The 230,686-nt window shown below is 45.3% G+C and carries 179 protein-coding genes (2 of these 179 cut by a window edge); 74 read left to right on the forward strand and 105 right to left on the reverse strand.

Features of this window, described 5'->3' with window-relative positions; all coding sequences use genetic code 11:
* Window positions 1-266, forward strand: the 3' end of a protein-coding gene (locus CLV42_RS06850; protein WP_106601145.1) for a DNA cytosine methyltransferase. Its footprint begins 997 nt before the window's first position; 266 of the gene's 1,263 nt are visible here — the last part of the coding sequence; the start codon falls outside the window, past its left edge; it ends in the stop codon at window positions 264-266.
* 1,005 nt (window positions 267-1,271) lie between these two features.
* Window positions 1,272-2,165 (forward strand): CPBP family intramembrane glutamic endopeptidase, encoded by an 894-nt coding sequence (locus CLV42_RS06855; RefSeq protein ID WP_106601146.1) that lies wholly within the window; start codon window positions 1,272-1,274, stop codon window positions 2,163-2,165.
* A 428-nt stretch (window positions 2,166-2,593) separates the two neighbouring features.
* Here CLV42_RS06855 and CLV42_RS06860 read toward each other — a convergent pair whose 3' ends face one another.
* Window positions 2,594-3,166: a hypothetical protein gene (locus CLV42_RS06860; RefSeq protein ID WP_106601147.1), complete on the reverse strand. Its 573-nt coding sequence runs from the start codon at window positions 3,164-3,166 to the stop codon at window positions 2,594-2,596.
* Between the two features lie 490 nt (window positions 3,167-3,656).
* On the opposite strand from CLV42_RS06860, the gene CLV42_RS34575 reads away from it, so the two are divergent.
* The 3 genes from CLV42_RS34575 (at window position 3,657) to CLV42_RS06880 (ending at window position 5,660) form a co-directional block, all read left to right on the forward strand.
* Entirely contained in the window at window positions 3,657-4,313 is a 657-nt protein-coding gene (locus tag CLV42_RS34575) for a DUF4331 family protein (RefSeq protein WP_106601149.1), read from the forward strand.
* 24 nt (window positions 4,314-4,337) lie between these two features.
* A complete protein-coding gene (locus CLV42_RS34580) occupies window positions 4,338-4,886 on the forward strand; it encodes a DUF4331 family protein (RefSeq protein WP_106601150.1) in 549 nt (182 codons plus the stop codon).
* An 87-nt stretch (window positions 4,887-4,973) separates the two neighbouring features.
* On the forward strand, window positions 4,974-5,660 hold the full coding sequence (locus CLV42_RS06880; RefSeq protein WP_211303396.1) for a HupE/UreJ family protein: 687 nt from the start codon (window positions 4,974-4,976) through the stop codon (window positions 5,658-5,660).
* On the opposite strand, the gene CLV42_RS06885 is transcribed toward CLV42_RS06880, so the two are convergent.
* Complete coding sequence (locus CLV42_RS06885) at window positions 5,649-6,941, reverse strand: tetratricopeptide repeat protein (RefSeq protein ID WP_106601152.1); 1,293 nt, start codon at window positions 6,939-6,941, stop codon at window positions 5,649-5,651. The genes CLV42_RS06880 and CLV42_RS06885 overlap by 12 nt on opposite strands.
* Before the next feature lie 384 nt (window positions 6,942-7,325).
* Here CLV42_RS06885 and CLV42_RS33840 point away from each other — a divergent pair, with 384 nt between their 5' ends.
* The 3 genes from CLV42_RS33840 to CLV42_RS06895 all read left to right on the forward strand — a co-directional run bounded on the left by CLV42_RS33840 (window position 7,326) and on the right by CLV42_RS06895 (window position 8,763).
* Window positions 7,326-7,463, forward strand: a complete 138-nt coding sequence (locus tag CLV42_RS33840; protein ID WP_170117417.1) for a hypothetical protein — start codon at window positions 7,326-7,328, stop codon at window positions 7,461-7,463.
* Window positions 7,464-7,642: 179 nt separating this feature from the next.
* On the forward strand, window positions 7,643-7,987 hold the full coding sequence (locus CLV42_RS06890; RefSeq protein ID WP_106601153.1) for a DHCW motif cupin fold protein: 345 nt from the start codon (window positions 7,643-7,645) through the stop codon (window positions 7,985-7,987).
* A 137-nt stretch (window positions 7,988-8,124) separates the two neighbouring features.
* Window positions 8,125-8,763 (forward strand): NAD(P)H-binding protein, encoded by a 639-nt coding sequence (locus CLV42_RS06895; RefSeq protein ID WP_106601154.1) that lies wholly within the window; start codon window positions 8,125-8,127, stop codon window positions 8,761-8,763.
* A gap of 20 nt (window positions 8,764-8,783) precedes the next feature.
* Here CLV42_RS06895 and CLV42_RS06900 read toward each other — a convergent pair whose 3' ends face one another.
* The 12 genes from CLV42_RS06900 to CLV42_RS06955 form a co-directional block, all read right to left on the reverse strand.
* The gene (locus CLV42_RS06900) at window positions 8,784-9,581 is read right to left on the reverse strand and encodes a hypothetical protein (RefSeq protein ID WP_106601155.1); all 798 of its coding nucleotides are present in this window, start codon (window positions 9,579-9,581) and stop codon (window positions 8,784-8,786) included.
* A 236-nt stretch (window positions 9,582-9,817) separates the two neighbouring features.
* On the reverse strand, window positions 9,818-12,898 hold the full coding sequence (locus CLV42_RS06905; protein ID WP_170117418.1) for a beta-L-arabinofuranosidase domain-containing protein: 3,081 nt from the start codon (window positions 12,896-12,898) through the stop codon (window positions 9,818-9,820).
* A 277-nt stretch (window positions 12,899-13,175) separates the two neighbouring features.
* Complete coding sequence (locus CLV42_RS06910; protein ID WP_170117419.1) at window positions 13,176-15,197, reverse strand: outer membrane protein assembly factor BamB family protein; 2,022 nt, start codon at window positions 15,195-15,197, stop codon at window positions 13,176-13,178.
* 47 nt (window positions 15,198-15,244) lie between these two features.
* The gene (locus tag CLV42_RS06915) at window positions 15,245-17,092 is read right to left on the reverse strand and encodes a kelch repeat-containing protein (RefSeq protein WP_106601158.1); all 1,848 of its coding nucleotides are present in this window, start codon (window positions 17,090-17,092) and stop codon (window positions 15,245-15,247) included.
* A gap of 21 nt (window positions 17,093-17,113) precedes the next feature.
* Window positions 17,114-20,713 (reverse strand): hypothetical protein, encoded by a 3,600-nt coding sequence (locus CLV42_RS06920; RefSeq protein ID WP_106601159.1) that lies wholly within the window; start codon window positions 20,711-20,713, stop codon window positions 17,114-17,116.
* A gap of 12 nt (window positions 20,714-20,725) precedes the next feature.
* Window positions 20,726-22,981 carry a hypothetical protein gene (locus tag CLV42_RS06925; protein ID WP_106601160.1) on the reverse strand — a complete coding sequence of 752 codons (2,256 nt, stop codon included), beginning with the start codon at window positions 22,979-22,981 and terminating at the stop codon, window positions 20,726-20,728.
* Between the two features lie 6 nt (window positions 22,982-22,987).
* A complete protein-coding gene (locus tag CLV42_RS06930) occupies window positions 22,988-26,185 on the reverse strand; it encodes a DUF6603 domain-containing protein (protein WP_106601161.1) in 3,198 nt (1,065 codons plus the stop codon).
* 97 nt (window positions 26,186-26,282) lie between these two features.
* The gene (locus CLV42_RS06935; RefSeq protein ID WP_106601162.1) at window positions 26,283-27,008 is read right to left on the reverse strand and encodes a hypothetical protein; all 726 of its coding nucleotides are present in this window, start codon (window positions 27,006-27,008) and stop codon (window positions 26,283-26,285) included.
* Between the two features lie 57 nt (window positions 27,009-27,065).
* On the reverse strand, window positions 27,066-27,782 hold the full coding sequence (locus CLV42_RS06940; protein WP_106601163.1) for a tail fiber protein: 717 nt from the start codon (window positions 27,780-27,782) through the stop codon (window positions 27,066-27,068).
* A 474-nt stretch (window positions 27,783-28,256) separates the two neighbouring features.
* Window positions 28,257-28,817 (reverse strand): GNAT family N-acetyltransferase, encoded by a 561-nt coding sequence (locus CLV42_RS06945; RefSeq protein WP_106601164.1) that lies wholly within the window; start codon window positions 28,815-28,817, stop codon window positions 28,257-28,259.
* A gap of 12 nt (window positions 28,818-28,829) precedes the next feature.
* Window positions 28,830-29,177 carry a hypothetical protein gene (locus tag CLV42_RS06950; RefSeq protein WP_106601165.1) on the reverse strand — a complete coding sequence of 116 codons (348 nt, stop codon included), beginning with the start codon at window positions 29,175-29,177 and terminating at the stop codon, window positions 28,830-28,832.
* 36 nt (window positions 29,178-29,213) lie between these two features.
* A complete protein-coding gene (locus tag CLV42_RS06955; protein WP_106601166.1) occupies window positions 29,214-29,777 on the reverse strand; it encodes a hypothetical protein in 564 nt (187 codons plus the stop codon).
* Between the two features lie 215 nt (window positions 29,778-29,992).
* Between CLV42_RS06955 and CLV42_RS06960 the strand changes: the two genes are divergently transcribed.
* Complete coding sequence (locus CLV42_RS06960; RefSeq protein WP_106601167.1) at window positions 29,993-31,693, forward strand: GH39 family glycosyl hydrolase; 1,701 nt, start codon at window positions 29,993-29,995, stop codon at window positions 31,691-31,693.
* A gap of 46 nt (window positions 31,694-31,739) precedes the next feature.
* Here the strand turns inward: CLV42_RS06960 and CLV42_RS06965 are convergent, their stop codons facing one another.
* The 3 genes from CLV42_RS06965 to CLV42_RS06975 all read right to left on the reverse strand — a co-directional run bounded on the left by CLV42_RS06965 (window position 31,740) and on the right by CLV42_RS06975 (window position 36,052).
* Entirely contained in the window at window positions 31,740-34,121 is a 2,382-nt protein-coding gene (locus tag CLV42_RS06965; protein WP_106601168.1) for an ABC transporter permease, read from the reverse strand.
* Between the two features lie 292 nt (window positions 34,122-34,413).
* On the reverse strand, window positions 34,414-35,100 hold the full coding sequence (locus CLV42_RS06970) for a hypothetical protein (protein ID WP_106601169.1): 687 nt from the start codon (window positions 35,098-35,100) through the stop codon (window positions 34,414-34,416).
* Window positions 35,081-36,052: a hypothetical protein gene (locus tag CLV42_RS06975; RefSeq protein ID WP_106601170.1), complete on the reverse strand. Its 972-nt coding sequence runs from the start codon at window positions 36,050-36,052 to the stop codon at window positions 35,081-35,083. Before CLV42_RS06975 ends, CLV42_RS06970 begins: the two co-directional genes overlap by 20 nt.
* A gap of 197 nt (window positions 36,053-36,249) precedes the next feature.
* Here CLV42_RS06975 and CLV42_RS06980 point away from each other — a divergent pair, with 197 nt between their 5' ends.
* Window positions 36,250-38,091: a helix-turn-helix transcriptional regulator gene (locus CLV42_RS06980; protein WP_106601171.1), complete on the forward strand. Its 1,842-nt coding sequence runs from the start codon at window positions 36,250-36,252 to the stop codon at window positions 38,089-38,091.
* Between the two features lie 12 nt (window positions 38,092-38,103).
* Here CLV42_RS06980 and CLV42_RS06985 read toward each other — a convergent pair whose 3' ends face one another.
* Complete coding sequence (locus tag CLV42_RS06985) at window positions 38,104-39,069, reverse strand: GlxA family transcriptional regulator (protein WP_106601172.1); 966 nt, start codon at window positions 39,067-39,069, stop codon at window positions 38,104-38,106.
* 130 nt (window positions 39,070-39,199) lie between these two features.
* Between CLV42_RS06985 and CLV42_RS06990 the strand changes: the two genes are divergently transcribed.
* The 5 genes from CLV42_RS06990 to CLV42_RS07010 all read left to right on the forward strand — a co-directional run bounded on the left by CLV42_RS06990 (window position 39,200) and on the right by CLV42_RS07010 (window position 43,565).
* Entirely contained in the window at window positions 39,200-39,769 is a 570-nt protein-coding gene (locus CLV42_RS06990; protein ID WP_106601173.1) for a dihydrofolate reductase family protein, read from the forward strand.
* Between the two features lie 225 nt (window positions 39,770-39,994).
* The gene (locus tag CLV42_RS06995; protein WP_106601174.1) at window positions 39,995-40,336 is read left to right on the forward strand and encodes a YciI family protein; all 342 of its coding nucleotides are present in this window, start codon (window positions 39,995-39,997) and stop codon (window positions 40,334-40,336) included.
* A complete protein-coding gene (locus CLV42_RS07000; RefSeq protein ID WP_106601175.1) occupies window positions 40,336-41,571 on the forward strand; it encodes an RNA polymerase sigma factor in 1,236 nt (411 codons plus the stop codon). The genes CLV42_RS06995 and CLV42_RS07000 overlap by 1 nt, the downstream gene beginning before the upstream one ends.
* Window positions 41,572-41,739: 168 nt before the next feature.
* Window positions 41,740-42,711, forward strand: a complete 972-nt coding sequence (locus tag CLV42_RS07005; RefSeq protein ID WP_106601176.1) for an aldo/keto reductase — start codon at window positions 41,740-41,742, stop codon at window positions 42,709-42,711.
* 41 nt (window positions 42,712-42,752) lie between these two features.
* Entirely contained in the window at window positions 42,753-43,565 is an 813-nt protein-coding gene (locus CLV42_RS07010; protein WP_106601177.1) for a helix-turn-helix domain-containing protein, read from the forward strand.
* Between the two features lie 6 nt (window positions 43,566-43,571).
* On the opposite strand, the gene CLV42_RS07015 is transcribed toward CLV42_RS07010, so the two are convergent.
* Window positions 43,572-44,444, reverse strand: a complete 873-nt coding sequence (locus CLV42_RS07015) for a helix-turn-helix domain-containing protein (RefSeq protein ID WP_106601178.1) — start codon at window positions 44,442-44,444, stop codon at window positions 43,572-43,574.
* An 83-nt stretch (window positions 44,445-44,527) separates the two neighbouring features.
* On the opposite strand from CLV42_RS07015, the gene CLV42_RS07020 reads away from it, so the two are divergent.
* Entirely contained in the window at window positions 44,528-46,090 is a 1,563-nt protein-coding gene (locus CLV42_RS07020; protein ID WP_106601179.1) for an MFS transporter, read from the forward strand.
* A 503-nt stretch (window positions 46,091-46,593) separates the two neighbouring features.
* Here CLV42_RS07020 and CLV42_RS07025 read toward each other — a convergent pair.
* Window positions 46,594-47,040, reverse strand: coding sequence for an SRPBCC family protein (locus CLV42_RS07025; protein ID WP_106601180.1), 447 nt, complete (start codon window positions 47,038-47,040; stop codon window positions 46,594-46,596).
* Window positions 47,041-47,599: 559 nt separating this feature from the next.
* Here CLV42_RS07025 and CLV42_RS07030 point away from each other — a divergent pair.
* The 3 genes from CLV42_RS07030 (at window position 47,600) to CLV42_RS07040 (ending at window position 50,357) form a co-directional block, all read left to right on the forward strand.
* Window positions 47,600-48,025, forward strand: a complete 426-nt coding sequence (locus tag CLV42_RS07030; RefSeq protein WP_106601181.1) for a cupin domain-containing protein — start codon at window positions 47,600-47,602, stop codon at window positions 48,023-48,025.
* Window positions 48,026-48,149: 124 nt separating this feature from the next.
* Complete coding sequence (locus CLV42_RS07035; protein ID WP_106601182.1) at window positions 48,150-49,235, forward strand: helix-turn-helix domain-containing protein; 1,086 nt, start codon at window positions 48,150-48,152, stop codon at window positions 49,233-49,235.
* 42 nt (window positions 49,236-49,277) lie between these two features.
* Window positions 49,278-50,357 (forward strand): hypothetical protein, encoded by a 1,080-nt coding sequence (locus CLV42_RS07040; protein WP_146154326.1) that lies wholly within the window; start codon window positions 49,278-49,280, stop codon window positions 50,355-50,357.
* A gap of 74 nt (window positions 50,358-50,431) precedes the next feature.
* Here CLV42_RS07040 and CLV42_RS07045 read toward each other — a convergent pair whose 3' ends face one another.
* The 5 genes from CLV42_RS07045 to CLV42_RS07065 form a co-directional block, all read right to left on the reverse strand.
* Window positions 50,432-51,328, reverse strand: a complete 897-nt coding sequence (locus CLV42_RS07045) for a helix-turn-helix domain-containing protein (protein WP_106601184.1) — start codon at window positions 51,326-51,328, stop codon at window positions 50,432-50,434.
* 50 nt (window positions 51,329-51,378) lie between these two features.
* Window positions 51,379-52,143, reverse strand: a complete 765-nt coding sequence (locus tag CLV42_RS07050; RefSeq protein ID WP_106601361.1) for an SDR family NAD(P)-dependent oxidoreductase — start codon at window positions 52,141-52,143, stop codon at window positions 51,379-51,381.
* Window positions 52,144-52,253: 110 nt separating this feature from the next.
* Window positions 52,254-53,171 carry a helix-turn-helix domain-containing protein gene (locus CLV42_RS07055; protein ID WP_106601185.1) on the reverse strand — a complete coding sequence of 306 codons (918 nt, stop codon included), beginning with the start codon at window positions 53,169-53,171 and terminating at the stop codon, window positions 52,254-52,256.
* Between the two features lie 60 nt (window positions 53,172-53,231).
* A complete protein-coding gene (locus CLV42_RS07060; RefSeq protein ID WP_106601186.1) occupies window positions 53,232-53,969 on the reverse strand; it encodes an SDR family NAD(P)-dependent oxidoreductase in 738 nt (245 codons plus the stop codon).
* Window positions 53,970-54,143: 174 nt separating this feature from the next.
* Window positions 54,144-54,485 (reverse strand): HopJ type III effector protein, encoded by a 342-nt coding sequence (locus tag CLV42_RS07065; RefSeq protein ID WP_106601187.1) that lies wholly within the window; start codon window positions 54,483-54,485, stop codon window positions 54,144-54,146.
* Window positions 54,486-54,767: 282 nt separating this feature from the next.
* On the opposite strand from CLV42_RS07065, the gene CLV42_RS07070 reads away from it, so the two are divergent.
* The 4 genes from CLV42_RS07070 to CLV42_RS07085 all read left to right on the forward strand — a co-directional run bounded on the left by CLV42_RS07070 (window position 54,768) and on the right by CLV42_RS07085 (window position 59,360).
* Window positions 54,768-54,983, forward strand: a complete 216-nt coding sequence (locus CLV42_RS07070; protein WP_106601188.1) for a hypothetical protein — start codon at window positions 54,768-54,770, stop codon at window positions 54,981-54,983.
* Between the two features lie 87 nt (window positions 54,984-55,070).
* Entirely contained in the window at window positions 55,071-55,607 is a 537-nt protein-coding gene (locus tag CLV42_RS07075) for a hypothetical protein (protein ID WP_146154327.1), read from the forward strand.
* Window positions 55,608-55,760: 153 nt separating this feature from the next.
* Window positions 55,761-56,324: a hypothetical protein gene (locus CLV42_RS07080; protein ID WP_106601190.1), complete on the forward strand. Its 564-nt coding sequence runs from the start codon at window positions 55,761-55,763 to the stop codon at window positions 56,322-56,324.
* 252 nt (window positions 56,325-56,576) lie between these two features.
* Window positions 56,577-59,360 carry a pre-peptidase C-terminal domain-containing protein gene (locus CLV42_RS07085; protein ID WP_106601191.1) on the forward strand — a complete coding sequence of 928 codons (2,784 nt, stop codon included), beginning with the start codon at window positions 56,577-56,579 and terminating at the stop codon, window positions 59,358-59,360.
* Window positions 59,361-59,439: 79 nt separating this feature from the next.
* On the opposite strand, the gene CLV42_RS07090 is transcribed toward CLV42_RS07085, so the two are convergent.
* A complete protein-coding gene (locus CLV42_RS07090) occupies window positions 59,440-60,033 on the reverse strand; it encodes a hypothetical protein (protein WP_106601192.1) in 594 nt (197 codons plus the stop codon).
* 151 nt (window positions 60,034-60,184) lie between these two features.
* On the opposite strand from CLV42_RS07090, the gene CLV42_RS07095 reads away from it, so the two are divergent.
* From CLV42_RS07095 to CLV42_RS07125, 7 genes are all read left to right on the forward strand, one after another.
* A complete protein-coding gene (locus tag CLV42_RS07095; protein ID WP_106601193.1) occupies window positions 60,185-60,748 on the forward strand; it encodes a Crp/Fnr family transcriptional regulator in 564 nt (187 codons plus the stop codon).
* Window positions 60,749-60,871: 123 nt separating this feature from the next.
* Window positions 60,872-61,261: a RidA family protein gene (locus CLV42_RS07100; RefSeq protein ID WP_106601194.1), complete on the forward strand. Its 390-nt coding sequence runs from the start codon at window positions 60,872-60,874 to the stop codon at window positions 61,259-61,261.
* 157 nt (window positions 61,262-61,418) lie between these two features.
* Window positions 61,419-62,042 carry a hypothetical protein gene (locus tag CLV42_RS07105; protein WP_106601195.1) on the forward strand — a complete coding sequence of 208 codons (624 nt, stop codon included), beginning with the start codon at window positions 61,419-61,421 and terminating at the stop codon, window positions 62,040-62,042.
* Between the two features lie 188 nt (window positions 62,043-62,230).
* Window positions 62,231-62,788 (forward strand): hypothetical protein, encoded by a 558-nt coding sequence (locus CLV42_RS07110; protein ID WP_106601196.1) that lies wholly within the window; start codon window positions 62,231-62,233, stop codon window positions 62,786-62,788.
* A gap of 29 nt (window positions 62,789-62,817) precedes the next feature.
* Window positions 62,818-63,324 carry a hypothetical protein gene (locus CLV42_RS07115; RefSeq protein WP_106601197.1) on the forward strand — a complete coding sequence of 169 codons (507 nt, stop codon included), beginning with the start codon at window positions 62,818-62,820 and terminating at the stop codon, window positions 63,322-63,324.
* Entirely contained in the window at window positions 63,321-64,154 is an 834-nt protein-coding gene (locus CLV42_RS07120) for a tetratricopeptide repeat protein (RefSeq protein ID WP_106601198.1), read from the forward strand. The genes CLV42_RS07115 and CLV42_RS07120 overlap by 4 nt, the downstream gene beginning before the upstream one ends.
* Window positions 64,155-64,330: 176 nt before the next feature.
* A complete protein-coding gene (locus CLV42_RS07125; protein WP_106601199.1) occupies window positions 64,331-65,608 on the forward strand; it encodes an epoxide hydrolase family protein in 1,278 nt (425 codons plus the stop codon).
* Between the two features lie 86 nt (window positions 65,609-65,694).
* On the opposite strand, the gene CLV42_RS07130 is transcribed toward CLV42_RS07125, so the two are convergent.
* The 6 genes from CLV42_RS07130 to CLV42_RS07155 all read right to left on the reverse strand — a co-directional run bounded on the left by CLV42_RS07130 (window position 65,695) and on the right by CLV42_RS07155 (window position 69,692).
* The gene (locus CLV42_RS07130; protein ID WP_106601200.1) at window positions 65,695-66,141 is read right to left on the reverse strand and encodes a LytR/AlgR family response regulator transcription factor; all 447 of its coding nucleotides are present in this window, start codon (window positions 66,139-66,141) and stop codon (window positions 65,695-65,697) included.
* Window positions 66,142-66,162: 21 nt separating this feature from the next.
* A complete protein-coding gene (locus CLV42_RS07135; RefSeq protein ID WP_170117420.1) occupies window positions 66,163-66,669 on the reverse strand; it encodes a DUF302 domain-containing protein in 507 nt (168 codons plus the stop codon).
* 82 nt (window positions 66,670-66,751) lie between these two features.
* Window positions 66,752-67,318, reverse strand: a complete 567-nt coding sequence (locus tag CLV42_RS07140; RefSeq protein ID WP_170117421.1) for a Crp/Fnr family transcriptional regulator — start codon at window positions 67,316-67,318, stop codon at window positions 66,752-66,754.
* Between the two features lie 168 nt (window positions 67,319-67,486).
* Complete coding sequence (locus CLV42_RS07145) at window positions 67,487-68,707, reverse strand: DUF418 domain-containing protein (protein ID WP_170117422.1); 1,221 nt, start codon at window positions 68,705-68,707, stop codon at window positions 67,487-67,489.
* A 171-nt stretch (window positions 68,708-68,878) separates the two neighbouring features.
* The gene (locus CLV42_RS07150; protein WP_106601204.1) at window positions 68,879-69,379 is read right to left on the reverse strand and encodes an RICIN domain-containing protein; all 501 of its coding nucleotides are present in this window, start codon (window positions 69,377-69,379) and stop codon (window positions 68,879-68,881) included.
* A gap of 22 nt (window positions 69,380-69,401) precedes the next feature.
* A complete protein-coding gene (locus CLV42_RS07155) occupies window positions 69,402-69,692 on the reverse strand; it encodes a hypothetical protein (protein ID WP_146154328.1) in 291 nt (96 codons plus the stop codon).
* A gap of 42 nt (window positions 69,693-69,734) precedes the next feature.
* Between CLV42_RS07155 and CLV42_RS07160 the strand changes: the two genes are divergently transcribed.
* Window positions 69,735-70,766 carry a tetratricopeptide repeat protein gene (locus tag CLV42_RS07160; RefSeq protein WP_106601206.1) on the forward strand — a complete coding sequence of 344 codons (1,032 nt, stop codon included), beginning with the start codon at window positions 69,735-69,737 and terminating at the stop codon, window positions 70,764-70,766.
* Here the strand turns inward: CLV42_RS07160 and CLV42_RS07165 are convergent.
* Entirely contained in the window at window positions 70,763-71,980 is a 1,218-nt protein-coding gene (locus CLV42_RS07165) for an alginate lyase family protein (RefSeq protein ID WP_106601207.1), read from the reverse strand. The two genes, CLV42_RS07160 and CLV42_RS07165, sit on opposite strands and share 4 nt — an antisense overlap.
* A gap of 490 nt (window positions 71,981-72,470) precedes the next feature.
* Between CLV42_RS07165 and CLV42_RS07170 the strand changes: the two genes are divergently transcribed.
* From CLV42_RS07170 to CLV42_RS07185, 4 genes are all read left to right on the forward strand, one after another.
* Window positions 72,471-73,190 carry a hypothetical protein gene (locus CLV42_RS07170; RefSeq protein ID WP_106601208.1) on the forward strand — a complete coding sequence of 240 codons (720 nt, stop codon included), beginning with the start codon at window positions 72,471-72,473 and terminating at the stop codon, window positions 73,188-73,190.
* A 40-nt stretch (window positions 73,191-73,230) separates the two neighbouring features.
* Window positions 73,231-73,956, forward strand: a complete 726-nt coding sequence (locus CLV42_RS07175; RefSeq protein WP_106601209.1) for a hypothetical protein — start codon at window positions 73,231-73,233, stop codon at window positions 73,954-73,956.
* Window positions 73,957-74,176: 220 nt separating this feature from the next.
* Complete coding sequence (locus tag CLV42_RS07180) at window positions 74,177-77,713, forward strand: hypothetical protein (protein WP_106601210.1); 3,537 nt, start codon at window positions 74,177-74,179, stop codon at window positions 77,711-77,713.
* A gap of 41 nt (window positions 77,714-77,754) precedes the next feature.
* Window positions 77,755-89,700, forward strand: a complete 11,946-nt coding sequence (locus tag CLV42_RS07185) for an Ig-like domain-containing protein (RefSeq protein WP_106601211.1) — start codon at window positions 77,755-77,757, stop codon at window positions 89,698-89,700.
* 125 nt (window positions 89,701-89,825) lie between these two features.
* Here the strand turns inward: CLV42_RS07185 and CLV42_RS07190 are convergent, their stop codons facing one another.
* Window positions 89,826-91,088: a M57 family metalloprotease gene (locus CLV42_RS07190; protein ID WP_146154329.1), complete on the reverse strand. Its 1,263-nt coding sequence runs from the start codon at window positions 91,086-91,088 to the stop codon at window positions 89,826-89,828.
* Between the two features lie 267 nt (window positions 91,089-91,355).
* Between CLV42_RS07190 and CLV42_RS07195 the strand changes: the two genes are divergently transcribed.
* The gene (locus CLV42_RS07195) at window positions 91,356-93,122 is read left to right on the forward strand and encodes a phospholipase D-like domain-containing protein (protein ID WP_106601213.1); all 1,767 of its coding nucleotides are present in this window, start codon (window positions 91,356-91,358) and stop codon (window positions 93,120-93,122) included.
* 88 nt (window positions 93,123-93,210) lie between these two features.
* On the opposite strand, the gene CLV42_RS07200 is transcribed toward CLV42_RS07195, so the two are convergent.
* Window positions 93,211-94,737, reverse strand: a complete 1,527-nt coding sequence (locus CLV42_RS07200; RefSeq protein ID WP_106601214.1) for an SMI1/KNR4 family protein — start codon at window positions 94,735-94,737, stop codon at window positions 93,211-93,213.
* A 166-nt stretch (window positions 94,738-94,903) separates the two neighbouring features.
* On the opposite strand from CLV42_RS07200, the gene CLV42_RS07205 reads away from it, so the two are divergent.
* Window positions 94,904-95,404 carry a nuclear transport factor 2 family protein gene (locus tag CLV42_RS07205; RefSeq protein WP_106601215.1) on the forward strand — a complete coding sequence of 167 codons (501 nt, stop codon included), beginning with the start codon at window positions 94,904-94,906 and terminating at the stop codon, window positions 95,402-95,404.
* Between the two features lie 13 nt (window positions 95,405-95,417).
* On the opposite strand, the gene CLV42_RS07210 is transcribed toward CLV42_RS07205, so the two are convergent.
* The 5 genes from CLV42_RS07210 to CLV42_RS07230 form a co-directional block, all read right to left on the reverse strand.
* Window positions 95,418-95,723, reverse strand: coding sequence for a hypothetical protein (locus CLV42_RS07210; protein ID WP_146154330.1), 306 nt, complete (start codon window positions 95,721-95,723; stop codon window positions 95,418-95,420).
* A gap of 254 nt (window positions 95,724-95,977) precedes the next feature.
* Window positions 95,978-98,374 carry an ABC transporter permease gene (locus tag CLV42_RS07215; RefSeq protein WP_106601217.1) on the reverse strand — a complete coding sequence of 799 codons (2,397 nt, stop codon included), beginning with the start codon at window positions 98,372-98,374 and terminating at the stop codon, window positions 95,978-95,980.
* 242 nt (window positions 98,375-98,616) lie between these two features.
* The gene (locus tag CLV42_RS07220; RefSeq protein ID WP_106601218.1) at window positions 98,617-99,384 is read right to left on the reverse strand and encodes an MBL fold metallo-hydrolase; all 768 of its coding nucleotides are present in this window, start codon (window positions 99,382-99,384) and stop codon (window positions 98,617-98,619) included.
* Between the two features lie 64 nt (window positions 99,385-99,448).
* Entirely contained in the window at window positions 99,449-100,330 is an 882-nt protein-coding gene (locus CLV42_RS07225; RefSeq protein WP_106601219.1) for an AraC family transcriptional regulator, read from the reverse strand.
* Between the two features lie 117 nt (window positions 100,331-100,447).
* Window positions 100,448-101,725 carry an alpha/beta fold hydrolase gene (locus tag CLV42_RS07230; RefSeq protein ID WP_106601220.1) on the reverse strand — a complete coding sequence of 426 codons (1,278 nt, stop codon included), beginning with the start codon at window positions 101,723-101,725 and terminating at the stop codon, window positions 100,448-100,450.
* Between the two features lie 93 nt (window positions 101,726-101,818).
* Here CLV42_RS07230 and bla point away from each other — a divergent pair, with 93 nt between their 5' ends.
* The 8 genes from bla (at window position 101,819) to CLV42_RS07270 (ending at window position 113,922) form a co-directional block, all read left to right on the forward strand.
* On the forward strand, window positions 101,819-102,706 hold the full coding sequence (gene bla, locus CLV42_RS07235; protein WP_106601221.1) for a subclass B3 metallo-beta-lactamase: 888 nt from the start codon (window positions 101,819-101,821) through the stop codon (window positions 102,704-102,706).
* Window positions 102,707-102,957: 251 nt separating this feature from the next.
* On the forward strand, window positions 102,958-103,548 hold the full coding sequence (locus tag CLV42_RS07240) for an RNA polymerase sigma factor (protein ID WP_106601222.1): 591 nt from the start codon (window positions 102,958-102,960) through the stop codon (window positions 103,546-103,548).
* A gap of 125 nt (window positions 103,549-103,673) precedes the next feature.
* Window positions 103,674-104,708, forward strand: coding sequence for a FecR family protein (locus CLV42_RS07245; RefSeq protein ID WP_106601223.1), 1,035 nt, complete (start codon window positions 103,674-103,676; stop codon window positions 104,706-104,708).
* 4 nt (window positions 104,709-104,712) lie between these two features.
* A complete protein-coding gene (locus tag CLV42_RS07250) occupies window positions 104,713-108,285 on the forward strand; it encodes a SusC/RagA family TonB-linked outer membrane protein (protein ID WP_106601224.1) in 3,573 nt (1,190 codons plus the stop codon).
* A gap of 20 nt (window positions 108,286-108,305) precedes the next feature.
* A complete protein-coding gene (locus tag CLV42_RS07255; protein WP_106601225.1) occupies window positions 108,306-109,673 on the forward strand; it encodes a RagB/SusD family nutrient uptake outer membrane protein in 1,368 nt (455 codons plus the stop codon).
* A gap of 18 nt (window positions 109,674-109,691) precedes the next feature.
* The gene (locus CLV42_RS07260) at window positions 109,692-111,158 is read left to right on the forward strand and encodes a TlpA disulfide reductase family protein (protein ID WP_106601226.1); all 1,467 of its coding nucleotides are present in this window, start codon (window positions 109,692-109,694) and stop codon (window positions 111,156-111,158) included.
* Window positions 111,159-111,160: 2 nt separating this feature from the next.
* The gene (locus CLV42_RS07265) at window positions 111,161-112,768 is read left to right on the forward strand and encodes a S41 family peptidase (RefSeq protein ID WP_106601227.1); all 1,608 of its coding nucleotides are present in this window, start codon (window positions 111,161-111,163) and stop codon (window positions 112,766-112,768) included.
* 14 nt (window positions 112,769-112,782) lie between these two features.
* Complete coding sequence (locus tag CLV42_RS07270; protein ID WP_211303397.1) at window positions 112,783-113,922, forward strand: TlpA disulfide reductase family protein; 1,140 nt, start codon at window positions 112,783-112,785, stop codon at window positions 113,920-113,922.
* A 189-nt stretch (window positions 113,923-114,111) separates the two neighbouring features.
* On the opposite strand, the gene CLV42_RS07275 is transcribed toward CLV42_RS07270, so the two are convergent.
* Window positions 114,112-115,218: an endo-1,4-beta-xylanase gene (locus tag CLV42_RS07275; RefSeq protein ID WP_106601228.1), complete on the reverse strand. Its 1,107-nt coding sequence runs from the start codon at window positions 115,216-115,218 to the stop codon at window positions 114,112-114,114.
* A 252-nt stretch (window positions 115,219-115,470) separates the two neighbouring features.
* Here CLV42_RS07275 and CLV42_RS07280 point away from each other — a divergent pair, with 252 nt between their 5' ends.
* The gene (locus CLV42_RS07280) at window positions 115,471-115,989 is read left to right on the forward strand and encodes a hypothetical protein (RefSeq protein WP_106601229.1); all 519 of its coding nucleotides are present in this window, start codon (window positions 115,471-115,473) and stop codon (window positions 115,987-115,989) included.
* A gap of 59 nt (window positions 115,990-116,048) precedes the next feature.
* On the opposite strand, the gene CLV42_RS07285 is transcribed toward CLV42_RS07280, so the two are convergent.
* The 6 genes from CLV42_RS07285 to CLV42_RS07315 form a co-directional block, all read right to left on the reverse strand.
* Window positions 116,049-117,815 carry a RagB/SusD family nutrient uptake outer membrane protein gene (locus CLV42_RS07285; protein ID WP_106601230.1) on the reverse strand — a complete coding sequence of 589 codons (1,767 nt, stop codon included), beginning with the start codon at window positions 117,813-117,815 and terminating at the stop codon, window positions 116,049-116,051.
* Window positions 117,816-117,820: 5 nt separating this feature from the next.
* Window positions 117,821-120,835, reverse strand: coding sequence for a SusC/RagA family TonB-linked outer membrane protein (locus CLV42_RS07290; protein ID WP_106601231.1), 3,015 nt, complete (start codon window positions 120,833-120,835; stop codon window positions 117,821-117,823).
* A 423-nt stretch (window positions 120,836-121,258) separates the two neighbouring features.
* On the reverse strand, window positions 121,259-122,677 hold the full coding sequence (locus CLV42_RS07295) for a TolC family protein (RefSeq protein WP_245901530.1): 1,419 nt from the start codon (window positions 122,675-122,677) through the stop codon (window positions 121,259-121,261).
* Between the two features lie 7 nt (window positions 122,678-122,684).
* Window positions 122,685-125,858, reverse strand: coding sequence for an efflux RND transporter permease subunit (locus CLV42_RS07300; RefSeq protein ID WP_106601232.1), 3,174 nt, complete (start codon window positions 125,856-125,858; stop codon window positions 122,685-122,687).
* 26 nt (window positions 125,859-125,884) lie between these two features.
* The gene (locus CLV42_RS07305; protein WP_106601233.1) at window positions 125,885-126,967 is read right to left on the reverse strand and encodes an efflux RND transporter periplasmic adaptor subunit; all 1,083 of its coding nucleotides are present in this window, start codon (window positions 126,965-126,967) and stop codon (window positions 125,885-125,887) included.
* A gap of 828 nt (window positions 126,968-127,795) precedes the next feature.
* Window positions 127,796-128,464: an NAD(P)H-dependent oxidoreductase gene (locus CLV42_RS07315; protein WP_106601235.1), complete on the reverse strand. Its 669-nt coding sequence runs from the start codon at window positions 128,462-128,464 to the stop codon at window positions 127,796-127,798.
* 101 nt (window positions 128,465-128,565) lie between these two features.
* Between CLV42_RS07315 and CLV42_RS07320 the strand changes: the two genes are divergently transcribed.
* Window positions 128,566-128,958 (forward strand): winged helix-turn-helix transcriptional regulator, encoded by a 393-nt coding sequence (locus tag CLV42_RS07320; RefSeq protein ID WP_106601236.1) that lies wholly within the window; start codon window positions 128,566-128,568, stop codon window positions 128,956-128,958.
* Here the strand turns inward: CLV42_RS07320 and CLV42_RS07325 are convergent.
* Together CLV42_RS07325 and CLV42_RS07330 are read right to left on the reverse strand one after the other, a co-directional pair.
* Window positions 128,933-129,457, reverse strand: a complete 525-nt coding sequence (locus CLV42_RS07325) for a hypothetical protein (protein ID WP_146154331.1) — start codon at window positions 129,455-129,457, stop codon at window positions 128,933-128,935. The two genes, CLV42_RS07320 and CLV42_RS07325, sit on opposite strands and share 26 nt — an antisense overlap.
* A 235-nt stretch (window positions 129,458-129,692) precedes the next feature.
* The gene (locus tag CLV42_RS07330; protein ID WP_106601238.1) at window positions 129,693-129,923 is read right to left on the reverse strand and encodes a RagB/SusD family nutrient uptake outer membrane protein; all 231 of its coding nucleotides are present in this window, start codon (window positions 129,921-129,923) and stop codon (window positions 129,693-129,695) included.
* 127 nt (window positions 129,924-130,050) lie between these two features.
* Here CLV42_RS07330 and CLV42_RS07335 point away from each other — a divergent pair, with 127 nt between their 5' ends.
* Window positions 130,051-131,490 (forward strand): T9SS type A sorting domain-containing protein, encoded by a 1,440-nt coding sequence (locus CLV42_RS07335; RefSeq protein ID WP_106601239.1) that lies wholly within the window; start codon window positions 130,051-130,053, stop codon window positions 131,488-131,490.
* Here CLV42_RS07335 and CLV42_RS07340 read toward each other — a convergent pair whose 3' ends face one another.
* Complete coding sequence (locus tag CLV42_RS07340) at window positions 131,491-132,216, reverse strand: hypothetical protein (protein WP_106601240.1); 726 nt, start codon at window positions 132,214-132,216, stop codon at window positions 131,491-131,493.
* An 872-nt stretch (window positions 132,217-133,088) separates the two neighbouring features.
* Between CLV42_RS07340 and CLV42_RS07345 the strand changes: the two genes are divergently transcribed.
* On the forward strand, window positions 133,089-134,963 hold the full coding sequence (locus CLV42_RS07345) for a DUF4859 domain-containing protein (RefSeq protein ID WP_106601241.1): 1,875 nt from the start codon (window positions 133,089-133,091) through the stop codon (window positions 134,961-134,963).
* 90 nt (window positions 134,964-135,053) lie between these two features.
* Here CLV42_RS07345 and CLV42_RS34285 read toward each other — a convergent pair whose 3' ends face one another.
* Both CLV42_RS34285 and CLV42_RS07355 read right to left on the reverse strand, forming a co-directional pair.
* Window positions 135,054-135,458 carry a VOC family protein gene (locus CLV42_RS34285; RefSeq protein WP_106601242.1) on the reverse strand — a complete coding sequence of 135 codons (405 nt, stop codon included), beginning with the start codon at window positions 135,456-135,458 and terminating at the stop codon, window positions 135,054-135,056.
* Window positions 135,459-135,624: 166 nt separating this feature from the next.
* On the reverse strand, window positions 135,625-136,041 hold the full coding sequence (locus CLV42_RS07355) for a tetratricopeptide repeat protein (protein WP_106601243.1): 417 nt from the start codon (window positions 136,039-136,041) through the stop codon (window positions 135,625-135,627).
* Between the two features lie 76 nt (window positions 136,042-136,117).
* Here CLV42_RS07355 and CLV42_RS07360 point away from each other — a divergent pair, with 76 nt between their 5' ends.
* From CLV42_RS07360 to CLV42_RS07370, 3 genes are all read left to right on the forward strand, one after another.
* A complete protein-coding gene (locus CLV42_RS07360) occupies window positions 136,118-136,561 on the forward strand; it encodes a response regulator (protein WP_106601244.1) in 444 nt (147 codons plus the stop codon).
* 168 nt (window positions 136,562-136,729) lie between these two features.
* The gene (locus CLV42_RS07365; protein WP_106601245.1) at window positions 136,730-137,338 is read left to right on the forward strand and encodes a DinB family protein; all 609 of its coding nucleotides are present in this window, start codon (window positions 136,730-136,732) and stop codon (window positions 137,336-137,338) included.
* A 149-nt stretch (window positions 137,339-137,487) separates the two neighbouring features.
* A complete protein-coding gene (locus tag CLV42_RS07370) occupies window positions 137,488-137,874 on the forward strand; it encodes a VOC family protein (protein ID WP_106601246.1) in 387 nt (128 codons plus the stop codon).
* Here the strand turns inward: CLV42_RS07370 and CLV42_RS07375 are convergent.
* The 3 genes from CLV42_RS07375 to CLV42_RS07385 all read right to left on the reverse strand — a co-directional run bounded on the left by CLV42_RS07375 (window position 137,855) and on the right by CLV42_RS07385 (window position 139,317).
* The gene (locus CLV42_RS07375; RefSeq protein ID WP_245901532.1) at window positions 137,855-138,151 is read right to left on the reverse strand and encodes a divalent metal cation transporter; all 297 of its coding nucleotides are present in this window, start codon (window positions 138,149-138,151) and stop codon (window positions 137,855-137,857) included. The two genes, CLV42_RS07370 and CLV42_RS07375, sit on opposite strands and share 20 nt — an antisense overlap.
* A 43-nt stretch (window positions 138,152-138,194) precedes the next feature.
* Window positions 138,195-138,554, reverse strand: coding sequence for a putative quinol monooxygenase (locus CLV42_RS07380; RefSeq protein WP_106601364.1), 360 nt, complete (start codon window positions 138,552-138,554; stop codon window positions 138,195-138,197).
* 103 nt (window positions 138,555-138,657) lie between these two features.
* Complete coding sequence (locus tag CLV42_RS07385; protein WP_211303398.1) at window positions 138,658-139,317, reverse strand: carboxymuconolactone decarboxylase family protein; 660 nt, start codon at window positions 139,315-139,317, stop codon at window positions 138,658-138,660.
* Window positions 139,318-139,482: 165 nt separating this feature from the next.
* On the opposite strand from CLV42_RS07385, the gene CLV42_RS07390 reads away from it, so the two are divergent.
* A complete protein-coding gene (locus CLV42_RS07390) occupies window positions 139,483-140,412 on the forward strand; it encodes a helix-turn-helix domain-containing protein (RefSeq protein ID WP_317047980.1) in 930 nt (309 codons plus the stop codon).
* Between the two features lie 301 nt (window positions 140,413-140,713).
* On the opposite strand, the gene CLV42_RS07395 is transcribed toward CLV42_RS07390, so the two are convergent.
* From CLV42_RS07395 to CLV42_RS07405, 3 genes are all read right to left on the reverse strand, one after another.
* Window positions 140,714-141,799 carry a Gfo/Idh/MocA family protein gene (locus tag CLV42_RS07395; protein WP_106601249.1) on the reverse strand — a complete coding sequence of 362 codons (1,086 nt, stop codon included), beginning with the start codon at window positions 141,797-141,799 and terminating at the stop codon, window positions 140,714-140,716.
* A 61-nt stretch (window positions 141,800-141,860) separates the two neighbouring features.
* Entirely contained in the window at window positions 141,861-142,670 is an 810-nt protein-coding gene (locus CLV42_RS07400) for a helix-turn-helix domain-containing protein (protein ID WP_106601250.1), read from the reverse strand.
* Window positions 142,671-143,160: 490 nt separating this feature from the next.
* Window positions 143,161-143,589 (reverse strand): peroxiredoxin family protein, encoded by a 429-nt coding sequence (locus CLV42_RS07405; protein WP_106601251.1) that lies wholly within the window; start codon window positions 143,587-143,589, stop codon window positions 143,161-143,163.
* Between the two features lie 249 nt (window positions 143,590-143,838).
* Between CLV42_RS07405 and CLV42_RS07410 the strand changes: the two genes are divergently transcribed.
* Window positions 143,839-145,116, forward strand: coding sequence for a hypothetical protein (locus tag CLV42_RS07410; protein WP_106601252.1), 1,278 nt, complete (start codon window positions 143,839-143,841; stop codon window positions 145,114-145,116).
* Between the two features lie 130 nt (window positions 145,117-145,246).
* Here CLV42_RS07410 and CLV42_RS07415 read toward each other — a convergent pair whose 3' ends face one another.
* Entirely contained in the window at window positions 145,247-145,591 is a 345-nt protein-coding gene (locus tag CLV42_RS07415; protein ID WP_106601253.1) for an EthD domain-containing protein, read from the reverse strand.
* Window positions 145,592-145,735: 144 nt separating this feature from the next.
* Between CLV42_RS07415 and CLV42_RS07420 the strand changes: the two genes are divergently transcribed.
* From CLV42_RS07420 to CLV42_RS07430, 3 genes are read left to right on the forward strand one after another with little or no spacing between them, the layout of a single operon-like run.
* Window positions 145,736-146,050, forward strand: coding sequence for a winged helix-turn-helix transcriptional regulator (locus CLV42_RS07420; protein ID WP_262509991.1), 315 nt, complete (start codon window positions 145,736-145,738; stop codon window positions 146,048-146,050).
* A 20-nt stretch (window positions 146,051-146,070) separates the two neighbouring features.
* Window positions 146,071-147,075: an SDR family NAD(P)-dependent oxidoreductase gene (locus tag CLV42_RS07425; RefSeq protein ID WP_106601255.1), complete on the forward strand. Its 1,005-nt coding sequence runs from the start codon at window positions 146,071-146,073 to the stop codon at window positions 147,073-147,075.
* A 2-nt stretch (window positions 147,076-147,077) separates the two neighbouring features.
* Entirely contained in the window at window positions 147,078-148,553 is a 1,476-nt protein-coding gene (locus CLV42_RS07430) for a class I adenylate-forming enzyme family protein (RefSeq protein ID WP_106601256.1), read from the forward strand.
* A gap of 629 nt (window positions 148,554-149,182) precedes the next feature.
* Here the strand turns inward: CLV42_RS07430 and CLV42_RS07435 are convergent.
* The 3 genes from CLV42_RS07435 to CLV42_RS07445 form a co-directional block, all read right to left on the reverse strand.
* A complete protein-coding gene (locus CLV42_RS07435; protein WP_106601257.1) occupies window positions 149,183-151,297 on the reverse strand; it encodes a hypothetical protein in 2,115 nt (704 codons plus the stop codon).
* Between the two features lie 11 nt (window positions 151,298-151,308).
* Window positions 151,309-152,271 carry a hypothetical protein gene (locus CLV42_RS07440; RefSeq protein ID WP_106601258.1) on the reverse strand — a complete coding sequence of 321 codons (963 nt, stop codon included), beginning with the start codon at window positions 152,269-152,271 and terminating at the stop codon, window positions 151,309-151,311.
* Between the two features lie 942 nt (window positions 152,272-153,213).
* A complete protein-coding gene (locus CLV42_RS07445; protein ID WP_106601259.1) occupies window positions 153,214-153,660 on the reverse strand; it encodes a TIGR03067 domain-containing protein in 447 nt (148 codons plus the stop codon).
* Between the two features lie 313 nt (window positions 153,661-153,973).
* Between CLV42_RS07445 and CLV42_RS07450 the strand changes: the two genes are divergently transcribed.
* Window positions 153,974-154,597 carry an eCIS core domain-containing protein gene (locus CLV42_RS07450; RefSeq protein ID WP_106601260.1) on the forward strand — a complete coding sequence of 208 codons (624 nt, stop codon included), beginning with the start codon at window positions 153,974-153,976 and terminating at the stop codon, window positions 154,595-154,597.
* Window positions 154,598-155,252: 655 nt separating this feature from the next.
* Here CLV42_RS07450 and CLV42_RS07455 read toward each other — a convergent pair.
* Entirely contained in the window at window positions 155,253-156,632 is a 1,380-nt protein-coding gene (locus CLV42_RS07455; RefSeq protein WP_106601261.1) for a TlpA family protein disulfide reductase, read from the reverse strand.
* Between the two features lie 272 nt (window positions 156,633-156,904).
* On the opposite strand from CLV42_RS07455, the gene CLV42_RS07460 reads away from it, so the two are divergent.
* Together CLV42_RS07460 and CLV42_RS07465 are read left to right on the forward strand one after the other, a co-directional pair.
* Entirely contained in the window at window positions 156,905-157,318 is a 414-nt protein-coding gene (locus CLV42_RS07460) for a hypothetical protein (protein ID WP_106601262.1), read from the forward strand.
* Between the two features lie 59 nt (window positions 157,319-157,377).
* A complete protein-coding gene (locus tag CLV42_RS07465) occupies window positions 157,378-157,947 on the forward strand; it encodes a Crp/Fnr family transcriptional regulator (RefSeq protein WP_106601366.1) in 570 nt (189 codons plus the stop codon).
* 121 nt (window positions 157,948-158,068) lie between these two features.
* Here the strand turns inward: CLV42_RS07465 and CLV42_RS07470 are convergent, their stop codons facing one another.
* The 5 genes from CLV42_RS07470 to CLV42_RS07490 form a co-directional block, all read right to left on the reverse strand.
* Complete coding sequence (locus CLV42_RS07470) at window positions 158,069-158,863, reverse strand: ATP-binding cassette domain-containing protein (RefSeq protein ID WP_106601263.1); 795 nt, start codon at window positions 158,861-158,863, stop codon at window positions 158,069-158,071.
* Complete coding sequence (locus CLV42_RS07475) at window positions 158,860-159,636, reverse strand: ABC transporter permease (protein WP_106601264.1); 777 nt, start codon at window positions 159,634-159,636, stop codon at window positions 158,860-158,862. Before CLV42_RS07475 ends, CLV42_RS07470 begins: the two co-directional genes overlap by 4 nt.
* Window positions 159,637-159,707: 71 nt before the next feature.
* A complete protein-coding gene (locus tag CLV42_RS34140) occupies window positions 159,708-161,474 on the reverse strand; it encodes an OmpA family protein (RefSeq protein ID WP_106601265.1) in 1,767 nt (588 codons plus the stop codon).
* Window positions 161,475-161,518: 44 nt separating this feature from the next.
* Window positions 161,519-162,511, reverse strand: a complete 993-nt coding sequence (locus tag CLV42_RS07485) for a hypothetical protein (RefSeq protein ID WP_106601266.1) — start codon at window positions 162,509-162,511, stop codon at window positions 161,519-161,521.
* 10 nt (window positions 162,512-162,521) lie between these two features.
* The gene (locus CLV42_RS07490; protein WP_106601267.1) at window positions 162,522-163,151 is read right to left on the reverse strand and encodes a hypothetical protein; all 630 of its coding nucleotides are present in this window, start codon (window positions 163,149-163,151) and stop codon (window positions 162,522-162,524) included.
* An 804-nt stretch (window positions 163,152-163,955) separates the two neighbouring features.
* On the opposite strand from CLV42_RS07490, the gene CLV42_RS07500 reads away from it, so the two are divergent.
* From CLV42_RS07500 to CLV42_RS07525, 6 genes are all read left to right on the forward strand, one after another.
* A complete protein-coding gene (locus CLV42_RS07500) occupies window positions 163,956-164,531 on the forward strand; it encodes a Crp/Fnr family transcriptional regulator (protein WP_106601269.1) in 576 nt (191 codons plus the stop codon).
* Between the two features lie 124 nt (window positions 164,532-164,655).
* Window positions 164,656-165,177 carry a YceI family protein gene (locus CLV42_RS07505; RefSeq protein WP_106601270.1) on the forward strand — a complete coding sequence of 174 codons (522 nt, stop codon included), beginning with the start codon at window positions 164,656-164,658 and terminating at the stop codon, window positions 165,175-165,177.
* Between the two features lie 31 nt (window positions 165,178-165,208).
* On the forward strand, window positions 165,209-165,427 hold the full coding sequence (locus CLV42_RS07510; RefSeq protein WP_106601271.1) for a tautomerase family protein: 219 nt from the start codon (window positions 165,209-165,211) through the stop codon (window positions 165,425-165,427).
* A 5-nt stretch (window positions 165,428-165,432) separates the two neighbouring features.
* Complete coding sequence (locus CLV42_RS07515; protein ID WP_106601272.1) at window positions 165,433-166,167, forward strand: SDR family NAD(P)-dependent oxidoreductase; 735 nt, start codon at window positions 165,433-165,435, stop codon at window positions 166,165-166,167.
* A gap of 1 nt (window position 166,168) precedes the next feature.
* Window positions 166,169-166,624: a nuclear transport factor 2 family protein gene (locus tag CLV42_RS07520; protein WP_106601273.1), complete on the forward strand. Its 456-nt coding sequence runs from the start codon at window positions 166,169-166,171 to the stop codon at window positions 166,622-166,624.
* A gap of 9 nt (window positions 166,625-166,633) precedes the next feature.
* On the forward strand, window positions 166,634-167,716 hold the full coding sequence (locus CLV42_RS07525; protein WP_106601274.1) for an NAD(P)H-dependent flavin oxidoreductase: 1,083 nt from the start codon (window positions 166,634-166,636) through the stop codon (window positions 167,714-167,716).
* Between the two features lie 63 nt (window positions 167,717-167,779).
* On the opposite strand, the gene CLV42_RS33670 is transcribed toward CLV42_RS07525, so the two are convergent.
* Window positions 167,780-167,914: an alpha/beta hydrolase gene (locus CLV42_RS33670; protein ID WP_146154332.1), complete on the reverse strand. Its 135-nt coding sequence runs from the start codon at window positions 167,912-167,914 to the stop codon at window positions 167,780-167,782.
* Between the two features lie 185 nt (window positions 167,915-168,099).
* Here CLV42_RS33670 and CLV42_RS07530 point away from each other — a divergent pair, with 185 nt between their 5' ends.
* Window positions 168,100-169,284: an acyltransferase gene (locus CLV42_RS07530; protein ID WP_106601275.1), complete on the forward strand. Its 1,185-nt coding sequence runs from the start codon at window positions 168,100-168,102 to the stop codon at window positions 169,282-169,284.
* A gap of 80 nt (window positions 169,285-169,364) precedes the next feature.
* On the opposite strand, the gene CLV42_RS07535 is transcribed toward CLV42_RS07530, so the two are convergent.
* Window positions 169,365-171,755 carry a discoidin domain-containing protein gene (locus CLV42_RS07535; protein ID WP_106601276.1) on the reverse strand — a complete coding sequence of 797 codons (2,391 nt, stop codon included), beginning with the start codon at window positions 171,753-171,755 and terminating at the stop codon, window positions 169,365-169,367.
* Between the two features lie 480 nt (window positions 171,756-172,235).
* On the opposite strand from CLV42_RS07535, the gene CLV42_RS07540 reads away from it, so the two are divergent.
* Window positions 172,236-172,694 carry a DUF2059 domain-containing protein gene (locus CLV42_RS07540; protein WP_170117425.1) on the forward strand — a complete coding sequence of 153 codons (459 nt, stop codon included), beginning with the start codon at window positions 172,236-172,238 and terminating at the stop codon, window positions 172,692-172,694.
* A 55-nt stretch (window positions 172,695-172,749) separates the two neighbouring features.
* Here CLV42_RS07540 and CLV42_RS07545 read toward each other — a convergent pair whose 3' ends face one another.
* Window positions 172,750-173,982, reverse strand: a complete 1,233-nt coding sequence (locus CLV42_RS07545; protein ID WP_245901536.1) for a CehA/McbA family metallohydrolase — start codon at window positions 173,980-173,982, stop codon at window positions 172,750-172,752.
* A gap of 288 nt (window positions 173,983-174,270) precedes the next feature.
* On the opposite strand from CLV42_RS07545, the gene CLV42_RS33850 reads away from it, so the two are divergent.
* Window positions 174,271-174,411: a hypothetical protein gene (locus CLV42_RS33850; protein WP_170117426.1), complete on the forward strand. Its 141-nt coding sequence runs from the start codon at window positions 174,271-174,273 to the stop codon at window positions 174,409-174,411.
* A gap of 55 nt (window positions 174,412-174,466) precedes the next feature.
* On the opposite strand, the gene CLV42_RS07555 is transcribed toward CLV42_RS33850, so the two are convergent.
* A complete protein-coding gene (locus tag CLV42_RS07555; protein ID WP_106601279.1) occupies window positions 174,467-175,207 on the reverse strand; it encodes an SDR family NAD(P)-dependent oxidoreductase in 741 nt (246 codons plus the stop codon).
* 124 nt (window positions 175,208-175,331) lie between these two features.
* On the opposite strand from CLV42_RS07555, the gene CLV42_RS07560 reads away from it, so the two are divergent.
* On the forward strand, window positions 175,332-175,715 hold the full coding sequence (locus CLV42_RS07560) for a winged helix-turn-helix transcriptional regulator (protein WP_106601280.1): 384 nt from the start codon (window positions 175,332-175,334) through the stop codon (window positions 175,713-175,715).
* Window positions 175,716-175,731: 16 nt separating this feature from the next.
* Here the strand turns inward: CLV42_RS07560 and CLV42_RS07565 are convergent, their stop codons facing one another.
* Together CLV42_RS07565 and CLV42_RS07570 are read right to left on the reverse strand one after the other, a co-directional pair.
* The gene (locus tag CLV42_RS07565; protein ID WP_106601281.1) at window positions 175,732-176,808 is read right to left on the reverse strand and encodes a M48 family metallopeptidase; all 1,077 of its coding nucleotides are present in this window, start codon (window positions 176,806-176,808) and stop codon (window positions 175,732-175,734) included.
* Window positions 176,809-176,815: 7 nt separating this feature from the next.
* Window positions 176,816-177,784 carry a YjgN family protein gene (locus CLV42_RS07570; RefSeq protein WP_106601282.1) on the reverse strand — a complete coding sequence of 323 codons (969 nt, stop codon included), beginning with the start codon at window positions 177,782-177,784 and terminating at the stop codon, window positions 176,816-176,818.
* Between the two features lie 152 nt (window positions 177,785-177,936).
* On the opposite strand from CLV42_RS07570, the gene CLV42_RS07575 reads away from it, so the two are divergent.
* Window positions 177,937-178,614 (forward strand): alpha/beta fold hydrolase, encoded by a 678-nt coding sequence (locus tag CLV42_RS07575; protein WP_106601283.1) that lies wholly within the window; start codon window positions 177,937-177,939, stop codon window positions 178,612-178,614.
* A gap of 61 nt (window positions 178,615-178,675) precedes the next feature.
* Here the strand turns inward: CLV42_RS07575 and CLV42_RS07580 are convergent, their stop codons facing one another.
* From CLV42_RS07580 to CLV42_RS07600, 6 genes are read right to left on the reverse strand one after another with little or no spacing between them, the layout of a single operon-like run.
* Complete coding sequence (locus CLV42_RS07580) at window positions 178,676-179,881, reverse strand: metallophosphoesterase family protein (protein ID WP_245901538.1); 1,206 nt, start codon at window positions 179,879-179,881, stop codon at window positions 178,676-178,678.
* Window positions 179,844-180,827: an aldo/keto reductase gene (locus CLV42_RS07585; RefSeq protein ID WP_106601285.1), complete on the reverse strand. Its 984-nt coding sequence runs from the start codon at window positions 180,825-180,827 to the stop codon at window positions 179,844-179,846. The genes CLV42_RS07580 and CLV42_RS07585 overlap by 38 nt, the downstream gene beginning before the upstream one ends.
* Before the next feature lie 32 nt (window positions 180,828-180,859).
* Window positions 180,860-181,069: an NUDIX hydrolase gene (locus CLV42_RS34145; protein ID WP_211303400.1), complete on the reverse strand. Its 210-nt coding sequence runs from the start codon at window positions 181,067-181,069 to the stop codon at window positions 180,860-180,862.
* Window positions 181,044-181,268 carry an NUDIX domain-containing protein gene (locus CLV42_RS34150; RefSeq protein WP_211303401.1) on the reverse strand — a complete coding sequence of 75 codons (225 nt, stop codon included), beginning with the start codon at window positions 181,266-181,268 and terminating at the stop codon, window positions 181,044-181,046. The genes CLV42_RS34145 and CLV42_RS34150 overlap by 26 nt, the downstream gene beginning before the upstream one ends.
* A 15-nt stretch (window positions 181,269-181,283) precedes the next feature.
* A complete protein-coding gene (locus tag CLV42_RS07595) occupies window positions 181,284-182,018 on the reverse strand; it encodes a LytR/AlgR family response regulator transcription factor (protein ID WP_106601286.1) in 735 nt (244 codons plus the stop codon).
* Window positions 182,015-183,499, reverse strand: a complete 1,485-nt coding sequence (locus CLV42_RS07600) for a sensor histidine kinase (protein ID WP_106601287.1) — start codon at window positions 183,497-183,499, stop codon at window positions 182,015-182,017. Before CLV42_RS07600 ends, CLV42_RS07595 begins: the two co-directional genes overlap by 4 nt.
* 198 nt (window positions 183,500-183,697) lie before the next feature.
* Between CLV42_RS07600 and CLV42_RS07605 the strand changes: the two genes are divergently transcribed.
* Both CLV42_RS07605 and CLV42_RS07610 read left to right on the forward strand, forming a co-directional pair.
* Window positions 183,698-184,600, forward strand: coding sequence for an ABC transporter ATP-binding protein (locus CLV42_RS07605; protein WP_106601288.1), 903 nt, complete (start codon window positions 183,698-183,700; stop codon window positions 184,598-184,600).
* Window positions 184,594-188,094 (forward strand): ABC transporter permease/M1 family aminopeptidase, encoded by a 3,501-nt coding sequence (locus CLV42_RS07610; RefSeq protein WP_106601289.1) that lies wholly within the window; start codon window positions 184,594-184,596, stop codon window positions 188,092-188,094. The genes CLV42_RS07605 and CLV42_RS07610 overlap by 7 nt, the downstream gene beginning before the upstream one ends.
* Before the next feature lie 62 nt (window positions 188,095-188,156).
* Here CLV42_RS07610 and CLV42_RS07615 read toward each other — a convergent pair whose 3' ends face one another.
* Window positions 188,157-188,471, reverse strand: coding sequence for a gliding motility-associated C-terminal domain-containing protein (locus CLV42_RS07615; protein WP_106601290.1), 315 nt, complete (start codon window positions 188,469-188,471; stop codon window positions 188,157-188,159).
* A 54-nt stretch (window positions 188,472-188,525) separates the two neighbouring features.
* Between CLV42_RS07615 and CLV42_RS07620 the strand changes: the two genes are divergently transcribed.
* Entirely contained in the window at window positions 188,526-188,948 is a 423-nt protein-coding gene (locus CLV42_RS07620) for a hypothetical protein (RefSeq protein ID WP_106601291.1), read from the forward strand.
* A 219-nt stretch (window positions 188,949-189,167) separates the two neighbouring features.
* On the opposite strand, the gene CLV42_RS07625 is transcribed toward CLV42_RS07620, so the two are convergent.
* The 24 genes from CLV42_RS07625 to CLV42_RS07735 all read right to left on the reverse strand — a co-directional run.
* Entirely contained in the window at window positions 189,168-190,745 is a 1,578-nt protein-coding gene (locus CLV42_RS07625; RefSeq protein ID WP_106601292.1) for a M81 family metallopeptidase, read from the reverse strand.
* A gap of 117 nt (window positions 190,746-190,862) precedes the next feature.
* Complete coding sequence (locus CLV42_RS07630) at window positions 190,863-192,245, reverse strand: ATP-binding protein (RefSeq protein WP_211303402.1); 1,383 nt, start codon at window positions 192,243-192,245, stop codon at window positions 190,863-190,865.
* A gap of 51 nt (window positions 192,246-192,296) precedes the next feature.
* Window positions 192,297-195,836 (reverse strand): eCIS core domain-containing protein, encoded by a 3,540-nt coding sequence (locus tag CLV42_RS07635; RefSeq protein WP_106601293.1) that lies wholly within the window; start codon window positions 195,834-195,836, stop codon window positions 192,297-192,299.
* A gap of 91 nt (window positions 195,837-195,927) precedes the next feature.
* Entirely contained in the window at window positions 195,928-197,454 is a 1,527-nt protein-coding gene (locus CLV42_RS34155; RefSeq protein WP_211303403.1) for an eCIS core domain-containing protein, read from the reverse strand.
* Window positions 197,455-197,456: 2 nt separating this feature from the next.
* Entirely contained in the window at window positions 197,457-198,260 is an 804-nt protein-coding gene (locus tag CLV42_RS07645) for a ParA family protein (protein WP_106601294.1), read from the reverse strand.
* A gap of 42 nt (window positions 198,261-198,302) precedes the next feature.
* A complete protein-coding gene (locus CLV42_RS07650; protein WP_106601295.1) occupies window positions 198,303-199,412 on the reverse strand; it encodes an SMI1/KNR4 family protein in 1,110 nt (369 codons plus the stop codon).
* A gap of 8 nt (window positions 199,413-199,420) precedes the next feature.
* Complete coding sequence (locus tag CLV42_RS34160; RefSeq protein ID WP_106601296.1) at window positions 199,421-203,353, reverse strand: eCIS core domain-containing protein; 3,933 nt, start codon at window positions 203,351-203,353, stop codon at window positions 199,421-199,423.
* Between the two features lie 3 nt (window positions 203,354-203,356).
* Window positions 203,357-205,195, reverse strand: a complete 1,839-nt coding sequence (locus CLV42_RS07660) for a contractile injection system tape measure protein (RefSeq protein ID WP_106601297.1) — start codon at window positions 205,193-205,195, stop codon at window positions 203,357-203,359.
* Window positions 205,195-208,437 (reverse strand): hypothetical protein, encoded by a 3,243-nt coding sequence (locus CLV42_RS07665; protein ID WP_106601298.1) that lies wholly within the window; start codon window positions 208,435-208,437, stop codon window positions 205,195-205,197. The genes CLV42_RS07660 and CLV42_RS07665 overlap by 1 nt, the downstream gene beginning before the upstream one ends.
* Window positions 208,438-208,462: 25 nt before the next feature.
* A complete protein-coding gene (locus CLV42_RS07670) occupies window positions 208,463-215,656 on the reverse strand; it encodes a hypothetical protein (RefSeq protein ID WP_106601299.1) in 7,194 nt (2,397 codons plus the stop codon).
* 89 nt (window positions 215,657-215,745) lie between these two features.
* On the reverse strand, window positions 215,746-217,437 hold the full coding sequence (locus CLV42_RS07675) for a tail fiber domain-containing protein (RefSeq protein WP_106601300.1): 1,692 nt from the start codon (window positions 217,435-217,437) through the stop codon (window positions 215,746-215,748).
* Window positions 217,438-217,467: 30 nt separating this feature from the next.
* Complete coding sequence (locus tag CLV42_RS07680; protein ID WP_106601301.1) at window positions 217,468-221,472, reverse strand: baseplate J/gp47 family protein; 4,005 nt, start codon at window positions 221,470-221,472, stop codon at window positions 217,468-217,470.
* Window positions 221,472-221,930, reverse strand: coding sequence for a GPW/gp25 family protein (locus CLV42_RS07685; RefSeq protein WP_106601302.1), 459 nt, complete (start codon window positions 221,928-221,930; stop codon window positions 221,472-221,474). The genes CLV42_RS07680 and CLV42_RS07685 overlap by 1 nt, the downstream gene beginning before the upstream one ends.
* Window positions 221,931-221,954: 24 nt before the next feature.
* On the reverse strand, window positions 221,955-222,245 hold the full coding sequence (locus tag CLV42_RS07690) for a PAAR domain-containing protein (protein ID WP_106601303.1): 291 nt from the start codon (window positions 222,243-222,245) through the stop codon (window positions 221,955-221,957).
* A gap of 21 nt (window positions 222,246-222,266) precedes the next feature.
* Window positions 222,267-224,054, reverse strand: coding sequence for a type VI secretion system tip protein VgrG (gene vgrG / locus CLV42_RS07695; RefSeq protein ID WP_106601304.1), 1,788 nt, complete (start codon window positions 224,052-224,054; stop codon window positions 222,267-222,269).
* Window positions 224,055-224,056: 2 nt separating this feature from the next.
* Window positions 224,057-224,767 (reverse strand): CIS tube protein, encoded by a 711-nt coding sequence (locus tag CLV42_RS07700; protein WP_211303404.1) that lies wholly within the window; start codon window positions 224,765-224,767, stop codon window positions 224,057-224,059.
* Complete coding sequence (locus CLV42_RS33860) at window positions 224,767-224,937, reverse strand: DUF5908 family protein (protein ID WP_170117427.1); 171 nt, start codon at window positions 224,935-224,937, stop codon at window positions 224,767-224,769. Before CLV42_RS33860 ends, CLV42_RS07700 begins: the two co-directional genes overlap by 1 nt.
* A gap of 20 nt (window positions 224,938-224,957) precedes the next feature.
* Window positions 224,958-225,407 carry a phage tail protein gene (locus CLV42_RS07705; protein WP_106601305.1) on the reverse strand — a complete coding sequence of 150 codons (450 nt, stop codon included), beginning with the start codon at window positions 225,405-225,407 and terminating at the stop codon, window positions 224,958-224,960.
* Window positions 225,408-225,409: 2 nt separating this feature from the next.
* A complete protein-coding gene (locus CLV42_RS07710; RefSeq protein WP_089831925.1) occupies window positions 225,410-225,853 on the reverse strand; it encodes a phage tail protein in 444 nt (147 codons plus the stop codon).
* A gap of 43 nt (window positions 225,854-225,896) precedes the next feature.
* On the reverse strand, window positions 225,897-226,739 hold the full coding sequence (locus tag CLV42_RS07715) for a hypothetical protein (protein ID WP_106601306.1): 843 nt from the start codon (window positions 226,737-226,739) through the stop codon (window positions 225,897-225,899).
* 47 nt (window positions 226,740-226,786) lie between these two features.
* On the reverse strand, window positions 226,787-227,734 hold the full coding sequence (locus CLV42_RS07720; protein ID WP_106601307.1) for a hypothetical protein: 948 nt from the start codon (window positions 227,732-227,734) through the stop codon (window positions 226,787-226,789).
* Between the two features lie 55 nt (window positions 227,735-227,789).
* Entirely contained in the window at window positions 227,790-229,193 is a 1,404-nt protein-coding gene (locus tag CLV42_RS07725; protein WP_106601308.1) for a phage tail sheath family protein, read from the reverse strand.
* An 11-nt stretch (window positions 229,194-229,204) separates the two neighbouring features.
* The gene (locus CLV42_RS07730; protein ID WP_106601309.1) at window positions 229,205-230,428 is read right to left on the reverse strand and encodes a hypothetical protein; all 1,224 of its coding nucleotides are present in this window, start codon (window positions 230,426-230,428) and stop codon (window positions 229,205-229,207) included.
* Window positions 230,429-230,430: 2 nt separating this feature from the next.
* A protein-coding gene (locus CLV42_RS07735) for a DUF4255 domain-containing protein (RefSeq protein WP_106601310.1) crosses the window boundary here: on the reverse strand, window positions 230,431-230,686 show its end. It continues 359 nt past the right edge of the window; the window shows 256 of its 615 coding nt (coding positions 360-615); its start codon lies beyond the right edge, outside the window — the gene reads right to left on this strand; it ends in the stop codon at window positions 230,431-230,433.

The raw sequence follows: 230,686 nt of genomic DNA on the forward strand, positions 1-230,686 counted from the left end.
ACGATGAGCCTTTTTCGCAAACTGTGGTAGCGCATATTGCCAAAGACGGACATTATTATATTCATCCCGATATCGAACAGAACCGCTCCCTCACGGTACGGGAAGCTGCCAGGCTACAGTCGTTTCCAGATGACTATTTCTTTGAGGGAGTAAAAGAAGGCATTAGCAGAACTCCCGCCTTTAAACAGATTGGCAATGCGGTACCGCCCTTAATGGCTGAAAAGATTGCTTTGATTATTAAAAAAATATTGTCTGCCGGTAAATAACAACCAGGAATTGCATTCCAATTGCTATAAATAACTTAACAGATCATTCATGGCTTACTATCGGGAACCAATTTTTCCTTTCATAAGCGCCAAAATGATTCGGCGTGTTTCACTTAACCGGGCATTACGATAAGAAGCAAAATTCATATGTAATAGTTAATATTGGACAATACAGAGAAATTACCTGCTGAATAATAATGCCGGATAGCAGCAGGCTATGCAAGCGTCTTATACCCGACCATGCCTTTAATAAAAAATATTGCCTTGAATAGACGGTATTCATCTTTTACTTGTTATAATAAATAAAAAGATAACCGATCCCGAACATTGGCCATCGAGCCGGTGTTCCTCAATTATCCTTGGGATATTTGTGTTTGTTTTTAGGGACTCCGCCATTATGCAACTTCATTAATTCAATGTAAGAGGTAGGTAACTTAAACCAAATCTTCTTCACTACTTTCTGTTATTTTTCTTCGCTGATCGGTCTAAAAGCTTCGTAATGATCAAAAAAAGTGCTATAGCTGCACCGAAAACAGCACCGGACTTCTCATTAAATGCTGAATCCTTATGTGGATATACCACATACCCTGATCTTCCTATGAATAAAATAAATGCTAACATTGTTACAATATAGTAATTTTTATTACTATATCATCTCTAGGTAAAAGTCTGCATCGATTTGTACAGAAAGCGCTATGTCAATGAGAATATTTTCCATACATCAGCGAACGCTTGTTTTCCAGGCTTGTAAATAAAGGATTATAAAAAACTACTATTATCTAATAAGAATGTTTTTGTTTGTTAATGCTGATCCAAATTGACAAACAATTGAACCGATTTGTAAAGCCTGATTATATCCAAACCTGTACCTTCCCATCCAGTTTTTAATTGTTTTGGAATATAGGATCATGCCTTTAATATTTCCCATCAAAATAAATCTTCCTAACATAATTAATCACTAGCGTAAACGAAAAAACAGAATTAAATTCTAATACAACTTATCTAATGAAATTTAATAAATATCCGGTTTTGCTCTATCTCTTATTGACCTTGGTTTTTAGTACGGTTATATGGATTATGACCGTTCACGCGACTGACAAGGGACCTATTGCAGGAAGGCTATTGGGTTATGGGATTATGTGGGCTCCAGCCCTGGCGACCGTGGTTTCGTGCATTTTGCTGAAACGTAAAATTTCTGATTTAGCCTGGAAATGGTTGACGGTAAAGCAATTTTTGGCCTGCTATTTTATTCCATTTTTATATTCTCTGATTGTTTATCTGGTCATCTGGTCATTCGGTTGGGGCGGATTTTATAATAAGACTTTTATAAGTGGGATTGCACATGAAATGGGCTGGACAGGACTTCCGGATTTTCTTGTGATGGTATTGTTTCTAGCTCTCTACGGAGTAATAGGTATGTTTGCAAGTATATCTACGGCACTTGGCGAGGAAATCGGATGGCGGGGCTTTTTGTTGCCTGAATTAAGCAAAAAAATGAGTTTTACTGGGGTGAGCCTTACAACGGGTGCAATCTGGGCGATATGGCATTTTCCATTGATCATATTTAGTGATTATAATAACGGAACGTCTATCTGGTTCGGTTTGATCTGTTTTAGTGTTTCTATTGTCAGTGCTTGTTTTATCGATACCTGGTATTATATGAAATTTAAAAGTCTTTGGACCGGGGTAATCCTGCATGCAAGCCATAATCTATTTATTCAGGGTTTCTTCACGCCTATTACAGCGCAAAATAAGTTATCACCCCGGTATATAGGAGAATTCGGTATTGTACTTTCAGTTACTTCTGTCATCTTTGCCATTTACTTCTGGAGGCGAAGAGGGGAACTTAATTGCCTGGCATCCGGGCAACAGATACAGCTTAAGGAAATTATTCCGTAGTACTTATTATCCTGACCATTTATTCCTGCCATTTCGGAACGATGAGTAAGCCCCCAGTCAAGTAGTGCAAAAGCAAAATTTACAAACATTTACATTTCTTTTTACTACTGATTTACTGGGATTACAATGCTGGTGCATATGTTTGAGTAGTTAAGCTAAAAGAGAGATTTATGAATTGCTCTCAAAATTTCAGGACCACATTTGCGGGTAAGATGTGGGCGCTCTTGTTATCCGTTGGGATAAAGGCATTAGAAAAGAAATGACTTACAGATTAAGTAAAATAAAGCAATTGCTTTAGTCTATCAAAAACTGGTTCGAGTGGTGAGCAGTGGATCAGCAAAAGGGACAAACGTTTCTAAAGGTTTGTCCCTTTTCCTTTTTTAGGAAAACGTCGCGCTAGCCCAGTGCTTTACTAGTATTGAAACTATTTATTTTTTCATTGATGCTGGCGGCATCTTAGGAGGGAGTTGCGCGTATTGGTACATCAGATTAATTTTCCCATCCTTATTAAATCGCCATGTTTCCTGCAATTCCTTAGGTGTCATTTTTCCATTGGCACCTGTTGAATACTCCCGGGTCCATATCACTACCCATTGTTCATCTCTATCCTTGCTTCTGAGAGGCACCCAGGCATGAATAGAATCAACGACCTTGCCCATCTGTCCTCTCATTCTTTTAGCAACAGCAATAAGCGAGTCCCTGCTGCCCATAAACATGTTGCCATCAGCAAAAAACATGGTGTCAGCGTCTGCGAAAGAATTTTTTGAATTCTCAACGGTGTTGTTGTCCCAGTTTTGATACAGCTCGAGCAATGTCTGTGCGTTTTTTGCATCGCCAATCTCAAAATCCGAAGAATAACTTGCCATGTAAGGATACGTCAGGCTTTCATGTCTGGTCGAATCGTAATCGGATGTCTTTACAGCTTCCGTTGTTGTTTTGTTGGAGCCGGAGGTGCAGGATACCAAAAAAGCAATCGATACGAAAAGGGAAATCTTTCTCATAAAAATTGTTTCTAAATTTTTAAATAATAAATAAAGACAAGAGCAACGTCTGAAAAGTGGGGGTATGGGGTATATTCTCTAATTCTAAGATAAGGATTTTTATGAATTAAATAATAAAATTAACCCTCCATTTGATTGATAATCAATATTATTAATACATGAAAAGCAATCGAATGCTCATAAAGGATTCCGTAGAACGACACACCCAGGTATGTAAAAGAAATACCTGAAAAAATCATACATCCGGTGAATTGAACGCTCATCAGTCACTATCCGAAAATGGTGTCAAACTGCCTATTGTTGACAGAGGTTCTTTAAAAGGCCATTGATGTACGCGGTTGAAAACCTCATTTCAAGTACTCGTATCTGCTGTGTCCCCTCCAGATAAATAATAGATTCGCAATCCATAATTGTTTTTCTAGCGTATCTCTTTAAAGCAAGTATATATTCTGCCCCAGGAAAATTAGTAACATGCCCTAAAACTTTCCAAATGAAAAAAGCAAATCTTATTGTTGCCATTGCTTCAATGGCCTTAATTCTTGGTGCCGGAATTTTATGGGCATCAGATCATGCAGACGCGCCTGCAGTGAAAAATAAAAGTACTGATATAACAGACTTATATGTATTCCAGGGCGCCAATACCGACAACCTTGTTTTTGTTGGGAATGTGCAGGGATTGATGAGTCCTGCAACTACACAAACCGCAGCATTTGACGAGAACACAATGATCGAATTTAAGATTGACAATACCGGCGACAATATAGAAGACCTCGTTATTCAATGCGTATACAAAGGCGGCAAAATGTATATCTATGGTCCGGTTAAACCAGCCACTACAGGCTTAACAAGTACCGTAGTTGGTGTTGCTTCTGTAGTCGTGCAAGTGACTCCTTATACGGCAACAGCCCCAATTATAGCATCTTCTAACGGGATCAGTGCATTTGCAGGCCCTAGAGATGATCCTTTCTTTTTTGACCTCGACCAATTCCACAAAATTACCGGTGGCACAGCTACAGGTTTTGTAAATCCGGGAACCGACACCTTCAAGGGTACTAATGTAATGAGTGTTGTAGTAGAAGTGCCCAAGTCACTATTAAACAGTACTGGTAAACTTGGTGTCTGGTTACAAACAAAACAAAAAGCTTAATTCATCATAAAAGAAATTACTATCATGAAAAAGTGTTTATATATCATCGGATTTTGTACACTTACGTTTACACTTGCCGCATGTAGCAGTAGTTATGATGGAAATACAAATCCGTCAGATCCTAACACCGGTGCAGTATTTTCAGTGGCTGGTGATCAGGTAGGACGTCCTGGAATAGCCACCGTTTTTGTATCAACTGCAGATAAAGACAACTTTAACGTAACAATACCATCAGTAATGGCCGCGGCCTACCAGGCTAAATTCGAGACAAAGTTACAGGCCTATAACGGAGGTGCCTTTACTACCAATCTATTAGGCCTCAACGCAGCAGCATTTACAGGTGTTTTGGCAACCGATGTATTAGATGTTTCAACTACCAAAAAAACTACTTATTACGACGGAACAAATGTATTAACAGGTAGGGCATTAGCGGACGATGTGATAGATGTCAGTTTGATTTTGATTTTCGGCGGACCAACAGGTACATCAAATCCCGCATTGACTTCAGACCACGTCGATAGCAATGATAAAGCGTTCTTAGCTTCATTCCCTTATGAGGCTGCTCCCTGGTAATATTTGATAAATGTTCACTTATTGATAAAGCCGGAGTTTATTTCCGGCTTTTGTTTTTACTGTATACATCTGTTATACCATACATTTATGAAATGTCGCTTTATCAAATCACTACTGCATTACAGCAAGAGCGGCTGTATGCTGCTATTAATATCAGGAATAAGCACAAAGCTTTACGCACATGTAGTAGTAGGTGAGCTGGAAAAGATGTCAAAAACAGCCGTAGGGCTTGTTTATCTTCAACTAGGCTATCAACATATACTTCCTCTTGGGTTTGATCATATTTTGTTTGTACTCTGTTTGCTGCTGTTAAGTCCACGGTTAAAGCCAGTTTTATGGCAGGCTACTGCTTTTACCCTAGCCCATTCCGTTACTCTCGGACTTACAATATATCATGTAATTACACCTCCTGAAAGGATTGTAGAACCTGTCATTGCATTATCCATTATGTATGTGGCACTGGAAAATATTTTATCCGGACGATTAAAAACATCGCGCATCGGCGTGGTTTTCTTATTCGGCCTTATACATGGGATGGGATTTGCCGGCGCCTTGGAACAGTTAGGTTTACCCAGAGATGCTTATTTAATTTCCCTGATTATGTTTAATGCAGGAATTGAATTAGGGCAATTAACTATTATTCTGACGGCATACTTTTTATTAGTCAAATGGTTGGGTAATAAGCCCTATTATCCCAGACTCATTGTCCCCTCTTTATCCATAGTTATCATCATAATTGCCGGCTACTGGACCGTACAGCGATTATTCCTTTAAGCTTTTTTTGAGGTTTTCTGCCATATCCGGACTCAGGTCATATTTATTCTTGTCAGCAGCTTTGAAAAATTCACGGGCATTATATCCTTTACCGAGGCCCTCCATCATTTTGCCCATATAATAAAGTTCGAGCCCTTCCAGTGCTCCTCCGGAAATATGTTGTTGAAATACTTTATAAGCATCTTCTTTTTTATTATTTTCAAAGAGACTATAAGCATACCATGCATAAGTCTGGGGAGTAGCCCGGTTATTTAATTCCTCTCTTGCGAGGCCTTCAGCCTTAGCTGGTTCATCCAAAATACCTGTGTAAATTTCAATTAAATATTTCGTATACATTTTCCCATATCGGGTATCTGTCGCTTTCGCCACGAATTCATTAGCATATCTTTTTTCCAGCATTTTATCTCCTCTGCTTTGCGCCATCTGGTATAGTTTAAACAGAGGGTCCGGTAGTTTGTTTTTTGCCTGAACAAACTTGAATATTCTTTCTGACAATGTATCGTTTCTATCGTGTACCAGCGCAACCCAGCCCAACCTTGTTATGCTGTGGAAATCTGCAGGATTTAAGCCGATACATTGTTTATATAACTCAACGGCTTTTCTCAAATCCCCCGCATGAATATATAAGTCACCTGCATTCGATAACGCAATACCCCGCAGGTAGGCAGATTCCTTAGCCAGGCTGGCAGCATGTAGCATATCCTTAATAGCGCTGTCAATCTCCCCATTTACATGATCATATTTTGAAAGCCTGAAATAATAACTATAATCATTCCATCCTTTTAGTTGCTTTAGATAATACTCCGCAATACTGTATCTACCCAATTCAAAATTTATATCAAAAGAAAGTGTACAGGAGGTAAAACCATTAATACCTATATTTTTTGCTTTCTGCAGTAAGGTATCAGCCTCCATAAACCGGTGTTGTAAAAGGGCTGATGAGGTCAATGCAATAAATGGGGAAGCTAACGTGGAGTTATATGTTTTGTTAATGCTTCTTAGCACTGATTCCGCTTCTTTTACATCATTAATATCTCCAAATTCGCGAAACCTGGTAACAAGAGCAGACGCATATTTTGCTTCATTTACCTGTCCTGGCCGATCGGGATCAATCCTGTTTTTCCAGAATAAAAGGTCACTTTCATTATTCTTTGTCTGTAGCGCAACGGTACGATTATTTATTAAGCTATCGATATATCCAGCCTCAACGATTTTGGGACTCAAACGATTACAGGCGGGAAATAATAACGCAATGAGAAGCGCATGAATTTGATATTTCATCTGCTTATTTTGCTTGTAGGTACGTAAATAGATGTTAATCAGATTGGAAACAGTCCAAACAAAATACCCGCTACTATCAGATCAGGTAATCGCCATTACAACATTTGCAATTTTTCCCTTATTCCCTCAGGAAACGCTTCAACATTGGAAAATTTTCGCTAAATTAGTAACAACGACTATTCTTGTTAATCACCTAAATGCTTAACCCAATAAAGGATAAGAGCTATTTGCTGCCCCCCTTGGTATTGGCCTCTTCACCTTGCATATCACTTATAACAAATACGCTGAAATATTTCAGCACTTCGATTATATGCTGAACAACCACTCCATGGCATTGCTCCCAGGCTAAAGACAGGAGAGGACTATTTCTTAAACATTATCACCATGAAAAAGAAAACAACTCCCAAAAAACTCCAGTTAGTGAAAATCAAAATTGCCAATCTCAGTCAACCAAAACCTAAAGGAGATGTTTGTCTGACGTCTCTGGAGCAAACCACTTGTCCCCACTGCAATCAGCAATAATCTAGTTTGATAGATTTGATAAACAATGCTGTTTAAACAGGAAGTAATAAATTATGACTAAGTTAAAACCTCGTAGATCGTAAGATTTACGAGGTTCTTTTTTTTTGCAGGTGACAGCCGACGTTGCGGACTATCATCTTTTTGTTATTAATAACTAACTTTAGCGAAATACCATTTACATGACCAACATACCATTTCAGACAATAGACTGGACCAGTATTGAAAAAACAGTACATGCGGGCGAGACCGGTACCGCATATTGGCAAACAATAGAGTTTAATGGATTAAGAATTCGTCTCGTAGAATATTCCGAAGGTTATCTGGCTGATCACTGGTGTGAAAAAGGCCACATAGTTCATTGTCTTGAGGGCGCATTTGTTAGCGAACTTAAAAATGGCGGCAATTTTCATCTGACGGAAGGAATGACATATGTAGTTTCTGATGAACTGAGCTCCCACCGCTCAATATCTGAAAACGGTGTTAAACTGCTCATTATTGATGGAGATTTTCTAAAAAGCCGCTGATGTATGCTGCTGAAAACGCAGAAAAAAGTGGAGCAATCAGGCAGACGCTTCAAATAATCCGTGGCTATACGACAAATAAATATGTAACTTGGCTGAAAGCTGGTCAGTCAGCTGTAACCAGCTATAAATTATAAGGGATGAAAGCATTGATTATTGGCGCCACCGGCGCTACCGGAAAAGACCTTGTAAATGTGCTGCTGCAAGATGCAGACTATTCCGAGGTTGTCATATTTGTGCGCCGTTCTACCGGTATTGTTCATCCCAGGTTAATTGAAGTTCTGACTGATTTTGACAGGCTCGAAGAGGTAGCCGGCCATATTCAGGGCGATATATTGTTCTCCTGCCTTGGCACCACGCTGAAAGCCGCAGGATCCAAGGAAAAACAATGGCATATCGATTATGAGATACCTTTGGCGTTTGCTAAAATTGCCAGAAGAAATGGTGTACCTGGTGTAGTGTTATTGTCCGCTTATGGCGCATCGTCCAGAAGCAAAGTGTTCTACTCCTGGACAAAGGGAAAACTGGAAGACAGTATAACACAACTCACTTTTGGGCAGTACATTATTTTCAAGCCCGGGTTACTGTTACGTAAGGATACAGATAGAATTGGGGAACGCATCTCAGCCGGCTTGTTAGCTTTTCTGAATCGTTTAGGAATTCTCAGAAAATTCCGGCCATTGGCAACCGCTACGCTTGCCCAGAAAATAGCCAAAGCGCCAAAAGTCTTTCTGGCAGGAATGCATATTGTAGCATTGGATGATATTAACTCGTTCTGAATTAGCTATACATTATTTAATTAATGACCTGTAGATTTAATTTCCTTAAAAAAAGCTATTATATCATTCGCTATGATTCTGCCCACGGGACCTCCCCTACCCTCGGGATCGTCAAATACCAGGGGAGCTACCTCATAGGGTACCTCTAAATGCCCAGTCTTTTCTGCCTTCCATTTATGCAATTCAACCCTGGGGCCATGTTCGAAAACTACTTCAACCTGAAAAGCCCATGGCATATCCAGCGGATGCATGCTGAGTGAGCAAACGATTTTGCATTTTACGTTTGAAAAAACAATCATTAGAGAACTGCCCCTTATTACCGACTCCTGAAATGACATCAAGCCGGTCAGTTCCTTATTTTCATTCAGCTGGCTTTCAATACGATGAACAACACGTTCCGCCAATCGAAACAAGTATTTCGTGTCTTCTCTGCTCTCTGGTTCCAATATCTCTACCTGAGGATAACGCTGCAATCCGAATTTTAGTAAATGATAAAGATAGCCATCCAGGATTATCCGTTTTTCGAATATACGATTACGATAACAATATCTGTCTAAATCTCCCCAGGGGCTAACATGCAAAACAAACCAATTTCCATTTCTACCGTCATTCTTTCCTTCACTTAATACCACCAGCAAACCCAATATCGGATCATTGATAAATACGGCAGGGATTTCTTCGTAAATCGATTTTTCCCTTCCTCCCAAACGCCTGCCTCCAAATAGCTGATCCGCAATTATTACGGCTAACTCCTCTAAAGAAAGGTTTGTTCTCATAGCACATGCGCCATAAAATTCATTCATTACCGGATGTTTCATTATTCAAACAATTTATATTCATTACTTTAATGGTTCTGTCAGAGTATGGTTCGCTCTGTTGAGCTAATACCTGTCTCATTATCCGCCACTCCGGAACAAACAATTTTGCTACAGATTTGGCAAGGTAGACAATATCTGATCTAGTGCCAACACCTTTTCACAGGAAAATCACTAATAACGCAATAGGGTTGTCGCCTCCTAAAGCAACAACCCCATCAAATATTTTAACTTCAGTCCTATTTCAGCTTCACATCCAGATAAACAGAATGACGCCCGTAAGTCTTATAAAATGGCTTAAACACCACATCATCAATCGTGAACTGCAACTGCTGAGGATCACCTTTAATTGACCTGCTGATGTCTTCAGCATCCAGTGTTACTTTACGCCACTCCTTTCTTGCTGCTGGCTCCTGCGCTGCCAGTAATATTGGTCCGTAAAAAAGACTGGCTATATTCTGTTGATCCATCACTGGCTCCAGGTGGAACTGGAAAGGCATTTTCAATTCTATCACATCACCATCTTTCCATTGACGGCCTATTGTCAGATAAGTACCGGGACTAGCGGAAAGGTCTTGTTCTTTACCATTGATCTTCACAAAAAATCCTTTGGTAGCCCAACCCGGTACACGTACATTAATATCAAATTCTCCACCACCCTTAATAGTAAGGCGGGTATTGTCCTCATTTGGAAAATCTGTCGTCTGCTCTACTCTTACCTGTCGTTCTGTCCATTCCAGTATTGAGGGTATGTATAGATTAACATAAAGGGCCTTGTCATCCTTGCTTTTAAAGTAGATTGAGTTCTGTAGCTTGGTACTACTTTCTAATGCGGTACCATTACAACAGGTGAAGCCTGTCATATCCGCATTGCCAAATTGTTTGATAGACCCTGGTCTGAGCGGTATGTGATAGGTATTGGCAGGAGTATGCTCTGCTACAGAAGCCAGGATATCGTTATACAACGCACGCTCGTAATAGTCCATTAACTCCGCCCGCTGATCGAAGAGGAACAGGTCGCTGGTCAATTTCAGCATATTGTATGTCGCGCAGGTTTCATTTTGGCCTCCGGCAGCGAAGCCGTTTTCATACAATGTTCCCGGCTGACTGATAAAACATTCCGCGTTATTGGGATTACGTGCACCTGCAACGCCACCAATGCTGTACATATAATCATTGACGATCTTATACCAGAAATTATCGGCTACTTTGTAGTACTCCGGATTATTAGAGACACGATACATTTCGATACTCCCTATAATCTGAGGGATATGCTGATTGGCATGCAATCCACGGAAAAGATCTACGTTCTTTGCCAGCCCATGCGAATGGGCCGTATCGCCAAAGAAAACCCTGATATTATCAAACAACTGCGCTGTTCTCAGATGGTTCTGCTTACCGGTAAGACGGTACAGACGGGCCATTGCCTCATTCATGCCTCCAAACTCACCGGCAATGTATGTATTCCACATCTTTATAAGCGTATCCGTTGGTAATTTGCTCAGGCGGGCATATACCCAATCCCCCATGCCATCGGCTATTGCCAGTGCTTTTTTATTACCACTCGCTTCATATACATCCATTAAGCCAGCCAGAATTTTATGCAGCGTATAATATGGTGCCCAAACCTGGTTCTTCTGTCCTCCGTATTTGGCGCCGTTTTCCAACATGATAAACTGATCCGGAGGATACGCACTGATGAATCCTACTCCCCAGTTCCAATAATCCGTACGAATGCCCGCATCACTAAGATCTGAATCATAAGCTGATTTCCCGGGACCATATGGTACCGCTGCAGGATCGGACACATGTGGACCACCTGCTGCTTTCGCCTTTCCGGATAATTGGGACAACTCATAGAGCGTATTTACCATGTACTCCATCTTTCCAGCGAAATTGGCCTGAAGTGCCTTATCATATCCTGTGCCCGCATAGGCCTGTGCAATTGCTGTAAGGTAATGGCCTGTAGCATGGCCTCTTAATTTGGTATCCTTTGTGTCCCAGACACCCAAAGGCTTTGCGCCCGCTGGTTGTTTTTGCCCAAATGCATGGCGGAACATATAAAGGAAGGAATTAGGATCAGTTTTAGCTAATGTGCTGATGAACTTATCGCGGTTTTCGACAAACTGGGTTTCATGCCCATGTGCATCATTCTTCAAAGCAACCTTTCCCAAATCAAACACCGCCAGCTTTAAATCTGGTGAAGCTGATTTCCCGGATGCTTTTACCGTGACAAATGCCTTTGGTTGAAAATTCGTCCCTGCAACACGTCCCGTAATGGTATAGCTTCCGGGATTAAGCACAGCGCTATTGTCGATAGCTGCTGGCCACAACACACGCACTCTGGGACCTTTACCCTTCATTTCATCCTTATAGCTGCCCTCTACATAAGCCGGTAATCGTGGCAAATTTCCTACTTCAGTTTCCACTTGCACATCAGCTACCTGTACTAAATAAGTATCATAAAGCTGTACCTCAGTTGGAGAAAAACGGGGAAGATCATCCTCAGCGTGGCTCCCGGTTGTATTGACTACACCCTCATTGAGACCTTTGCCCTTCAGCCCATTGTTATAGATGCCGGCTACCTGTTTGCCACTCAGGGGAATTCGGTAAATACGAAAATCATGTATCATGGCATTGAGACCAGGATTTCCCGGCAATAACGATTTTCCGATATAAAGCAGGTCTTTTCCTGGTTGCTGACCGAATATCTCTGTTAGCTCCAGGGGAATATCTTTCGCCTCGCCAACAGGCTTACTATCAACATAGGTCGTCATAGATTTTGAAGGAATATCTATCACTATCGTCAGATGAACCCATTTATTCGTTGCCAAAGCCGGAGAAACCACTCCCTTCCGACTACCTTTTTCCGCTGCTATCAACGCCTGACAGCCTTCCTGACCATCTGTGCCGACAGGGGCGCTAAAAAAATGGACGGCCCTATCTTTTCCGAAATCAAAAAAACGCTGGCCAGCCTGTTTTGAACGCAGGTATATCCATCCTGATATACTGAGCGATTCTAAATCTGTCAGGGCTTCGCCCGGAATCGTAAGATAGGACTTGTTATCTCCGGGGAGCGACAACACCTTTCCAAACCGATCGTCATTGACAAATTTGACGCCGGCACCCCGTATTGTAGCGTGCAAATTATTCCGGGACCAGTCCTTCACATCTCCGTTAAACACATAGCGGGCAATCATTCCTGTTTCCCCGATGCCATCCAATATCTGGTCGCCGCTTTGTGCCTCAGCCGTGTAAACACCCTGGATCAAAACAGTGACAAACAGGACGGCCCGCAAGAATACCTGGTACATTTTCATATTCGCATAAATTTTCATCAATACTCTTATATATCTGATTATTTACAGACTCATGAAACTATGAAGAGTCCGTGTGTTTCTATAGGCTCATTTTAACTAATAATCAAATAATATTAACAAGTATTCCATTAACCCAGTATTCCGGAAACGGTCCCATTAAATTGTCTATACAGCGAAATTATCAGGTACAACAAGGTGCGACAACTTTTTCAGCTCAAAAAGACCTGCCAAAGGAGATACCAGGCGCAGCACCTGATCAAGTCCTTCTGTTCACTCCCTACAACCCTGATTTACAACTAAGCGTTGCCCCTTTTTTTACATTAAAGCCGGGTTGAAAGCCAATTCCTCTTCCCCCATGGATCACGATATTCTGAGTACCTGTAAGCGCCTTTCCTGCCACCCGGACCATCCCTTCTGACCTGTAGAGGTACTCGCTTTTGAACTCGCTGGCATTGTTGAATGGAATGGTAATGTCGTCTTTGACGCTTAACCCACTTGGAAGAATACCATACAGGTGATTGTCATTACCTGTAAACAAACTGCCATCAGGTACTATGATTAGCCGGTTACCAGCGAGATAACCATTGGCATCGCTAATCGGTAGTGAAGGAAAACTGGTTGCCCCGGGTGCTACCATCGTCAGGGATTGCTTGCCCTGCTCTGTATTTAATACATACACATTATCATTCCCATCCATCACCAATGCACTGGCCGGATTGAGTCCTGCGATGCCTGCTGCAGACTGTTTAGTACCGTCAGACAAAGCATAGGATTCCAACGCTCCGTTATTAATAACAAAGACCTTGTTAGTTCCTATTACAGGTTGTGAAATTACAAGATCCTCCCCGGTTATGATGGAATCGATGCCCTTTCCGGTGTTGGCATCCAGGATATAAAATCTGTTCCCCTTTCTCTGATTGTTAGTAACACAAAGTATGTCATTCTTTACCGAAGGAACAGGAACGTCAGCGATAAAAGTGCTTCCAATGTTTTTATCCCATTTCTTTATACCATCAATGCTGTTCAATGCAGTCACATTCCCGCTATTCCCGTCATATACATACACAATCTGTTCTGCCTCATTCAGTGCCACTGTTCCAAACACATTGGCACCTGATGTATATATCCATTTCAGTTTACATTCCGGCTGGGGCGTGTAGGCATAGATCCCTTTGTTTGTTGATATGTAAATACTTCCGTCGAAACCAATAACAGGTATCGCTGTAGCCTGTGCGCTATTTTCAAGTTGTTTGTCGTAGATAACCTGCCAGCTATCCGGAGCAAACACATACAGGGCTCCGGCTGTATTACCCATCATGGAATAGACATTGCCTTTCCGGTCTCCGATCGGCCCATATTTAACCAATCCAAAGGCGTCTGTATAACTATCTGCCCAGGTACTACCCCGCCGGGATAAACTCAGCATTCTGTACATCTCAGATGTTGATGTCTGATAGGCCATTACAAGTTTATCATCATTCAGCAGGGGATCGGATTTAATGTAATTAGCACCTACGGGGCTATATGCATTGCTTAATTTAAATCCGGTGGCCGTACTGTTGGACTGCCATCCTAGCATGCCCGTGTGTTGTGCATCATATTTGTATTGCGGCCAGCTTTTTCTCCTTACCTGCTCGAATGGCATGTGATAGGAAATAACCAGCTTCGGTTGTTTAGCCATGTCGTTTGATCGCGCTGTATAGTAACGATATGTTTCGGCTTCCTCCGCGGCAAGGACACAATAGAAATTTCCTTTCCGCGCTGGCACCCAGTTAGCACCATCGGTAATGTCAGGTCGCAGGTGTATCGCCTGGTCTATGTTGCTCTTTGACACAAGACTCAATGCAGTGCTGGATGAATCCGTAATGTTGATCACCAGATTACTTCTCGCTGTACTGAGTTCATACAGGTTCACTCCCTGCTCAAAAACAGAGGAAGTATTTTTTACATTTTTCAGATAGATCATCAGATCCACCGTATCAATGATCGCACCCTCTGGTATCGTTGCCAGGCTAAATTGCAGATAAGTGCAATAATCATGGTTGACCTTACGGCCAGTGGTGGAGGAAGAGATATAAACGAAATTATCATCACTACAGAAATTCCAGGTATCCTGGCTAACTGAGGATTGTACTGGGCGCTGTGTTTCTGCCCTGTTGGGAAGAATGACTACGGTTCTGGTATCGTTATAGTACTGCGCAGCACTACCTAAAGAGGTCAGCAGCATAATCACTATCATCACACTGACCTGTATGCTGGCAGACAAAATATGCCTAAAGTGTATAAAATTTATTTTCATTTTTACATGTTTTTTGTAGTAGCAAAGTTTGTCTGTATTTACAGATCTCAAGGTTCCGGGCATGAATAGTAAAGTTTGGATACAGCAATATTACCTTTTGATATATAGGCGACGATAACCGTCCATACACATCCATTAAATCCAATGGTGGCTGTGGCAAAACTGCGGACGCTCTCAAATATGGATGGAAACTCTGGCTTGTCAACGTTCTTGATATCGGTCCACTTGTAATAATTATTCCCTATATCGACTCCCTGTATCCATCCGGACTTTAATTCCCTCTTACCCGTGCTGCTATTCACACTAATGTCGCTCGATATAATGTAACGATAGGAACCACTGGGGTCAATATTGCTATTTTTATTTGTCCGTAAATAACAGATGGAGGCGCCTGCTATCCATTGTTCATCGTAAATAAAATCTCCTGTACCCCATTCATTTCTGGCTTTCTTCCAGCCGGAAGACGTTCTGTATATCCACACATCATTGAGCGTACTGCCGTTATACCGGGCAGCGCCTCCGCCGATCCAGATACTTTTGTTTTTGTTAATGTCTGTCTGCACAGTAACGGCAAACTGGCAACGTTTAGGGAATGCAGGATCTGTAGGTACAGCTATCCAATTGCTGCCATCAAACCGCCATACATCATTTAGCCCATTACCATTTTTATCTGCCCCACCGATGACCCATATGTTATCATTCCCATTTACATCAGGAAATAAAACACATGCATGCATACAACGTGGCTTCATCGCTGCAGGTGGTAAGTCTTCGCGGAATCCGGTATCGAGATCGATTTTCGAGATCGTATTTTTACATACACTGATATCTGCTTTACTACCACCTACAAAGTACAGCTCATTATTTCCGAAATGCAGGCAGGGACAATAGGCGAGTTCAGAAGGAATGGTCAGCATCGCAGGTACCATAACATCACCGTCGTTTACCATGATAGTATGAGGCTTCCAACTCAGACCATCACGCGAGTTCCAGATGGAGGGTGGCGCAGCAGGATCTGTCTTTTTCTGCATAATCGCCCACATCATATCGTCATATTCATTTAATACAAGGTCGAGCAAGGTATATTGCTCTATGACGTAGATTACATTACCGTCTATCTCTTTTCTTACCTCGCAGCTGAAATTGTCCAGCACCTGCCATTGGGGAGTGCTGGTTGTAATAACATTAGCGACTGTATTCTCAAGCGCTTCCATGGCGCCATTTCTGGCGTGCAAATAAAATGGTGGACAAGGGGATGATCCCGCACTGCCCAGACCAAAGTTCATACTGCAATTGAAAGGTGTTGCCGGATCTGTAACGGTTCGGAAGTCCATGGTTTTTCCCAGGCTGTCTTTCAGTTCACAGGTACTGGCATCGGTCGTCTGATAGGTAATGGTGATGTCATTAGCTGGCCTGATAATAGAAGGATTGATCCGAAAACTGTTAATAACAGGCTTTTTAGCGGCCACCAATATAGTATTGGGAATGTAAGTACCTGAAATCAGCTGATTACCCAGGTTTTTAAATTTAAAGGCGATGTCCGCAGAAGGCGGAAATTCCTGACCTTCTTTCGCGTATAGATCATTGATGCAGAACTCGATCCGGTTATTATAATCCGCAAGTTTCGTTGGCACATCAAAACTAAACCTGATCTGGCCAACAGATAATCCACCCATAGGTCCAACAGTGCTGTGAAACCCGTTTGAGTTTAAAGGCGTTGTAATGGCCGGTTTCACACCGCTCCATTCCACAACCTCAGCCAGCATCGGTATTTCCAGATCAATATGCTTAATCAACGCATTACTGGGTGGATCATCACATGTAACGGCAAAGCTTACATCTGCATTGGTGTTCGATATCGTATTGTCAAGTATTACTAAACTGAATTGGGGCATAATGTTATTGGGATTAATTGTTTATTGATTATCAGTTGCAGGCGACAGTGCCAGAAAGCCTTCCTGAATACACTGTCCGTTAAGAGAGCCGGTTTGTAGTTGTGTTTGATTGTCCATATTTGTTTCCTGCCACCCGCCTGTTGTTGTTTGCTGTTTTAATACCCACCGGCGATCAGGTTCTGCACCAAGTGGTATAAAGGGTTCCGTTGGCGCACCTAAGAACGGTGCGATAAGCATGTCCAGTTCCATGTGCTTCAGCCCCTCGGTGTAACCTGCCGGCAGATCAATGAATTTAGCGGGCAGTATCCCCGCATTGGCCTGCACCCCTCCTCTCGGATCCATCAGTAGCGTAATACCCTGCCCTTGCTCACCTGCATTAAACGACAACCGTATATCATCGCTGGTGAAATATGCGCCGCCAGGTTTGGGGATTCCATAAGGGAGATGCATTTCCCCGAAGCCTTTTCCCGTGTCTTTGAAATAGCCTATCAATCCATCTTTGTTGTTACGGCTATCGCCTAAGGCTATTGGAAACTGCAGGTTTGCCAGGCCGGGTGGCTGTGTTTTGGTAGCATCGGTAATACTATGCTCATAGTGCTGCGGCTGGGCAGGCAGTCCCTGTAGTTCCAGTTGCAGGGATGCTCTTACCAGGGCAACCGGCTGTCCCATTAAGCCCGCAATGCCAGGCGCTTGCTGTCCGCCAGAGGTGGAAAGGAAAAGAGCAGTGCGGTTGCAAAGCTCAAAAAGCGACTGCAATGCTGCGCCTCCCCCAGACTGACCATTATTGTCCCGAAAGCCGAGCAGCCCCTTTACAAAATCCAGCAGGTAGCGATTGCTGATAGCTGTTTCCGGCGTCCGATCATCGGGAGCTCCCGGAGGATTGCTCCATTGCAACTCCAGCCTACCATTAATGCTTGTCATTTTCAATGCACCGCATCTCATACCGTTGGCGGCATAAATATCCAGCGACTGATCCAGGTAATCGGGTAATAACCATCCGCAAACCGGATTAGTAGCAGGATCACTGCTGCTTTCTTCCAATGGTCCCGGACGGGCTGTACACCATCTGAACAAGAGTCGCGCAGGCTGTATAACACGTGGAGGGAGTGTTACCTGAACACCATTGTTTAACTGGTTCAGATTCTCCGCAATGTGCAAACGACCTTTCTGAATAATATTGCCGCTGTTATCTGTATCAATGATCTTTTTTACCTGCCCGAAAGCATCGACCATCCATAAACGTGTAAACCGCAGATGCCCTGCCCGGAGGGGGAAAAAGTTAGGCGCCTGTCCCGATTTTGCATACACATCGGGGAAGAAGTAAGCCTCCCTCGAAATATAATCATCCAGACTGTTATCCGGCATAATGACCCAATCGGTGTCGGCAGGGTTCCTGAGCAGTGGTATATGTATGGTCTGACGGCGCATCAGCAACGAATCTGAAAATGAAGCAAGTGCCTGCGAGAGATGCTGTCCTGCATTTATATTCTCAGGCAACCTTTGCTGCAACAGGTCATTCACCATGTCAGTGAGCAATACTTTCCCTGCGTATTCGATCGCTTTTGTCGTATCAGGAGTGCCGCCCTTGTATTTGTATTGCTTATTCTCCCATTGCCAGTCCTGCTGTTTGAATTGCCATTGTCCGTTTTCAAGCGCGTAAGAAGGAATGAACTTCGCATACCATATCAGGTATAAAGGCGTCCAGGGATGCTGCCAGCGCTGGGCTCCCCATGTCAGTAACAGTTGGGAAAGCGAATCAAGGCTCCAGCTGGCGGGCCTTATCTGTGTGCCATCACGAAGTATTACAGCCTTAAACTTATCAGTCGGCGCTCCTGCTGTCAGCAGCAACATATTTTTCAGATAGGCTGCCAGCACCTGGATATTGACATTATTACCCGGATTATCCTTATAATATTGTTGCGCCCATACCGTCGTCCACGAGGGATCCAAGAGAATAGCCTCATAATAGAGCTGGCTGATGAGCGTAATATTGTTTTTGAGCGAGCCCAGTTCTTTGAGCGCCAACGGTATGCTGCCCGGTAAAATTGTGCGGCCATCCCCACTGGCGCTATCGTTCAATACCATGCCTGCTATGAGCTCAGATGCTATACGACATGGCAGCTTATCACCTTTACCTGGATTTTTATATTTGGATGATCCGGTAACGCCGGGACCGGAAAACAATACACCAGGATCGTTTGGCTGCCAGTAACGCGCCATCTTCTTTTTCAATAGTTCAAACAGCGGTGCTTTGCCTGCAACGCCACTGAAGGCAGGCATCTGGTGAATGAGTGTCTCCTGTGTAGTCACAGCAGCCACATGCTGAGCAATGTTAGCAGTAATGACATCTATATCGTTTTTCAGCAGACCGCGCTTCGTAGTTAATGCTGTCAGTAATACCTGGTCGCCGTCAGCATCAGCCATGATCATCTTATCGGTCAAGGCCCTGAATTCAAGCATCAGCGATTGCTTCTTTTGCACAAGCCTGTCTGTCACTTGTTGTTCCGTATTGAGCTTTTTAAATGCTTCCGAAAGACCAGGATTGGTATCCGGGTCAGGGAAGACAGCTTGTACCGCTTCTTTTCCTTCATTGGGACCAGTTTCTCTTTCTACTGGTTTGATCTCCCATAATGTACCACCATCATAAGCAGTATATGCATGGCTGTCTATCTGGCCATCCATCTCCGTCGCATCTACAGTATCTTTAAGGATATCATAGAAATAGCCGCTAAGTAGTTTTTCTGCAGCTCCTGTTTGCCTGGACAACTGCGCACTTTTAGCTTCGATGGCTGTCATTCCTACGCCGGTGTTCACAACTGCACTGCTGATGGGCAGTCCGTAAGTTTGTGCAGGGTCCCAGTTCACACTATGTATGAAACCATGACACATGATGGAGTCGGGAAAGTTCGCAGCTGCGTTACCAGATAACTCCCACTTGCTTTTAATATTGTTGATAATGAGGGCATCACTGTTTGTCAGGGGCTCAATAGCCGGATCCGAATACCAGCCTGTTACCAGGTAAGAAAAAGAAGCGGCAGTAGTATCCATCCCAGACAGGTCATCCCACATACCAAATACATTACGGCAATACTGATAAATACCGGCAAAACTGGCGTTCCCCGGCGCCATGGCTGTTAAAGGAGTAACGCTGCGGGGTTGTTCTACTGTCCAGCTATCCAGCACGGTTGCTTTGCCGATATTATGCGAAGTGGAGAAACTCCCGTCGGGATTTTGTACTGCCCAGGGACTTTTATCTGACACATAATTGCCGATATAATCGCTTTCCAGTAACCATTTTTTGATGACGGGCTGGTTGTTTACAAGATGCGTTCTGATCACCAGCCATCTGTTAGGAACAGCAGGAAACAGGGCTTTATTTTCCTTCTGTATCCCGTTGGTAAGGGCGGCGGGTAATGCCCAGTGCAGGTGAATACCCTTTTCACAAAAGCCTCCCTGTCTGAGCTCTTTCAGATCACCAGGTTCCAGAAAGGTACCCAGACGGGTAAACAGACCCTCATAATCTATATAAAAGTTCTTCCAGTTGTAGGCGGTATCTCTGGCGGTGTTTTTATCTACTATAAGTGCTTCTATTTTTACCGGCACTAATATTTTCTCACTCATGACAAACCAGGTTTAATTGGTGAACGATGTTTCGTTCCAGTTATCAAAAATATCAAGGGTGTACATGACAGGGCTCTCCAGCATCTGAAAGGCCAGTTCTGCGGAAGTCAGTGCAGATGTACCTTTTGCGATGATGCTGTCTGCAGCCTTTTTCAGATCCAGTACGCGGTTGTTGACTGACAGCATAACACTTGTTTGTCCGACGTTACCCGCCTTGTCTCTCAGCATTTTCCGGAATGTACCATCACTGCTGTCAATACCAAAGTGTATGCCTTCCGGAGGTTGTATAAATACTATCTGCTGCACTTTGCCGGCAAACACACAAAGCTGTATATCGTCTGACAGGCGTTCTATCTTCAGCGGATGTTGCATCCAGTTGCCTGTTTCATCTTTAGCAAATACTCTAATGCCTTTCCAGCCCGATACCAGTTGTGAGCGCAGAAAGAAACCAGTGATATGCCCGTTGATCGTTTTGGGTAATGGTACGGCCTCCCCTTCAGCACCAGGTATAAAGGAGGCATTCGCCTTATTGATCATGATGTTATCAGGCAGGAAGCGTCCGTCCTTGAGCATGTTGAGCAGGGCCCTGGAGTCTTCTGTTGCTACAATGCTCAAAGCGCCGCCAAGCAGGGCTTCTATCCAGTCATAGTCTATATAGAAAGTACCTACAGCTTCATTCGTAATTGTCCCGCTCTCACGGCTGATAAGGTAATGTTCATGTGGAATGAGGTAATTGAGCGGCACGCCTTCCAGCAGAAAGAGCTTACCCAGCCAGTCAGTGATGGTCTGTGGTATCTCGTGTACCGCTCCCCCGCTGCTGACGATGTTGTTCAGCTGTTGCCGGATCTCATCCGGTGTATTAGAAAAGGGCACAGGTGTTTGATCAAACTGGTTGCCTGTATTATACCGGCTGGCCAGGAAATTTTTCATCATATCCTCCAGCGATGTTGTTGCCGTCATTGCACTACTGAATGGCTCGGGAAGCAGATCAGACAGTTGCTGCAGTGCAGCAGTGCTGACTACCTTTCTTTTGCCCTGCAACTTCCACTGGTACAGAGCAGTATTGAAGGTTTTATCTTTCAATGCCAGCAGGCGTCCGAGTTGCCATGCAGCAGCATATGATATATCCACCAGTCCCGTGAGATGATCAAAACGCAACGCTTCATCTGCCGATCTATAGATCTTCGTTTTAGGATTTGCCGGCAGGAAGTTCGGGTTGAAAGGCCCACGGTACCAGGAATAAGTTTGTGCGCCATTGCGGGTCGTATGAGGCAATAACGCATATCCGTAGTCATACGATCTTTTAAGTGCATCATCAGGCCGTGCAGGATAATTTATTTTGAAGGGACTTACATGTAGTCCTTCGCATAACTCAAGGAAATTCTGCCCGGCAGCTACAGTAAAACTCCATGATTGCAGCACCACAAGCCGTACCTTATTTTTCCCTTTGTTTTCAATATACTGATCGACTGTATAGTATCTATGATAGCCTTCCAGTGATACGAGAAATACAGTATTCCTGATGGCCGTGGATTGGTCGGCGGCTCTTACCGGAAGCCTGTTGCCGATGAGAGTGGAAAAGTATCCGTCATCCGATATAGCTGCGCGTTCTTTGCTTTCATCCACCTTTACTTTTCTCACATGCGCCAGGTATGGCAGATTATCTCTGACAGGAGCTACCTGCTTAAATAGTGACAACGGAACATCTATTACATCATATGGGGTATTAATGTCTTCCCAGGGCGCCAGTTTGGGATTTTGTCCGCTCGCGATATCCGTTGATATCTCAGGTACAAATACATTTGTTCCGGGATCCTTCAGGCTTTTCTTTCCGGGAATGATGGCGTCTTCTGCTTTGCCCTGTCCCTTCATCTCGTCTTCGCTGAATAAGAGTAGTGCCATCCAGGGGGCGTGACGCACAGGGTTATTGAGTTGAAAGGTGGTATTAGTGTGTAATTCCCCGTCAATGGTACGCTCCCAGGGCAGGGTACGCCGGTTGAATACGATCTGCGGTAATGTAGTCTCAAAATGCCCCGTCATATCCTTTGGAGGATAAACGGTATAGATGTTGGCCTCCTCCAGCATAAAGCGCGGTGCGCCCACCCATACTTTTTTGACAGCGGTTTCAAAATCCGCGCTGCTGGCTTTTGCCACATCTACTGACAGATCAGCGCTTACCGTATATTCCCCGGCAACCAACTGTGGCAGACATTCATGTAGAAATGTAAGTTGTTCGGGGGCTTGTAATATTTTCTGATCAGTTGCCATTGTCCGCTATGAATTTTTACCTGTTTCGTTTTTATATTGGGGTAAGCCGCCTACCTGTACGATCACTGGTTCAGCGCTCAATGCTGCTACCCATCCATGCAGCCTGCCTGTTGTTACAGTTGCTCCTGTTGCCTCTTGTGCCTGCAGCGCAGCAGCGATAATAGCCTGCCGTGTGGCAGCTATTGCTGCATCATCCAGTTTATTGTTCATGATCGTTTTGATGGGATCACTATAGGCGGTATTATCAGGGCCAGTCAATGCGGCTATATAACTCCACTGTAATGATTCATCAACAGTCCTGAATTTTCCGTTGAGATCAAATCCCGGAGGATCTATTGGTGCGGGTGCTTCTTTCGCGGCAATAGCCACGCCTTTCAACGCATTTGCTAATATCTTTACCTCTTCCGGGTTGTTATTGTTACCGCTTCCCTGATCGTGGCTCCACAATGATCCGGGCACACCTGCAGTATAGGTGGAATATTGGGGCGCAAAGTTGCCGCTCAGCGACTGACCATTCATCATTACCTTCACGCTAAGCGTTGATGCCAGTGTAGTCTCCTGCATAGGACGAATACCGAGGGTTCGGTTACGGTCAGCATATTTTAACAGCCCATTGTCGGTCTGCATGTTGGAGTCAGCTGCAATTTCAGTCAAGGCTCCTGATTGATCAGGCACTCTAACAGTGGTTACCGGTACAGGCACATCAACATTTATCTTCAGCTGATGCGGATTTACAAGCAGGTATTTGATCTCACCTGTGCCTGTGTGTATAGTATATTCATTGATAATACCTGCACTGATGATGATCTCCGGCGTAATTCTTTTGTTGGTATTGGTAGGTATGAATTGTTGTTTGAATGCCGGCCAGTCCAGCTTTTCGGGTTTCTTTTTAGCTGCACTGCCAAAAGGTATGGTAAATGAAAAGACACTCCAGTCCACAAAGGCTTCACCCGCAAAGGGCGGTCCCCAGATATGCAGTTCGGCGCCCATTTCAAGTTTAAAGTGTACCGTAAAAAGCCCCATATCTATATAGGCATCTATCTTCACCCTGATACCCATATCAATAGCATATTGAAAAGGCGCCCAGGCAATAAGCATGTCTGCCCATAGTGTAACACTGGCTGTCAGGAAACTGAGGCTGAAAGTTACTTCCAGTCTGCCACCTGCCATGATAGCGTTGGGTGTTAAGGCATAATAGAGTCCGCCTTTGATTTGCAGTTCATTGGATATCCTCCAGTTAAGTCCCAGCCGGTCTACATCCGGATAATGGGATGGCTTGTTGAACTTAGGATGATATCCACCCAGTGTGATGACAAAATCTCCTGCATGTGGTCCTTTTACCCAGGCGTAGAACGCAAAGCCGCCTGTAAGCTTACAGTTTTTGTCAAGTACATATGAATTGGACGTAAGCATCGCTTCAACCGCAATCACGTCACTATCAGGACCAAAGCTGGCTCTTACGGCAAGTTCTACATAAGCAATGGCTTTGTCTTTTGATGGCCAGGCCAGGATAGACAAACCGAGAATGGCAAATTCAGTTCGCGTACCGAATTGCGCCATAACGAGTACGAATGATTCTATGAGCTTGAAGGAAGTAAACTTAATACCTACTGCAAGCCAGTAATCACCGGGCGATGCGGGTATCCATTGTTTGCTCACCAGTTCCGCCAATATATCATTCAGTGTTTTGGCCGGATTGGGATTAAGTGCCATTGCTACCAATGGAAAGGTATTCACTTCCCTGATGGCTGGCACTTTTACCCGCCGGTTGTAACCAAAACCTGCGGCTATACCTGTTACGAAAAAGAACGCAGGTCCACCGATTGCCCCGGCGTACATGGCATAGATAAATAAAGAAACAGCCCCATCAGGTTTGGGTTCTATCAGTTTACTGTAGGCGCCAATACCACTAACGCTGAACTTTGCCAATGAAAGCTGCGCTGATCCATAGTAGGAATATTGCTCTACGCCTTCTATAGGCGTCGCTCTCAGGAACATGCCGCTGATGCGGATAGGATCTTTGGTATAAGACAATCCGATGCCATCTATATAAAACTCAGGCAGTGCAGGCGGGAACTTCCATTCCAGTTTAAAGCCCAGTCCCAGACTTATCATCTGCATGCCGATACCTGCCATCTGCATAGAAGCATCAAGCAACAGCACTACCCTGCCTTCATTATACGTGAAGCCGATCCGCTGCAGGTTTACAGGCCCTATTTGCTTATCAACCCTGGTCCATTTTGCTTTGGATGCTACTTCTCCTGGAAGCGTGCTTACTTCAGCTGTATCGCCGGTGTTATTTCCTTCACCTGGTGGCAAATAAGTTTTACCTGGACCATCGTTCAATACATAATATTCTTCATGACCATTGATCAGCAATTGTGCTGAGACGTTGAAGCCAGCAGTAATACTCACGGCAGGCATGCCTGCATAACGCTGCAATTCTGACTGAGTAAAGGTACCGCTTGCATACAAGGCAAGTACTTCCTGAAAAGCGAAAGCATCGTCTTTGGCAAACAATGATCCTGCAAGTGGCAGATCTTCGAGGTTGAGGTGAAGACCAGCACCAAGACCTACAAGCAAGGCTGTATTACCATCAACAGCTTTCCTATATAGTAAAAAGGCTTTAAAATCATTCAGTGTCAGCGTGGCATCAGGGATAGCGTTGGGATTACTGAAAACGCTGCCGGCTATATCTCTCAGGTTGATGGTCGTAATGCCCGAATGCAGGTAAGCCGCGTACATGTACCAGTTATCTTCTGTTTTCTGATAGCTCAGGCCGAACCGGTGATTGCCTATACGGAGCACACCGCCAAATGTAAATGCGCTGTCAGCTCCTTCAATTTTCTTATAAGCGGCTTGCAGGGTAGCGTCAATATCTTTACCATTAATGGTAAGCCGTGTTTCGAATGTAATACTGAACTCACTGGAGTGTTCCCCTGTACCATAACTAACAGATAGCGCCCGTATAGCGGGAAGCTGATTAAGGAAACCGGGGATCTCTGTTTTATCACCGGGAGCAAGTGCCTTGAGCAATGCAGGTAAACTGACACCTCTCGGGTCTTCTGTCTTTAAAGTGGCATAAACTGATTTATCAGTGCCATTTAACCGAAGGCCCATTGAAATATCAAACTCAACCGCATTGGTATTGCCAATGCGGGTTGAGCCTGATATATCCAGCAAAAAATGGGATGATTCTGCCATGATTATTACTACCAGTTAAGGAATAATTTTCCCAACAGGTCAATTATTCTGCAGGAGTGGTAACATTAGTGTTTATACATTGTAACGCGCGAGCTACTTAGCTCTTGGGGGCTTCATACAGGGTTGGGTTAGTCGCTATATTGGTAACTCTGAAGCCTACTTTCTTAATAGTAAAGCTACCAAACTTGATGGTCTGTCCTTCTTTTGATGTCACCCAGAAATCGAAAGTTTTCTGCGTGATATTATAGTAGAAGTCTTTGAACAGGATGATAAAGTCTTCCGGATTCTTAGCAGTACCGTCTTCACCTGTTATTGCTGGCAATTGCGCTACAGCATTATCTCCGGTGTTTCTCTTGATCCAGTCGATGAGTACTTTGAGGTTGATTTCGCTTCCCCCTGCTTCATCTGTTTTGTCGCTGAAGTCAATGATCCAGTCACCCTTCGGGTTTTGTTTGGTAACCAGATTCCCCATTCTGATATTCACGATCGCTGCAGCAGCATCGTTTCCTTCCGGTCCAATGGTGAGCTGACCGTTGATGCCTACGCTATATTTTGAAGCGTTGGCAAGACCACTGATTGTAACTGTAGTACCACTCAGTGCAAATGTCCCCCCTACTGCACGGTAGACCACTGTGGCGCCATTGGCCCAGGTTACCTGAATATCGTCATTGGCAGTAGCAAAGTCTTTCCATGTATTTGCTGTTACATTTTCCGCTGTGATTTTTTCGGCAAAAGTGCTGGTACTGTCAAATTTGGCGAGTTCAGTAGCATCTGTGATGGCAGGGATGTTGCTGGAAAGGTTCTTAATTTCTGTAATTGTCATTGTGTTTACGTTTTGAGGTTAATATGTATTTGTAGTGATACCGGTGTTACCGGTTGTTTAGTATTTAATGATGTAGTTGAGCGCTATCCATTTGGGGCGGTTTCTATCGTTTGTATAATTGGTATAAAGTCTTTGTCCGTAATCAGCTATTGAATGCTGGTGGTTACCCGCATCTTGCGTGGTTTGTTGCGAAACGTCGCTACCACCTGTATCTATGCCACTATAGTTTCCGTCATCCATATTTCTCTTATACCAGTTACTTGGGAAAGAATGGCGGTGACTACCAGCAAAGTTGGTATACAAGGTTCTTGCAGGAAAGTCCACGTAATGCCCGTGCTGATCGGCTTCGCCCCGAGTACCAACTGATTCATACGAAAGCGTTGGAACGGCGCCCATAACAAAGACGCCACGAAGATCAGGCACCCTGAATTTGGCGGTAGTTCCATCAGAACCATGCGTGTAACCTATAGCCGCGAACAGATCTTTCTGATCTCCACTGATAGAATAAGCCGTTCCGTCGCAGAGCAGCCATCCAGGAGGAGGAGTAGTCCCTGCATAAGGGAGAACGGTACCTATAGGCATTACCACGCCGGTTTTATCAACGAATCTGCCGTTGGCTTTTACATTTCCATCTACCTGTAATTTTTCTGTGGGCGCATCGGTACCGACACCGACATTTCCATTGGGCAGAATTTTTAAAGCGTCAGTTTGAGCATATAGGTTACTGATCGCTGCAGTGCATACGAATGCTGTAATGAATAGAAAATGCTTCATTTTGATTTGGGATTAAAATATGTATATGATGTCCAGCTATTGCTTTAATACATTTCCGACAGGAGCTTGTTTTTTGGAACAGGGATACGCTCCGGATCCGTAATGAGAGGCTGCAGGAACAACAACAGTGTACAATTATGTCGAAGTGTTACTTTGGGGTGTAACATAACGGGGTCATTAGTATTTTTAAGGGTAACTGTAAAATATGGGGGCAAATGTAAAAACTAAAATTCGATACTGCAAAAATTTTCTGTATGAACGGTAACTGCACATCACCCGTGACTTACCCTCAAACCTTTGCTGATTCTATTTTTAGCCCCCTTAAAATTAATATAACTTATCAGGTAAAGCTATCATTCAGGGCTCCAAACATACAATTATATTTGCTTTTTTAAAGCATGAAGAAATAGCTGCATATATGTCCAAAGAAGGGACCTTACTTCGCGAAGTAGGCTGCCCCGCTCCTTTTTAACGCTACTCCGCTGGTATTCGTTCCAGCATGTAAACGTGTTCCAGTCCATCTACTTCATCCATCACCTCATCTACTTTAACAAAGCCAAAAGATTGGGCAAGCGCTAAAGAAGGTAAATTCTCCGGTGAAATAGACGCGATAAAACGCCGTACAGAGAAAACCTCCTCAGCCCAGTTAGTAATGGCAAAGACAGCTTCTCGCGCATATCCCTTTCTTCTATAATCCGATAAGATCCTATATCCAAGTTCTACTGCTCCTTCCCTATACGGTGTGTCTGCATTGAAACACGGACTGCTGTGAAAACGTATCAAGCCAATCATTTTCATTTCGCCTTTTAGTATGATCCCTCTGGATGCCCAGGGCTTATATTCAGGGTCTTCCTGTAACAAGCGACGGTCTCTTTGCAGCACACTAAGTTCGCCAAAGAATTCCTCCGGGATAGTAGCATGCAGTAGATGTTGAGCTGTTTCAAAATCATTGTTAAGACAAGCACTGGAGACTTCCTCTCCGAGTAATCGCAGTATCAAACGTGGTGTGATGATATCATTTATAGCTTTGGGCATGTAATATAGTTTTCAATCAAGTTGTATTTCAATTCTTTTTTCTTCAGTGTCAATGTCGAACCAATCTGGTTTCTCCGGGTCCGGAATGCACTCTTTAATATCCAGATTCCTTGCGTGCCTGCTAAGCGCCTTGTTTCCGAGCTTCAAAACCAGTTCATATTCTGATTGTCCATCTTTACCTATAAATGCTTTCAAAGTGATCTTCCTACTATCATGTATAGATTTTTGAGAATAGTTATACCCGGTCGCAAACGGCAAAACACCATCACACCAAAAGCCACTTATTTCTTCATTGTTTGAATGCTGAAACACCTTGCAGATTTCATACTCTAAAAACTGATAAAAATCCTGATCTAACATTTATATTGCATTTATAGGGATATCATAAAGGGGATCTCAATTATTTGCCTTATAGTACTCAATTATTTCCGAAAGCTTCTTGTCTGAAATGCTAAACTTGTATAGATCAAACTTCTCCACTATTTCGTCCTTTCTGAAAATGAGCAAATATTTATTCATGGTGCGCCCTTCATATTTATACATAATACAGGTCTCAACAATATCTCTCCAGTAAAATTTATTCTTGCGAATGCTAATAGCGTCGCGATTAACTCTTATCGTGTAAATATATCTCTTATTAAAAAATGAATTTCTAAGTATCAAATAAATTATGAAGGACATCATGAAAAAGCCGAAGAGAAAGACCAAAAATGGAAATGTATATTCTAACAAAAGCTTTAAAATCCACATCCATACATAGGCCGGCAAAAGCACCAAAGCTATGCTGAAAACTTGAAGAGAACGTGAGGGCCTGATGATTTTCTCTTTACCCCATCGCTTGCTTTTCAAGGCCCCGGCAATGGACTTGGTTGATCTAATTCCCGGAAAGTTCATGGTCAACTTCTCCCACCATGTCATTTTGAGCTCTTCGCTTTTAATAAAATCGTTCCTGGACGTCATTTGGTGAATGTTGGCGGTGTATGTTAAAACGTACGAGCAGTACTTTTACTGCCCAATACTGTGCAAATATACTAAATCATTCCTGCCGTAGTGTAAACTACTCGTACGGGGAAACCTGATAGATATATCACCAACGCATCCCCCCGAACATAATTAAGTGTTTTCTAGACATTCAATTAATTTATGTTTAAATTTAACTGGCCAATTACTCCGTTATGAAAAATATTTTGCTGATCAATCTCTGTATACTTCTATACAGCGCCTCACTAGCGCAATCCATCCCTCCGTCTTCAAAAAACAATGACCCTGCGTTTATTGATATAAACCTGGAACAGGTCGTCGGACCGATGAAACCCGTATGGGCCTGGTTTGGCTACGATGAGCCTAACTATACCTACATGAAGGACGGAAAGAAGTTGCTAAGCGAAATAGCCCAACTCAGCCCGGTCCCGGTATATGTCAGAACGCACAGCCTGTTGGTAACAGGAGATGGTAAGGCTGCCCTAAAATGGGGCTCCACCAACGTCTATACTGAGGATGCTGATGGCAAGCCGGTGTACAACTGGGCTATCATCGATAGTATCTTTGACACTTATATCAACCGGGGTATGAAACCCCTGGCGCAAATCGGCTTTATGCCCCAGGCGCTGTCTACACATCCTGAGCCTTACCGGCACTACTGGAAGCCCGGCGATCCTTACACCGATATCATCACCGGCTGGGCATATCCACCTAAAGACTACGACAAATGGCGTGAGCTCGTCTATCAATGGGCGAAGCACTCCGTGGAACGTTATGGAAAAAAGGAAGTGGAAAGCTGGTATTGGGAAGTATGGAATGAGCCCAACGGGTACTATTGGAAGGGTACTCAGGAGGAGTTCTTCAAACTATACGACTACGCCGCCGATGGTATAAAAAAGGCCCTGCCTACCGCCAGAATAGGTGGTATCAATGTGGCCGGTACCAGCAGCAAAACCGCTACAGAATGGACCACTAAATTTATTGAGCACTGCATTTCAGGTACCAACTACGCTACCGGCAAAACAGGTGCGCCCTTAGACGCATTGCTGTTTCACGCTAAAGGAAGTCCCAGGTTGGTAGACGGTATGGTCAGAATGAACATGTCACCTCAACTGCGTGATATTTCGGCAGGGTTCCGTATCGCCGCCTCATATCCGCAAACCAGCAAGCTGCCGTTAATCATAGGTGAATCAGATCCCGAAGGCTGCGCTGCCTGCGGTATGGCTACTAATCCGGAGAATGCTTACCGGAATGGGACCTTATATTCAAGTTATACAGCGGCTTCCTTTGCACGCGAATATCTGCTGGCAGATCAGTATAAGATTAACTTCCTTGGTGCGGTATCATGGTCATTCGAATTTGAAGACCAGCCCTGGTTCTATGGCTTCAGAGATCTGGCCACCAATGGCGTGGATAAGCCTGTATTAAACGTTTTCAGGATGTTTGGTATGATGAGTGGCGACAGGGTAACAGTTTCCGCCAACCGCATGTATTCACTGCAGACAGTCGTGGATTCCAGTATCAAAGGTACGCAGACCGAAATCGGCGCCCTTGCCACCAAAGCTGCGACATCTGCGGCAGTAATGGTGTGGAATTACCATGATGAAGATAAAAAGGGTGCTGCTGAGCCGGTGACATTAACCTTTAAAGGTATTCCGGCAAAAAAGGTAACAGCGAAAACCTACCTTATTGACAGTGACCATAGCAATTCCTATGAAGTATGGAAAAAGATGGGCTCACCACAGCATCCAACAAAAGAACAGATTGCAACACTGGAGAAAGCCGGCAAGTTACAATGTGTGCAACAGCAGCAAAAGACAACTAATGCTGGCGAGCTTCAGCTGGTCTTTCCTTTACAGCGTCAGGCAGTGGCACTGGTAATACTGAACTGGTAATAATAGCCAACCGGCCATTACTATCCAGATGATTATATTTCTCAGATCATTCCTGCCGGAGTGTAATGGCCGGATTTAACATCGCTGTGCGATACGTTTGTATACCTATGGTGAGTATACCAACTAATGAAAGGCTACCCAGACATACCACATAAATCCAGATACCCGGCGTAGCCCGGTAAGTGAAAATATTCAGGAACAACGATCCCAGGAAGCCTCCCAACGGCAGACCAACAAGCGCCGCTATGAGGATCAGCTTTACAAAACTCCAGGATAAAAGACGCATCATCTGCCCCACTCCTGCTCCCATTACCTTGCGAATGCCGACTTCCTTCACCCGTTTCTCCATATTATACGTCACTATTCCCAGCATACCAAGAGACGCTATAACAAACACGATCAGGATAATAACACCAAACAATTTCAAGTCCTCATTTTCCATGTAATCATCATACATCTGTTGCTCATACCAGCTGTATAAAAACGGTTCATAAGGATACAGTCGCTTCCAGAGCCCCTGAAGGGATGCTACAAGCGGTTCTTGTTTAACGCCATCCTGGACTGACAATGAAAGTGTTTTAAAGGCATAGGGGTCATATTGTAATACTAAAGGTGTGACAGGCATCTCATATCGCATGAAATTGAAGTTCTTTACCACTCCGGCTATTATCATTTCACTGCTATCCAGAACGATGGTCTGCCCGATACTACTTCGGGCGTCTGTGAGGCCCAATGACTGTACTGCCTTTTCATTGATCACCACAAAGTGACCTTTAAGGCTGTCGGAACTGCTCTCCGGTAAATTATTACCCGCTACAAACCTGAGCTGCATATTACGGATGAAGGCTGCATCTACCGCATATTTATACGCCTGCAAGGGCTCCATCCCATCTTTGATACGGCTATTCCGGGTGATCGTTGCCGGTGCCGCCGACTCATTAAAGGGAGCTGAAGCAGCACCCACACTATTAACCCCAGATAACTTGGACATCTCATTGCTGAGCAGACGGTAAGTATTATGATCTGCCAACGGGATATTAAGAATGTTCTTCCGGTTAAAGTTGTCATTGTCCGTTGCCATATAACGGAACTGACTATACATCACAGCACTGAACACCATAAACACCAGCGATACGACAAACTGGACCACGATCAGCACCTTGCGAAAACCTATTTTCCGGGAACCTACTGTTTCCACCGCTCCCTTCAGCATCACAACCGGTTTGCCATATGACAGGATCCGCGCTGGGGCTATACCAGCTGCAATGCCGGTAAAAAGGGCAAAACCCATGAACGCCAGCCATAACACAAGCGGGTGTTGCACGTCCCACGTCAACCAACGGGCATAAATAAACGATTTCATGAATTGTAGCCCTAAAAAGCCTATTATCAATGCACAGAAAGCCAATAGCACACTCTCCATCAGCAACTGCAACACCAGCTGCCACCGAGCAGCACCAGCAACTTTACGAACCCCTATCTCCCGGGCCCTGCTCAGCGAACGGGTAAGCGTCAGGTTGGTGTAATTAAATATCGCCAGCGATATTATGACCAGCATCATGATGATATTTACCAGTACCTTAAACCAGGGCTCTACGCCCGGATTATTCAACAGCCCCTGAAAGTCCGGTGAGATCCTGCTGACAAGCTGCCTGCGGAAACCCAGCTCTTTAATACCAGTGAGGTCCACATGCTTTTTATTATCTGCTACTACCTGCGCCAGCATACCGTCCAACCGGGCAGATGAAACGCCTTTTTGCAACAGCACATAAGTGCATGCATTATAATTAAGCCAGTCATTCTGGTTAACCGTAGGATTAAGCGATGGATAAGTAGCAATGGATACTACCAGATCCGCCTCCAGGTGGGTCTGCTTTGCCCCCAGCGGTGCAAATACACCTGTAACGGTGAAAGCGCCCATCTCTTTATTCTCAAGGACTTTACCTATAGGATCAACATTACCAAAGAACTTCTCTGCTGTCTCGTGAGAGAGTACCACCGTATAAGGCACTATCGCAGGCTTCCCTTTCTCCAACGGAAAGGCAAAGAGCTGAAAATAGCCGGGACTTACATAGTGTCCCCAGGCTGATAACGACTTTATCCGGTTACTAAAGCTACCGCCAAAGCCACGGATCACCTGTGCCATCTGCTCAATACCACTTTGCTCCTGTAACAATTTAGGCCCCAGCGGTAAGGGTGTCATAGCAAGCGGAAATGTTTTACCATCTTTATTGGTAACATCTGTAAGAATGCGGTAGGTACGGTCAGGATAAGGGTGAAAAGTATCTTTCTCAAAACTACTCTGGACCTGTATAATGATCAGCAGGCACATAGCCATCGCCAGCCCGAGCCCTATCAGGTTGATCAGCGAAAACAACCGGTGCTTCCATAGATTGCGCCAGGCAATACTCAAATAGTTTCTTAACATGTTATTTCATTTTCAACTCCGTACAGGACTCACTAAAGCTGAATTAGTGAAACACTGAATAAAGCTGCTAACCAGTGCAGATAAATATTCCACTGTACTGCAAGCTAAGAAAATGCCTGATTACAAAATAATGATAGTTAAGTGGTTAATAATTCACATTGCACAAATATGTCCGGTTTTGAGACAATTCATGTCCAGTGACGAACGTTCTTTTGGGTGTTGGGCGTACAACTATAGAACTTTGATAACTGCTGGTGCGTACTGCAGGATATGTGATGCTCGTCAAATACAGTCACCAATGCATCCCCCGGAAAGTCCCATTTACATCGAACGTAATCCGGTAATCACGCCTGGCTGCCCGTATCATGATATACCATTCCTTTACATGCACCGCCTTGATCTGGCTAAAGTAGACGAATTGTATCGGCTCAGCCCCTTCAATTGTTTTTGACTTTTCCACAGCAATATCATATACCTTTTTTGCAGTGCTGAACTTCACTTCATCCAAAGGCATCAGCAGCATCTCAAGAGGAAAATGCTGCATACCCGCCATCTTCACTGGCTTTTGTATTTCCCATGCCCCATGACTGTAGGCATAAGTATCCACATTACCGGGGTTGTCGGGATCCTGCAGGTCTACAGATATCATGCCTCCCTGATAATCATAAAAATAAAAGCCCGCCATGAAAAACAGTTTCTTCCCTTTAAGATGAGGCATATTATATAGTGCCTGTTGAATACTGTCAAGCGTTGCAGCGCTTTCAAAAATGCTGCTGGAAACCTCCTCCGAAGTGGATGAAATTACAGTGGAAGAGGAAAAGGTAGTGGATGAAGAAGACGTATTACCAACAGCCGGTGCTTGTTTCTTTTGAGCGACCGGATGCAGCGTTTCATCAATACTTCTTCTGAATTCCTTACAGGATGCCATCAAAAAGAAGGTCAGCAGAATGGTAGATATCTTATAATGTGAGGTCTTCATAAAATACTATTCTCTCCGGTTTATCGGGTAAAAACATGATCTCTTTAGGCCCGCAATCAAGTTTATGAATCTCAAGTAGTGAAACTATTTTCTTGTAAACAGCTTTACGCCTGTTATTTTGCGGGTCTGTATATTCAATATCAAATTGCACCTGTGGCTGCTCATTAATGTATGTGCCCGTCTGCTTGAAGTTCAGAACGGTAGCTGTAGTCTTAATACCATACATGACCATGTGAAGCGGTTGCTCCGGAGCGCCTGATGCTTTTCCGATAAAGCCCATCAGCAACATGATGAATATGCCAACGCCAATGTTTATCAGCGGCACTGAAATCCAGGGATGCGACAATCTGAGAAACCGCCAGCCAGATCCCTGACTTTCCAATCTATAAGAAATGATAGGGTAAACGATAGCTGCCGCAAGCAGAAGGAGGAAAATAACCGAATAGAGTAATACCATGCCTTTATTACGTGACACGTCCAGCGATTTCGGAACAAATAACGCCTCCCTCCCATTGATACCGGCGCTCATTTCGATCGTATTGCCCTCTTCGAAACGTTTTTCAAAGGGTCTGGCGTCGTTCAATTCGTAGGCTAACTCCACATGCGTTCCGGCAAGATTGCTGAATGCCAACCTGAGTTCGAGCGTGACAGCATCACGGATAACGCCTGTCTGTACCTTTCGGATGATTTTTGCCATAATGGTAGTTCCTTCCCTGGCAGTCCGCTCCAAACGCAGTTTATCCGTAAACACTACTTTGATGAAGAAACGGCTATATAATCCGATCGCCACCAGCCAGCTGAGGGCTCCAAGGCCCAGGTATAGAAAGGCGATACCGGCACTCTCCTGTGGTTCACCCCACCCCTCATTGTAGTACAGGAAGGTCGGCAATGCAACGGTAAACCCGAGTGTATAAAGGGACCAGAAAGAAAGACCGAAGTCAGGTTTTTTCATGGTACAAAGGTGAGCTGGCATTTCCCCCAAAGCAAATATCAGCTACCTACGGAGTATCTACTGCTGGCTAAAGCGCGTCTACAAAACGACTACAGGTCATATAATTCCCTACTATTCACATAATTACACATACTACAAGAGATGGTATTCTCAATGGTTTTCACACCGGTCTTATTGATTTATAGTAATTTGCCAACATGAAATCCTTATTGTTGCTATTTATTTGTCTGACCGGCTTAGGTGGTTTTGCCCAAACCAGGTTGTCCGATAGTCTACAATCAGCCATTGCCCTCCCCCATACCAGCGAGCATGATAAAGTAATGTTATTAAATCAGCTGGGAGAGTTTTACCGGGTCAATAAAGAATATACAAAGGCGATGGCTACCGCCCGGGAAAGTATAACGATTGCCTTACGTGCAAATAACCTGACCGATGCCTCTAAAGCTTATCTGCTACTTTTAAATAGCAGGATCGGTGCCCAGGAACTGGCCCAGATAAGACAATTGAGTGATACGCTACTCTCAACAGCAAAGAAGGCCAATACCCCTATCTCCATGGCCTATGCTTATTATGGACAGGCACTGCTGTTTAAAACACTTGAACATCCGGATGCCGTGATGAAATACTGCCAGATGGCCCTGGCGGCAATGGACAGGAACCAGGACCCTTATATCGCTGCCAAGATCTATTATCAGCTGTATGCCATTAATGCGAACTGGAACAATGGGGCAAAAGTGTATCAATATGCCAGCCTGGCGCTGGAGAATGCCTTAAAAACTACTGATTATACCCTCCTGAGCAATTGCTACAATGCGATGTCAACAGCTCATGAATATAAATACGAAGAGAATCATCAGCAGGCAGCGCTTGACAGCATCTTTTATTACCTGGATCAATCTGAGCAGCTCTATAGCCGTTACCCCGGACAACTAAACAATTATGCTTATGCAATAAGCTGCATCAATATCGCCAGTTATTACCAAAGATTCTTTTCCCCTACGGATAACCATGCACAGACACAAGGCATCCACTATGCAAACAAGGCTCGAACAGTACTGAAAGATGCTCCCAATAGCCAGGAGGTAATAGCCAGCAGCCTGGGCATCTTGAGCGAATATGCCAAACGAGACGACAGGAATGAAGATGTGGAGCGCTATCTGCTGGAAGCCTATCATGTGATGCTGACGCAACAGCCTCCCTACTATTATACGATGATCAATGTGACAAAAGGATTGGCTGATTTCTATGAGAGCCGAAAAGATTATCAGAATGCCCTCAAATTCCAGCAGCTCGTAAATGAATACAGCAGCAAAAGCTTTGACCAGCAAAAAGCATCAAAGGCTCAAAAGCTTGAAATAGAATATCAAACAGAAAAGGCCAATAACGAAGTACGCTTCCTGAAAGAGCGTGAGAAAAGCCAGCAGCAAAGAAACTTCTTATACACCTGTATTGCCATTGTCTCCGTATTATTTCTCCTGTTCCTCTTCCGCTCTTATCATTTCAGATTACGCTATTCCTTACAGCGTGAAAAACAACTGGAACTGGAAAAACAGGATTCCAAACTGCAGTTGAAGCTGGAGAAAGAAGAACAGGCCAGACTAAGGGCAGAGCAGCAATTGATGGAGATACAACAGCAACAGCTGAAAAAAGAAGTAATGGCCAATGTATTGCAACTGGAACATAAGAATCAGATGTTGTACAATCTGAAGGATAAGCTGGCCGGAGGAGATGAAGTGAACATGCAAAAGGTATTGAAGGAAGAAATGGTCCTGGATGATGACTTTGAACAAGCCAAACTACAGATCCAACAAGTACATGCCGACTTTTTTCAATTACTGAACGAGAAGGCACAGCGAAAACTTACCTTGCTTGACCTGAAGCTATGCGCTTACCTCTATCTTCAGATGGATACACGACAGATTGCACAGCTGATGCATGTTGAGGCTAAAAGTGTCAGAATGAGCCGTTATAGGATCAAACAAAAACTAGGTCTGGAAAAAGAGCAGGACCTGAACGCTTTTTTGCAGGGTTTGAAGTAGGATACCCTGTTATCAATGACTGAAGCGGGCTTTGTATTCCGTCGGACTTAAGCCTGCCACCTTTTTAAAGACCGTCCGGAAAGCTTTTATGTCAACATAGCCTACCGAATACATTACCTGATTTATATTTTTACGACCGGCCTCCAGTTCCCTTTTTGCCGCTTCTATCTTTACCTGCTGAATATAATCAACCGGAGGTATCTGGGTAGCCTTTTTGAACCTCCTTGAAAAGTTTACCCGGTCCATATGACATTGGGCAGCAAGCAGGTCTACTGTTATTTTCTCTTCTATATTCGATTCTATAAATTCCTGAATATGTCTGATCGTATCATCCGTATGGCTTTTAAGCCCGTTAAAGATGCTAAACGGCGCCTGCGACTGTCTCTCGATATCAAGCTGTAATACCTTCGAGCAATAAAGCGCAGTTTCACGTCCATTGTATTTTTCAACGAGGTACAGCCATAAGTTAAAGGCTGACATCCCACCACCAGCAGTATAGATCCCTTTATGATCTGTAATAATCTTATCAGTTGCCAGTTTCAGATTTGGGAACATACGCTTAAAAGCCGCCTCCGCTTTCCAATGCGTCGAACAGATTTTATCGTCCAGCAACCCGCTTGATGCAAGCAGAAAGGCGCCGGTACAAAGGCTGGCTACCTCTGCGCCACACTTATATTGATCAACCACCCATGCCAGGGCATTGGCGTATTTCCCTGCCGCATTTTCCTCTGGTTCAAATGCCGGGATAATAATACAATCTGTTTTTTCAACCTCGCTGACACTTTTTAACGAGTTAAGCGAAAAAAAAGAATTCAGCATCGGTTGTCCGAATTCATCTCCCACCAATTGGATCTCGTAATAAGGCGCCTCTCCCTTCTTATGTAAAAACTGGTTGGCTTTTTCAAAAACCTCGATAGCACCAAACAATGAAGTTGGCTTCAGCTTTCCTCCGGTCAGCAAAAAACTGATTTGTTTCATGTATCGAAGATACACCCACTCATTTGCACAAACAACCCCTTAAGTTGCTATATATACACCCCTTTACCACCCTTACCCGACAATACCTTTGCAGCAAATACACATCTATCATCTTCTAAAAGACAAACAAATGGGAAAGATAACCTGCCTGATCAACACCACTGCCGACGGCTTTGTGGACAGCCATTATGTAATCGCAGATGCCGAGTTCCATGAGTATGTACATGGCCTGCTAAAGAACACAGAAACCCTCGCCTTTGGTAAAAACACCTTTGAACTATTCCAGGGCATCTGGCCTCCCATACTCGAAAAGGAAGGCCAGCCAGACTCACAGGTGAAAATGGCAAAGGCGCTCCATGAGATCAATAAAATCGCATTCTCCGACACCCTGCAACAAACAACCTGGCATAATTCCAGTATTGAAACACTCGACAGCGAAAAGATTGACAATTTTCGGCATGCAGACCGAAAAGATCTGCTCACCATCGGAAGCCCTGGTATAGTAAGTGCTTTGACCAGCTTACAATTGGTGGATGAATATCATTTCCCTATTCAGCCGGCTATTGCAGGACATGGGCAATCACGCCTGTTCGACCGGATAAAACTGGAAAACAAACAGCCTTTGAAATTTATCAAGGCCACACCATTGAAATCAGGGGTTGTTATTATTCACTACCAGGTTGTAAGACCGAATAATTAAATGCGGTCCGGAAAATGGGCATCTACTAACCACCATCAGGCCTATACTATTGGACAAATAGGGTTACCGAGAAAGGAATTAGTTAAAGAAGGAATGAAATATTTCAGTTAAGTGTTAGTTGTTAGACGCTGTAAGAAGAAATTTTGCATCTTTGATAAAATCACTGCATAAAAATGTCCCCATCTGAGATGTTGAATCGTTATTCAGGTATAAAAACATTAACACATGAAAGACTTCTTACTGATTTACAGGGCAGATTATGGCGTCGTTGCTAACGCATCACCAGAAGAAATGCAGGTTCGTACCCAGGGCTGGATGGACTGGATTGCCGGCATTGCTGCACAAAATAAGTTGACTGACCGCGGCAACAGGCTGATGCCGCAGGCAACAGTCCTGAAAAACGAGGACATTGTTACAGACGGGCCGTTCGCTGAAATCAAGGAGTCCATTATGGGCTATTCCATCATAAAGGCAACTTCTATGGAAGAGGCAGCCGCACTCTCCAAAGGATGTCCGATTTTCAAGGTGGGAGGCACCGTAGAGGTACGGGAAATTAATGCTTTATAATGGAACTCCTGCCCCATTTATTCCGGACAGAGTACAGCAAAATCGTTGCTGTACTCTGCCATTCCTATGGTCTTGACCACATCGAGATTGCAGAAGATATTGCCAGTGAGACTTTTCTCAAAGCTGCGGAGGTATGGAGCAGTAAAGGAGTACCGCCCAATCCAACAGCCTGGTTATATACAGTAGCGAAAAATCAAACGAAGGATTATTTCAGGCATAAAGCTATTGTCGATAGTAAGGTAAAAGGTATGCTGGAAAGTGCAAGCCCTCAAACAGAAGCAGCCATTGAATTCACTGATGGATTAATTGCAGATAGTCAGCTGGCGATGATCTTTGCAATTTGCCATCCCGACAACGCGCCGCAGTCGCAGGTCTGTCTTGCCCTTCAGATACTCTGCGGTTTTAGTGTTGAAGAAATTGCCGGCACGTTCCTCACCAATACAGAGACAATCAAAAAACGCTTACACAGGGCAAGGACCACACTCCGCAATCATCAATTTCAGATCCCGACGCTTACTGAAACAGCGATACAATCCAGGTTGGACACTGTTTTAAAGACCATCTATCTGCTCTTTAATGAAGGCTATTTTTCCCGTACGGGTGATCAGGCCATCCGTAAAGACTTGTGTTCAGAAGCGATACGGCTGACTGTTCTACTGGCAGCACATCCGCTTACTAATACACCACAGGTCAATGCATTACTTGCACTACTTTATTTTCAAAGCTCCCGCCTTGATGCAAGAGTGGATGATCATGGTGAAGCGATCCTCTTTGAGCACCAGGACAGAACACGCTGGGATCAGGCACTTATTGATAAAGGGAATCATTTCCTGATAACAGCCTGCCAGGGAAACCAACTTTCAAAATATCATCTCGAAGCAGCCATTGCTTACTGGCATGTTACGCCAACCGATACTAATAAGTGGCAACATATCCTTTCCCTATACGACCAGTTGCTGCTGATTGATCATTCACCGATGGTGGCGCTCAACCGGGCTTTCGTGGTAGCCCAGATCCGGGGCCATGACAAAGCTATCCAGGAAGTGGAACAACTGGAGTTGCAGCATAATAGCTTTTATCATTCTCTCCTTGGGTATTTGTACGCTGGGACGAATATAACTGTCGCCATCAGCCACTACAATATGGCGATAGCATTGTGTAAATCCAGTGTAGAAAAGCAGACGCTTGCCAAAGAAATAAAGCTATTGCAGGATAAACTGGCAGGTTCGTTTTAATGAATCAGCACAACCCAATACTACTGTGCCTCAAAGAAAGTCATTCCTAAGGGCTGTTTGAGACTAATGCACCCTGAGCCGTCCAGACAAGTAAATTGAGCCATTAAAGAAAGCGTCCATCCGCTACAAAACCTCAATTTTGTATCATTAATCAACAAACTAGCAGCGATGACAACAATAACAAAGATGAGCCTGGGCACAAACGGACCACTCGTATCTAAAATCGGATTAGGCTGTATGCGGATGTCGCCTGTGTGGGGAAGCGTGGCAAATGACGAAAATGAAAGTATTGCCACTATTCAGGAGGCATTGGACCGCGGTATAAACTTCCTGAATACAGGAGATTTCTACGGCGCAGGCCACAATGAAATGCTCGTCGGTAGAGCCATCAAAGGCAGAAGGGACCAGGCCTTCATTAGTGTCAAATTTGGCGCGATCTTCTATGGCAGCCAATGGCTTGGTCTGGACCTGCGCCCGATAGCTATTAAGAACTTCATCAACTATTCTCTCGTACGTCTGGGTATAGATACGATCGATCTTTATCAACCCTGCAGACTTGACAATAGCGTTCCGGTAGAAGATATCATTGGTACTATTGCCGACCTGATCAAAGAAGGCAAGGTGCGCCATCTGGGCGTTTCTGAAATAACGGCAGATCAACTGCGCAAGGTGCATAGCATTCACCCGGTAACAGCATTGGAAATAGGCTATTCATTGGCAGATCGCCAGATAGAAAGCGACCTGCTTCCTGCGGCTAAAGAACTGGGTATAGGTGTTGTAGCATTTGCCAATACGGCCGAAGGCCTGCTCACCGGCGATATGAAGGCTCCTCTTCCGGCTAATGCCTATCAAAATCACTTTCCACGTTTCCAGGGAGATAACCTGGTAAAGAACCTGGAAAAGGTCGAAGTATTAAAGCAAATGGCAAAGGAGAAAGGATGCACACCTACACAATTGGCTATCGCCTGGGTGAATGCACAGGGGGATCATATCATGCCATTGGTAAGCATGAGCCGCCGGTCACGGTTGCCAGAAAATATACAGGCCATGGGTATTGCGTTCACGCCTGAGGAGCTGAATGCCCTGAACACACATTTTGCGCCAGGCGCAATACTGGGTGGTACATATCTGCAGCGATAGCAGGTTACCAATAAGCGCCGCCTCTTTTATATCTTTGCACAATGACAAATCCAACTGAAATACTCCCCGGTGTCATCTTCTATTCTTATCTCGCAACGAAGAGAAAGGAAAAAGTAGCCTTCCTTGAGCATAATACTTTGGTGTTGCAGGTCTCAGGCCGTTTTACAATGGAAACTGCTAACCAGAAGGTCTCAATGGAACGCGGCCAGATGCTGCTGATACAAAAAAATCTATTGGGAGAGATCACCAAGACTCCTTTAGAGGGTGAGGATTATCAAACCATTGTCATTCGCCTGGAAGAAAACTTACTCAGAAAGATCGCGCTGGAAGAGCAGATAGAGACCGGAGAAAAATACACAGGTTCTCCCATCATTCTCGTTCCCGGAAACGATTTCCTGTTAGCTTTCTTTCAATCCCTGCTACCCTATGTCCGGCATCCGGAAGACAAGGTAACGAAAGAAGTAGGTATGCTAAAAGTAAAAGAGGCGGTATATCTCCTCCTGAATACCATGCCCGAACTCACTAAATTCCTATTCGATTTTTCAGAACCTTATAAGATTGATCTGGAGAAATTCATGCTCAGCAACTTTCATTACAATATTCCTGTTGAAAAATTTGCACAACTCACCGGAAGAAGCCTTGCAGGGTTCAAACGTGATTTCCAGAAAATATTCGGCATGGCGCCCCGGCAATGGCTATTGGAAAGGAGACTGGCGGAAGCCCGCCATCTCATAGAAAAAAAGAACAAAAAACCATCTGCCATTTATCTTGATCTGGGCTTTGAAAGCCTCTCCCATTTCTCGCACACTTTTAAGAAGAAATTCGGTAAGGCGCCTACGGAATGGCTGGCTTAAGGCGCCTCATGAAGGATGCTTAGCTAGAGCATTACTACTCGTTTTCCCTGATACATATTGCTTCCGGAACTTCGTCAGCGCTACCCCTTTCTGCTTTTTAAAATACTTATTCAGGTGACTTTCATCCGTAAACCCAAACTCAACCGCAATTTCATTCACACGCATATCACTGAACTTTAACCGGTGTTCAATCAGCCGTAATTTATACTGCGTAATAAAATGCTGCAGCGTCTCTCCCGAACAACGCTGGAAGTACTGACCAATATAACTGGTCGAAACACCAAATGCCTTCCCGATCGCGGCAGCCTTTAACCTGGCAGGATCGAAGATATGCTCCTCGATGTAATGAATAATCTCCAGCAATTTTTTATCGGTATTTTCTGAAGCTGCCGGTGGCCCCGCTTTTTCAATATTACGGGCAGCAATAACGATCAGGGCGTTAACGAAGTGTTTGATAATATCCTGCTGGTAAAGATCGGGATGTTCCAGTGTATGCAACAGTGACGTAGCAATGGATTGGACAAGTACATTGTCGTCAGGTGTTCTCATGATGCACCCGGTAAAGTGACGGGCGTAATACAGAATGCATTCCATCTGGTTCATCTTTCCCCATTCGAATGCCCTGATGTAACTACTGCTAAAACGCACCATCAGGAATTCCGTGGGTTGTTCAAGCTCAAAATGATGTACATCATCCGGGGTAAGCAGTATCACGCTACCCGGCTTGAATGCCGTGCGGTGCGAATCTAGTCCCAGGTGCCCCTGACCGCTTACCACAATACAGATCTGGAAGAAATTGTTCTGAAAATCTACCGGGGATACCGCTTCCATTTTTTGACGGACCACCTCAAGTGGTGTGTGCATCGTTAACCTTACCATAGCATAAAAGTACCTGTTTTTATAAAAGTTGTACTGATTTTTTGATAAGTACCGGTATACTTTAGCGGTCTTAAAAAGATGATATGACTGATCAAACGAAAGGACTCCCGACAAATCCGCGGGCACTGATCGCTATTTGCCTGGCAGCGCTGATGTTCGGATTAGAGATCACCAGTGTGCCGGTTATTCTTCCTACGCTCGAAAAAACACTGGGCAGTAATTTCAGCCAGTTGCAGTGGATCATGAATGCCTATACGATTGCCTGTACGATGGTGCTGATGGGCACGGGTACACTGGCAGACCGCTTTGGACGTAAACGGGTCTTTATCATTAACGTGATTGGTTTTGGCATTACTTCTATCGTTTGTGGTATTGCCGGCACAACGGAACTGCTGATAGCAAGCCGTTTCTTCCAGGGGATGACCGGCGGCGCTATGTTCATTTGTACTATCGCGCTGCTTTCCCACCAGTATCCACAAGGGCCGCAGCGAAGTAAAGCATTTGCAGCCTGGGGAATCATTGCGGGTATCGGATTGGGCTTCGGGCCGATCATCGGCAGCATCATCAGCGAAACGATCAACTGGAGATGGGTATTCCTGATCCATGGAGCACTGGCACTGGGGACGATTTTATTGACCATCCCCGCTATAGCAGAATCGAGGGATCCTAATGCCGGTAAGCTGGATCTGATAGGGATCGTACTACTATCGGCAGCAGTGTTCGCGCTCACTTACTATATCACACAGGGACCGGAAAACGGATTCACCAGTACATCCTCATTGCTGGTGCTCCTTGCCGCCGTGGTGTTGATCATCGGGTTTGTATTGGCGGAGCTCCGTCAGCCTTATCCCATGATCGACTTTAAAGTGTTCCGGATACGACGGTTTACCGGAGCCATGATGGGATGTATCGGCATGAACTTCTCCTTCTGGCCCTTAATGGTATTTCTTCCCCTGTATTTCCAGGTAGCACTGCGTTGTGATACACTCACCACCGGCTTGTGCCTGTTGGCTTATACACTGCCTACCCTGTTGTTTCCACCTGTAGGTGAGCGCCTCATGCAACGCTACGGTGCCGGACGTGTTATTCCGGCAGGCCTATTACTGATCGGCACCGGTTTCTTTACCATGTATGCCAGCGGCAGTACATGGATAACGCTTTTATCAGGTTGTGTACTGGCTGGCAGTGGCCTGGGAATGGTCAATACACCTGTCACCAATACCGCCACAGGGGCTGTTCCGGGTAACCGTGCAGGTATGGCTTCCGGGATCGATGTAAGCTGCCGGTTGATCACGCTGGCGATCAACATTGCGCTGATGGGTTTCCTGTTAGTACAGGGCACTTTTTCTTATCTGAGTGATGCGCTTCCATTGGCCGGTTCAGACAAACTATTTGAGCTATCCAAACAGCTCGTAGCCGGCAGTCTGAAAGAGGAACAGACAGTCAACATAGCAACATTAACGGGAACGCATCAACAGGCATTTTTTGGTAAAGCGCTGGAACAAGGTTTCGGTAGTGTTTTTTTATATGGTGGTGTGGGCGTATCGGTATTGGCGCTGATCAGTTTTCTGATCTTCAATCTGCAGCTAAGAACGAATAGTCCACAGTTAATACGACCTGTTGCAGAGTTATCAAGTGATAAATAAGACGAGGCACATGACGCCAAAAGATAAAAAAACCTATGGCCTCCGCTCCCGTGGGGGCCTTTTCTTTCGTTCGGGCATAGTCCAAAATACGCCCTATATCCCTAAAAAAGACATGATGAAAAATACATATATCTATGATATAAAAGATTCTCCTACTATAAAATAAACTGTTAGCAATATCAGTACACAATCATGTTTTTACACAATCCTTGTAAAACTGCTATCCCAGTGTATTCCCTGAGATAACCCATATATAACCCATATATAAGCCATATATGACCCATATATAACCCATATTTAAGAGATATGGGTTATATATGGGTTATATATGGGTTGATGATGGTTTGTATTTGAATTGCAAGAACGAACGGAGCGAATTAAGACCCCTTCAACAGACTGTACAGAACAGCCTGATGGGCAATAAAAAGCCCCCTGGTCTGACCAGAGGGCTGTTGCAAATATGATTAAGTGGACCTAGTTGTTCCTGATATATAGTTCCCGCATCATACCGGGATCTCAGGCTCTACTAACTTAGCCAGCTTTTCGAGGGATTCCTGCCAGCCCAGATAGCACATTTCGGCAGGTATAGCAGCGGGAATGCCTTCCTGCGTAATTTTTATTTCTGTACCCGCGATCGTTTTCCGGAGTGATACAGAAGTGGTCATTTCTCCTGGCAGGTTGGAATCATCAAATTGATCTGTGTATTTCAAAAACTCATTAGGTTTAAGTTCCAGGTATGTCCCGCCGAATGAATGGCTGTTACCGGTTGTAAAGTTCTGGAATGACATTTTATGAGTACCCCCTACGGATACATTCATTTCCTGAACGGTACAAACAAATCCATAAGGAGGTAACCAGGAAGCAATCGCAGCGGCTTCAGTAAATGCGCGGTATACTTTTTCAGGAGATGTTTTAAGCACTCTGTGCAGCGAAACAGCATTGTTTGACATAAGATCTATTTTTGGTCCTACTCATCTGGCTTTTCGGTTCCGCCCGTTTTTTAAGTGGTCGCTGCTCCACTTAGTTTTATACTGGTTGTTTACCATTGATTCCGACACAACAAAGATGCGGAGAAGATTCAATTGGGATGGCGGCTACATAAGACATAATAAAGGGGTAATTACGACCTCAAAGGAGTAAACCCTTATTTTGGGGTAATTGCGCCTTTTAAAAAGACTGTGCGCGATGGGCTGGCGAATATCAGTGAAAAGGCGCGTGATTTAACGATATACAGTGACGAATTCCGTTGCATCGGCAGGCATAGTAAGCATTTCACAGCATCACACCATTCTGTCTTCACTTCTTCAAACAGTTTGCTGTAGCTATTTTCAGAGGGGCAACATCTTTCCTGTGCTACACATAAAGTACTTCTTTTTCTCAGGCACATGTTTTGACCCCAACGTAGCAGAATATTCAGTGCGGTACTAATGACCCACTTGTTTTGCTGATGATCATCGATAGCACAACAACCCGGCCCTCGAAAGGCTATCATTTATTAAACTCATTATTATGAAAAAGTTTGTCTTAAGTCTTACAGTGTTACTCACTGCATTCACATTCAGTACAAAAGCGCAACACCAGGAACATGGAAAGGAAGTAACAAAATATCCACCTAAAGTGCTCTTCACAAAACAGCTCCCTGCCGATCTGAAAAAAGATGAAGCACAGGTCGTATTGGTGACATTTGCGCCAGGCGAAGTATCTCATGCGCACAGACATCCGATGGCAACTGTTGGCTATGTACTGGAAGGCTCCATAGAATCTACTTTTGAAGGAGTGAAACATGTCTATAAACAAGGAGATGTTTTCTGGGAAGAACCAGGCGGATTGCACAATCAGACCAGGAATCTCAGCACAACCGAGAATGCTAAACTGGTGGTTTTCTTTGTAGGATCTACAGGAAGCCCGGTTCTCATCCCGGAGAAGACTAAATAGTAACCTCTTAGAGGCAAGGCAGCCATTCAAAATGACTGCCTTGTCTCTATTTCTCAGCGATTAAAGCACCGAAAGAAATATAAAGGAAGTTTATGGAATTCTCCATTTCATACATCTCCTTTGCATGACAAGCTATTATCTTACCTGCGGAGGGATGTTCCTGCTGGCCCTCGCACATCTCAGTAATACGCCAAGGGCGAATCCTGTTGCCAATGCCTGGCTGGGTGGCTTTTTCTGCTGCACCGGTAGTGCTGTACTGGCATTTATTGCGGAGAGTACAGGACTGGCCATACGTTATCCCTTTCTCGTGCCCTTGTCGGAATCCATCCGGCTGCTGATGGCGCCCTCATTATATCTTGCTGTACTGTATTTTACCTCCGCCCGGCGCGACTGGAAACGGGAAGATTACCTGCATTTTTTGCCAGCAGTAATGTTTTTGCCCCTATTGTTCTTCGGAGGCCCCCATTTACCCCGGTTTTTAGGTGTGCTGGTTGGTATCAGCGTTAAGTTACAGCTGCTTGTTTACTGGCTATTGTCTTTCTATCTGCTACGCAGGCACAGCCGTTCGATCCGGGAAGTGAATGCGGAGGTCCAAAGGATAGATCTGAAATGGCTGCAATATATGCTGCTGGGTATCGCTGCACTCATGTTACTCTGGTATAACCAGGTTTTCCAGATAAACGCTGAGTTGGAACGCTTTACTGGCGTGGGCTATTTATTAGCTATATATGTGATTGCCTTCTTTTCATTACGGCAGCGGGAAATTTTCCCCTACGCAGCAGCAGAGAAATCCGCCCTCCAGGAAGTTATAGAAAAAAAGAGCCCTCCTCCACGCGTAACAGATGATGGCATTCAGCGCTTAAAAGCTCATCTGGACCATTTGATGGAACAGGAGCAGTTATTTACCGACAGCGATCTTAATCTGCCCCAGCTGGCCGGAAAAATGGATATTTCGGTTCATGAGCTTTCCTACCTGCTTAATAAAGGATATGGACAGAACTTTTACCAATATATCAACCACCACCGGGTAGAACGGGTAAAGGAGCTGATGGTATCAGAAAAGCACCGGCACCTGAGCATGCTGGGTATTGCCTTTGAGGCCGGGTTTAATTCCAAAACTACCTTTAACACCACTTTTAAGAAAATCACGGGGATGTCGCCTGGTGAATACCGGGAACTACTGGTACGGATGGATACAACGGGGCATTAAAACAATGATCCATGGCTACTATTGCAGAAAAACCTGGTAGCTATGGAACATGTAAAATTCTCCCGGAAATTGCTCGTTTGTCTGTTGGCCGGACTCATTATCGCTGCCGTGCTGCGGCGGGTGATGGCCCGTTATTTTATCACTTTGATGCCCGTCACCGGCGTCTGGGGACTTTCCCTGTTATGCCTGTTGGTCTTTTGGGTATATCCATTTGTCTGGCATTGGCAGGAAAAACGTGGAAAGGGAAATTCCCCCGCCAGGCTCCTTTGCCTTCAATCCCTGATAGCCTATACCCTCGCATTTGATCTCGCCTCATTCGGCTGGCAAAAGATCTTCCACCTGCAAATGGTAGTGCCCCTTGGCATACTGGACCTTCCTTTTAACAGCCTGGATGGAGAAACACTTACATGGGCTTATTTCAGGCGTTCCTACCCTTTTACAGTCACCATTGCCATTTCTCAGATGGTAAGCGCCTACCTGCTATTATGGCCACGAACCCGCCTGCTGGGATTGATCTGTATGATTCCCATTTTACTGAATATTATATTCATAGATTTCTTTTATCATCTACCCGTTGGCGTATTACTACATGCTATCATTCTAATGTCGGGAGTGATATATCTTTTGATGCAATACCGGACTTCCCTGGTGCATTTCTTCTTCCGGACACTGCCTGCTGCCGCGACAACTTTTAACAGACCCACTATGTACCTGTTACGTGCAGCGGTGATACTGATACCATTGGTCCTGCTGGCGACTTACAACTATCCAGACAAGCATCCACAATTTACCGGCAAGTATATGGTCAGTCACCTGACGGTGAATGGCAGACCGGTAGTGGCGCATAGTACAAAAGACAGTGTGCTCACCTCCGTATATATGGATTGGCAGGATGACTTTGTGCTTGAATTTAACAACTATAACAATAGGTATATCGGTACATACAGCTACGCCCCTGAAACAGATAGTCTTCATGTACAGTGGCGTTATCCGGCGGCATTCAACATGCCCTTCTCCGGTAGTCTGAAGAAGACAGATAAAAGAGGCGATTATTCATTCATAGGATATATGGGTACTGACACACTGGAAATGCGGCTGGAGAGATTACCGGAACCCAGGTAACGGCAATGACAGAAAATAAGAAAGCTTCAGGCTTGCTGGCCTGAAGCTCTTTATTGCCACATATTACATGGCACTCAATGCTGATTTCTGAAATCCTTCGGAGATACTCCTGTTTTCTTTTTAAACAACTTGGTAAAATGCGAAGGGTGTTCAAAGCCAAGATCATATGCAATTTCACTAATTGCCTTCTCCGTACTCCACAATAATGATTTGGCTTTGTCAATCAACTTGAAGTAGATATGTTCCTGCGTCGATTTACCGGTGTATTTGTTCAGCAGATCGGCGAGATAATTGGTGGACAGGTTCAACTGTGACGCAAAATATTTTACTTCCGGCAAGCCTGTTCCATTAAGTGACTCCTGGTTGAAATAATCCGACAACAGCCTGTCGAATTTCTGCACGATATCGTTGCTTGATTTCTCTCTTGTCAAAAACTGACGATCATAGAAACGTACGCAATAAGCGAAGAACAACTCTAGATTACTCAAAATAAGATTACTGGAATGTTTATCGAGATTCATCCCAATTTCCCGCTGGATATTTTTGATACACTCTTCGAGGATCACCTTCTCTGCTTCTGAGATATGCAATGCCTCATTGGCCTCATATCCAAAGAAAGACAACTCGCTCAGCTTACGCCCCCTGATATTTATATTCAGGAAATCAGGATGGATATATATCCCCCAGCCCTCTATTACCTTTATGTCCGGGTCGGGCGATAAAACCTGGTAGGGCCCCGTAAACATCAGCGAACCTTCAGAAAAATCATAGGTAGTACGACCATACCCAAATTGCCCCTTTATTTTCTTGCAGGAAACGCCATAAAGATTCAACCTGTATACGTCCCCGGGCACGCGGTGGGAGCGATCTACCTTAGCAAGATCAACAATGCTTATCAAAGGATGCACGGGTTTTTCATAATGAAAGAACTCATGCAGTTCTGAAATTGAGTGAATATCTACATATCTCATTAGATATATTTTTTATAGCTGTAGCCGGTTTACAAAGGTAATCCAATCTATCAGATAAAGATACCACCGCCTACTTCGATACGTTGTGCATTCACAAAGCGGCTATCTTCCGAAAGGAGTGACGCAACAAAAAGTCCAATATCATCAGCATCGCCAAGACGGCCCAATGCTATCATACTAGCTATTTGCTGGCGATGGGCCTCATCTCCTTTTCCTCCACCGAATTCGGTATCAATGGCTCCTGGTGCAACAGTGTTAACACGGATCCTTCTATCGGCATACTCTTTCGCGAAGTATCTTGTCAACGCCTCTATTCCTGCTTTGATAGCGCCATAGACAGCTACTCCGGGGAATGCGAACCGGGCAAGGCCGGATGAGACATTAATAATATGTCCGCCATCCGCTACTAACGGAAGCAGCTTTTGTGTCAGGAAGAATACGCTTTTAAAGTTAACATTTACAAGCTCGTCAAAGATGGCTTCGGTGGTATCTTTGATCAGCATTCTTTGCGCTATTCCTGCATTATTTACCAGGTAGTCGAAGTGGGTCCGGTTCCATTCTCTTTTAAGAATCTGCTGTACCTGGTCAGCGAAACTGTCAAATGATGAGACGTCAGCAGCATCCCATTTTAAGGCAACGGCTTTGCCGCCATTTGCATTGATCTCATCAGCTACTGCCATTCCCTTTTCCGGGTTGCCGTTATAAGTAAGGATCACTCCTATTCCACGCTTGGCTGCATTCAGCGCTATGCTCTTTCCTATACCTCTGCTCCCACCGGTCACCAGTACGATTTTTGATTTCTGATCTGTTGTCATAAAGAATATTTTTATGACATAAAGTTCGGCCTGTTCGGGATCATCGGCTTTTACATATGATGGCAAGATTTATACATTACACTGATTGTATTGTATTGTATTGGCTTTTATCAATTAAAAGATTTCCTGAATGCCACCGGCGAAAGATTTGTCTTATTCCTGAACAGCTTACTGAACGATTGCGGATGTTCAAAGCCCAGCTCATAGGCAACTTCACTTACAGATAAGCTGGTGGTAGATAATTTCTCCTTCGCTTTTTCAATGAGTTTTTGATGTATATGCTGCTGTGCATTCTGACCGGTAAGTGACCGTAACATATCGCTTAAATAACCGGGAGAGAAGTTTAAGCGTTCTGAGAGGTATTGTACTGTCGGAATGCCTTGTCTTAACGAGATCTGGTCATTAAAATAATCATCCAGTATCTCTTCCATCCGCTGTAATACATCATTGCTGACTGCTTTACGGGTAATGAACTGGCGCTTATAAAACCGCTGTGCGTAGGTCAGTAGTAACTCAATCTGCGCAATCATTACATCCTGGCTGAAATCGTCTATTCTGCTGTTCAATTCTTCCTCCATGATGCTAAAGATGGAAACAATGGACGTCTTTTCTTTATCTGACAAGTGTAAAGCTTCATTAGCCGTATATGAAAAGAAGCCATATTGTCTGATCTTCTTCGCTATTGGATAGCCGAGAAAGAAATCAGGGTGGATGAGTAAGGTATATCCCGAAAGCTCCTGCGTTTCATCACCTCTGCCAATTACCTGGTTGGGAGAAGCGAATAACAGTCCACCTTCGTCGAAATCATAATACCCCTGCCCATATTTTAACTTTCCACCTAAATGAGTTCGATAAGATATCTTATAGAAATTCAACACATGGGAACCGGGCAATTTACTGCTCTCGACTTTATTCTTATCATTGTCTATTAAACTTATTAACGGATGCAATGGCTTAGGTAAGCCTAATGCCCGGTGCGCATCGGAGATGGAATCTAATGTATAATGATCTGTTTCGTTCTTTTTCATACTGAAAAATTACTGAAATTACAACCGGCAAATAACATTATTGCCGGTTATAATATTTGTTTACCATGGGATATCTCCGGTTTCAGGGTTGTTTTCTTCACTTACATATTTCCCTGTTGGTCCGTCATCACCTATCAGCACATATTTTGCTATTCGCGTTCCAGCTTCCTCAACACTTCCGGTCCCACGATGCTGATTGAAATCTGTAGCCGTGAATCCCGGGTCCACTGCATTCACTTTAAATGGTGTATCACGCAGTTCATAAGCCAATACAATCGTATACATATTCAGTGCCGCTTTTGATGGCAGGTAAATGGCACCCTTATGATGGTAATATTTCCAGCTGGGATCACTGTTCAGGGTAAGCGAACAGCCGCTTGATGATACATTCACAATACGCGGTTGCGTAGCCGCTCTCAACAAGTCTATAAAGGCCTGGGTAACCCTCACAACACCGTACAGATTAACATTAAATACCTCATTCATAACAGCAATATCCGAACCAAGCGCTGTTTGTGGTAATCCACCATTGATACCGGCATTATTGACCAGGGCGTCCAGCACAGCAGTTTTCCTGCCTATTTCAGCCCGTGCAGCGTTTACAGAATCCTGGCTGCTTACATCCAGCGCAATGACTTCCACCGCATGTAGTCCTTCTGCTTTTAGTTGCTCCACTGCCTGCTGACCATTCTCAACATCGCGGCTGCCCAAATAAACATAATATCCCTTTTGGAGTAGCTGTCGTGCGGTTTCAAGCCCAATACTTTTATTAGCGCCTGTAATGAGTACCTTTTTCATTTCGTTTTCAATTTTTTCTGATGATTGAAATAATGATACAAAGGTCAGCAACTGCCTGTAGGTACCCGTAGCCTGATTGGGGGATTACGTAGCCAAAATGAGGATGGGTGCCGTATAAATCGAAAGAGGCTATAAATGCATGATCTATAGCCTCTTTCGATACACTTTATAAAACTATTTCGCTAGTAATGCCTGTCCTTCGAAAACTATTCCAGGCCAGCCATGCTTCATAAACTGCCTGATATTCTGGTGGTCAGCTGCATCCGGCGTATTCAGTACTGACTGATAGTGTTCCGCAAACAAATAGAGTGTATCTTCTTTGCTCAGGTTATTTAGTTGAGCGAAGGAAAACACCTTTGCGCTGCCCTGATTCTGCGTCGCCTCGTTATATGCTTCTCCGTTTTTAAAAGCCGCTGGCTGTTGCTGATAGTGGGTTTCTATAAATTCAATCACCTCTTTGAAGGTGAGTGCATTCTCTCTTAATTGCTCAATCAGCGTAATTATTTGTTCTTTCATTCAGATAACAAGTTTTTGATCAATGTGAGGTTATGCAGGAAGACCTGCCCTCATTTAACGGGGCAAAAATAGAAATTTACGCGAAAGGTACCAGATCATTCCTTCTCACATTATGGTTTAGCCCAAAACAACTCCGGATTATTCGTCTTATAATACGTAAACTTCACCCCGCTTTTCAGCATTCTCTTCCTTTTCGTCTACACATTTCCGGCTTAAATCTACAGTCCCATTTCCCCTTTACTGCCGGTGGATAGCTTTGTACTGCATCAAATGCGTATCTACATGAAAGCATCTACAGAAAGAAAGATCATCCGCTGGTTACATATTCTGCTGAGCATACCTATCCTCGGGTATATCTACGGGCCGGTAGCCACCCTGCCAGCGGCGGCAAACGCAGTTCGTTTTGTTTTCCTGCCTGTCGTGGTACTCAGTGGCTTCTGGATGTGGAAACGGCATTGGTTTAGAAGAAGACCCAAACAACAGGCCAGCATCCGGTAAGGGAATTGTTGATATTATAATAGCTGTGGCAATTTCTATATTTCAGTTTTATTGCATATTTTCATGTTCTAACAATTCTTAACCATAATGAATGTATTTATCCGTCTTCAGTTGATCCTTTCGATAGTTGTTTGTATAACCGCTGCAAACACCTATGCATCAAAGGGAACTGTACAACCCACTATGGATACCTCAGCCGCTATCACTACTATCAGAACAGCGTACAAAAACATAAACACCGCCCCGCTCACCACCGAAGTATTTAAATACGAGTCTGACGGTTGTGTGGAGGATGGAGTGGTCAGATATTTCTTTAACGAGAAAAAGGAGATCGTAAAGATCGTAGAGTCAGGGAGTATTGGCGACGGTTCCTGGAGTCGTGAGTTCTATTTCCAGTCAGGCAAATTCATTTTCTGTTACGAGTCATTGGTCGGTGGTCCTGCTGATGGTCCGGAAACAAAGAGCGAGTATCGCACCTATGTAAAAGATAACCAGGTATTGCGTTTCATGGAAGACAAGCATATTGCCCCTGCCGGTGAAAAGTCAGCAGATGCCGTAAAAGTGTCTTATAAGCTCATTAAGGCTTATACTACCAAAAAGTTCGCCGAAGTCTTGTGCGGATAAATTAACGCTGTTTTTCAGCTTATAAAGAACAAGAAAGGGGGTGTCTCAGGTAATTGAGGCGCCCCTTTCTTTAGTACTCAAGCAAACCGGGCAACATACATATTATTTATATAATATGTTTATCGTATCTTGCACCCAAATTACTCCCAACCTATGAGCCAGCAAGAACCTACACTGAAAAATCCAATAAAAATTGGTCCGATAATCGGTATCCTCATAATGATGGTCATTGCCAACGGATGCTTTTCCAGTCACAGGGAAAAGCAAAACGAAACCAAATACATCCCGGTATTGAAAGCCATGATGACTGATAATACAGTTGCCGTTGCAAAGGTAGATCCCACTTACAAAGAGGTATCGATGAAGATCATGGGCATACCGGTAAAACATTACGAGGTAACATATACCTACGAAGTAAATGGCGGCGGACCATACAATGGAACAAGGGTTCTGTCAAACCCTCCTACGTCTGCAGAGATGCCTTTATACTATGCAAAATCGGATCCTTCTTACAGTTCCTTTGAACCGGAGGAAGACATTAAAAGGATCACCGAAAAAGCGGCATCCAATTCAAACTTATATTGGGCTATCGGCTGGTTTGCTATAGCTGTACTTGCATTGCTGGGCTATCTGTCGGAAGCGCGGGCTTATCTGAGGGCAAAGAAAGCGATAAGGGCTAGAGAAGAGGCAGCCTATCAGAGCGCAACAAATTATTAACTGAAAGAATGGAAGATGTCTCAACAATAATGGAGGCGCCTTTCTAACCATATAGCTTACAAAGATAAAGAGGATGTTTCAACAAGAATTGAGGCATCCTCTTTCGTATAAATGGACATGATATACCGCAGCAGTGTGACCCCTTAATTTAGCATAGCATACCACCTAAGACACTGTATTAACAAACCCTATGTTACCCATCCATCCCAGGAAAATATATGCGTTCTCTTTTAAACCCTAAAACATCTCATTATGAGAAAACCGTTATTCTTACTGTTATGGCTGCTGCTTGCATGCCATATATCCAACGCCCAGGTAAGCCGGGGCGGAAAACCTTATAGTTATTCAGCAAATCTGGCAGCACAGATTACAACCCAAACTATCCCTTCAGTATCCCAGGCTAATCTCAGAAAAGAAGATGAACAACGCGAAAAACAGGGATTACCACTGCGCGTAGGTATCATATTCCCTACAGATTACTCTTTGAATAATACAGGCGCCTGGACCACCTTATCCAACGGCGACCGTATATGGCGACTGAAGATCGATGTACAGGGCGCATTGGCTACTTCCCTGTATTATAACAATTTTCATTTGCCCGAAGGTGCTACCTTGTTTGTGTATAACGAAGACCACTCACAACTGATCGGTAGTTATACCAGTGCCAATAACCAGCAGGGCGGCCTGTTTGCTACTGAAATCCTCAAAGGAAATGCCTGTATCATTGAGTATTATGAGCCAGGATCAGTAAGAGGTAAAGGTCATTTTACGATCAGTGGCGTGAACAACATTTACAGTGAAAGGATCCCGGAGGCAAGGAATAATCAGCAGAAAGATTTTGGTGATGCTGGCAGCTGTAATGTGAATGTAAATTGTCCTGAAGGTGCTAACTGGCAGAACCAGAAACGTGCGGTAGCCAGGATCTTACTGAGACTGGGGAACGCCGCCTACCTGTGTACAGGTGCACTGGTAAACAATGCGCGTAGCGATTGTAAGCCTTATTTTCTGACTGCCAACCACTGCGGTTCTAATGCTTCTGTTTCAGATTTTAACCAGTGGATATTTTATTTCAACTATGAGGCGCCTTCCTGTGCTAACCCTGCCAATGAGCCTGTAAGCAACACTATTACCGGTTGTGTACAGCGCGCCAGGTCAGGCGATAGCGGAGAAGCGGATGGCTCCGACTTCCAGCTGCTGCAATTCAATTCGGCTGTTCCCGCTTCCTACAATGTGTACTACGCAGGCTGGAATGCCAATGATGTGGCCAGTCCCAGTGGTGTGACCATTCATCATCCGGCAGGCGATATCAAAAAGATCTCTACTTATACCACTCCGCTTACAAACGACAACTTCAATACAACAGGTCCTCCCTATACTCACTGGAAAGCAGTATGGGCGCAGACGCAAACTAACTGGAGCGTAACAGAAGGCGGCTCTTCCGGTTCACCATTGTTCAACAACACCGGGCAGATAGTAGGACAGCTATCCGGTGGACCTTCCAGCTGTACAGCATCTACGGCTAACAAGAATGATGAATATGGTAAGATGTCTTACAGCTGGACCTCCAACGGTACTGATGTGCTGCACCAGTTAAAACCCTGGCTGGATCCCGACAATACCGGTATACTACAACTAGCAGGTTCCAACTACCCTTGCGGCGATACCACCAGTGTATCCTGTCCTGATGTATACGAGCCAAATAATACATTGGCGACAGCCTATCCTATTGTGATTGACACCGATATCAGGGGTACCATCAATACCCCATCTGATACAGATTACTTTAAGGTAGTAGTGACAGACAGCTCTTACCTGGGAGGCTTCCTGGATAACCTGGGTGCTAATTTCGATATCCGGCTGCTGTCTGCTACGGGTAGTCAGCTGGCCAGTTCACAGAACACCGGCACCACTCCGGATTCCCTCTATTCCATAGTAGGCCCTGGCACATACTACTTCCAGATATATGGTCATAATGGCGCTGTGTATGACAGTATATGTTACAGGTTCCATAGCTATACAATCATTATAGGAGGATGTACCGACCAGCTGGAAAGTAATAATACACTGGCCACGGCAGCAACTATTTCCACGGGTGCTGCATTCCCGGCCCTGATAGCATCTGCCAGCGATGTGGATTACTACCGTATTACCACTACAGGTACCAATACCATCACTGTCAACCTATCCAACTTACCTGCAGATTATGACGTGAGATTATTGTCTTCTACGGGCAGTCAGCTGGCCATATCGCAGAATGGTGGCACTACCGCTGAGACTATTACTTATAACAACGCTGCTGCCGGTACCTACTACATATATGTATATGGATACAGCGGTGCGTTTAATGCCAGCAAATGTTATCAGCTGCTGGTGAATGCAACACCTTCCGTTGCATGTACCAACTCTTTCGAACCAAATGCAACAAGGGCTACTGCTGCTGCTATCAGTGTAAACACCGAGATCAACTCACAGATTGCATCTTCTACGGACGTTGACTGGTTCAAGTTCAATAACAGCAGTACACAACCGCACATCGAGATACTACTCAGCAACCTGCCAGGAGACTATGATCTGTACCTGTATGACTCTACAGGCACACTGCTGGGTAGTTCTGAAAATGGCAGCACTTCCAGCGAAAGGATCGTGTATAACAATGGCGCCGTAGGTACTTACTACATACGTGTAGTTGGTTATAACGGCGCATTCAGCACCGGCGTGTGCTATAAGCTGACTGCAAATATCAGCAGTACACCGAAAACTGCAGAAATAAGTAAGAACGGGAAAACGATCGACCGTGAGCTGAATGTATATCCGGTGCCTTCTACCGGTAAGGTATATACAGAACTGAATAGCTCCAGCAACAAACTGCAGTATATCACTGTAACAGACTTAAACGGTAAAGTAGTCTTTACCAAACAATTCCGGATCGTATCTGGCTATAACCGCCTTGAAATAGTATTGCCATCTTCATTGCAGAATGGCATCTATATTATTTCCAACGGCACTACGTCCAGGAAAGTAGTGTTACAGCGATAATATATAAAACGGATGGATGGGAGAAAAGCGGTTCAGCAATGGACCGCTTTTTTTTTACGAAATGCAAATATTTGTGCAGCTATCCTGCAAGACCTACTGATTTAAATCTAATATGACCTTTCTTTGTGATTTCGAAAATGTAGATAACGGCGAATTCACCCACCCACTCTTCTTCTCCTTCTTTGAAAATAGTTCTTGAACCCAGATTTAACGTCAAAGTGTTGCTCTCTTTGTCCCATCTTGCACTCATCCCATAACTTTTCGATGCGAGACTATCTACGAATCCAATGGTCGTACAGTCACCTGTCTTATACAGTTCTTCTGTCTTAATTTTCAACAGACATTTAATGAACGCCTTATCAAATATTTTGTTGAAATATTTATAGAAATCGGCTTCCGTAAAAGGTTTTGCCTTACCCCCTACGCTCTCACCGCCATATGCAAGAATCCATATGTGATTGCTCTCCTCTGAAATTGGCAAGTCCACAAAGACTCTTGCCTTTGCTTTATTACCCTGATAAACAGCGTCTCTGAACTGCCGGAAATTGTAAACCCAATAGGCAGTGTCTTTTTGAGTATAGGACGTGTCTGTTGTATTCTGCTGCGTTTGAGCAGAAGCCGTCATACAAACAATCAAGAAAAGAAAGATAGACATAGGTTTGAGCAGAGACATATTAGGGTATTTATGATTGTAAGCACTAAAATACCAAATTTACCCGAATATTTCCAATAGGTTAGGTGCATCAGCTCCTCATAAGCGTCTTTCTTCTTACCTTGCCGCTATAACTAACTGGTATTACGCCAACATCAGACGTTGTGTATTTATGCAGGAAAAACTCAGAGAACATATAGAAAAGATAATTCCCCTCAGTGATGATGAGTTTGCGCTTGTACTGACTCATTTCACTTATAAGAAGTTTAAGAAACATCAGTTCCTTATCCAGGAAGGCGATGCAGTAAAGTATTCCTATTTTATAGTTACCGGGCTTTTAAAGCTTGTATATACTGATACTACAGAAAAGCAACACATTGTATCCTTTGCGATGGAAGACTGGTGGGAAAGCGATTTCTATGCGTTTTACACGCAGACTAAAGCTACCATGTCTCTGGAGTGCCTTGAAGATACCGAGGTTTTCTGCCTTACATTCGAAGACTACCAAAGACTGCGCAATACGCTTCAGAAGATGGAACGTTTCTTCCTTGAAAAATCAAATTTTGGTTTTCTGGGTGCACAGCGCCGTATCATATCACTAATAACATCTAACGCGAAAGAGCGTTATGAACAACTCCTTCAACAATCCCCCTCACTTGTTCAACGTGTACCTAAAGGCCTCCTTGCTGCCTACCTGGGTGTTTCCCGCGAGACGCTCAGCAGATTATCTTCCTGATGTGACAAACATCACTTTTTAATCGTGCGGTTTGTCAAAAATCAAGTCCCTGTGTATTCGGAATTTTGACATGTCAATTCTAAACACAGTACCCGCATTGGTGCTGACTCAAAACCGAAGAACATGGAAATAAGAAACATCAATCCCTGGAAATGGCAGGATGCACGTAGTTATTCGCAGGCTGTAGAAGTAAAACACGTAGAAGGCACGCTATATTGTTCTGGTCAGGCAGCTATAGATGCTGATGGCACATCAAGCAATGCGGATATGGAATCCCAGCTAATGCAGGCTATACAGAACCTGGAACAATTGATCGGAGAAGCCGGGTACGAATGTAAAAATATTGTGCGGCTCAATATCTATACGACTTCAACAGCAGAGCTCTGGCCTAATTTCCCCATCCTTCAGGATTGGATAGCTAAACATGGCGTTAAGCAGGCCGTTACTTTATTAGAAGTAAAAAGCCTCTTTGAAACATTAAAAATTGAGCTGGAAGCTACCGTGGTAAAATGATCAATGTACGAATCCGGACAGAAACCGTTCACTCCTGAACGGTTTTGTCGCCATTATACTTCCCATATTCGGACCAGTAAGATGCTTTAAGACAGGCATAATCATTGATGCGTATAGGCACCTGGGTATATATTACCCCGGTATAAATCCAATGACTATGAAAAAGACGCTCCTTTTACTGTTATGCCTTTGGGCCCTTCATTCCTTCGGACAAGATCATGCTACTTTCAATCCTGAAACATGGAAAGCGCCGTATTACTTACCTGTTGAAGGATGGGGTATTGAACGTTTTCCCATACCCATTGAGTTTGCACCCACTATTCCTTACAAAGGTGTAGAGGACATCCGTTTTACAAAGGGTTGGGGCGAAGCAAATAGCGAGGAATACTGGTCCTATTCCTTTTTATGGTATTTAGATGGAGCGCAGAAGATCAGTGCTGATGTCATCAACAAAAATCTAAACGCCTACTATGATGGCCTGATAGGCAGGAACATTGAAAAGCGCAACATACCTGCGGCTATGGTAACCAAAACGAAGACCCAGGTAACGAAACTAGGCAAACCACAGGGCAGCGACGAGGCCACCTATTCAGGAACCGTCAGTATGCTGGATTATATGGCTAAAAAACCTATGGTACTCAACTGTGTCGTACACGTTATCAAATGCCCGGGAATGGCTAATACGATCGTTCTCCATCAGCTTTCACCACAACCTTTGACTAGTGCAGTCTGGACCAAAATGAAGGAGTTAAGAGGGCAGTTTGACTGTAATAAGCGGTAATATCGATTGGATGGTTAGTATTTACTTTAAAAGGGTTCATAATTGAACCCTTTTGCTTTATATTTGCCCCGGTTTAATACAGTATTTACATGCGTGCGCCCTATCAAAGAAATGCCCGTGTTGTTGTCCCTGCATTGTTAACTGTCACCAAATATGCCATCATAAACATATCGTAATACCAAGCTATCATGTCACAACTCAATTCCTTATACGTAAACATCAAAATACCAAAAGACAACCTTGAACGGTTCCTTCAGGCTAAACCAGTAGAAGCAGCTGTTGATCAGGATTGGACCACATGGTGGGAGAGCCGCGACATGTATGGTAAGGAACCACTGTCGAAGATCTATTTTTATCAACAAGACACCAACCGCGACGTCCTGGCAACAACAGCCAATGAATGCAGAATCGGGAAAGATGAGCAAATGGACGATGGGGATACTGAATGGACTTTCTGTGTTGTATTCTTCAGTGAAAACTATGAGGAAAGCTTAGCCATGTTAACCTGGTTAAGAAGTATTGCTCCTTACATGGACGCTGATGGAGAAGGTGTCGCCCTGATTTACGACTTCTTCTGGGGCAGTGGCGTAGTGATGGCACACCTGGTATTCAAAGGGCAGGAAGTATCTTTCAAATTAACCGAAGACACGTCCGAACTTGCCCCAGCGTTACTTGAAGCAGCAAATAATTCTTTACAGATTGCCTTTGATGCTGTCTCCGCCTATTATGGCGAAGCCGATCAGTAGTCAAAAAGGCCCCTTTTACCTATACCCTTATGTATCAACTGAGAAGCATCATGCTATCCTTTGTTCTTTTGAGCTTTTTCATGCCTGCCTTTGCGCAGCAACAAAGGTTCCCTGAAAATGTGGGTGATATCCCCTTTGATAGCCTGCAGGATGATCCGGGATTTGTAGTATGCCATCCTAAACAGGTGCTACAGTACTACAATACTACATCCTACTATAAGGATCATAAAAAGGAGATCATAAAATATCTGCTGGATAATTTCAGCACACAGGATAGTTTTCAGGACCAGAACGGATTTCTGACCATCAGGTTCATTATTAATTGTAATGGTGACACCGGCCGCTTCCGGCTTTTAGAGATGGATAGTAATTATCAGCCTATTCATTTCAAAGAAGCCTTATCTCAGCAATTACTTAAGCTGGTAAAACAACTCAGCGGATGGCAAGCGGCGGCTTATAAGGAGAAGATATATGACAGCTATCAATACATCACTTTCCGTATCAGGAACGGTAAAATAATAAGTATTAGTCCATGAAGAAGACATACCTGCTCCTATTTCTCTGTATAATTAGCTTCATCGCCAATGGCCAGGAGAATTGCGATATCTATACGGATTCTCTCTGTAACCTTGCCTGTAAGTTACGCAACCTTTCCAGCTCCTTTCCACAGGGCTCCCGCAGAAGCCAGGAATGCCTTGATAGCGCCATCCGCTTATGCCCAGACATGGCAGATGCCTGGCGGGAAATAAGTGTTCCTTATCTGAAACGAGGTGATTTCGTGACCTGGCGCAGGTATATGGACAAGGCAGTGGCCCTCCAGCCTGGCAGGACATTAGATATAAGAGGCTGGTGCAGATTTAAATTCCTGAGAGATTATGAGGGCGCTCTTGAAGACCTGAAACGATTCGACAGTCTGACCCACTTTGCCTCCAAACATACCGGGGACGGTACTTACAGTTTAAATGTTGTTATGGCTTTATGCGAGAGGGAGTTAGGGAATTACTCCAATGCGGCTCTTTATTTCTCCAGGGGTATTGATAGCATTTTTTATACTAAAGGGAAGGATTTTATAGGATTGTTTGACTTTTTACATAGGGCGGTATTAAAAATACGGCAGCAGGACTATACTGGTGCTTTATCAGATCTTAAGCAGCAGGAGAAGGTATGCAGGAACTATGTAGAAACCAGCTATTATAAAGGTATTGCTTACCGTGCTCTTGGGAAACAGCAATTAGCGAAACAGCAATTCGGGAACGCCGCCCGTTTATATAAAGAGGGATTTCATATGTCTGATGTTTATTGCGAAATGCTGGATGCGGTATATCCTTCGGATGTGGAGGATGCATTGAAACAAAAGCCAATATAAAAATAACATTCATAAGCGCCAGAGAACATTGTCACTGATCTCGTTGTTATAACCTTCACACTCAAATTTGGCCACTTCGGGAATAACTTAGTCTACCTGGCCAACTTCACCATTGCCAATCGCTGCTGACCGGGATAATTTTACACCCGTATTCCAAAACATAAAAAACTGAATTTATGAAAAAGGTTAGCATATTTAAAGTTGCATTGGTCGCGGTTGGGCTGTTGACGCAAAGTACATTCAGCCATGGTCAAACCGGGACTACATCAGACAAAAGCATCCGCCCTTTCCAGGTCCATATACCGGAAGAAAAATTAACAGATCTTAAACACCGGATACAGGCTACTCAATGGCCGGATAAGGAGATCGTCAACGATGACTCCCAGGGTGTACAGCTTGCTACAATGAAAGCCCTTGCTCAATACTGGGCAACAGATTATGACTGGCGAAAAATCGAGCAAAAACTGAACGCTTTACCACAATTTGTGACAAATATCGATGGCGTTGATATCCATTTCATCCATGTTCGTTCCAAACATAAAAATGCCTTGCCTGTTATCATCACCCATGGCTGGCCCGGCTCCATCATCGAACAGTTAAAGATCATTGGCCCTCTCACCGATCCTACTGCTTATGGCGGAAAGGCTGAAGACGCTTTTGATGTAGTAATACCTTCGATTCCCGGCTATGGCTTCTCAGGTAAACCAACTACTACCGGCTGGGATCCTGTGCATGTCGCAAAGGCATGGATAGAATTGATGAACCGTCTTGGCTATAAAAAATATGTTGCACAAGGTGGCGACTGGGGTAATGCCATTTCCGAAATAATGGCATTAATAGCACCTCCGGAATTGCTGGCTATTCATACGAATATGGCAGCCACTGTTCCTGCAGAAATCACCAAGGCACTGGCATCCGGCAATATGCCTGCTGGTCTTTCAGCCGACGAAAAGAATGCATACCAGCAGCTGGACTTTTTCTATAAGAAAGGACTGGCTTATGCCCAGGAGATGGGTCTTCGTCCGCAGACACTCTATGGCATTTCGGACTCTCCTATCGGTCTTGCAGGCTGGATACTGGACCATGATGCAAGTAGTTATAAACTCATTGCACGCGTCTTTAACGGACAGTCAGAAGGCCTTACAAAGGATGATATTCTGGACAACATCACGTTATATTGGCTGACCAATACCGGTATCTCTTCCGCCCGCCTTTATTGGGAAACATTCCAGACTGCAAAGGGAGGCTTCTTTGATCCCCGTCATGTTGCCATTCCGGTAGCAGTAAGCGCCTTCCCTGATGAGATCTATGCCGTACCAAAAAACTGGGCAGAAATGGCATATCCAAAACTGATCCATTATAACAAGCTGAATGTAGGCGGTCACTTTGCTGCATGGGAACAACCCAAACTCTTTACGGAAGAACTGCGTGCATCGTTTAAATCACTTCGCTGATTATAAGGTGCTGCAAGCCACGACAAAAATGGGATGTGACATACGCGCACATCCCATTTTTGTTTATTTAATCTGACTCTTCGGCCTCACCTGTTCTCCAGCCAATCCAGGAAATCCTTTCCTCTCTGCCTTGATACAATCATCTTTCCCGGAAAAAGTAAAGTAGGTATTACCAGCAACTTCCGGGCAAAATAGCGTTCCACCTCTTTAATGGCATCGAAGTTGATCAGGTATTGCCTGTTTAACCTGAAAAACTGCCGGTCTGATAAAAGCTGCTGTATCTGCTCCAGGGAATAATTGACTGAATATTCCTTCCCACATACAGTGACCATAAGTGTTCCCTCGAACTTAACATAGAAAAAAGCTATCCTTTCAGTGGGAACTGTGAGGTATTTATTGTGACTGAGCACCAGGAAACTCCTTTTACCTGTACAAGGCACGCGCTTTGGTGCATTATTCATTTCTTCAGCCTGCACCGGACGGTAATCATCTTCATTGAATTCCTCACTGGTTGTTCTTTCTTGATACTTCATTTCGCCTGTTTTTACTACTCATTAGTTATCTGATATTGATTTTCCACGACCTCTGCCATCCGCAGTCTGAATCATTTTAATAAGATTGTTTTCCAGCATAATTGAATCGGAAAGTATCCTTGCATTATTAAACTGGGCACATAAAGAAGACGGCAGATCATATTCGACTATCACCTTTCCATCAGATGATTCATAAACCAACAGATGAATAGGCATATAGAGTCCTGTTCCTGCATGGTTCTCCACCATCCTGTACATTATTTGCGGATTCCCGATCTGGTACTGCCTGATCTTTCGCCCGTGCTCTTTTTTCACCAGATCCTCCTGGGAAAGCATGTTAAATAACATCAGGCCACTTTCATTATTGGTGGTGGTTAAATAGTAAACCATGGATGCAGGAACTGCTCCCAATGACTGTAAAGCCGAAGGCATCAAAATGCCCAAAGCTTTTTCGAGATGAAAGGTGAAGTCATAAAAGTTGCTTTCTACTTCAATACTTACATGCTCTACAATTATTACTTTTTTCATACTCCTTTCTGTTTTGCTATCAAATTTCATGACTTTAAATAGCAATAACATTCACATTTGTGAATAAATAAGGGAGGAAATATTAATGCTGACTTCTTATCCTGCTTAAGGATTGTGGCGCTATGCCAAGGTAGGAAGCGACGTAGTAGTTTGAAAACATCTGAAGAAGGTGCGGCTCTTCGTTCACCAGCTTATTATATCTTTCTGTGGCTGCCATCGTAAGCAATGTGAATGCTCTATCATACATCTGCATAAATGCATTTTCGTTCAGCTTCCGCATCCATCTTTCGTATATAAGCGATTTCTCTATTAAGTACGTTACCTGTGCTTTGGAAAAAGTTATTGCATTCACTTCACTAAGCGTCTCTATGGTGACGGAAGATGGTTGATTGTTTAAGAAAGCACGATAGTCGACGGCAAACAGGTTTCTGCTATTGCTTGCCTCATTATTAAAGTGGAAAGACCATGTCACCGTTTTGCCTGAAAAATCAGTATAATAAGATCTTGCAGTACCGGAAACAATAAAATGAACTTTATCAGACGGGCTACCTTCATGCAGGATAATATGTTTGGGAGGAATGGTAAGCTCGCCTGAATGGGCTGCTATTACATCCATCGTATCGGGATCGAGGTCCACATACTTTCGCATGTATTTAAAGAAAGGTTCGCAAGTCTCTGGTGAGTTCATCGGCAGGCAGTTGAGTGAACATATTACACAATCAATATTGCTACGATAGACATACCAAAAATAATAATACTCTGTGATTTCTTCTTATTAAAAATCAGCTGGCAAATTCACATATTACTCCTGGCTTAATTAAACGCTTTTGTTAATGCCGCCCTGCCTTCCGTAAGTGAATCTTCGCCATACTGCTTCCAGTGGTCCCATACTATAATACCTCAGCCAGATATTACTGTAGATGACCTGCACTATATAGATCATTAGGGCAAGCAGCAGCGATTGATACAATGTAAGCTTACCTGTAAGTCCCAATCCAAAAGGATAAAACAACAACATACAGATAACTGTTTGGGCAAGGTAATTGGTCAGTCCCAGACGTCCGGCATTGCCGATCCAGCCTGATAAACGTGAGTGGTTGTTATGTAGCAGCAATGTGAGCCCGCCAACATAAACCAATGTTGTCAGCAGCATACCGGTAAAGCGCATGATGTTCGTCAATAGTTGCTCGTATACAGATTTTTCTGGCGAGAAGAAATGTACATCGAGAGAAGAGAGGCTGGCAATTACTTTTGTTGCCAACGCAAAAGGGAGTAAGATCAGGACAGTTCGTTTAATAGCCGGCCGCAATTCGGTTATACGGTGGAAGAAACGTGTTTTACCGGCTATCAGTCCCAGCAGGAACAGCACAAATGTATGCTGATAAGCGTTCAGGTTATTGCGCACTGTTGCAGTCAAACGTTTCATCAGTAGGCCATATTGTGTATCCATAATTTCCCTGAACGTTCCATGTTGAAATGTATTGATAATATGCAGCCTGTCCTGGCTGAATACCCCCTGAACCGAGGAGGGAAGTACCCGTGGAAAGAAAATAGTAGTGCATACGTCCAACAATATGCCAAACAAAAAAATACCCGCTGCCCATTTAATGATAACAGATACTTTCCTGTCATAGAAAAAGATAAGCGGAACACCTAATATCGCGTACATGTGCAATACATCACCAAACCACAACGCGCAATGGATAGCACTAAAGACAAGCATCACCATTAAGCGGCGCAGATACAACCTGCGGCCATTCAGCCCAAGACGTGTATTCTTTTCCAGCATGAGGTAACATCCAAGACCGAAAAGAAAACTATAGATACTATAAAATTGTCCTCTTATAAAGATGTCAAGTAAAAACTGTGTGGGGACAAGCGTAGATGAGTTATCCCAATGCAGTGCCCTCACCTGTACAGGGGTCAGAAAGTCAAACAGTGTATAAACCTGGATATTCATGAGTAATATTCCCAGAAGGGCTATTCCACGTATAGTGTCCAGTAGGGTAATACGTTGCGACGGGTTATAATAGGTCATGGGATTGGGTATTAGCATAGGTCGTGTTCTGAGAGCATCAGGTACTTAAACTAATACTAAGCAAAAAAGATGAAAATCCCTAATAATAGATTTATTTCCTACTCACTTCTCTGGTATCAGCAACTCACCACTATATCTCTTGAAGTAATAAATGCCTGTTCATCCCGACAACTACATCGTTGGATGCTGCTCCCTTAACTTCCACTTCTGAATATCACCATTCTTCCTCGCCTGCAACACTACAGGTTCATCAATCGTTCCATTTTCATCTGCAGGAGTCACAAACAATCCTTTCTTCCTTTGTTTAATAAAAAAAGTATTATTGCCCGCGGGAATAAACTCATACAACTGCTCCTCTGAACCATTGGCAACACTCTGTTCTTCCAGTGTCTTTCCATCAGGTGACGGTCCCAGTGTTTTCTCAGAAAATAAATTCTTCAAGCGGTAAGCCCCATCTTTTGTCTCCTGAAAATCCCAGGTTACACATTTCCAGTTGACAGGGGAATAGGAAACGATCGGTGTGCCATCCTGCCCATTAGCATCTTTTATCCTCAGCACTTTGCCGGTTACGACATTGACAATGGCATAGCTGTTTTCCTTGATCTGTGCGAAAACGGTAGCAGATGCGAAGGTCATTACGACTGCTGCAAGCATTACTTTGTGCTTTTTCATGGTGGTTTTTGTTATTGAGTGTTCAGACGAGAAACTGATCACAATTATATTGAAAAAAGACGTTTAGTGGAGGCGGCTCTTCCGGTATCTTGATTAGTTCCCCTGGAATAATCTGTTTGCAGGCTACTTCCTGATGAAAATGTGCAGTTAGCCCCTCTTTCTGGCCGACTACCCGCAGGATCTCCGTCGCAGAGCGGCCTTTCTTCGCAATTCCCGGGGCTTTGACTGGCCGTGTATCTTTTGTCGCTGCCAATGGCATGGCGCTGCCGATTCTGCCGACAAAAATTACACGAAACAGAAAAAAGCCGGTCATATACTGGATTCGCTGTGGGTTAGCCAGCCTAATCACCCGGGTGTGGTCCATTATATCATCCACAGCTACGATTATCCTACCCTGGCGGCTATGGCGCTACCGGCAGCAAAGAAGTATGCAACTGTTGCACCGTCATCAGCCCATGCGCAGCATATGCCTTCTCATATTTTTGTGCGACTGGGCCTATGGGATGAAAGTATACGTTCCAACACGGTGGCAGTATCCGCAGCAAAGTGTTACGCGGAAGGCGCCGGAATAAAGGGGCACTGGGATGAGGAATTGCATGCTATGGACTATCTCGTTTACTCCTATCTGCAAAAGGGCGATAACAAACACGCTAAAGAACAATGGGATTATCTAAAAACTATCCGGGAGGTATATCCTGTAAGTCCCAAAGTGGTCTATTCTTTTGCAGCTATCCCTTCCCGTTATCTGCTTGAAAACCGGATGTGGTCTGAAGCTGTGAATCTTCAACCGCAGGCAATTGCCGGTGTTGTGTGGGAGAAATATCCCTGGGAAAAGGCGATCATTCAATTCACAAGATCACTTAGCGCAATACACCTCAATCAAATGGATGTTGCGCATGCTGAGTTTCGTATACTGAATCAGTTATATGATACACTTGTCCTAAAGCAAGACGTTTATAAAGCCAACCAGGTACTGGTACAGGTGAAAGCAGCAAGGGCCTGGATAGTGTTTAAAGAGGGAAAAAACGAGGAGGCGCTGAAATCGATGAATGAAGCTATTACCATCGAAGAAACCACTCCTAAACCGCCGGTTACTCCGGGTGAAGTAGTTCCTGCCACTGAGCTGTTGGGCGATCTGCTGCTGGCAATGAACAGGCCTGTGGAAGCACTGGAGGCTTATGAAGTCAACCTGCGCGATCATCCAAAGCGGTTCAATGCGTTATATAGTGCCGGCCTTGCCGCTGAAAGATCAGGCAACAGGGCAAAGGCCGGCACTTATTATCAGCAACTGCTCAACTCATGTAATACGCCCTGGGCGAACCGGCCGGAGCTGACTGCCGCAAAGGCGTTCCTGAAAAAGAATGATGCGTTGCCGGTCAATTATTAATTCCCTATTGTACAGGTTAATGTTCCGTAACCCAGTTGGTCAAATCCTCCGCTGGTGTTACCATAACTACCACCACCGCCTTCAGGTCTCACCTGAGCAGCGAAACGTGCTGTATAAGGCGCGGAAAGGCCTTTACGCTTAACGTAGTGATTATATACCAGTTCCCATACAGGCCGGATGTTACCTCTTGAACCATCGCCGATCACCGTCTGATTAACACCCAGACAGTTCGTATAAGCGGTATAAGGCACATCTTCCATTAGATTGTACTTCGCCACATATTCAGCTCCTTTCAGGAAACGGTTATCGTCATAGCCGTACATATCGTCACCCTGGTTCCAGGTCATTTCACAGAAGGCTCCCATCAACCCTATACCCAACACGGTATGTCCTTGGTCACGGCCACTTTCCTGCCATTGCCCTAATCCATTATCGTGAATATAATAAACAGCATTTTTGATATTGCCGTTACCCGCACCATACTTGAAATACTGTATACCCTCGTTGTAGATACTACGGTCGTCGCAGAGCACGCCGATGGCCGTCACCGAACACATATTGCAAAGGTCCCAGTTGGCATAAAAATGGCCCATGCATCTTTCCCTTCTTGTCAGGAAGGCATGATTGATCGGATAGAAGATATCAAGCATCATATGCTGAAATCTGGCAAAATCTGAAGCTGCCCACCCTTTATAGCTTCTCATGATCTCACCTGCATTGGCAAACTGATAGCCCTGTAATCCTGCACAAAGTACAGAATCATTCGTGCCACTGATCCTTTTCATAGTAGATGACCATGCATTCATGATGGCAATGGCTTTCTTTGCGTATGCTTCATCTCCGGAAACTTTCCAGCGAAGTGCATCTGCATAGGCTGCGGCAATATCATTAAACAGATTTGAATAATTCTCTGCATTTACGCCATCGTATCCCCGGTAGACGATCGAAACGGGATTGGACGTATACGTAAGGGAAGCATGACCATTGGTAGTCAGCCTGTTCCATCCGGACAGCCAGGGTTCAGCACCGGCCGCCACTTTTGTCTTCATACGGGCAAAGTCAGCATCTGTGTGTAACAGTCCGGGATGTACGAACGCGGTGTCATGATCTTTCAGTGGCAGTGGAGCAGTGTAGGTTGCCGATTTGTCTTTTTTACATGCTACGGCAAGTAATAGCCCAAGTGCGAACACGGGCAGGAATAAACTGGTTTTCATTGGTTCAACTGTTTTATGTTATCTATATCAAATCAGGCAAGAGGTTTCTCCTTTATATGGCATATTATGTACTTCGACAGTAGTGCAAATATAATAGAATAAACTAATGAAGCAAGCTATCATGTCGCCCTGGCCACAAATGCAAAGGCATTCACATCAATACGTCCCGTCTTCGGGGAAACACACCAGACGGATCAAGGAGGAACGCTTTTAGGTAATGATACTTATTTGTATAAAAATCAGAACTATCCGCTTATTTCCTTGTTAGGATAGTTACATAGCTGGCACTTGTCAGGTCCTGCTAAACAAAAGCACAGGTTAAACCCTAACATAAGAACAGAACAGTATAGTCACAGGCCCTATTATATCAGACCACAGCAAAGATTAAAAAGGCTACCAGAACAAATAACTATAAAAAACAAAGGCAATCGGGCCAACGAGGCCCCTCAGCGTAGTTTTCCTATATTATTCACACCATAATCATATAACTATGAAAAACGATAAAGTACGCGAGGATACCGGACTTCTTGAACAAACGTCGCCTGCCGATCAACGGTTTGCAGTCGGAATGGATTCAACAAACCTTGATCTCTGCTATGTGGCGGTAACTTTTGTAGATGGAGAAAGCGTAACAGTAAGTTATTCGGGCCTCCCGGGCAATCAGCCGGAGACGTATAAAAATTTTGTAGCTATGTGGGAAAATTCCGTGATCCCCTGGACGGCCCCTCCTGTAGCAAAGGTGCCGATAACACACAACTCACAACAGGGCTCTGTTACAATTGAAGGACTCACCATCAGCAGAAACGCCTATATAGTAGGATATGCCGTAGGACCTGACATAACCGACATCTGTTGCAGCAGCCTCATATCCGCTGGTGGTCTCCTTGCGGCACCGACACAGGTCAGCATCAGCCTGAATTACCTGGGACCGAACGGTATTTCTATCCATTATCAGACACTCGCAGGTTACCTGCCGCAACAATACAACAACTGGATCGGGCTATGGAAAGGATATGCTTCCCCTTACAACGCCCCCACCCCCCTGGCCACCGCAATGATCAACAGTGATGCGAGCGAAGGCACTGTAAATATGGACGTACCACTCCAAACCGATACAAACTATACGCTGATCTACTTTATGGGCAAAGATCGTACGATGGCAGCAGCCATACTCAACTTCAACACATCTGATTCCACCACAGGAATATAAGGTCACCTTCTTCTTTTAATAACCAAAACACCTTCTACACATGGAAACACAAAATCTAGCGGCGCAGAAAGTTCTTGTAGCTGTTCCAACCGAGAACGCACAAACTACAAAACTTACCATCTCCAATGTCTCTGCGGATGAGATTGACGTAGATTATGACACCATGCCCGGTAATCAGCCGAGCACTTATGGCAACTTCCTTGCTATCTGGCAGAATCCTAACTCCGTTCCCTGGAATACGGAGCCCCTCCAGCCCATCTTTTATATACAGACCAACACCCCTTCCGGTAGTGCAGCCTTTACCGGTCTTAATGTAAACAACAACGACTATATTATCGGGTATTCAGCAGGCCCTATTCTTACAGGCGGCGGCAACATCCAGAAGTATGGTAATGTATGCGCTACCGCATATATTCCTAAAGCTTCAGAAGGTGGTACAGGCAACATCTTTACACCTTCCATCTCCGGTATCAATATTGGTACTACCTCTGTCTCTTTCCAGTTCGATCTGCCAGATGGCATTCTGCCACTCACTAATGGCGCCTGGGCAGGATTGTGGAGAGGTGCAAACCCTTCTTTCTACACCGTTGCGCCTCAGTCATTCATTCCGATCTCACTGGATTTCTCCTCTGGCAGAGCTGCATTCAATAATGTAAGCATCGGAAGAGGCCTTACCTACACTATCGGTATTTTCATGAGCGGATACAAGTCAGCTGGTGGCAGCACACAGCGCACACTGGCCTGCTCTGCAAGCTTTACCAATTAATGTCTTACTGATCCCGGACCCGTGCTGCACTGGCAGTGCGGGACCGGGTTTATAATACCGGTATGCCCTTATAACAGCGCTGGTATGATGTTGCTATGTGCTGCTTCCTCAGCAGCATGATAGTGTTATGTGCCTGAAAGGCAGATAGGTTACGGGCCTTGTGCCCGGAGGATGTTCTATACCCTGTCACATATCCTTCATTACATGAAATTCCCACGTCATGGCTTTCTTCAATAAACAATTTATCGACCAGTTATACATCGCAGAAATGAATACAGGCGATGTTGGTTTCATTGCATTTGTATTACCACCCGGCGTCACGACCGGCGTTGATTCAATTGGATTGAAGGAAGCACTGGCCAGTACTACCTATTCGGGAACTTTCGTGTTTGCAGCGTTAGCCCCTGTTATTAACATAGATAATGCCCAGGCATTCGCCAACAGTATATACGGTGTATTGAACAGGTCTGGTGCCACCCGCGCTTTTATCTGGCTGCAGGATAATGCCAACATCAACGCTGATACAGCTCCCCTGATGGGCATCAGTATCGATGGTACTGCCATCAACAGCGGACTACTGGCGCCGCTTACGACCAGTCTCTCACTTACCGTAGCCAGCGGTATGGCTCTCAGCTGGCAGGACGACACGACCCTGCTGCTCGACGGCTCCTTATACAATTACACGATCGGCTTCTCTGGTCCGTCTACCCCACAAACCCGCAAACCGAATACAGGTACCATCGCATTCACCGGATCACTCAGAGGTACTATCCAGTTTTTCATCAGCATACAGCGATTGTCGTTATACAATAACTTTCAATGGGGCTTCCAGTCATTATATCCCATACAGCAACCCAACCGCACGGCTATCTCCGAATGGCTGCCACTGGCGGATATAACAACAGGAGCGGGAGATTTCATCGGATTTAATACCAGCATAGATCCTTCCGATGTATATAACACAGCGTACGACCCATGTAATACCGGCGCTTGTACCATCAGTGGTAGCTACGCCAGCAGACGTACCTGGTTTAACTTCGCCGGTACCAACACGACAGATGATTCACCTACCATACTGGCCTCTTTCTTCAGAACAGTATTTGGTGCTGCTGTCGACCTGCTGCCAGAGATATCAGGTCCTGATACATTACCCGCGAGGCTTGTATTTGCCAGCGGCGAATATACCTCACCTGCTACGCAAAGATTTTTAGTTACTCCGGAAGGAGACTTCACCATACAGATACCTGCTGCCACAGGAGGTCCCCAATACCTGATAGGCGGCCTCCAGGGCACCGAATTCTTCAGCGTTACGCCGAAAACAAGCACTACCAATGGCGACAAATTCCGCTTCCTTTCCAATCAGCCTGCTTATGCACCTAAGTTCCCGTTTGAAACAGCATCGCCGGTAAAAACACCACAAGACCCTAACGCGCCACTGCTTGACAATACCTATTCTTCTGCATGGGCAACACTCGTTGCCGGTGAAGGCAATACTATTTACTACATCGCACAACCCAAAGGGTCTGCATTATTCGGCAGCGATGGCATCATTACACCAAAATATATCGACCTGTTTGGTCATACTGTTCCCGGCTTTACCTATGAGACAAATGATGTTGTTACCTTCCCTATTGTGCCTTATTATGGCATAACAGCCGGTGATGGCATCAACTCTTTTTCACAGCAGCAGATCGTCACCTTTGAAGAACAGGTATTAAGTCCCACACGAAGAAAAAACGTAGGGAAGCGCTCTACTTCCAACTCTCTATTATCTGGCGCCAGAATGCTGGAGGGTGGATCGCAGCAAACATCTACAACACCATCCGGCCTACTGGCAACGATCACTACCTTAGACAAGCAAATACAGTGGAACGAGGTGCTGTTGGGACAGAACCAGGATAACGGCACAGACTATTTCCTCCAGTTCGTGAAGCCGAAGGAAGAACTGGTAGAAGCACTGCAAACAGGCGACCTGATGCTTGTAGTGGCCAATGCGGAATATCTCGGACAGCTGAATGGCACTGATCCTGACGAGGCATCCTTCTCAAACAAAATGGGGATCGGCAGCTGGGAGATGACCGCTAATGTAGGCCAACAGAATAAATACAATGACTACCGGAACGTCATGATCATCAAAGCCAAAAAGGGGAAGCTGTACGATCCCGTTGTCACCACGAATAGTCTACTCGCCAATCCTTCCAAGTGGACGCAGAAAGACCTGTTTGCCTCACCTACCAATACCAGTGATGACGGCACCATATCACCACCCGACAATGATCAGCTGGTGATACTTTCACAATGGCTGCAGAACTACTTTAAACAGGCCCTCGCGCAAGGCGACAATGAATACTTTGCGAAGTTCAATACCATTGCACAGGACGAAAACTGGACTGGTATCCTGTTCTTACGTATGGACATCAGCAAGCTTCCGAAGAATCTGGCCGGCATCATGGCGGGTGTAACAGATCCTGCTGCATTTAATGCACATCACCTGGCAGTAGAGATAAGCCCCGTAAAGAAAAGCGGCGCCAATGCCGCGCTGGATCAACCCAGCACCATATTTGGCCTGATCTATTATGTCGATCCTGATTTTACAGACGATGGTTCCGACACTACTATTGCACCTGTCACCGCTACTACTTACGACTTCCGGCTGCTCTCCCTGAAAGTACTGTTTGAGAACACCTCCGTACAGCGCTTCGAAAGCCTTGCCCAGCTCACCGTTACTGAATTACTGCAGATGCCTGTAACTGGTATGGGTGTTGCCGACAATGTCTATCACAATATATTACTGAAAGGAAGTCTGCAGATAACAGACGACCAGACCTTGTATAACCTTTCCAGTCAGGGCGATAATACCTTCTACTTCGATAATAATATTATTCAGAAAATACAGATCTCAAACGTCCTGCTCAGCACACTCAACACAGATAAGAACGGGAATATACAGTCCTGGTTTGGCATGAGTGGTTTTATTGACTATTATGTTGTCGGCGATGAGACGACCCCGTTATTTGATATTTTCTCCTTCGGTAATAAACTTGCTGATGATCCTGATAATCCGAGGACTATTGAAGACAAACCCAACATGGGGCTTAAGTTCAATAATCTCGGCATATCCATGGACTTCCCGGCATCTGATCCTATGTCAAAAGCAATGGCACTGGATGCTACGCAGATCAGCTTTGATACCAGTCATAGTACACCCAGGGACGGTAGCATCTATCTCAACTTTGCACTGGACCTCCAGGGGTTGGTCATTGCAGCACCGCTTACTACTTTATCTGATAAAGGCTATCTGCCCGTAATACCCGACCTGGCACTGAATGATGTTAGCGCTGACAGCTGGTATGCCCTGCGCTTCAAATTAAATATGGGAACACCGGGAGAACTTGCCGGTAAGATCAGCCTCGATTCCTACCTGCTGATAGCGTGGTCGCCCAACAGTCAGGGCGATACCTATAAAGCATCTGTCGGCTTATCACTACCGGGCGCAGGTGGCGGAGGAAAGCTTATCAGTTTACAGAGTGTGATGAAACTATCAATAGGACAGATACGGCTTGCTTATGATACGTCAAAGACCTCCTTCCTACTCATGTTTACAGAAATAGCATTGCAGTTTTTGGGCATGCTGAAAGTACCACCAAATGGTTCCACACTGTTCTACCTGTTTGGTAATCCCAACTCCGGCGGCAAAGCGAGTGGACTTGGATGGTATGCCATGTATAAGAAAAAAACAGCATCCGCAACAGTATAATAGCAGGCAATAAAAAACGCTCACTTCTAATAATTCATACAATGGGCTCATTTCAGGAATTAGTAGCCATTTTCACCCAGGCTATAGATGTACGGGATGATCATACCGATAGTGCAATTGCAGACATTCTCAATGTTATTAAGGAAGAACCGGCATTGCGCTTTTATGTGGATGGTTCGCTCAACTTCGGGCACCAGGCTACAACGGTCAACATCATGAAGCGTATCATTAATGCAACGGAATACGCGGGAAGCATCGTCGTATACTATGCCGGTGGATCCGATACTGCAAAGAAACTGGCTATCCTCTTGCCTGATCTGAACCCTGACAACATTAATGAAATAAAGATCACTTACGGTACCTGCCAGGACATTACGTTCAAGCCTTTCCCTGTCACTGTTGAACCGTCGCCCATCAGGTTCGGCTTTACCGGAGGTGCCGACACGATGGCCACTAATTTTGCAGCGCAGCTGAAAGTTGAATACTTCTTAAGACTGGAGCCCTATCTCTGGGAAATGCTTAATAATTATAACGTCACCAGCGCGGTACAGACGGGCGACAGTGCAGATAAATTTAATCTCTCAAGAGAGTCCCTACAGTTCAACAGTCTTGCGTATAAATTCACGAAGGACTCTGTTGCCAGTGTAACACCAGGCGTATGGACATGGTACACAGCACAGACTTTCAATACTGATCTGGCAACACGTACTAAAAACGTGAAGGCAGTCTACGACAATTATTGGGGCGCATCATCTGCCATGAGCCTATGGCCGGTTTACGGGCTGCACCAGTTTAAGGAAGATGCTGGTGAGATGAGCCTGAACCTGGTATTATCGGCGCTCAAGGTGATACAGTCGGTCAACAAACCACTGGTCCTGCTGCATTTCAGCGATCCTGCAAGAGCTGACATCTTCCAGTACCTGGACGCACTGAAAGACGATATCAATAATAGCATCAAAGCCCTGACCAGCCTTAAAAAAGCGATATCAGCCACATATATCGACGTCGATATGTTTGCGGCATATGCTCCGGCCAACCTGAATGCGTTAATTAACAAATTAACGGAGTATGTGACGCCTGCTATTGACAATGCGTACAAGCTCACCCTGCTGAAAGGTTATGACGATGGACATTATGTTGATATATCCGCGGCGATCACCAGCGCGCTATCCAGTGCAGATAACAAACAGATCATCGTGATCTCCATCGGTTCCGTACCGCAGGATGTATATAATTATTTCTATGGAAATGCTACCCTGCCCGGTATATTTGAAGGACAGGGAACCTCCAGCCTGGTGATCAGCCTGGGCAGGCCATTTATGCAGGTTCCAAAGAAAGGCATCAATGACGCCACCAATTATCCATCTACACTCGCAGCCAGCAATTACGACAGTATTGCACAAAACTGCAAAAAGTGGGTAACCGCATTGAGAGATCTTTCCTTTGATACGTACCTGAGAAAGAAAGCGCCCGCTCTCCCTCCTGTTTATCTGCAACAGCTTGACATTATAACATCTTCTACCCTCGCATCGATCGATTCATCTAAAGACCTCTATCGCTACTTCATCGCCCTGGGTGTTTACTACCAGGAAGATATACACGACAAACTGATGATGGGACTAGTGGGATTAAATTCTGTGGCATCCGGCAGCGAAACAAAAGCCTACTACACAGATCAACTGGGTGTTGCGAAAAGAGCATCAGATTCACTCACCCTACGGCATCGTAGTGACCGGCTCAGCGAGCGTTTCACCTCATCAGGAAATAATGGAGGCGACTATGCTGAGGGACCGGATGTTGCAGAAGGGGAACCAGACACACTTACGCTACAGGAAGTATATGATCAGCTGATTACTGCATGGTCTGACGGTAGTATCAACCTGCTGAACGCCCTTCCTAAAACTTATTTCAGCAACTTCTTTGCCAAGGTGACCGGCAATATATTTTCCATTACAGTGCCAAAAGAAAATATCGTTGCAGAAAAGAATGGTGAAGGTACTATTACCAAAGTGACAGTTTCGGGCGCCACTACCATATCATTCCTGGATATAAAAATGAACATAACACTGGTTTATACAGCGGAATCCGGGCCGGTGATCACCCAGGTGACAGCGGCGGCAGACCAGGTATGGACCATCGACAATATACCCTGGATACTGTTCAAAAACCCTGGCTTTACGATGAAAGTAAACGAGGGTGGTTTCCCCGTACAGGGAGGTATATTGGGTACCATAGACAGTAATGGTACGAGCATCGGTCTGCAGATAGAATACCCTGTAGGAGATAGGACCTGGATGCTTTCTGCAGCTTTTGCCGGAAACTATCCCGGTATTGCAAGCATCTACCAGGCTGCGGGAGGTGTTAACCTCGTGCAGTCATTACCAATACCACTCAATCAGCTGGCCGGTTTCGGCCTGAAGGAGGTACAGCTGATGTATAACTCCAGCACGCTCAGCTTCGATTATATGTCGTTTGAAATGACGACGAACAGCCCATGGACCATTTCACAAAATCCGCTGTTCACCATTTCACCTACTATTGATGTCAGCATTTATAATGTGGCCGATGTCAATAATCGTACTACAAACTTCCTGGCTACAGGGTCATTTGTCATTGGCAATGGCACCATTACCATGGTGGGCGGATATCCTGATTTCTCCATGTACGGCGGTCTTACCGATGGTACAATCCAACTTAGTGACCTGCTGGCATTGTTTGGCGGCGAATTAAACCTGGCCACTTCAGTTACGGAGTTCAATTACAATTATGCTCCTTCTCAGAAATATTACGAGATAGATGCCCTGCTGGAACCTGACAAACCATTGAATATAGCGGGGATATTCAGCATTAATAATCTCAGCTTCAATGTTAAGAGTAATAACTCCACCAACACGGTATTCCTGGGTGGTCAGATCACCGTATTGCCTGACTCGGCAAAGATCGTGATGGAGCTGAGTGGTCTCTATGCCACAAACAAAGGCTGGACATTTGCCAGCAAACAGACCTCCGGTGCGGTAAAGATCGGAGATATGCTGACGTATTACATCGGCGGTAGCTGGGCGCCTCCGGAACAGTATAACTACGGTATTGACGGGCTTTCATTCACGATCAACACAGCCACCTCCTATTGGGAATTTGCTGCAAAAACAGCCGGCAAATGGAACATCGAATTCCTTGGCCTGACGGCTGAGGGCAAGGCACAGATAGGATATGGAAAGAAAACAGATGATGCAACCGTAGGCAACTACGGCGCTATCTCAGCAGATCTCACCTGGAATAAGATCAATATCACTGCCTTTTATAATTTTAATCCCGACTACCAGGCTTACGGTATTACCTGGGGTATACTTACCGGCGAGGTAGAAACAAAGACCGTCGATGGAAAACCTCACCAGATTGCCACATTAAAATTCAAAGACACCACTACTATAGGAAGCCTGGTGGAAACAATGGTTTCCTGGGCTACCGGCTCCGCTTTTGGACTAGCTTCACCGTGGAATGTGCTGAACAGCATTCCACTTAACAATCTTTCACTGATATACGACTTTACTGCCAACAAAGTCAGCTTTGCCGTTAACATTGGCCCAATCAATCTGGGCTTCGTTACCATCAAAGGCATCAGGGTTTCCTACAACAGTAAAGACCCCGATGACAACAATAACGGCGTGATCGTTACCCTCGACGCAACGGCTGCATGGGGAGGAGACATCCCCAGCTGGAATGCAGCCAAACCTGAAACCACTCCGGCACCTCCCGGACAGGGCAACAAATACCTGGACCTACGGATGCTCGCATTAGGGCAACATGTAACACTCGACTGTTTTAAAACAGCAGATAATGTACAGGCAGCTATTGCCTGTATGACTGCATTACCGGAGACCGATCCCGGGAAGATACCTGATATACATTTTGATGCCAACAGCTCCTGGCTCACCGGCATGGATTTTGGCCTGCTGCAGCTGGGTGGAGATAAACCCAATGCAGTGGCACTGGCAGTAGCAACAGCCGAAGCTACCCAGTACTTTATTACCATGCAGATCATATTTAACGATCCTAACCTATATGCATTACGTCTTGCACTGGAAGGTGAGCCCGCGAAGATCTTCAAGGGGTTAGACTTCCAGATCATGTATAAAAAGATCAGTGATAGTGTAGGTGTGTATCAGGCAGAGATTGTATTGCCAGATGTGATGCGCAAGATCAATATGGGACAGTTTAATATTACGCTGCCTGTATTTGGTATTGCAGTATTTACAAATGGCGACTTCCAGGTAGATATCGGCTTCCCCTGGAAGGAAGATTTCTCCCGCTCCTTTACCTTCCAGACGCTTATCTGGACACCTGTAGGCATACCTATCCCGGTAATGGGATCCGCCGGCGTTTATTTCGGTAAGTTATCCAGCGCGACTACCAACAGGGTGCCTGCTGCCACCAATGGTACCTTTAACCCGGTGTTGGTATTTGGCTTCGGTATACAGTTTGGCTTTGGCTATTCCTTCGATGCAGGTATACTCAAGGCAGGATTCAGTCTTACTGCCGTGGCTATACTCGAAGGTATACTAGCCAAATGGAATCCTTACCAGATCACCGATGGCAGTGGTAACAACACACAGCTGGAAACGTCTTATTACTTCTGGTTCCGCGGTACAGTAGGTATCATGGGTAAGCTGTATGGCTCGGTAGATTTCGCTATTGTGAAGGCAGATGTGGACATCGCTATCAGCCTGCTGGTGCAGATCACCTTTGCGCCATATGAGCCGATAGAGCTATCCCTGACCGCATCCGTAAGTGTGTCGCTCCGTATCACCATCAACCTGGGGCTTTTCAAGATAAAGGTCAGCTTCAGCTTCTCAGCAAGGATACAGGAAAGTGTTACCATCAAGGCTATTGGCGGTACAGCACCGTGGACCACCACAGAACAGCTGCAGCTGCTGAATGCCGGCGTTACTGTTTTGCAAAGAAGAAGCAGAAGACTATATTACGACCAAAAAGAATTGATGGCCGTACGAGATGCACTCAACCCTGTCTGGTCCAACTTACAAAAGGCAGCAGTTCCCGCTCCGCTGACCGCATATGCAGGACTTGGCCTTACCATGGCAGGAGATAACGCCAACACGGTATCTCAGCAACTGGCATGTTATATTGCCATGCTCTTTATTCAGTCGGTACCGCCACCACAGGATGATAAGGAAAACGGTAAACTGAAGGCCTATGGTGCAGGCAACGATACCTCGTTTGAGTTGTTAGGCAAGCAGGTATTCCGCTGGGCGATCGCCGCTATACAATCAGGACCAGTCACCAGTGAACAGGTGGATGCCGCCATTGTAACAGACCTGCAACTTGCAGCGTTGCTTGACTACCTGAGTGATACCGCCAATCCGACACCGATCACTCCGGAAGAAGTAAGTGCATTTATGGCTAACCAGTTTACACTTACTGTGAATGCACCTGATGCCGGAGAAACAGATGCCACTTATTTTCCTGTTCCGCCGGAAATGTTGCTGACACTGCCGGATTATGGTACAGACTATAAAGGCATTTCCTATGACTTTGGCGCGTATAACAGTACCTCCACTTCTTATACCGAATACCTCAGGCAATACTTTAACGAACTGGCAGTACAGGTAGAAAAAGAAGAGAACGCAGGTAACCTGAAAGCGCTTATCATGGATGATGCAGGAGGTCTATCTATGGCCAGCTTCATCTACAGCGATTACTTCCTGCTGATATGCCGGCAGATGCTGCAATCAGCAAGAGAGTCACTCAAAGACTTCAAATACTATCTGCAGGATAATCAGACAGTCAATGATATTGTTAACTGGGTCAATCAAAAAGCAGGTACAGACCTCTATACAGTTGAAGCCCTGTTTACAGACAACGTTTCAGCACCGCTGAACGCAGGTAAAACACTGCGTATAACCGGCAGCTCCTATATTGTACAGGCAACAGACACATTCGACAGTATCGCCGCGCAAGCTATATTCTACAATGGCTTTACTGGTAAGGAACTGGCGACTATGAATCAGGCTACGGCCAATACATTGTCGGCGGGTGTGACAATCAGTTACCCGGAGAAAGCGCCTTATAAAACATTGGCAGGACAATCATTGAATGATGTAGCGCAGGCCATAGGTGTATCGGTAGGCGACCTGATTAACAATGGTAATATCACAAACCTTGCAGGCTTATTGCTGCCTGTTGCCACATTGGCTATTCCTTCATTCAATAGTACAACAGCAGCCGATGACACACTGAACAAGATTGCGTCCAAATACAATCTGACGCAACAACAACTGGCAGCTCCTGCGGAAAACGGTACCATCACAGACCTCTTTGATAAAACGGTGACCGGCTATATCAATATCGCCAACCTGCAGCAATTCCAGGTGGGTGAGCTGATCAACGAAATACAGGCTACAAACGGTCTGCAACATCTGTCAGGTATGACTTCCCGCTACTATATGGCAGGACTACGGCTTCCGACAAATGGTATTACGCCAAACTATCCGGGTATGTGGGTGACAGATAATGGAGGCGTGTTGTCATTGCCTGCTTATGCAGGTCTGTATTCCCTGACAGGACAACAATTCCAGCTACCCAATCTCGACACTGACAATTTCGATATCCAACTATCCAAAACAGCAGCACTGAGCTGGCTATCATTCTCCGGCGATAATCCGGATCAGATGGTATTGCCACTGGTGCCGGGTTCCTACGCTGCTCAGCAGATCAGTGCTGTGAAGGGATATGCTACCAGCAATGTTCTGGATATAGTGCTTTCTTCATTAGGTGCGCAGGATGCCTTTATCACAAAAGCAGCTGCCTATCCGTTCACGGCACAGATCAGCTGGAACAGTGCGTCGGCCTTTACCATGCCTTACGGAGGAAACGCCGGAGGTGTACCTGCACTGAGCTTGTGGCAATTACCGGACACACTACTGCAACTACCTGATCCACAGACACGCATGGTGAATCCAAGGGTAAAAATGCAGATAGGACGGTATGATGAAGCCAGTCGTACTATGGTCAATACCCCTGTTACTTACTATGGTTATGGATCACTGGTTTCCTTTACCATTAAGAAAGTACCGGTAGTTACTGACAGTCCGAATACATTGACCACTTATGAGATCATGGGCGCTGATGGCAGCAATGTAGAAGTGCTGGAAAAAATGGTCAGCGGTGTAGGCAATAACAATGGGTTGATCAGTACATTGACAGTTGCCTATAGTGTTGATGCCAACGGTACTACCACACAAGGTATCCAGACAGATGCGCTCAACAGTCTGACGATGGGTATTGCACAGGTGAACCTATCTACAGAAACCCGTCCTGATACCAGCCTTGGTACTATCTCCCTGTTGGCAGCACAACAGGAGTCAATGGTATTGCTGAATGAACCGACAGACTTCATCCGTTTGCTCTGGCAGGCAAGCATCACAAGAGGTGGTGGCTACTACCTGTATTACTATAATTCCGGTAGCAACAGCGGTCTGCCTGACAGGATATTCAACGATAATAATGAGGCTACCATTTCATTGCTGGTGTTATATACAGCGCCTGCGGATGCGGCATTACAGAATAATGTCACCAACTATATGAACGTGCTGGCTACCGGTGAAGCGATCGATACATCACATGCTGTATTGTTTGCAGAAGCCAATCCGTACCAGCGTAATCTGCCTTCAGACAGTACACAGACATTATCCGACCTGGCATACAAATATTATGGTAATGTAGCCGACATCGTTACAGACAATCAAACCCTCGCATTAAGAGCAGGAAAGGCTTTGCGGATAGATGAAGGTGTGTATGAAGTAAGACCTGAAGGACGCGCTCCGGGTGGTAACCTGAATGCGATCGCTACCTATTTTGGCACAACGGCTGACGCTATTAAAGCGGCAAATCCTTTACAGACAAGCTGGCCTGATGTATTACCGTTGTACACAGCGCTTTATCTGCCGATACTTACAATAACTGTAGGCACCAGTAACGGAGGAAATACGTTTGAGAGTATTGCTTCTTACTATGGAGAAGAACTGGCAGCATTAGGAGGCAAGAACCAGGAAGTAGCAGGCATCTTTGCCGACAATCAGCAGATCATCATTAAAGGAGGACCAGATATCCGTACATCTACTGTAGCACCGGGAGTGGCCGGCATTGCAGCAGAACGTCCGGTACCTGCAGCTGTACCTGATAATCCTACCGACCAGGATTATGGTATGCTCTTCCTGCTTAATACCTACAACATGTTATCTTACCAGGTGGCGGAGAATAATTACTTCGCCACCAGTAACCTGGGACTCCCTGCTACACCATCGGGAGAAACAGAAGATCAGGATACCAACGACAAGATGAGTTATCCGAAAGCATTGGCCGAAGGCGATACCTGGAGCTATACACAATCCATCCCATACAGCCGTTTCGCGAAGAATGTTGTATTGACAGCCGGCGCAATGCCCGATCAGGCTAACAGCCCATATCGCGGTCTGGGAGGTCTGCTGCAGATAGACTATGCATGGCAGGATCTCTATGGTAACCGTATCATTACGACACTATCTCAGCCATCTGGTAATAGTCAGCTGAATATGCCGCCAATGCTTACCGGCTATACCGATGCCATCATAGGACTGAACCAGTGGCCTTCCGTTGCAGCATCCTGGGAAGTGAATGCAGACAATGCCCAACAACCACAGCTGCAGTTGAACCTCTCATTCGGCGACAGCTATTACCAGGGCCTCATGTGGGCCAGGGCTGCGGGTGCTACCAGCATCACAGGATGGTTTACCGAGCCATTGGATGCAACATCTGCTATCAACCCGGCCAACTACAGCCTGGACCCCGGTATCAACATCAAGGGTATCTCCCTGGGGGCAGATAAACAGACAGTAACAATACAGGTGGATAATGTACCTGAAAATCTGTTGGTGACATTAAGCATCAACAATATCAGCAATGCCGACAACACGCAGACGTATACAGGCATTGCACAGTTCAGCTATCCGGATGTTCCGCAGGAAGCTACCTCAACGATCATTGAACAGGCGAAGAAAGACATGGCTGTATATGAGCAGTTATGGTACCAGTTGACAGATCCTAATGGCATTGCTTATACGGTAAATACCACACTGCTGCAGCAAGGCTATACGCTTACTACGGCCCAGGTGTCAGGCCTGGTGAATGTCTGGATCTCTTCTATCTATCTGTTCCTGGAAAACAGGTCGCAGGGCCTCACAGCGGTACAAGCACCTGCTGCAACACACCTGCTGACCTTTGCTATAGATACTACCAATCTGAACCCGGAACAGATCTTCCGCCTTGATCTCAGCTTCACGATAACCCGTAGCAGGAATGCGGCAGCAGGTGATCTTGAAACTACAGGAGGCATATTGCAGGCGGTAACGGAAGTAGCACCGCTCGCTGATACATCAGGAGGTACTACACATAGCCTCAATACCTTTGCAGCACGGTTTGAAGCGGCACTATTGCAGGCCGGTAAATACGCACTGCGTATTGCAACAGGTACTGACCGTGAAGATGCAGGTAACAATAAAGAAACATGGGCAGTAAGACTGGGGCTGGATAAAAACAACCTGTCACCAATAGCATACAACATCAATGATCCTGCTGACCCGGATATGTTCGCACCACGACCGATATCGAATAAGCTGGAATCACGTCAACAGGTGCCTATCTATAACTATTCTGAAAAAACAGGTATAGATTTCAATACGCCGTCCTCTTATGTTGATTTTACCGGTATTGATATGGACCAGTGGGGTAATCAGTTCTTCAGCAGCATAGATAATGTATTGTCGCCCGAATTTACCGCAGCCATTCAGCTGGTAGACAACAAAAAGCAGACAACTTACCTGGAAGATCTGCTGGCCAATAAAGAAGCACTGGCGGATATTGTGAAGGAGTGGATGATACCGGTTTTCAAAGATGAAACTGCGAACGCCGATGCTGTAAAAGAAGCATTTAAACAGTCGCTGCTGGTGAAATTGGGCAATGCCTATACAACACAGGCAGCCCTCCAGTTCCATGCAACAGTAAGTGCGGATGCTACCGCAGATATAGCACCACGTCTTTACGGCAGTATCAACAGGAACTTCAAGTTTGAAGGCGCCATGGCAGATACGGCAGACAAAACTATCGTATACCTGGCATTCACCAATCCGCCAGACCAGACAGCTGCCAATACCAGCAGTAACTTTACGCTAAGTGATGGATTGACGGTGAACAGCTCCGGCATAGATACCCGCAATAACAGGAGGGTGAAACTTCAGCTGAGTGGACAAGTCAATCCTGGCAGCACACAGGTAACAATAAACGCTGGCTTTAAGGATATGACCGGCAATATTGTAATGCCGCCGCTTACCAAGGTCGTGCAAACAGAGATCAATGAAGGGAATAACAGTGACTCTATTACGCTGACTTCTACCAAGCTGGCCCTGGCAACAAGCAACTCGGCTACATTGCCGTTCCTGATCTCATCACCGCAGATTGTGAGAGGCAGTAGTAATGAACTATTACCTTATGTAGATCTTGACCTCAGCTTTGCAGGCAGTTCCATCGAACATCAGATCAGTACTTTACCAAACATTGAAGGATATGAGGCCTCTACATGGCTAAGCTTTGTCACACCACTATCCATCAATGACAGTCCGCTGACCAGCGATCTGGGTAAGATGCAGGTACCGATGCCAATACGCGAATTCCCGGTAGCGCCATCCATGGTTAATCAGTCAGGAGAAGCCAGCGTTCCACCGGATGCGTCCAACATCAGTCAGTTGCTGAACTGGAACTATAATATTGCGTATGCTTTGGCGATACATTATCCGCAGGATCAGCTGGACTTTACCATCAATTTCAATGTAGCAGACAAACCTGATGCAATGCTGTTGGGCATTGAGGATGCCTTCCCGCAGCTGGCAGAGTTTATCACGGTCTCACCGTCAGTATATACTGTGTTGGAAAAACAACTTACACAGGTAACGGCAGGCACCGCCGATGACGATCCGCTGTTGAATACAGTGTCTACTGCGCTTGCTTCCTATGCAGCGCTGGTATCGCACATAGTTGATGCCTCCAAAGGCAGTATGCTGGCAATGCCACCAGGCAATATGCGCTATACCAGTACGGATGTATTGCCTTATACCTTCTATATACAGGAGGGATCGGCGACGATAGATGATGTACAGGCGCTTATTGTATCGGTACATGGCCTGCCGCCGGAAGGCATCGGGCAGCCGCTTGTGGACATCAAGGGCTACGAACGCCAGGCATATACAGATGTTTGTACAGGTGATTACTGTTACTATTATACAAAAGACGGACAACCATTACCTGCCGCCACAGGACAGGTAATACAGGACAGAACGGTGATCATTCCGACGATGAATATTCTTGCGCGACAAGATGCTGCAACTACCGCATTCATCCGGCGGAATGTAGAACTGGTGCCTGGTAAGGTGAGCAGTGAACCGTTCATATATACAACGGGTACGGTAGCGTTCTCCAACCCCTACCACCCTACTACTGACACCGATACACCGGTAGATATATCAACGATCAATGCCCCGTCCGGACAACATAATTATGCATCACTTACCACACAGCTCACCAACCTGTTCGATGCGTTGCTGCAGGAAAACTCCCAGGATACCGTCAGCTTCCTGATGAGTTGTCAGTATACCTACCAGCTGAATGCCAGCACGGCGAATATAGGCCTGCCGGTGATCATGCAGCCGATACAAAGTATCCAGGTAAAACCTGGTGCTACTACCGGCGACAAAAAACTCGCAGATATGATTGCAGATTGGGCGGGCAGTATCGGAGTGTGGTATAAGAGCCAGCAACCAGCAACTACCAATGCGGCGTTCTGGTTCGACCTGACGATTTTCTCTAACCTTACCCAGCAGCCATTACCACTTGTAAGGCTGAGGTCTTTAAATCTGGGTGTTCAGTATATCACAGAGATGTAGACTCGACTAGCTATCTGGGGCCGGCGTGAGATGGATGATCTTGCGCCGGTATTTTTTTGATGGTATGGTATAAACGACTGGCAAAAAGCGGGCCTCACTCCCGCTAATAAATTACATCATTGAGCTTAGAGCGCCTGAATATACCAGCGTTGGTTATTGCCGTTCAGCCAGGCCCACTGTTGCATAATAGAGCCATCGCTACCGATATTGTTGGCGTCTACGTCCAGCACCTTTGCGCTACGTTTGTTAATGATCGCGAAGGTACCGTTGCCCTGTGGTTGTAACACCCATTGCTGGTTGTCGCCACCGAGCCAGTCCCACTGCTGTATCTTAGCGCCATTGCGGGCAATAATATTCGCATCAGCATCCAGTACTTTGCCACTGGCTAAACTGGTGATACGGTAGTAACCATTGCCCAGGTAAGTGAAGGACCATTTCTGGTTAGCACCATCCAGCCAGCTCCATTGCTGTACTTTGGTACCATTGTCGTTAATAAAGTTAGCGTCTACGTCCACTACTTTGCCACTGGCTTCACTTACGATCCTGTAGTTACCGTCAGCAATCGGGTTGCTGCCAGTGATGTTACCATACAGGTAATTGAGGGCCACCTGGTCGTTGGCATTGAAAGGACGGCTTACGCCAGTACCGATACAGGCCAGCATCCAGCTGTTAGGATCGCCTGCTGTCGGCGTACCAGGTATATGGTCAGCACCTACGCCGGCATCGCCTTCATTGCCACCGGAACCGCAGCTATAGGCACGGTTGAAATAGTCCGTGTGACGGTAACCGATAGTGTGACCTATTTCATGTGCGATGATCGTAGCCATCCATCCCTGGTTAGGCGTATTGCCGATATAGGCGGCGTTCAGCTTGATAGGGCTTGGCGGATTGCCATAAGCATCCGGGAAACCGGCTGACTGTCCCAGTACACCTGTACCGAGGGCAGCATTGATGATGTCGATCTCTCCGCCGCTGGCTACACGCTGAAAGGAAATACGGAGGCCCATTGCGTTGTAACGGGCAATGGCTTCATCTGCTGCGGCAGTATAGGCAGCAGGCAGATTAGTAACAGAAACAGTGATCACACGATGACCGGAAGTGGCAATGATATTCCAGGTCTGATATTGTTCCGCTTTGGCGATCACCAGTTTGTGTGGATTCGCTTTTTCTTTCAGCGATTTGTCTGACAGGAAGATATCGCCTTCCACCACGTAACCGTCGTCCACTCTTCTTATTTCCTGTGTATTAAAGCCCATAGATTTGATCTGAGCGATCACGTCTTTAGTGATCTCATTAGGGGACTGCTTTTGTACCTGATCTTTCTGACAGGAAAAGAGCATAAAACTGCATACGAGGGTGCATAGGAATGCCTTCAAGAGATGCTTCATTGTGTTGTTCATTTGGGTTTTGGGTTAAGAGACATCGTAACTAAAGGGGAAGGTGAGGCCCGGGGTTACTTTGAGTTTTGAGTTTGGCTATTTAGTGTTCAACGCCGCCGAAGATACAAAAAAAGTGAATAGTGTATCTATTTTCATCCTCAGCAGTAAAAAAAATACAAAGTAGTTGGTATTGTGAGGAAAGTCGCTCTTTTGTAGCTTACATTATACAAATCTCTCTTAATCTCTTGTTCTAAGTCTTAACCTTAACTATCTGTCATGTCAAAGAAAATCAGTCTCGTACCGGACCTTGGGCCAGAGGCCAGCGTTCAGGTTCCTAAACCTGAAGTAAAAGCCTATGCGAATAATGACCAGGTGATCATTGCCTGGCACTATTCAAGGCCTATTAAGGATTGCGTTGGTTTTGCAGTATACCGTCAACTAAATGATGAGACAGAAGCAGAGGCAGACGCATTGCCCAACAGAGTGGGATTTGCAGGAGAACCATTCAAAAATGGGGAACAAAGGCCCAGTACCGAATGGCCGATCCAACGTTTTACATGGACAGATTTCTCTATCAGCCATGGAGATAAAGCGCGATACAGCATCGTGCCGATTTTATATGATGGCACCAGACTGAAAAAAGACCGCAGGAATGCATCCGAGTGGACTCCTTACATACATGCAGATACCGGTGTTGACTTACAGGGTAATGCATCCCGATATCATGCTTACTTTAATCGTGGTGTAGTGTCTTCACAATTCTTTTCCCGGATGAGGGAGATTTTTGCCGATGAACTGCCAGGCAAAACGTTAAAAGCAATTATTGAGGGTAAGAATAACAGGATCAGAGATTTTCTCGGTGGCTTTCTGGATAACCGCCTGTTCGGGCTACTCGACCAGGTAATCGTCGACAATACGTTGACTATTAATGCTGCATTCTATGAGTTACACCAACAGGATTTCCTGGATAAGCTGTGTCAGATAGGGAATCGTGCACACATCATTCTGGCCAATGGAGCTGCCAAAAAGAAAGGAGAGGACAAAAATGCTGATTCAAGAGCGCTCATTAAACAACACCATGTAGATGTCTACGATCGTATAGTTGATGTCACACAAAAACATTTTGCTCACAATAAATTCATTGTTATCAGTAAAAACGGACATCCCCTGAAGGTATGGAGCGGAAGCACCAATATCACTCCCGGAGGCATGTTTGCCCAGGTAAACAATGGAATCCTCATCGAGGATCCTGCACTGGCACAAATTTACCTGGATGAATGGACGGCTTTAAAAAGAGATGTTGAGGAAGATAAAAATGAATACGGTGACGCATTGTACGAACACAATAGTTCGGCCAGACCCTTTGGAAATGATGATTCGAGAGTCTGGTTCTCTCCTACCTCTGATTTTAAAGACCTGGAAGATGTTGAGAGTATTATGGAGGACGCTAAACACAGCATCCTATTTCTCATGTTTAATCCCGGGCCAAACAATACCTTCTTTAACTACATACAGGACCTGCAAAGCAGGAAGAAATCTCTCTTCATACATGGCATCATCAATCAGGATCCCGGAGCATCAAGTGGCAACCCACTTATATTCTTTCATAAAGGACAGAAAGTTGAGACTGACTGGGATGCCATTTTGCCGAAAAACGTGTCGGAAGCCTTTTCTTTCTGGTATAAAGAAATCAGTGCCGGATTGGTTACCATCCACAGCAAAGTATTGGTGATTGATCCTTTCGGTGAAAAGCCATACGTTATAACCGGCTCTCATAACTTCGGGCCAAAGGCCAGCAGGACAAACGATGAAAACCTCCTTGTCATTCAGGATGCATCATTGGCAACTCAATATGCGGTAAATATCATGGCTGTCTATGATCACTATCGTTGGCGCTACTCTTTATTTAACCAGGCCTCCGATTTTACGGGACTGACCAGGGACAGGGAATGGATGAGAGACTACATGAGTGATAACCTCCGTATGAAGGAACTGAAATTCTGGCTTCCACCTGTTGGCCGGGATAGTACAGTGATCATTTAAAAGATATAATGAGGTCTCTCTGAGACTGATGTTGATAAACAAGAAAAAACCGTCTCATGACTTTCATGAGACGGTTTTGGTCTATAATCTAAAGCCAATCTCCATCCTTCGGAGCCTCATCATAGCCTACCAACGTAGCGTGTACACTCCCGGCTATAAATTCCAGGAACTTCAACCGCTTCTCAGAAGCTGCCCCAAAACAGCCTCTGGCTTCTGCGCCATATTGTAATGTATCCGACCATACCTCTCCTTCAAACTCACCGTTCGCTATGAGGAATAATTCATTCTGTCCCCAGGAGTAGCCAATAGGCAGGCAACCATCTGTTATTTCCGCATTATCCGGCAGTCCGAAAAGCGCTTCCATATTACCGTCAAAAGTGTCTTCCCATTCCTCATCGTCAGGGTATACCCAGGCCATGACACCATCCCCTACATCATGGATCTTAGCCGACGTTATAGGGAAAGGTCTTTTTATCTGATCAATCACTTCATCATCGTAGGCATCAATCCCCGGCACTTCATCCATCTGGAAATAGACATCGCCACCGCTGCCAATCTCCATGAGATATACTTTATACTCACCGGGCAAGACGAAGCCATTTGTGACTTCAAATGCGTCCAACTCGTCCAATGACCATTTACGCAACTCAAAGTCTTCCGTGACCGTTTCATTCTCTTGTTGCTTATGATAAATCGTTTCCAACCGGATCTCCGCCATCCGTTGTTTGATTGTATTTAGTATAGCCGCATGTTGCTTAACCAATGGATGATCAGGATAGATGAACTGATCTGTCACCCTTGCTTTCTCATCTTTCACAGATTGGAGATAGGCCTTATGCGCTTCCTTTTTCCGTTGTGTTTCCGCTTTATTCCAGCGTATATATTCTTTATCCTTTTTCAAGTCCTGAAAATCGGCATAGGCTGGGTCTCCTGACAGCACTTCAGACACGATAGCATAAGCCTCATCCGGCCGGTTCAGCTTCAGGAGTAAGCGCACCTTAGCGTCCTTTATATATTTATTCGCGTCCCTGTTTGAAAGCCTGTAGCCACGCTCTAATGTTTGCAATGCTTCCTCCAGCAGTGTAACATCCTCTTCTTCTTCAAAAGCATACCAACCTATCTGATTAGCATATAATACCATCATGTCTTCCTCCCATGATTGCCAATGCCCTTTATCGGGAAAAAGCGTCATACATTTTTTCGCCTGGGCCAACATCAACGACTTGTATTTCCCGCTGTTACCTAATATTGTAGCATAGTTCCAGGTCCGGAACTTCCTGTCTTCCAGCACAATCAGCAGCGTGTTTTCATACACTACTATAGTATCTTCCGGCAATATATACGAGGTCATTCCGTTTTTCTTTACTACTTTTTCAGCTGGTACATCTGCAGGATCGTCAGGATTGATGAGCAAAACGGAGGCACTGGTAGATTGCATTCCCCCCTTGGGGAAGCTGATGGGCAACAGGGAGATCATCTTATCTATGTTGGAGACGATCTGATCTACATCCCGCTCGTTATGTATCTGTGAAAGGTCTTCTTCGAGATTGGTGTACAATGCATTAGTAGCAGTATAGAGTTGCCTGAACTGTTGGATCTTCTCTGAGTTGGTCATTAGGGTTATTGTTTACTGTTAATCGGCGAAAGATACATAAGATATCTTTAGCATTTATCGATTAAACCGGTTCCTTCCCGATTTCTTCTATTTTTATTCTCAGCCTTTATTATCTTTAATCAATACCACAATCCCATTATCAATATACCAATATAAATCCCAAACAATGAAAACATACCTGACATTGCTGTTCATCGCCATCTGCCAGCTGTCTTTTGCACAAACTAACCAGGAACTATCCGCTACCATTGTACGTCAGGATAGTCTTTTCTGGGACGCTTTCAACAAATGTGACACCGTAAAAATGGGATCCTTCTTTACAGAAGATGTGGAGTTCTATCATGACAATGGCGGCCCTACCATTGGCCTGTCTGCCCTGGTACATACATTCAGTGTGAACCTATGTAGCAATAGTACTGTCCATCTAAAAAGAGAAGCAGTTTCAGGGAGCTTTAAGGTGTTTCCCATGAAAAAGGCTGGCGCGATATATGGGGCCATACTTTCAGGTGAACATATATTTTATATTCTGGAGGCCGGCAAACCGGCACAGGCAGATGGAATAGCGAAGTTTACACACCTCTGGCTCTTAAACAATGGCGTATGGAAGATGAAAAATGTGTTGAGCTATGACCATGCGCCTGTACCGGAAAAAGGACACAGGCAATGATATTTCCCCTGTGCTATATCTGCTTTAGTTTTACCTCTATTTTATCGCCGTCAGATTTAATCGTGACTACCTTCTTAATGGTTGCTCCGACGTTGACTGCAACATCATAAGATTTTGTATTGGCACTTGTGCCCTGGAATATGCCGTTGATATAAGTATCCGTATAGCCGACTACTTCCGTTCTGGTGCCCTTATACACGTATACAAACTCAGTATACAGTAAATAATCTCCGGGCATCAGGCTGGTAAACTCGAAGTGCCCTTCGTCGTCGTACACCGTTGTTGTTTTGATGCAATCCGCTGCCTCCTGAGTTAACAAAACAGCTCATTTCATAGGTACCGCTTTTGATCCATTTTTTATCGAGCACGTTCTGACCAGGAGTTATTACTGACTGCGCCTGGCTGCAGTTACCTGTAACAAGAAGGATGACAGCAGAAAAGAGGCCTATAATACCGGAATGTATACTACCAATTGGCTTCATGTTTCTTATGTTAATCGTTCACCTACAATTGGCCAAAAGTAATATATATTCCGGCTATTTCAGATACCTGTAAACAGGTAGATTTTGAGCTTTATTCACTCCGCAAAGACTGTACAGGATTTGCCATTGCTGCTCTTATCGTCTGGAAACTGATAGTGACCATTGCGATACATGTTGCGATAGCTCCCGCTACCAGGAAGATCCACCAGCTGACGTCAATACGGTAAGCAAAGCCGTCCAGCCAGTGATTCATTACAAAGAAGCTTAGCGGTGAAGCGATCAGAAAAGCAATGATTACAAGCTGCAGGAAATCTTTGGACAATAAACCTGCAATACCAGCCACTCCGGCTCCCAACACCTTACGTATGCCTATTTCCTTCGTACGCTGACGGGCGGCTAAATAAGACAAGCCAAACAATCCCAGACAACAGATGAAAACAGACAATATTGTAACATATGCAATGATCTGCTGCCAATGCTTATCGTCCCGATACTGACGAGCGATATCGTCATCTATAAAACTAAACTGAAAAGGACTATCCGGCAGGTACTTTTTATATATCCCTTCTATAGCCGCCAATGCCTCGGCACCCCTACCCTGTTTGGTTTTAACGAGCAAATGTTCATAATTCTTCATCACCAGTACGGCAGGACCAATCTTTTCTTTCAGCGAATTATAGTGGTAATCTTTCATAACGCCCACGACTGTCATATTCATATCACCACCCCATTCGCCGATCAGTTTCACTTGTTGCCCAAGAGGATTCTTCCATCCTGTCTGTTTCACAAATGTTTCGTTGACGATAACCGACCGTGAAGAATCTGCACCAAATGCAGGAGAGAAATTCCTTCCCTGCTGTAGTGAGATCCCTAAATCAGGCAGATAAAACTCATCTCCCCTTACCTTATGGCTGAAGATGGTCCTGTCATTTACTTTTACCACGTTATTATCTCCCCATGAATTGAAGCCTGCTACCTGTACCACAGAAGGCAATGCTGTCAGTGCTGTACGGAAAAGCGGTACCAATTGATCAGGATTACGCTGTGGCGGAAGTTTAATGTCGATGATACCTGAGGGATTATAACCCAGTGCCTTATTCCCAATAAAAGTCATCTGCAGATAATATATCAGAGAACCTGTAACAAAACCAATAGCCAGTGTGAACTGGAAAACCACCAGGCCTTTGCCTAACCATCCTCTTCCTGCACGTGTTTTTTGCTTACCATACAGTACTGCTACTGCATTAAACCCTGACAGAACGAAGGCCGGGTATAATCCCGTCATGATAACGCTTATTGCAAGAATACCGAGTTCCACCATCCATATCTTCGCGTCCTTTATAAGGTGCAATTCAATATGACGGCCGGTGAATGAATTGACTGCCGGCAACAACAATTTACTGCATACAATTGCGAGCAGAAAAGCCGCTATACATAATAGAGCTGCTTCTATCAGAAACTGGCTGATGATCTGCCACCTATTACTACCGTTCACCTTTCTGATACCAATTTCCTTGGCTCTTTGCAGGGAATGCGCGATAGTCAGGTTCACAAAATTGATACAAGCCATCAGCAAAATAAATGCGGCTATACCAGCTAATAGGTACAGGGTAGTATGCAGACTTCCATCATATATACCAGCTTCGCTTTGCACTGCACCCTCGTTAAGATGCATATCAGTAAATACTTCCAGACCAAACGAAATTTTTGTGGAAATATCCTCCCGCCGTCCGGCCTCCTTTAGTTCACCTGCTGCTTTAGCCTGGAATATACCTGCAAACTTCTGCGCTACCTTCTTTGCATCTGCCTTTGGATGCAGTAAGACAAAGGTGCTGAGGTATTGATTCAACCAACTGCCATCTTTAAAGAATTTTTCCAAAAACCTGAAAGGCAGTACCACCTCAAAACGAATGGAAGAATTTGAAGGTATGTTTTTCGCCACTGCCGTTACGGTAAGTGTCTGCATCCCCTGTTCCTCTATTTTTAAAGTTTCCCCTACTACATCCGTTCTTCCGAAATATTTCAGGGCGGTCTGTTCTGACAATACAATGGAATGAGGGTCTGTCAATGCAGAAGCAGGATTACCATACAACAAAGGAAATGAAAATAGCTTAAAGAAGCTACTATCCGCAAATAGCCCCTGCACCTGGAAGGCCTTTTCATCCCCGATAATATTAAAGCCTCCTACATTCCAGAAACGCACATAATCCACTATTTCAGGGATCGCCTCTTTAAAGGCAGGGCCTTGCACCTGTCCAGATCCACTGCCGGTTGTTGTTACGCCATTTCTATCAGTGATGGTAGTGGTAATACTATACAGCTTCGATCCCTTTTCGTGAAAGGAATCGAAGCTCAGCTCATTTTTCACAAACAACACCACCAGTAACACACAGGTCAGCCCAATAGCCAATCCTGCTACATTGATAAATGAGAACAATGGATATTTGCGGAAATTCCGCCAGGCTAGCCTGGTATAGTTTTTTAACATAAGGGACAGTATTGATAAGTTAATATAACCCAAACGTATGAAACCTTCCGCTGCTTTTATTTATCCGGTGGACGTATTTTAAGCACCATTAGAGAGACTATGTATATCTTAGAACAAGAACCACCAACTTATCCTGACGCGAGAACCTAATTTGTTATGAATGGCAATCTATATACACGCAGCTACCCTGTTGTAATAGATTTGATGTGCCTCCTATACACATCAAATCTATCAGCAGTTTTCTATAGTACAACCGTTTCACCATTTGCCGGAATGATCAGTTTATCGGCTCCGACATTAAATTCGTTGGCTTTCTGCCGGAGAGAAGCTCTTGTGGTATGGCAATGATCTAAAGCCTCCATGTGAACGGCAATAATCTTTGCGTTGCCGCTTTCCTTTATCAATTGTATTGTCTGGTTTTCCTCCATCAGGATTGGTGTTGCCTCATATCCTGGCCATATTGCACCTCCTGAGTTGATTACAATATAATCAGGTTTAAATCTCTCGATACTCTCCGCTACCAAGGGCATCCAGATGCTATCACCCACTATATATATAGTAGGTTGTCCTGCTGCTTTCAATACAAAACCAGAAACAGTACCCATTAGTTTCAGGACTTCACCACTTCCATGTTCTCCACCGGTTCTGTAAATAGTTATACCATTCCAAGCGGTGCTATCCTCTACAGTTTCTGCATTGATAAACTTTTCATTTTTGAAGTACGCGTCATCAGCTGGCTGATTGATCAGTTTGACAGACTTATCCAAAGCCTCACTGGCATAAGGATCAAAGTGGTCACGATGAGTATGGGTTACCAGCACCAGGTCGATATCTTTAGTAATGTCTTCAACAGGCAATGGCAAATCGACCATCGGGTTCCTTGCTGCTCCGGTAAAGGAGTCATATGCATCTTTAGGCCCCAGCATCGGGTCTACCAATATTTTCTTACCTGCATAATTGATAACCAATGCTGCGTTTCTTATTAATTGAATACTTGCGTTTATAGCCATGATTAATTCTTTTTATTATTCCACAAAGCTAGGTAAACAACAAAATGCTATCTCTATCAAAACCCTAGGAAATGATACCATTTTGATAACCGGCATGGTTCGTCAGAAATTCAGTAGTGGTAAGCCCTGTTTGTGTCTTGAAGAAACGCATGAGGTGATTGGGTTCGGGAAAATTCAGTTCATAAGCTATCTGGGCCACTGTGAGCCCGGAATGAATAAGGTAGTTCTTTATTTCGAAAAGCAGGCGCTGTTTTAACAGATCAGTTGCTGTCACGTTAAATTGTGCTTTGACAGCTTTATTGAGTGATATTCTGCTGATGCCCAACATGTCTGTATAACCGTTGATCCGCTGTTTCTCCTTAATATGAATCTCCAGCATCTTTTTGAACTGGTAAGCATAGTTATTCTCCGGCTTATCAAGTGACAGGTTATGTTTATTGGCATATTTCCTGTTTAGCTTCTGCAACAGATAATACAGCAAGGAACGTATAATATGAACACTATCCGTTTTTGTTTCAACCAGTTCTGACTTGATCTCCCTTAATATCTCACAGGCCTTTTGCATCTCCTCCTCAGTTACGATAATATTGAGGGCATATTCCAATTGATAAAAATATAATAAGCGATAGGTAAATAATTTATCAGCGAAAAAATCATTCAGAAAATCTTCCTGGAAAATGAGAGCGGTAAAATCCAGGTTGTCTGGTGGCAACATCCATTGCCGCTTCTGAAAAGGAGAAATAAAGACAATAGAATTGTCTGTAATATTGATCTTCTGCTGGTTTAGTATTAATGTACCCTTCGCCTTCTTAAAGAACAGGATTTCGAAAAAGTCGGCATTATAAACATCGGAATTAAGGTAGCTGTCCTTTAGCCTTCCGTCGGTCAGTACATTCAGTAAAAAATCGACGCCACACTCTGTTTTATGAAATTTTATCGTTCTCACCTTTAATGCTGTTTATCAACAATGAGTATACATTCCCGCTGGCTTCCCTCATCGCTGCATCTACTTTGAAGTAAAGCTACTAATTAATGGTAAATAAAAGACGCCTGCCAGCCCCTCCTATGGCCTTCCAAAAAAGTCAAGTACCGCCTTATTGAAGGATGCCGCATTCTCCGTCGGATAATCGTGCGTTTCCTTAGGTGCAATCAGTAGTGTACTTCCAGTTATATGTTCCGCGATCTGTCTGGTATGTCCTGGCTTTATGAGGTCATTCTCACCAGCCATTACCAGTACCGGACAATGAATAGTCTTTAAATCATCAAAAGAATACCTGGGTTCAGTTAACAGCATATTGATCAGCCGTATCCTGTTCTTTGCCCATGCGGTAGTATCATTCTTTAATTCCTTCAACTGCTGGTCTATCACTTTGAACACCAATTTCACGACAACTGTTTTATCTATAAAAACATTGGCGCCCATTGTCGCCAGCTTCTTTACTTTGGCAGGATACTTCATTGCCATGATCAGGCCTGTATTCCCTCCATCACTCCAGCCAACGATATTTGCACTGTCGATATGCAGATAATCCAGCAATGCGTTCATATCGGCTGCAAACAGATCGTAAGTGTATGTTTTGCCATCATCACCTGATTTCCCTTGTCCACGTGTATCTACAGCAATTACTTTGTATTTCTTAGAAAGCTCCGGTATCTGTAATTTAAACGAATTGATCGACGCTGAATTCCCGTGCAGTAAGAGCAGCGGTTCCCCCTCTCCGTACAACTCATAATAAATTGTTATGCCGTTTACCAGTGCATATTGGCCGACGCTGTCGTTTGTACCAAATGTGGGCCTTGCTTTAAATGCGGAGCCATCTACTTTAATAGACTTATTGCCATGAAAAGCTGTATCATTTGTCTGGGCCATCTTAAAGCCTGGATTCTTAAAAAAGCTCCAGTTTTGCAAGGAGTCCTCTTCAAAATCACCGTTAGGAAGGGGTATTTCTTCAAATTGATTTTTAGCCCTCTCTACCCATAAGCGGAAATGATCAAAATAAAAAATACCACGCCGTGAAAAGAGGCCACCAATCACCAGGTAAGCAGCATCTTTATCAATTTTGCCATTTATAGTATACACCGCCCAGTTGTTGGAGCGAATGGGCTTATCAGTCATGTTGTAGAAAAAGCCCATTTTCTTATTCGTTTTATCAACACGAGCCCATAATTCCGCTTCTGCTGTTGAGTCTATAAGCTGTACTTTGACAGCGGCTTCCAGTTTGAATTTTTTACCCGCGATATCAGTAGCTTTTATGACCCTGGAAAATGCGCTCCAGTCATTGCGCGGTTGGGCATACAGGAATACAGGGAAAATAAAGAGAAGGCAGGATAACAATTTCATATAAGGTTTTGAGATAGTTGTAAAACGATAGCAAGATAAAAAACTCCGCCTTATTAATGGATGAAATATCTTTGCTGCCTACAATTCTATCAAATGCCAAAGATCTCACTGAAAAACACCCTCCTCGCCACCGCCCTTTCATTTTCCACGCTGATGGCCAATGCCCAGCAGGTACATGAACCCAATCTCAACAAACCCGAATGGTCTGCCGCATACCAGCCATTCAGGATAGCCGGAAACCTGTATTATGTAGGAACATATGACCTCTGTAGTTATCTCATTACTACGCCCAAAGGGAATATACTTATCAATACCGGTCTTGCAGCTTCTGCCCCAATGATCAAGGCTAATATTGAAGCATTGGGTTTTAAACTGTCAGACACGAAGATACTCCTCACCTCCCAAGCCCACTTCGATCATATGGGCGCCATGGCTGCCATCAAAAAGATGACAGGCGCCAAATTTATGGTAGATGCCGGCGACTCGGCCGTGGTCAGGGATGGAGGCAGGTCTGATTATGCTATGGGCGGCCATGATACCATGCTTTTCCAGCCAGTGAAAATAGACCGTATCCTACATGATAAGGATGTGATCAAACTGGGTGATATGCAGATTACCATGCTGCATCATCCCGGGCACACAAAAGGCTCCTGTAGCTTTCTTTTTGATGTAAAGGATGATCAGCGTTCCTATAAGGTCCTGATCGCAAATATGCCGACCATTATTACAGATAGCAGCTTTGTTGATATACCGGCTTATCCAACAATAGCCAGCGACTATGCATATACCCTGAAGGCCATGAAAAGCCTCAGCTTCGACCTATGGGTAGCATCACATGCCAGCCAGTTTGACCTTCATAAAAAACATCAGCCAGACGACGCCTATAACCCGGCGGCCTTCCTGGACAGAAAAGGATATGATCAAAACCTGGAAGATCTGCAAAAAGAATATGACCAGAAAATGAATGCAACAGCTAAATAATTGTGTTTACTGCCGGGATGTACATACTATGGCCCGGCAGTAAATCATTTCCCCTCTCTCCCACCTGATAACAATCCCCTGGTCACAAGCCAATCAATTGTAAAAATGACATTAATTCTCTGAGTATCACTATTTCCGGAAATATTTTGCTGTATAAAGGGCTGAAAGTTCCGTGCCCTGGTGGATGGATATTTGAAATGTAAAACATTTTTACCACATTCGCAGTAAACAAAACAGATCAGCCAAAATTAATGAGGGAGGACAATGTCATATGGAATGCTTTCCGTTACGGAGATGAATCTTCCCTGAAAGTGATATTTGACGAGTACTATACCCCCCTTTTTAATTATGGTCATAAGTTTTCACAGGATGACCATCTTATTGAAGATGCATTACAGGATCTGTTTATTAAGCTCTGGAAGAACAGGAACAACATAAAAGAAACGGAATCAGTTAAGAATTATTTATATAAGGCTTTCCGCCGGGTATTGCTTCGTAAACTTGATGTTCAACAGCGCAAATATAATTTTACAGTACTGGAACAGGGACTTGACTGGAGCCAGGAACTGGGCTATGACCAAACGCTGATCAGTCGTGAACGGCTGGAGAAAATACGTAAGAACCTCGCCACGGCATTGGAAAAGATGTCGCCACGGCAAAGGGAAATTATCCACTTACGTTATTACGAGGAAATGGAATATGAGGAGATAGCCGAACTAATGCAACTCTCCGTTTCCAGTACTTATAAACTTGTCTATAAAGCGATCGATACGCTCAGAAACCATCTCTCCAGGACTGATCTCCTCCTCCTGTCCATCTTATTGTCATTAAAAAAGATCTAATGTAGCAGTATGAATGGTAGTCGTTTTTAGAAATTATTCATTTTAATGCCTTAAAAATAAAATTATTGACTTTTTAGCCGGCAAACGGGATAAAAAGTTAATAAGCGGTGTATTTAATTACAGCTATGGAACATCAGCAGGATTATAGTCAATATACCACTACCAACTTCTTCAGCGATGAACAGTTCATTCGTCACGTCCTGAACGGAGATGAGGCTTCTGCTGCCTACTGGGATCTCGTAGCTAAACAGTATCCGGAGAAAGTGACTGTCATGGAAGAAGCACGTATCTGGGTACTATTAATAAATAAACAGCCGGCATATCATCCGGCTACAGACCAGTCGCAGCTGTGGTCAAGGGTCAGCACAGAAATATCAGCATACGAACATCAACAGCAGCGGTATTACAGGCCGCTGAAAATCGCCGCCAGATGGGCAGGGTCCATTGCAGCAACCATCCTGTTATTTATAGCCATCAGAGAATGGGCAGCGCAGGGCGAAAGATCATACCGGACGGATTTTGGCAAACATGAACAGATCATATTACCAGATGAATCGGTCGTTACCTTAAATGGCAATTCACTCATTTCCTACTCCCGTACCTGGAAATCAGATAAGCCAAGGGAAATATGGCTGCACGGCGAGGCATTCTTTGAGGTAAAACATGTAGCAATAAAGAACCGTCTTCAGGAGTCAGATTCATTCCATGTACACGTCAGCGATCTTGAACTGACTGTACTCGGCACCCGGTTTAATGTAAAGAACCGCCGCAACACAACAGAGATCTCACTCCTGGAAGGCAGGATCAGAATAGAAAAGACAGGCAAAGGCGCATTTGTCAGGGTACTTAAACCAGGAGACGCATTTGTATACGACAGCAGCAAACAGCAACTGAAAGATCTGGAGAGAAAGCCGCAGATAAACAAAGCATGGACAAACAATGAAATGGACCTGGATGGGTATACTCTCCAGGAGATCCTGAACGTATTGGAAGATACCTATGGATATGAAATCACATTACAAACGCCACAACTGGCGCAGAGAAGGCTTACAGGGACAATACCGGCAACGAATGCCGAAGACATTCTTTTTGTGTTAAAAAAGGTGTTTAATCTTAAAATCAATCAAAAAGGGAATCATTTAATTATCAGCCAAAATTAGTAACATGAACAGGAGAATGTTAGTTGTCATGTGTTTCCTCTGTGTAACACTGACACAGACCTTATTTGCCCAACAGCAGGTAAAATTGAAAGCTGCGCTTGATGAAGTAAGAGCTGTGTACGGAACAAAATTTTCTTATGAAGAGCATTTACTGGACAATGTATATGTCAATTTCAAACGCCCTCTTACCAAGTCCGCACCAGTAGAAAGTGTACTTAAAGAACTGCTCTACAACAAAGGATTCCTTTTCCTATATGTACAGGAAAACTACTATACTATCATTAAAGATAACAGGAGACCTCAAACCAGCGATGCACCGGCAGAAGACAATACATTTCGTCTTCCGCCGCCGGAGTATGTGCAGACGATCACAGGTACGGTCACCGATAGTGAAGGACATCCGCTGACAGGCGTGACTGTCATCCCGGAAGGTCTTGGCGTGAGAATGGGCGTAAGCTCCAGCAGTGACGGCCGCTATACCATCAGGCTGACAGAGAAAACGGAAGCCCTCGTCTTTACCTTCATTGGTATGGTACCCATGAAGATAAACATTGGCGATAAAGCTGTTATCAATGTACAAATGCAGTCTGACCTGCATCAGCTGCGGGAAGTGAATGTTGTTTCCACCGGTTACCAGACCCTGCCAAAAGAACGGGCTACCGGTTCATTTGGTCAGATCACCCAGAAAGATATTAAAAGTGTTCCTTCTGTAGATCTGATGGAACGCCTGCAAGGCCTCGTGCCTGGCGCCCGTTTTGATCCGAGAACTAACACGATCAGTATCCGCGGCATCAACACATTAAGTGCTACTACCGGCAGCACGCCGCTCATCGTAATAGACGGTTTCCCGGCAGTAGAACAGAACCTTACTACCAGACTCAATAGCAATACAACCGGCGGGGCCATATTGAGCCGTTATAACCCCGAGGATATCGAATCAATCACCATACTAAAAGACGCCGCTGCTACGTCCATATGGGGTGCTAAAGCCGCTAATGGTGTGATCGTCATCACGACAAAGAAAGGCAGGAAGAATTCCTCTCAGCTAAACTTCAACACTAACCTTAGTACATCCGCCCCTGCCAACCTGGATAATCTGAACCGGATGACCACTCCGCAATATATCGAGCTTGAAAAGGAGATGAAAGATCTGGGCTACTTCACAGACCCGCTTATCTGGGATAATAGCTGGATGACCTTCAACCAGAACAAGCCTGTCAGCGAATCACTGGAATGGATGTTCAAGGTGGACCGTGGAACCGCTACTGCTCAACAGCGAGACTCTGCCCTCGCTGCACTGGGAAAACTGGACAACCGCAAACAGATCCGCGATCTGCTTATGCAACACGCTACTTCACAACAGTATAACCTGTCCTTCTCCGGCGGCGGACAAAACAGCACCTATTATATCTCTACCAATTATACCAAAGATGTACCCGTGTTCAAAAGCAACAAAGGCGAAAGTTACTTTGTGACGGCTAACATGAGCAATGATCTCTTTAACAATAAAGTGACCATCAACACCGGTATCAACTACAGCTATAGCTCCAGTGTGTCCAATACCGCTGCCGTTAATGCCATTAGCAACAGCAGACTGGGACTACGCCCTTATGAAATGCTGCAGGACGCTACCGGTCATCCTATTGCACGGTCTATCGACTTCCGGGATGAAGTGGCCGCCGACTTCCTAAGTAAAGGCTACCTGCCATGGACATATAGCCCGCTCCAGGAGCTGAACTATGGCAACATCAATACAAAAGAAAACCACTTCCGCTTTACGGCAGATATCAATACGAAAATCACCAAATGGGCCAATGCAAGCGTTTCCGGTATTTTACAACGTAATATCGGCGAGGATATCAACCTCCAGGAGCTGAACAGTTATGATACCCGGACGCTTATCAATGGAGCCACCACCATTGGCTCTAATGGCCGTCTGGTATATGGTATTCCTTTTGGTGGAAAGATGATCAACAGTAATCGTACTTCCTTCAATTACGGATTACGCGGTCAGCTGAATGTCAACAAATCCTGGAGTGATAAATACAACCTCAATGCATTAGCTGGCGCTGAGATCCGCGAAGATCAGGGCACCCGTTACCAGCAAACGCGCTACGGTTTTGACGAGGATACTTACTCATCCTCCTCCTGGGACCCCAATGCCTCCTATCAGACAGTACAGGGCTGGACTTCTATGCTGGGCTTCTCTGATGGCTCCATCACGAAATCCATCAATCGCTTTTTGTCCTATTATGGTAACGCAGCATTTTCGATGCTGAACAACCGCTATATTGCTTCAGCCAGTGTACGCTTTGATGACTTCTCGCTGGCAGGTGCTTCCCGCGGGAAACGTGCAAGACCACTGTGGTCTGCCGGCCTGAAATGGGATGTTACTGCAGAAGATTTCATGAAAGATGTTACCTGGCTGAATAAATTAAACCTGCGCCTCACCTATGGTACTGGTGGTTCAATACCCACCAGCGCAACTAATGCCGCGATATTGAACCTGAGAGGTCTCGATCCCGTTACACGTGAGCCATATGGAGACGTCCTCTCTCCGGCCAACGATAAAGTGAGCTGGGAACTGACAAAAACATGGAACCTGGGCGTAGATCTCGGATTCTTTCATAACCGCCTGTTTGTAAGCGCAGATGCTTACAGGAAGAAGACCAGCGACATTCTGTGGACATTCCCTATCAATAGCACCTATGGATGGACCAGCCTGCAGTATAATGCTGCCAGCATGAAAGGACATGGCTATGAACTGGGCATCAGGGGAGAGATCATCCGCAGCAAGCACTTTAGCTGGGCTTCCACTTTCAATTTTGCATACAATACCAACGAGGTAACAGATTCACGTTTTAATCCGCCTACCAGCAGTATGGCTGTCAACAGCAGTTCGCCCATTGTAGGCATGCCTACCGACTATATGTATGCATACCGCTGGGCAGGTCTGGACAATAAGGGAAGGTCCCAGGTATATAATAAAGAAGGTAAGATCATCACCGCTGATATGGGAAATAATCAGATAACTGCGCAGGACTTAGTCTACATGGGCCGTACCACACCACCTTACTTTGGTGGATTCTTCAACGATTTCACCTATAGATCATTCTCTATCGGCGTACGTATCAACTATGAAATGGGACATGTATTCCGCCGTCTTTCTATCGAGAATTATCCTGATTATGCTACCAGCAATTACCTGGGCCTTATCGGTACACAACGCGACCTGGCACTACGCTGGCGGAAACCAGGCGATGAGGCATTCACGAACGTACCGGGACTGCCTAATGTAACTACGAACAGCAGTAACCGTTACAAGAGTTCGAATCTGCTCGTAGAAAGTGCTAGTCATATACGTCTTCAGCAGATCTCACTGGGATACCAGGTACCCTCACAGCTATTGTCAAGAATGGCAGTGAAGTCGCTCGGATTAAGCATGTCGGCCAGAAACCTGGGTATCATCTGGAAGAAGAACAAAGCAGGTGTAGATCCGAGTTACATCAACGGTACCAACTACAATAACCTGCCTCCCGCTACCAGTTATTTCATGAGCCTGAATGCTTCTTTCTAACACCAGAAAAATCGACCAAAATGACAATCAAACATCTCTATATAACACTGTTGGTAATCGCCGGGATAACTACATCCTGCCGCAAATATGTTGAGATAGAACAACCCAACCAACGTGAATTTAAATACACTGCTGACTTTCAGCGACTACTGAATAATGTGAGCCTGTTTGAACAGTCGGCCAGCCTGACAATGGTATCCAGCGATGATATTAATCTTGATGCCAATACTAGCCTACAGGGGCAACTGATGAATGGATTGGACAACATATATACATGGGCGGCAGACTACTATACCTCCGATCAGGGCGATGCAGGATGGGATCAGCTGTATAAGCAGATCTACACCTGCAACCAGATCACAGCAAATGTAATGGAGAGCGAAAACGGTACAACAGCAGAGAAACAAAAAGCATATGCTGAGGCACAGGTACAAAGAGCCACTGCCTATCTGACGCTCATCAATCTCTATGCACGTGTATATAACACGGCCAATGCATCCAAAGATCCGGGCGTGCCGTTGTTACTTACCCCTGATCTTTTCGCTAACCTCACGCGCGCATCCGTTCAACAGGTATACGATCAGATCCTGCTTGACCTGACACAGGCACTGCCCGTATTGCCGGATCAGCCCAGTAATAATCTGCATCCAGCGAAAGCGGCTGTTTATGCCATGCTGTCAAGGACTTATCTCTACATGCAACGTTACGCAGAAGCTGCGGACAATGCCGCAAAAGCACTGAGTTACCAGCATACCCTGCTGGACCTGAATAACTATACAGCAGGTGGTTCCGCCTATCCACGACGATTACTGAATCCGGAGGTCATCCTGTCAAAACAGGCGGCAAAACCGGGTTATCTTAACCTTCCGCTTAGCGACGAGTTAATAAACAGGTTTTCTACGGATGATCTGCGATATAAATTATTTACACGCAACGGTAGCTCTTTTTTCCCCTCTTTCACAGGAAGGGGGTCCTATCGCGATATGCTCTTCGCGGGCGACAATGTAAGCGTAGGCGTGGCCGTACCGGAAATGATGCTGATACAGGCAGAAGGACTGGCAAGAAACGGACAGAAAGATGAAGCGATAGCGCTGGTAAATACCCTCAGGCAAAAACGCTTCAGTCCCTCTACATATGTAGCATTATCAGCTACTACTGCTGATGAAGCCCTGCATATCGTTCTCGACGAAAGAAGAAGAGAACTGTTTGGCACCGGGCTGCGTTGGTTCGATCAGCGCAGGCTGAGCGTAGAACCTGCACTGGCGGAAACTGAAAGCAGGACCTTCAAAGGAACTACTTATACACTGGTACCGGGCGACCGCTATGTGTATCCCATTCCTCCGAAAAACATAGAACAGAATCCTGAGATCACACAGAACGCACGATAAACATCAACCGTAAAAGATATGAGAAGAATAAGTTTAATCGGCTGCTCCCTTCTACTTGGCGTTATTACAGTATTCGCCCAGAAAAACGAGCAATACAAAAATGCTGACCCAAAGGAATTGATCAAAAGAACAGACCTGACATCACAGCAACTGGAAAGCATTCAGCACTACTACCAGTTTGAAGTGAAGGACCTGAAACGGGCAACAGAACTGGAACAGCTGTTGATCAGCAAGTATCCAAAAGGTTCTTTTGCACGGATGAGTGCTTTTCAGCAATTCAATAAGGCCAAAAGCAATGACGAAGTCATCACGATCGCCAACAACTTCTTCAAAGCTTTCCCATACGATGAATGGCGCGCTCACCCCAATCAGCAGGGATTCATTTATTACAGCATTCACCGTATGGTAGGAACAGCCTACTTTGAAACCAAACAGTTCAAAGAACTGATCACCTTCTGTACGCCGCTGGATTATAAGGCGGAGAATGAAATATACCGCTGGAATATTATGAGGGCCTATACCTTCCATACACTTGGCCAGGATACCCTGTACCAGGTGTCTACCTCCCTGGTGAAGGAACTGATCGCGAAAGTGAATGATGGCTCTTACATAGAAGAAGGTGTATTCAACAAAGAGCAGGCGGCAGCCAACGCTTCTGAGCAACTGGACAACCAGCTAGGTACGCATATTTCCCTGCTGTATGACATGAAAAAATATGCGGAGGCAAAGGAATACTTTAACCACTTCTCTGCCAAAGGCGCCTATGGCACTGCCGATCTCAATGAAAAGCATATGAATATCCTGCTGCAAACAGGCGATCAGGCAGCCGTTCAGCCATTCCTGGAAAAATGTGTCAGCGCAAATACCATGACACCTAAAATGCTGGACAAACTGAAAGAGATCTATCTCTTCAAAAACAAGGACGCGGCAGCATATGAGACCTATCTCGCTTCATTGCGCTCAGACAAAGAGCAGGAAGAGCTGAAGACCCATGTGAAAGAACACCTCACTAATGTGGAGTACGTTCCCTTTGCACTGGAAGATGCGGATGGCAAACTGGTGAGGTCCAGCGAATGGGGCAACAAGATCGTTGTGCTTGACTTCTGGGCCACCTGGTGCAAACCTTGTATCAGCGCCTTCCCAGGCATGCAGCTGGTGGTTGATAAATATGCCAATGATCCGCAGGTAGAAGTGTATATGGTAGGTACCATGCAGACCGGCGACTATAAGCAAAAATCAACCGGCTATGTTAAACAACAGGGCTTTCGCTTTCACTTACTGCACGATGGTATCAATAAAGAGACAGGTGGACAGGATGCGGTGTTTAAGACATTCGTACCCTATTTCCAATCTTCTGCCATCCCCAGAAAGGTTATTCTGAAAGATGGCATCATGCGGTATACGTCTGAAGGGTACTCTGGTAGTCCCAGCAAACTGGCTGACGAACTGTCCTATGCGATTGAACTTTTAAAATCAGAGAAATAATCATGTTGCTGAAAAGATACTCCATCATTACGATGGCATTTATAGGCCTTTCATTCCAGCTTAAAGCACAGGTCAATCCCAAGGAAAAACTCTGGCAGGCACTTAAAGGCATTCAGGAAAACTATGTTGATTCCTTAACAGACGAAAGTCTTGTTAATGCCGCCATCGCCGGAATGCTGCGGGAACTGGACCCACACTCCCGCTACTACGCGAAAGATGACGCTTTGCAGATGCGTGAGTCGATGAAAGGCAACTTTGCCGGTATAGGTATACAGTTTATTACGGAAAAAGACAGCGTATATATTACGCAGGTAATAAACGACGGACCGGCAGAGAAAGCGGGCCTGATGTCGGGTGACAGGATCTTATCTATTGATGGTAAACCGGTAGCCGGTGTAACCAGCTATGATATTATGAAAAGCATCCGCGGGCAGAAGGGCTCTCCCCTCTCTCTTGTGGTACTTCGCAAATCGACGGGCAGCACGCTGACAAAAGAAATAATACGTGATGTGGTAGCTGATAAATCAGTAAGCACGGCTTATATGGTCAATAATAAAGTGGGCTACATTTCCCTCCGCATCTTTAATGGGACCACCAGGACTGAAATGGATAAAGCTATCAAGACACTGAAAGATCAGGGCATGCAGAGCCTTATTCTCGACCTGCAGGGTAATGGTGGCGGTTATGTAGAAGCAGCCATCGGCGTAGCTGACGAATTCCTCCAGAAAGATCAGCTGGTGTTTTACAGCGTACCCAGAGATAAGGGTAAAGACTATTACTATGCCGGCGGCTTCGGTAGTTTCCCCGAAGGGAAACTGGTAGTGCTGATCGACCAGTCTACCGCTTCTGCCAGTGAAATACTGACAGGTGCATTGCAGGACTGGGACCGCGCTGTGATCGTTGGTAGAAGAAGTTTCGGCAAGGGACTGATGCAACGGCCGGTTCCCCTGTTTGATGGCTCTATACTGGAACTGACAGGCGCCCGCTATTATACGCCCTCCGGACGTTCTATACAAAAGCCTTATCATGGCGACAAGTACGACGATAATGCACAGACCCGTCTGGCCAGTGGCGAGCTCCTTGATGCCAATGTGATCCACTTCCCCGATTCTCTGAAATACACGACGCTCGTTAACAAACGCACGGTATATGGCGGTGGCGGTATTATGCCCGACCGTTACATCCCGATAGATACGGTAGAATATAACAGCTGGTTACAGTACATCTCCCAATTCGGATTGATCACCAAACCTACTTTTGACTACCTGGATAGCAACCGTGCGAAACTGATGGCCACCTATCCTGACTTTAATGCCTTTAACAAAGAATACACCGTTCCTGCCAGTCTGCTACAACAGGTAGTAACAAATGCTGAAAAAGCAGGACTGCCGATGCACACAGGCAATAAAGACCGGGCTATCAGCTTGTTGTCGCTGGAGATGAAAGCACAGATAGCTACCCAACTGTTTGCCGGAAACGACTATTACATGCGGGTGCTTAACAGCGACAACGCAAGCTTCCGCGAAGCAGTACGACTGCTGGAACAGCCTGCGCTCTATACCCAACAATTAAAACCCGCAGCTGAAGCGAATAAAAAAGTGCGTAAATAGAAAAACAAGAAAACATGAACATACATAAAATACTGATGCTGGCTGTTCTGGGCGCACCCTTGTCGTCATACGCACAGCAATCTTATACAATAAAAGGAAGCGTGGGCAAACTGAATCCGCCAGCTAAAGCATATCTCGCTTACAGAGTAAAAGGCGAGCGGTTCATGGATTCAGCCATCATCCATAACGGTCAGTTTACCTTCCGTGGAATGGTAGGCGCACCTAAAGAAGCGCATATCCTCGTTAAACATGATGATGAGCCACAGAACCCTGTTATGCGCCCTAAGGACGATGTCCTTGCTTTCTTCATTGAAGACAGAACTATTACGCTCACTGCCAAAGACTCTATTCACAATGCGGTGATCAAAGGCTCTCCTGCCAATGATGACAATGCGAAAGTGACGGCAATATTGAAACCGTATTATGATAAATACACGGTGCTCAACGAAGAGTATAAGAGCCAGCCGGAAGAAAAGAAAAAGGACTCCGCTTACCTGGCCAGTCTTGATGAAAGAGCGAATGCCGTACAACAAGAGATCCTTGCAGTGAAAATGAAGTATGTAAAGGCCAATCCGACACACTACATGGCATTGGTTGCTTTTAACTCAACCATACCACCTGAATTTGATGCGGTAGCAGCAGAGAAGAACTTCAACGAGCTGGATGAAAAGATCCGTAAATCAGACCTGGGCGAGGAATTGCTGGCTAAAATACTGAAGGTAAAGAAAACACAGGAGGGCGCTCCTGCACCTGATTTCACTCAGACTGACGTAAATGGTAAACCCGTGAAGCTGTCTGATTTCAAAGGGAAATATGTGCTGCTTGATTTCTGGGCTTCCTGGTGTGGACCTTGCAGAAGAGAGAACCCGAATGTGGTAAAAGCTTATAACACTTATAAAGATAAAGGTTTCACGGTACTGGGCGTTTCCCTGGATAAACCGGGCGACAGAGAAAAGTGGCTGGAGGCCATTGAAAAAGACGGTTTACCATGGACACAGGTGTCAGATCTGAAAGCCTGGGAAAACGAAGCGGCAAAATTATATGAAGTGAACGCTATACCTATGAATTTTTTGATCGATCCTGATGGAAGGATCGTCGCAAAGTACCTGAGGGGAGAAGCCCTGGAGACTACTTTGAAGAAGTTACTACAGTAGATTGTCTTATAAACCAACCATTGAACAATGAGCGGTCTGTTATCCGGTCCGGAATGCACTTCCGGCCGGGTAAGACCCTACCTTATTCATTCCCGGGTGCTGTTCGCCATTCCCCGGCATCAGTTCAATCACCTATCCTATAAGCAAAACCCTATGAATAAGGCCCGCACTTGCGGGTCTTATTTGTTTTTAGAAGCTGACCACTTCCTTAAAGGCTTTTTTAGGTTGAAGGTTCCTGTCAAACAACAGGGGATAATCCTTCCTGCCCTGTACCGGGAAATTATCCAGCCAGCTATGCCTGTCAGATAGATTCCAAAAAGTCACGCCGGTCAGAGCATTTTTATACTTACGGAATATGGCAAAGCATCGGCGATATTGTTCCGCCTGACTGTTTTCCTTTTCCCTGTTATAGCTGGTATCTGCATCGCTGGCACTTCTCGCCCTGGCTTCATGCTCTTTTGGATACACAGAAATGTCCAGTTCTGTTACCTGTAGCGGGATCTTCAGTGCAGCAAAGTCAGCGAAGGTTTTTTCCAGCTGATCTTCGGTTGGTTCATTGAAAGCCCAGTGCGCCTGTAAACCTATCGCCTGAACAGGTACGCCTTTCGCGCGCAGGTCTTTTACCATCTGGATAATTTTGGCTCTCTTTACCGGATTGATCTCATTGTAGTCATTATAAAACAGTACTGCCTGCGGATCCGCTTCATGTGCCCACTGAAAGGCCTTTTCTATGAATTCCGGGCCACATATCCGCAGCCAGGCGGAATTGCGGTAAAACTCCTCCTTTTTGTCGCTGATAACCTCATTCACGACATCCCAGGCATATACTTTTCCCTTGTATCTGGTTACTACTGTCGTGATATGGTCCTTTAAACGTCGTAATAATATCTCCTTGGATACTGTATCGCCTTTTTCATCTTTGAAGATCCATGCCGGCACCTGGTTATGCCAGCAAAGTGTATGTCCCCTGATCTTCATTTTATTCCGGAGCGCAAAGGCAACAATGGAATCAGGCCGCCCAAAATTGTATTCATTCTCCCGTGGATGGATGTTTCCCATTTTCATGTCATTCTCAGGTGTGACGCTGTTAAACTGACTGATGATCAGCTGTGCTTCCTCTCCTTTCAATACACGGGGAGAAACGGAAACGCCAATGGGAAAAAATGAACGGTAATAATCTTTCAGGCCAGGACCTGATACTTCCTGCCCCAGACAGGAAAATGCAGTCAAAATGCTTAAAACACCTAATAGAAACGGCCTCGTGATGTTTCGGGAATCTGTCTTTCTGAACTTCATAACGTTTAATTTTCCAGGTATTTAAACCCGCGGGAATGTAATAGTAAGGCCATCAAACAAGGTAACATAAAGACCTGCCGGCCTATCAATTGTAAATTTGACCTTTAATTCTTTAACAGTCAAATTTTTTCAGTAGATAATTTTAATCATAGTACCCCTCCCTGATCTATCCGGACGTTCATACTCCTTTATTGTTGTTCATTCCATAAATGATTAACTTCCGGTCCACTTTAGTCCCGACAACAATAACATATGAAGTTACGTGATGAACTACTGAAAGAGCATACCAAAGAAAATTGTATGCGGATCGTACACTGGATCGGTGATTCTGCGGAACGGTTTGCCCAACTGGTAGATCTGTTCATCAATGAGGAATATCGTGTGGTACAAAGGGCCGCATGGCCCCTGAGTTATGTATTGCAGGATCATCCGGAGCTTGCTAAGAAGCACTTACCTGTCCTGCTGGATAACCTGGATAACCCTGCAGTAGGATCGGCAGCAAAAAGAAATACGATCAGGGCCTTACAGACAGTGCCTATTCCCGAAAAATATCACGGCGTGGTGATGAACCATTGCTTCAACTACATCAGCAGTCCTACAGAGAAACCGGCTGTAAAGGCATTCTCGTTGACAGTACTGGAGAATCTTTCGAATATCTACCCGGATATCAAGGGAGAGCTTAAAATGATTATTGAAGATGCTATGCCTAATGAGACCGCGGCATTTATCTCAAGGGCCAAAAAGATACTTGCCAGAATGTCTAAAAAGTAAATGGCTCACCAAGGCGAGCCATTTACTTTTATGTTGAACTAACTTTCAGTCAGCCCTCATTAATATTTGTCATTCTGCTGGTAGATCTTCGTCGCATCCATAGTTGACTGTGGAATTGGATAGATCCTGCGGAAAGGCTTAGATTCAGGTTTAGCGGAACCAGGATCAGCAGCTTCGAATTTACCAAAGCGGATAGCCTGTTTCCTTCTCTGCATTTCCCAATACATCTCAAAACCTAGCTCATTGTACAGCGCTTGTTCAGTCAGGGCAGTCAATGCCACACCAGGAGCATTGGCATACAGCGATTCACGGGTTCTGGTAGTACGTAATTTGTTGATATCTGCCAGTGCCAGATCTGTCTGACCGTTACGGAAATAAGCCTCTGCGCGCAGACAGTACATACCACCCAGACGAACCAGTGGAATATCTACGTTGCTGGTAGCATTATCCTTTTCAGGATCGAACTCAAATTTGAATATACGCACGCCACGGTTGATCTGTGCTTGTGTGAATACAGACTGTACAGGGTCACTAAAATCGAGCTCCGGTGTAAAGTCAGCTGGTAATGTCGTATTCTTTTCGCAGAAGAGCTTAAATACTTTAATACGATTAGCAGGGCTCATTTCGAAACCGGTACCTGATATTTTGGGTCCATATTGCTGACCTACCTGCATACCACGGTTGAAGTGGAACCAGGGCAGACCGCCACTGTTTGCCACTTTGCTGGATGCAGGTACGCTTGTGTCGCTACCATCGTTCATAAACCATGTTCCGTCGCTATATTGATAATGTCTGGAGAACCTTGGATCCGCATGATTATTATCCCAGGTGTGGTAGAACTGAGGTGTGGTACAAACGGCATTGGTACCTCTATTATTGGGTGAGGGTTTCTGGTTCCTTTCCATCGGCATGTATGCGAAGTCGTTATCGCTGCCACGCAGGTTATTGATATTCTGAGATACTACGAAAACCAGTTCGGGCCTACCGTTGTTGTCTATGTCAAAGTTTTTGAAATAGTTACTTTCAAGCTGAAACTGTGAATTGTTGATGATCTGCGATGTATAGTAGATCACCTTGTCCATATCAGTACCATTGTTGTCAACCGCTGCTTCCTTGAAGTTGAAGCCACCGGTAGCATAACGGTCTTTGAATACGGCGCGGTTCATATACATGTCAGCCAACACACCATAAGCAGCCTGTTTGGTGAAACGTCCGTTGTTTGTATTCTGTTCTTTCAGGTTGGCCAGGTCGGGCAGGATGGTTTCCATTTCTTTGATCAGATCGTCGATGGCGGTAGCTGCCTTTCTTACCTCCACCTGTGCATTTGCGTTATATGGATCTCTGTATGGAGCCTGTCCATAAAGATCCAGTGTATGGTAGGTATAAAATACCAGCAGGGCTCTTGCCTCGGCAAGGAACAGCTTCTTGTTGGTAAAATCGGCTTTGTTGTTGATAGTGCTGATGGCAGTCAGCGATTTTGTAATACCTGCGTTCAGGTTGTTCCAGGTATTAGTCACCAGAGAGTTATCAGGCCCCCAGGTAAACTCGTGAATAGCACGGTAAACACCATTATCCCCCCAATCGCTACCACGGGTAGGCAGCATGGCCTCATCGGTTGAATATTCTGATAACCCGAACACGTTGGTATGATCTACAAAGGTAGCATCGCCCATTTGTCCATATGCTGCCGCCAGCGCGTTTTCAGGATTTGAATTGTTAGATCCTAATACCTCGTCGATCACTTGTTCCTTCAGGTCGGTACATCCCACCATGGTTATGGTGAGTGCTATACAAGCTAATTTATGCAGTTGTAATTTCTTTCTCATAATCTCTAAAATTTAACGGTTGCACCCAACAGGAATGTTTTTGCTGCCGGATAGGTAGCATAGTCAACACCCAGGGACTGGTTTCCACCAACGATCTTGGTAGTATTCACCAGTGGATCATAACCGGAGTAACCGGTGATGGTCATCAGGTTCTGAGCGCTTACATATATGTTCAATGATCTCAGCCATGCTTCTTTAGCCAGCGTCAATGTATAACCCAGGCGCAGGTTGCTCAGACGGATGAAGTCAGATTTCTCCAGGTATAAGGAAGATAACTGTACCTGGTTGGCAGTGTTTGCACCGTCTTCGTAATACTTTGTCAGTACGTTACGGTCAGATACAAGGCTATTGATATTCAGGTCCAGTGCAGTGTTGTTCACCAGGTATCCGCCGGTTTGTCCGATAAAGGAGAAGCCGAGGTCAAATGCCTTGTAACGCAGCTGGCTGTTGATACCAAAGTTGAAGTTAGGAATAGCACCCTGGAAGATCTGCCTGTCGCTGGAGTTGATTACACCATCGTGGGTTATATCTTCAAAGATGTCTTTACCATCTTTATCGTAGCCCAGGTGTTTCAGCATGAAGAAAGATCCTGCTTCATAGCCATTCTTATAGATGTTGGCATTCACACCGGAAAGACCCGGACCGGAGATACTACCTGAGTATAATTCAGAGACAGGCAGGTCTTTGATCTTGTTAGACAGTGTGGATCCATTTACGTCCAGTGACCAGCTGAAATCCTTTGTGCGGATCAGCGTGGTTCCCAACATGAATTCGAAACCTTTGTTCACGATCTGCGCGTCTACGTTCTTCCAGATAGTAGTGGTAGGACTCAGCGGACCAGAAGGAATATTCAGGATAGGATCTTTAGTGGTCTTGTTATAATATTCCAATGAACCGTATAACCTACCTTTCCAAAGATCAAAGTCAACACCGATGTTGTACTGTTCTACCATCTCCCATTTCAAGCCCGGGTTAGCGGTACGGTTTACAAGTACACCGTTTACAACGGTATGGTCGTCATACAGGTAATAACCTGCAGATGGTGACAGTGCGTAACTCGCCTGGGTGATCTTGTTAGTCACTTCCTGGTTACCGGTCTGACCCCAGCTGGCGCGGAGTTTCAGGTCCTGGATAGCGCTGATGTCTTTCAGGAAGCCTTCACGGGAAAGGGTCCAGCCCAATGCAAATGATGGGAAGTAACCATATTTTTTATCTTCACCGAAACGGGTAGAACCATCCGCACGTAAGGACGCTGTTACCAGGTACTTATTATCGTAGTTATAGTTCACACGGCCGAAGAAAGACTGCAGTTCGTTTTCCTGTGCATAACCGCTTGGAGCAGTTGGTGTACCGGAATAGCCTGGGTTGTACTCAGGATCTACACCTTCACCCTGCTTGGAGATACCCTGTGTACCAAAGGCAGTTCCTGCGAACTGGAATTTCTGGTAAGAGAAACCACCCATTAATTCAAACTGGTGTTTGTTGATGGAACGGTTGTATGTCAGGTACTGGTCCAGCAGTGTAGTGAGTGATGACAGGTTGTTCTGTACATAAGCACCCAGTGGTGTTCTGTCCGTGATGTTCGGATAGATGGTAGAGTTACGCTCAGAGGTAGACTTGTCGATACCATAGTTGATACGGTAGTTCAGGCCTTTTAAGATTCTGAATGCCGCTTCAACGTTACCCAGTACACGGAAGGTATTGGTCTTATCTTTATAAATACTCAACAGGTAGGCCGGATTGTAGTGGGCGTTCATGTTGAAGTTGGTGTATTTGCCGGTAGAATCGAACACTGAACGTGTAGGGTTCGCCATCAATGCGTGAATGATCAGCTGACCATCGGAACCTGCGGTATTACCGTTAGGGATACCGGTTTCATCGATGTTGCTCGCTGTCAGGTTCATCTTAACAGTCAGACGTTTGTCATCGAAGAAGCCTTCTTCAGCGTTTAGTCTTGCAGTCGTTCTTTTGAAAGTGCTGGTTTCTACGATACCATCCTGGTCCATGTGAGACACTGATGCGAGGAAGCTACCGGTATTGGAAGTTTTAGCAAAAGACAGGTTGTGGTTCTGTACGAATGCGTTACGGTAGATCACATCCTGCCAGTCGGTGTTACCACCGTGGTCGTAGGATGGGTCTTTAATAGCCTTACGGTATTCATCCGCTTTAAGCACGTCAAGCTTTCTGATAACAGAAGAAGTACCGATATAGGTATCATAAGTTAAGGTAGGAGCACCTTTACTACCACGTTTAGTGGTGATCAGTACAACACCGTTAGAACCTCTTGCACCATAGATAGCCGCTGCGGAAGCGTCTTTCAGGATGGTGATGGTTTCGATATCGCTGGTGTTCAGGAAGTTCAGCGGATTTTTAGGTTCAGAGCTACCCAGACCGAAGTTAGGGCCACCTGCGCTCACGTTATCGTTACTTAACGGCACTCCGTCAACAACGAAGAGTGGCGTACTACCGCTACGGATAGAACCGACACCACGGATGAATACGTCCACGCCGGCGCCGGGTTCACCGCTTGACTGAGCGATGCGCACACCGGATACTTTACCCTGGAGCATGTTATCAACAGAAACGTTGACACCCTGCTTTATGTTATCAGCTTTCAGCTGAGTCAATGCACCTGTAACGTCGGCTTTGGTCTGGCTACCATAACCAACTACTACCACTTCACCGAGCTGGCTGCTGCTGGCGGCCAGTGTGATACGCATAAATGAGCCGCTGGCTGCTACTTCCTGCTGTGTGAAACCGATAGAGGAGATAACTAATTTCTCGCCTTCGGCTGCCTGCAGGGAGAATTCTCCGCGGTCGTTAGTGGTTGTCACCTTTTTAGAGGAAAGGGATTTCACAGAAGCGCCTGGTATAGGGGTGCCGTCTGTGCCGACTACCACTCCTTTGATGGGCTCCTGGCGGATTACCCGATCATAGTTAAGATGGCTTACCGTATTAGCCACGGAAGGGCTTGCGGCTGAAAGCCATACTGCTACAATTAAAAGAAACTGATTGTTCATTGGCAATCTACTATTATGCTTGAATGTAAAAAGAAGTACCTGATCATGGCTTGTTGGTTGCCACGCTGAATGTAGTGTGATCCTAGCTAATGGTTATACGCAGTATTAGTTCGTCTGGAGGCTATCCATGCAATATATGGGCTTTAAAGCAAAGTCAGCGAAAATAAAACAGACAGAACGAAACAATATTGGTTGTGCGTAAAAGTCCCCCATAGGCTATAGTGTCTTATGAAATCGGCTGCAATGATAAGGCGCTTTCCGGAATTTGTTGTTAACTCCAGGTTATGTTTATTTTAAAAATGTGTTGCGTAGGGTGTTTTTGGGACATGTCGTTTTGGGCTATCACCCGGGGAAGCTATATAAAACAAAAAGAGCCGGTCAGTTGTCTGCCGGCTCCGTTTGTTTATTTAGATGATAAGGTTCTTATTTCCAGCCACCTCCAAGGTTCCTGTAAATATTTACCACTGCATTCAGCTGTTCTTTCTGGGTTTCAACCAGTTCGAGCTTTGAATCCAATGCATCACGCTGTGTCATCAATACTTCTAAATAATCAGCCCTGGCGGATTTGAACAGATCATTGGAGATATCAATAGACTTGGTCAGTGCATCCACCTGTTGTGATTTCAGCTCATAGCTTTTCTTCAGGTTGTTGATATTGGACATCTGCGTAGATACTTCCAGGAACGCATTCAGGATGGTACGTTCATAGTTGTACAGGGCCTGTAACTGCCGTGCGTTGGCACTGTTAAACTCTGCCCTGATCGCATTTTTGTTAATAAGCGGCGCTGCCAGATCTGCGGCTGCGGAATACAATAATGACTCCGGAAGCTTGAACAGATATGATGGCTTAAATGCCTGAAATCCAACACCTGCTGAGATACCCAATGAAGGATAAAACTCTGCACGTGCCACCTTTACGTCCAGTTTTGCAGCTGTCAGTTCGAGCTCCGCCTGTTTGATATCAGGACGATTAGCCAGTAACTGAGACGGAATACCGGTGCTGATCATAGCTGGCATGATGGTCAGGATGTTCTCCTTATTCCTGGGTATTTCCTGCGGATAACGACCCAACAGGAAGTTGATCCTGTTCTCCGTCTCCTTAATGTTCTGCAGAATGTCGTACTCCAGGCTCCGGGACTTCAGTACTTCCGCCTCGAATTTCTTCACGGCCAGTTCTGTTACCCTGGAAGCCTCTTTCTGTACTTTCACAATCTCCAGCGCGTTCTTCTGCAGGTCGATGTTCTGCCGTACAATCACGAGCTGGTTGTCGAAAGCGATCAATTCGTAATAAGAATTAGCTATTTCTGCTATCAGGTTAGTCAGTACGAAATTTCTGCCTTCTACTGTAGCCAGGAACCTGGTAACCGCCGCTTTTTTAGAATTGTGCAGTTTGTTCCAGATGTCCACTTCCCAGTTGGCATAAGCACCGATAGTGAAATCACCCAGCGGGTCCGGCATCTCTTTTCCGGGTTCAATCTCCGTAGAGGCATCACCTGCACCCTGACTGGTATATCTGCCTACCTTTTCGACGCCTGCTCCTGCCCTCACACCTACTGAGGGCAGTAACAGCGCCTGACGGGACCTGATATCATTTCTCGCGATCTCAATTTCCTGTAAAGTGATCGCCAGCTCCTGGTTATTTTTCAGCGCTGTATCGATCAGGTTTACCAGGTCTTTATCTTTAAAGAATTCACGCCATTGTACGGCGGATGTATTGGTTGTATCCTGGCTATTGTCGTATGTCGCAGGCACCGGCTTTGTGTCAGGCGGTGCAACAATCTTCGGGACCTTACAGGCTGCCACTACCAGGCATGCGCCCAACGCACCAGCCCATCTGTTCATCCTCAATTTATACATATACATTGTCTTCAATTTCTTCGGTTAAAGGATTCTCTTCTTCTTCTTTAACAAGCATGCGTCTTTCTGCGATCTTGCCGAATATGTAGTACAATCCGGGTATGATCAACACACCGAAGATGGTTCCGAAAAGCATACCACCGCAGGCGGCAGTACCGATAGTGCGGTTACCGATCTTACCCGGTCCTGAAGCCAGTACCAGTGGGATCAGACCCGCTATAAACGCGAAGGAAGTCATCAGGATAGGACGGAACCTTACCTTGGAACCTTCCATAGCAGCTGCCAGCACAGATGATCCTGAGCGGTGCTTCTGCACGGCAAACTCCACGATCAACACCGCGTTCTTACCCAGCAAACCAATCAGCATTACCATTGCTACCTGGGCATAGATGTTATTTTCCAGGCCCAGTACTTTCAGCAGGAAGAAGGCACCACAGATACCTGCAGGTAATGACAAGATCACTGACAATGGCAGGATGAAGCTCTCATACTGTGCAGCAAGGATCAGGTACACGAAACCAAGACAGATCAGGAAGATGTAAATAGCCTGGTTACCCTGAGCCACCTCATCTTTCGAAATACCGGCCCAGTCAATACCAAATCCTCTCGGTAAAGTTTTCTTCGCCACTTCATCAATGACCTGGATGGCCTGACCACTACTGTAACCGGGAGCGGCAGAACCACTGATCTGCGATGAGTTGTACATGTTATACCGGGTGATCTCCGACAGACCATACACCTTTTCCATCTTCATGAAAGCGGAGAATGGTACCATCTCATCACGGTCATTCTTCACATACAGTTTCAGGATGTCTTCAGGCAAAGCCCTGTATTGAGGAGCAGCCTGTATGATCACCTTATATGGACGGTCGAATTTGATAAAGCTGATCTCATAGTTACTTCCGATCATCGTAGAAAGTGTGTTCATCGCGTTATCAATTGACACACCTTTCTGCTGCGCGATGTCATTATCAATGCGCATCATGTACTGTGGGAAGCTGGCGCTGTAGAAGCTGAACACAGACGACAGCTCCTTGCGTTTACTCAGTTCTTTTACGAACTCATTACTTACCTCTTCCATTTTCTTATAGTCACCTGATCCGCCTCTATCCAGCAAACGCAACTCGAAACCACCGGCAGCACCATAACCAGGTACAGCTGGCGGCTGGAAGAATTCAATATTCGCGCCTGCGATGTCTTTGGTTTTCTCTTCCAATTCCTCCATGATCTCCAGTACAGAGTGTTTACGCTCTTCCCAGTTCTTCAGGTTGATCAGACAGGTACCAGAGTTGGAACCGGTTCCTTCTGTCAGGATCTCATAACCGGCCAGCGCAGAAACGGATTGTACACCGTCGATCTCTTCACAGATCTTCTGCAGTCTTTCCGCTACCTCGTTTGTTCTTTCCAGTGATGAACCTGGAGGCGTCTGGATAATGGCATATAACATACCCTGGTCCTCATTCGGAATGAAACCCGATGGTACAGTACCATTCAGATAATATGTGCAGACACAAAAAACAGCCAGCAAACCAAAGGTCACCACTCTCCTGTTCACGATGCTGCGCAATACCTTCATATACTTCGCAGACATCTTGTCGAAGCCTCTGTTAAAGCTATCCAGGAATTTATCTACCAGTGATTTCTTCTTATGTTTTCCATGATTATTTTTCAGGATCATCGCACAAAGTGCAGGCGTCAGCGTTAACGCCACAATACCGGAAAGTACGATCGCAGTTGCCATGGTGATGGAGAACTGACGATAGAATATACCCACCGGACCAGACATGAACGCTACCGGTACGAATACCGCAGACATCAGGAAGGTGATGGCGATAATCGCTCCCGCGATCTCATGCATGGCTTTTTTAGTAGCCTTCAACGGCGACAGATGTTCTTTTTCCATCTTCGCATGGACGGCCTCAATTACTACGATGGCATCATCCACCACCACACCGATTGCCAATACCAGGGCAAACAGGGTGATGAGGTTCAGCGTAATACCGAAGAACTGCATGAACACAAACGTACCGATCAGGGATACAGGTACCGCCATTGCCGGGATCAGCGTAGAACGCCAGTCGCCCAGGAACAGGAATACCACGATACCTACCAGGATAAAGGCTTCTACCAGTGTGTGTACCACTTTCTCAATAGAAGCATCCAGGAATTTGGATACGTCGTAGCTGATCTCATAATTCATCCCTTTAGGGAAAGAATTCGCTTTGATCTCCTTCAGCTTTTCCTTTACATCTTTGATAACCTGGCTCGCATTACTTCCATATGACTGTTTCAATACAAGCGCCGCGGAAGGCTTACCATTCAGGTTGGAGTAGATATCATACATCGAGCTGCCGAACTCCACGTCAGCTACGTCTTTCAGACGCAGTATCTCCCCATTGGGATTGGATCGCAGGATGACATTTTCATACTGTGATTTATTACTGAACCTTCCGGAATATTTCAATACATATTCGAACGACTGGGATCTTTTACCGGAGCTCTCACCTGTTTTACCAGGAGAAGCTTCCAGACTTTGTTCGTCCAGTGCTTTCATTACTTCGTCTGCAGAGATCTTGTATGCCAGCATACGGTCAGGCTTCAGCCAGATACGCATAGCATATTCCCTGTTACCAAGGATATCAGCGAATCCGACACCATCTACCCTTTTTAGTTCAGGCAGGATGTTAATGTCGGCGAAGTTGAAAAGGAATTTCTGGTCAGCATTTGGATCTTCACTGTAAAGGTTTACGTACATCAGCATGCTGGATTCCACGCGGGTTACTTTCACACCCTCGCGCACTACCAATGGCGGCAATTTATTCACTACTGATGCCACACGGTTCTGTACGTTCAATGACGCCTGGTTCGGGTCAGTTCCGAGGTTAAATACTACCTGTAGGGTAGCCTCACCATCGTTACCCGCATCGGAGGTCATGTATTTCATTCCCGGAACACCGTTGATAGCCCTTTCCAGGGGAATGAGCACTGATTTCACCATCAATTCACCATTCGCACCGGGATATTCCGCAGTAACGTTCACCTTAGGAGGTGAAATGGATGGGAATTGCGTCACCGGCAACTGGGTAATGGCAATCGCCCCCAGAAATACGATGATAAGTGATATAACTATTGAGAGAACGGGTCTCTGGATAAACTTATTAAACATGGTCTTCGCTATTAGTCATTGAACTACTATTCTGCTTTAAGTCGCAGGTGGGAAATAACCTCTTGCGGTGCCAGGTATTCATAGGTGATCTTATCATCATCTTTTACTTTCTGAATACCTTCGAGCAGTATACGGTCTCCCTCAGATACACCACTTTCAACTACATACAGGTCAGGCATTTCACCTCTTACGGTAATATTTTTTGACTTCAGTACATTGTTCTTGTCAACGATAAAAACATATTTCTTATCCTGAATCTCGTAAGTGGCTTTCTGCGGAATAACCAGCGCGTCTTTAAGCGGCATGCTCATCATCACCTTACCTGTTTCGCCGTGTCTTAAAAGCTTGTCCGGATTCGGGAATTTAGCCCTGAAGGCGATATTTCCGGTCTCATTATCGAATTCGCTTTCAATCACCTCTACTTCACCTTTGTAAGGCAGCGGACGGTTGTTGGCCAGCAGCAGGTTCACTTTGTTATCTCCACGGCTCTTAGCGTTGGTCTGGTACTCCAGGTACTCAGGCTCAGATACGTTGAAATAAGCGAACATCTCGCTGTTGTCGGAGAGGCTGGTCAGCAGTTCTCCTTCATCAATAAGGCTTCCCAGTTTTTTAGGAATACGGTCGATAGTACCGGCAAATGGCGCCCTGATCTCAGTAAATGACAGGTGCAGTTTGGCGAGTGCGATTTCAGCTTTTGCCTGATCGAGCTTAGCCTGTGCCATCGCCTGTTCATTTTTTGAAACGATGTTTTTGTCAGCGAGGGTTTTGGCGTTCTGCAGCTCAATCTCTGCAGCTTTAGCTTCCGCTTCAGCCTTCAGCAACTCTGCCTCATATATCTTGGGCATGATCCTGAACAGCACCTGTCCGGCTTTAACAAACTGGCCCTCATCAACATATATATTTTCGAGGTACCCCTTTTCCTGAGCCCTGATCTCAATGTTTCTGATAGAGCGTATCTGGGAAACATATTCCTTGGTGAAAGAAGTATCCATTACAACTGGGCTGGTAACAGTGTATTTGTTCGCTTCTTCTTTTTCTTCTTTGTGTGGCTTACAGCTGGTATGCCATAGCATAGCACACAAAGCTGTGAACATGACGATTTTCTTCATGATATTAGTTAATAAACGATAGGTTGCCTGAAAGCAAAAATTGCGAGAGAGATTAGTTCAGCCGGCGATAGTAATGTCATGCAAAGAGAAGCCAGGATAAATATACATCCGGTCGGCATGCATAAACACGCCTACGCGTTGGCTGATGTATATTCCCTGATCAGATCCTTAATACACCTTGAAGGAGATATTTATATGATGCCTGATCTGATAATATTGTAGGAGATTTTAAATATTTGCAGTGATATCTTAAATCAGATAAAGGGGTATATGCTGACCGGCCTCTGGTCAGTAGTTTATATTTATACGCGAAATTATTCGGGTCCTCGTCTTCTACATCCTCACCTATAAAGTATTCATCTTCGGAAACAGGACGGGTATCTTTAATAACAGAGCAGTTCCAATGGCTCCCACTGGTCAGGAATTCGCGGTGTTTTTCTTCCTCTTCTGTAGCAAGGGCGTAGCCAACCCCAAGATAATACGTACGCGCCAGGGGATTATTGATCCCCTTTGACAAAGCCAGGCACAGACATAGAAAAAATACAGCTACTCTCATTTGGGCACCAAAGCTAGGAAAAGTTTGAGAGCGGGAAAAGGAGGAACAGCAGTTTAACACAAATTTTAAGCATATTTTAAAGTCGTCTCCACGACCATGGCCACATGCAATAAAAACTATATATAATTAAGACCCTTCTGGCACACTACTTAAACCAGTAAAAATGCCGTTATTTTCTGCAAAATCGGCCCCCGGGCGACCCTGTTATTAAATATATCAAAAAACTGAAAAGTAATGCAAGCCAGGCAGCCCGCATTACTTAAATCTGTAGATTAATACGTGTCAATCGGCATAGCTTGTTCCGTAAAAATGTGCTTCAGCCTTTCGCCCCATTGCGCCAGTTCCTGCTCCCTTTGTACCGCTGTTTGACGAACGGGAGCATATACTACCTGTGGACGAAGTACCTCAAAACCCGTAAACTGCAGTATACCCCGGTGGAGAGGTCTAAGTACACCATACAGATCTCCATGGAGCCCATCTTTCAGGTAAGCACTTTCAACAGCGCCGGCAGTAAGGGACAGGATGGCCTTTTTACCTTTAAACATCCCTGCTTCATAAATATTGTCATTACCATAAAAACGGCCCATTGCAAAAACACGGTCCACCCAACCTTTGAGAATACCCGGCACAGTAAACCACCACAGCGGGAACTGCCAGATCATCAGATCACACCATTCTACCTTTTGCTGTTCTGTTTCAATGTCGTCGGCAAAACCGGCGACTTTCGTCGCATGTAGTTCTTCCAACTGTTGTTTAAAGAAAGCTGCATCATAGGTGGTTTTGAAATTATTTCGCCCTGACACCGGATTGAATTCCTCTCTGTAGAGATCTGATACTTTTACTTCATGTCCTTCTTCTTCCAGCGTTTTAATAGCCTGTTTAAACATGGCGCCATTCATACTCTGCATTTCCGGATGGGCCAACACAATTAGTATTTTCATAATTTTATGTTGTTTTTTTAATTAACGGAGCAAAGGTAAATTGCGGCCAATTACGCTGTAACAGCTCGGCTGATTGTATGTATCACACAAAATTGTAAGTAATGGGCAAACGTAAACCGACATCCACTAATGCACAGAATCTTAAAACCCTGGTTGATTTTTGCGGAGCTGTATATGCAATAGATGTTCTGGGGGGCAGGTGGAAACTGGTTATTCTTTATAAACTCGAGAAAAGAACGCTCCGGTTCAACGAACTGAAAGACCATATCCCCGGCATTTCAGATCGTATGCTTACGCTACACCTGCAGGAGTTGGAGAAAAGCGGTCTGGTGATCAGGACCGTGTATGCGGAAATACCTCCTAAAGTGGAGTATACTTTGTCAGAAAGCGCGCGAAAACTGGCTCCTATATGGCAGCAGTTAGAGGAATGGGGCGCGCAGCATCGTGCGGTAATGGAGGAGGCGGCGGTTACAAACAGTTTTTCATCCAGATAGCTAAATGCTCTCTTATTCCCTTAATGTCGACATTTCCTTTAATACAATCTTCATCGCCGTATCTGTCACCATAGAATGACGCTTCCCGGGGATTTTCCTTATTAAAGTTAATCAGCAATCTTCCCCTGGAAGTTCTCCATTCCAGATCAATGGAACCGTCCCGTAATGGATTTATATCGGGAAGTTCCAGCGGAATCTCATAATGCTGATGAATATATCCGGCATATGCCCGCAAAAAAGAAGTTGCATTCTCCCAGACTGCTTTACCTATAGGCAACGCATCTTCTTCATCCCATCCCTCTTCAAGGGCCAGCATATGCTTCGATTGTTCAATAAGTTCATCGACTTTAGAATTGTAGGTATCTGCATTCTTCATTTTACTACCCATTAATTCTTGTTGCAAAGGAATAAGCACAGAATGATGCCAAAAGCGATATAATGGAGAATTTTTCCATCCCTTCGTCGGAAAAGAGTTAACCCCCGTTGTAATTTCTGCCATAAAACTAAATTGTTTTGGATTGGTTAAAAATTAACAAACAATACACCTCTTTGGAAGCTTATCAATGACAGCGTCCACAAACTTAAATCTTCTACAAATACAAAACAAAAAAGTATAAAAATTCATTTCTCACAAAATCAGACGAGCATCTTTATACTATCGTAATAGCCTGTACGCTACTTCTAAAATGAAAGGCCCGGCTAAATTGCCAGGCCTTTTAATGATTCATTTATTCTCAATAGCCTCTATTCTGATAATAGCTTTCTCCCGATTCCAGCGTATTCAGGAACGTTGTTGGAATAGGCCGCACTTCATTTTGATTATCTGTAAAGAACTGTCCTACATCTGGATTTGGCCCCATCAGGTAAGTCTTGTTCAGTTTCTTCATGCGTTTCAAATCATAAAACCTTACATACTCACCGCATAACTCCCTTGCACGTTCATTCAGCACAGTCGAACGTGGCATTTAAAATACCACTGCAATACTATTACAGCGACAATCGCTAATTTAACATCACATATCCATTCAAGTTTGTTGCGGAAAAACATTCAACCTGACACATACATTCTATCAACATTCCAAACCATCTTTTATGAAAAAAATCTTACTCAATTTGTTAGCCGTTGTACTTGCATGTACTTCTTTAAGGGCGGCATCCAACATGTCAGATACCACATTGCCCTGTGTATCTGCCTATGAGCCCAACAATACGGACGAAACAGCCGCACTGATACCGACGAATACCGATATTCAGGGCGCGATATTTCCTTCGGGCGATAATGATACCTATCAGATCAATGCCCCCGCTAATTCGCAGATACACATCACCCAGCATAATCCAGCTGCCAACACCTATCTGGGGATTTACAACTACGATACAGGAGAATATGACTGGGCGCTTGATCCAGGCGTTGACGTCGTTCTCAATTTCAACACCATCGGAGGAAAATGTTATATCTTTGTAGGCGCTTACGGGGAACCATCCGAAAGCTGTTACACACTTAATGTTGGACTGGCAACTCCCCCACTCTGCCCGGATACTTTTGAGTACAACGATGTGTTGGATTCTGCAAAGACTATTGTAATCGGACAAACAGTTGCAGGCCGGATCTCAGATTACGCTGACAGAGATTTCTTCAAATTTACGGTCGACACGCCGTCTACCATCAGTGCGTATATGACTAATGTTGTTTCAGAATATTTTCAGTTCGACCTTAAAAATGCTAATGGTATACTTCTCCGTTCAGGTGTGTATGATGCCACCAATAAAACTAAACATATCTTCCAGTACGGATTATCTGCTGGCACCTACTACCTGGAAACCAGTAGTCAGGGATTCGCTATCAATCCCGAATGTTATCAGCTGACAGTCAACACACAACCATCACAGGAATGTGCAGATTGGTACGAGCCTAATAATAACGATCTGGAAGCACCTGAAATATCACTGAATACCGACTATATTTCAAAACTACAGGATCAGGACTTCTATATGTTTTTCGTCCCTTCAGGAACCTATTACTTTGAAGTAAGAGTAGATGGCCTCTGGCCTAATTGCCGCGTGAGCCTGACAGACCTTTACCTTGCCGGAGTCGGTTTCGACCATGTAGAATATAATGAAGACTATGGATCTGTAGAAGTGTTCAATGGAGGAGGTGAGTATTATATCGTAGAGATAGATCCTTACACAGGTGGAACATCATCCGATAAGTGCTATAAGCTGAGAATAAATGTGCCCGGTGCTACAACAACCCGTAAACAAGCCCTCACAACTAAAAATGGGCTTATTCAACCTGTTAAACTATACCCTGTACCGACTACAGGAAAAATGCTGATGGAGGTTACCACCACAGGTGAAAGAGAAAAACGCATCTCTATATCTGATCTTAGCGGTCGTATTCTCTTCAGCCAAAAATACGGCGTTACAGATGGTCTAAACAAGCTGGAAATTACACTTCCATCCACGCTTGCCAACGGCGTCTATATCATCTCTGATGGCAAACAATCAAGGAAGATCCTATTAAGACGATGATCAGCCATGAGGAGGGCTGAGAAACCATTTTAACAGATTGCCACTCAGCCCTCCCATGCTAATAAGCCAGTCCCTATATTCAGCTTCCTCTTCTGAGGGATTGACAAGTATCGTTAAAGATTCACTGATGGGTTCATAGTCTGAATAATCATACGATGACCAGATCCTTCTGATCTCTCCAAAATGGCTGTTGATCAACTCTTCTACAGACGTATTCTTATCTAACCAGTAAGGCCCCATTTTAAGGAGAAAAGCAGTCCAGCTATATACTAATTCCTTATCCTGCTGCTTATCTGCTTCCCGGATGACGTATAATCCCAGGTCATACACGTTCATTATTTCCAGGGCGCCTTCTTTTTCTCTCAACGGGGAACCATAGTCAATATAGATCTTGCGCGTGTCCGTCTCCAGGTAGGCTACCATCTTGTTCTCTTCGCTCCATTCTTCTTTCAAATCCCGGTAGATGTATTCAATGTCATCTTTTTCCAGCAATTCTTCGAAAAAGGATTCATTCCCCTTGTAATCCGGATGCTCCGTATAGTCGATGGTCTTAGTGTACCCAGTTTTCAGCAAAACGGGCATTACCCTGAAATTAGTGAACGAACAATCAAATTGCTGCTGTATTGCATACAGATTGCCGATGATCTTCATTTTTTCTTCGTTTGTTCCTTCTGTTTTGTCGACCAGATGAATGCTGTATTCTATCAGACCTTCTATTTCCCACATTGACATGGCTGTATGCTTGCTAAGTTTAAGAAAATATATATTTATGTAGACGCGTCAATGACGCGGATTTTCCAAAGAATGACAGATAAACACAAATGACGATTATGCTTGCCTATCGATCTGTATTTTCTGACAACATCACAAAGCTAAACAGAAAAAGCATGCGGAAAATACGCATTTTTTTCTCTTCAACAGCCAACTGTGATAAATTGATTTACAGCATATTAAAATGTAAAATTGGCATAAAAGACAGGATACAGGAAAATCCATGCTCGTTCACGTTAAGATTTAGTTGAGATGTACTAGAGGTTCGCTCGAGGTAGCCTCATCCTCCCTTAATCTTCCGTTCCGAAACGGAGGATTAAGGGAGGATGAGGCTACCTCGAGCGAACCTCTGCTATATCTCTATCGGAACAGAACCCTGGTTTTGTTGTGTTATTTCTCCGCTTTGATACCGCTTTGATACCGCTAATCCTACCTTTATCTTACGTTCATGAACGTAGGATCAAGGTAGGATTAGCGGTATCAAAGCGGTATCAAAGCGGCAAAATGGTATCAAAGCTACCTCAAACGGATTGTCTGGTTGTGCGGTCAGGAAAAGCTATGACATACTCCCGCAAAGAACCAGCATCGACATGGATAAAAAGTGTTAAGATATAGCTGTTAAGCGTTAAAATAATGGCTGATGGATATATCTATATTTCCTTAATTTCACACTAATAAAGTGTTGATCTGACATTTAACTAGCACTGACCTGTAGCTACTTCTGACTGGATATCTAACCAACAATGAAACCCTTTTGTCATTCTGAAACCATCGGGCGGTATTATTCACTATTCTACAAAATATATAACCCTTATCAATCTGATGCCATGAAAATTAACCTTGTTTTTTTCAACCGAAGAGGCTTCCGTTTCGGCTGTAACAATTTGTTTGCTGTACTATCCTGCCTCATTTTGTTCTGTACTTCATGCAAAAAAGATCTCCCGGCTAAAGATGCCAGCACGCCTAAGAAGTCAGAGCTGGCGGCGCTGTCTATATACAAGCCGAATGAATTTGGCAACATGGACTACAATGACAGCACTAGTACCTGGAGCTACAAACGTAGCCGGCAATCAACGCATTTTATCGTATTCTGGGATAAAAAATACCAGCACTATGACCCAGGATCTCAAAGTATCCCCAGTGCATATCGTGTTAATATTGATGATCTGCTGGCTAAAGCCGAGTCGTTCTATGAACATAATGTGACAGAGCTTAAGTTTGCAGAGGTAGGCACGGGGAAGTCGAACCTGGACAAATATAAACTAATGATCTTCCTGTACTACCAGGACGAATGGCTGGCTACCGGTTCCGGTTATGATGATATTATCGGGGCACTTTGGGTGAGTCCGAATACATGTCAACCTGTAGGATCTACTATTGCCCATGAGATCGGGCACAGCTTCCAGTACCAGGTCTTCTGCGATATAAAAAACGGCGCTGGTTTCCGCTATGGCTTTGGTGGCAATGGCGGTAATGGGTTCTGGGAGCAAACAGCACAATGGCAGTCTTTTCAGAGCTATCCAAAAGAAGCATTTACCTCCTATTATTTCGGCGAGTATGTAAAAAACTATCATCGTCATATTATTCATGAATTACCCCGTTATGCCAATTATTTCATACACTATTATTGGACCTATAAACATGGCATCGATATGATCGGTAAGCTCTGGCGTGGAGCGAGACAACCGGAAGACCCTGTGCAGGCATATATGCGACTCAACGGCATAACAACTGAACAGTTCAATGATGAGATCTATGATGCTGCTAGCAGATTGACGACTTTTGATATGGATGCCCTCAGGCAGAATGGGAAAGATTATATCGGCAAACATACCTATAACATGAATCAGCTGTCAGACGGTAGTTTCCAGGTTGCTTATGACCATTGCCCCGGAACAACCGGTTATAATGTTATTCCGTTAAATGTTCCTGCCGGAGGTACAGAAATATCGGCTGCATTTACAGGACTTCCCAATGCAGCGGGCTACAATCAGGTAGATGCCGGCCGGGCCGGATGGCGTTATGGTTATGTTGCTTTGCTGGAAAATGGCACAAGAGTTTATAGCAACATGTCCAAAGGAACTGCTGGTACCGCATTGTTCACCGTACCGGCAGGCTGCAGTAAACTGTGGTTTGTTGTAACAGGTGCTCCTACCATCTATTCCCCAAATCCATGGGACGATAATGAGAGCGACGATGAACAATGGCCATATAAGGTAAAATTCAATCGTACAAATGTATTAGGTTATATCAATCCGGGTGAAAATGCAACACCGAGGGACACTAGTTTTACTTATAATGTCAGTTTTCCCCTCGATATGACCGCTTACTCAGGAAAATCAGTATCTATCGATCTGACAAAGTTGGCTACCGCTTTTGTATTGCAACCTCCCAGAATAACCCAACTGATGGGCAGTTCAATTAAATTCTATGCTGTTGAAAGTAATGGGTCACTTAATGCCACCACAACGGCGAATGGCTATGGACATTGGTTTAATGCACAGGGAAATGTCACCAGCTGGGGAACCAATGCCCGCTTATTCTCTGAATATGATGCATCTTCTTTTGTTTTCTCAATAGGTCAGTATCCCGGCCACAGCGTTGTTGGCGACAAATATACCATCCGGCAGGCACTGGTCTATGAATATGAGCCAACGAAAAAAGTGCAGGCCACTTTTATACTTAATGTCAAAATAGAATAGCCTGCTACTATAGTCATTATTACTATCGCTTATCCCCGGTCCATGTTATGTTCGTGAACCAGGGATAAGCGATGATATTGAAGAAATATCTTATTCCACCTCCTTATCCTGATCTACTTCATTTTTGGGTTCCCAAAGCTCAATAATGTTTCCTTCAGGATCCAGTATATGGACGAATTTGCCATAGTCATATTCCGCAATCTCGTCAACGACAGTTACATTGTTCTTTCTAAACTCTTCTACCAGAGCTACAATATTTTCGACCCGGTAATTAATCATAAATGATTTGGCTGAGGGATTGAAGTATTTGGTATCCTGTGGAAACGTACTCCAGGTTGTCGACCCTTTTTGAGATGGGTTATCAGCATCCCGCCATTCAAACGTTGTACCGTATTCGCTGGTAGCCAATCCAAGGTTTTTGGCGTACCATTCGTTCATACCTTTGGGGTTATCGCATTTAAAAAATATGCCGCCAAGGCCAGTTACTTTTTTCATATTTGAAGTGTGTTGTACGATAAAAAAGCTATAATATTGAATACCAGAGTGATATTTTATACGATAATAAATATACTAAAGAATATTTAGCCCCAAAACATTTGCTTCTTTATGTACTCCCCTTTCGTCATGTTATCATATTGCCCCTATTACATCGGTGAAAATACTATTTCTTTGGTCGCTTTTTTAACCTCGCCGTTACCCATTCTTTACGATGCCTCCATTTATCAAGAACGGGATCGTCATTTACCATAACATCCTTACTGTTCATTAATCCCAGACTCTTTGCCAGCGACTTAAACAGTGTGGCCACTTTCTTGTTTTGCCGCAGCCATTCCTGCTGCGTCTTCAATGTATGCGTTTCATACGTTTTAAAAGCCAGATTAATAACCTTCAGCTCGCCTTCATAATCCTTTTTCTTTCGGTATAGTACCATCAGGCGTTGCCAGGCCTGCTCTTCTCGTGGATTGTTCTTCACAGCTTGTTGATACAGCATTATAGCCCCCTCCGCATCACCCTGAGATTCGGCGTCTTTTGCCTTGACCAGTAGCTGTCGGTTAGATGTATTTTTTCCCTGAGCCATATCAATTTATACCAAGTGGCATGCCAGGTGCTGGCATGTAAATTGCCTATATACAGGAAACTATCTAAAGAAAACTATGCAGGAAGGACCTATTTGGATCGTGACTGAGGACAGAGAGGATCACGAATTGATACAGGAGATTCTTAATGAGCTCGATTTTAAAACTGAGTTGGTGTTGTTTACAAAGTCTGAAGACTTACTCGCGTGCCTTGACCAAGCGAAGGAAGCACCTTTTATTATCATTTCTGATGCAAACCTTCCAGGAATGAATGGATTTGAATTGCGGGAGCAGTTACTTTCGACGCCAAATAAAAAGTTCCACAGCGTTCCATTCATTTTTTGGTCAGTTACCCCGTCGGAAGTCCAGGTACAAAGGGCATACGAATTAAAAGCGCATGGCTTTTTTATTAAGGAAGCAACCTATGAGGAATGGCGGGATTCGTTGCTCATCATTATCCGTTACTGGCAGAAAAGCAAAACGCCCTCCAAGAAAGATCAACCCAGTGCTCCCCAGTTATAAGGGAGCCATTCTTCCCTTCAATAGGTCTTCCACCATCCAGCCCGTAGCCGCATTATCTTGGTCTACCTATTTTGTCCGATTTGCCCCTGTTTTTGTCTCTTTCGCCCTATCTGAAATATTATTAAGACCATAACTTTGCCATCAATATTCACCACCAATCACTCATGTATGAAAAAGATAGTTTTTTTTGCAGTTATCATGGCTGCGTTTGCCTTTGTAGCCCCGAACAATCCACTTACTAAAAAGGAAAGAAAGGATGCTATAGATTTATTAAAGAGCACCGAGAATGATCTCTTGCAGGAAGTGAAAGGGCTTAGTGAAGCGCAATTGAAATATAAACCTGCACCCGACCGTTGGAGTGTGGAAGAATGCGTGATTCATATTGCCACTACCGAACAAATGTTATGGCAAGCAACAGATGCCGGCATCAAGCAAACTGCCAATCCCGAGAAACGTTCCGAAATAAAAATGACCGATGAACAAATTGTAAAGGGTGTAGAAGACCGCTCAACGAAAAGACAAACATCCGACAACCTGAAACCAGAGAACTCACCTTTCAAATCCATGAGTGAAGCACTGGCAAGTCTGAAAAGCAGCCGCGAAAAACTCACCAGCTATGTTAAGTCAACCTCCGATGATCTGCGCGACCACGTGCTTACCATGCCGTTTGGCAGCCTGGACTCCTATCAGATGATACTGTTCATAGCAGCTCATAATGGGCGGCATACGCTGCAAATCAAGGAAGTGAAAGCAGATCCGGGTTTCCCTAAAAGTTAATTGGCCGGATGCAGAGCATCTGTATTCCGAAATCTTATACTAATTAATTGTGATAATGCTTGTGCTACGTTCGTAAACGTAGCACAAGCATTATCACAATTAATCCTGACGAAGAATATTCCCGGCTGCAACCATAAAAACTTTAGTTTATGAAAACAAAAAAGATCTGGGCTAATTTCAGTGTTCAGGATTTAGACCGAACCACTAAATTCTACACACAACTTGGATTCAAACACAACGGCGCGTCGGAGCAACTGACCAGCTTCTTCTTCGGTGACGAAAACTTTATCATCCATTTCTTTTTGAAAGAGGTACTTGAACAGGGCATGAAGGGACAAATAATTGATACAAAAGGAGGGAATGAAATTATATTCACCGTTTCTGCAGACAGCAAGGAAGAGGTAAATAATTGGGAAAAAGAAGTGCAACAAGCGGGAGGAACAATCATTTCAAAGCCGGAGGAGTTTGGAAAGGGATATTACGGCTTCGTGTTTGCAGATCCTGATGGACATAAGTTCAATGTATTTTACATGTAGTCTCACTATCGCCCGACCAAGAATCGTTAGGCAAAAAACTGATAGTATAAATTTTATGAACGCCGGCCTTAAACAGTACTGTACCGGTGGTAAGAATAATAAAAAACATGACCACATTCGAAAAGAACATCCCAAAATTGACATCTACTGCCACATCGGTTATCACCCTTCTATCTACAACCAGTCTTCTCTTTTTATGTTTAACATCTTCAGCTTCCATCGTGGCTTGCCAGAAAAACAGATATGGTGAAATAGTGGTGCCCAGAATGGCTACCAAAATGCTGACAAATTCCTTGAAAATTGTCGGTTGTCCATGCTACTTACTTTCTTAATTTTATGAAAATCTGCGTTGCTGTTTTCAGATCCAGTGCTTCCATATCCACAAGCTTTAATGATTTGACCATATGGAGGGTAGTTGTTTTGTACCTTAAAAAATGCTCAGTTTTCAAATGAGACTGATAGGCTTGCTGATCGCTGTACACTTCTAATATCCTCACTTGTGTTGGATTCTCCTTCTGGAACATGGGAAAGATGGCAATGACTCCTTTTTCAAGCCTTACAGATGCCTCCGCTTCATGCTTTAGTATTAGTTTATATTCCTCCAGATGCTGGGGCTGTATCTCGATTTCTGAAATGCGTACCATTTTTCCCTGTTGTTGTGCATAAGCTGTGTTATTCATACAAAAAAAAAGTATTGTTATACCCAGTACAGCCCGCAAGCAATGCTTAATGAAAATACTGTATTGATAATCGTATTTAGACATATAGGTGCTTGTTGTTTTTTTACTTCTTCATTTTCGAGAAAACTGCTCTTGATATTTCGGCTTGTTCGCGGCTTACCAGCTCTTCAATAATGTCGAACACTGATTTCACCTGTTCAGCTGAAATTCCCGTATTCATACCCATCCCGATATGCGCCTGCAATTGTCCCTCCGTTCCCGGCATAGCTGCCAACGCAGAAATTGTTACCAATTCCCTTTGTGTGTAATCCAGTACATCGCTGTCAAAGATGTCGGCAAAGAGGTGCTCTTTCAGGAAAGCATCAATGCGAGGCGCAAACTCACCGAAACCTGGTGCCGGTTTCAACTGCGGTACCTGAGTCAGGGTTTCAAGTGCTTTTCTTCCACGCTCATAAGCGTCCGAGCTGTCTTTTAGAGGTGTTGCTTCTCTACCTGCCACATCTGTAATACCTTTCTTTTTCCTTTCTTCCAACACCTGCATGAAACAACTGATGCCATTAAGGCTTCTCGGGAAACCACAATAGGCATATAACTGCACCAATGCTTCCTTTATCTCGTTTATGGTGAGGCCCGCGTCCAGTCCGGAGTCAAGCTGTACTTTCAGTCTTTCCGTATCTCCGGTTGCCGTCAATGCTGAAATAGCGGCAAGGTTATGCTGACGCAGATTCAAAGGCTGTGCTTTGCTTTCATCCTGTGCGCTCATATCTATTGTATTTAAGATTAAAACAAATGATAAAATCCAAACCTTCATACTACAAAATTACCCCATGTTCCTTGGACCCTCTTTATACAAAACACAGATTTATTTACCACTTTCACTGAATCTGCTTCGATAGCTCCAACACATGTCAAGGTTTGCTAAATTTGTATGAATTGCGATACAGATATGGAACAGGTGGAAAGAATAGATACCGTTAAACAATACAATCAGACACTGGGAATTGATACACTACATCCTCTTGTCAGCGTTGTAGATTTTGACGAAATGCCCACCTATCATTATTTCAGAAGATACATGGGTATTTACGCCATTTTCTTGAAGTACATCAAATGCGGTGACATGAAATATGGCTGCCAGTCCTATGACTATGAAGATGGGACCTTGGTATTTATATCGCCCGGGCAGATTTATGGGATTGACAGCAAGGGTAAGGCGATCAAGCCATCTGGAAAGGCGCTTGTATTTCACCCCGATCTGATAGCAGGCACTGATCTCGGAAGAAAAATGAAGAACTATACCTTTTTTTCGTATGAAGTGAATGAGGCACTTCACTTATCCAAAAAGGAAAGGGCCATTATTAATGACTGTTTTGGAAAGATTGCTTATGAAATAAATCAGAACATAGATAAGCATAGTAAAATACTGATTGTATCGAACATAGAATTGTTACTGAATTATTGTATGCGCTTTTACGACCGTCAGTTTATCACCCGTAGCCATGTTAACAAAGATATTCTGATGCGGTTTGAAAACCTTCTTAATGACTATTTTCAGTCCGATAAATGTCAGACTTTGGGTGTACCAACCGTGGCCTGGTGCGCGGAGCAATTGCACCTATCGGCCAATTATTTCGGAGATCTCATAAAAAAAGAAACGGGCAATACAGCGTTAGACTATATCCAATCCAGAGTGATTGATGCCGCAAAGCTCATGATATTCGACAACAATAAATCTATTAGTGATATAGCTTTTCAATTGGGTTTTAAATACCAACAGCATTTTACGCGGTTGTTTAAACAAAAAACAGGGAAAACACCTGTTGAATATAGAGCCATGAAATGGAAATACACTAATTAGCTGGCACAACCCTTATTGACGATTTATAAACAGTATTTGAAATTTAAGATTATTGATCGAAGCTGTTCCCAGAAAGTCATTCATTAACTCCAAAAAGGAACGAAGTGAAACTCCTCCGCTCTGTTCTTCATATATGACAACCTTCTAAAACTGCGTTGATATTTATTCCTCATAAAACGAAGTGAAATTTGTCCATTCATCCCAGCTCAAAAAAGTGCTGATCCCACAGGCCAAACGAAGATGCCGTCTTACTTTTGAGACGGCATCTCTCGCTTTATGAAGTATCCTGGATTTGCGTTTACTACTTATGTGCTGCAGAAGCTTCGATAGTATTTAATAACATAGCTAACGCCACTGCATCGTCAAAGGAAGGCGTTGTACGCGTACCGTTTCGGATATCATTCGCCAGGTTCTTGTATATATTAGCTACATTTCTTGCAAATGGCGCATCTGGAAGATCTGAATATAATTCCTGAGGCGGCTCCAACCGGGAAAGTGCTTTTTCATCACCTTTAGCGCCCATGATTGTCAACTGTGCCAACTGACCATGACCTAAGTTACCGGTTACCTGAATGTCGCCTGTTGTTCCATTTATTTCCCAAAGGAAATTCGTTCCCTTTGATACGCCACCGCGGTAATGGACAGAGAAAGCACCACCATTTTTCAGTTCGCCAATGATCATAATCTGGTCGGCTGCCGTTTTGGTTTTGGTTTCATTAGTATCCCCGAGTGTAACTGTTTTATAATTGCTGGTCATTGTCGCTTTTAACGAATCTATGCCCCCCAATACTTTCTGAAAGCCTGCCAGCGTATGAGCTAGGGGGATATGCAACATGGTAGCGCCCATGGCTGCATCGTACATGTAATACAGACCGGACACTGACTCTCTACCCCACTGCATACCGGAACCAATCAATGTAGTAGAAAGCACCTCACCAATATACTGCTCTTTAACAAGCCGTTCCAGGAAAATAACCTCTGGTGCAAAGGGCATTTGTGTGCCTACAGCGGCAATTGCTTTACTACGTGATGCCAGTGCCGCCAGCGCCTTCGTTTCATTAAGATCACCCGCCAGCGGATGTTCACAGTAAATATGCTTACCAGCTTCCAAGGCTGCTTTTACCAGTTCAAAATGAAAAGGTACTTTCACTGTTATAATCACCAAATCAATTTCGTGTGACCAGATCAATTCCATTGCATTAGGGAAGGCAATGGGAATGTTTAATGCCGTGGCTGCTTTTTGGGCGCTTTCATAACTGGAGTTAGCTATACCCCTGAGCTCATACTCGTTGTGTAAATACCTTAAAGCTGGTAGATGGGATTTGGAAGCCCATTGTCCATCAACATTCAAGCCGATGATGCCGGCGCGAATTTTTTTATAGATCATGTAGATAATATTTGCGCGGCCATTGCTGGCCGGTGGTTTCGTGCAGATAAATAGTTTGATTTTAAAAATAATCGGAGGGCGCTTTACCAAACTTTTCTTTAAAGGAACGGGAAAAATGTGCAAGACTTTCAAATCCTAATTCAAGGTAGATGGCGGACGGTTTTTTCTTCTTTTTCTCTATAAGATGCCGGGCCTCTGTGAGTCGCTTTTCCTGTAACCACTGACGTGGAGAGGTGCCAAAAGTACTTTTAAAATCACGCTTAAATGAAGCGAGGCTTCTACCCGTCAATTGTGCAAACTTCTCAACCGGTACATTAAAATAAAAATTGTTAAGCATGAATTTTTCCAGGTCTATCTTATAGGGCTCTGAAAAGTCGAATAAATAGTTGCTGAGCCCGGGCTGGGTATGTAGCAACAACCTCACTGCTTCTTTTACTTTCAATGCGCCCATGATTCTTCCTGTATTGCCTATCGGATTGCGTATGTAAGGTATCACTGATTGGAAATAACCTTGCAGGAAATCATTTGGTGGAATTAGAATGTTTCGCTTACCCATGTACTTCTCCTTTATTTCTATCTGCTCTTCCAGTGCAATCTGCCGCAACAGTTCATCGCGGAGAAAAACAACCACTGTTTGATAGCCCTTGCTGTCTAAGGGTTTTTTAGTAACCTCTCCCACTTGATTTTTGCGAAGCAGCAATATTTCGTTCGGCCGCATGGAGGTTCTTTCGCTGGAAGTTTCCAGGGTAAATTCTCCAGAAATCTGGAATGTTAGCATGGTATGTTCTATATACACCGCATAATCCTTTTCCACGGCAGCATGGAAAGCGTAAAAGACAGTATCCGGAATGAGTTCGGCGTTCGGCTTCATTTACTAAAAATAAATAAAAAGCTGTTGAGAGTCGAATGCACTTATCGTTGCAGACAGGTGCTGCCAGCAATGGCGCCTGGCGCATTGTGGTCGCTGCCGTAAAAATCGCCGTGCCATGCGCATACGGCCCGGTCCAAGTTTTGATACCGATGGTCCGCTGTCACTCAGCCTTGTCTTTTGTATTGTTGCCATATTGTTCCTCATAAATTTGATGACACAAAGATTGGCTTTTAAGCGCTCCTCAGATTTCCTTAGTAGCTCAATTTAATTGACTGGGTGGCTCAAACTGCAATACTGTGAGGGAAATAGTACTGGATGCAGACCGGGCAAAGATTTGGAAAGTCCTAAAAATGACGAAAGCTCCGAAAATTCGGAGCTTTCCTCTGTGGTGCCCAGTAACGGTTGGTTTTTGAGCCTCATCTCATTCAACTAATCCCGGCCAGTTTTGAGGATATCAGGTCGCTCTTTAAACTTTGTTTAATTATGCAAATCAATTACTTTCAGCTCCCTGAGTAAGTATTTCGGTCAGTTTAGCCTCAAGACCTTTTCCAAATAAGGTTTTGCCGATAATATTCCCGTCAGGATCAATCAGAAAGTTCTGTGGAATTGCACGAACGCCGTATAATTTAGCGGCCGAATTATCCCAAAATTTAAGATCAGAAAGCTGAAGCCATGGCAACCCATCCTTTTTGACTGCAGCTAACCATTGTGCTTTATTTTCTTGTCTATCAAGTGATATACCTATAATGGTGAAGTTGTGGTCTTTAAATTTATTATACATCTTAATAAGATTAGGATTTTCAGCACGGCAAGGTCCACACCAGGATGCCCAAAAGTCAAGAAGTACATATTTGCCACGAAAAGAAGAAAGTTTAACCGGCTTTCCTTTTGTATATATAAAAAGTATTACCGAAAATATACTATTTCAATAGTCGGTCCGTTAATTTACAAGATTACTCACGATTATCGACTAACACCCCCATTTCATGCAACTCATAGCGACTATTTCCTTATTATCCTGATCGTAAACGGATCTCAGGATCACGGGATTTTCTCGTCTGTGTTGATGATGGCATTATTACCAGAATCGGAAAATCGTTGGTACTGTAATTATAAAAAACAACCAGGCCAGATATATCAGTTCACGTTTCAAATATAAATCACATCTATGAAAGTCGTTATCATTCCTCTTCTTTGTCTTATCATTTCATTATCGGCAGATCAGCATGAATCTGGCAATCCCGCGTATGATTTTGCAGACTCCATTATCGCGAGGAACAACGGGATGCCTGCCGCTGCGGCAACGAATCTGTTAATGTTGTCAGTTGCGGGATATTACCATGAAAGTATGCTATATGAAGATTCGATCTCTACACCAAAGACGCCTGTTCGAATTACGCTCAATAATAAGCATGTACTTGATGCCCGCGAACTTATTCTCAGAGAAGCTGCGAAACATCGAATCATATTGATTAATGAAGCACATTTCCGCCCGCAGCATAGACTTTTTACTAAATCGATTTTAAGCGCCTTATATCAGCAGGGCTATAATGTTTTCCTTGCGGAAGGTATCTGGCCCAACAACCAGTTGGATAAAAGAGCTTATCCTGTAAAAGGCGAAGGCCACCTTCTGAATGAACCGACTTATGCCTCGCTGATCAGGTATGCGGCAAAGAAGGGTTATAAAGTCAGGGCCTATGAGTATGCGTCACAGCCTACATGGGATGATAGTGTCGTGCTTGACAAAAATGGTTCGATGAAATATATTAATTATCATCCCAGGGATTCTGTGTCTTTTATAAAAAATGAGAAGGGGGAAGTCATACAAAATGTATTTACATCAGTAAGGGAGGAGCAACAGGCGAAAAATATTCTTGCTATTATCCGTGCCAATCCAAAATCCAGGTTTATCATTCATGCGGGCTATGCTCATATCAATGAGTCGGGCCCGATGATGGGCAGCCAGTTACGCCAGCTCCTTAATTATGAAGATATCCTTACCATTGATCAGACTGAGTTAAATGAAAAACAAATTGTTATTGATACACTGACCAACGATACGATCCGTAGGGCTGAGGCCTTTGTGCTGGTTGATAAAACAACTAAAAAGGCCTGGAATTACTATGGGAACAGCTATCCGGTAGACTATACCATTTTCAATGCCAGCTTTAAGGACTCCCTCGGACGCCCCGGCTTCCTGTTTAAAGACGTAGAAAAGAGGGTAGTTACCTGGTTGAAACCAGCACTACTGAAAGATTGTGGTTGTGTATTCAGTGCTTATAACCCCGGAGAACTGAAGAAGGAGCACCAAAATGCCATAGCTACTGACGTGGTTTATGTCGATAATGAACATGTACGTCCTTTGTTGCTGTATAAAGGCATGCATACGATCGTGAAGAAAAACGCCAAGGGAGAGTATACCCAGTTTAGTTTGGAAGTCAAATAAAAACCAACCGATTTATTCCCTTAGTCCCGATTTCTGAGCCAATTCTTCTCTAATCTAATTCGTCATCCTGTAAATCAATAACGCACATCTAACCCATTAGTTAGATGTGTGTTATTGATACGGTTATTAATTATGCACCAGCTTTAATGATTGTTTCATTGGTTGCCATTGCAATATAGTTTGCAGTATCAAAAAATTTGGGCTCATCGGGATGAACCTTTGTTAAATAATTCTCTGAATTGAAGAAGGTGTTGAAATCCTCAAACGAGTCAAACGAGATTTCTACTACAGCATCGTATAAGGGCTTAGGAAAACCTTCAGCTACTATAGGGTGGTTAACTACATATTTTCTAACGTAAAGTTCTGTCTCAGGGATGGAACAGAATAAAGGAGCGTGCCGATTTTTGTGATAATCCACAAATTCTTCAAGGCTCATACCGGGTAGTTTTTGTACTAAAAACGTAAATTTGATCATTGTCTATTTATAATTTGACACAAAATTATTTCATTACTTACCTTATAGCAAGTACGCACAACTTTGTGCGTACTTGCTATGACAATTGATTGACCAAGCGATGTACAAAAAAAACTCCCTATTAGAATTGACTGTGGCCTGCACATATTTAAGGAACTCTTAGATGGCAAGTGGAAACTGATGCTTATCTATTATATTTCAGAGCAGGTAAAAAGACCAGGAGCATTGCAGAAGAAAATAGCGGTGGACAGACGAGTAATGAACAAACAATTGGATGAATTGGTAAAATATGGATTTGTAGATAAATTTTCTTTCGACACTAAAATTCCTAAAGTTGAATATCAACTAACACCTCTGGGATTTAGTCTGTTGCCGATAATACAAGATTTGGAGCAATGGGGCGAAAACAATAGAGCTGTTTTAGAGGCAGCGCTTAATGGGAAGTCCTCCCCTACGTAAGTGATAAGTCACTTAATCAGATGTTACTGACGTATATTTCGATGATTTGTTACTTAACAGAAAGATTGATAACTTCATATTCCGATGCCGACATTGTTAATCTAACTTGTTGTCAGCAAAATAAAGCTTTAGAACATGCCCGACTGCCTATGAGCCACGTTACACTCACCGACTATGAGGATAATAACCAACAAAGTTTCTGGGAGCAATGCTTGTTTCCAGTTGCCAAACCCGTAAAAATAAGGCTGTCAAGAAAATTGTCCGGTAAAACTATCCTGCTGACGGGGGCCAGCTTTGGTATTGGAGCCTTGGTCGCAACTCTCCTTGCCGAATATCAGGTAAAATTGATATTGGTAGCAAGGACAAGGGAGAAATTGGAAGAATTACAACAGTCGTTGCAGGGCAAACGGGCTACGGTCTTCATTGTTCCCTCCGATCTGCGGGAGGAAAGGGCGATTGATAGTTTGCTGCAGGAGTTAAAAAGAAGAAATGTTGAAGTTGACCTGTTTATCAACAATGCCGGAAAATCAATCCATCGCGGTCTAGACCAATCACTGGACCGTTACCAGGATACACAACGGTGTAGTGCAACCAATTATACAGGACCTGTACAATTGTTATTGGGGTTATTACCTGTTCTTATTAAAAACAGAGGTCATATTATAAATGTATCTGCTCTCAATGTATTGCTGCCGTCAACATCAGGTTGGTCAGCCTATCAATCATCGAAAGCAGCTTTTGATCAGTGGTTGCGCTGTATGGAGCCGGAATTGAAGATCAGAAATGTTACTGTAAGTAGTGTGTACTTACCATTGGTGCGCACCCGTATGAGTATGGTGAACGAAAAGAATCATGGCAGGATGGCCATGAGCAAAGCAAAAGCGGCGAACATAATTTTGAATTGTATCGTGCTTGGCAAAAGGAAGTACAGGCCCTGGTGGACAGGTTTTGTATTATTGTGGTGTTCGTTGTTTCCGAATCTATGGTACCGGATGCAGGTGTGTTATTTAAAAAAAAATAAATAGCTATGCGGACCATCTTTCAGTTGTTACGGCTTCGGTGTCTCACCCCTTATTCTTTGTTGCTACTGTACAGAGCAAAGAAAAAGCATGGCAATAATTTATGTTTCCTGCTGAAGTTTGCTGCCGATTATTATGGTTCTGAGACAGCGATGGCAGATGAAAATACCCAGTTAAGCTTTAAACAACTCTACGAAAAAGTACTGCGGCTTACCTTTGTAATCCAGCGAAAAATACAAAATGAGTTGAACAATACTGCGGTGTTGATTTGTAATAACTCGATAAATCATATACTCGTCCTGTATGCCATTCAAAACCTTGGTCTAAAACTAGCGCTAGTAAATGACAAATTGCTACCCGGCGATATTTTTAAAATAATAGACAAGCAGGCCGGTGCCTGTACGATTTTTGCATCCGGGTCGTCTATTGAAAATGCTATTGATATAGACGACTTACTAACGCATATAAACGGAGGGGGAAAAAAACAGTATTACTCAAAAAATCATGCCCGCGTGATTTTTCCTACCTCAGGTACTACTGGCGATATAAAATTGATAGAAAAGAAAACCGGGGAGTTTTATTGGGTGCAGTCTTTTGCTGACCTTGTGCAACGCACGGCTATCGATAAAAGGAATGCTGCCTATATTGCCATTCCTGTTTCCAGCGGATTTGGGTATACTGCTTTATTGTTTACGCTGATATTGGGAAAGAAGGCAGTAGTATCTGGTGCCAAAAATATAATCACAGTTGCCGGCTTCTTATCGCAACAGAAGGTGGATTTACTGGTGGGAGTGCCAACAGTCCTATATAAAGTGGCGCAACAACTGGAACTTGAAAAGCACGCCGTGATCTCTATCATCAGTAGTGGTGCCGCGTTGAATAAAACCATTTTAAACAAGCTAGCCGGGTTGACCACTAATATTTTTAGTCTGTATGGTAGTACTGAGGCCAGCACTTGTTTTATTGCCGATTATACACAACTAAGCCTCGATTCATGTACATTAGGAACTCCATTAAAAGGTGTGAAGTATCAGATACAATCCCTACTTGGTGGCGGGAAAGAATTGCTGATACAATCTCCATTGGCCAACGCAAGTTCCGGATCGGGCTGGTTAGCTACCGGTGACCTGGTAGTAGAAGATGGTAATGGAGGTATTATATGGTGTAGCCGTAAAGATGACATGATCATAAAAATGGGTACTAATATTTATCCCATAGAAATTGAACGACAATTGCTGCAAATCGCCTGCATTGAAGATGCCTATGTTGCCGGTGAAAAGGATGTGGTAAAAGGAGAAATAATTGTGGCATTTATAAAAATAAAGCCAGGTACTTCATTCGATGAAAAGCTAGTACGGGAAAGCCTCCGACTGGTCTTATCCGGCATCAAAGTGCCCGATGAAATTTATATAGTTGATTACTTTAACTATACAAGCACGGGCAAGAAGATCAGGCCGGCTAGAGCGATCTCAAAAAAAGAATAGCTGAACAAAGTGGTCAGTAGTGCAAAATCAGCCCGCGTGATTAGTGTTCGACAGATCACTCCACCAATCTGTCTAGATTTTTCCTTTGGCTCGGTGAAGACAAAGGGATATTTGACTTTTAGGATGATCAGCCGCCAACTTCCATAAAGAGACCAGGGCCTAAGCTATTTTTGGTCTTGATCCGGCCTACGTCTAAGTAAGTATGAATATGAAGTAGCTATGGAATATAATATAAACACTAAAAATGGGAAAGCCGCTCTGAGAGCGGATTTCCCATTTTTAGTGCCCCGGTAGCGGTAGATTTCAAAATCAAACATTATTGATTATGAAGTTGTTATATAGGAAATTAGATTGGTTTATTGAAATAAATCAATCATCTCTTTGTTTTCAGATGCTGCCGCCATACCCCTACCAAGCGCCCATATCTCTGCTTCCCATTTTTTCCAGGAATCAGTATCAGGGTTACTGAGACTTATTAATGTATCAATATTATGCCCGGATATTCTTACAGTATAACTTACTCCGTCTACAGTTATTCCTTTGCTGCCTTCAAATAAATTGACGTTGAAAATATCCCTTAAATCAGCAGTACGGTTTTCGAACCAAATTATATCAATTTTAGATTCCTTTTATTTAAACAGATTCCCAATAATCGAAAAATCAATAGAGGCTCCAATTGCCCAACCAACCTTCCAATCAATATTTGTGCGCAGGTTAAAATCTTCCTGGGTAATGTTTGTTTTTTCAAATTTGAACCCATTCGAAGTATCAAATGTATTGACCTTTCCGAAATGACCGCCAGCGAAGAAACTGCATCCTCTTGAAAATTCCCAATTAAGGCCGAAAAACAGGTTTTGGAATACTTTATCACTAATACCCACTCCTACTGTTGGGTATATACGTTCCCATATAGGGCGCATATAAAGATAGTTTTTGGAGTGAAGCTGTGCATTGGTAACAGGATTGTTAATGTCGGATAATTTCTTTCGACCCTTTTTAATCTGAGACCTGTTTACATAGTATTTTATCAAAGTGATTGGGGATGTATAAAGTGTAGCAAATACGGTCCCGTATCCACGATTGTGTGCTTCTTCTTGTTCTGCAACGTTTAAGGACGTATTGCTGGGATCGGGTAGGATACTATAGGTTGGATCAGTAAGCCATGTGTTTAAGAGACCAACACTTATATTGGCTGTGAATGACCTCGTCATTGGAATGGTATAGTTTAAATCTCCTTTCTGTTGTTTACGATCTAAAAATCTATATACTTCAAAGTCGATATCTGAATCGGCTGTTCTGATGACAAGGGTATATTCTTTTAAGGAAGGTTTATTTTCACCTTTGCCGGTAAGTTCTCCGTTGACTGTAGTTCTGGTATTTTCAATGCGGTTAGTACCTGTGAAAGATGCTTTTGTTGTTTTAATACCATAAGATACAGTTTTCCCATCACTTGTTTTTTCCAGGTATATTACATGTACTACGTATTGTACTTCCGGCATGCCTTGTGGAATTCCGGTGATTAACGAGTTTCCCATCTCATCCAGAAATATATGTACGTAATTGGGGCCTCCGTAAATGTATTGGCTATTGTCCTTTATTTTTGTGTTCAGCATGATGCCGTAAGGTGTCAAGATGATATTCTCCTTTCCGAAAGTATTGAAAATAGCCTCTTCGTAGGCAGAAGAACCACCTGCAAGCAAGTTGTCATTGTCATCATCATCATCGCTATCACCGGATGATTTTTTTTCATTGATGGCGATATTATATTTATCTGAGTTGTCGGGATCTGTTAATTCAATTTTTGTCACTTCGTTAACGATGCCAAAATCGGTGGCATCTTTGGCCTGCTGCTCTACCTTTACGTCAGTAGAACACGTGTTTGTTCCATCGGTGATGGTTAGCGTATTCGTACCTGCGGTTTGTGGCGTTCCCATTCCTGTCAGTACTATTTCCTGTACGCTGGTAGTGGTTATATTAAAAACGCCACTAAAAAAGTATCCATTTTTGAGTGACGTTGAAATGATATAATATCCTTTTGCAGATGGTTTAATTTTAAGAAGGAGTTTATTCGCTGAATTTAGTTCTTTACCCACTTGCAAGGCACCTTCCATGGTAAATTCCGTGCAATTTGATCCTGTTTTATCAATGCTGACAGTAGCTGTTGTGAGGGCTGTACCTGCTGCTATGCTTATAGTTGTGGGAGTTGTAAGCCCTCCGCATAGTATATTGAAAGACGCTGTACCTGCCTTCGTAGGCGTACCAAGGGCTTTCAATGTTACTACCTGTGGACCTTCTTCCAGAAAACCTGTAGCATAAAACTGTATCCCATTTTTTATATCAGTAGTGGCAGTGTAGAAACCCTTGGTGGTAACAGTTACGTTTACCTTTAGAAGCTGGCTGCCATCAGTTGGGCTACCTACTTTAAAAGAGCCTGCTATATTAGCCGACCCTGGTATGAATGATAGCTGAGCAGTTCCTGATTTTAGAAAAACAGGAACAGGGTCCAGGGGGATGTCCTTCCCATTTGAATCATTCGCTTTGGTTTTAAAATCTTTATTATTATTGACCCGAATCATTAAGGCAGCAGACCGGTTAATAGTGACAGTTTTGCCTTTTATATCAGCATCTTTTATATCTGTTGGTTTGGGATCTACGTCCTGAGGGTTTCTATATGAAATCGTCTGGGAATTTGCGGTAAACCTAAATAACGTGATGCATATAAGTAGCAGAATAAGTTGTTTCATTTAAAATGAGTTTAGTCGATTTGTAAAGCTATTCTGATGGTTTGGTAAGGAATTACATAAGTGAATTGTTGTTTGATATCTCTTCCAAGTACGATTCCCAGGATCCTTCTGCTGGTCGGTTCATATACAGGGCAGCCTGAATCACCGGGAGCATTGATACATGGTGAAAGTTGTATTAGATTGAAGAGCGTTTGCGCGCCGAAGGGGTAGTTAAATGTAGCGATGCCTATAGCAGAAGTAACAAAGCTTCTCCTTCTACCTGATACATTGCCGATCATATGAACGGGGAAGGGATTTTTAATCACTTCATTAGGTAATACAATAGGGTCATCTACATTAAACACATCATGCATGGGTTGTATAAATTGTTGTAAATGTGGCGGAATAAATGCGACGGCTGCATCTATCTGGGCGTTGACTATTCCGTTTTGTAATATGCCTACGGGGCGAATGGCATTGTTCACTTCGCAATTTATATCGACCGGGTCACCTGGATGGATCTCCCTCTCTATATGCCTGAAGCCCTTTCGTAATTCATCAAACCCCAGTACGTGCATGTTGCTAAGTACATATGGTCGTCTGTCTTTTGTGACGATGGGGCCTAATGATCCGGCGAATTTCGATAGATCAAATTCAAAACCATTTTGCCCTGGAAAAATATATGTGAGTTCATTTTCTCCAGTTTCAACGACATCCGTTGGGATTTTCAACTTCTCACCTTTATAAGTAACGGTTAAATAAGGAGGTATGAATTCAGGAGAAGAAACTTCCTTTTTTTCTGTCACATGAAACACCACTGCATATCTATTTAATTGCTTTTGATCTCTCGTTTTTCTGGTGATGTTTACACCTACTATATTGGCGTATTTAGATTTCCATTTTTTGTAGTTCTTTCCTAGGTGTTTTACCAGGTGTTTATACAGACCTTCCTTCTTGAAGGTGTTCTTCATGTGCGTGGGGATGGGGTAAGACATATGTCCTTATGTTTAGTTTATGAAATTATAACAATGCGATTTCCCAGGAAATACCAACTACTTTGTATTTTTTGATGCATAAGCTGATCTGCTTATCGGCCTTGTGAAGGAAGAGCTACTACTGTGTAGAAATGTATCTGATATTTCTTTGGCCGCTGTTGGAGTTCTATGATGTATTCAAATCAACTCCAGATGGGGCCAACTTGCGCTAAAATGAGTGAAAGATGGAAATGGCCTGTAAGCCGAATACTTACAGGCCAAGTGCCCAGTAGCGGAATATTCTCGAACCAAATAGTTCTGATTATTAAAAACTTAAGAAATGAAAACAAGAGTGCCGCCCGACAGCTCCTTTGAATGTGTGAGTCTAAAAAGGTGATTTAAGAAGATTTGGATTGACTGTCGATTTCTGCTGGGTAACGGGCCACTTCGGAGCCAGCATGTTTGATTGTTATCAAAATGTATAGCTCATTTTGGCTGCTTAACAATAAACTCAAAATTTCTGATGGATAGATACTTTGCGACTCCTGTTCAGCTAGACAAGATCTTTATGGAACCTATTTGGGCAAATGATATAGTAAATGATGCAGCTCCACTTTCTTATCACCACCAATAGGTAGTTTGTGCTCTGAAATATAGTGTGAAGGATTGTGCTTTTAAATCCTTTTGAGTAGGAGTAATGAGAAAGTATAGCACTTTCCGCGTTACCTAGCACACTGGTAAATCCTTGACTATCAATAAAGCTAATAATGTCTATGACTTTATCTTGTAGAGCATCTAGTGGCTCCTTGCAAAGTATTAGAATACAACTTCGCAATAGCTTAGAAGTATCCCTGCAAAAGACTGCCAATAACAACTAAGCTTCGCACCTGACGAAGCTTAGTTGTTATTGGCAATATTAATTTGACGAATCCTCCCTTTCTACAAGCATTATGATTAGGTGTTTCATAAACCCTTTCGCTTGCAGATAATCAACTCTTGATTGTTTTTGTCTGATATTTCTGTTGGACGCATATTTGGAGGGGCGACTACAATCTTCAGCGAATCTCCTTTCAACTCATAAGCAACGCTGACAGACGTCGTATCGGTAACCATATCCACTGGTTGAATAATAATCAACTTCAGGTTGCTAATGGTGTCCAACTTAAACGAATAATTCATCTCCTTTCCCGTCTCGTCTGTAAAGGTAAGTTTATTTCCTTTGAAGACATATCGGTAGGCCACATCTTTTTTGATGCCGTTTTGGCTTTCTGATTGCGCCAACCATACACCTTGTATGTTTGATTGGTCAGTAGATTTTACCGCATCACCAGCACCGCCACACGACAAAGCACAGACAACAATCAGTAATATGAGGGAGAGAATGGAAAACTGCAGTCTATAACTTTTCATATTTTATAAAACTCTTAAAAAATAATATGATCAAATATAACAATTATGAGAAATACTGTAACTAATAAAGTCCAGATATCCCAATTGGTTAAAAGAATTAGCAAGAGAGGTGTGCAGCCTCCTGCGATAACCAGCTTTTGTCTGGATAAAAGCAACAGGTGACACGAACTTACATTCCGGCCGGCAATTGGCGCTGCAACAATCCTTATCAGCCCCTTATTTACTGAATATCAACCAATTAAAATCTTATCCAAATTAACGCTAAAATAAATCAGGATATTTCTTAAATTTCAGCTGTAATTCTCTATTGCTTATGTCCCAATCTTATCATACCCTCCAGAGAGAACAAGCTACCCGTCGTTCTGCTGCAGAAAACACCTCTTCAAAAGGCCTACAGTTCAAAGCCGTAAAACCTTTTCAAAAGAAAAGTAGTGACGCTCCTGTTCAAGCCCAGGAAGATGAATTATTGCAGGGCCGTTTTGTAACGCAGCTACAGGGAGATTTGGAAGAAGAAATGCCCGCACAGTTTGTGCTGCAGAAAGCGACTTTGCCAGAAGAAGAACCACCGGTAATGGGGAAATTCACTGCACAGCTGAAACAGAATAATACTGGCATGCCTGATCAGTTAAAATCAGGTGTAGAGCAGCTTTCCGGCATGAGCATGAACGACGTGAAGGTACATTACAACTCCTCCCAGCCGGCACAATTGAATGCGCTGGCATATGCCCAGGGAACCGATATTCACATAGCCCCCGGACAGGAAAAACATTTACCTCATGAGGCATGGCATGTAGCCCAACAGAAACAGGGACGTGTAGAGGCCACGACGCAGATGAAAACAGGTACTCCTGTGAATGATGATCCGGGACTGGAGCACGAAGCCGATGTAATGGGAGCACAGGCGATGCAAGTGGGTACGCAGAGCGTGACAGAATAAATCATTTTACTAGAAATAAAAAGCGAATGCCATCCTAAGAATACGGGATGGCATTCGCTTTTCCAGGACTGCAAGCAAAACGATATATAGAGAATCTTTCGGGATCTCTTTTATCCCAAAACGCCGCCCAAATAGATACTATTACTATACTGTCTATTTATCTCTCCTCTAATTACTTTGTAAAGATACAGAAGGGCTAAGTCCGTCCGTATTGATAGGGCCTTCTGCAACACGAAGTTTACTATTTGTTAGTGATCTTTCGTGATTGAGGCTATAATGTATTTAAAAGTGAGTAATAGGATGCTCCTTAACCGTCGGAGCTTTAAATCATAGGTTAAATCATAGGTTAAATTAGAGGTTGTTCGCAGGTTGGTCGTAGGTTGGTCGTAGGTTGGTCGCAGGTTGATCGTTCGCGACCGATCAAAGGGCGATCAAGCTATTAGCAATGTCCGTTCTATTAATCTTCCATTCCGATATAAAGCTAAGGTGATAAGTGGAATATAAGTTGGAACATGGAAATATATTCCGGATATCCAAAGTTGATGGATCGAGCTCCAAACTTGTTCGTATGTATCTCCTAAAAGGTAATATTATTCAGAACAGCGATAGTAGCTCTCATGGATGATTATCATCTACAGTTAAAGTATGGCTATGCTCAGCGACCGTCATGTGTATTTTTGGAAACTGTTTCCAGCTGGTCTTCTATAAGCCTACTCTTTCCTACACCCACTATACGTAAAATAATCTTCCCCTCCGGATCAATCAGGATCTGTGTCGGAAATGCCGCTACTTTGAACCTGTTTACAATAGAAGAACTGCTTTTGTCTTTATTGTCTTCAAACAGATGTATCCATTGCATTCCGTTTTCCTTAATGAGTTTATCAAGTACAGGAAGGTTCTTCTTCTCGTCGTAAGCAATACTGACAATGGAAAGGATATGCTTATATTTCCGATCAAGGGCAACCAGATCGGGTATAGCGCTTATACAGGGATTACACCAGGATCCCCAGAAATCAAATAATACATATTTGCCGCGCAGCGTATTGAGTTCAAACAATTGCCCGTTCATTGCCGGACGGCTAATGGGATAAGCTATCTGGCCAGTTTCACTTCCTGTAACAGATTTTCCTTTTCCTGCATGTTTTAGCACTATCTGGCGACCAACAGGATCAACAGCAGCGAAAATATATTTATTATGCTGCACAAGCAGCGTATCTCCCAGGTTGTAAGAAGTTACGGCAGCACTGTCTGAACGCTCGCGAATAAAAATGTTTGTATTGAGCGAATCATAGAAAAACGGCGGATGGTAAGCAGCCATACAAACAATCTTATATTCTTTTCCCCCAAGCTTCGCTATACCTCGGCTGTATTCGTTCACAAAAGCGACCGCGTAATGTTGCTGCTCCGCCGGATTGCTATATCGAAATGCAGTTTGATAGGGAGATATCTGAAGGTTTATCTTCCTGTTATATACTTTTCCATTGTATGCAAACTGGTAGTCAACATCCTGTCCCGGTACAAGCGCCTCTGCCGCTTTTACACTCAGACCTGATGCAGCTGTGTCATATGTTAGCTGCTTGTCATCGCTAAAATCAAGGTTATTATTTGCATCTGTTATAAGCACCCGCCTGCCGTCAGCGGTAATGCCAGAAAGGATGTGTACTGTATGTTTTATCGGCAGACTACTCAGAGACAATGTATCCGTATGTTGTCTGTTAAGCTCCTTTACAAGCATGTCTGGCGGCATCTTTCCGTCCAGGCGTTTGTATAATTCATACATTCCCTGCGGAGGTTGAAAGTCTAACTCTTTGATCATTGTCTGGGTTAAACCTGCGGGTATGCCCTTGAATGTCTTTGCAGCGTCAAAATTGATGCTCTCAGGTCCATAAAGATTTGTCGGGTTCAGGCTTGGCGTCCAGTCTCCTTTTCCAACCACCCGTTTTAAAGCTATCATGCTACCCGAAGACTGGGCACGGGCATTTTCTATGAATGATCCGATAAAGACGAGTAATATGATGAATGATCTTTTATTCATACTTTTCGGTTAACTTAACTGTGATGAAATATAAGCGTTAGATCACCCATATCAAAATATTCAACGATCCGGGTTCCTGACTACGCATGTTCGATAATGATCACATTAAAACGGAAACGGCTATTCCACCTGTCAGGATAACCTGAGACGGCCCTTTTATAAAACTACTTTAATTTTAGTCTTATTCTAATCCTGTTACTTTGCTACAAACATAAAAGAATGCAGGCGGGCCCCCTACGTTCCATCATTCACCAATAAATAGTAGCCAAGGCATGAAAACAACTGAGATCAACAAATCAGCATTACAGACGACAGGTACATTGGCACCGGATGGACCAGTATATATGTTAAATCTGTTGCGCTATAAGGAATATGCAGATTATAACAATGCTGCAGGTCCCTCACCCTGCTCCGGCCGCGAGGTCTATATGCAGCGATATGTCAGGGAATTCAGGCGGCTAGCCGACGAGCGCGGCGTCAGGTTATTATTCCTCGGTAGTGTAGGTATAAACCTTGTGGCACCGGATACAGAACAGTGGGATGATGTTGCGCTGGTTGAATATCCTGATTTCTCCACATTCCGCGATATTGTAGATAGCATTGCGTATCTTGAAGATGCCGAGCCGCACAGGCTGGCCGCGCTGGAAGACTGGCGGCTGATCGCCACCAATAAAGTGGCCTTGTGATCATTCCCTCCCGGGAGATCACAGCCAGTGGAGGTATCTTTTTTAATAAACAGCTGAAAATGAACGAATCAATTCTGAAAAATTTCGAAAGACACATTTCCCTGGATGCCTCAGAAATTGAATACGTTCAGTCCCTGCTACTATCTAAAAAGGTGAAGAAAAACACGGTTCTCCTGCAAACCGGAGACATCAGCAGATACATATACTTTGTTGAAAAAGGGTGCCTGCGTATGTACAATACAGATGATAAAGGCCAGCAACATATCGTCACCTTTGCCCCGGAAGGCTGGTGGTCGGTCGACTTATCCAGTTTTTACACCGGCGGACCGGCTTTTTATACAATAGATGCATTAGAAGATACAGAAGTGCTCTTTCTTAGTAACGAAAGTGTGGAATTACTGTATGAGAAAGTGCCAAAATTTGAACGCTTCTTCCGTATTTTCTTTGCGAATGGATTGGTATTGTACCAACGCCGGATGACCGCCCTCATTTCCCAATCCGCAGAGGAGCGATACTTTCAGTTTCAAAAACGTTATCCTGGTCTCGAACAAAGAATCGCACAAAAACATATCGCTTCTTATCTGGGTATCACACCCGTTTTTTTAAGTATGCTGCGAAAACGCCTCTGATAAAATAACACAAAAAAAGAAGGCCGCCCCAAATGAGACGGCCGTTCGTGGCGGGTTAACAAATGCGCTTTTTGCGCAGGTATTTCAGGTAAGGGATAACAGGAGCTGACCCGTTATTACATTATAAACTGGCCTTTATTTCATCTAACGTATCAGCGAAGGCCTTTTCACGCCGTACGTCTTTTTGCCATGCCAGACCTCTTTCCACGAGGTCTATTTCCTGTTTGACAGTAGCGCCGGGTTGCCCCTCCTCCTTTCCAAGGATAAATACTGTATCAGAAATAGCTACACTCGTTTCAATATCGTGCGACACGATTACCAGGGTTTTCAATTCGTCAGAGACTGATACCTGCAATAACATATCCACCACTTTATCCAACACGCAGATATCAAGTCCTGAAAAGGGTTCATCAAACAGGAGAAAGGCCGATCCTTTTAGTAGTTGCTGCATAATACTGGCACGCTGACGCTGACCGCCAGACAATTGCTGTGGGTATTTATGCAGAATGTCTGTTACTTCAAATGCAGTAGCCCATTTGGCAATAGCATCTTTTTCATTGCCCTTTAAGGCAGGGTTTTGCCTGCAGGCCATCATCAATGACTGGTAAATGGTCTTCCATTCAAACAGGTAATAATGCTGGAATACAACGCCCATATCCCCCGCTTCCACCTCCTTGTTACCAAATATGGTAATGCTTCCTGAAGATGGCTGCTGTAAGCCCGCCAACAAGCGGAATAACTGTGTTTTACCAATACCGCTTCGGCCTAGTAAAGACACTACCTGTCCCTGGCTCATACCCGGGCGTACAATATTCCGGATGGTAAAATTGACATCCCTTAAGATGGAGCGTTCACCGTAATTCAGGTCGACATGTTCCACCTCCAGCAGTACCTCTTCTTTAGTATATGTCATCATGTTGTTTTCTGTGATCTTGTGTAAGGAAATAGCCAGCTACGGATGGTTGCCAGCATATAATCGAAGAACAATCCCAGCAGGAATATCAGCAGCTGTAATGCCAGTACATTGGTCAAATCGTTATACTTATTGTATTTGATCAGTAAGGCCCCTATCCCACCTTCACTCATACTAAGTCCCTCTACCATTGTGATCATCAGCCATGAGATGGCAAAGTTGTGCTGCAGTATCTCCAGTACCTTGTCGGCCTTACCGATGACGATCACCTCGTATAGGGTTCGCCAGCGGTTATACCCCAGCGTCTTACACAGATCATACTCCTGCTGAGGAATATGCACGATGATCGACAGGAAGGAAGTCACAAAGAAGGGAACGATACCGAATATCAGCAGCCATAGTTTGAGTGCGCTACCGTTTTGCGTCAGCAGGGTAAATACAAAAATGAGCCCTGCCAGGGTGAGGTACCGGCATTTCACAATAAACTGTGCGATACCTTTAAAAAACGGCAATACAGACAAATAAGCAAAGACCAACGTGATAGCAATAGAATACAGCATGGCCTTCATCGTCAGTAAGAAACTGACCAGCACATTATCTATCAGCGTTTTGGTGGTAGATAAGTGTGCCAGGGCTGCCACTACTTTGCCAGGCTGTGGCATCAGCCCATCAGATGTTACGTGCCACAGCGTCAGGGCCAATATCAATTGCGACAATACCAGGATCAGGAATGTCTGCTTGCTAATGATGGCGAAGGGTTGAAATAATTTCTTCATGCGGATCGTATTTTAAAAAGAGAAAAAAGATAGCCGCCGGCCTTTTGCCAGACGGCTATCCGGGCTAATTGTTACTGGCCTAAGACGATTTCCACCCTTCTGTTTTGACGTCTGCCAGCCTCTGTGTCGTTATCAGCTACCGGTTTGGATGCACCAAAACCTTTTGCCTCTACACGGTTCACAGAAAGCCCCTTCTTCACCAGGTAATCTTTTACAGCAGCTGCACGCTTCTCTGACAATGGCACGTTGATATCATCAGCACCAACGTTGTCAGTATGTCCGTATACACCTACCTTCAGTCCTTCTGCTACTACTGCAGATTCAAAGATCTCGTTCAGCATTTTCAGTGACGTAGGTTTGATCACAGCGGAACCGGTCTCAAACTCGATGCTATAGGACTTTGAAGACACTTCTGACGTAATCTCCGAAGCATACTTCGTTTCAATGGCCTTACCTTCCAGCAATTCCGGGTGATTTGACAACACCGAGAACAGGAATGATTTGTCTACCGCTTTCTCATAAGGCATATATGATGGCATCAGGGCTGGATACATTTTCACCATCAGGCTACCGAAAGTGTTGTACACGGCCTTATACCTGTCAATCTTGTCTTCACCCAATCCGAAGGTATTCGCCATGTCCTGCAGGTTAAATACTGCTGATCCACCCAATGTTACCTTCAGTCCCTGGATATCCTTTTCTTCCACACCATTGTAATATTTCAGCCAGTAGTTAGCGTCCTGTTCGTTATACACCTCAGCGCTTACTTTAGCCGCAAAGGCTTTGGCATCGTTGAAAGAACGTACCTGGTCGCCCGCCTGTGCCAGGGCAATGATCATATTCTCGATATCGGTCCTGTGATCGTTTGCCCATTTCCTGATCGCGATAGTCTGGTTAGGCATCTGCGAAGCGTACTGTTTGGTGCTGGCGATCGTTACCAGTCCACCTTTCTTCGTTGATACGTTTACGTCTCCGGGCGTCCAGGTGGCCACCGCATCCACACCTACAGTAGTGTCTTTACCGGTCGTTTTACCATTCACCACTACCTTACGGCTTTCGGTATAACCGGTGATGTACTTGTTAGGTGCATCCAGGAAGTCGTTGGCCGCAATAATGTTGATAGCAGTAGCATCGTAGGTGGTTTCGTCAGGGTTTACCTTCAGACCATTATCCCCTGCCCATTTCAACAGAATATTGATGTCACCGTCACGCAATACACCTGCCACGCATTTACCGATAGCGGTTTTAGGATCAGCCTTCCATTGCTGCGGGCCCATTACCTGGTCTTCACCATATGACTTACCGTGTGTAACAGGGATGATCACGGGCTGATATTCAGGTCCAAGTGGGTCCAGCTCTTTCGACAATGCAGTCATAAAAGCAGGCATACCGTCGCCCATGAAGGTGATGAGCACACCTGGGGTGTTGGCATCCTTTTTATATTCCTGGGCAAACTTTACCAGGTCGGCCATCTGCTTGTTACAGTCATCCTGCCGTACATAGGTGATGTCCAGTTTTGCATTGTCGAACAGGGATCCTTTGGTAGTACGTACACCACCGTTGGCATACATCCCTGAGAACTGGCTGTTCCAGGCCATACGTAACCAGGTGATCTGTGTGCCACCATTTCCTGCAGGTTCACTGCCGGGTAAAGGCACCTTTACAGCATTACCGCTTAAAGAGGCGTCAGGTGCGTCAGGTAATACTACCTTACCTACTTCCAGCGACTCGCCCACTTGTTTCGGGCGGCCCTGATACCATCTTACGCCTATAATGCCGGCTGCTACTACGGCAGCTATAATGAAAAGTTTTCCTGCGGGTTTTAATTTGATTGCCATTTTATACTGTGTTTAGTCTTGTTAAAAATTGTTTGTGATAAATGTTAGTCCAGTAAGCCTCTGTGCCTGTCTGGTGTCTGCACACCTTTCAATCTTCCGCTGTCGCTGTTTCTGTTCAGCGCAGACTGCGTATAGTTGAAATCGGAATGCACATCGAAACTGTTGATCAGCTCTATTGCCTGTGCTGACTTGGCCTTATCTTCCAGTACCTTATCGTCCATAAAACGGGAGGTCACATCGATGGCCGATTTGATATGGCCGATCTTCTCCCCGATACGTACTTTCAGTATGGCCAGCGCCTTCTCGGCATCCTGGTTCAGACCATCGTCGCCCTTGAATGCTTTCATTGCACTGCTCACAGCCGACAATCCGGTAGTGACAGAGTAATACAGATCCTTTTTAGCTTCCAGGTCAAGCTTCGCGTCTTCCAGCATGATACCACTTTCCTCGTATGCAGCATCTGCAAAGGAAACCAGCTTGTTCAGGTCACCCACGATGGGCGTTACATTATCTATGTACTCCCTGCAGCGGATCACGTTGTTAGCATACAGGTCTATCTGCCTGTTGTTCTTGTTTTCGCTTTGCAGGATCTTTACCTTCTGGATGTTCAGCTGTAATTCCTTCTCCTTTTCTTTCAGCTTGTCCAGCAATTCGCTCTGCTTACCTTTCAGTTTCGCGCTTTGTTTGAACAGGGTATTCCTGTCCTCATAACCCTGATCGATCTTAGCCTGCAGAATCGCAAATGGATTCAGTTCTATGGCCAGACCAACCGTGTAGTTCGCGATGAATTCTGAGAAGTATTTCAGTGCGCGCCAGAACTTTTTGTTGGTGAACAGCATCAGCAGGAAACCGAGTACGACACCACCGATCACCAGGTTGACCAGGTTCCAGGTTACTGTCACCAGCCATGGTAATACATAGGTGGCAAATGTATAGCCCAGCCCCACGAAGAGCGAGATACCCACTACTGTGGTGGCTACATTTTTAGGCTCGGAAAACCAGTTTGTTTTTACAGCCTTATTCATTACTTCATTCATGTCGTATGTTTTAAAGTATGTGTTGCTTTATTTTTTCTATGTCCTGCAGCAGCTTGTTCCTGTTGCCTGTCATGGCAGCTTCGTAACCGCTGGTGCTGTTTTCGATCTTTGCTTCGTTCTCCGCGATTTCCTGTGTGAGCACACCAATCTGTTGCTGCAGGTGTTGTATTTCCTGCGACAGTTTTTGTATGTGTTCCTGCACCTGCTCCACTTCCTTTTTCTTGTTCTGCACCTTGTCAAGCAAGGCCTGGTCTACCGTGTTATGAAAGGCTGCAGCATCTGCATCCAGTATCTTCAGGTATTCCTGCGCGGAGGACAGGAGTTTTTGTTTGTCCAGTCCCTGCGCCTGCAAACCGGCGAAGGCAGCGACGAAGCGGGCACTCTCGTCTTTGATGACATGCATCGCTTCCGTCATTTTTGCGAACTCATAGTAGTCCGGACCGGGAAGGTTTGCATCAGCAAACAACTTGTTGAAGTAGTCGCTGAATTTGTGATCCGTATCCGTAGCAGCACGTGTTTCCGTACCACGCGGAGGCGGCGGAGATGCTTGCACAGGGTGCGTTGTAGCATCCTCCTCTTTTTTTGTCTTATCCTCCATTTCTATGAAGGCTGATAAGATTTTTTTACCTAGTGAAGGCATAACATTGTGTTTTATAAGGGTGAATAAATCACTGAGTAATGGGCATAGCTCCGCCAGCACGACTTTTCATCGCGTTTTTTTCCTAAAGCCTTATCAGGGGGAAAAGGAGGCAGACAATGCCTGACATACGGGGGCAGATAGCTATGACGCCAGTATTACTGACACGTAGCCTGCTGTTGGTGATGACGTATAAGAGTGCCTGCAATGGCAGCCTGTATAGCCAACGACTGGAAGTTTTACATTGTAGTCTGGAAATTTGTACGAATGAATAAAACCCAGGTTTTGTACCTGCTGAGCCGCTTCGCAACTCCGTTAAATTCTGTACTGTAGATTTTCTTTACAGGGTGGGAATTTCCGGTGGTTATAGCTCTTCAATGAAGGCGAGCTATCATCTTACCCGAAAAACTGTTTGTCATGTTCTTTGGAGATTGACTCCGTTTTGATTTGATGACTCAAAGATATGGCGCTCTTAACATTTCCTTGACAACTACCAATATGAGCGGTAAACTGGATTGTAGAATGGTTATCGGAATTGATGAACGGTAATATACAGGTATAAGCGAAAATATAGGAGTTTAAGCGGCACATCTCTAATTTGAACGGAACCTCAATAATGACCTTACAATCAAATAATTGCAGGGGTATGCAATATTTAGGGAACCCCGGCAACTTATCAAGCCTCCAGAGGGAAAAACACTGCGGAATGCTTTCCTTCCAACCAATAGCAATATACTGATAACCATTCACTTAACCATAACAAAGCACCCCATTTAAATTATCACAACAGTTTCCTACCTTTAAAACATGAATGGCCAGGAATTATTAAAACAGCACATTTCTAAAACCGCAACGCTGACTGACGAGCAGTTTGATTACTTCTTTTCACATTTTACTCTCCTGTCCTTCAAAAAGGGGCAGACGATCATTAGTGAGGGAGATGAGGTAGACTGCGAATATTTTGTCGTTTCCGGCTGTTTGAAGGCATTCTTTATCAATGACGACATTAAGATGTACATCCTGCAATTTGCGATGTCTACATGGTGGACGTCTGACTATAATGCGCTTTACAGTCATTCCCGGGCTACTATCAATGTAGATTGCATTACGGATGCTGAAGTCCTTTGTCTGAAAAGTGCAGACCGCGAAAAGCTCTGCGCTGAAATACACCAGGTAGAACATTTCTTTCGCTGGCGAACAAACAGGGGTTATGTAGCTTCACAGAAAAGGCTCCTTTCTTTTATGAATAACGACGCCAAAAAACGTTATGAAGAGTTGTTGACCCTCTACCCCGAATTATATAACCTGGTACCGAAACACCTGATAGCCGCTTACCTGGGCATTACCAGGGAAACATTAAGCAGGCTTTATAACGGTCGTTAACCCTCCCTGCGATGTGATGTATGTCACATAATTAATGAATGTGATGTACGTCACGTAACCACCTTGAAATTCCTTTCTTTCTTTGTGTTGTCAAATCAAACGTAAACAATTAAACATACACAAAATGGAAACGAAAAAATTTCAGATCGTAAACGCACAAAGTAATATAGACTGGACCGGCCGTAAAGTAACCGGCGCACATAATGGCACTATCGGTATCAAAGACGGTACCCTGATCTTCACTGATGGTAAATTGTCTGGTGGCAACTTCGTTATAGATACCACCTCCATAAAGATCCTGGATGTCGCAGATCCTGCTACAAATGCACAATTCGCCGGCCACCTGGCTTCAGACGATTTCTTCTCTATCGACAAATATCCTGAAGCGACCCTGCAGATCACCAGTGTATCAGCCAATCACGTTCAGGGCGACCTTACCATCAAAGGTATCACTCATCCCGTTGCTTTTGATATCACTATCAACGCCAGCAATGGCGATACAGTAACTGCCTCCGGTAAACTGGTCATTGACCGTACCAAATATGGTATTAAGTTCCGCTCCGGCAACTTCTTCAAAGACCTCGGAGATACACTCATCTACAACGACTTTGATCTCGATGTAACTATCACAGCAAAAGCTGCCTGATATAACACTTCACCCCTAAAAATTTACGAATATGCCTTACGTAAAGATTGAACTCACCCGCGAGGGAGTTACCCGTGAGCAGAAACAACAATTGATCAAGGGTGTAACAGACCTGATCACCGATGTACTCAATAAGGATCCCCAGCTGACACATGTTGTCATACAGGAGGTGAACCTTGACGACTGGGGATTCGGAGGCGAACAGGTATCTGTTCTCCGCGAAAAAGGAATCACAGCAGATAAAAAATAAGAACAATGAAAACGCAAACAGTGATCGTTACCGGAGCGTCTTCCGGTATCGGTAAAGAAATAGCAAAGTACTTCCTCCAGAGAGGAGATAATGTAGTCATCAATTCCAATACAGCAGATAAGCTGGAAGCAGCATTCAAAGAGCTCGGCGGAGGCAGCAACCTCGCTATGGTTGCCGGCAACGTGAGTGATAAAAAGACCGGTGAAAAGCTGGTTGCCACAGCAGTTGAAAAATTCGGTGCTGCGGATGTACTGGTAAACAACGCCGGTATATTTGAAACCAGGCCATTCCTTGAAGTGGACGAAGCTTATCTGGACCGCTTTCTGAACACTAACCTGAAAGGTACCTATTTCACCACTCAGGCAGTGATCCCTCAGATGTTGAAACAGCACGGTGGCGTGGTGATCAACATAGGTACTCCCTTAGTTCATCATGCATTAGGTGGCGTACCGATCACCGCACCCATGTCCAGTAAAGGAGCCATTCACTCATTGACGTTGCAGCTGGCAGCTGAATTCGGTAAAGATAATATCCGGGTGAATACCATCGCACCAGGTACGATCCGAACGCCTATGCATGGAGATGATGCTGATAAAACCGCCGGTCTTCATTTACTGAACCGCATCGGCGAAGTGGAAGATGTTGCTGAAATGGTTTATACGGTAGCAAAAAGTAACTTCATCACCGGCACGATCATCAATGTAGACGGTGGCGCAGGTGCCGGACATCATGTAAATTGATATGAAAAAATTATTGTCAATACTCGCTTTTATGGCCTGCATTCCGCTGGCCATAAAAGCTCAAAAGACTGATCATATGGATACGCAAAAAGCTGATATAGCAGCTATTTCCGAAACACTGGAAAGCTATTATTTCAAAGGCATTTATGAGGGTAACCTGGAGTTGTTGAAGCCGGTGTATCACCCTGGCACCTTGCTTTTCGGGGATGTAAAAGGGCAGCCTTATGCCAAAACGCTGGAGCAATATCTCGATGGTGTAGCACACCGCCAGAGCCCAAAAGATTCAGGGAAACCATTCAAAGGGGAAATTGTATCCGTCAGGGCCGTCAACTCTATCGCGGTAGCCGAGGTGAAGGTAAAAATGTATGACTTTAATTATCACGAGTTTTTATCTTTCCATAAGATAGATGGCAAATGGCTCATCGTCAATAAAATGATCAGCGACGTTCAGGAATAACTTTTAATCATGTGGTACAATACAAAAGTAACGGAGATGCTGGGTATTAACTACCCCATCTTTCAGGGTCCCTTTGGAGGCCGTCTTTCATCTGCTGAACTGGTGGCGGCGGTATCAAATGCGGGAGGTCTGGGAGGCTATGGGGCTTATACCCTCACACCGGATGAAATCATCGAAACAAACCGGGAGATCAAGGCGGCTACAAACAAACCTTACAATATCAACCTGTGGGTGTCAGATACTGACGCCATCAATGGCACAGTGACAGAAGACGTATATGAGGAGGTAAAAACACATTTCAAGCCCTACTTTGACGAAGCAAATGTGCCTATGCCTGAGAAGCCCGCATCCTTTAAAAGCAGGTTTGAAAACCAGGTGGAAGTGCTCCTCGATATCCGTCCGAAAGTTTTCAGCTTTGTGTTTGGCATACCATCAGCCGATGTGCTGGAACAATGTCGTAGGAAGGGCATCATTACGGCAGGTGCAGCTACTACACTGGACGAAGCTATCGCACTTGAAAATGCCGGCGTAGACCTGATTATCGCGTCCGGTTTCGAAGCAGGCGGACACCGGCCCTCATTCCTGGGTACGGCAGCATCTTCTTTCACCGGTACTTTTGTATTACTTCAACTGATCAGGGAGAAAGTTAAAACACCTGTTATAGCTGCCGGTGGCATTGCGAATGGTAAGGGTATCGCTGCAGCATTGACGCTGGGCGCCAGCGGGGCACAGGTAGGAACTGCATTCCTGGCCTGCGACGAATCCAACGCGCTCCCGATTCACAAACAGATGTTATTCTCCGACGCTGCGAAATATACAACACTCTCAAAGGCTTTCACCGGCAGGCTGGGCCGGGGACTGGCCAACAGGATCACAAGAGAAACCGGAAATGAAAATAGGGTGCTGCCCTTTCCATTACAATCTGCGTTTATATCATCACTGAGAAGTGCTGCTGTTCAACAGCAGAAATGGGACATGGTTTACTTCTGGGGAGGCCAGATAGCCCCCATACTGAAGCATACAAAAGCTACTACACTGATACAATCGTTAATAGAAGAAACTTCTGCCTGTTTTGTTGATCTTAAGGTTTAAGGCAGAGGGTCAACCAGATGTAAGCAAAAAGACTACGTAATGTAGTCTTTTTGTGTTTTATGGCTAATGGGAGGTGGCCGCTATTTTTTCGATGGCCTGCGTCAGCAGCGTATTGAACGCCGAAGGCTTTTCATTCATGGGATAATGTCCTGTTCCATGAATAGTTAATAATACATATGCAATTCCTTTCTTCGTCAATCCAGTTGTATCAGTAGGTGTAGTGTTTCATAAACATGTTTTCTGGTAAATACCGGCAAATTAAGAAAAATCTGTTCAGAACACCGGTTTCGTGCAACTTTCAGACGCCTGTCGCGACCTTATTATAGGACCGATTTTGTCTGTATTCAACTTATCATCATAAATATCTTACGGTCGTACTAAAAATGATAAAAAACGTTCAGCGGGACACTTGGGTAGATTATCTGCGGGCTACGATCACTGTACTGGTGGTGGCTCATCATTCCTCACTCGCCTATACCACATTCGCACATTTCGACAAAGAAGCGTATATCAACTCCACCCACCCTATCGTGGATAACAAAAGATGGATAGGGCTGGATATATTCGAGAATTTCAACGACATATTCTTCATGTCGCTCATGTTTTTTATCGGAGGATTATTCCTTACAAAAAGCATCGCTAAAAAGGGCATGATGGCTTTTATCAGAGATAGATGCCTTCGGCTGTTCATCCCCTTTATTTTCATCGGAACACTGTCAAACCTGATCGCTCACTTTCCTTCTTTCTATATTGCTCATAATGATGGTCATCTCAAAGCATATATCACTGACTTCTTTACCGTCGAAAAATGGCCTGTCGGCCCGCCTTGGTTCATCTGGGTACTGTTTGCTTTCAATCTGCTGTTTGCGCTGATATACATGCCTGCTAAACATATATTCAGCAGAACAGGCAACCTGATCAATCACCTTGACAACCGCCCGGTGCTTTGTTTTCTCCTACTGGCTGTGCTGACGTGGATATTATATGTACCGGTAGCCTATCATATCGGAGCCGGTATGTGGACCGGCTGGGGTCCATTTGACTTTCAGTTAAGTCGTATCCTGTTGTACTTCGGCTATTTTTTGACCGGCGCTATTGTCGGGAATGCTGATTTTCACAACGGTATCTTCGCCAGGGACTCCATACTGGTTAGCAGATGGCGGATATGGATAATACTGGCGCTGGCCGTCTATCTGATCCTGACGGTAAGCGGGCAGTATGAGGTATTAAAGCATCTGGTGATAAAAGGCGCATTACCTGAGTTTACAGCCTGGATGATCTACTATACCGTCTATGTGCTTTCCTGTACGCTGAGCTGTATTGCTTTCCTTACCACCTTCAGGGCCCTGGCCAATAGATCGAAACGCTGGATTGATTCATTGGCCGACAATGCCTACCTGATATACTTAATTCACTACATCTTCGTCCTCTGGACACAACTCTTCCTGCTGGATCTTGCTACGCCCGCTTGGGGAAAATTCCTGATCGTATTTTTAAATGCGCTGGCCCTCAGCTGGATGATCAGCCTCCTTTTAAGAAGATTTCATGTGGTGAAGAAGTACCTGTAAAACAGCTTGTCATCATAAAAACAAAGAGACCGTTCGCTGATGGCAAACGGTCTCTTTAAAAAAGGATTTCTTCGTTATACTTATTCTACAACCACTTTCTTACGGCTGTTACCTATTGAAATGATATAAATTCCTTTAGGCCAGTTAGAAATATCTACCTGCAGCTGGTTAACGTTGCCATTCACCCTGGTCTGGTAAACTTCTTTACCGCTGATGTTGTACACTTTCAGCAGAGATGCCTGCGTAGCACCTTTCAGCTGTACATTCATGGTGTTGGTAGCAGGGTTTGGTGATACATTCACAGAGAATGTATTTTCAACGCTTTTCACAGGAGTTGCCATTGCAAGCCTTCCTGCTGCCAGTGCATCTCCATACACTTCAAATTCCCAGATAGAGAAGCCATATGTGGTAGATCTCTTCAGACCATGTACCCTTACATAACGGGCATTAACCGCAGCGAAAGTCTGCTCTTCTGTACCGCCAGCACCGGTTGTTACCGTCTTCTGTACAGTCCAGTTGATCGTATCGTTGGATGTTTCGATAGCATAAGATGTCGCGAATGCGGTTTCCCATTTCAGCACCACTTTAGATACGCTCTGCGCGGTACCCAGGTCTACTGCTAACCATTCGTTATCAGTGTAACCGGAAGACCAGCGTGTTGCGGTAGCGTTGCCGTCAACAGCATATGCCGCAGGGAAATCTGCTGTTTCAATAGAAGAAGCCCACACTCTTTTATTGAGCGCCAGGTTGTTGGATGCAGCCTGCTGTGCAAAGTTGATCCAGTTGAAGTTAAATTCGTTTGAATCAAATACAACACGCAGTACTTTCTGGCCTGCAGTCAGTGCTGGTGTAGTCACACTTACGGTAGCCCATGTCTGCCAGCCACCAGTGTTTGGAACGGTAATAGTACCGGAGATGTTTTGTCCGTTCAGTTCCATATGGAATGTTTTTCCTGCAGCGGTAGCAGCTACTCTTGCCTGCAGGGTATATGTACCTGCCTGCGCGATGTTCACTGTATATTCGAGCCACTCGCCCGCCTGGATAGCGCCTACGTCATATCCATTTTCAGTAGCAGTCTCAATATCCACTCCTTCTGTAGTACGGTACTGACCCTGTGTGTTAGTAGCTGTCAGGTCGTGATAAGCCACTCCTTCGCCACCATCATCATAGTTTTCAGCTTCGATCCTTCCTGGGATAGCCCATGCAGTTCCTCCATGAGGCGCCTGTGCAGCAGCACCGTATACTTCCAGTTCGAAGATAGAGTAACCGTAAGTTGTCGCTCTTGACAGACCATGGATCCTTACGTAACGGCCATTGCCAGTTAAACCTGTCAGATCATTTACCAATGTGGTATTACCCGTAACAGATTTTACTTTTGTCCAGTCGCTGGTGTTGTTTGACACCTCTACATCGTAAGCGGTGCCATAAGCAGCTTCCCATGTAATCTTCACCCTGTTGATATCATAGCTTGCGCCCAGATCAACGTATAACCATTGGTCATCAGTGAAGGCAGAAGACCAGCGGGTAGCATAATTACCGTCGGTAGCATTGGATGCCTGCACGTTCTGTGTTGAATTTACTTCTGTTGAAGATACAGTTACCTGTTTGCCAGAAGCCAGGTTCTGAGGTACAGGCGTGCTGCCGTTACACACATTACCCAGTGTGCTGTAAATAGCATTTATGTCACCATATTCTGTGGCGATATCCCAGATCATGATACCACCTGCAGTTGATTTCGCCAGGTTGGCTTTCCTGATATGCTCAGCAGAATTATTATCGCCACTGTAAAATGGTACACCCAGCATTCTTTTGCTCTGTGCTACACCACGGGAAGTCCAGTAGGACATAGAGCGGCTCGCCAGTGCGTCGTCACCATAACACATGATATTCACCAGGTCGAGCATGGAAACGTTGTCATAGTGATCACCGTTATTGTCAGCAGTTTCTGATACCGCTGCTGTAAATAACTTACCCATGCTATGGAACTTTGTTCCGAGTGCAGTGGCCACATTGTTCCATTTGGTCTTTGTGGTTGGGTATTCCCAATCCAGGTCAATACCATCCAGGTTATACTTGGTGATCAGGTTAGCGCAGGCGTTTGCCAGGTTGTTGATAGAAGTACTACTGTTTGCAATAGTTTCAAACGGTGTATTGTTGGGTGAAGAGCTCAACCAGCCACCGATTGACAGCAATACTTTTACGTTAGCCGCGTGTGCTCTGTTTACGAGGTCAGTCAATACGGATCCGTTGTCCACGCTGCCGATGTTACCATCAGTGCCTGGAATGGCAAACGCATAGCAAATATGGGTATACTTGCTGTAATCCACTTTTGAAGGCGTGTTGATGTAATAGTTACCACCAGCTACCCATGACGGATAATATCCAACGACATTATAGCATGATACCTGGGCATAACTGGCTCCCGAAAGCATTAGGAGCCCTGCAAGAAATAATTGTTTAATTCTCTGCATAATTGGATTTTTAATGATTATATGAAGGATAAAATCTTCAATGAGGGAGCGATGCCATTGGCAAAATACTTGTAGTCATAATAAATTGCATATCCGTACGGCACCGTGAAAAGATCAGGTGCTGTCAACAGTCAGACATGATTAAATGGCATCAGCTTAAATATCCTGAGCTGCAAGCTACAGGCTTGTTGTAATGGAACTCAATATGTGCAAATTGTAATGGATTTTTATTGGTTATTCTGATAGGTTTTCTGCCGGCCGTGAATATTGTCTTTTAATAATATAAAGGTATGTCGAATTAGTATGCCGACCAATAAGACATCTATCTTTTTTTCAGGAACAGGAACGCGAATCCGTACTTGCAAATGCATTGGCTTGATAATTAATAGCATACGGCAATACGTCTTTAATACACCAGATTGTTTTCCTTTTTTATTCTACCTTTCCGCCACCTATTTCATATCATTTAAAAACATCAACATGAAAAAAATTCTCGCTATTCTGATATGCCTGACCTTTATTAACAATGCATTTTCTCAGACAACGCCAACGCCCAAGGAAAAGAAAATAAGGGAAATGCTGGAACTGGTAGGCTCCGGTAAATTAGGCGTACAGGTAGCGCAGCAAATGCTGACTAATTTCCAGGAGAGGTTCACGACCGTACCTGCCGAGTTCTGGGATAAAATGAAAGCAAACATCAACGCGGATGATCTTATTAATCTTACCCTGCCTGTATATGCGAAGTATTATACGGAGGAAGACCTTGACCAGATAATCGCGTTCTACAAAACACCAGCAGGTCGCAAAGTGATTGAGGTGACTCCACAGATCGTGCAGGAATCCATGCAGTTGGGTCGCCAGTGGGGACAGAAACTGGGGGAGAAGATCATCAGTGAGATGAAGGCCAACGGTTACGATCCCGAGAAAATTCAGCAATAAAGTAAAAAAGCAGTCCACCTACCGGCGGGCTGCTTTTTACTTTCTGATAATATTCTTAGAAGTTAGGATCAAAATTGAAGAAGATCGGATTAGACAGCCCCACCATATTTCCACTCAGCTTCATAGACTCAGGCACCTGCGGGTAAGGCGTACCTGGTCCCTCCACCGTCACACGGTAGTAAGTTCTGCCCAAGGTAGCCGGCGTATCGGTAAACTCGGCAACCGGGGTTTTACCTGTTACTTTTAAGGTATCGAATTTATTGCCATTCTTCACGACACTGATTGTATAAGTCTCTCCTGGAACGGTATTTCCTGTCAGCTGTATGCGGAATTTAACAGGTTTTCCCGTCGGTTTGGTATTATCTCCCATCATCATATCCATCTTACCATCCTGATCGAGATCTGCATAGAATTCAACACGGGGAGCATACGGATTTGCGCTCACAGATACCCTGCCGTTCGTCAATGCATCCACAACTGCCTGGGGAGTTCTGGCGGTAGCATATACCCAGGTGGTAGGTGTGCCTACATAGTTGGCGGTTGCCTGTACACTGTTCTTCGTTGCTTTATCGGGTGTATCTGGTGTGCCATGATGCGCATCACTTCCTCCCCTGCCGGTTAGTTTACGGCCGGATGAAAGCATGTCGTCCCAGATCATGATCGCATTCTCATTCTTGGACCAGATAGCGGAGTTCCATACTTCTATGGATTCGATCATATCATAGGAATACCCGAAATGATCTTTACCACTGGGATGATTGGCTGACAGATGAACACCTAATTCTTTCTTTACGGCGCCTATCACAATGTCGCGCTGATCACGCACATCATACAAACGCTGATGATCGTATGGTTTAGCGGAAAATACGTTACCATGTCCGCGCGTCGTTGTCCACTCTGCACCGTACAGCAACAATACCGAATCTGATTTGAATTCAGGATCCGCCCATGTATTATGCGCCACATCTCCATCCACGTGATTATCGTGATCGGTGATACAGATATAATCAACACCTGCCGCTTTGGAAAAGGCGATGATCTTTGCAATAGGGTTATTGGAAGATTCCTTACTATGCCGGGAGTGCAGATGCAGGTCCCCTTTTAACCAAATACCACCTTTCAGGCTGGCAACCGGCGGTATGTTATTAAGCTCCGTAGGCGCCCACGGACTAACGTGCGTTGACTGTGCCAGTGCAGCATTGGTAAAACAGCCGGCCATCGCCACCAGCAATCCGGTACAGGTAACCTGTTTCAGCAACATTCTTTTTTTGTCATTCTTGAACATCATATTAAAATTATTATGGTAACGCAAAGCTTGGCCGCATATAGGAAGATGGAAGTGACAAGTGCGCCGCAAAGGTATACATCGGCAAAAGTTGCGGGTGTTAAATTTAAATCAAGAGATCATTAAATATGATAGCCGGTTTGGTGATTTAAAGCGCATTGCGGGCGTTAACAGTAAATAACAGTTCATAACAGGGTCTGGCATAGTTTTGTCATTATTAAAGCTGAAAAGAAGTTTAAACGGACTGCAGACGCTTAACTCAACATTCATCACGCTAATAAACTTCACAACATGAAAGCTTTTAAATATTTCGCCATAACAGCCATACTTATTTCCGGATTGAGCAGCTGCCTGGTTGTCCGCGACAGACCTGGATACTATCATTCCCGTCCTCATTATCATCATTATCACGGACATGGATATTACAGATAAAAAAGTAAGGGCCCCTCATTCCAGAGGGGCCCTTACTTTATAACAAGTATCACAATCAGGAAATAGAAAGTCCGCCGTCAACAGGTAGTATCACACCTGTCACCCACGTGGAATCCGTCGTCGCCAGCATAGCAACATGCGCCACGATATCTGTTACATCTCCTCTCCTTTGCAACGGAATGGAGGTCCTTTCATTTTCGTGGATGGCCTGAATGATTTCCAATGGCAGTCCTGCGTTAGCCAGCACAGGTGTATTCGTAGGCCCGGGCGCCACTGCATTTACGCGGATTCCCAGCGGGGCCAGTTCCAGCGCCCAGGTTTTTGTGAGCATATTGATACCTGCTTTCGCGGCCGCATAAGCGCTGATCTCCGGATATACCTTAATACCATGACTGCTGCTGATGTTGATGACATGCCCTTTGGTAGCCGCCAGGAAATCGAGACAACCGGAAGTGAGCAATGTGGGAGCGATCACATGCGTCCGGTACATGGCTTCCATTGACCTGCTATTGATACCTTTCAGCGGGGTCAGTTCCACATGTCCCGCGTTATTGATAAGTACGTCCAGCCTACCGCTCCAGTTCAGGCGGATGAATTCCAGTAGTTGCTGCTCATCGCCTTCTACCTGCGTATCGTATGCCAATGCATGCAGCCCCGGCAACTCATTCGCCAAAGCAGCCAGTTTCTCTTTATTTCTACCTGTTACCAAAACCTGCCATCCGATGGAATAGAAATGCCGTGCTATTCCCTCTCCAATACCGGAAGTACCTCCGGTGATCAAAATGTTCCTATTCATAAACTCACTAATTTTGTGCAAAGGAAAGCACCAATCAGGTTTCTATAAAGAGCTTACACCAGGGTAAGTAAGTGGGATCAGGGTTGGTTTTACCTGCTTTGGGGCTTTTTTAAAAAACGGTTTTATGGCTTATAACAGAAAAATGACATTAGACTGCAATTCCAATCCCAATGCAGATTGTGCATTGGAAGCTGCATTGTCAATAATAGGCGGGAAATGGAAGCTGAAGATCTATAAAGCGCTAAGGAACGGTGGCAACGTCAGGTTCTCCAGCATACACAAATCATTGCTGGATATATCCGAAAAAACGCTTGCTGCACAGCTGCGGGAGCTGGAAAACGACGGTATTGTTACGAGGACGAGCTATCCGGAGATCCCACCTCGTGTGGAATATACATTGACGGAACTGGGTACACAACTTGAGCCGGTATTCGAGTCATTAAATAACTGGGGGAAAGCATATGTTGGCAATCGTTCTGCTATAGAGGCAAACGAAGGATTTGAGTAAGGAGTATACCCGCGGATCACTCATGGTACCGCTGATGTAACTGCCTGAATATCTCCTCCATCTTTTCATTATTCCTCGCGCTGGCAGGATGGGCTTTAATATCCTGCTGTACGTAGCTGATACGATTTTCAGTCAGCGGGTGCGTGCTGATAAACTCAGGTATCTTTAACTGGTGGTCCAGTTTCTTCAATTCCTGCATCAGCTTCACCATTCCCTGCTGATCTATCTGGTTCCGGCGCATGGTTTCCAGACCAGTGATATCCGCCTGTTCCTCATACTTACGGGAATAGGTAAGACTATAAACAGCACTTGCATTAGCGTATAACGTACCTGCTATCCCACCAACGTCACTGATCAGTACCGACACCAGCAGGCTGGTGCTCATATCCCGGCATAATTTACGAACTGAGTGACGGCGGGTAACATGCGCCACCTCATGGGATAACAATGCTGCCAGTTCCTCTTTTGTATGTAGTTTCTTCAATAAGCCCGTATATACCATCACATAACCACCTGGAAGCGCATAGGCATTCTCAATATCACTGGGCACCAGCGTGAATACAAGAGAATCAGACGTATCCCACTTCATTTGTGCAGCAAACTGTGTCAGCAGCGCACTACCTGCTGTGTCAATCTTCTCCTGCATACTGTTACGGGCAGCAATACCGATCTGTTTATCAAAAGACCGGGGTAGCTGATCAACCACCTTGTCGGCAACCCAGGGCAGTATAAAGAAATGGGTTGCCAGCACAATACCGATGAGTACTGCCAGGGCAATCAGGCCTACTTTATAACCACCACGCAGTGCCAGGTCTTGCAAACCGGCACCGCGTATGTGTTTATAATTTTTAAGGAACTCTTTTACAAAAACCGGGTCATTCACCTCCAGGGTACCACCGCCTTCTCCAGTATACATAATACGGATAAAATTGCGGTCGCTTACCTGTACAGATATCTCGCTAAAGAACCATCGCAGTTGCTCAGGAGGCATGCCCTCCAGAGTATAGTCCAGCAACAGACTCGCTTCGAATACCTGCACATTGACAGGAATGGCCTTTGCTACCTGGTGATTGTAATACAGTCCCTTGTACATATTGTTATTAGATAATACTCAGATCAAACATATCCACGAGATCCTCGCCTGTTGCATTTCTGTATTCTTCTTCTGTCTGCGCCAGTTCCGACAGCTCGATATCTCCTACTATTTCAACATTTGATAACAGGAATTCCACTGTACGTGTCTGTACCCAGGCAAAAGCAATACCGAATGTAAAAATAAGAAGGATGAAATTGACGATCATCAGTCCGGCGAAATTTCCACCCGAAGCTGTAGAACGGAATGTGAAAGTCTTATCACCCTGCACGAGGCGCAGATTATCAACATAATAACGGAAGATGTCAGCCTGCCACCAGAAGGAATAGATACCGAATGTGATGATAGACAGGAAATACCCTTTCAGGTTCATAAAGAAGAAATCACTGCCATTACCATTATAACGGAATTCGCCGCTGCCGAAACGGATGTTGCTCAGCAGATAATTACGGATATTGATTGCAGCCCAGGCGCCATAGATACCAAAAGTAACGATCGTCAGTCCTATCTCTTTCAGAAACAACTTCATAAATGTTTTCCTGTCGCCACGGTAACCAAAACGGATGCCTCTCCAGGATGTTCTGGACCAGTGGTAACGGTTTGCACCGTGGATCGCCGCTGGCACAACAAAGGCCAGGAAAGCCAGGTAAAACAGCACGCCTACGATAGGCAGCTTGAGGTAAGCAAATACCTGCACAAGAATGATCACCGCAATGAAAAGCCCCATAGCTTTCAGAAATCCTTTGAACATCTCTTTACCCGTACCATTCCAGGCAAGGCGGGAACCATCCAGTTCTGTGGATGAATAGAGATATTGTAATTTCTTCGCTTTTGCCCAGGGATAATACAAGCCAAGTGTTACGGTTGTCAGTAGCCAGTTTAAAATAAGAATGCCAAAATAAGTACCTCCGTCACCGTGAAATGTCAATGCGGGGCTTTTAATTACAGTGCCCGAAGGGCTGTACTGTTGTTCCATGTGTAGGGGATTTTAGGTATATAGGTTTAATAATTAATAGCAACAAATATATAAATTTCTTTTATATTAATCTTAACATATTGCCTGAAGTGCGAAAACACCTTTTCGGTTGTTTTTGAAGCAGTTAGAACAAAATCTATTAACTTCATTACATGAAACCATCCTTGTTAATACTCCACGGCGCCATTGGTGCATCCCGTCAGTTAAGGGCAATAGCGGCACAACTGTCAGCACAGTACGAAGTGCATCTTTTTGATTTTCCTGGTCATGGGGGAAAGGAACTGCCGGAAGCCCCATTTTCCATTAAACTCTTTGCGGAGGCTGCGCTGGAATACATACAGGTGCATCACCTGCAGCAGCTGACCATCTTTGGTTATAGCATGGGAGGTTATGTAGCCATGTACCTGGCGAAATATCATCCGCAACAGATAGCCAGGATCATTACCCTCGGTACCAAATTCCACTGGGATGAGGTAACCGCCGCCAGAGAGATCAAAATGCTGGATACCGCGGCTATTACCGCGAAAGTGCCCGATTTTGCAGCCATCCTGGCCGATATGCATGCCCCCAACGACTGGAAAGAAGTATTGCAACGTACGGCTGATATGCTAACGGAAATGGGTAAGGACAACCCACTGAAACCGGACGATTATAAAGACATAAAGACAGCCTCTCTTATTATGCTCGGCGACAGAGATAAAATGGTAACGCTCGAAGAAACGATCGCTACCTACAAAGCCCTGCCTGATGCAAAGATGGCGGTATTACCAGGCACGCCCCACCCGGTGGATAAAGTGACGCCATCGTTACTGGCCTTTTTCCTGAGTTAAGTGACAATAAACGAGGGCTTCCAACTAAAGCGGACAGCCCTTACTTTTTATAACAACTACTTTACTTACCTATTTCAATTGTAAAAGTATCTTCCGGTGAAGCAATAACATCATTCCCTGACGTATTGCTGTCCGGCACCGGATAATAATTACCCGTCAGGAGCAATCCCTTCTCAGTTCTCTCCAATGTGATCTTCAGGAATCCATGTTTATCATCGCAATAACTTTCCAGTTCCACATCATCAAACAGCGGGTTTTCGTTGGTAAAACGCTTGTCTTCCAGAGAGGCTATCGCATGCAACTCATCATATCCGCCGCCGCCGGCAACGATAAAACACACTGGTCTTCCGCTTGGGTAGCTCCTCTTAAAACGCTGATAATTGTGTACGTGGCCGCTGAAAACGATGTCCGGCCTGATACCCGTTTCCTCAAACACCGACTCCAGCAGCGTGATCATCGGGATACTGGACCCATGGTTGATATCTGAAGAATAAGGCGCATGATGTATACAGAGTATCAATGCCTTCCCTGGCCGTTCCTGGTCAGCAGCTTTCAACTCTTCCTTCAGCCAGTTCCTTTGCTCTTCTGTAACGATCCCGAATTTAGGCACATTACTGTGCATACCGATGATATTGGCAAGCGGCGTATTCAGTGTCCAATATACATTGGGCTGCACCATACTTTTCCTTTCCGAGCCACCACTGAATGCCACGGTATGCGGACTTGTATCACAAAATACAGTCATGAAGGCATCCAGGCTGTTATAGGGCGCTGCATCGGGATTAACATCGCTGTCATGATTGCCTGCTATGGCAAAGATAGGTGCGGGATAATGTTCATAAGGGTCAAAGAACTGCCGCTGGTACTGTGAGGCTTCTCCATGGTTGTACACCACATCTCCGAGATGATAAAGAAACTGTGGCTGGTCACCGGTATGCTGATACTGCCTGACCATCTGTCCCACTACTTTTTCCTGGAAATCAGGGCTGCGCAGGCTGCCTGTATCCCCTACCAGGTGAAAGGTCATTTTATCGTTACTGATGTCCGGAATGACACGCTGTATAGATAAACGGTATGGATAAGCACCAGTCGGTATCGGTAATGCCCTGAATTTATAGGAATCGTCCGGTTGATCTTTCTTTAGCACAGGTGTTTTATATCTCATGACAATAGCAATAGTACAGGGTAAAGATAAGCGTAAAAACGACAACCAGGTAGTGATGAGATAGTTAATAATGTCCCCGTATCCTGCTATGAATCTCTTCATCATACAGCTTTCTCAACTGTGCATGAGCAGCAGCTGACAACGGCTGCAACCCGGAAGCCGCTACATTACTATTCACCTGACTGATCTTTGATGCGCCTGGAATAACAGTTGTTACTTCAGGATGGTCCAGTATCCAACGGATGGCCCACGCTGCCATGTGCTCATCAGGCAATAGCGCCCTGATACTGCCGGCCAGTTTCACTCCTTCCCTGAATTCAATACCAGAAAAGGTTTCTCCTGTATTAAAAGCCTCACCATTTGCATTGTAGTTACGGTGATCATTCTCTTCAAAGACGGTATCTTCTTTAAACTTCCCGCTCAGCAAGCCACTTGCCAGTGGCACACGTATGATCAGCGCGACACCCTTTTCTTTTGCTTTCGCAAAAACCTCATCCGCCACATGCTGCCTGAACAGGTTAAAAATGATCTGTAAAGACGCCAATCCTTCCTGTTCCAGGCAGATCATCGCTTCTTCCGAAGTTTCCACACTGGCGCCGAAATAACGGATCAGTCCCTCCTGCTGTAATTTCCGCAAGTTGTCAAACACCTTCCCTGAACGCATCTCCTCCGTTGGGATACAATGCAATTGCTCGAGGAACAGTTGAGAAAGCCCCAGGTGTTGCAAAGATTCCTCTGCATGGCGCTTCATCGCATCATAAGTAAAGTTCTGTGGCCAGCCATTAGGTACATCTCCCCTTCGTCCCAGCTTAGTGGCAACGAAGAGCTCTTTGTCAGCTGATTGCAGGAATTTACCAATAATAGTTTCGCTTACACCCATCCCATATACATCCGCAGTATCTATAAAATTGCCACCGGCATCCGTATACGCCTTCAGTATCTTTATTGCTTCTTCCTCATCAATATTTCCCCAGTCTGCACTTCCCAGTTGCCAGGTACCGAGCCCTACTTCCGCTACCTGCACGTCTTTAAATGGTCTGTAATTCATAACTTATAAGATTTGTAAATGTTCCCTGCAAACTAGTCTATGAAACCTTCCTGCTGCAATTTATGCAGGATGGCGATCACACCGGGGGCCTGTGCCTCCTGCCTGGAATAATCAGCTACCGAGAAGAAACGTACTTCCCCTATTTCTGCTGCCGGTTCAGGTACGATATCACGGTGCAACCAGTAGCAGTCCTGCTCCATGATAATGCCTTCATTCTCACCGAAGGCAAGGCGCCGTAACATGTGTGTAATACACCAGTTCCTGTTCGGTTATGCTGACGTTCAGTTCTTCCGCTATCTCCCGGCATAATGCCTGGCGTTCAGATTCTCCTGCATCCACCTTCCCACCGGGTAAATAAAAACATTGTTTATTCCTGCTGTAAGCCAGTAAAAGTTTCCGTTGCTGAACCGATAAAAGCCCAACTGTTTTAAGCACCGTCATTTGCATGATTAATATTCAGGTTCCCAGCCCGTTCAGTAACTGCTTCACCACATGTTTATAATTCTTTCCCAGTGGTAGCTGTTTCCCATTCTTCAGGCTAATGATATTTCCCTCAATATAGCGCACAAATTTCTTATTGAGGATATAAGATTTATGGATACGGATGAAGGTATCTGCAGGCAGCTGGCTTTCAAAGCTGCTCAGGGTTCGCTGTGTAAGCAGGAAACGCTGTTCATCCCATACCTTGACATAGTTACCCAGGCTCTCCAGGTAATATACATCATCGGGATTCAGCAGGATCTGTTTCTTATCAGATTTAATGTAGATCCTCTCCGGAACGGCTGTAGCAACTGGCAGTACTACCGGTACCGTTGAGGAAGCCTGCTGCCTTAATGTGTGATCTGCCAATGCCCGGTTAACGGCCTTCAGGAAGCGCTCAAAGCGGAAAGGCTTGAGCAGGTAATCACATACATCCAGATCAAAACTTTCAAGCGCATGTTCTTCATAAGCAGAAGTAATGATCACAAGTGGACGCTGCTGTAATGTTCGCAGGAAATCCAACCCATTCAGCTTAGGCATGCGTACATCCAGGAAGATCAGATCAATAGCCTGCCTGTTAAGGAAATCAGGCACTTCTGTAGCCCTGTAGCATTGTCCGCAGTTCTCCAGAAAGGGAACATCCTCCATATATCGCAGAATGATATCATGTGCCAGTGGCTCATCGTCCACTATTAAACATCGCAAGCTCATGAGAAGTCCAGTTGCATTTCAGCCTTAAATGTATAATTTTTTACAGCGGTTTTCAGGACATGCCGGCCAGGATACAACAGCGCCAGCCGTTTCTGCAGGTTGTCCAGTCCTATACCGGTAGCACTTGTAATACCGCCTTCGAAGGAGTTCTCACAGCTGAAATACAATTGCCGGTCAGTACAGGTAAGCTGCAGGTGCAACAATGCCGGACCATCCGACGGTTCTATACCATGCTTAAAAGCGTTCTCAATAAAAACGATCAGCAGCATAGGAGCGACCGGTTGGGACTCATCACTGATATGCTGAATAAACTGCAAGTCCAGCGGTATTTTCGAGCGGATACGCTGTAGCTGCATATAGTCGGCTATATACTTTATTTCCTCCCGGATGGGCACTGTCGCCTCATTCCCTTTATAGATTACATACCGCATCAGCTCTGACAATTGCAGGATGCTTTCCGGCGTTTGTTTTGATTGTTGCAGGCTCAGTGCATACAGGTTATTCAATGTATTGAAGAAGAAATGAGGGTCCAGCTGCTGCTTCAAAAGATCAAGCTCTGCGCGGGTCTTCTCCTTTTCCAGCGATACAATACGGTTGTTCTGTTTTGCCCATTGCAGCGCCAGTACAATAGGTAAGGTTAAAAATATAACTGCCAATCCCCCAAAAGCATTCTCCAGTAAAAACGGGTTTTCTGAAAAGATCCCTCCCAGCAACTTATTGATGGGCAATACAGCCAATAGTTGCGACAATACCGGATAAAGAAAAGCCATCAGGGCAAACACACTCATTATGTAGATAACCATCCCTTTTTGCTTCAGCACCTTCGCCACCAGGAAACGGCTGTTGATATAATACAACAGGTAAGCACACAAATACATGAACATGAACTGTGCAATAAAACCTAAAAAGAGTCCCGGCCTTGTAAGGATCTTATATCCGTCAAACTCATAACCGATCAGTAACTGCTCTTTTGTATGATAACGTGGATTATCCATGCTGGATACCGCCATAACCGAAAGCGTAATAGCAATAAGCAGCAGGCTGACCAGCACTGCTTTATCAAGACTGATCTTATTCACCCATCCCACATGGCGGCCCCGCTGCTGGTAGTACACCAATGCTGACAATATCAATTCAAGTGAGATACAGCAAATAGCGACTGTGACCAAAGAACCTACCGAACGATCACCTGGCTTAAATACAATACACAAAGCAGTGATAAGTGGCAGGCAAACACCATAACTGAACAGCCAGTACAACAGATATCGCCTGCTGGTCAGCTGTTGCAGCCATCGCATCCTGTTCCAGGAGAACACAAAAGCAGGTATTTGTATGATGGCTGATATCCCAACGTGCATAAGAAACGCCTTCCAGTTTTCCGGGCGCAACTCCAGTATGCTGATCCATATCAGCATCCCACCAAAGAGCCAGACATCCAGATGCCCGACCAGCCACGCTTGTCTTTTCGTTAATTCATTCATATTACTACAACAGATAAAAAAACACTTATTCACGCATCCACACAAATATTAATGACGAAAGCATTGTTTTTCGTGATGTACGTCGTCAATAACCGATATAATCGAATAATAGTCGTTTATCATCTTTTGCTGTGCGTTCCTCATCTATAGTTGATCAGGCAATCCATCAAACCTAGCTTGCAGGCATATTCACCCACTATGCACAGACTACAGATAAAACATCTCACTAAAAGTTACGGCAATAATGTCAAAGCGCTGGACGACATCTCACTGGCTATCTCCAATGGTATGTTTGGACTGTTAGGGCCTAATGGCGCCGGTAAATCATCTTTAATGCGCACACTGGCTACCTTGCAGTTACCCGACAGCGGGCAGATATTATTCGACGGCAGCGATATACATCAGCATCCCCAGGTACTACGAAGCCAGCTGGGATATCTTCCACAGGATTTCGGCGTTTATCCTAAAATATCAGCGATGGCATTACTGGACCACTTTGCCGTGATGAAAGGACTGCTACATAAAGCAGAAAGGAAAGAACAGGTACTCGCACTCTTACATCAGACAAACCTCTATGCAGTCAGAAAACAGGCGGTCAGTACTTTATCAGGGGGTATGCGGCAAAGGTTTGGTATTGCACAGGCGTTATTAGGCGCGCCTCAGCTGATCATTGTAGATGAACCTACCGCCGGCCTGGATCCGCAGGAGCGGAACCGTTTCCATGACCTGCTCAGTGAGATCGGGGAACAAGTAGTCGTACTGCTCTCCACACATATTGTGGAAGATGTACATGACCTTTGTCCGGAGATGGCCGTATTGGCTCACGGGAGGCTCATTTTACAGGGAAAGCCTGCGGCATTGACAGATAACCTCGCAGGACGGATCTGGCGAAAAACGGTCACTAAAGATGCACTCCGGCACTACCAGACACACTTCAATATTATTTCCACCCGCAGAATAGCAGGTAGCATACAATTACACGTACTTGCCGGTGAATGTCCGGATCAGGGATTTGAGCCCTTTCATCCCGGTCTGGAAGATGTCTATTTCTCTGCATTATTTGGAGCACAACGCTCCGGGAAGGAGGGTGCTGTATGTTAAGTACCCTGTTTGGATTTGAAATTCGCTACCATTTCCGGCAGCTGACCTTTCGGATAGCTGTCCTGCTGTTTTTTATATTGGGATTATTAGGAGTACATGGCAATTTTGGCGGCAGTGATGTACACGCCAATGCCCCTTATGTCATCACATATATCATCAGTATTCTCTCTCTTTTCTCCATTTTCGTCAGCACATTATTTTGTGCGAATGTCGTGTTACGGGATACTACCTATGGAATGGATGCAGTGTTGTTCACAACAGCAGTAAAACGCTTTCCCTATTTCACCGTCCGGTTTCTGGGATTGGTGTTCACGGTATTACTTATACTCTGCGCTTCCATTATGGGAATGTTAGTGGGCGCTTTATTTGCCGACAGTTCACGCCTGGGTGCCTTTGATCCCGCTTACTTTATTCAACCATTGCTTATCTTCGGGATACCCAATATCCTGTTCGTTTGCAGTGTTATCTTTTGCACAGCAGCATTAACCAGGGATGTTCGTGCTACTTACGCCAGCGGCGTATTATTATACATCCTCTATATGGTCAGCGCCATCCTTGGCAACTCTCCTTTTTTTGCTACTTCAGCGCTGAAAACAAGTACGCCCGGCCTGCTACCATTATTAAGCGATCCCTTTGGATTATCCATCTTCTTCGGAGACACCCGTTCCTGGTCAACAACACAATGTAATCAACGGCTATTTCCATTTGACGGCCCATTACTGCTAAACCGCCTGCTATGGACAGCATGTTCCTGTTTGTTGCTGACTGTTACCTACAGATCCTTTGTATTCCGCCTACAGCTCCCGGCAAAGGCCATCCGTTCCGGAACAGAGGAAAAAAAGGTGTCTGCCATCTCCTACCGGCAACGGCAGGTACACCCGGAAGGTCTTTCCTATGTCTGGAACAGCTTCTGCGCTCAGTTCAGACTGGAAGCCGTATCCGTATTTAAACATATCCCATTCCTACTAATGGTGGCCATGTGGATCTTCATTTTCTCCGTCGAATTAAAAGACTCACTGTTGAATGGTGTCTATGGTATTCAACTCTATCCTGCTACCAATATCATTGTGGATACACTGCTGCCGGTCCGTCCTGCCATGTTGCTGATCATTTTCTATACCGCTGAACTGTCAAGCCGCGAACGGAGTACCAATACGCAGTCATTGCTATATAGCACGCCTGTTTCCAATATGACCATCTGGGCGGCGAAATGCAGTACGCTGGGAATACTGATAGCAATACTGATCACTGCCAATATTACCATTGGATTGGTGATGCAGATCTGTAAAGGCTACTGGCAGATTGACCTACCAATGTACATCTCGCTATACTACTACAGCGGATTCCCCTTGTTCCTGTTTACCATCCTCACACTCTTTATTCAGACATTAACACCTAACAAATACCTGGGAATGTTGCTGAATTTATTGGCAGCAGCCATTATCATATTTGGTCGCCAGTTTGGAATAGAACACTATCTGTTCCGTTATGCGCAGACACCACGCATGAATTATTCTGCGATGAGTGGTGTCGGCCATTATGCCCATGCTTTTAACTGGTACATGTTGTACTGGTCAGCTTTGGCAGCCCTGCTTTCACTGATGACTGTCAGCCTCTGGCAAAGGAGCCGGTATATCAACAACAGATGGCGACAAATGAAGTGTAAGCTGGTATGGCTGGTTCCCCTAATCATCTTCCTGTTCACAGGTGCCTTTATCTACTATAAAGCCAATATTGAAGGTGGATATAAGAACAATAAAGCGCAACTGGAATGGCTGGCACGTTATGAACAAGGGTACAGACCATTGGCTGATCTTCCCCAACCGGTCATCACCGCTGTAAAAACAAACATAGACCTATATCCGGAAGAAGGGAAATATACGGTAAAAGGCAGCTTCAAACTCCGGAATGTTTCCTCTGTTTCTATTTCAAAGATCTGGGTCGGCGTAGATCCGGAGGTGACCTTCTGTAGCATTTATTTACCAGGCGTTGCCCATACAACGCACGATAAAATATTCCATCAATACTGGTATGAACTGAAAACACCCCTATTGCCAGATGCAACAACCACCCTGCAATTTGCTATGGAAGTGATCCGTTCAGGTTTTACCCCATTCAATAGCGAGCATACAGTGGTCACTAACGGCACTTATATTGAGCTGGAAAAATACCTTCCCTTCCTCGGGTATAACGACCGGTTTGAAATTAGTGACAACGCCACCCGGAGAGCAAAAGGACTACCCGAACAAGCGCAACCCTCCCCTCCTGACAGTACCTATCATCTTATTGATTTCGAAACAACTGTTTCCACTACCCGCGGGCAATACGTCGTTACCGCCGGCGTGCTGCAAAAGACCTGGGCAGCCAATAACCGTCAGTATTTCCACTATAAAACAAGTGCACCTGTCAATTACATGTTTGCCCTCAGCAGCGCCAGGTATGCCATAAAAAAAGAAAGCTATAAAGGTGTGGATTTCAGCATTCTCTTTCACCCCGGACAAACGGCCAATCTCCCTGTTATGATGCGGGCTATGAAAGATGCCATAGACTACTGCTCGCAGCACTTTGGTCCATATCCGCATACGCAGCTGTTGCTTGTTGAGCTGCCGGAATACAAAGGCGCGGCAACAGCTTACCCGGGAGTAGTGTTCAGCGCTGAAAATATCAATTTCCTGGGCGATTTCAGTGATAGCAATAAGGTTAACCATGCCTATGGTATCATTGCCCATGAAGTGGCACATCAATGGTGGGCCAACAAACTCTCTCCTGTATTTCAGCCCGGAGCTGCATTGCTTACCGAGACGCTCGCACAATACACAGAAGCCATGCTCATAGAGCACGCTTTCGGCAAGATGTTTATGCGGGATTACCTGGGGGCCGATAACCGGCTATACTTTTCACTCAGCAACACAGACGAGCAGGAACTGCCATTAGCCAGGACCAGCAGGCAGCCTTTTGTGCACTATCAGAAAGGCAGCCTGGCTATGTATGGCGTAAAAGAAATAGTAGGAGAAGAAAGGATGAATAAAGCCCTTCACCGGTTGATGGACAAACATGCTTACCCGGGAGTAAAAGCCAGCGCAGATGACCTGGTGAATGAATTATGTCAGGATGCGTCTGAAAGTGAAATAAGGCTTATTAAAGATTGGCTTGAACAGGTCATTGTCTATGCATTGAAAGTGGAAGTATTGTCTTGTAAACGGCAACCAAACGGACAATACAAACTGCTGCTAAATGTGCATATAAACAAAACAGACCGGAACAATAATCGTTCATTGTTCCCTGATGAAAACATAGATATCGCTGTCTTTGATGTCCCCTCCGGCGAGCTTGATGGTCACAGCACGCCTATATACAGTGAAAAACACCATTTTTCCGGCGCCATGACCCATCTGAATATTACCGTCAGCAAACCGCCTAAAACGGTCGCTGTTGACCCCTATTGCTATCTGCCGGATGCAAATCAGGCAGATAACCTGGCAGCGGTGAAATAAAACACAAAACCGGCCATTTCTATGCTTAAAAACATAAAAATGGCCGGTTCACATATAACACATTATCTTATCAGGGTAAAGGCTCCTTTCTGCATCAGTTTTTCCTTCTCCTGTCCAAAGAAACAATAGGTAACAATATGAACGTACGATCCTGCTGGTTGCAGCTCGCCTTTAAACTTACCGTCCCAGTGTACAGACGCATTATTGGACGAAAATACCAGTTGTCCCCAGCGGTTAAAGATCTGGATATTGTATACTGCCACTCCTCTCGACTTTACAACAAACTTGTCATTCACACCATCTCTGTTTGGTGTAAAAGCCGTAGGAACATACAGGGAATTATTAAAGGTGACATACACTGCCATGAAAGCCTTCATAAAAAACGCTGTCTGGAAAAGCGATACATTTACAGTAGAATAAAGTATGTTATTATGCCAAAGGATTATTTCCTGGAGATGATTGAAGAATTAGGCAGGGTCTTAAGGGCTGTTATAAGTGCTAAGAGAAGCGAGCCGGCAAGAGCCCTGCAGGAAATTAATACGGTATTTACCGCCACCAAATTCAGCACGAAAGACTTCTTCGACAGCCTGAGTACCGCCGAACTGGAAGCATTTATTAAGGAACAGGACGTCCATTATTCCACACTAGATGTACTAACGGACCTCTTATTTGAAGAAGCCGATATCAGACTCAATATGGGCGATTATGTAACAGTGGAAGCACTCTTAAATAAGATTGCCTTCCTCATTACCTACATTTCAAATAAGGAATCGGAAGCGAAGGTCCTCTCCCTAAAGCGTGGCCCACAAAAGGAACGTCTAAATTTCCTCCTCACAAGCCTGCATAAATCATAAAAACACTAAAAAAAAGACAAAGAAACACTAATAAAGAAACCGCCTACCCCCCAACAGCGACAGCGGAAGTAGCACCCGGTTTCAGATGAGAATGGCGGGCCTTCGGCTCTCCGGTGACACGACCGATGCTGCCCAATAGATATCCAACCCCAACCCGCTTGACAACGCTAAATAGCCTTCCAGAGAGGCGCCGACCGACATCCCATACTGAAACCGGCGCTACTTAGCGTGTAAAGAAGCCCTCAGCCTATCTGACGAAGGCACCAACTTCGCCGAAAGATCCGGCTCTTTCATACTCTTGTCCAGCGGAAACATCGGGCGTTGAATTCTCTTATATGGCAGCCGTTCCAGGTCCTGATCCACCCCACCCGGTGTTAACGCCAGTATCCAATCAGCCCTCATATTATACAATTCCGGCTCCAGATACCCGATCTTCACAACAACAATATCTGATTTCCGCGGATTCAACCCCAACCTGGTAAAGTCATTTTCTTTGTGATAAGGTTTCCGCTTCTGCGTAACAATCACGTGCACACTCCCTACTTTCACCACCACCTCCACTTCTGCATCCTTATCGCCTTTTTCAATAGCTTCCACGGTACCAGCCAGTCTTACCGGCGGCGCATAACGCGCATCCACGGCAGCACCGGCATAAGCATCTACGCGACCACCTACACCTGCTTCCATCGCCTTTTTCACCAGCTCAGGACCGGGAATAGAGGCATAGATCAATGAAGGACCATTCTCCGACTGGAATTCCTTTCGTTTCAGGATCTCCGTTAAAGTCCAGGTTACATCACCAGCACCACCGGCAGTAGGATTATCGCCGGAATCACTGATAAAGAAAGGATGTTTGGCACTGGCAATCGCCTTGTCCAGCGCGCCCTGCAGATTGTCAGTAGGTGCAACGAAGGTATAACCGAAACGGGCATCCCAGAAGCTTTTGGCCAGCTGTTCAGCCGTATGCGTTACTTTCTGTTTATCATCGCCGGTCACCATTACCACTGCATGGTTACGCGGCTCATCTGCCCAGGCATATCCCACCCAGATGGCGGCGTCAATGATACCTGGTTGTGCAGCCGCAGGTGCGACAGCCTTATAAACAGTCTTTGCAGGCTCTATACGCGTACTTGTCTTTTCTCCCGGCAACAACACAGGAATAGGTATCCAGGCTTTAAATGCAGGCTTTCCCTTACCGCTCTCTATCCTTTGCAGCAGGTGCTGCACTGCCCGCTGTTTGGTTTCCATAGCATCTTCATGCGGCGCCATCCTGTAACAGGTGATCAGGTCAGTATTCTCTGCCAGTCGCCAGGATACGTTGCCATGCAGGTCCATAGAGGTAGAGATAATTGTTTTGTTACCGATCACTTTCCGGATACGTGTAATAAAATCTCCTTCCGGATCATCCAGCCCTACCACACTCATAGCCCCATGAATATCGAAGAACAGGCCATCATACGGGGCATTCTTCTTCAATGAATCCAGCGTTTGTCTCACCAGTGATTCGTATGCCTCTCGGGTAACCGCTCCTCCCGGTAAAGATTTGCCGATCAGGGCAGGTATCCATACCGCCCGGTAACGTAAAGGAGAGTCCACACCAAAAAAGGGATAAGCATTGAATACATCCGCCCCATACCTCGCATGGAACGCCTCCTCTTTTGTTAATGCAGGAGAAAAGGTACTGGACTCTATCGCCAGACCGGCAATAGCGATACGGGGAAGATGTTTCGTTTGTGCATTTACAGTAGCTGACACCAATGAACAACATGACACCATTAGCAGAAGGAAACGCCTCATATATAAGATTTTAGCTGATAAATCCAGAGAATAAGCGCAGTCAATTTAATCAAAAACTCCCTCATTTTATAATGAAGCGCTAAGGCTATTCAAGCATTCCCCGGATGCATCATCTGATTACTTATAGATCTTGCCTTCCTTGTTAAATTCCCTTATCAGCCCTTCTTCCAGGTCAACAGCAGATACCGGCGAGATACTTCCATCCGGCTGCATATTCTTCAGGAAACAATACTGTGCCACATTGATGATAGATGCACCGGAGATCTCATGCGTAGCCGAGACCTTTTCCAGTATGCCCTCTTTCTCCATCATATTATCCGGCAGGATCATTTTCCAGAGTTGCAGACGTTCTGCCTGGTTAGGCATCGGGAATTGTATAATAGACTGAAAACGCCTTGAGAAGGCGGGGTCAATATTGTTCTTAAAGTTAGATGCCAGTATCACCAGGCCATTATAGTTTTCTATACGTTGCAGCAGGTAAGCAATCTCCTGGTTGGCATATTTATCGTGCGCATCCCTGATATTGGTACGCTTTCCGAATAAAGCGTCCGCCTCATCGAAGAAAAGTATCCAGTTCTTATGTTCTGCCTTATCAAATAAATGGGACAGGTTTTTCTCCGTCTCCCCGATGAACTTGGATACTACCAGCGACAGGTCAATGCGGAACACATCAAAGTCTTCCTGCATGTTATCCGGGTCTTCTGCAGGATCACGTTTACCCAGCAGACAGGCTGATAAGGTCTTACCTGTTCCCGGCGGACCATAAAACAATGCGCGGTAGCCGGGCTTCAGGCGTTTATTCGTAGCGCGTAGTTTATCTTTCAGGCGCAGCCATTTCTTCAGTTCATGTAGCTGTTCCATAGTCTGCGCATTCAATACCAGGTCGGGCCAGTCCAGAGGAGTGGTGATGCTTTCTGCCGGGAAATCATTCCCGAAGCGGGGTTTCGCATGGGTGCCGGTCAGGAACAGGTCAATGTACTCCTGCGACATTACCAGCTTCCCACTCATCGCCGGTTCTCCTTCTTCCGGCTTTTCCACCCACAATACCTGCCGTTTAGCAAAGAGATGGGTTTCACTCAGCAATTGCATTTTGCTGATGCGTGTAGATAAGTCTGTACCTGCCAGCAGGAACAAAAAGGTATCGCCGGTAGGTAATAATCCACGGAACTGTGTACCCTTCACACAACCTATCAGGGGGAAATCTCCTTTATCTACCAGGTGTTCATGAATAAGCGTTTCAAAGAACACGGCATTGATATGGGGGGCTAAAGCCATGATAAGCAGTAACTGCGCATCTTTATCCAACTCGTTGTCATGGATGAATTTTGTCAATGGAGCATCAGGCCAGGAACTGCCTGGCTGAATACTTTCATCTGGTATCATAGGTGTAGTGCCGGGTTCAGCGCCAAAATACTGGGTTAAGCGCTTCCGCATTTCGGTTTGCAGCCAGGAAAGGTATTCCTGTAAGGCTGCTGCATTCTTGGTGTTGTCAATCATCATTTCGATACTATTTCAACTGCTTATTTTCGTTGACGGTATTTGTTTACTTTATTACTTTTCGCTGGATTTATGAATATCCCCAATCTCACCTGTCACATGGTTCCAGTTAATTGAAATGTCGATGACTTTGCCATCAGTATTCCAAACCGTACCGTAATAGCGCATCTGATCTTTCCAGGGTCCCAGGTGGCTGTCATAATGATCAGGCGTAGCTGGCGTCGGCCTGTCTCTGAATGAAAAACTGACTACAGTCCCAAACCTTTCTGTAAAGGTCCGCGATCCCGCGATCCGCGCCAGCACTTGTGCTACGGTAGGCACTAGCTTATTAACATTCTGGTACCCAACTGCCTGTTCTACTTCTGCCGCCTGATCCACATGCTGGCGTCTTCCGGCGTTACGTTTCTTCTTATCCGACCGTTCATCATCACCATAACCATCATCCTCTCCTTTGTCTTTTCGATGGCCACCTTTCTTACTGGTCTGTATATAGTTATAATCCCATGTTTCACCTCCATCAATAACAGTGATCGATTTAAACACGTCACTATGGCTCTCTTTTACGGTCGCGGCCACCTTTTGCGCCTCTTCATGTGTGATCCTGTCGTTAGTCAGATAATCCTTCTCTACATTTTCAAATGCCTGCAATCCTGCATTCAGTTTTTGTTGTTTCTCTTTATCCGTCTCTTTTTTCTCCTTCTCTTCACCCGGCGCCATATCTGCCTTCACTTTCACAGACTGCTTATTGGGCTTACCCTGGATAGCACCACTCACAATCCACAGATCATTGCCCTGCGCCGCAAAGCTGATGCCCGGTGTACTGAACTGCTTCTTGATATCCTCTACTGCCAGTGTGATCTCAGCTTTGGTCATCGGCTTATGCGCCTCCAATTCCTTCAGCTTTTGCATCGCACCGGCAAAGTTCTTCAGCTCATCAGGCTTTTCTTTACCTGCATCTTCCTTACCGCCGCCACCTTTTCCGGCGGCAGGCGCAGCGCCTGCTGCTGGTGGTGCGCCTGCTGCTGACTTATCGCCTGTAGCAGGAGGAGCAGTTCCCGCAGCTGGTGCAACAGCACCAGCGCCTCCGTCTACAAACGTACCCGGCTTTTCCTTTTCTCCCGTACCACTCTTTTGTGGTACATGGTCATTCACCAGGTCTGTCATGAATTTAGCGCCATCAAACTTCGCTTCACTAAACTTAATATCTGGTACTTTGTGCGATCCCAGTACATGTTCTATATCGGCTCCTATACCAAATTCTCCCGGCAATGGATATTCAAGTGAACCGATCGGCCAGGTCCATTTCTTATCCGGCAACGGCGACCACCACGGGCTATCCAGCTCCACAAACAGGTCTCCGCTCAATCCCAGGAACGGCTGCGCCGCTATTTCCATATGGCCTTTAAAGAAGAACTCTCCCGGATCACGGTAACCAATGGTCGGTCTTGCATCTACATACCCTTTCACGCCGGCATCTGCATTCAGGCCTACACCAATCTTCACATCATGATCCGCTACTTCCAGTCCGGCGCCCCCTTCTGCACGCAGCCGTAAGCCTGCATAAGCAGACATATTCAGGGAACCGGACAATGTGATATCCTTTGCTACATCAGGATTATTCGAATAAGTGCCTTTTACCTCTATCTTGTGGATCTTCGCCGGCCCTACTTTCGCCAGGGCGCTTAATCCTACATTCGCGAAGACGAACACATTACCCAATACCGGCACACCATACGCCGCACGTGCTTCCAGCTTGAATAATTCCTTCGGATAATCTTTCTGGTCAAACAAGAGGATTTCTTTCGGAGGAGCGATCTTACCCACTACTGTCACAAAACCTTTACCATCTACAATCACATCTACCGTACCTGCAAACCAATCTGTCATGCGGAAAGTAAGATTCCCCATACCAGCTATACCACGCGGACCTTTACCTGTTGCTGCCGGTACTCCCGGAGGCAGCGCGGCATCTTCTGCTTTTACACCTCCTAATGCGGTTACTGCGAAGTTGTCGGCCGTTTCCTTGTCGGTCATCACCAGGGTCACCGAACCGCTTAACTTATCGCCCTGGTAACCTACTGTGCCTTTCACATCGAGTACGCCGTCTATGAACTTCGCATCTATATTCCCAGAGAAAGCGCCGGCACCCATAGTCACACCAAAACTACCTTCTCCTGACATCTTACCGTCCAATAGCGTAATGTCCAGGTTACCCTGGGCCATTCCTTTAATATTCATATCTGCCACTACATGCGCCGTAGGTTGCATGTTCGCAAAGCCCAGGTCCATCGTCGCATTCGCAAAACCGCCTACCTTCACCTTGATACCATTGAGCGTAAAGGTGAAGGCGCCGTTTTCAAATGTATTGGTAGCCTTTGACAGTACATTTTCTACATCTATGCCTGTCAGCCAGCCAAGGGCTTTTCCATTCTTACGCAGCCATTGTGGAATAGCTTCTGGCGCATTGCTCCTTCCGATAGTAGCAAAACCGCTCACCTGGCCGTTAGCAATACGCACGGCGAGCATCGGATCAGCAGTGCTGAACATCGGCATGTTCAATGGTAGAAAAGTATTCTTCAGGCTTTCCAGTACACCGTCTTTCTCTCTCACTTTTATAACACCTGCACCTGCTATCTTACCCGCGGTGATATTCACATCCACACCTTTATCTTTTGCCCCTGCAATAGCCTCCTTTAAAGATGCGGAAGGATTGAATGTACCAGACGACACGTCCACAACCTCTCCGGCAACGGCAACACCTTTCGGAGCTGTTGCCGCGGGTGCAGCTGCAGGCGCACCTTGCACAGGTGGTGTAGCCGTGCGCTCAGATGCCGGCATCTCCTTCTTCTGCACCGCTGCCCCCTGTTGTACAGTATGGGTCAGCTCATGTGCCAGCAAATGCCTGCCGCTGCTGCTGGTGGCGTCAAACTTACCTTCATTGAAATAAATATCATTACCATGAGTGAAGGCCTGTGCCTCCAGATCATTACTCAACGACGCAGCTTCTTTCCCCGTGTGCACCCGCACACCGCTAAAGTCGGCCCCCATCGCCGACTCCATCGCCGTACGTGTATCTGCTGGTAACGGTGATCCGCTACCTTTCGAATTTTGCAGCCGTTGTTCCATTCCCGCATGACTGCCGCTCTTTGCATCAGCAGCCCCATTCTCCTTCCGCTGTATGGGATCATCACCGTCTGCCATGCTATCAAATACAGGCTTACGTTGTAACTTCTTTTCATCTCCTCCCAACTCCTCCTTTCCATCCTGTTCTTTCATCCGCAGTACGCCCGGCTGTGCCGCAGGCGCATGACTGGTATGCAGGGTACTCACCGCGGGTGCAGCAGCCTTCGCCTGAACAGCCGGCTGGTTCATACCCCGCACAACTTTATCCGCCACCTGGTCTGCCTGCTTTTCATAGTGGTCGTCAGGCTGACCCACCGTCAGTTTCCGTTGCACAAAAAATGGCGCTTTCCCCATTTCCTTCTCTCCGAAAAAGGCATTCCTCTCCCCGTCTTTCCCAAAGAAAGATTTATCTGAGGATGGTTGCGGCTTAGTTTTACTGGCCGTACTTTTGGTATCGGTGGCTTTTATCATTGCATTGGGGTCGGACAGTTTATACCAACTATATCATTTATACGATGCATATAACATCATCATATATGGGTAACAGTTTATAAACATACTATCAGGGCTTCGCCGGAGCAGGAGGATCTTTCACATCATCTGTATTCTTCTTGCTGGTCGCCAGCATATCATCCACATATGCCTGATGCTTTGCATCCCATTCGGCCTTGAGTGTCGCAAACTCTGCGTCAGTGACGGGCTTTCTGATGACTATTTCCGGGAATGGATGTGCCTTTATATACTCCATGAAATCAATACCATGATTCCCTTCATGGAAGCCCAGCGACTTATTTCCCTTATCTGTATCAGATTTGATATGCCCGCGGCCATAACCGGAGTCACCTTTAGATGTCGCATCAGCACCATAAATAGTCTGAATGATCAGGGTCTTTGAAATGGTCACCTTTGATATCTTATTGTTTTTATTGCGCTCATAGGAAACGTGCGCATCGATACTGCCACTGGTAAATGCATGGTCGGCAGCAATATTATCTTCTTCCTTCGCTTTCCTGTCCGGTCTTATCTCCACCTTAAAACTGCCAACGGGGAAATTGGCCACCTCCGATTTCTCATCAGGCTTCACGCCATCCGGTAATGGCGTGGAGATCTCGCGTTGCACACCCGGCGTAGTATGTGATGCTGCGGCGCCGGATGTTTTACCTTCCATAGCAGGTGCTGCTCCCTGTTGTACCACATGCGTCAGTTCATGCGCCAGCAGGTGTTTCCCTGCGGACGAATCCGTATCATATTTACCACTGTTGAAATAGACGTCATTGCCATGTGTGAACGCCTGTGCACCCAATTCATTACTCAGTGTTGCTGCCTTCTCTCCGGTATGGATACGCACATTACTAAAATCAGCACCAATAGACTCACTCATCTCATTACGTACCTCACGGGAAAGTGGTGCACCATCTCCCCGCTGATCTTTCAGCTGTTGCGCCAGTTGATCGCTGCCCTCACGTGCGCCGCCAGAGTTATTCTCTTTCGCCATCAGGGAAGGCGCCCCTCCTTTCTTTCCCTCTTCCTTCTCTTCTTTCAGCACTTCATCTGCAGCGGGCTTTTTCTCAGGCTCTTCTTTCTTCTGCACCATCTTCTCTTCTTCCTTTTTTTCGGGTGCTCCCTTCTTCTGCAGTTTTTCTTCTTCTTTACCTTTATCGCCTTTCTTTTGCACCACCTTCTCCTCTTCCTTTTTATCGGGCGCTGCTTTCTTCTGTAATTTTTCTTCCTCCTTCCCCTTATCGTCCTTCTTCTGTACGGGCTTCTCTTCTTCCTTCTTATCATTCATGCCTTTCTTCTGCACCTTTTTCTCTTCTTCTTTCTTTTCAGGCATAGCCTGTACTGCGGATATTTCTTTCCGTTGTACAGCTGTACCCTGGGCAGGCTGTTTATTCACCACTTTACTGGCAACAGCGTCCGCTTCCTTCTCATACTGGTCTCCCGGCTCGCCGACAGACAGTTTAGGCTGAAAGAAAGCATCTTCTTTTGTTTGTATGGATGTTGAGGCAGGGCTGAAAAAAGGCCCTTCCTTTTGATCTGTTTTCTCGGGGTTACGATGTCTCCGATAGCGACGACTATTCATTTTCATATCTATCGATTTAAATGCAGCGGAGCTGCTGCTCCGCCGCCGTTAAGGCGTTCTGCTATTTCTGTGGCCAGTGCATAGTAATCTTTTGCACCATTGGCCGTATTATCAAACGAAAAGATATCCTTGGCCTGCTCCTGTGCCTTGGCAAGGGATATATTGCTGCGGATGCCGGAAGCCAGTACCTTATCAGGATACAGCTCCTGCAACTGCGTACGTATCTGCTTGTGCATACTTTTATGCTCATCAAACTTTGTCAGCACGAGCCCCAGTATTTCCAGCTTTTTGTTGAGTTGTTTTTTAATCAGCTGCACGTTCTTCATAAAACGCTGTACACCTTTAAAGGGCAGGAATTCTGCCTGCAGGGGCATCAGTACATAATCGCTGGCAGTAAGGGCGTTGACGGTTAACATGCCAACTGCCGGCGGACAATCAATAATAGCAATATCATATGTATTGCCCAATTGGCCTAATACCTGGTTTAACAGCTGCTCTCTCCCATATATACTTACCAGTTCCAGTTCAGCACTGGCCAGTTCGAGGTTGGCGGGTATCAATGGCAATACACCTGTATCCACAATGGCCTGCTGCGTATCTGCCAGTTCTCCGGAGGCTGCCTGTTTAAGCAGCTCATAGATACTCAACGTTGTATCGTCAGCAATACCCATGGATTGGGTAAGATTAGCCTGTGGGTCAAGATCTACCAGGAGTACGTCCTTCCCCATCCTTTGCAGGGCTGCTGCCAGGTTCAGGGCGGTAGTAGTTTTACCGGATCCACCTTTTTGAATCGCAATGGAAATAATTAACATAGTATTTGGGGTAGTAAAAGCGATCAGTGACTGTTAATGTATCTATTTCTTCAATATTTCTCCATGCTCATTTACTTCAAACAGCTCACTTCTCAGCTCATTATAAAAGTCTTCCAGCCACTGGAAAAAACATTCAAATCCGGATGGATCAGGACCTACATCATTGTAGTGCATGATCACCTGTCCGGGAATACCGGCCGGGCCTGGCGCCATGTCGATACAGATACGGTCATTATAACTATTCACCGCCACCGGTATCCATTGTTCATGCCACCATACCTGTTGTATACGTGTATCCTTCGTGACTTTTTTCTGTGCTTTTTTAAAGGCGCCCTCCGCATTCAGTCCGTTCATGTCACGGGCTGTCTTCACCATGCTTTTCTCATCATACAGGGTATACTCGCCCACCACGATCCTTTCATGTATAAGATCGAACGAATGCCTGAAGTCTTCCGGCAACTTAATCCCGAGTTCTTTTTCCAGTGCTGCTGCGGGATCATCCGTCTTCTTTCCTTTTAAGGCAGTAGTCAGCGTCGCAGTTTGTTTCTCTTTGTGTGCTTTATACCATTCAGTAATATTCTGCCACACACGCTTTACAGCCAGACGAACAACCGAATCTTTTTTCCGTTTAGGATCAGCAACAGGCAACTGAGACCTGCGTACAAACAATTCCCTTACCTGTATGGGCAAACGCTCCAATTCGTCTGCTTCTTCATCAAATAAAGGCACAATGGTCATTACCTTTCCTGTCTCTTTCTCATGGTCCAGCCACTCTGGCTCCAGGTACCCTTTATTGATGATGATCGCAGCCTTCATTCCGTCAAATTCCGGCACTTCAGCATTTCTGTAAATACTACCCGGGACGATCTCGTCTGCCGTTATCAGTTCCTGGTGAAATTTATAAAAGAATGCACCTGTTGCTTCAATTACCTTCTTTGACTGTTTACCGTTCACATCGATATTCAACTCAACATCATGGTCAGACAAGCCTGACAAACCCAGGGAAGTAATGGTACTCTCCGGCATCTCCTGATCAGGCATAGGATTTTTTACGGCAACATGAAAACTGGCATCACCCTGTTCTGCCTCCAACGCTATTAAAGTGTCGGGCTTACCGTATGTTTGCTCATAAGATCTGATCAATTTTTCCATAGCATTTATTATTTAAGATAATAACCAGAATACTTGGTATCCCACCACATCCGATGGCTCACACGAGGAATTGGCTCTTTATACAACGGCGACTCACTGGCACTCTTGGACGATTCTACCGGGTCTTCAATTCCGTGATAACTGGATGCCCTGGCATTCCACTCCATATTCTTGCTTTTCTCCTGTTTATGACCATATTGGTTCCAGTGATTGGATGCTCCCATATTAGGTCGGTGTCCAAGCACAATATCGGCAAAAGCTACCACTTTACCAGATCTCGCGCACGTATAAAACGCCTTATCGGACCTCAGGAAACTCACATTGTTTTCCTGGCCTGGGAACCAGTTGTATTCCTTCTTCTTTATGATGCTTTTCTGCAAAACAGCTGTCATCCTGTCATCATATTTGCTCAGGTTTCTATAGCCATATGCTTCCCTCTTATCCCTGTTTACCTCCCTGTCATTCTTTGGGAAGACGTCTTCAAAGGAATGTTCCTGGTATTTATCACCTTCTCCGGCTGTTGAAGAGTGCAGGAAGATCGTTCCATTGTCTTTCCAGATTTTGATCCACTTCAATGCAAGTGCCTGATCCACTTTCTTGTCCACCAGGAAATCCCTTAGGTCCCACGATTTAAACTTCAATTTGTCTCCCTTGAAGTTTGCTTTCGCCGCTTTCAATCCTGTAGCGATTGTCAGCTCCTCCTTCTTAGGCCCTGTCTTCTTCTTTGCCTGCACATACTCATAATCCCAACTATCCCCACCGTCTATCACGGTAATGGATTTAAACACCTTATGCTGCGACTTCACGGTTGCAGCTACCTTTTCTGCTTCCTCTTTCAGGATCTGCTTATTGGTAAGGTATTTAGCATCCTCTGTATCTATCGCCTGTAAGCCAAGACTCAGTTGCTTCGCTTTATCTTTTTCGTCGCCCTTCTTCTCCTTGTCGTCTCCCGGTTTCATATCCGCCTTCACCTGCACCGACTGCTTATTCGGCTTATCTTTAATAGTACCTGTCACTACCCAATGGTCGGTGCCTTTCGGTGCTACAGTAATGCCCGGTGTACTATGTTGTTTCTTAATATTCTCAACAGCATGGGTGATCTCATCACGGGTCATCGGTTTACTACCTTCCAGTGCTTTCACCTTCTGCATAGCAGCGGCAAAGTTCTTCAGTACATTAGGATCTTCTTTCCCCTTTTCTTTGTCTTTGCCCTTTCCTCCGGCAGCTCCCGGAGCGCCACCTGCAGCTGGTGCACCACCTTTACCCGGTGTACCGCCAGCGGCAGGTTTACCCGGAGCGCCGGCAGGCGGCGGTGTTCCTTTGGCCGGACCTGCACCGGCAGCTCCGCCATCTACGAACTTGCCTTGTTTTTCCTTATCTCCCGCGCCGCTCTTCGGTGGTACATGATCATCCACCAGGTCGGTCATGAACTTCGTACCATCGAATTTCGCTTCGCCAAAGCTTACTTCAGGCACCTTACCGGAACCTAACACATATTCCATATCTGCTCCTATACCAAATTCGCCCGGCAACGGATATTCAAGGGCGCCTATCGGCCAGGTCCATTTCTTATCTGGTAACGGCGACCACCACGGACTATCCAGTTCTACAAACAGATCGCCACTCAAACCCAGGAATGGTTGCGCCGCTATTTCCATATGCCCCTTGAAGAAGAACTCTCCCGGATCACGATAACCAATCGTCGGCCTTGCATCTACATAACCTTTCACACCGGCGTCGGCATTGATGCCCACACCTACTTTCAGATCATGTCCTGCCAGCTCTATACCAGCGCCACCTTCTGCACGCAGGCGCAGACCAGCATATGCTGACATGTTCAGAGAACCGGACAGAGATATATTTTTCGCTACATCAGGGTTATTGGAATAAGTGCCCTCTACCTCGATGTTATAGATCTTCGCCGGACCCACCTTCGCCATCGCGATCAGCGCCATATTGGCGAAGACAAATACGTTACCTAGCACGGGTATACCATAAGCCGCACGGGCTTCCAGCTTGAATAATTCTTTACTGTAGTCTTTCTGCTGGAAAAGGATGATCTCTTTTGGCGGAGCGATCTTGCCGACCACGGTCACAAAACCTTTTCCATCCACGATCACATTCACGCTACCTGCAAACCATTCCGTCATGTTGAAGGTCAGCGTACCCATACCAGCCATACCACGCGGACCTTTCCCTTCTGCTGCCGGTACTTCTGCCGGTGGTGCAGCTTCCTCTGCCTTGGCACCACCCAGTTGTGCTACCGCAAAATTGTCCGCCGTTTTCTTGTCTGTCATTACCAGCATCAGCGAACCACTCAACCTGTCGCCCGAATAGCTTACCATTCCCTTCACATCCAGTACACCTTCCTTGAACTTCGCAGCTATCTCACCAGAGAAGCCTTTGAAGCTCACTCCAAATGCACCTTCTCCCGACAGTTTATCTTCTGCCAGGGTAATGTCCAGGTTACCTTTCGCCACACCATGGATGTCCATTTCTGCTGTTACATGTGCCGAAGGCTGCATGTTCACAAAGCCCAGGTCCATGGTCGCTTCTGCGAAGCCACCTACCTTCACTTTCACCCCATTCAGTGTAAAGGTGAAGGCTCCATTTTCAAATGTATTGGTTGATTTCGACAGTACATTTTCTACATCTATACCTGTCAGCCAGCCGATGGCTTTACCGTTCTTACGCAGCCATTGCGGAATAGCTTCCGGTGCATCGCTTTGCCCGATCGTAGCAAAACCGCTTACCTCTCCGTTGGCCAGCCGTACGGCCAGCATTGGACTGGCAGCACTGAACATCGGCATGTTCAATGGCAGGTACGCATTCTTTAAACTTTCCATCACACCATCTTTCTCTCTCACTTTGATTACACCGGCGCCAGCCACTTTACCGGCATTGATGTTCACATCCAGTCCTTTACGGCCAGCGCCTTTGATTGCTTCGGCGAGACTGGCGGAAGGATTGAACCTGCCGGAAGATATATTCACCACCTCACCCGGCGCTGCACCAGGGGCTGCTCCAGCTGCAGGCTTACCACCCGCACGTTGTATCGTATCTTCAACTTTGGCTTGTACACCAGGTATTTCTTCTTTTTTCTCTGCGGATGAATTAGCAGCATTACTGTCTTCCTTTTTCTGCACAGCAGGTACATGCGCTGGTACAGCTGCGGGATCTGCTTTCTTCTGCACAGCAGCGCCCTGCTGTACCGTATGTGTCAGTTCATGTGCCAGCAGGTGCCTGCCGGTACTACTGGTGGCATCAAATTTATTATCGTTGAAATAGATGTCGTTGCCATGTGTGAACGCCTGCGCCTGCAGATCGTTGCTCATCTCCGCTGCTTCGGACCCTGTATGTATACGAACATTACTGAAGTCGGCGCCTATAGACGATTCCATTGCCGTTTTGGTATCGGCAGGCAATGGATTACCGGAGCCTTTCGTTTTCTGTAAACGGTCTTGTAGCGCGCTGTTGGTAGTATCAGCAGCATCACTGCCGTTTCCTTTTTTCTGGATGTCATCCGGTGGGTCGCCCATGCTGTCGAAGATAGGCTTACGTTGCACCTTCTTATCTTCTCCGGATATCTCTTCCTCTTTTCCTTCCTGCTCTTTCATTTGCAGGGTATCAGGTTGTGCAGCAGATGCAGGGGTATGTCCGGAAGGCACCGTACTGACAGGAGCCGGAACTGCTGCTTTGGCCTGCACAGGGGCAGGCGCACTCATACGCTGCACTACTTTATCTGCTACCTGGTCTGCCTGTTTTTCATAGTGGTCGTCGGGTTTTCCAATCGTCAGTTTCCGTTGAACGAAAAAGGGTTCTTTCGCCGTTTCTTTTTCTCCGAAAAAAGCACCACCTCCCTCCTCCTTTCCGAAGAAAGAATTGCCGGCAGGTTGCTTTGCCTTGCTACTTGTGCTTTTATTATCGGTTGCTTTTATCATTGTTTAGGTCCAGACCGTTTTTATCAGCCATGGCATCCACGATAATCCTACTACACTAAAGCCCCATGGCAATTGGTTTAACAACATATCATACGCCTGCTGTGTCACATATAACTGCCACTCTTCCTCCTTCCATTCCAGCTTTCCTTCCCTCAACAGGAAGTTGCCGCGCAAACCATCGGGCGACGTATTACCCAATGCGTTCCAGTGAGAGATCACTGCGGCTAACAATTCATTGGCTTCCGTCTTCTCCACATCTGTCAGCGGAATAAAACGTCTTACCGGTTCTGCCGGCTGGATACCACAGAGTATTTTAGGTAACACCAGGTCCCACTCCGGAATGTCTTCTTCTCCATAAGCCAGGTATCCCAGCAACTGTACTGCCCTGTGTGTTGCAGCTTCATCTTTGAACTGCTGTCCTTCTCTGAGCGCCAGCGCATCAAAAAAGAAAGACAGATAAGGATGCAGTAATATCAGCCCCGCATTATTGATGTAATAAACAGCTCCTTCTGCCAGTGGTTCCGGCGATGCAGTTTCCTCGTCTGTAGCCGAAGAAGAACGCTTCTTTCCTGCGGGATGTTCTGCATCGTTATTTACGTTCTCTTGCACTGTGGCATCTTCTTCGCTTTCCGCCGCTGCTTTTCGTGCCCTTTCTTCTTCTGTTGTTTTTTCTTTTTTCTTTTCTGAGGATGTTTTATCCTGTTTCACTTCTTCCTCCGTCCGTTCACGACGGGTCTTTTCATCGGCGCGTTCCTGTTCGCGGCGTTGCCTCGCAGCAGCTTGCTCTTGCTGTTCAGGTACGTCCTTTCCTGGATTATCCTTGCGCTGTTGTGCACCGTCCTCTCTGTCCCGCTTTTCTCCCTGTTTATGTCGCGTTGCTTCCTGCTGTGCAGTAAGCAGGCTCTTTTGTAGGGTAGTGATCTCAGGTACATATTGCATAGCAAGTGCAGCGGCTGTCTGTTGCAATAAAACAGGCGCTTTCACCGCGGCTGTTGTTATTGTCTGCATGACATACAACAAACGGGGTGCTACGGTATCTTGTGCTTTACCCACCAATTGATGCATGAGTTGCTGCAACAATGCGGTATTGTTCAATGTTCGCCCCGGTACAATGATCTCCCGGATCAGCCAGATGAACACATCATCATGATAGCTTGTCCTCGCAGGCAATACCGGGATGAGTGATTGCTGTGCAGTCGCTAACACACTCGCTGCTTCCCGCAACTGCGGATGATAAATAAACGTTTCCCATTCATTGATGACCTGTAACACCTGCCGGTAAGCATCTGCACTATATGCCAGTATCCAGTTCTGTACAAAGGCGGGTGAGAATTGTAATACCAGTCGCCTGATCGCATACGGATGTTCCATAAACAATACCTTACACTGCTGTAAAGCATATGTCTCGGAAGATAACGCGGCCAGTACACCCGCTTCCCATTGCGGCTGCTGCCATTTCACGGCGGAAGATGGCAGGATGCCTCTCTCCAGGAAATACAACCAGCTTTCATAGTATCCCTGTATCAGGGGTATTCTTTGCATGCCGGCTTCCACCGCCAGCTGTGCCTGCATGCCATGGTAATGCTTCCGGAGATGACCGATGATCATCTCCGGGAGTGAGGTCCGTAATGTTTCCAGGTCACAGGAACCCAGGTCTATTTCCAGTTTGTCTATCTGTAATAAAGTATCCGGATCGGCCCAGCTGTCCAGCAGTGCTGACAACATTGGCTCTAACTCCGTCGTGACACCTGTGCTCAATCTTCCCTGCAATGCAAAGGCTTCCTCCCTGGAAGGCAGCTGCACTTCCAGCAAGAGTTTTCCGATGGCATGTTGCTGTTCCATTAAGCGATCAATCCTTTATACGTGTTGACTGTTTTTTCATTCTCTGCCGTAACAATACCAGTAGTATTCCATACCTGCTGCCACTGTGCCAGGCCATCCCGCTGCGTAGTAATAGATTCTGCAGCTGTCTTCACCAGTTTCCTGGCTATTGCAGGTACTTTTTCGGGCGACTCCGCTATCAGCCTGTCTACATAATAAGCAGTTGCATAAACAAGCAGTTTGATTACCTGCGTTTTCTGTGCTGCTTTCAGCTTGGTGAAACCTGTCTGTAAGGTTGTCTGCAGCTTTTCATAACCCACATGCAGTACCTCAGGCGCACCACTTGCCAGCAGGAAGGATTTAGTATCCGTCCAGCGACTGTCTTCCTTCAGCGTCTCATCCTCTTTCGCCATCTTGTTTACATCATCACGATATCCCAGGAAGCGCTTATTGAACGCAGCGCCATCGTTACTGACAATGGATCTCGCATTTGCGTTCGGATCTGCGGTCGTATCTGTATCTGCTGCCGGAGTTTTAGATGCGGGCAGGAAAGCACTGATAGTAAGCCTTGCGGATGAATCCTTGCAATCCTGAACATCTTCAAATGTGTAGTCTAAAAAGTAAATACCTACCTGCGGATCCTCCAACTTCAGTGTTGCATGTTTTTTATCTTCTTTCCAGGTGACATCAAAATTTAAAGGATCAATAGGTTCCTGGTTGTCGTTCTGTTGTAGAATGAGGCTAAAGGCGCCACCGTAAGGAGTGGCTTCCACGCCGATTTCATCTGTGCTGGAGATATCCCAGTCAACAGTAACTTTGCCATTGCTGGTCAGTTTCACATCACCCAGCGGACAGATAGTGATCTCTTTCGAGAACTGGCTTTCCATACCTTCACGGGAAGCTGTTAATATAACAGTAAACACTACACCGCGCTTCCGCTCTAATTCAAATTCCACCACCTCGCTGAGATTGGTCGTATCCTTGTCAGTGATGAATGTTCCTTTATAATCGAACAGTTCCCAATGATAAGCATCTGCCCTCAAGGACTGGTTCTTCAGCGATATCGCGACTGCTTCACCTTCCGAAGTATCTTCCTGTTTAATAATACTGAAGCGGGCTACCGGCGGCGACTCCTGCAATATAAGGTTGATAGCAGGCTTGCCGGAACAGCAGATATAAGGCAGGCAGAAATCTGCCACTACTTCATATCCCTCCAGTTCTTTCGCCAGGCTCATAGCAGCTGCTTTCTCTTCGTCCTTACTACTGAGCATCAGGTTCACCAGCGTCGACTTATCCTCTTCCGAAAGGGAAGCTATATTGGTCTTTGCACATACCAATACCAGGGTACCACCTTTAGGTACGCCTCCATTGTGTTCAAGCCCCGGATGCTCTTCTGCAAAACGGTGAAATAAGAGGCTGCCTGTCAGTTCTCCCTTACGGCGAACATACTCTACACATACGGCGTAAAGAGACGTTAAATGCGCCCGGCAGCATGTTTTATCCTTATCGTTACAGGCGCCTTCCCTGCTGCAGATCTCAGTAAGTTTCTTGTCGAGATCTGCGATAGGTGGTTTGCCAAACAGGGTGACCAGCGCTTCAAACATATCGCCGATATCATTCCGGTCGAACTCACGCCCGAAGATGACCTCTTCAAAATTATCAGAACAGGTACGTGCACAACGGATGTCATTCACAATCTTTTCCAGCATAACGGTCAGATCGCTGAATTCCGCTGATCTTTCACGGATCAGCTGGTCCATATCTTCATCTTCCCCCAGGTATACCACCTTTATATCAAAAGGCAGGTGAAGATCTCTGCGCAGGTCAGCAATGGCGTCCTGCGTTGCCTGTACCGTCTGACCCGTATGCCCTTTGATGCGGAAGAAGTCATAGCCATCCATATTCGCCAGCAGGAACTTCCTGTCTTTCTCGTCCGTAATACCCGGAATGTTGAAGGTCCGGCGATTGCGGGTCGCTGCTGCATTCCAGCTGGCTGACAATTCTGTTGGATTCTTATAATAGAAAGGAATCGCCCTTTCTGACAATACTTTATTGATACCAGCATCCGGTGTAAAACCTACGACGGAAGAAGGAAAATTAGCATCGTTAAAACGTGTATGTGTTACGTCTGCCAGGTATTTCAGACGCGCCAGCAACACCTGGGGTTTCTCCAGTGAATCGATGCTCAGGTCTGCAAAAGGAGGCCTGTAAAGCCCCATACGGTAGTTGATGGCCTCCTGTCCTGAGAGGGACATTGTCCGGATACTATGCAGGGCAATATACCCCCGGAAGCGGCTCTTTTTCGGCATCAGGGACAGGTAGCTGAACAGGTCTGTAGCTACAAACTCTTCATAAGTAGCCACCAGGTCGCGGTAATAATCATACAGCCATGGGAACTTTTTACCGCCGCTGCTCTTAACCGCAGTGCGCAGCTTTCCCAGGTCGTCTGCCAGGGTATTGAATGGATTAGCCGGGTCCAGTCCCAGTTTCTCCTTCACCAGTTCATACACCGATTTAAAGGCCGTTCCGATCAATGGTTCTGCTGCTGCACAAACTTCATCAAATCCGGTACTGACAGCAGACCAGCTGGTAAAGTGCTCAAAAGAGATATGTGCCCCTCCCTCACTTGGCGTATAACCAAAACGGTTGATGATCGGATCATTCTCTCCTGCATCTGTAGCATCATTAATAAACCAGGCATCCAGTTCTGTCTGCGTAAAAAAGCTTTTAGGGATCAATGCCGCTTCTACTTCCAGTGTTTTTTTACTTTCACTGTTCTCAAAGCCATACAGACAACTATCCTCTGTTGATTCGTCGCTGCGCACAATAAGTACGATCAGGTATGGCGTGGTATCTTCGTCTCCCTTCGGATTATCCGGATTAATACCGGACAAGCGATAGATAAGCTCATTATGGTTCTCCTCCGCATTGCTGAGCACCATCACTGTGGCGGTACGGTCCAGCAGCGGTACATCGAAGTTTTTACCCTCCGGCGTTTTGCTGATACCTTTATAAATGATCTCATCTTCCAATGAAAAGAGCTGACCGTCTGAAGTTACCGCTGTACCAGGTTTCAGCCTGACAGTACCAGCGGCTGCATCCACCACTACATCAAGACCATAAAAGATGCCTGATCCCTCCAGGTAGGTGCGGGTATCCTGGTCTTCCTGCCCTGAAAAATTGACAATACCAGTCAGGCTGCTACTCTTCAACTGCTGCCCCTTTTTAAAAACCGGGTAAGGGGTAGAAATATTTATTATCATTTCTGAAGAATTTATTTATTAAATATTATCCAAGCATTGCCTCATCCAATATGATCAATGGCTTATCATCCCCACCCTCATCATCATACAGGTATGCAGCCGGATATACATTTTTTAGTTCTCTTAATATTTGATTCAAAGCCTGCAGACTATCGTCATAATCACAGCTCTCTTCCCTGGATAATGCGCCCAGCCATTGTTTCCAGGCCTTCTCAAATTGCAGCATCTGTTGTGGGCTTATCCAGACAATATTCAGCCGTATATGCGACGGCGCCTCCCTGCGCAGTGTATCTTCAAAGAATTGTCTGAAGCGGGCCAGGCGGAAACGCTGCGGCCAGGCGGGTAATACAACGGTAGACCAGAAAGAGTAAGGATCTGCCAGGAAAGTACGGTCACAAAAGGCTGCATTCTCCTCGTCTATTTCCTCCTCATCATCACAGCAGAGACACACATCATTACACACCGGCAGAATCGCATCTTCTGTTTTGCACACAATCGGGATCACCACTGTACTGACACTGTCTACCTTTACACTACTCAGCAATGACTTCATTTCATTCCGTACAAAAGTCAGGTCGCTCAGCAGTTTGATCACCTCATCCGTTGCTTCCAGGGCAGCTGCCGCTATCTTCTCATCATTCCTGTACCAGGAAATGGTCATCGTGGAAACCTGCCTGTCAACAAACACCTTATCATTGTTAGCAGCCTGCTTCAATGCATCCATATAGGCAGCTGCATTGGCAAACACAGATTCACTGATAATACGCAGCACGTATGAGAATTGCTCCGGTTGTGACCAGTTTACCTGCAGTTGTAATGCCTCATACGACTGCTGCTGTCCGCGGGGACGCATCAGGATATGTTCCAGCAGATGCAGGCCTTCAGCGCTGATCACTGTCTCTACATGTTCCATAGCTGCGTTACGGGCAGAAATGTTTGTATAGGAAAGCGGATGTTCCGCCTGTATGCCCTCAGGATTCACCAGTGTAATGCCAAAAGGACCGCAGGCATCTTCATCCCCACGTTGATAGTTGCGCAGATCTGTCAGCAGGCCATTGGCGTCTCCCAGCCTTGCTTTTGCTTCTTCAGGCGTATCATAGACGTGTACTGACTCCCATATCGTGGTATAGTCATAACTGATCTTATTGCCCACCAGCAGCTGTTCTATATTGTTGATCTCAAATGCGTATCCTTTGCCGTTTTCCACTACAGGAAACATCATGGCGTTAAACACACGGGTAGCGCGGTCATTCTCTATATCTTCCCCGCAGATCACCTCCGGCGCGATGGCGATGATCTTTCCGTCCATATCCTTCAGGTAAAGCGTATAGGCGTTCTCACAACCCGGCATCTGCTCGTAATAGTAAGAGGCTTCTGACCTTGCCATTTCCAGCAGGTACACATAGAAATACCGTTCTGCCTTTTCCGCCAGTGCAGAAGAATTATAACGGGTGACCGTCTGCCACATCACTTTATCATCCTTACCAAATAACTGGTAGTAATACAGCTTGATAGCAGATGTCTGCTCGTCGCCCTCTCCTCCTTCATTGGCAGATCTCCAGAGTTGTGTAAAAGAAGGAATATTATTATAGCTCATCCACAACTGGGAGTAATTGATCTTTTCAGGTTGATCAAAATACCAATCCAGGATACGTGGATCTATATTGCCTTTTTCATCCGGGTTCACAAACCAGCCATAGAGCTTTCTCTTACAGTAGATATCTGCCTGCAGCTCCAGACGCGCGTCTTCTCTTCTTTCCATCCCCTGGTACCAGCCTGCATGTTGTGCCACACGGTACACACTGTCATCTACCATGCGGAAAGCATAACGGCAGCCGCCAGCATAGTCAGTATAAGGAAAGAAGTTCTTATTGTCAGCATCAAGATTGTCGAGGAATGTCTGTAATCTGTCCCATGCATCCTGTTCGCTTACATCTTCTTTTTCACCCACGCACTTTTTGGTCACATGCTGAATGTCCAGTAGTACTTTACCCAGGTTGATGGAATAATTACAACCTACCGTCTCATTATCCAGACAATAGTTGCCGCGGAACAACAGCAATTGCAGGAATTCCAGCAGATCGGTCATTGCAGCATCCGGATCTGGATACGTGTGCATGCTTTCCCACTCGTAGCTATTCGTTTTTGTATTGTAGATATGGAATGCAAAGCTTCCATCGTCTTTTCGGTATATAGCATGTCTGCGGGCAAATTTCTGCCTTGCCTGGATAGCAGCCATATAGGCATCATAACTACCCGGCGTGATCTTCGCGACAGCTAATGGCTGGCCCTTATCATCATTCAGATAAAGATCTTCCGTTGTCGCTGTCCAGGCACTGTAGTTTTCGACCGACAGCGTACGTTGCAGCAGCCCCCAGCACTCAGTCTGGAATGCAGCCGCTGCTGCATCCGGGGTAGCATACGCAGTCACACTCTGCCAGAGCAGGAAATCATTACGACGTAACTGATAGTAATACCGGCCGTTCTCTCCCGTCACTACAGAGGTGCCCTTTTCCAGTACAGTGTATCCCGGCAGTTTACGATGATAGCGTTGCAGCAACGCAACGACTGCCTGCTCTCTTTCTGCTTCGGATTCAAACTGTGGAACATAACGCGCCATACGGTAATCACGGTCCCAGAGGCGATAGCCGATCACGGTGTTTTTACTACCGCTTTGATATAAGCCTGTACGAATGTCTTTCTCCTTCGCATATACATCCGGCTTCAACAGGTCAAGTCTGAATCCTGCCCATGCAGCAAGCCTTTTAATGGCTTCTTCACCCTCACGCTCGCTGTCATACAGGTGAGGATGTACCGCTATCCTGTCCTCTCCTTCCATGAGATATACACGATAGCCGCCCTCTTCCTTGATTACTTTATAATTAGCTGCAGTAGGCGCCAGTTTGTCGAGTATATATTCCAATGCCTTCTCTGCATCTTCTTTCTCCGGTTTCTCATCCAGACCTTCCAATGCAGTTTCAGGATGCCAGCAACAGCAGGACAACCACTGCCAGCTATAACGCCAGGCACCTGTAAGTTTCACGTCGGTCACTGTCTGGCCATGATCCTGCAGGAAGCGGAGCGTACGCTCTATTGCCGCATCCCTGGCCTCCGTAGTGGTATATTCGAATGGATGTACCGCCAGTACGTCCTTTTTGTCACTAATGATCTTAAAACTGTAAGTACAGTTACTAATGCACGTCTTCAGATAGTATAACCGCTGCTTTCCAAACTTCACCGTGTCATAAAAAGCAGTACGTACCTCGTCATAACTGTTGTAAAAATGAGGTTCCTGTAACAACAGACCTTCACTATCGCTGATCTTAAAATAATAACGATACAGGGTCACAGCAGACCATCCGGCGCTTTCCTGTAAAGCAGTCACTTGCTGATGCAGCAACAGCAATACAGCATCTCTTTCTTCTGCTGAAGCATACCATTTTCCCTGCTTGGCAAAAGGCGCTCCGTCTTTCGTAAAAGCGAGATAACCATATCCGCTTCCCGGCCACTGATCTGCCTGTACATCTTCTGCTTTTGCAGTCAGTACCCAACCAAGGAAAGCAGTTGCAGCAGCCTCCCGGCTATCCCATACAGGAATGCTCTGCAACAGGGGCGTGCTGCTCTTTTCGTCTTCCCAAAGGAATCCGTAAGCATTTACTGCTTCGCCTTTCTCCACCCAAAGTGAATCCTGTGCCGCTTTTATCAATATTCTTTCCAGCAGATTCGTGGCAGTAGCATGATCGCTTGTTTCAGGACTTTCTGCGAGTAATTGTCCGGCGTCATCATGCACCTGCACCACATACCGGCAATTATCTAATGTATAAATAGTTACCCGCTGCGGATCACTGGCATGACGGATGACGTTACGGGTCGCCTGTGCTACTGCTGCTCCGTCAGGAATTGGGCGGGCTGTGCTCAGCAGGATCTCAGGCAGTCCTGCCTGACATTCAAGGTCTTTAAAATGATAGATGGCCGCAGATACAGTAGTTACTGCGCTGCTTATCGTCAGCCACAGACGGCTGAACAGATTCACATATTTATCCCGTGCCAGCCGTGCAGCATCTCCCGTAGGGAAATCAGACATGTGCACAGACATCACGGTAATGCCCTGCGTGCCCTCTTCATTACCGGACTCCTTACGGACAACCTCCAGGTCAAAGCGGCCGCCTCCCTTGTGTACTATAAGGTAGTTATCTACATTGGCAGCCAGTTCTACAAACTGCACAAAAGCCACAGGCAGTTGCACTTTATCTTTAAAAGGAATCATGCCCTGCCATGCAGGTTGTCCCTCATAGGTCATCTGCCAGTTGTACAATTCTGACGCATCGCGCTGGTATACCAGGTAATGTTTACGGAAGTACTCCTGCAGCTCTTTCTTTTTCTGTTGCGCTGCTTCCTCCGTACCATATGCCTGCGGATGATACGCGATCTGTACATTGTTCTGCACAATGACGATCCTGTAATTACCCGCCGCCATCTCTGGTTCTACTTCCCAGGCATTGTCATCCTGTAATATCTCCAGACAGTCATATCCATGTGAAAGAGCTATCTCTTTTGTTTCAAAACCTTGTTTGCTTTTCAGCAGTGTCTTACCGTAATCGTCAGGAAACAGGAAATGGTAGCCTTCCTGTGTTTGCGGATACACCTTGTACTGCCCATTATCGTTGAAGAATTGCACGAACCATTCCATCACCGCATCTCTTTCTTCTTCGGTCGTATATTCAAAAGAATACTTCGCGGCGATCCACTCATCCGCCGTCAGCGGAGATTGTATATAGAAACCGAACACGCCTTCTCCCGGGCATCCGTAAGGCCTGTAATTCGCCTTCTCTTTACCCAGCTCCAGGAACTGTTTGAAAACGCTCTCAATATTTTCTTTGCTATGCAGGCTGTCACTTACAAACAATGGTGTATTCTGACCAGGTATCGAGCAAACGAAACCTGTCTGCTTTTCAGCATTGACAAGATCGAAGTTATTCAGTGAAGCAGCAGGAGCCTGCCGTATACCCATCAGTCCTGCCACTCTTTTTTCCAGGCCACATACCGGGAAGCCAGTAGCAGGATGTTTGTAATCAAAGGCGAGGGCGCGGTTAGCGCTGGTCTCAGGGTAAGCAGACAGGAAGGCGGCCTTGTCTGCAATATTGCGTGCAGGGTCATTCTTCTTACCACTCAGATTATACATCATCAGTGCATAATCTGTGAAATCTTCAGAGAACCTTGCCAGCAGATGATTCAGGAATCTTTCTTTCCTTTCGAAATACTGATCTGAGGTTTCGTATAATGCGGTGAGCATCTCTGTATCGCCCGCATCGCTGTACACCAGGTCGAAGCTGTAAATATCGTCGCGGCGGTTGTTATTACGACTGTAACTGCCGGATAAGGTAGCCAGGAATACAACATCCAGCGCTGCCTGCTCTGCTGCTATTTTCGTACTGAAGAAAACAGCACTTTCCAGCAACACGTTGTTGGCAGTATCTGTCAGCTGGAAGTACCAGTTACCATCGTCTTCCCTTTGCTGGATCATGCGTACCACATTATTGTTGGTACACTCACTGATGATACGACGGATCGTTTCATCACGCAAATACATCGAGCTGTATATCTTGCGGCCTGTACCAGTGGCATCCGGTTCATACGCCAGCTCCATACCATTATAGGAAGTGCCTTGCGTATTCTGTGGTAATTGTTTCTTATAACGCAGCAGGGATGGTAACTGCGGAATATTGCTGATATCAGCAGGGAAATAAGTATGTTCTCCGCCTTCAGGTGTCGGGCGCATGGAGAACAGTTTCCGTATACTGGATAGCTGGGAGAAATAGTCAGCAAGTAACCTGTCGAAGAACAAGAGGTAAGCCTGCAGCTGTAATGCCTGCGCCTTTCTGGCGGCAGTCGCATCGCCCGGTACCTCATTCTTACCCACCAGGTACACCTTCGGAAATTCATACTGAACAGAAGTATATTGCGCAAGGTCCAGCTGACGACCTTTAGGCACCACCGTGTCCAGCAATTCCCTTTGTTTGGGGAATTTATTATAGTCAGAAATACCTTTCTTATACCGTTGGTTCACTACCTCCGTATTCGCATTAAACGGTAGTTTATTGCGGAAGAAGATCACATTGGAAGTCTCCGGGGATAATACAGGACGATGGTCCTTTTTCAGGTGCAGGCACCACTCTTCTCCTTCCTGTTTGATGGGATTACCGGCTGCATCCGTCATTGCGTACCCGTCTTCATCAGCACTGCTCATCAGCAGGCGGGTTACACCAGCCACACCAGGCACATTCATGATAATGCGGTAGAGGTCTGACGCACGCAGCTCTGTCAGCATCTGCAGGTTTTCCAGTTCCTGCACGTCAATGAAACCATTCTGTTGTAAAGGTTCATCTTTCACAAAATCGTAAGGGCGGCCTTCGAAGATTTCCTCCATGCTTCTACCCTTATCCAGCAACTGTTGCAGGTTGTAAAAAACAGGAGCGGGCGAAAGGAAATCCTGGATGCTGCTGTAAATATTCAACAGTACATCATCCGGATCATAATTCGCTGCCAGTTCAATATGCAGGCAAAGACTGATCGGCTCTTTCTCCAGCACTATAACATCGGGGAAGTCTTCGCAGAGATTACGATGTGCATGCAGGCGGGTATCAATTTCCGACAATACCGCATCCATCGGGAATACATCATTGCCGCAGGCATCCTTTTCATAAGCAGCAGCATACACATCATCGGGTTCAATGTATACACGATACAGCCCTTTCAGGGGTACAGATGAAAGTCCTTCCGACAAGCGGGTATTGTCAAGGTTGCCGTTCGTACAGTCGTATGTCAGGGAATAAGCCTCTTCTGTTTCCGTTTCATTGATCGGCGACAGCCAGGCATTGCGCACACCTTTGATATCAATGAGCATGCGGCGGATGTCTGCAATGGTCAGGGGATTATTACCCAGGATCTGTGCAGCGGTATAAAAGTTATCCTCCCCTGTGCCTGCAGAAGCAGCAACAAGGTCTTTAAAAGAAAGTTTGGTGCGATAGTCCAGGTCCGTCAACACGTAACACAGGGCCTCCAGCATCGTGATGCCGGGATCGTGCAGGTTGTGGTCTGTCCATATCTTGCCTGAAAGATCCGCAACATGCTGAATGCCCAGTTTGCGCAGCGTGGCAAAGTCCAGGTACTCCGGGAACCCGCTGTCTTTATCTGTAGTTATATATTTGAGATCAGGCATTTTAAGATAGTGCTTATCAGCCCACCGCGGCGGACTGCGTGTTTGTAGGCCCGGTATCAACCGGGTATAATGTATCGGTGATCAGGCTGTTATTTACCTTCCAGGGCATCCAGGCGTTTCTGCAGTGCAGCGATCGTCTCCTGCTGTTCCTGTATGGCTTTCGTCAGCACAGCTACCATATTGGCATAAGCCAGTGTCTGCGTACCGTCGCCGTCCGTATTCACCAGTTCCGGGAAGAACTCTTCCACCTGGTGTGGCAGGAAGCCGATCTGCGCTTCTGTCGAAGGACAGTTGGCCTTCTGATTGAAAGTGAACGTAACAGGGTTCAGTTTCTTCACCTTGTCGATCACGTTACCCAGTTTCACCGGATTGCTCACCTTACGTACATCCGTATCCAGATAGAGACCGAAGGCACGTGCCTTGCCCTTTACATTCAGGTCAAAGCCAGTTGGAGTCAGACCACCAATGATGGTCTTACCTTCTGCGGAGATCGTTACCAGGTCATCGCCCTGGTTTATTTCCAGTTCATTACCGTTACCATACTCACCACCTTTCTTGAACACAAAGCCTTTTGAAGCATCTGTGAGGAATGCACCCCAGTCATTGTCTGCACCCAGCAGCAGGTAGTTCCGCTTTTCATTATTAGGGCGGTTATTGATGATACTGAAACCCGGATTAGTATTATCGAGGCACATCAGGAAAGCACCGGCACTATTTGCTTTGGTGATCTCCACATTCGTAACAGGCGTTTCTGTTCCGATGCCCACACGGCCATCCTGTTTGATGGACACCAGTGTTTCGCATGCCGGTTTGGCAATATTCTTCAGATAGTTTTTGCCTTCATCCAATCCCTTGCGGAAATAAAAACCATCCTGTGCATTAGTGGTGAAACTGGATACACGCTCATCCAGCGTCACATTCAGGTAATTCTGATAATTATATTCTGCTTTGTGGATCCAGACTGCCTGTGGCACTACTGCCTGTACAGGATTCAGTAACAGACGGGAAGACCCCTGATTATAGATATCAACACCCGCTTCAGGAGCAGTAGTGCCAATACCTACAGCAGCGCCGGCATCAGGCGTAGTGATAAACACCGGCTTTGCAGACGTTACCTCTTTAGGTACATTCTCTTCTCCATCTGAAGGTACCGGTGGCGGCACTACAGAGGTGAAGAGGAATCCTTCAGTATTAGTCGTAAAGACTGCTTTGTCATCTGCCAGTTTTTCTGACAATGATTGTGTACTGTCACCAGCAGTATGCTGGATCACGAATTCGGGCGACTGTGCATTATCAGGGCTGAAGAGGAAATCCGCTTTCAACTCATCCACATGGATGTGCACTCTTGCCTTAGGATCTTCAGTGCCCATGCCTATCTTACCAAACACTTTGGCATACATGATAATGGGCACTTTATCCTCGTTGCGGATGATCTCCCAATCTTCATCGGAAGCATCGATGTCCAGCATTTTCCAGTTGGTACAATCTATTTCCGGATTATCTGTGGAGCAGTGTCCTTTGCTTTTATCAGCTTTTGTATTATCACCGGTACTTCCGTCACAGCCGCATGGCTTATCGCCCGCAGGCGTACAGGTATACAACGCATTGTTGTAGATCACTACATCGCCTTCGTAATAGCAGATCCCAGCCGCCCATTTTCCGAAAAAAGCATCATCTCTTCTTACCAGCGTAGAGTCTATCAGGTTAAAGAAATCCTGCGAGGTAGGTATAGCGCCGGTCTTAAATTGTGCTTTCAGCGCTGCTCTGGTTGTTATAGACATGGGGGTATCTTTTAATTTTTTATGAATAATTTATTTGATCCTGAATACAGCTTGCTGACTATTGCCGTTGCAGGTATCGTTAGTAATGATTGTATAAGTTTGTTCGCCGCCTATCAGTACAGACCATGGCGTGTCTGCTGTGACAGCCTTTACCGCCGGGCCGTCTACGCCGCCGCTTTTCACGAACATCGTGAAGTCGGTAACGTAGTCTACGTACTCACGATTTTCGATGAACTGTAATACGGACGACATCATCAGTGTACCACCGAATATGATGTTCTGTGCGCCGCTGTTGATCCATGGCGACAGGTAGGCTTGTACTTCGCTGATCAGTTTTTTCTGATAGAAGTTCGCATCCCTGCCGGCCCTCAGGCGGATATTGCCCTTGAAGCTGATAGGCTGATATACCGGATTGATGACCTGCACCTTTGCGAATACAGAAGTACGCGTGCGCAGGTAGTCACTAACCCTTTCCAGGATGATACGGCTCACCTTAGGACTGAACCGTTCATCTGCAGGGTAATTATCTATCTGCGGGATCACCGCCAGCGTCACCCAGCCGGGCGACTGCAGCTGTGTGATGTTGCCCTGCGCATCGCGGCACATCTTACTGTGCGGAATACATTTGATCTTGGAGATCTCAGGGAAAGCATCCAGTATGATGCGCTCATAATCGAAAACATTGATGGCCCTTCCTTTGTGGCGTAAACGTTCGCTGACGCGGATATAAAACTCGTCGGCCGTTTCTTCTTTCCTGCCACCAAAAGATGGATAGGGCTGTGTGATCTTCGTGATCATCGCATCAGGTACTACCAGCCCGCTGATGGTCGATGCGGCCAATGCCGTATTCACACGTGCAGGATCATTCTCCTGGCTGCGGAATACTGCTACTGCAGCCTGCGCCATCACAGCAACACCTTCGCATACTGCAGCTGAATACTGGTGTGTGGTAATACGTAACCAATGCAGGCCGGATGGCAACACGGTATGCGTAGTATCTGCATCCCATGGCAATGCAAGGGTAACAATGCCTGACACCAGCATCTCTTTAGTTGTATCACTAAGGATCTGTGTATTTTTCTCCAGTGGTTGCCATTCATTGCCCGACATATAATGCCATTGTATGTCGGCCCTGCGGATATCAGGATTTGCAGTGAATTCAGCCAGCTGGAACAACAACGCTACGTTAGTACCAGGCACTGCCTGTTCCAGTCCTATATAGAGCGTACCCTCGTCATCATACACAGGCATGAAATTCGTGGTAGCACCGGAAGATAAAGTCTTGTAGTTACCTTCTTCATAAGGATACTGATGCAACAGAGTAACATCAGCACCGGTTGCAGTGGCATCATAATTCAGGTAGAAGCCTTTAATAGTAGGCGTATATGGCGGCAGCGGAAGCGCTATTAAAGAACCGACATTATTACCCACAAAAGTGTTCATGCCATCCGCAAGCGATTTAGTATCATTAGCGCTGCTATCTGCACTGCCAGCAGCACCTCTTAGCAAATCAAAATCCCCATCGGAAGAATCTTTTGTAATGAGGTTTGCCTTGCCAAGCGCAGTACCTGTATCCGTATGCGTACCGGTAGCCGAAGCTAAAAGACCGCTTGCCTTTGCCTTTATATCATCCAGTCGCAGGTTACCTACTTTCAGCAACTGTGAACCCAGGATACCCGGATACTCATCATGCTTGAAATTATTCACCAGTTTCAGGCGCAGGAATCCATACAGTGCCGCATTGCTAAAAGGGAGCAATGGCGCCTGCTGCGTCAGCAGTGGTATCTTTTCCGTCTCAGGTATATCGATCTCCCTCACCCGTTGTACATGATGCCCGCCATCCTGGTCGAACAACAGTGTACCAGTTCCTCCGGTAATGCCTTTCCACTCTCCATTATCCAGGCGTTCCAGATCTGCCTTAAAATAAGTATTGTCGATACCCGGCAGATTATAAGCGGCATAATGTTTTTCAAAGTCGTCAGGATATCCCTCCCACTCCATGTGCAGCTTCATATCTGTCACCCGTTTCCTGAACACCTCATCACTACCTATGTAGAAGTTACTGCCTGCTTTAGGGATACTGGTGAAAGGAAGGAACTTACCGTTCGGATCCAGCGGTCCTTCATCATTACCGATCAGCAGGTTCTTCACATTAGTCACATGTACATTGACAGTGGTATTCTGAATAACCAGGTTACTCAATATATCGTACCATGGTATTGCCGTCTCTGCGAGATAATAATGCAGGCTGTGATTGAAGAGGATGCGCAGCAGCGGATCATTTACAGGATAAGTAGCTTTTATAACATCAGGTGCAGGAGCGATCAATGCCGGTGCATCAGCAGCCAGTACAAAGTTCAGGGTCAGCTTGTTGTTATCTACCAGTGTGGTAGTGATTGCCGGTGCAGGATACCAGCCTGCTTCCGTAGTACAATCTACCTGCAGCAGTCTTCTGCGTGCAATATCTTTCGCGTCCTGCAATTGCTGCGGACCAATATTCGTATAGGTGGCAAAATCGTGTTCACCCACTGCATCTTCCAGCCATATTTCCGTGATACCCGCATTTTTCATTTTGGTGCGGATAGCAGCAAGACTACCTTTATCGATGGCCTTCTTCTGCATAGCTTTCAATACCGCTTCATTCAGCAGGTAGAAAGGTTTATTCAGCAACGCTGCCAGCTGTGCGGCATTGTCGCCCAATGATGACAGTTCAATAATTACCGTCACATTGCGCGTGCCTTCTTTCAGCAGCAGCACTGGTGAAGCAAGTAACAATCCGGTAGTGGCAAAAGGAAAATGTGCTACGCCTGCCTGCGGATTATTCTTGCTGACATATTCAGCAGCACCCAGCAAAGGCCAGCTGTTGTAAGCAGGATTACGGAAACCTTCTCCCAATCCATCAGCACTTGCAGCAACAGGCGCCACATACACATTCGCTTTATCATCTTTGAAAAGCGTACGTAGTTGGTTCACCTTTGCTTTATTCAGCACCACATCATCGGCTGTAAAGAAGCTGACATCTTTACCTGTCGCATCTTTACCGGCCTTCAATGCAGTATCTTCCTTCAGCAGGTAATCAGGCAATTGTTTAGCCAGTTCAGCTACAATGTGTACATGATCTGGTGTGAGCGGTTTCTTTTTCAATCGCAGTACCTCTTCGTAGAAGAAGTTCAGGTGCTGGCGGCCGATGGTATTCATCTGCGTTTTCACCTGTGCGAAGAGCTCCAGGAACGCATACAGCAAGCCTACGTGTGGCTGATGTTTCTGCTGTCCGTTCAACACCGCATCAAAATCTTTTACAGCAAAATCCTGTACCTGCAGGATGCCTTTATAGAAAATGACAAACAGCTCATCCAGCTGTGTCAGTACTTTCGCTCTTTTACGGCGGGGATAGCTGCTCAGTCGTACCAGGTAAGCATCTTTAGCGATCAGCTTATCCATTGTGAGTCCCCAGCCACTGTTCTGCCGCAGGATGGCAATGTTGTTCACCGCTTCTTCCGGCAGTGGATTTTCCGCATCTACCATAGTATTGGCTATGGCGATAAGGCGGTATAAGGCCTTACTGAAATCCGACTGTACCAGGGCGCGCAGTACACTACTGAGCCCAGTGGAGCTGTCCAGCTGTGTATGCCAGCTATTCAGCTGCATCACCATATCCAGTATGCGGAAGAACATGGACCAGAACTGATCTGCCGGCAATTGCTGCGTCAGGTCTGTCCTTGCCTTCTGATAAGCCGCATCAAAACCGGCAGTATCAAACTGCTGGATGGCAGCATACTGGAAAGGCGGATTACTGCGGAAGAAATCCTGCCAGTCCCCGCGGGACGTCAGCGTAGTGTCGGCCCTGCGGAAAGGCTGATCTGTATCATCATAATAAAGTACGTACCTGGCATAGCGGTACAGGAACCCCAGTAACTGGGCTGTACTACGTTCGTCTATCTGCACTTTATCAGTTGACAGCGCTTCCATTTTACGCTGCAACTGGCTTACACCATCGCGTACCAGGTTATTCGATATGTTTTCTGAAGCATTCATTATCTTATTGCTATGGCTGCATTTATTCCTTCTGAACGGCCTTCCTGTATATAGAAGTCATATACATAGTTGTACCGGGAATTAGTGGCCCTGATGGTATAATCGATATTGATCCGTAAACATCCCTGTATGGCGTCCCACGAGTCAGACTGCGATACAGTGATCTTATCGGCCTTTATTCTTGCTTCGTAGTATAGGATGGCATTTGTTACCAGGTCTGTAATGAAACCGATCAGTGTATTGCTCATGGATTCAAACTGGTAATCTGCCAGGTTGCAACCAAACTGGGGAAGCATCACGCGTTCGCCCAGGCTGGTCGACAAAAGAATATGAAGGCTTTGTTCTATATCCTCCCGCCCTACGGCCATTAAGGCGTAACAATCTTTGTCGTCATTGTCTTTGCGGAAGGTGGGGGGAAAAGACCAGCCGCAGCCCAGAAAATCTTTTGCGTCGAGCATATACAAATCTTTTTAGCGTCTATGTTAACCTCCTATCATCACCGTAGGACAGCCTAATACAATGGAGCCGCCATGGGCTGTCGTATCGCCCATACGGGCGGCAGGCTTGCCTCCTATCATCACCGTGGCGGAGCCTTTTACGATGACGTCCGGCGGACCGGTACACACCAGCATGTCTCCTACCGTTGCTGCCGGCATTCCGCCTATCAGTACCGTAGGCACGCCCGGACCGGAAACAGGACCGCCTACATGCGGCACAACGCCTGTTACCATGGGACAAACATGCATATCTGTTATTCTTGCTGCCGGGGGCATTGTTTTGACTTCTTTAATTTTTTAGTTAATCTTCACCATTCCGCCTGTTAGTTCCAGCATGGCTGAAGATGCGACCTTTGCTTTGGCCTGCCCGTTCAGTTCCAATGTGGTGTTTGCTTTTCCGGAAATGGTTGTACCTTCTATCTTTATGTCTGTGGCGGCTTTCAGCGTGAAAGACGCGCCGGCTTCCATCTTAATGTCTTTGGGACTCTTAATGGTAATACCTGCCTGTTCCATCTTGATCATGTTACCATGCTGATCCTGGATGGTGATCGCTTTGTCTTTCTCACTCAGCTCAATGAAATTGCCCGCAGGCGTTTCCATCTTCATCACCTTATTCTCATCATCAAACATGGTTTTCATCTTGCTGCGGGTCACCAGGCCTTTGATATGATTCGTATCCTGCGCCTGTACAGGAGCCGGTTTGTTACTGCTGTGCAGCATTCCCAGCACCACCGCAAAACGGGGATCACCATTAACGAAACCAACGATCACTTCATCGCCTATTTCAGGGCGGAAGAAGTAGCCCCTTTCCTTGCCCGCATCCAGTGATGCTACACGGGCCCAGGTGCCTTTGTCGCTATTGTCTGTCAGCGGCATCTTTACCAGGATGCGGTCTTCGCCGTCAGGATCACTCTCCAGCTGCACCACCACACCTATCTGCAACCCCTGCACGGCAGGCAGCATACCTGCGGCAGGTGTTTCTATCAGCTCAGGCTTATGATGGAACCATTCAGGAGAGATCCCAAACTGTAAATTGGTCTGCCAGATGCCATCTACGTATTCATGACGTACGCCACTCACATATACCTGGCCGTCAAAGCGTTTACCAAGCCCTTTTAGCTCAATGGTATCGCCGGGTTTTGTATCAGGCGAACCTTTTATTTTAGCACGCCCACGGATCTTGGACATCCTGCTTTTCAGCAGGACTGACTCAGTCCAGGCTTTCAGTTCAGGCTCACTTACCAGGCCGCTGTGGCGCAGTTCCAGCTTGGCTGGCGATACTGCTTTTGCCAGTGAGCTACCCGAAAGATTGCCCGCTTCTTTGAAAGACACACTTGAGGTGGAGTTTTCCTTCACCGCCTGGTCTTTGTAGCTCCAGGAACTGGCGCTTACTTCCTGCCATTGGGTACGGGCGTCTATTTCGGCATCGAATTCCTCGATAGTAGCGCCATATACCAGTGTAATGGTAGGAGAACCAAGCGCAGGTTTCACCATATTCACCTTACCGTCCTGCACCAGCAGGATACAGCTGTTCATTTCTGCACGGCTCAGGGTAAAGTCCCAGTCCGTGCAATAGAACTGTACCAGCTCCTTATGCGTTACGGAAGTAGATGCCAGTGTACCCGCCTTGCTGCCCAGCACTTTCTGCAGGGCATCGCTGTCGGTCATGTCCCTGAAGTATTTATTCTTTCTGCCCAATGTGAGCGATACGGTTTCATCCCTGCAATCGAGGTATAGAGAGGCATTACCGTTCTCGCTGGCTTTGATGCCATGTTTAACAATGATGCCTTTGAAAACGCTGACGTTCTTTCCGTCACGTCCTACCTGTATCTCTACCTTGTTGCCGGGAATGAAATCAGCCGCTTCACTCACGGCAAATTTCTCCTGTGAGGTATCACCGTCCAGGTACTGGAGCCTGGCGTATGGGATCTGGTTCGCTTCCTTCACTACAGACACTGAACGCAGGTTATAAGCAGGATCGCTCACCCTGTTGCCGTTGATCAGCACTTCAATACTGGTATAGTCGTAGATCTCCGGACTGGGTATGATCCGTTCGTCTGTGCCTATGTTTTCTTCGTTCGCCATGTTCAGGAAGTTTTTTGGGTCCCGGTGTTTTTCACCGGCGGGAAAGCCAGTTCATCATCCGTACGCAGTTTCCGTACGCTGACCAGTTCATTGTAATAAGCTACCTGCATATAGAGAGCAGGGTCGCCGTAGTTTTTATAAGAAAGCAGCGGCAGTGTATCGCCGTCAGCCACCCGCACACTACGGAAAAGGTCCGGTGAGTGTTTATCCTCTTTTGCGACCCGTTTTTTGGGTTCTACATACTGAGTGAACGAAGCACTCACCTTCGCCCTTAAAGGCTCCCCATTGGGCTTAAAAAGCACATAATTGATATCCAGGGTAGCAAGGATACAGTCAAAGGTGAACAGACCCCACTGGATCTTCAGGATGGCCGGCTTGTGCGCCTCGCCCTGCATCCTGTACACAACATTCAGCAGTTGTTCCACCTGGTCCTTTATTTCCGTACCGTTCAGGATATTCCCTTCAATGGTACCTGTATTGTCCAGGGTGAAGTCCAGCTTGAGCTGTTCGGGTGCGGTGAACTTGTATTCCGGAGCGCTCCCCTGGTTACCGCCGGTCGACTTCTGCTTCGCCTCTACCTTGTAGGACTGCGCATAACTTTCCGGGTTAATGGGGATGGTAAAATCGGCGCCGGCTGACTTGTCCTGTTTCGGATTGAGGAAGGGCCGGATGACGATCTTCTCTACATTCGCGGTTTCTTTATTCGTTGCCATCAGCGTTCTCTTTGATCTTTCAGGATTTCCAGCACTTTTTCCACGCAGGCACGGACAATCGCATCAGGAGATCCCTCCTGATGTTCCTGGCTGCCGCCTGTATTACCTTTGTTACCGGCAGCTTCATCGACAGCTACCTTGATGACCATTTCTCTTATCTCTACTGGCATGGGGCCTGGTTTTAAAATGACTATTCCACGTTGAAATAGTTGTAATTCAGTTCAAATGTTTCAATGACCACCTCACCTTTATCTGCATTGAAGTCTGCTACCTTCCAGTTCTTGGGCCAGGCGCGGTGCACCTTCCAGGTCATGAGCGGCTGATGCTGCTCATTCAGGAGCGTAATAATGAGATCAATGGGCGAAAAGCTGAAGTTTTTGAAAGCATCGAGACACCACTGCGAAACGGTGGATTCTCCCGGTTTGAAGATACCGCGGCGCAGTACAAGGTCTGTACACTTGTTGCGCATAGGTATCACGTGCTCAAAGCGGTTCTCCCCGCCCTCCCGCAGCGTATCAGTCTGCATCTGAAAGTTGAGTCCTGATACTGACTGGAAAAGGATGTCGTTCTCCACCCTTTTGTCGAACAGGAACTCTACTTTAAAATGAAACCCTACAGGAGGATAATTAGCAGTTGCCATTATTATTTATTTTCGATCACCAGACCTTCATGCACCAGCTCTACGCTTTCAACAGCGATCTCGTTGGCATCCGCTTTCAGATCTGCAGACTGTACCTTGATAGGCCATGCATTCTTCACCTTCCATACGATGATCGGTTTGTGCGTCTCGTCCAGCAGGCTGATAGTGATGTTCCTGCGGTATTTACCGTTCTGCTCCTGGAAGAATACGGTTTCTTCCCACCAGTCGAAGTATTCGTTGTCTGACTGGAAAGTGCCGCGTTTCAGCGTGATATTGCTGTATTTCTTCAGACCTGGTTGTTTGGTCTTATGGTATTCAGGACTGGCGCCATGGCGGTATTCAATCGCTTCTGTTTCAACAGTGAGACCGGTTACTTCAGTAAAACCGATGTTTTTACCACCCCATTCTACCTGGAAGTGAAACTTGGGTAATGGATAATTTGCCATTGTAATTTTTTTGTACTGTTATGATTGAATGTTGAAATCTTGATTATTTTTTTGCAGCTGCCGGTGTGGTATCACATGCCTTTGCAGCTACTGCGGCGGCATATGCTTTGTCCAGTGCTGTCTTGCGGGCCTGTGCAAATTCACGTTTGCAGGAAACCACTTCAACTTCTTTCTGCAGATCTTTCAGTTCGTCGAGTGTTGTCTCGTACTGATGTTTCGTTTTGGTATAGAAGTCGCAAGCCTCGTCGTCCATTGGGAACAGCGGTGTTTTCTGCGGGTGACAGGAAGCACAATCTTCCAGATCCGGCTTTTTGCCATCAGTCATCAGTTTATAGGAACCAACTACCTGGAACAGCAAGCCTTTTTCGCCGGCCAGCAATCCCCAGAGGTCTTCTTCCTCATGAAAGGTTCCCAGCAATGCCTTGATCGCATCCTTAATAGCTGTCAGTGCATCTTCTGTAGCGGTTTTCAACGCGTTCAGATTAGCCATGATAGAATTAGCACCTCTATCAGGGATCTTGTTATCGATACGATCGGTCAGTACTTTAATCTGTCCTCTCAATACTTCTGTGCAATCCAGCAGTTTCTTTGCTTCACAGATCAGGATCTTGATAGCATCGATACACAGGCGTGCATTCTTACCGGATTTCTCATTGTACTTACGGGTCCTTTCCAGGGTACCCAGGTAGATCATACCGAGACGGTTTGTTTCGGTAATAGTTGCCAGCAGGTCTCTCAGCACATCAGCCCAACGGCTCTTTTTGTCGAGGGCGCTCTTCTTGGAAGCCTCCTGTGCGAGGGCATTTACGAGTTCCTGGTCAGCCTCAGTGACCTCTTTCTTCAGGCGGTCCAGGTATTGTTGTACGGTATCTTTATTTGAAGCCATGATGATTAAATTGTGTACGGTGTTTTAATAATGTGAAACGGGCGTTATTATGCTTCGTTTTCCTGTGGTTCGCCAGGTGTTCCGCAGTTAGGGTTTTCATATGCGCCCTCTGCTTCCTCTGAAATATCATCCAGTTTCTGACAGCCACCGCCGTTACAGTTTTTATCCTCTACAAACTTGCTGGTTGCCACGTCAGCATCTTTCAGTACCCAGGCTTTATTCTTGGAAGTACTTGCAGTGCTGAGCGCTTTGAGTGCATCACCCAGTGGTTTGCGGGAATCATCATATTTCTTCTGGGAATTTTTAACGTTGTTCTCTACGTCTGTGATCAGTTTACCACCATCAGTTTTAGCGGTAGCGATCAGCGCAGACAGGTTATCGATATTAACGAAGGCATTGATACCGGCTACTTTTACAGCTGCCTGTGCCACGTCATCCGCCTGGTTTACGATCTTCTCAGCGTATTGTACAAACTCCTGTACACTGTCTTCGATATTCTTTTTATTGGGGCCTCCTTTTGAAAGGTTCTCGCGGATCAGCTTTAACTCTTCAGAGTTGCAGGAATCTGCCACAGCATCTTTCAGTTTGCCTGCCAGTGTATTTACCAACCCTACCTTCGACTTGGCAGCTTTGATAGCGATAACGGCAGCATCAAAAGAAGTTTTAACAGAAGCATATTTTGTCTGTGCAATGGCTACAGTAGCAGTAAGGCCTTCCAGGTCCTGTCCTGTGTATACGGTTACACAGTTGCTGAGAAAGTTATACTCCTTTACAGCACGGGCTAATTTATCGTTGACCCTGCGTTCAACGCATACTACCTGGCTGGCAGTATTGGTGAGGATCACTTCTGCTTCGAGGTTGGCAGAACGTTGCTGCAGTTCTTCTTTCAGGGTAACTCCGTATTCCTGCATCAGCAGATCAAACTGAGATGGGGATGGTGGTACACATTGTACTACCGGTTGTTGTTGTTCTACCGGAGGTTTAAAGTCGCTCATATATGGTGTATTTTCTGGGATTTACAGTGATTACAAATGGGGCACTTTAATCAGATTAAGATTCCTGCATTTTGTGACTGAATTTCAGGATGATGAATTCAGCCGGACGTACTACAGCCAGACCAATTTCAACGATCATTCTTCCTTCCAGGATATCAAATGCAGTCATGGTTTCATTGATACCGATCTTCACGTAGAATGCATGTTCAGGTTTAGCGCCTGCCAGTGCACCGGAGCGCCACTGATTGATGAGGAAGTTTTCGATCATCGCTTTTACCTTCACCCAGGTATTGGCATCGTTCGGTTCGAATACGAAACCTTCACTCGCCTTTTTGGTAGACTCTTCCACCATGTTGAAATAGCGGCGTACAGATACATAGCGCCATTCGTTGGAGTTACCGTCCAGCGTACGTGCACCCCATATCTTGATACCTCTGCCGGGGAAGAAACGGATCGCATTTACAGACTTCCCTGCATTTACATCCACGTTCAGGTTGCGTTGGATCTGGTCACTGATATCGCAGGTTACACCGGATACTGCCAGCAATCCTTCGTTAGCAGGCGCCTTCCACACACCACGTGCATTGTCTACACGGGCATATACACCGGCAACGGAAGCAGATGGCGGTAATATGATAGAGAAGTTGGAAATAGCCAGTTTAACGTTTGCTTTCTCCAGGTTATTCAGTCCGGCGAAATTAGGCGCACTGCCACCTACGATAGTCACTGTAGTTTCATCATACGCATAATCAAATGTAGAGCGGATGTTAGGGAAATATACAGCACCATAGCTGGTGTAAGGTGAGCTCAGGGAGATAGCGTCGCGGAACGCATTTGCTGCCGCCAGGATCTGTCCTTCTGTTTTCAATGTGAGACCATTGTCAAACAGGTCCATGATCACAAAACGGTCTTTCAACTCAAAGCACTGTGTCAGTGCAGCTTGCAGCAGGGTTGTGTAAGTATCCTGTGGCAGGTTCTGTCCTTCAGGGAAAACGATCAGTGTAGGTTCATCCTGTTTTCTCAGTTCGGTCAGTGCATCCAGGAATGGTTCCGAATCAGTGATCGGTGTACCTAAAGTCTGGTAAGCGCCTACAGAGATAATGTAGCATGGACCACCACCATTTGCATAGAACTGCTGCAGTGCATAGTACATAATGTGTTTAGACAGACCTTTGCCATCAGCAGTATCATAGCTTACAGTATAGCGTGTACCTGATGTATCACTGGTAGTGATGGTAACGATCAGGTTCACTTCTTTCTGCGGGCCACCATAGATATTTTCGTACTCCAGCAGTGAGCTGATACGTACAGGTGTACCCACTACTGATTTACCATCTACAATAGCCTGCTCTGTAAAGCCAATGAACGCAGGAATAGCTGTTTCCACCGCGGTGATGGATGGGGGGAACTTGGAGATCTCTTCAATATACACGCCTGGTGTATAGTATGTGTTTGCCATAATCGATCAATTTATAATTTCATTTTAGGAAGTAAGATTTCGGAACATATCAGGTCACCCTGGCGGCTGATCATCTCTCCGTCAGGATTCGGAAGACTGACCGCAGCATAGCTTACCTTGCGGTAGGCCTGCATCAGCGGAAACGGCTGTTTACTGATGATCACTTTTTTGATGCCTGGTGGCGCGGGAAGCACTTCTTCCCAGTTCACATCAGCTCCCGGCGGATCTGCTTTCTGCAGGTAGTATTTCCAGTAAGTAGACCTGTTGGCGAAGCGCAGTTCAAAGACAGGTGCAGACGGTGTTTTGAGTACCCCATCGGCATCTACCAGTTCAAATGCAGCATCATTTGTATGCATTACCAGGTCGAGCACACCCCAGGCATCTTGCTGGTAAAGCGTTGAATGCAGATATACCGTATAACTTCTTTCATAGCTGTTACTGCCGGAGATCTTCAATGTATAGATCCCGTCTGGTATACCTGTAAAATCGAGGGCTGCATCCCGCAGGCCATCTGCGTTCTGAAAAGGCAGGGTCTTGATTTCATCCGCTCCTTTCAGCAGTACGAAGCTGGCCTGTGTAATTCCCTGCTTGTCGAACGTGTAGCTGAACTTCAGTGGCAACAGGATGCGATCATACTCATTGATGAGATGATGATCACCTGTTGTTACCCAGCCGGTAGCAGCGCTGTCAGTGCGGGCAATAGCCTGTGAGAGGTTGCCGTTGACAATCGCCATCTCTCCCATCTCATACAACCGGCCATCCGTGAACTCCTTTACGGAAGTGGATAATGAGGGAAAAGATTTACCGGTAGTCGTATCATCATTCGTGAAATAGTAACATGCAGGAAATACCGGGTTGATACGCAGGTTACTACGGGATAACAATGCAGCGTTCTTCAGGCGGATCACAAACTGTAACCGCAACTGACCGCTGACAGGCACCGCTGTAATTAACGCCCCATTGGGGCCTGGTGCAGATGCGATACCTAATACAAGTCCGGTGGACGTTTGACGATACACGATCCGCTGTCCTTTCAACAATTTTTCGGTAGCGGGCGTTGGTGTGATCTTCACGTTGTCCATCAGGTTGTACCGGTTATCCATAAGGAGATCGGCCAATCTGAATTCCTGGTCTTCCTGGGACAGGCTATAGTAGGTGCTTCCCTCTTTATCGAGGTAGAAGCTGTGCAACATATTCACCACTGCCAGGCGCCTGTATGTAATCTGAAAAGCCATTATTATGATTTGGGAAAAGCAATACTGTCTTTGGATTGGATCTGCTCCACAATAGTACCGAGTCCTGTAATCCTGTTCTCTGTGATCTTAACCAGTCTTACTTTATATAGTGCGCTGGGCATTTGTTTGCCGCCAAGAGCGCCCCACAGATGATTCAGTTGTTCAAAGGATAGGGAAAACAATTCTAAGTGTAACTGCAGATCGTCGGGTGCCTGACCACTGTTGATCAGGGCTTCGTTGGGGGAGTTCTTCAGGTTA

It is taken from the genome of Chitinophaga ginsengisoli, assembly GCF_003014595.1.
GTDB classification, from domain to species: domain Bacteria; phylum Bacteroidota; class Bacteroidia; order Chitinophagales; family Chitinophagaceae; genus Chitinophaga; species Chitinophaga ginsengisoli.

Excerpts from the sequence above, each read along its gene's own strand:
- CLV42_RS06855 (WP_106601146.1), top strand. The coding sequence starts at position 1,272 with ATGAAATTTAATAAATATCCGGTTTTGCTCTATCTCTTATTGACCTTG.
- CLV42_RS06860 (WP_106601147.1), bottom strand. The coding sequence starts at position 3,166 with ATGAGAAAGATTTCCCTTTTCGTATCGATTGCTTTTTTGGTATCCTGC.
- CLV42_RS34575 (WP_106601149.1), top strand. The coding sequence starts at position 3,657 with ATGAAAAAAGCAAATCTTATTGTTGCCATTGCTTCAATGGCCTTAATT.
- CLV42_RS34580 (WP_106601150.1), top strand. The coding sequence starts at position 4,338 with ATGAAAAAGTGTTTATATATCATCGGATTTTGTACACTTACGTTTACA.
- CLV42_RS06880 (WP_211303396.1), top strand. The coding sequence starts at position 4,974 with ATGAAATGTCGCTTTATCAAATCACTACTGCATTACAGCAAGAGCGGC.
- CLV42_RS06885 (WP_106601152.1), bottom strand. The coding sequence starts at position 6,941 with ATGAAATATCAAATTCATGCGCTTCTCATTGCGTTATTATTTCCCGCC.
- CLV42_RS33840 (WP_170117417.1), top strand. The coding sequence starts at position 7,326 with ATGAAAAAGAAAACAACTCCCAAAAAACTCCAGTTAGTGAAAATCAAA.
- CLV42_RS06890 (WP_106601153.1), top strand. The coding sequence starts at position 7,643 with ATGACCAACATACCATTTCAGACAATAGACTGGACCAGTATTGAAAAA.
- CLV42_RS06895 (WP_106601154.1), top strand. The coding sequence starts at position 8,125 with ATGAAAGCATTGATTATTGGCGCCACCGGCGCTACCGGAAAAGACCTT.
- CLV42_RS06900 (WP_106601155.1), bottom strand. The coding sequence starts at position 9,581 with ATGAAACATCCGGTAATGAATGAATTTTATGGCGCATGTGCTATGAGA.
- CLV42_RS06905 (WP_170117418.1), bottom strand. The coding sequence starts at position 12,898 with ATGAAAATGTACCAGGTATTCTTGCGGGCCGTCCTGTTTGTCACTGTT.
- CLV42_RS06910 (WP_170117419.1), bottom strand. The coding sequence starts at position 15,197 with ATGAAAATAAATTTTATACACTTTAGGCATATTTTGTCTGCCAGCATA.
- CLV42_RS06915 (WP_106601158.1), bottom strand. The coding sequence starts at position 17,092 with ATGCCCCAATTCAGTTTAGTAATACTTGACAATACGATATCGAACACC.
- CLV42_RS06920 (WP_106601159.1), bottom strand. The coding sequence starts at position 20,713 with ATGAGTGAGAAAATATTAGTGCCGGTAAAAATAGAAGCACTTATAGTA.
- CLV42_RS06925 (WP_106601160.1), bottom strand. The coding sequence starts at position 22,981 with ATGGCAACTGATCAGAAAATATTACAAGCCCCCGAACAACTTACATTT.
- CLV42_RS06930 (WP_106601161.1), bottom strand. The coding sequence starts at position 26,185 with ATGGCAGAATCATCCCATTTTTTGCTGGATATATCAGGCTCAACCCGC.
- CLV42_RS06935 (WP_106601162.1), bottom strand. The coding sequence starts at position 27,008 with ATGACAATTACAGAAATTAAGAACCTTTCCAGCAACATCCCTGCCATC.
- CLV42_RS06940 (WP_106601163.1), bottom strand. The coding sequence starts at position 27,782 with ATGAAGCATTTTCTATTCATTACAGCATTCGTATGCACTGCAGCGATC.
- CLV42_RS06945 (WP_106601164.1), bottom strand. The coding sequence starts at position 28,817 with ATGCCCAAAGCTATAAATGATATCATCACACCACGTTTGATACTGCGA.
- CLV42_RS06950 (WP_106601165.1), bottom strand. The coding sequence starts at position 29,177 with ATGTTAGATCAGGATTTTTATCAGTTTTTAGAGTATGAAATCTGCAAG.
- CLV42_RS06955 (WP_106601166.1), bottom strand. The coding sequence starts at position 29,777 with ATGACGTCCAGGAACGATTTTATTAAAAGCGAAGAGCTCAAAATGACA.
- CLV42_RS06960 (WP_106601167.1), top strand. The coding sequence starts at position 29,993 with ATGAAAAATATTTTGCTGATCAATCTCTGTATACTTCTATACAGCGCC.
- CLV42_RS06965 (WP_106601168.1), bottom strand. The coding sequence starts at position 34,121 with ATGTTAAGAAACTATTTGAGTATTGCCTGGCGCAATCTATGGAAGCAC.
- CLV42_RS06970 (WP_106601169.1), bottom strand. The coding sequence starts at position 35,100 with ATGAAGACCTCACATTATAAGATATCTACCATTCTGCTGACCTTCTTT.
- CLV42_RS06975 (WP_106601170.1), bottom strand. The coding sequence starts at position 36,052 with ATGAAAAAACCTGACTTCGGTCTTTCTTTCTGGTCCCTTTATACACTC.
- CLV42_RS06980 (WP_106601171.1), top strand. The coding sequence starts at position 36,250 with ATGAAATCCTTATTGTTGCTATTTATTTGTCTGACCGGCTTAGGTGGT.
- CLV42_RS06985 (WP_106601172.1), bottom strand. The coding sequence starts at position 39,069 with ATGAAACAAATCAGTTTTTTGCTGACCGGAGGAAAGCTGAAGCCAACT.
- CLV42_RS06990 (WP_106601173.1), top strand. The coding sequence starts at position 39,200 with ATGGGAAAGATAACCTGCCTGATCAACACCACTGCCGACGGCTTTGTG.
- CLV42_RS06995 (WP_106601174.1), top strand. The coding sequence starts at position 39,995 with ATGAAAGACTTCTTACTGATTTACAGGGCAGATTATGGCGTCGTTGCT.
- CLV42_RS07000 (WP_106601175.1), top strand. The coding sequence starts at position 40,336 with ATGGAACTCCTGCCCCATTTATTCCGGACAGAGTACAGCAAAATCGTT.
- CLV42_RS07005 (WP_106601176.1), top strand. The coding sequence starts at position 41,740 with ATGACAACAATAACAAAGATGAGCCTGGGCACAAACGGACCACTCGTA.
- CLV42_RS07010 (WP_106601177.1), top strand. The coding sequence starts at position 42,753 with ATGACAAATCCAACTGAAATACTCCCCGGTGTCATCTTCTATTCTTAT.
- CLV42_RS07015 (WP_106601178.1), bottom strand. The coding sequence starts at position 44,444 with ATGGTAAGGTTAACGATGCACACACCACTTGAGGTGGTCCGTCAAAAA.
- CLV42_RS07020 (WP_106601179.1), top strand. The coding sequence starts at position 44,528 with ATGACTGATCAAACGAAAGGACTCCCGACAAATCCGCGGGCACTGATC.
- CLV42_RS07025 (WP_106601180.1), bottom strand. The coding sequence starts at position 47,040 with ATGTCAAACAATGCTGTTTCGCTGCACAGAGTGCTTAAAACATCTCCT.
- CLV42_RS07030 (WP_106601181.1), top strand. The coding sequence starts at position 47,600 with ATGAAAAAGTTTGTCTTAAGTCTTACAGTGTTACTCACTGCATTCACA.
- CLV42_RS07035 (WP_106601182.1), top strand. The coding sequence starts at position 48,150 with ATGACAAGCTATTATCTTACCTGCGGAGGGATGTTCCTGCTGGCCCTC.
- CLV42_RS07040 (WP_146154326.1), top strand. The coding sequence starts at position 49,278 with ATGGAACATGTAAAATTCTCCCGGAAATTGCTCGTTTGTCTGTTGGCC.
- CLV42_RS07045 (WP_106601184.1), bottom strand. The coding sequence starts at position 51,328 with ATGAGATATGTAGATATTCACTCAATTTCAGAACTGCATGAGTTCTTT.
- CLV42_RS07050 (WP_106601361.1), bottom strand. The coding sequence starts at position 52,143 with ATGACAACAGATCAGAAATCAAAAATCGTACTGGTGACCGGTGGGAGC.
- CLV42_RS07055 (WP_106601185.1), bottom strand. The coding sequence starts at position 53,171 with ATGAAAAAGAACGAAACAGATCATTATACATTAGATTCCATCTCCGAT.
- CLV42_RS07060 (WP_106601186.1), bottom strand. The coding sequence starts at position 53,969 with ATGAAAAAGGTACTCATTACAGGCGCTAATAAAAGTATTGGGCTTGAA.
- CLV42_RS07065 (WP_106601187.1), bottom strand. The coding sequence starts at position 54,485 with ATGAAAGAACAAATAATTACGCTGATTGAGCAATTAAGAGAGAATGCA.
- CLV42_RS07070 (WP_106601188.1), top strand. The coding sequence starts at position 54,768 with ATGAAAGCATCTACAGAAAGAAAGATCATCCGCTGGTTACATATTCTG.
- CLV42_RS07075 (WP_146154327.1), top strand. The coding sequence starts at position 55,071 with ATGAATGTATTTATCCGTCTTCAGTTGATCCTTTCGATAGTTGTTTGT.
- CLV42_RS07080 (WP_106601190.1), top strand. The coding sequence starts at position 55,761 with ATGAGCCAGCAAGAACCTACACTGAAAAATCCAATAAAAATTGGTCCG.
- CLV42_RS07085 (WP_106601191.1), top strand. The coding sequence starts at position 56,577 with ATGAGAAAACCGTTATTCTTACTGTTATGGCTGCTGCTTGCATGCCAT.
- CLV42_RS07090 (WP_106601192.1), bottom strand. The coding sequence starts at position 60,033 with ATGTCTCTGCTCAAACCTATGTCTATCTTTCTTTTCTTGATTGTTTGT.
- CLV42_RS07095 (WP_106601193.1), top strand. The coding sequence starts at position 60,185 with ATGCAGGAAAAACTCAGAGAACATATAGAAAAGATAATTCCCCTCAGT.
- CLV42_RS07100 (WP_106601194.1), top strand. The coding sequence starts at position 60,872 with ATGGAAATAAGAAACATCAATCCCTGGAAATGGCAGGATGCACGTAGT.
- CLV42_RS07105 (WP_106601195.1), top strand. The coding sequence starts at position 61,419 with ATGAAAAAGACGCTCCTTTTACTGTTATGCCTTTGGGCCCTTCATTCC.
- CLV42_RS07110 (WP_106601196.1), top strand. The coding sequence starts at position 62,231 with ATGTCACAACTCAATTCCTTATACGTAAACATCAAAATACCAAAAGAC.
- CLV42_RS07115 (WP_106601197.1), top strand. The coding sequence starts at position 62,818 with ATGTATCAACTGAGAAGCATCATGCTATCCTTTGTTCTTTTGAGCTTT.
- CLV42_RS07120 (WP_106601198.1), top strand. The coding sequence starts at position 63,321 with ATGAAGAAGACATACCTGCTCCTATTTCTCTGTATAATTAGCTTCATC.
- CLV42_RS07125 (WP_106601199.1), top strand. The coding sequence starts at position 64,331 with ATGAAAAAGGTTAGCATATTTAAAGTTGCATTGGTCGCGGTTGGGCTG.
- CLV42_RS07130 (WP_106601200.1), bottom strand. The coding sequence starts at position 66,141 with ATGAAGTATCAAGAAAGAACAACCAGTGAGGAATTCAATGAAGATGAT.
- CLV42_RS07135 (WP_170117420.1), bottom strand. The coding sequence starts at position 66,669 with ATGAAAAAAGTAATAATTGTAGAGCATGTAAGTATTGAAGTAGAAAGC.
- CLV42_RS07140 (WP_170117421.1), bottom strand. The coding sequence starts at position 67,318 with ATGCGAAAGTATGTGGACCTCGATCCCGATACGATGGATGTAATAGCA.
- CLV42_RS07145 (WP_170117422.1), bottom strand. The coding sequence starts at position 68,707 with ATGACCTATTATAACCCGTCGCAACGTATTACCCTACTGGACACTATA.
- CLV42_RS07150 (WP_106601204.1), bottom strand. The coding sequence starts at position 69,379 with ATGAAAAAGCACAAAGTAATGCTTGCAGCAGTCGTAATGACCTTCGCA.
- CLV42_RS07155 (WP_146154328.1), bottom strand. The coding sequence starts at position 69,692 with ATGACCGGCTTTTTTCTGTTTCGTGTAATTTTTGTCGGCAGAATCGGC.
- CLV42_RS07165 (WP_106601207.1), bottom strand. The coding sequence starts at position 71,980 with ATGAAAACCAGTTTATTCCTGCCCGTGTTCGCACTTGGGCTATTACTT.
- CLV42_RS07170 (WP_106601208.1), top strand. The coding sequence starts at position 72,471 with ATGAAAAACGATAAAGTACGCGAGGATACCGGACTTCTTGAACAAACG.
- CLV42_RS07175 (WP_106601209.1), top strand. The coding sequence starts at position 73,231 with ATGGAAACACAAAATCTAGCGGCGCAGAAAGTTCTTGTAGCTGTTCCA.
- CLV42_RS07180 (WP_106601210.1), top strand. The coding sequence starts at position 74,177 with ATGGCTTTCTTCAATAAACAATTTATCGACCAGTTATACATCGCAGAA.
- CLV42_RS07185 (WP_106601211.1), top strand. The coding sequence starts at position 77,755 with ATGGGCTCATTTCAGGAATTAGTAGCCATTTTCACCCAGGCTATAGAT.
- CLV42_RS07190 (WP_146154329.1), bottom strand. The coding sequence starts at position 91,088 with ATGAAGCATCTCTTGAAGGCATTCCTATGCACCCTCGTATGCAGTTTT.
- CLV42_RS07195 (WP_106601213.1), top strand. The coding sequence starts at position 91,356 with ATGTCAAAGAAAATCAGTCTCGTACCGGACCTTGGGCCAGAGGCCAGC.
- CLV42_RS07200 (WP_106601214.1), bottom strand. The coding sequence starts at position 94,737 with ATGACCAACTCAGAGAAGATCCAACAGTTCAGGCAACTCTATACTGCT.
- CLV42_RS07205 (WP_106601215.1), top strand. The coding sequence starts at position 94,904 with ATGAAAACATACCTGACATTGCTGTTCATCGCCATCTGCCAGCTGTCT.
- CLV42_RS07215 (WP_106601217.1), bottom strand. The coding sequence starts at position 98,374 with ATGTTAAAAAACTATACCAGGCTAGCCTGGCGGAATTTCCGCAAATAT.
- CLV42_RS07220 (WP_106601218.1), bottom strand. The coding sequence starts at position 99,384 with ATGGCTATAAACGCAAGTATTCAATTAATAAGAAACGCAGCATTGGTT.
- CLV42_RS07230 (WP_106601220.1), bottom strand. The coding sequence starts at position 101,725 with ATGAAATTGTTATCCTGCCTTCTCTTTATTTTCCCTGTATTCCTGTAT.
- bla (WP_106601221.1), top strand. The coding sequence starts at position 101,819 with ATGCCAAAGATCTCACTGAAAAACACCCTCCTCGCCACCGCCCTTTCA.
- CLV42_RS07240 (WP_106601222.1), top strand. The coding sequence starts at position 102,958 with ATGAGGGAGGACAATGTCATATGGAATGCTTTCCGTTACGGAGATGAA.
- CLV42_RS07245 (WP_106601223.1), top strand. The coding sequence starts at position 103,674 with ATGGAACATCAGCAGGATTATAGTCAATATACCACTACCAACTTCTTC.
- CLV42_RS07250 (WP_106601224.1), top strand. The coding sequence starts at position 104,713 with ATGAACAGGAGAATGTTAGTTGTCATGTGTTTCCTCTGTGTAACACTG.
- CLV42_RS07255 (WP_106601225.1), top strand. The coding sequence starts at position 108,306 with ATGACAATCAAACATCTCTATATAACACTGTTGGTAATCGCCGGGATA.
- CLV42_RS07260 (WP_106601226.1), top strand. The coding sequence starts at position 109,692 with ATGAGAAGAATAAGTTTAATCGGCTGCTCCCTTCTACTTGGCGTTATT.
- CLV42_RS07265 (WP_106601227.1), top strand. The coding sequence starts at position 111,161 with ATGTTGCTGAAAAGATACTCCATCATTACGATGGCATTTATAGGCCTT.
- CLV42_RS07270 (WP_211303397.1), top strand. The coding sequence starts at position 112,783 with ATGAACATACATAAAATACTGATGCTGGCTGTTCTGGGCGCACCCTTG.
- CLV42_RS07275 (WP_106601228.1), bottom strand. The coding sequence starts at position 115,218 with ATGAAGTTCAGAAAGACAGATTCCCGAAACATCACGAGGCCGTTTCTA.
- CLV42_RS07280 (WP_106601229.1), top strand. The coding sequence starts at position 115,471 with ATGAAGTTACGTGATGAACTACTGAAAGAGCATACCAAAGAAAATTGT.
- CLV42_RS07285 (WP_106601230.1), bottom strand. The coding sequence starts at position 117,815 with ATGAGAAAGAAATTACAACTGCATAAATTAGCTTGTATAGCACTCACC.
- CLV42_RS07290 (WP_106601231.1), bottom strand. The coding sequence starts at position 120,835 with ATGAACAATCAGTTTCTTTTAATTGTAGCAGTATGGCTTTCAGCCGCA.
- CLV42_RS07295 (WP_245901530.1), bottom strand. The coding sequence starts at position 122,677 with ATGAACAGATGGGCTGGTGCGTTGGGCGCATGCCTGGTAGTGGCAGCC.
- CLV42_RS07300 (WP_106601232.1), bottom strand. The coding sequence starts at position 125,858 with ATGTTTAATAAGTTTATCCAGAGACCCGTTCTCTCAATAGTTATATCA.
- CLV42_RS07305 (WP_106601233.1), bottom strand. The coding sequence starts at position 126,967 with ATGAAGAAAATCGTCATGTTCACAGCTTTGTGTGCTATGCTATGGCAT.
- CLV42_RS07315 (WP_106601235.1), bottom strand. The coding sequence starts at position 128,464 with ATGAAAATACTAATTGTGTTGGCCCATCCGGAAATGCAGAGTATGAAT.
- CLV42_RS07320 (WP_106601236.1), top strand. The coding sequence starts at position 128,566 with ATGGGCAAACGTAAACCGACATCCACTAATGCACAGAATCTTAAAACC.
- CLV42_RS07325 (WP_146154331.1), bottom strand. The coding sequence starts at position 129,457 with ATGGCAGAAATTACAACGGGGGTTAACTCTTTTCCGACGAAGGGATGG.
- CLV42_RS07330 (WP_106601238.1), bottom strand. The coding sequence starts at position 129,923 with ATGCCACGTTCGACTGTGCTGAATGAACGTGCAAGGGAGTTATGCGGT.
- CLV42_RS07335 (WP_106601239.1), top strand. The coding sequence starts at position 130,051 with ATGAAAAAAATCTTACTCAATTTGTTAGCCGTTGTACTTGCATGTACT.
- CLV42_RS07340 (WP_106601240.1), bottom strand. The coding sequence starts at position 132,216 with ATGTGGGAAATAGAAGGTCTGATAGAATACAGCATTCATCTGGTCGAC.
- CLV42_RS07345 (WP_106601241.1), top strand. The coding sequence starts at position 133,089 with ATGAAAATTAACCTTGTTTTTTTCAACCGAAGAGGCTTCCGTTTCGGC.
- CLV42_RS34285 (WP_106601242.1), bottom strand. The coding sequence starts at position 135,458 with ATGAAAAAAGTAACTGGCCTTGGCGGCATATTTTTTAAATGCGATAAC.
- CLV42_RS07355 (WP_106601243.1), bottom strand. The coding sequence starts at position 136,041 with ATGGCTCAGGGAAAAAATACATCTAACCGACAGCTACTGGTCAAGGCA.
- CLV42_RS07360 (WP_106601244.1), top strand. The coding sequence starts at position 136,118 with ATGCAGGAAGGACCTATTTGGATCGTGACTGAGGACAGAGAGGATCAC.
- CLV42_RS07365 (WP_106601245.1), top strand. The coding sequence starts at position 136,730 with ATGAAAAAGATAGTTTTTTTTGCAGTTATCATGGCTGCGTTTGCCTTT.
- CLV42_RS07370 (WP_106601246.1), top strand. The coding sequence starts at position 137,488 with ATGAAAACAAAAAAGATCTGGGCTAATTTCAGTGTTCAGGATTTAGAC.
- CLV42_RS07380 (WP_106601364.1), bottom strand. The coding sequence starts at position 138,554 with ATGAATAACACAGCTTATGCACAACAACAGGGAAAAATGGTACGCATT.
- CLV42_RS07385 (WP_211303398.1), bottom strand. The coding sequence starts at position 139,317 with ATGAGCGCACAGGATGAAAGCAAAGCACAGCCTTTGAATCTGCGTCAG.
- CLV42_RS07390 (WP_317047980.1), top strand. The coding sequence starts at position 139,483 with ATGAATTGCGATACAGATATGGAACAGGTGGAAAGAATAGATACCGTT.
- CLV42_RS07395 (WP_106601249.1), bottom strand. The coding sequence starts at position 141,799 with ATGATCTATAAAAAAATTCGCGCCGGCATCATCGGCTTGAATGTTGAT.
- CLV42_RS07400 (WP_106601250.1), bottom strand. The coding sequence starts at position 142,670 with ATGAAGCCGAACGCCGAACTCATTCCGGATACTGTCTTTTACGCTTTC.
- CLV42_RS07410 (WP_106601252.1), top strand. The coding sequence starts at position 143,839 with ATGAAAGTCGTTATCATTCCTCTTCTTTGTCTTATCATTTCATTATCG.
- CLV42_RS07415 (WP_106601253.1), bottom strand. The coding sequence starts at position 145,591 with ATGATCAAATTTACGTTTTTAGTACAAAAACTACCCGGTATGAGCCTT.
- CLV42_RS07425 (WP_106601255.1), top strand. The coding sequence starts at position 146,071 with ATGTTACTGACGTATATTTCGATGATTTGTTACTTAACAGAAAGATTG.
- CLV42_RS07430 (WP_106601256.1), top strand. The coding sequence starts at position 147,078 with ATGCGGACCATCTTTCAGTTGTTACGGCTTCGGTGTCTCACCCCTTAT.
- CLV42_RS07435 (WP_106601257.1), bottom strand. The coding sequence starts at position 151,297 with ATGAAACAACTTATTCTGCTACTTATATGCATCACGTTATTTAGGTTT.
- CLV42_RS07440 (WP_106601258.1), bottom strand. The coding sequence starts at position 152,271 with ATGTCTTACCCCATCCCCACGCACATGAAGAACACCTTCAAGAAGGAA.
- CLV42_RS07445 (WP_106601259.1), bottom strand. The coding sequence starts at position 153,660 with ATGAAAAGTTATAGACTGCAGTTTTCCATTCTCTCCCTCATATTACTG.
- CLV42_RS07450 (WP_106601260.1), top strand. The coding sequence starts at position 153,974 with ATGTCCCAATCTTATCATACCCTCCAGAGAGAACAAGCTACCCGTCGT.
- CLV42_RS07455 (WP_106601261.1), bottom strand. The coding sequence starts at position 156,632 with ATGAATAAAAGATCATTCATCATATTACTCGTCTTTATCGGATCATTC.
- CLV42_RS07460 (WP_106601262.1), top strand. The coding sequence starts at position 156,905 with ATGAAAACAACTGAGATCAACAAATCAGCATTACAGACGACAGGTACA.
- CLV42_RS07465 (WP_106601366.1), top strand. The coding sequence starts at position 157,378 with ATGAACGAATCAATTCTGAAAAATTTCGAAAGACACATTTCCCTGGAT.
- CLV42_RS07470 (WP_106601263.1), bottom strand. The coding sequence starts at position 158,863 with ATGATGACATATACTAAAGAAGAGGTACTGCTGGAGGTGGAACATGTC.
- CLV42_RS07475 (WP_106601264.1), bottom strand. The coding sequence starts at position 159,636 with ATGAAGAAATTATTTCAACCCTTCGCCATCATTAGCAAGCAGACATTC.
- CLV42_RS34140 (WP_106601265.1), bottom strand. The coding sequence starts at position 161,474 with ATGGCAATCAAATTAAAACCCGCAGGAAAACTTTTCATTATAGCTGCC.
- CLV42_RS07485 (WP_106601266.1), bottom strand. The coding sequence starts at position 162,511 with ATGAATGAAGTAATGAATAAGGCTGTAAAAACAAACTGGTTTTCCGAG.
- CLV42_RS07490 (WP_106601267.1), bottom strand. The coding sequence starts at position 163,151 with ATGCCTTCACTAGGTAAAAAAATCTTATCAGCCTTCATAGAAATGGAG.
- CLV42_RS07500 (WP_106601269.1), top strand. The coding sequence starts at position 163,956 with ATGAATGGCCAGGAATTATTAAAACAGCACATTTCTAAAACCGCAACG.
- CLV42_RS07505 (WP_106601270.1), top strand. The coding sequence starts at position 164,656 with ATGGAAACGAAAAAATTTCAGATCGTAAACGCACAAAGTAATATAGAC.
- CLV42_RS07510 (WP_106601271.1), top strand. The coding sequence starts at position 165,209 with ATGCCTTACGTAAAGATTGAACTCACCCGCGAGGGAGTTACCCGTGAG.
- CLV42_RS07515 (WP_106601272.1), top strand. The coding sequence starts at position 165,433 with ATGAAAACGCAAACAGTGATCGTTACCGGAGCGTCTTCCGGTATCGGT.
- CLV42_RS07520 (WP_106601273.1), top strand. The coding sequence starts at position 166,169 with ATGAAAAAATTATTGTCAATACTCGCTTTTATGGCCTGCATTCCGCTG.
- CLV42_RS07525 (WP_106601274.1), top strand. The coding sequence starts at position 166,634 with ATGTGGTACAATACAAAAGTAACGGAGATGCTGGGTATTAACTACCCC.
- CLV42_RS07530 (WP_106601275.1), top strand. The coding sequence starts at position 168,100 with ATGATAAAAAACGTTCAGCGGGACACTTGGGTAGATTATCTGCGGGCT.
- CLV42_RS07535 (WP_106601276.1), bottom strand. The coding sequence starts at position 171,755 with ATGCAGAGAATTAAACAATTATTTCTTGCAGGGCTCCTAATGCTTTCG.
- CLV42_RS07540 (WP_170117425.1), top strand. The coding sequence starts at position 172,236 with ATGAAAAAAATTCTCGCTATTCTGATATGCCTGACCTTTATTAACAAT.
- CLV42_RS07545 (WP_245901536.1), bottom strand. The coding sequence starts at position 173,982 with ATGATGTTCAAGAATGACAAAAAAAGAATGTTGCTGAAACAGGTTACC.
- CLV42_RS33850 (WP_170117426.1), top strand. The coding sequence starts at position 174,271 with ATGAAAGCTTTTAAATATTTCGCCATAACAGCCATACTTATTTCCGGA.
- CLV42_RS07555 (WP_106601279.1), bottom strand. The coding sequence starts at position 175,207 with ATGAATAGGAACATTTTGATCACCGGAGGTACTTCCGGTATTGGAGAG.
- CLV42_RS07560 (WP_106601280.1), top strand. The coding sequence starts at position 175,332 with ATGGCTTATAACAGAAAAATGACATTAGACTGCAATTCCAATCCCAAT.
- CLV42_RS07565 (WP_106601281.1), bottom strand. The coding sequence starts at position 176,808 with ATGTACAAGGGACTGTATTACAATCACCAGGTAGCAAAGGCCATTCCT.
- CLV42_RS07570 (WP_106601282.1), bottom strand. The coding sequence starts at position 177,784 with ATGGAACAACAGTACAGCCCTTCGGGCACTGTAATTAAAAGCCCCGCA.
- CLV42_RS07575 (WP_106601283.1), top strand. The coding sequence starts at position 177,937 with ATGAAACCATCCTTGTTAATACTCCACGGCGCCATTGGTGCATCCCGT.
- CLV42_RS07580 (WP_245901538.1), bottom strand. The coding sequence starts at position 179,881 with ATGAAGAGATTCATAGCAGGATACGGGGACATTATTAACTATCTCATC.
- CLV42_RS07585 (WP_106601285.1), bottom strand. The coding sequence starts at position 180,827 with ATGAATTACAGACCATTTAAAGACGTGCAGGTAGCGGAAGTAGGGCTC.
- CLV42_RS34145 (WP_211303400.1), bottom strand. The coding sequence starts at position 181,069 with ATGTTACGGCGCCTTGCCTTCGGTGAGAATGAAGGCATTATCATGGAG.
- CLV42_RS34150 (WP_211303401.1), bottom strand. The coding sequence starts at position 181,268 with ATGACGGTGCTTAAAACAGTTGGGCTTTTATCGGTTCAGCAACGGAAA.
- CLV42_RS07595 (WP_106601286.1), bottom strand. The coding sequence starts at position 182,018 with ATGAGCTTGCGATGTTTAATAGTGGACGATGAGCCACTGGCACATGAT.
- CLV42_RS07600 (WP_106601287.1), bottom strand. The coding sequence starts at position 183,499 with ATGAATGAATTAACGAAAAGACAAGCGTGGCTGGTCGGGCATCTGGAT.
- CLV42_RS07605 (WP_106601288.1), top strand. The coding sequence starts at position 183,698 with ATGCACAGACTACAGATAAAACATCTCACTAAAAGTTACGGCAATAAT.
- CLV42_RS07610 (WP_106601289.1), top strand. The coding sequence starts at position 184,594 with ATGTTAAGTACCCTGTTTGGATTTGAAATTCGCTACCATTTCCGGCAG.
- CLV42_RS07615 (WP_106601290.1), bottom strand. The coding sequence starts at position 188,471 with ATGAAGGCTTTCATGGCAGTGTATGTCACCTTTAATAATTCCCTGTAT.
- CLV42_RS07620 (WP_106601291.1), top strand. The coding sequence starts at position 188,526 with ATGCCAAAGGATTATTTCCTGGAGATGATTGAAGAATTAGGCAGGGTC.
- CLV42_RS07625 (WP_106601292.1), bottom strand. The coding sequence starts at position 190,745 with ATGAGGCGTTTCCTTCTGCTAATGGTGTCATGTTGTTCATTGGTGTCA.
- CLV42_RS07630 (WP_211303402.1), bottom strand. The coding sequence starts at position 192,245 with ATGATGATTGACAACACCAAGAATGCAGCAGCCTTACAGGAATACCTT.
- CLV42_RS07635 (WP_106601293.1), bottom strand. The coding sequence starts at position 195,836 with ATGATAAAAGCCACCGATACCAAAAGTACGGCCAGTAAAACTAAGCCG.
- CLV42_RS34155 (WP_211303403.1), bottom strand. The coding sequence starts at position 197,454 with ATGAAAATGAATAGTCGTCGCTATCGGAGACATCGTAACCCCGAGAAA.
- CLV42_RS07645 (WP_106601294.1), bottom strand. The coding sequence starts at position 198,260 with ATGTTAATTATTTCCATTGCGATTCAAAAAGGTGGATCCGGTAAAACT.
- CLV42_RS07650 (WP_106601295.1), bottom strand. The coding sequence starts at position 199,412 with ATGGAAAAATTGATCAGATCTTATGAGCAAACATACGGTAAGCCCGAC.
- CLV42_RS34160 (WP_106601296.1), bottom strand. The coding sequence starts at position 203,353 with ATGATAAAAGCAACCGATAATAAAAGCACAAGTAGCAAGGCAAAGCAA.
- CLV42_RS07660 (WP_106601297.1), bottom strand. The coding sequence starts at position 205,195 with ATGGAACAGCAACATGCCATCGGAAAACTCTTGCTGGAAGTGCAGCTG.
- CLV42_RS07665 (WP_106601298.1), bottom strand. The coding sequence starts at position 208,437 with ATGATAATAAATATTTCTACCCCTTACCCGGTTTTTAAAAAGGGGCAG.
- CLV42_RS07670 (WP_106601299.1), bottom strand. The coding sequence starts at position 215,656 with ATGCCTGATCTCAAATATATAACTACAGATAAAGACAGCGGGTTCCCG.
- CLV42_RS07675 (WP_106601300.1), bottom strand. The coding sequence starts at position 217,437 with ATGTCTATAACAACCAGAGCAGCGCTGAAAGCACAATTTAAGACCGGC.
- CLV42_RS07680 (WP_106601301.1), bottom strand. The coding sequence starts at position 221,472 with ATGAATGCTTCAGAAAACATATCGAATAACCTGGTACGCGATGGTGTA.
- CLV42_RS07685 (WP_106601302.1), bottom strand. The coding sequence starts at position 221,930 with ATGCTCGACGCAAAAGATTTTCTGGGCTGCGGCTGGTCTTTTCCCCCC.
- CLV42_RS07690 (WP_106601303.1), bottom strand. The coding sequence starts at position 222,245 with ATGCCCCCGGCAGCAAGAATAACAGATATGCATGTTTGTCCCATGGTA.
- vgrG (WP_106601304.1), bottom strand. The coding sequence starts at position 224,054 with ATGGCGAACGAAGAAAACATAGGCACAGACGAACGGATCATACCCAGT.
- CLV42_RS07700 (WP_211303404.1), bottom strand. The coding sequence starts at position 224,767 with ATGGCAACGAATAAAGAAACCGCGAATGTAGAGAAGATCGTCATCCGG.
- CLV42_RS33860 (WP_170117427.1), bottom strand. The coding sequence starts at position 224,937 with ATGCCAGTAGAGATAAGAGAAATGGTCATCAAGGTAGCTGTCGATGAA.
- CLV42_RS07705 (WP_106601305.1), bottom strand. The coding sequence starts at position 225,407 with ATGGCAACTGCTAATTATCCTCCTGTAGGGTTTCATTTTAAAGTAGAG.
- CLV42_RS07710 (WP_089831925.1), bottom strand. The coding sequence starts at position 225,853 with ATGGCAAATTATCCATTACCCAAGTTTCACTTCCAGGTAGAATGGGGT.
- CLV42_RS07715 (WP_106601306.1), bottom strand. The coding sequence starts at position 226,739 with ATGGCTTCAAATAAAGATACCGTACAACAATACCTGGACCGCCTGAAG.
- CLV42_RS07720 (WP_106601307.1), bottom strand. The coding sequence starts at position 227,734 with ATGAGCGACTTTAAACCTCCGGTAGAACAACAACAACCGGTAGTACAA.
- CLV42_RS07725 (WP_106601308.1), bottom strand. The coding sequence starts at position 229,193 with ATGGCAAACACATACTATACACCAGGCGTGTATATTGAAGAGATCTCC.
- CLV42_RS07730 (WP_106601309.1), bottom strand. The coding sequence starts at position 230,428 with ATGGCTTTTCAGATTACATACAGGCGCCTGGCAGTGGTGAATATGTTG.